The organism is Bacillus sp. A260, assembly GCF_009861435.1.
Lineage (GTDB): Bacteria > Bacillota > Bacilli > Bacillales > Bacillaceae_G > Bacillus_A > Bacillus_A cereus.
In genome coordinates, this window is the sequence record NZ_CP046398.1 from 3,035,638 (window position 1) to 3,266,323 (window position 230,686).

Below are 230,686 nucleotides of genomic sequence, written 5' to 3' on the forward strand. Positions count from 1 at the left end.
TAGATATCATATTTTGAAATACTAACACTTCTACCCAAGTAGTCTCTTTTTAATTCGTGAGCATCAATACCTTTTCTTTTAAGGAATTTATCATCAACCTTATTTATACTCTTGGGAACCTGTTTCATTGCTGAAGTTACTGCTTGTTTTCCATACTTTTTTATTGCATATTGTATACCATATCTAGCCACAGCCGCTACTACTACAGGCCAAATAGAAGCACTTGCTTTTAGGGTATTAACTTCATATTCTTTTCCTGTTTCTTGATCAACGAATGTAGCTATAAAGTCATTTCCTTCAACTTCTTGTACATAAACATCAAAGTTTTGTTGGGTTTCTTCACCATTTTCATCAACCGTCTTACCGAATACAGTAATTCCCCCTGTTTCAAGGTTCATGTCGATATCTGTTGAAACTGATAAATCTGTTGTGTCTAAAGTTGTATTAACTACGACCTTTTCGTCTGTTTCTTTTTCTATATTAATCTTTAATTCATTTGAAACTTCAATTCCTAATTCTTTATTTACTTCAGATTCCACTTTACTTACATCAACGGAAGTTACTTTATCTTGTATTCCTGTATCTGCTTTTACATATTGTATATTAGGAAGTAAAGTAAGTAACATAGAAAACACTAATATTTTAACAATTACGTTTTTCATTAATCGATCTCCTCTTTCAATCTATCATTATTAATCCAGAACCATATTCAGAATCATATCCTTTTTCACCTAGATCTTTAGTTTTATCATTTAAATAAGTTTTAATATTCTGACCATTGAAAATTATATCTTTTTGTGCTAATAGGACTGCTACAGTACCCGTAACATACGCAGTAGCAAAAGAGGTACCACTATAATATGAATAGTCACCTTTATTATCAGTAGTTAAGATATTTATTCCGGGAGCTGCATAATCTATTTTCCCTTTTGCAGATACACCAGATCGTTTTAAATTTTCTTTTATTGCTGAAACAGATATTACATTTTCATATTTAGCTGGATAATCAACTGATAATCCTAATGTATTTCCTGAAGCTGCAACAATTATGATTTCCTTGTCTAATGCTTCATCTATAGCTTCTTTTAATTTCGGATTATCTGATTGTACACCGAAACTAATATTCATTATTTTCACATTTTCTTGAATGCACCATTGTATACCTTTAATTAATGTATCAATATCTGCTAAACCTTTGTCATCGAGAACTTTAACGTCATAAATCTCTGCATTAGGGGATATTCCAGTGAGACCTAAATCATCATCATGGGCGGCTATGATTCCAGCAACTGCAGTCCCATGTCCATAATTATCAACATTTTCGTTTCCTGGATTAATAGCATTATAATCTTTTACAATTTTTCCTTTTAAATCTTGATGATTTTTATTAATCCCACTATCCAATATTGCTACTTTGACTTTAGGTAATGACTTATAGTCATTAATCTTAGTCTCATCAGAATATATTGCTTTAAATCCCCAATTCTTTTGTTTAGTAATCTTTGCTTCGTCGCTCTTCTCTTTTTTAGATGCGGGTTTGCTGTTTGAGCTAAAACAAGAACATAAAAAAAAGAGACAAATTATACTGATGGAACAAACTTTTTTTATAAACATCACTCCTTTATCTTGTATGTCCCAAAATATTTTTTCTCCTAAAATGAAAGGGCATACATTTTGTAGTAAAGTTAAAGTTCTTATGACCCTTTAAATACTAAGGTCAATAGAAATTAATAACAAGCCTATTATTCTCTTTCTTTTTTTTGTATAATCAATATGAATAATCGGAATATTACACCTCGTTTAATATTGTTTAATTTAAATATACAGTTTTTAATTATTTGTAAATGTACTATTTTCATATAGTCTTTAACATCAGAATTAATGAGAAATTTGCAACTATATATTATGCAACCTTTATTTTCCGACCATTTATGATGTGCTAAAAACCGAGTTTAATTTAACCTATTCCCCGAAAAAATTCTCCTTCCTCAAGGAACGCGAAATGAGTAAGTGGGAGATACAATGACTTCGGACATGTGATGAAATAAAGCCATTTTAGTTGTCCGCCATACATGGGGTACCGGCCCATTCCCATCAACCTAAGAAAACAAATGTGGGATACTTCAAAATATTAGCTTGATGCACATGGATCAGCACCCTAATAGGCTTGGATTAAAATCATAACAACCAGCTAAAAAAAGATTGCTGTAATAGAAGTTATGCATATAATCAAAAAAGGACAAACTATCCCAGATGAATAGTTTGTCCAAAACCAGAATCTCTTTGGTTTAACACTATATAATTTAGTTCCGCTAGGAATCTTTCATTCTCATTTCATATCCTATTATTTTTGCATCAGAACTAACTACAGTAAATTAGAATAATGACTTAATACTTGCTAGAACAGTAAGTATCCCTATAACAATTACAAATACATTACTCATTTTCCCTCTGTATTTTGCTAGTACTGGTACTTTACGAATCGCATACATCGGTAATAGACATAAGATAGCAGCGACTAACGGACCGCTAAGAGCATCAATGATTCCAAGAATACTTGGATTTGTATAAGCGACATACCAGCATGTTAGTACAACAAAAGTAAGAATCATTGTCTTAACTGTTTTTTCTCCTATATCTTTCCCACGTTTTTTACCAGACTTGATAATCATGTCACGCATTACCTCATACGCTCCTATATAATGGCCAAGGAAAGACTTTGTAATAGCCACAAACGCAATGATAGGAGCTGCAATCGTGATTACTGGCGAATTAAGCTCATTAGCAAGATATGATAGGATTGACAAGTTCTGTTCTTTTGCTACCTTAAGATCATCTGGAGTCAAACTTAAAGTACTGCTCCAAACAAAAAACATAACAACAGCGAATGTCATAATATAACAAACTTTTTGTATTTGAGCACACTTGGCATCAGTAGCGTCTATTCCATACGTAGCTCTCTGTTTCATAACAAATGACGAAATCATAGGAGAATGATTAAACGAGAATACGATAATTGGTAGTATCATCCAAATCGTTCCGAAATACCCTGTTCCAGTTGAAACAGTAGAAACACTTGAAAAACTTAGCATTGAAGTATTCCATTGTGGAATTAAAGATATTGCAATAAAAAGTAGAGAAGCAATGAAAGGATATACTAGCATGCTCATTATCTTTACAGTAATATCCTGACCAAAATTTAGTATAGTGATAAGACCGAGTACTAATACAAGTGATAAAATAGCCCTTGGAGGCTCCGGCATGTGCAATTGGTGTACAATAAAACTACTTGCAGTATTTGTAAGTGCGACCGAGTACATCAGCACGATCGTATAAATGGAGACGAAATATACGATGTTAAAAATGATACTTGCTTTATTTCCGAAATATTCTCTTATTGTACCTGTAATCCCCTCATCGGCAGAATTCGAAGCGTAAATCATTTTAGCAAGCGCCCTATGTGAGTAGTACATAACTGGATATGCAAGTATGGTAATTAACAGCAATGATAATAAACCACCTGAACCTGCATTAATCGGTAAAAAGAGTACCCCTGCTCCAATTGCTGTTCCAAAAAGGCTCAATGCCCAGGTAGTATCCTGTTTATGCCATTTTTTAGGGTCTAGGTATTTTTCATTTTTTACTGCCGTATTATCAGCTTGAAATTCTATGTTTTTTGCAGTATTCCCATTCATATATTAATTCCTCCTTGTTTCCTATTCTTACGTCTTTATTTAAGGTATAGGAATATAGACCGTTCTTTTTGTTTATAAAGTGCGCCACATCGTATATCCTTCTTCTAAGTTGATCAGACTCAAAAAATTAACGAAGCATCAACCTGACGAGTTTGTTACCACTTACAAAATATTTCAATTATATAGTAGGATATTTTATTGATAATTCCCCCAATATCCAGAAATCCTTAAGCGAACAATAGAGAATAGATTGTTAACTTTTTCACAATATAGACGTTAACTGTTCATTGATTTGATTGTTTCTCCCCAAATATTTTATTTTTAATGGCAATCCCTGTAGGTGTAGCCGCAATTCCACCTAAACCTGTCTCTCTTAATTCGCGAGGAATCTGTCTTCCAACTCTATACATCGCTTCAATAACTTCGTCAGCATTGATGATATTGTTTACGCCAGCTAATGCGATGTCCGCTGCTGCTAAAGCATTTGTCGCTCCAATGGCGTTTCTCTTTACACAAGGAATTTCTACCAAACCAGCGACCGGATCACAAACTAAACCGAGTAAATTTTGTAATGCAATCGAAAAAGCTTCAGAAGATTGCTGTGGCGTTCCACCTGCAGCTTCTACCGCAGCTGCAGCCGCCATTGCTGAGGCACTGCCTACTTCAGCTTGACATCCTCCATACGCTCCTGAAATACAAGCGTTGTTTGCTACTATCGTTCCAAATAACGCTGATGTGAATAGAAAATGTATCATATCTTCATGACTTAACTGCAACGTATCCTTAATACTAAATAGGACTCCCGGAATCGTCCCACTCGCACCCGCTGTTGGAGTTGCACAAATAGCTCCTAATGCAGCATTTACTTCATTAACGCCGATAGCACTTTGAATCCCTAACACCATCAAATCTCCAGAAAGAGTTTTCCTATTTTCTCGATAGTTTTTAATTTTAACTGCATCACCTCCGGTTAAACCGGTTGGAGAAAATACACCGTCGCCCTCGATACTTTTATTTATAGCATTTTGCATAGTCGCTAAATTTTGTTCCATTTTACTCCAAACTTCTTCATAAGAAGTTTTAGTTTGTTCGATTTCCTGTTCAATTGCTAATTCATAAATTGTCTTTTGACTTTTATTAGCTGCATCCACAATTTCTTTTATGGCCATATACATATTTTTTCTCTCCTTAATGTAACTAAAGAATAATAAGATTAGCTATATTGCTTAAATTCCCTAATTCCTTCTGAGCATTACCAGGCAATAGCGAATCCAAAGCGAATGCATATAAATATTTTGTTTTATCTTTCAAACTATGAAAGTTGTTAATTTCAACATCATATTGTTTAAAGATCCTGCGTAAGACAAATTCAAAGTCAGCTCTTTCTGAAATTGCAATAACAACTGGCAATGGTCCCTGCAGTTCTAAGCTAAATCCGTCAATTTCAACATGTTTGACTTCGATCAATCCACCACCGACTGAAATACCCATCGTTCTAATACTTCGACTGTCATCCTCTACATATACATCTGCCGTATTTGGATGACCCGCAGGACTATCACCTGATTTTTCAATAAAAGTAATGTCAATCCCTTTAGATTCTGCTATTTTAATAGCATCTGGCACTTTGCTGTCATCGGCAGCAAAGCCTAATATACCAGCAATTATTGCAAAATCAGTTCCGTGACCTTTATGGGTTTCAGCAAATGATTCATAATACGTTACCACAACTTTTTTTGGAAGACCTTGAAATAATTTATTAGCAACTGTTCCAATAGACAAAGCACCTGCAGTATGTGAACTTGAAGGACCTATCATTATGGGCCCAATCACATCAAAACAACTTTTGTATTTAACAACCTTTTTTTCTTTAATAGATGCTACATTTATGTTCATATAAGCACCCCCATGGTTTATTATTTTTAATTGCTGTTGAATCTAAGTTATTAGCATAATCAATTCAAAATAAGACCCCTTTTGATAGCGCTTTCTTTCTTGAGTTGAATAGACTTTCCTTTTGTTCCACAACCCTCCATATAGTAATCATATCAGTATGTCAAATTTTAGAAACTCACTGGCAAGTTCTTTAGAATTTTCGAACCAAAACGAGGTTTGATATTTTCGCTAGAGGTCATATATTATCTCTCGACGCCCTCATTATAACTTGTATATTTATGAGTTCAATCTTTTTTTATTTTTAGAAAGATTGAATAGGCAGAATTTTGAATGGGTAATAAATTTCACTTAGTATGTAGCAATTATGTCCTTTGTTTGAAGCTGTATTAGTTAATAGAAAAGTAAAAATAACACAGAATTACTTTCATTAACACATTGATTATATTGAAAAATCATTATAAAGATACTTATATTGTCCTATGTTGGAACATCTTATTTTGGACGTTAAAGCTGTTGTAATAAATGATTATTGAAGATGGAAAGTAATAAGTTAATAAAATATAAAAACATTTTGTTTAATAATAAAATATCACGAATTTATATACATTATTCAGAAAAAAAGAACTTTTCTTGATGAATCCTAAAGTACTAATTTATAACTATCTACTACTATAAAACAGGATGTTAACTCTTCTATATAGGTTATATATTATTTATCCCAAAACCCTAATGAAATTGGATATTTAGAAGTGTTATCTTCATAAATAGAAATTTCACTTGCTGTTTTAATAGTTGAATAGATCATTACAATTCAACTACCTTATATATTATTCCCTCATTTATTAATTCTCTCCCCACCTATCGATTTGAGGTAAAATAAGGGGATTATATATAAATAATATCATCATCAACGTGCAATTTATAAAAGCAATTAAAAAAACAAATTCAAAACACCTTTCTTTAATGGTGAATGAAAGGTGTTTTGAATTTTAAAATATCATATATTATTTAGAATGATATACTAGCGAAAGAGATGCACTTACTTCTTCTGTGCCGGCAGATATCTCTTCTGTTAATGCAGAAACTTCTTGAATTTGACTTATTATTTTATCTAAATCTCTCATAATAGATGAGAATGTTAGATCCACTTTGTGGGCCGCTTCTTTTCCTTCTTCTACCGCAACTACTGCAAACGGTTCGCAAGGTTATTAAGTGCGAGTCGTTCAAACTTAGTGAGTTACCTCTTTTAAAATAGTAGAAATACTATCCTCTAACATTTCCAATCCTTTACTTAATCCTTCTAAGTCTATTGTTAAAGAAGGTAACAACTTAATAACTTCATCATTAGGTCCAGATGTTTCAATAATTAGACCATTTTCAAATGCAACTGAGCAAATCTTTTTAGCTATTCCAAAAGTATTACACGCTATGCCCTGCATAAAGCCTCTCCCTCGTACTTCTCCTTGAAGTTGGGGGTATTTCAAACAAATCTCATTAAGAAAGCTAGTGATTTTTTCACTTTTCCATTTTAAAGCATTAATAAACTCTATATCTTTCCAATAACTCAATGCTTCTGTAGCTGCTAAAAATGCTAGATTATTCCCTCGAAACGTTCCATTATGTTCTCCTGGTTCCCACTTATCATATTCCGGTTTAATTAGTGTAATAGCCATCGGAAGGCCAATGCCACTTATAGATTTTGACAAACAAATTATGTCTGGTTTAATGCTCGCAGGTTCAAAGCTAAAAAATGTCCCCGTACGTCCGCACCCTGCTTGAATATCATCGACAATCAATAATATATTATATTTTTTACACAGTCTGTCAATTCCCTTTAACCATTGGGAACTAGCCGTATTTAAACCACCCTCACCTTGAACTGTTTCTAGAATAATTGCAGCAGGTAAATCCACTCCACTTCCACTATCGCCTAATACTTTTTCTAAATAGGATAAAGAATTAAGGGAATCTAAATAATTTTCATACGGCATGATAATACTATTATTTAGTGGTACTCCAGCACCCTTTCTCTTAAAATGATTACTCGTTATCGAAAGTGATCCTAAACTCATTCCATGAAAAGCATTTGAAAAACTTATGATATTTGTTCGTCCAGTCACTTTTCGAGCAATTTTCAGTGCACTTTCAACAGAATTTGTACCTGTTGGACCAGGAAACATAATTTTATAGTTTAAATCACGTGGTTCCAAAATAATTTTGTTAAAGTGCTTTAAAAAATTCACTTTAGCACTTGTTCCCATATCAAGACTATGAATAATACCATCTTCTAAAAGATAATCTATTAATACCTGTTTCATTTTATCATCATTATGTCCATAATTAAGAGCACCAGCACCTGAGAAAAAGTCAATATACTCTTTTCCATCTACATCCCATAATTTATATCCTTTAGACTTAGTGAAGATCGTTGGAAAGCTTCTGCTATAACTTCGAACTTGGGATTCTAGTTCATTAAATATATCCATTTTTGAACTAACTACCATAAAAGAGCACCTCCTAATTTTTCGTTTTTACTATACTCACAAAGAATAATGAAAAGTTATATAATTGCTATTGTAAATTTATACCGAATGCATATCTTTATAGCGATGAGCTGCTATTGCTGCTTGACCAAGAGAGATTCCCCCATCATTGGTAGGTACTTGTTTGTGCATGTAAACCTCGAATTTACAAGCCTTAAGTGACTTATAGGTTTCTACAAGTAAAAACTTATTTAAAAATACTCCCCCACTAAGAACTAGTTTATTAATCCCTGTTTCTTGACGAATTTGTTTACAGGTTTCTGTAATCATTTGAACCATTGTATAATGAAAACGATAGCTCAATTCACCCTTGGTATACTTATCTTTAAGTATCAAAGATACCAACTCTTTAAACATAGGTTTTATATCGATTTTTCTAATTCCATTCGAAGCAACTATTTCATATGATAATAAAGGATTGGAAGAATTATTGATATCAATCGCTTGCTCCAACTCAATAGCAGCCTGTCCTTCATATTGGACTGTTTCACGGACACCCAATAGTGCTGAAACAGCATCAAAAAGCCTTCCCATACTTGAAGTAAGAGGAGAATTAATTCCTTTTTGAATCATTTTTATAAGTACATCTAGTTCAAAACTATTTCGCTCTGAAATTATCTTTATTGGTAATTCTTTGACTTGTTCACCATATATTTGCGTCAATATTCCTAAAGCAATTCTATACGGTTCTTTAACAGCTTTATCACCGCCTGGCAGCTGAAAGTAATCGATATATGCCGCTCTTTGATAATTAAGAAAATCACCGATTAAAAACTCTCCACCCCAAATATTCCCATCATCACCATAACCCGTACCATCTAAAATAACTCCTAAAACAGGACCATCTAATTGATTATCAACCATACAAGAAGCCATGTGGGCATGATGATGCTGAACCTGTACAACTGGTAAAACTTTTTGATCAAATGCATATTTTGTACTATAAAAATCAGGATGAAGATCACTTGCAATTACAGAAGGACTAATTTCAAAGATTTTTTGTAAGTGAGCTATAGTATTTTTAAACGATTCATAAATTTTATAGTTTTTTAAATCACCAATATGATGACTAATAAAAGCTTTTTCGTCTTTAGTTAGGCAAATCGTATTCTTTAATTCTGCTCCTAAAGCAAGTACATTAGTTGATCCTTCTTTAAAATCAATTGGGTTTGGTACATAACCTCTAGCGCGACGAATTATTTGTAGTTTTATTACTTCATCATCTAAATCAATACCCCTAACAATAGAGTCATCTACTCTAGTGAATATCTCCCTATTGTGTACTAAATAATAATCTGCAATTCCCTTTAGCTGCTCAATTGCATCTCCATCTTTATATACAATAGGTTCATCAGAAACATTGGCGCTCGTAGCTATTAATGCAATAAAATTCCCTCTTAAAATAAGATGATGAAGTGGTGTATAGGCTAACATTACCCCATAATTATTATTATTTGGTGCAACATCTAAAGAAATAAACTCATTATCCTTTTTGTTCAATAACACAATTGGTCGTTCTTTAGAAACTAATAAAGTTTCTTCATTTTTTGTTATTTCAGCAAAATTTTTCACATCATCTAATTGAGATGACATTAAAGCAAAAGGTTTTTCATCCCGTTTTTTTCTTTTTCTTAATTCTTTTACAGCTTCATGATTCATTGGATCTACAACTAAGTGATATCCACCTAACCCTTTAATAGCTAGGATTTTCCCCTTTTTCAACAAATCAATTGTTTTTTCTATTGGATTATCAGTGGAGACATTTGTACCATCTGTTGTTTTCAATTGAACTTGTGGTCCACATTTCCAGCAAGCATTTGGTTGGGCATGGAATCTCCGATCCAATATGTCTTTGTATTCTTTATCACACTCTTTGCACATAGGAAATTTGGCCATTGTAGTATATGGTCTATCATAAGGAATATCTTTTATTATTGAATATCTAGGTCCACAATTTGTACAATTAATAAATGGATAACGAAACCTTCTATTCGTTGGATCAAATAATTCGTCTAAACATTCATTACATACATAAGTATCAGGAGATATTAAAGTTTGCCTACTACTATGTTTTTGGCTACTCAAAATATCAAAAGAGCTATAACGATTGTTGGATTCTTGTTCCTCTATTAATTTAACCTCTTGCACATAAGCCAATTCTGGGGAATTAAATTCAATATCATGAATAAAATGCGTAATATTATTTTGTTCCCCTTCTACTTCTATAAGCACTCCATTTGAATCATTTAACACCCATCCGTTTAGATGATACTTTTTTGCTATCCTATATACGAAAGGTCTAAAACCAACACCTTGCACAATGCCTTTAACTTGATACTTTTTTATAAACATATTTATTACTTTTTTCATAAATTGTCTCCTAACATAATCGAGGTAATTCTGCCCCATATAATAACTCAATGAGTTTCAATTCACCTGATTTTGCTTCCATGAGCACTTGTCTTTCTTTTGTTTGATTAACTTTACCAATTACCGCAGCTTCTTTACCATATTTAGTATTTTTTAATACCCTCACGACTTCCTCACTTACCTCTGGAGAGACAAACATACAAACATTGCCCTCATTAGCTAGATACATTGGATTAACACCTAACATTTCGGCAGCCATAATAGTTTCTGCTAACATAGGAATATCTCTTTCTTGTATTTTTATTCCAGTATTAATTGTTTCTGAGACTTCATTTAAAACTGTACCTAGCCCGCCTCTTGTAATATCTCGCATACAATGTATAGAATCACCAAAAAGATTTTTCAACTCTGATATCATATGATTTAATGGTGCACAATCACTATTTATTCTCTGTTCAAACCCTAATCCTTCTCTGATAGAAAGGATATGTATACTATGGTTTCCTAGTTGTCCTGTTATAATGATATCGTCACCTTCTTGAATAGAGTTTACCGAAAACGGTGATACATCTCCTTCAAAAACTCCTATTCCAGTTGTATTAATAAAGATTTTGTCTACTTCACCTTTTTTAACAACTTTTGTATCACCAGCAACAATATACACTCCAGCTTCTTTCGCGGTCTCTCTTATAGAATCTAATATTTCTTCCAAATCTTTAATTGGAAAACCCTCTTCTAGTACTAATGCCAATGATAGATAAAGTGGTTTTGCACCACTAACCGCTAAATCATTAACCGTTCCACAAACTGCTACTTTACCTATATTCCCTTCACCAAAAAAGATAGGATCAATAACAAAAGAGTCTGTTGTCATCGCCAATCTTCTACTACTTACCTCAAGAATGGCACTATCCTCCATTTTTCCAAGGTGAACATCTTCTAGTTTTGCAGTAATAATTGAACTAATTAAATCCTGACTCAATAGTCCTCCTGTTCCATGGTCTAAAATTATATTTTCTAAATCTTTAGTTAATTTCATTTATTAAAACTCCTTTTCATTTTTATTTTTGAAAAATAATATCACTTGCTACATAGAACAAGTGATATTACAACGTATTTACTTACGGAATTGCAACTCCATCAAAAGAAATATCTTCATTTTTAGAAATTGAATTGCAGATTTCCTCGATACTCATAATCTTTGCACAATATGAACCTAACCATTTTAAAGCTCGTTCCTTATCTTCAGCCTTCGCTGAAACAACTGCATCTTCTGGTACGATTACATTATAACCACGGAAAAATCCATCCGCTGCAGTTGTTTGGACACAAATTTGAGTTTGCATACCCGTAATAATAATTGTATCTACTCCTAATTTTTTTAAGGTTTCATCAAGATTTGTCTCAAAAAAGCCACTATCCTTATTTTTCTCCATAATAATATCTTTTTCATGAAGAAACTCAGGTAAGATTTCTGCACCTTTAGATCCCTTTGTGACTGGTAAAAAATCACCATATCGTTCAGCTTTCGGATCATCTTCTAAGTTAATTAACTGCAGGTGAATAATAGAAACATCATTTTCTCTCATAGTATCTAAGAAAGACACCATTTTAGGCGTAAACGCCTCCACAGCTGCAATTCTATCCTCATTTTTATTAACCAAATCGTACTGTAAATCATTTGTGAGCACTGCATATTTCATAATAATCCTACCTCCAATTAACTAAGAATTTAATTTTTCTAAAATACAATGTTCATTATTCCACCAGTAGTAAGAATATGTCAAATATTATTTTTTATCTAAATTTTCTAAATAATTTTCTGAAAATTAATACCTAATAGGACTCTATTTCCTATTAGGTATTAATTTAACGCTTTTTATTTTGAATAATCACTCATATGTAATTAAAGTTTTTCACTCTCTGTAAAAAATGATTTATGTTCTACTGGAGAAGAAAGCACTATTAAGGTTGTAGGCTTTCCATACTCTAAGCACAAATTAATATAGTCTTCGAGTGTATGTACAGATTCCGTGACTACCTTTGTTAGATAACTATACATACCGGCAATCCGGTGACATTCAACCACATCTGAATGTTCCATTGCAAACTTTTTATATTTATTGCAATCCCTTGGTTCCATCAAAACAAACGCAGTAATATGTTTTTTTAATTCTTTCGGATTAACAATCGTGCGATAACTTATAATTACCTCTTGTTCTTCTAGTCTTCTAACTCGCTCTGTAACAGAAGGAGAACTCAAACCTACCAGTTTTCCTATTTCAACCATACTTAAACGTGCATTTTCCTGAAGATGAGAAAGAATCTTTAAATCTGTATCATCCATTGCTTGGCCTCCCCTTGATTAATTAAGAAAACATTTAATAATTCTTAAATTCTTTAAGAAAATTATAATTAATACATAAATTATAGCATGTTATCTTTTTTTTAAACTTTATATAATTAATATCAATTAACGAAAGAGAGGCTGAGAATCTTGACACAACAATCATTGAAACGTTCAATTACTTGGGTACAGGGGACCGCATTAACCATCGGAGCTGTGTTAGGTTGTGGAATCCTTATTTTACCTTCAATTACTGCAAATAGCGCTGGACCAGCTTCAATTTTATCTTGGGTTATCATGTCTATATTAGCTTTTCCTATTGTAGCGACTCTAGCGCGTCTTGCTAAAATGATTCCCAGTGCTGGAGGAATTACAGCTTATGTTCAAATGGCATTTAATGCAAATACAAGTGCCATCCTAGGCTGGATTATGTTAGGTTCTATTCCTATTGGAGTACCTATTATTGCTTTAACAGGTGCCCATTATATTGGATATGTTTTTCCAATAAGCAATCTTAGTGTTATAGGAATTGCAGCATTAATTTTAATTACCTCTTTACTCTTACATATAAAAGGGATCGAGCTATCATCAAAAGTTAGTGTGTTTGTAATTTGTATTATTTCACTTTTAATAGTTGTCGCTGTTATCGTTTCTATACCATATGTAAAATTAAGTTCTTTTACACCATTTGTACCAAACGGGTGGTCTTCTGTTGGCGCTTCTTCTGTAATTATCTTTTTCTCATTTGTAGGGTGGGAAATGATAACCCCATTAGCTGAAGAATTTAAAAGGCCCGCTAAGGATATTTCGATTAGTTTATTTTTAGGAGCAATTTGTATCTCCATTATGTACATTGCAATATCTTTTGTAACAATAGGGACCCACTCATATGGTGATAAGGATCAGATAGCTTCCCTTAGTATTCTAATATCAAAAGGATTAGGACCGATAGGTACATATATAACAACTATTTTAGCAATTTTCATTTCGTTTAGTGCTGTACATGCTAACATTGCAGGTTTTTCAAGAATGATTTACGCTCAAGCTAGAGAAGGACATTTCCCTTCCTTCTTTGCTAAGTTACACTCTCAATTTCAAACTCCAACTAGGGTATTACTAGTTCTAGGAGGCATTTTTAGTTGTATTTTAATTTTTTACGGTATGACACGACCAAATTTAGAAATGCTTCTTAAAGGTCCTAGTGTAATATTTATTACTTCATATATTTTTACAATGCTAGCTGCTCTTAAATTATTAAAAGTGCGTGATATAGGTTGGTGGATGGCCTTCCTATCTCTAATTATATGTATTATTGTATACTCATTTAGTGGTTGGGCTATTTTCTATCCAGTTATCTTATCAGTTATTGGTTGGATTTATATAGTTATGAATAAGAAGTATAGTACTATAACCAATCATTCAATAAATACATCAAATGAAAATTAGGTTCTACTCCTATAAACTAATACCACAACTTATATACTGTTATTAACACTATCCAAGTTGGAAGAAGTACAGTTTCAGCTGACTTATAACTAGGTCAAAGTAATTTAATAAAATATGAATGATTAATAGAATTTATTTTTCAACTTTCAAATAACAACCCTTTTTTATAACGTATCTCTGCAAAGAAATGTTATAAAAAAGGGTGATTGATTATGTGCAGACCCTCTTTCACCTTACTTCACATATACATAAGCTTCATTTGCAATTACAAAGTAGGTTTTATCCTTATTGTTGTGTATTTTAACAGTATAAATATAGGTTCTCGTGCAGCTTTTTTAAACTATAATAAACTCCGAAAAACCAACTAAGGAGCATAATAGATAAGATATGTTAAAGAAAAGTAGTTTGAAAAAGATAATATGTCTGAAATTCTAAAGGAACGTGGTATTCCAATTTATCCAACAATCATTATGCACTAAGTTCGTAAATATGAAAATTTTATCCGTTACTTTTGAAAAACAACAAAGCAAAAATACCTTTTTATCTTTATACTCAACATATTCTTTCCCCTCCACTACCGCTACCACTGCAAATTCATCATTTAAAACCAATGAACCCACATGTTTGCATTAACCACTCCACCTATAGTGATATATTTTATGCTACCTAGCCTTATCTCCCCTTCATAACTTCTTTTTCAAGTTGATTCCTACATGTAAACATCGCAATAATCTTTGTGCGATTTTTTTCATCAGGCTCAAATTGTTCGATGGTCACGTCACAACGAATGGTTACTATTAATTGGTGACTTTCTATTAAATGAAAATCGCCTCTTATAGAGCGCAGTTTTACTTATGTTCATTCTTATGCAAATTCTGAAGCATATTCTTCGTATGTCTTTAATGTATTAAGCAATCGAGCTGATTCAATCATGATTTCGTTCGATGAATCAGTTACACAAATGACAATAAATCGATTATCATCTCTATCTCCAAACAACCCTTCTGATTCAAGTTCCATTAACACATTTAACGTTTCTTTCAACAGTGTATGTACTCGTATGTTAAAGTCATCTTCGACGATATTATGATATTTCTTAATAATTTTGTTCACTTCATCAAACGTTCCAAAATCGTTCCATTCGCTCCACTCAACAGCTCCGTATCTATAATAATTGTATAAAGGGTCCGATTTATTAACTTTGATTAGTCTTTCTTTATTTGCCACTGGTCCAATGCTATTGACACAATCGTCTGTTAATATGGAGTACCCGTATATTGTGTCAACACCGCATCTTGTTAAAAGTTCGTTATAATGACAACGAATTGCATTTTTCAATTCAACATAAAAACTTTTTTGCAGCTGCATTTTCATCGTATTTCCTCCATTTTTTTTGTAGCGACCTGTTGTTACATATTTCAATCTTAACATTAAAATCAACATTAAACGTTTACTGAGCCAAAATAAGAAAAACCGAAACTAAAAATCATTTCGGTTTTTCTAACTAAAGAAGTCTATTTATTTTAAAGAATGAACAAACAACCCACTACGCAGTTTCGGTTCAAACCACGTTGATTTCGGCGGCATGACTTCTCCGGCATCTGCGATTGCTAATAAATCTTCCATAGATGTCGGATATAATGCGAATGCTGCTTTGTATTCGCCGCTGTTCACAAGGCGTTCTAGTTCTTCTAATCCGCGGATTCCTCCGACAAAATCGATACGTGAATCAGAACGCGGATCATGTATTTCAAGTACTTGGCTTAATAAATGGTCTTGCAGGATAGATACATCTAAACCTCTAACAAGATCATTCGCATCAAACGTTTCTTCTTTCACAGTAAGCTTATACCACTTCTTATTTACATACATACCAAATGATTTGGGCTCATTTGGTTTATACGGAGAAACAGTTGCTTCTTCTACATAAAAGTACTGCGTAATTTGATTTAAAAACTGTTCCTCTGATAAGCCATTTAAATCTTTCACAACTCGGTTATAGTCCCAAATCGATAATTCATCATGAGGGAATAGAACCGATAAGAAGAAATTAAATTCCTCTTCTCCTGTGTAATTTGGATATTGTTCTCTTCGCATAAGTCCTACTTTTGCAGCTGATGCAGAACGGTGATGCCCATCTGCAATATAAAGATTAGGAATATCTTCAAATGCGTTTACTAAAGTCGTAATTACATCTTCATCTGCAATCTTCCACGCAACATGCTTAACACCGTCTTCTGCTGTAAATGTATAAATTGGCGCATGCTCTTCTTTCCAGCTTCTAATTAAATGCTTTACTTCATCTTTTGTACGGTACGTTAAAAAGATTGGGCCTGTATTGGCGTCACACACATCTACGTGGCGAATACGATCTAGCTCTTTTTCATGACGTGTTCTTTCATGTTTTTTAATTGTATCATCTTCATACTCATCAATAGATGTACAAACGACAAGGCCTGACTGCGTTCTTCCTTGCATCGTCAGTTCATAAATATATAGCGCTGGCTCTTCATCTTGTATGAACACTTCTTCTCGTATAAATTGCTTTAAATTGTCTCCCGCTTTTTCATACACGCGATCATCGTACGGTGACAGTTCAGGATCTAAATCAATTTCTGCTTTATCAACATGCAAGAAAGAATATGGATTCCCTTTTACAACTTCCCTTGCCTCTTCACTATTTAATACGTCATACGGTAAAGCTGCCACTTGTGCCGCTTTTTCCTCTACTGGACGAATGGCCCGAAACGGTCGTATTTTTGCCACATTCCTCTCTCCTTTACACAATCATTCGAACGGCTACAACACCTGTAATTTTGCTTATATTTTCTACAATATTCTCTTTTATTATATCATCAATTCCGTTATCGATATCAATCATTGTGTATGCCCAAGAATGTTTACTACGATTAATCATATCGGCAATATTAATATGATGTTCCGCTAAGCATCCTGTAATTTGCCCTACCATATTCGGGACGTTTTGATGCATAATTGTAATTCGTTTCTTTCCGATATACGGCAATTCTACGTTTGGATAATTTACTGAATTACGAATATTTCCTGTCTCTAAATATTCACGTAATTGACGTGCTGCCATTACTGCACAATTTTCTTCTGATTCAGACGTAGATGCACCAAGGTGAGGCGTCGCTGTTACATTTTTCATCTTTATTACATTTTCATTCGGGAAGTCCGTTACGTAATGTGTAATAATATCTTCTTCTAATGCTTTTTGAAGAACCTTTTCATCTACAAGTTCTCCTCTAGAGAAATTAAATAGACGCATCCCTCTTTTCATCTTCTCTACAGCGTGTTCCCCAATAATCCCCTTCGTTTGATTCGTAAGAGGAATATGCAGTGTAATATAATCACACGTTGCAAAAATTTCATCAAGGCTAAATGCTCTTTGCACATGTGTAGAAAGACGCCAAGCTGTTTCAACTGAAATGTAAGGGTCATATCCGATAACATCCATCCCTAACGCTAACGCATCGTTCGCAACTAAAGCACCGATTGCGCCAAGTCCGATAACACCTAGACGTTTCCCTGCAATTTCTGATCCAACAAATTGTTTTTTTCCTGATTCAACAAGCTGTGGTACTTCTTCACCCTCTAAGTTTTTCGTCCAACTTACACCATTAATAATGTTACGTGAAGACATAATAAGACTGGCAATAATGAGTTCCTTTACAGCGTTTGCATTTGCCCCCGGCGTGTTAAATACTACAATTCCTTTTTCTGTACATCGCTCGACAGGAATATTATTTACACCAGCGCCAGCTCTTGCAATCGCCTTTAAGTCTTTTGAAAACTCTTCTTGATGTAAAGAGTAGCTACGAAGCAAAATTCCATCTGGATGATTGATTCTATCTCCTACTTCATAACGTTCTTCAGTAAAAACTTGCAAACCTTTTTCTGCAATTTGATTTAACGTTTGAACACGAAACATATCCCCATCTCCCTATCTATTCTCAAGCTCAAATTCCTTCATATAATTTACTAATTGCTGTACGCCTTGTACTGGCATCGCATTGTAAATACTAGCGCGCATACCACCGACTGATCGATGCCCTTTTAACGTAACAAGTCCTCGTTCTTTCGCTTTTTGTAAAAACTCACTGTTCAGCTCTTCTGACGGTGTTGTAAACGGAATGTTCATAAGTGATCGATACGTAGGATCAACTGGTGAAGTAAACAATTTTGATTCATCTAAGAAATTATAAAGAAGTGAAGATTTCATTCTATTTTGTTCTTCAATCGCAGATACTCCGCCTTGCTCTTTCAACCACTCTAGTACAAGTTTCGTTACGTAAATACTAAAGGACGGCGGTGTATTATATAAGGAGTTATTTTTACTGTAAGTTTCATAATTTAACATTGTCGGACAAGAGCGATCTGCTCCCCCAATTAAATCTCTTTTTATAATAGCAATCGTTAAGCCCGCAGGTCCTAAATTCTTTTGCGCCCCCGCATATATAAGACCAAACTTCGAAACATCATATCGCTCTGATAAAATATTTGAGGACATATCCGCAACGAGCGGCACTTTTTCTACATGTGGAATGTCCACATATTTTGTCCCCTCAATTGTATTATTCGTTGTAATATGTACATAATCTAGTTTTTCATCACTTAATAAACCGTCCAGTTTAGGAATCGTAGTAAACTTCTCTTGCTCGGAAGAAGCAATCACTTGTACTTCCCCAACTTTTTCGGCTTCTTGCAATGCCTTTTTAGACCATGAGCCAGTTAGTACGTATCCAGCTTTTTTATACGTATTCATTAAGTTCAACGGTATCATAGAGAATTGTAATGACGCACCGCCTTGTAAAAATAAAACTTCATACTCATCAGGGATGCTCATTAATTCACGAAGTAAGTTACTCGCTTCCTCTATAATACTTTGAAAATAAGAAGATCGATGACTCATTTCCATAATAGACATGCCTGTCCCGTTATAATTTAATAGCTCCTTTTGCACTTTCTCTAAAACTGGCAAAGGGAGTATTGATGGTCCTGCTGAAAAATTATAGACTCTCTCCATTACCCTCATAACCTCCCTATTTCTCATCGGATTATTTTTTAAACTTTCTGAATTATAACCTAAAATATAATATGTGGTCAATTTGTTTTCTATTATTAGGGCGCAAGACGCGATGGAATCGCTTGCAAGTGCAGACTTTTTTATGGACATATAAAAAAGTGTTAAGTACATAATCGTACTTAACACTCTAATAATGAAAGAATAATAGCTAATCGTTCGTAAAGAACCGATCAAAAATTTGATAAATAGCAGAGAGACCAATGAGCCAATAAATAGTGTCCACAAGCGCCGGCATAGAACCAAACCATTTCTCAACTACATTGTAATCTAACGCTACAAATAACCAATTCAAACCGCCAAGAATCACCAAAATTACTGTAAGGTAAGACAAAAATTTCATTATGATTGCCCCCTAGGTGATAAGATGGTGAAAGGCCTTTCACTAGAAATATATGTAGTAAACTTTAAAACTTACCTATTTTATAAAATTTATTTTCTGTACCACCCGTTAATAACTGCCTCTGCTTCTTTACTATGTATTTGATACGCATGTGTACTATCATTAGAGCCAATAAACCAAATTGAAAAACCTTTAAAATATGGTTTCGGTTCTAATACATCGCGGTAAGCACGCCATCCATTTAATTGCACATCCTTCGAAAACACATTTGAAACATCTGGATTCCATGGATTTTGTAATCCAAGTTCACGTGCTGGAACGTTAAATCCACCGAAGTAAACTGGCTTTCCTGTTGCATTATGTAATTGTTCCAATTGCTGAACAACATTTTGCCCACGATTATATACTGTTGTCGCAAATAAACTTTGCTTCACTTCTTCATATGTTGGATTTCTTTTTCCTGAAACTTCAAACCAACTGTCTATGCTAACAATATCCACCTTTTTTAAATACGGGCGATTGATTTTCTCTTTAAACTTCGCTTCATAAGAAGGGTCCCAGCTTGCTGTTAACCACCAGTTCATTTGATACAAAACATTTCCTTTATACTGATTACGAACAAAATCAATTGTATCGCTCCAGTATCCTTCTGCATACTCCATATTCACGAAATTAGAAGCAATCTTTAGTCCATACACATTGTATTTACTTGTAATGGAATTAAAAATATCTTGCAGAATAACCGTCTTCCAATTCCAGAAGAAATCATTAATGTTACTTGGGTTCCATTCTGTCTCTCCAACATTCCCCTGCTGAATATACGGGAACGGTTCCACTATAACTTGAATATTACGCTTTAATAATTCTTGAATTAAAATAATAGCTTGTTGCTTTTGCGCTTGATTAATTACCATGTTCGTAGAAGTCACATTTGGGATATCTACTTGAATCGGTACATTTACTGTATTTAAATTTAAACGCTCTACATCAGCTAACACTTTCGCTACATTTCCAACTTCCCATACTGTTACGTTTCCTGATTTGATTTTTCCAGATTGAACAGTATTTACATCTGCCTGTACATTTCCTTGAAAACAAAAAGAAAACAACATAAGAAACACTCCTAAAAAACTTATTAAACTCTTATTTTTCTTCACAACTTTCCCCCTATAATTTTTGGCTTTCTTGATTATTTTATACAACGTTTCATATATATTCCACAAAAAATCCAATAAATTTTTATTGATAAAAATGCTATTCATCCTTTATTCACATCTTACTCATACTAAGCTCCTAAAAATAGTAAGATAAATAAAAAAGGAACGGATTTCCGCTCCTTTTTTATCTTTTTACAATTATCAATCCATTTCCCTTTTAGGCTCTACCAACATGATATGGGATTCCTTTTCAGTGAAAGGTTTATGCTCAACGCCTCTCGGGACAATAAACATCTCGCCTTTAGAAATTTTCACCTGTCCATCACGAAAATCGATGAACATCTCCCCTTCAAGCACAATAAATAGCTTATCTGTATTAGGATGCTCATGCCATATAAAATCTCCATTAGCTTTAAAAAGCTGAATTTGATCGTCATTCATTTCACCAATCACTTGTGGATACCAATAATCGTTAATTTTAGATAACTCGTCATTTAGTTTAATAGGTTGGTAATGGATAATAATCCCTCCTCACTTTCAAATTCCACTATATTACAGTAATATAAGTAAAAAAGTCGTTATTACGCTTAAAAAGAAAATGCTCCGGCCAGAACTTTTCATTCAGATAGTACAAAGGAGTGATTTCAATGAAAGTACTTTCAATCCAATGTTTCCTTTAACTCTCCATAAGTATAGAACAGTGATTTTCAAATAAGAATGGACCCCTGTTGACATTAGTATGGATTATTGATGAACTTCTCGCGATATTTAGTAGGCGAAATGCCAACTCGCTTCTTGAAAACTCTACTAAAATAAAAAGGGTCTGCGATTCCAACAGCCTGCGCAATTTGTTGTACAGGCACATCACTTGTACATAACATTTTTTGAGCCATCTTTATACGATAGTTCAATAAATATTCTGCTGCCCCCATACCTGCATGCTTTCTAAACACGTAAGAAAGACGATTTCGATTAACATTATTTTGTTCTGTAAGTGTATGAATTGTAATATCTTTATAATAGTATTTTCGAACGTAACTAGATATTCGTTCGAATAAAGTATGCGACTCATAATTGCTTTCTCTATTGAAAACACTTAATAAAGCTTCATTCAACGCTTCGCGAAACAGCATTTCGGTCTGAAACATCGAAATGCCTCCACGCTGATTATATACATCCCAAAGACGCATAAGTAATTCGACAAGACGAGGAGATTGTCCTGTTAATAATTCAAAATGCTGATGAGTAAATCCAGGGTCTTCTCGTTCTGAATTGCTTATCCGATATAAAACAAGAATATATTCCCAGTTTATTTCACCAAGCATTTTATGGGCTAATGTCATTTTTGCACCCCCATGTATAACTTTTCCTGGGGAAAGAGTATACGGCGTACCATTAAATTGAAATTGCGTCTTCCCTGTAATTGGAAATACAAATCCTGGGAAAGAATCTGTAGACTCAGCAAAAGGCACACCTGGATTTTTAGCATAACGATATACTCCTTCTACTCGGAAAGGAGTATTGGCAAGATACTCTGCTAACTCATTCACGTCTAACTTCACAATACACGCCTCATTTCAATAATAGTTTTCTTGTAATTCGCGAGATTAATTGGTGTACATTCTGGGAAACGCTAAACTAAAAATAGTACATACAACTTAACAAAATCTGATTATTAACCTATAAATATATTGTTTTTCATTTATTGACCAAAGTATCCTCCCTATATTATTGATAATGATTTTCATTGTAGTTTGATAAAAAAACATTTGTCAAGTTGGCTGGCCTAGAAAAATGATGAAACAAGGGGGATAGAGGAACAGTTCTGTTGCAAATAATACCTAGTCTTTGTTAACTAATTCCCCTCAAAACTGGAATGATCATGTTAATAGTTGTAATGACTTTATTAGTTACAGCACTTACAGCATGTGGAAATAATCGTAATCCTGAAGAAGTTGCTACAGCGTATTTCGAAGATGGAAACAGCCTACTATCAAATTAAATGATAGTAGGCTGGCTGTTAAAATGATTTAAGAACTGGGTTATGTTCTAAATGATAAGCTTTCATTATCAAAAAGAGTATTACTAGTTCCCTCCACAAACAAAAACACCCTATCACTTCGGTTCTAAATTTAGCACCTTCCCCTCTATCCCCTCCGTATTCAATGTAGTCGTATGATACGTGCCATTTACCCAATCATCTATTTGATCATGATACCAATCGCTTCTAAAATGGCCCGACTGTCCTGGCCCTACGATATGATAACCGTTTGACATATCTTTCGTATCAATAATGAATCTCCAAGACGCCCCGTGATTTACAATGCCGTTTTCGCCGTAACTCGCTGCTTGCACGGTAACTTGGCTCCCACCAATCGGAACTGGTTTCTCACGATTAAAAGCGAGTAATGCTAACATACTCGATGATTTCGAAATTGGATGTGTAAAAGCGAGTTGATGGTAATCGCCCCACTTCCACTCTCCAATATCGGGTCCATATTCCTTCTGCAATTTCTTCATTACATTCTCGTATGATGTATGCACAACTTTTGTGAAACCTCCGTACTTCGTAAACCAAACGCTATTTTCTCCCGCTACTTCTTTTCGAATCAATTCATCAACAACTTGTGACTTCCCTTCAAATAACTCCATTACATCTTTCGGTATTTCTTTTGAAAATAACGTATTTGAAATCTCTTTCATTAACAAATGGAATATTAATGGTGCCGCTTCATCTTTACTATCGTAAAAATTCCACTTTGTTAATTGGTCTACGCCTTCTTTCTCTACCTCATTTAAAGATGCTTTATTTAACTCTTTTAAAAATATAGGAGTAAACTCTTTCCCATATAAATTCTTTTGATCCATCTGTAACTCTTCTAAATCTTTCACCGTATACTTTTCCTTCTCTTGCAAAAATTCTTGAATACGCATTTGCCTATATGGCTGCGCCCACGTATTGCTAATATGATACGGATAATCATCATCAACAATTTTATTATTCGCAGTTGAAATAAACCCTTGTTTTGGATTAATTACTTTTGGAAGTTGATCAAACGGGATATACCCTTCCCATTCATATTCATCTGTCCATCCTGGAACAGGTAAGCTACCATCACCTTTTTTACGCACTGGTATATTTCCATTCGCTTTATAAGCAATTGTGCCATCGTTTGATGCAAACACAAAGTTTTGGGTTGGTGTATGAAAATCTTGAAGAGCGGTTTCAAACTCATTCCAGTCTTTTGCTTTGTTCATATTTAATACAGCTTTTAACTCAGCTGACGGTTCTAAAGCTGTCCACTTTAAAGAGAATACTGTTTTCGTTTTCTCCTTCCCCTTATCCGCAAACTCTGAAATTACTGGTCCATGCCTCGTAATCGTAACGTTATAAGGAATTGTCTTCCCGCCTTTTACTTTAATAGACTCGTCTACAACGGTAGCTTTCTCCCATTTATCGTTATACAGAAATTCATTTTCATTATTAGGATTTCTCTTCTCAATATATAAATCTTGCACATCAGGCCCTGTATTCGTAACACCCCACGCTATTTTGTCATTGTGTCCTAATATAACACCTGGTACTCCAGCGAAAATAACGCCACTCACATTTAAACCTTTCATTTCAAGTCTCGTTTGATACCAAATAGAAGGCGTCGCAAGAGATAAATGAGGATCATCTGCTAAAATTGGCTTACCTGACGCACTCTTCTCACCGCTCACAACCCAGTTATTACTACCGTTAAACTCCGGCGGAATTATCGTTTTTGAAAAACTTTGTGCTACGTCCACATTTGTATTTTTCAGTTCAGCTAGCAATCTAGGAGCATCTTTCGGATATGCAGGAAATAGCTCATTCGCTTGCTCTTTCGGAAGATTTTTCAGCACCCAATATCGAAATGCCTGTCCGTGCCAATGTCCTCCTAAGTCAAACGCCATATACTTCCCAATCGTTAAAGTATCAACAATTGACCACTCAGCAGGTTCATAACCTAATATAGTAAACTCAACTGGTAATTTCTTTTCCTTTTTCGCCTCACGTATAAAAGCGTTCACCCCATCAGCAAATGACTGCAGGGCATCTTTCGCTTCTCCATTATATTGACTAACTGAAGCTTCGGCCGCTCGCCGTAAACCGAGTGTTCGAAACAATTTATCTCGGTCAACAGCTGCTTCCCCAACAACTTCACTTAACATACCAGACGCTTGTCTTCTACTTAAGTCCATTTGAAACAAACGATCTTGCGCTTGCACATATCCTTGTGAAAAATATAAATCATGTGCAGTTTCCGATCTAATATGCGGTACACCTTTACTATCACGCTTCACCGTAACAGCCTGTTGTAAATCCTCTAGCTTTATCGTTCCATCTATCTTTGGCATAGATTTCAGCGTATATATGTTCAAAAAAATCGCAGCGGAAATAACTAACAAAAGAACGATACTACTAGCCCAAATAAAAATTCTTTTTCCCCTTTTTCGTTTCTTCTTTATAACGACTTCCATATAACCACCCCTTTCTCACACTATTCGCTTCTTTTTGAGAAAGAACCTTTTAAAGACATTGAAAAACCCCCTTCATTTTCCTACCAATGAAGGGGGTTTTTCTTATCGTTCGCTACGCCAACTTTCATTATGCCCAAGATTTGAATCTGTCGCTACTTGGACATCATATAACATTTCACTAAAGAAGCGTTTATCTACTTCTTTTGGTACAATGCGTCTTTCATCATCAATCTCATCGTATTCATATGAACCACGCTTCACTGTACCTGCTTTATAAAATTGAATGTCAAATACACATACATCTTCTTCATCTTCATAACCAATCGGAGCTCCGCTAAATGACAATTGCACGCCTAATCCGGTACGAGTATCTTCTTTGTAAAATGTATAATATACACCGCCATCTTGAACAGACCCACGGATCCATCCAAGCTTCGTCATCTTACCGTATAACGAACGACCATTTAGTAAAATACCGCCAAATCTCTCAATAGCACTCTCATCATTCTTTTCTACTACAAACACTGGACGCTCAATTTGTAGGAACGGCTGAACAATTCCCGCACTTTCTAATTGCTCTTTCCATAATTCCTTCTCCGCCCCAGACAATTCTAACGGATGAACGAAACCAATAACAGTGCCAGATGAAAGTTCATAACTCTTCCCGTCAATTGTACAGAACACGCCACCTTCTGCATAACGGAATGCGTTCAGCAACTTCCCTTCCTTATACTCACCCCAAATGAGTGAAATAGAAAATTGCTTCATAATTGGATTATCCATAAATACAGATTTCCATGCATTATGTGACCAATAACGCTTTAACGAAAGTGCCGCTTCTAATCGTTGTTTTTGCATTGAAAGAGTAGTTCGGAGTTCCTTCTTTAAAGAGGCTAATTCTTTTTTAGCCTCTTCAGCCTTTTCTACATCATCTTTTGCATTCGGCTTTGGAAGTGACTTCATACGTTTTCCTTCTTCTGTCTCTAATTCAATTTTTGACTCTGTAGTTAAAATGGCAGTAAAACTTCGATTCCCGAAATCAATTATCTTTTCACCCTGTATAGTAAAGCCGAGGTCCGGCACCAATTGATCTTCCAACTCTTCCTCTGTTATACCACGTGTTTTCGCAGCAAGACTTAGCGCTTCTTTTGCTGCATTACGTACTTGCTTATGTTTATATTTAAATGCTATTGCATGAATAGACATAAGTGCAAGCTTAGATGAAGACCAACCTAAAGCACGAACGGCATCCGCTGCTATCTTTCCTCTCATTTGAAGCACCCATTCATCAATTTGCTTTATAAGTATGTCGACCATTTTGTCGTCACTATACATTCCGTATAACGAAAGAATTCCACGCTTCTTCACATCTGCGTCTTGAGAAATCCATATTTGATATATTGTTTGCACACATTCTTTTAAGTCCTCTTCATTTAAAGCTCTACCAATTACTTCTGCCGTTTCTTTCTTCTCAATAACAGCATCTGAAATATACTGTTGTAAATAGGCTAACGGAATTGCAGCATCAGCAATTTCATCAGAGTCACGTAAACGGATTTGTGGCTCATCCCCAATCAATTGCAGAAGTGAATTTCTTGTTTGTTCAGTTAAAATACGTGCACATAGTTCTTCTATTTTTTCTTCCTCCGTTTGGAATAAAAATGAGAATTTTCCTGCGAAAGATTCATTTTTACTTTCTTGCAAAGCTTCCTGTACAAGTTTCGTATATTTTTCAATCTTATACTCTATTAGTATTTTCATCACATTTTCACGAACAATCTTCTTTTTATTATGAAGTTCAACTGCTACATCTGCTGCAGCTTCCACATCTTTTGAAAGCAGTTTAACTACAGACTCACGCATTTTTTTAGATGAATCTCCTAAGCTTTTAATTAAAATTGGACGCATTTTAATCATGTTATCCTTTGCTAACTCTTCTAAAATATATGCTTTGGCCACAGCAGAATACTCATCAAATCTTTCAATGATGTACGCTTGTTCTTTTACAATTACACAAACAAGCGCTTCCTTCGCCTTATTTCTCTCTTCACTGTAGCATGCAGCTTCTTCAACTGCATAAGCGATAAGCTTTTCCTTACTTAACCCATACGAAAGCAGATCTTCTAATACTTGTTTCGGTTCTACTCCTCTGACAGAACATTCGTAAAGAAGTTCGTATAAATTAACACTATCATCATCTCCAAACTGTAGTGTAAGTACAGCTTCCCTCTTCGCTACATCATCTATATCCCAAAGAAGCGCAACCTCTAACACCGGCATACCCCAATACATACTCCTATATTTCGGATTTTTAAGTATTTGCTTCATATCCTCAAGTGACAATTTCCCTTGTAAATAATCACGATATGTATCCCGCACTGTAGACAATTTTATTTGCAAAGCAGCAACAAAAAATTCTTCTCGCATTTTCCCTATATTTAGCTCATATCCTTTTTCAGCTAACGTTCGTGCGATGATGAGATAATTCATTTTACTTACATATTGCAAAGTATGTTGAATACATTCAGGATCTTCCTCCAACATAAAGCATAGCAATTCATATTCATACGTCTTACAAAAATCCTCACTGTTCAAATCATGTTGCCTTAGACGATGCGCAAAAAATCTTTCCTTAGAAATCCAAAACTGTGTACAAAAACTTTGAATTTCTTCATATGTTTCTCTATTTACACTACCAGTTTTTTTGTAGTTTTGAGACTGACCGAGAGTGTGACACATATAACGTGTTGCATAGTTTATAAAACCCCAAACATTTTTCTTCGCCAATATTTCAATATATCGCCTCGCAACATCCGAATATTTATGAACACAAAATAATAGCCGCCAAATATGTTCCGGTAAATTCCCACCTATAAATACTTCACTATCATCTTCACCTTTTAAATACCGTTTAACTGCTTCAACCTTTTCCTTTTCCCCTAGCAGTTTTAATATAAATTCTGTATGTTCTTCTAACCTTTCATTCAATAAAGAACTATATGTACGAAACTTTTCATAATCTACATCAAACATTATGAGAAGTAATGTTAATTGTTGATTAGTTGGTAAAGTATGTAATTGTCCCTCTATATAGTTCGGACTCTCTTTTGTTAACTCTCTAAGAAAAACATCTGCTTCATTTACATAACTTGAAATACTGGATAAATATTTACATGCGATTGCTACAAGTTTGTCCAAAGGAAGTGCACTTTTTTCTAAATAAATCTTCATTTTAGAAAAACTGACATGCGCAAAACGGACTACAAGAACATTTAATAATTGCTCCTCGAGTATATGGTAAAATAATCGAAAAAAATCCGGATCTTGTTTATGCACTTTCCTAAAATCGTTTATAAATCTCTCCGCAAAATCACTTCTTTTTTGATCACGAATTGTCGTTAGTTGAATATTTTTTAAAATCTCTTCTTCTTTTGTCTGTAAATATCGTTGTGATAATTGTTTCTGTTCTTCTGTCATATTAATATATTGAAACAACTCAGATGTACTAGTAGTCAAACTTTGTACCCCCCGCATCTTTTTATCTATTATAAAAATACCCTTATTTAATGGTAGTATAGCATAAAACCAACAAAAACGAACGTACATTCTATATTAAATTAATGTAAATTAAAATACACTACTCAACATACATTTCCTTCTCTCTAAACTTCCCATTACAGACTTCTCCCCACTAAAATCCTTTAACTTTTTGCTACACCAATTCCTCAAAATCCCCTTCACATAAGCTAACGTTTTCTTATTATTTTCAAACGCAATTTTAAGTGCCTCTAACACTTTCTCTCCAGAAAGTCTTTGTATCCAATTCTTCAATTCCTTCACAATATATGGGGATAAATTACTAATATTTTGTTCATAAAACTTATAAACTTCACTATTTGGAACGTCCTCTTCTATGGTTTCCACCTCTTCCGCTTCTTCTTTCTCTTCAATAACTACTTGTGAACTACTATTATCCTCTTCTTTTGGCATACCAAAATGCTGCAGTACTAATGGAATCTTGTATTCTTTTTCAAGGCATTTACGTAAAAATATATGTATGAACTCATTACTTTTTACAGTCTTTAACTCACGTAATACGCACTTCTCCACATTCGTATTTGAAATAGGGTTATAGTGTAACCAATTTATTATGAATACCTCTTTCGTTTCCGTATCATATAGAATCTTTCCATACTCAACAAACCTGTTTAGCAACTTCTCAACAATCTCCATACTATAACCTGTTTCAAGCTCTGCCACACGCTTCGGTAATATATAAATACCACATTGCTTCGTTTTCGTACCAGTTAACAAATATATGTAAAAATAACGCTCCTCTGGCGTTAAATCTAATATGAATTCATCTTGCCAAAAGTTCACCTGCACATTACGGTATACCGCCATATGTTTCCCTCCACTCTTTGCTAGTAAATAGGAAAATTTTAATCCTTCATTATAAAGATAGGCATGCGGGAATGGTTTTGGCATTCGAATTACAATTTTTTTTACTACTACAACGCCGGTTTCATTTTTTCGTGCTTGTTTTGTTCTTGTAGTTGTTTTTGTTTTTGTTTTTTCTTAGTGATTTATTACTTGGTAGGGGCTTATGAGGGGCTTGGAAGGGCATTCTACATTACAATCTATCAAATACAATTGTTCTTCCTACTAAATAGGAGCTATTCCAAATTATTATTTTGGATAGCTCCTTTCAAATTCTTCTTATTTTTTACTTCTACCAATGTCAGCTTCTACATACAATTTCTTCTGCTATTTGCGGGCAGTAAAACTCTCATTTCAAAATTTAGTGAATAAACTGCTTGATGTAAGTGCGAGTGGCCCTCACTGATTAAAGTTTCCTTTTATTTTTGCATTGAATCTAACATCTTCACAATAAAGGCAGCCGCCTGACCACGAGTTGCTGTGCCTCGAGGATCAAACTCATTATTTCCAATACCATTAACTACCTTTAAGCTGTATAATCGTTGAACCGATTCTTTGTATGTTATTAAATGCTTATCTGTAAATGGTAATGCTACTAACTCACCTGTAATTCCTTTATATCGTAATGCTTTGTCAATCATAATAGATACTTCTTCACGAGTAATTGGTGAGTTAGGATCAAAAATCCCTTCACCACGACCATTAATAATTCCTGCACTTGCACAACGTTTAATACCGTCATGAAGTGATGGATGTGCCTCATTGATATCTACAAATGACTTATTTCCCTCTGGTAGTTTAAGAGCATTCGAGATTAATTTCGCAAACTCCGCTCTCGTTACATTTCGATATGGAGCAAATACACCATTGCCTTCGCCTTGCATAATACCTAGACTGTTTAATTTACGAATATGCCCTTCAAACCAGCCACCTGTAATATCATCTTTTGGTTTTTGTACTTCTTCCTTAGGCTTTTGTACTTCTTCCTTAGGCTTTTGTACTTCTTCCTTTGGTACATTGTAGTTAATTTTAATCCAACTTGGGTCATAGAAAATCCATTCTCCATTACCTACTTTATACCAACCATTTTTAACCGCTAATACTTTGTAACGATCTCCGTTTGAAGCTTTACGTACAACACGATGTTCAATGCCCGCATCACTACGTACATTGATGCCACTACCATTTACCACTAGTTCCATGCTAGGTTCAGCTGGATTATTTTCATTTGGATTAAATGAGTCATTTTTATCTTGTAAAGGCGTATCAATCTGCGCATTTATATTTGCATACCACTGAATTCCTTGTACGAAACCAGCCCAATTACCTCGTGAAATTAAAATGTCAGGACATTTTTTCCCACTCCATTGTTGATGCTTGTATATATGATCTGCACCAATTCCTTCTTTGTTCATTAAATAACCTGCAAGTCGTTTTGCATTTTCTAACGCTTTATTGTAATCACCGTCTTGGTTAACCGCAATCTCGATACCGATAGACTCCCTGTTTCCTGAACCATCTCCATCTCCTGCATGCCAACCATTTTCGTTTGTTGGTAAGTGTTGATAAATTTGTTTATCATCTACAGTAAAATGCCATGAAGCTGTTCGGAAAGTGCCTTCAGTTGCTTGCTTGTATAAATATTTCGCATGATTTTCAGCATTAGCACCAGCGGCTGTATTTGCGGTCTCATGGATTGTAATGTAACGTGCTTTCATCGGATTCGCAGGACGAATATCAGGATTTCCTGCTGGAACAATCCACTCCACAAATGGAACTCCTGCAAGTGTTCCATATTTCTTCGTACTCTGTGCACTATATTGAATACCTCTTGGCTTTGCAACAGGTTTCATTTGACGATCAGATCCATCATTTCGACCATCTACAGATTCAAATGCCTTTTCAATGTTTGAAATAGCTTCCTTTTCTGCTACTTGTCCCTTCTTAGCATCTTGCATTTTGTTTAATTCTTCTGTTTCATCATGTTTATGCTTATATTCTTCTAAAAGCATTTTTTCATTTTCAGATACTTCTGCTTCGTTAATTTGTACATGATCAGGAACTTCCAACTTGAAATTAGAATAATTTAATCCGCTCGTTCCGTGTTCTCCTTGGGCAATATTAAGTTGATCAGTTTGAGATTTGTTGATCTCTTCTGCTGATGCTGATAAAGGTACGCTCCCTAAAATCACTAGACTTGTTGATAGTGCGATTACTTGTTGTTTGATTGTCTTATTCATTATTATAATAGATACATACACATTCCCGCCGTGTATGTATCTCAACCTCCCTTTATTGTCACATTAATTTTTTAAAATATGAATCTACTATGTACTTTTAATTTATTTTCTTTTTATTCATATATTTAAATTACCATATTTTATACCCACTAAGAAAATATTTATATGTCATCCCTACAGATGAATTTCATCTAACATACTTTTTATAAAATTCATCAACAAACATTATTTTACAACTAATTACAAATACCGTCAAAATAATCAATTTAGACTTAGACAAATAACTGGCATACAATTTCATAATAAGAGATCCTATACTATCGAAATACATCTATTACAAATTCCCTTTAACGTTTTCAACAATCTCATTTATCGTATTCCGATCAAACTTATCACTAATTTCATATGACTCACGATCTCCTACGAATTGCACGCCTACGATATCATTGCGATCCTTACCGTATTGCACTTCAATAATAGATCCTCGCTCTATTTGTTTCCAAATGAGACCTGCTTCATCTTTATTATCTAAAATAATGCAGTCTTCAATATTTTCATCAATCCCAATTAATTTATTATCATCCATATATCCAATCTCGTATTGTTGCCGTTCTTTCGCTTTGCCACTTACTAATATACCTTTGCTACCATATGAGTAATCCATATAGTCCTTTTTCTCCGTTTGTACCGCTTTCGGCTTTTGTGCTTCAGTTTTTTCAGCAGCCCCACAACCTGTAATAAGACTGATTGGGATAACCACTATTAATACTAATCTAGTAAATTTCTTTATCATTTGTAACCAACCTCATATATTTAATGTAAAACTCCATTTATTACTTCTATTAAAGAATAACATGATACTAAGTAAACAGAACGAAAGATAACATATTATTTACATACCCACTCTTTAATGAAGGACCAGGCCATTTAAACCTAGTCCTCCATAACTTTAACTTTGCTTCACATACTTAATTGTATGAAATGACGTCTCATTAAATAATTGCAAGTTTTCCCCATCATAATCTTGAACTTTATATGCTATTTTCTTTTTTTGAATTGTATCTTCTACACCGTCTACTAAACGTTTATTGAGATGTAAATAGATTGTAAAAGCTTCCTTATCATATTCCCAAGTTCCTTCAATATAATTCTTTTTATTTGGATACTCACCTTTACCATACGTTTCAAATGTCTTATCACCTTTTAAAATGAGTGACATATTGAAACCGTCTGTTCCTTGGAATCCCCAATTACCGATTAATTCCGTACCATCTTTCACATTCTTCATAACGTTATCTGTATTAATTCCAGCTTTCTTATCTAACTCTTTCAAATCTTTCATAGATACTGTACCGTCACCGATTTTAATATCCCCTTCAAGATCTTTGAATGCCTTAAGCCAGTAAATATCTCCTTCTTTCACTAGCTTTTCAGATTTCTCTATTAACTCTTTATCAGTCTTATCACCTTTTTCTCTTTTTTCTTTTCTGGTAAATACTTCATTTATTAAAGAAAAAGACTCTCTAAAATAACTAATTGCTTTTTCAAAATCTTTTTGTTGGTTTACATACTCTGTAGGGGGATCTATCGACTCAAATTTATCTAACACTTTATTTAATTCTTTCACACTATCTACTATATCTGATTTCTTTTTCTTACCGTCAAAAACATCTCTTGTAATATTGTTATGCTCCGCAAACAACTTATCAAACTCTACCCCTAATTTATACACTTTATTAGGATAGTCTTCCTTTGAAACTTTTTCTTTCTTACTATTAGACTTCGATTCTTTTACTTTAGACTCTTCCGTTTTCTCCTGTTTAGAAGTGTTCGTTTTCTCAGAAACTCCACAACCAAATAACAACATGACCGGAACTGCTACCCCTAGTAGTTTCTTTGCATTCATGACTGATTTCTCCTTCTACTTGAATAGATTACTCTTACTATACCCATCCTCTTTTTTTATCTTGTAATTAAAGTTACAACTGCAATAACTCCTAAAATTGGTCCCCAATATTCCATTTTTATAAAAAATAGCGAGTGTTTTTTGTTAAACATAACTTTTTCACCAGTTTCGGCATCTATATAAACTTTACCATCTGGCTTATTAATATATTTACCTAAATACCAAGACATAACCCCTGATATAATAAACATTACCGCCATTGGCCAACTATGGTCTTGAAAATATGTAGCGTCCCCCGTTATAGATCCAAAGATAGCCTTACCCAAAAGAGTATTAATAATTACAATAATTGCGACTAAAAAACCCCAACCAGACCAAATAATCATTTATTTCTCCTCCTAAAGCATACAACTTTGTGCTTTATGTTAATTTGAACTGCAAACGAAAATGTTTAAAAAACCGAATATTCAGACGTTGATAATTATATTTAGCTTACATTCGATTCTAACTTTAATGTCCTAAATGCAAATGAACCAGATATAATTTGTAAAATTGTCGGAATAAGTAAAAAGAATAATGACATAAATAACATAACTATAGGAATCACAATCATACAAACTCCATAAACTTTATTATTAACCTTGTTTACTAAACACGCTAAAATGAACAACCCTATTTGAACCGTTAAAATAATAGAGTAATAAGCTAAAAGTTCGTAATCAACACCTTCCATAATATTAAACGCTACAACTATTAATATTATAGAAATAATAATTCCCAAAATGCCACCAATTAAACCTAATACAAATTCAGGTGTTCTTTTCAATTCAATCCCCCTTTTTTGAAAAACTAACAACTTGTATATTTTTCCCATTCACCATCATACCAAATATTTATTGGAAAAACTATACAAATGTATTTTTTATTCTACTGCAATTTTCTTGTATCTATAGATAACTTGTAGCAGTTACAAAATTAAAACCTTCACAATTACTTACTGAATTGTCATATTGAAAATTATAAATTAAAACGATAGAATTATAGGATTTCTTTAATTTAACTTCTTCCTTAATTCGAGAGAGTATTTTATCATCATATGAACATCCCGTTAATAACATAGAAATGTCATCACTTGCTTCTTCTAACACTTCCTTTTCAATAAAATCCTCATCTACATCAATCATATCAATATTAAAATCAACAAAAAAACTCGCTGGTATAGCGTCTCCTTCTTCATCATACGTAACATCTATATATGTATCCAACTGATCTTGCGTTTGCATATTACCGAACCATATTGAAACCATTCCTTGTACTTCCATTAATAGCGTCCTCCATTATGAATATATATTCTCATTCAACTTACGCTTTAAAATTCATGATTTTTATAAAAACCATTTCTTCTTTCCTTTCAGTCAAATAGGATTATTCGGAAATTCATTGTCATACTTATGAATTAGCGCTTTATCATTTTCATTAATTGGTACTTCACCTAAGTATTTATGTTTCCAAATAATCATTTGATCACTAAAACTATATTCTGTTTCGAGCCAATTGGTATAATCGAAATGCATGTTAAATTCCCCACTATGTTCCAGAGACATTGTAAAAGAGTACCAAAGCTCTTGCTGATTATCTTTGAAAACATTTCTTAATTCCTTACTCAATTTATATAAAAAATCTTCTTTCCTTTCAAACTCCTCTTCATCAACTTCGTATTTAAAAGGAATTTCTACACTATACTTATAATTTTCTTTATTTCTGAAGTTGTTATAGAAAAAGTAAGTTCCCCCTCCAGCTTCTGATATTTGTGCATAAAAATAAAATTTCTCCCATTCTTCTGGAATCATGGCATAAACCGTTTCCGCTATCTCTCTATATAATCGATTCAATTTTATTTCCAATTGAATACCCCCTATTTGATTTTCATCATTCACTTTTTCTATATTATACCACCCTTTTAAATAGCTCTTTATTTCATCTAAAATTCAAACCAAGTTTCGATACTTTTAGAAAGTAGACATACCTCTTGAATACAATTAGTATTAAAATAAGAAATATGAAAGACTTAAAAAGGCTCTTACATGAAGGAAGGAAGTGCACAGCTATGGATTTTAAAACAGTTATGCAAGAACTTGAGGCTCTAGGTAAGGAACGAACGAAAAAAATATACATATCTAACGGTGCGCATGAGCCAGTATTCGGAGTAGCTACAGGTGCTATGAAACCAATCGCTAAAAAAATAAAATTAAATCAAGAGTTAGCTGAAGAGCTTTATGCCACAGGTAACTACGATGCTATGTACTTTGCAGGTATTATTGCCGATCCAAAAGCTATGAGTGAGTCTGATTTTGATCGCTGGATAGACGGGGCATATTTTTATATGCTATCTGATTATGTAGTGGCAGTAACTTTATCAGAGTCAAATATCGCACAAGATGTTGCTGATAAATGGATTGCAAGTGGGGACGAGCTTAAAATGTCTGCCGGCTGGAGTTGCTACTGTTGGCTATTAGGAAATCGCAAAGACAATGAGTTTTCCGAAAGTAAAATTTCCGATATGCTTGAAATGGTGAAAGATACAATTCATCATTCTCCAGAACGAACAAAATCCGCTATGAATAATTTCCTAAACACTGTGGCAATCTCATATGTACCACTACATGAAAAAGCAGTCGAGATTGCAAAAGAAGTTGGTATAGTTGAAGTCAAACGTGATAATAAAAAAAGCAGTTTGTTAAATGCTTCTGAAAGTATTCAGAAAGAACTTGATAGAGGAAGACTTGGTTTCAAGCGTAAGTATGTAAGATGTTAAAAGTATGAAGGTGTCAATCTAGGAGAGATTGACACCTTTTTAGTGGACATTACTAGACTAACGGAGCTGCAAGTTAAAGGGAACCAATCATTCATCTCCCACTATACATCTCAAACTTCTTCTTTCAATTTATATACCCTATCTCTTTTCTCATCATCTTTGATAAAAATAAGTTTTCCTTCTGTAACAAAACCTTCTAATAGTAAGCATACTTGCCCATATGCTTTAGGCTTATTCGTTGTGAATCTTTCATCGGGTATTTTACCAGATCGTATTAATCGTTCACATAGCTCAAGCGCACTTATTTCTTCAGAATCAATTAATTCTAAAATATCTTTTTGTAATGGTGATAAAGGGGCTGGTACCTTACATACCTCAGCTACCTCCACCTTTTCTTTTTCTTCTTCAAATAAATCTTCAAATGAAATTTGATTCATTACATCTTTTCCTTTCTAACAATTGATTTATATAACATGAATTGAATTCTATAGGTACAAGAACTTTAAATATTAGCTATTGTTATGTATTGCTTGCTTACCTTATTACATGAATTTCAAACTCATATACATCATTTCATATAGTATATTTTGATTATACCAAATATATGTTCTGTTTTCTATTGTAGAATTTTCATAACAGAAATGAAAGTAATAGTGAACATTTTTCTTCTCTTTAGTTGTATAAAAAATCACGTAAAAAGTTTACATAATAAAATTATAGTGCTCTGTTAAATTTCTACGCTAAAACGCAAAAAAACACTCGTTGCCTTTAATCGACAATCGAGTACTTTAAGTTCATCTATTTTTAAGTAGCATAAATTTATAAATTTTGTAGTAACAGTATGACACCATTTATATGTCGTGACAACGACTATGTTAACACTTACGAGTTTGTATGAGTTCGTTAGTTTAATATGCATTCCATGTGTTTTGAAGTATGCACTTTTTAATAGCCTACTCTTTTTTTCCACTGCAAATACACTTTATTTTCTATTCATCTACATATATGATTGTTATCTTTAGCCAAGCACCACATTTTTTAGCATTCTCATGTATAAAGTATAGTTTTAGCATTTATAAATTTACTGTAACCCATTTCATATATTTGCTTAATATCTTAAATTATTAATTACAACATACAAAAGCTGGTAATTAAGGATTCTTCAATCCATTAATAAAATCCTTAAAGCTATCAGCTATTTTATACGTATTTTCTTCTTCACTAGACTGTGGAAAATAAAAAGAGTGATCCCAATAATATACACCATGGTTTTCAGTATCTGTAATAAGTACAATTAACCCTGAACTCGGATCATCTCCTATGATTAAACTGGTCGGTAACATATCTTCTTCAAACTCTTCATAGCATTCACTTAAATCAAAAGTTTTTTTTACACCTATACCATACAAAACATCTAAAGGGATTTCCTGATTTAATTCTTTAACAAAAAATTTACTATACCTAACTTTCGAAGTCCCTCCGTTATATTCACTTAAAAATTTTTTATAATCTTTCGGAAGTAAAAACCCTAAAAACTCTTCTAATTCTTCAATTGATTCTTCAGTTGCTTTACCAAAAGCATTTAAATTCATTTATTTCACTCCTATTTAATCTTTTAACTTCTTAGCTAATGACATTCCACCCATATGTCGAAATCTTCTGTGCATCTCTTTACTAACTTCTTGCATTGTTGTTAAATCTTGATGATGGTGCCATGTGTTTTCATCTAATTTTGGTCCATTTGGAGCTAATTCATCAGCTTTAGCAAAATCAATGTCATATCTATTAAATTCACCTATCGGAACTTCTTGTCTTACCAACCCAGCAGATTTAAAGTTGGGAAAACCTCCAAGATAAGAAACTCAATTTGGAGGAATCTCCCAATCAATATAAGTCCATATTCCTTCCTCACTAATTTCGATTTCCCCACCTTTTTCTGCCATTTTTCAGGATCTCTAGAATATAAGGGTTTAGTAGATAATTGTTCCTCTGTAAATTTCACTATTTCTGGATTTTTACCCGTACCCTTACTAGCAAGAGAAGCCTCTACACCCTTAATCTTATCATCTATAATCTTATTACTTTCTGTATGATGCTTATTCACCCAGCTTCGTTTAGACGTTATTAAACCTTAATCGTCAATTTCAAAACTTTTCGATTTGACTTTCATATCATCTATGCTTTTCGCTATTTTTTTCAATCTTATCCCCTTATGAATTCTGGATTTCTCTATACTTAGCAAATTTGCAATAGCATAGGTAGTAGTTTGTTGAACCTCTCTGTTAAATAACCGTTCTATTCTAAAATAAAAAGGGGTAGCTCATAAGCAAGTGAAACCCACCGCTTATAAGATAGCCCTTTAATTTTAACGCTCTATTAATCATGTAATTTACTTAAGAACTCTGTGAACGTATTAGCAACATAAAATACATTTTCTCTTGCGATTTTCTCTGCTTCTTCTGCCGTAATCCCTTCACTTTCCATCAGCGCTTCCTTTTCCCATGCATCTTCATGTTCCCAAAAAACAACAATTGGATTTTCTTCATGATTTTTATAATCAAAGCAAATTAAATTTCCTGCTGGGTCAAATGCAAATGGAATTAATTCTTTAGGTAATGTATCACTAAAGTCATTATATACTTCAACTATATATTCGTCACTATTTTCATCAAAAGATAATAAAGTCCCAAAAACTCTTTCATGATTATTCACATTAAATATTTCTGGTTCCACATTAGCACCATTATTCACAGCTACACATTTTATATAATCGTTTGGAAATTTAACACCTATTTCATTACCAATTTCCCCTACAAAATCTTCACTTACAGTTGCATCAGCAAATTGCCACTCTACTTTTCTCATCTAATTCCATCTCCCCATAATTTATTTCCGCCTAAGTGATTTACTTTATGTACTTTTGAAATAACTAATTGCATCTTGCCAGGGACTTGATGGTGATGCCAAGTTAATCCTTTTATTCTTGCCTTACCAGCATTTATTTGAGCTAATTGATCTGGAGAAAACAATTCTTTTGAAATCTTGCCTGAATCAATCGCTTCTTTTAATTTCCTTGTACATTCCTTAAATTGTGCCTCATCTGGACTAATATGTAAATTCTTATCTAGTCTCATTGTAAATTTAACATCGTCCCCTTTAAATATTGGGAATCCTAAAATATCAAAATCTACTCCTTTTTTCACATGTGTTCCTTCTGCTAAAGGCTTATTTAATATATTATTTTTCGTTTTAGTATTCAAATATGTTTCTGTTAGTTCTACAACTTCTTTAAACTCTTCAACACTATCATACCCAAATTCTTTGATAGTAGTATCATCTACTTGTTTTAAGAAATCTTCAACACTATCATATCCCTTAGGCACAATTGATCTATTAATCAAATTTCCATCTTTATCGTCATTATTTTTAATTACTTCGTCAATTTCAGATCTATGAACAGCGTTACCCGTACCCTTAACCCCTCCACTCTCCAAATTCGAGATCCTACTCTGAATACTCGCCTTTGAGGCGTCATGGGCTTCTTGGAATTTCCCGCTATAGTTTGTTCCAGTTCTAGCGACACTTCCATCTGGCAGTATTTCTACACCTTTAGCGAATGGGGTTACGGAGTCCGCACCTTTTGCTAGTTTAATTTCAATTATATAATACTAGGAATTTATGTTAGCCTTAATTCATAAAAAATTACTTTTTATAAATTTAACCCAAGTTTCTCGTTACCACATTTCTATATTATAACATTAACTCAATCGTATCTTTTAAAGCTTCATTTACATTAATAGCCTTTTAAATAAAAAAACTGAAAGAGGATTAATCCACCTTCCAGTTTCTTCTTTCATTATTCTATCGGCCCCATAAATTGAGTAATTAAATAAACATGCTCGATAAGTTTGACTTTTTGTAAGTTTTCTACTTTTTCTGGTCCACCTAGTGCAAGTAAAGGTGTGTAACCAAAACATTCATCTATTTCAAGCTTTCCGTATTTATTTAATGCCTGCTGATAATGCTTCCAATCCAATACTTTCTCTAAAAAATAATCATCTTTCGTATTTTTAAAGAAAAACTTGAATTTTCCAGCTACTACATCTACCGTACCTTTTCGATACTTAAGTAATAATAAATAGTTATTTTCCCACACAAGAATATCTCCCATACCTGTTGTAAAAATTGGGATAGCTTCTTCATAACGGATATAACTTTCCTTTAATATATCTAAATATTTTTCTGGGTTTATTGCTCTTAAGTATCCATTTAACATACTCCCAAACCCATAGCATTTCCATAAATCTATTATTTGATCTGGAACTTTCCCTGTATACTTTTCAATAACCTCTGTTGATGGTTTTTCGAAAGATATAAAATCATTTATATTTTCCATAGTATCCCCTACTCCGATTTCAATCTAACATTAAGATATGTCAAATTTTTTTCTTCCTCTGATAAGGTGTCAGCAACTCGTCTAATTTCCTTATCCACATTACCAATCCTGCTTTTCCACTGCGAACCTATTGATGAATTAATTCTAGAATCACCCATGCCAGTTATTTTTAATGGATTTCCACCCGCAATTTGATCTGGGTCATGTAATGTAGCTTTATCCTTTATCCACTTTAAAGCTTGCTCTTCTGCTTCCCTAAATGAAAAACCTTCTTCCATAAATTCATCAATTTTATCTTGCACAGCTTGTTTTCGTGTTAATCTTTGAGCTGAATTTGCTTGTTTTGATCTCCCATATTTTAAAAATTAGTTCCGATTCTAAATAAACTCATAAACTGTCAATTTTCCCAGTCCATCTTCTTGGTTTTTTAATTGTCATATAAACTCATCTTCATTATGTTTCCGATTACGTTTAAATTTGATTCCAATTTCGTCAGTACGCGAGCTATTATTACCCACTCCGCTAGTTTTATTACTTCCTTCTAATTTACTATGCCCATGAGCAAGTTGATAAACGTCATCCCTAGTTACCGTACTTGCCTTTGAAAACTTTCCAGTTACTTCTCCAACAGTTGAAGGAAGCTTCACTCCTATTCCAGTATCCACCATCCTAACCGCTACTGGAATAGGAGTATTTTTCATAGCATCTAGTGCATTCTTTAAAGTCTTATTTTCCCTAGGCGATTGTACCACATTATTTCTACGCTAAAACACAAAAAAGCACTTGTTGCCTCAAATAGACAATCAAGTGCTTTAAGTTTCATCTGTTTTTAAGCAGCATAAATTTGTAAGTTTTGTAGTAACAGTATGACACCTTTTATATGTGGTAACAACTACTACGTTAAAACTTACGAGTTTGTACGAGTTCGTTAGTTTAATATATATTCCATGTGTTTATATTCAGCACCCAGTAAAATGTCATCTCGCCAAAGCACGTACTTCTTTTTCTTTTCTATCATTGTACATAGTACTCCATGATGGTACAACCATCATGGAGTTTACTCTTCAAAATAGCCATTTCTTTTTCTACCCACTTCTCATATATGCTTATGCATGTTTACGTTAAACCACTATAAACTTTTATCATATATGGTATTGCACTCAATTTTTTGTATCTTCAAGATTTTTAAGATGCTTTTCTAAGTATTTTTTCCCTGAATTACTTTTAGGCATAAGACCAAGATGTTCATATTCCCAAATAATCATTCTCTCGTGGGAATTTTCATCTGAAAGGTCATCATAATTAAAGTCAATATTAAACTTTCCTGTATTATCAAAAATCATAGTGAAATTTGTCCAAGCTTCTTGATCATTATCAATAAACTCTTTCTTCATTCTCTTAATACAATCTAACAAACGATGCCACTTCTTAAAATATTCTTCTTCTGGGACATTAAAGAGTTCAAAAATACTATGACTGTAAATAGGAGTACTATTCTCTTCAGGGTAGTAATAAAAATATGATTCTTGAGCACCTTCCCCAACCTCACCATACAGGTAAACCTTAAACCACTTCTCTGGAATTGTATCAATTACAACGTCTGCTATTTCATTGTATAACTTGCTTAATTTTTCATCATTCATCTAATTTTCCTCCTGGTACATTATCAAAATTCTTTAATCTCCATCTATCTTCATCACCAATTTTATATCTAATAACAAAACTGTCTGGACGTTTTGAATTCCCGCTATAATTCGGCGTTATTTTCACCCTAACTTTATCACCATCATTAAGAGCATTAGCCCATTCATTCTCTAGTTTTTTCCATTCTCCTCTGTTTAAGTTACTATTCATTGGAACTAAATTATCCATATTACCAGAGCCTTTAAATATAGTTGCAATTAAATGTCCGCCGTCATCATCATCCAAACGGTCATTCCCACCTACCACTCTCTGAGCGTAGTTATTCCGCTTACCATCACCTAATTGAAGGCTACCCTCGCAACTTGCAACACGCCCTTGACTATCTGTTGTATATGTATATCCTTCTTTACTTGTATACTCAACATTTGGCTTTAATATCTTTTTACGTTTTTCCCTAGCATATTGTTCTCCATAGTTTACTTTTACAGGTCCTTCACCCGTACCCTTACTAGCAAGAGAAGCCTCTACACCCTTAATCTTATCATCTATAATCTTATTACTTTCTGCACTATGCTTATTCACCCAGCTTTGGAAATCTGTACCACCTTGTTTAGATATTAGTAAGCCATTTCCGTCAACTTCAAAACTTGCTGATTTGGCTGTCCTATCATCTATGCTTTTGGCTATTTTTTCGCCAAGTTGATACATCTTTTCATTTCCGGATTTCTCCATTTTAAGGCTTGCTAGTTTCAAACGGTCAAGCATAATAGCTTTATTATCACGCAATGATTGTACCACATTTTTACCCAAATTTGGATTAAAACCAGGCATTCCTTCTTTGAATTTTAATAATTTCGCTAAATCAGCTAATTCACTCGTGCCTTTGAATGCTTTTACTCCTTTTCCTACTGCTCCAACAACTGGGATTGCATCTAATCCGCCAAAAATGATGTTTCCTACCCGCTCTTCTTGGCTCAATTTTCGGTGTGTTCCCCAGTCTTCTCCGTCGATACCGCTTTTTATTTGTACACCTCCGTATACTACTGCGGCAGCGGCCCCGAGTGGTGGACAAAGGATTGTTGTGATGATGATTCCTACGCCTATTCCTATGTCTCGCACCATTTCTAGTTTTTTCTGTTCATCTTCTATCGATTTGTATTCAAATCCTCGTGTGGATGGGACTACTTTCTTGTATTCTTCATAATTTAATTTTGCATCTGGATTTTGTTTTTTTAGTTCTTTGTATTCCCCTCTCAGTACGTTATCAAATGCAGGTGAATCTCTAAAAATATCTTCTACTGTTATTTTATCTTTCTTCTTCTGTATTGTTTGTGGTACACTTCCGTAGCCTGCATGCGCACCTGGTAATACTGTCGTTGTTGTAGAGCCAATTCGGTTATTTGTTTCAAAACTGAGAATAGATGTATCTCTCATTTTTTGAGCGAATTTATCCATTTCTACTAAAAAAGGTTTATCTATATGTTCAGAGACTAATCGCCCTGCTTCTCCGCAATATTTTTGTAATGTCGAATAGCTATCAAGTAATTCCCCGATTTTTTGCGATTGATTTTTAGGATTAAAATGTATACTACCATCCGAGTCTAAATCTCGTATTCTTCCATCAATTCTTTTTAATGATTCATTTGCTTCCCGTAATTTCATGAGTGCATCTTTTGTAATTCGATTCATACCATCCCCCATGTTTTGCCATGGTTCAGGTCTATATTTCACATCCATCTCGTTTTCATCCCCCCAGCCGTATGGTGATTTCTACAACTTACTTAATATTTCACGTAATTGTTCATCCTTTTCAAACATTTCTACACATGCGTCCCTTACAACTGTCGCCGACCTATAATAGTGTTCAGCCAATTCAAGTGTTTTGTGTAATATATCAGGATATTTTTCAATTACTCTCATCGCTTCACCTTTTTGATAAAAATCACAGCTTAATAAACTCTCAATATTCGTTCCAATGACGTCTACATGGATTTTATATATATTTTCTAACTTCATTACTATATCTAGTAGTTCTTGAAAATTAACTAATACTTCTTCTCCACCACCAGAACCACTATCTCCCATTGATACTTGCATTATTGAATACCTCCTAACGAGAATTGTCTCGGGTCAATTAACTTTTTATATGGCATTTTTAACACGTCATACAATTTCTTATTAACCGCATAGAGGCTCACCCAGTCATATCGATTACGATCTACATCTATTTGAACGAAATCTTCTCCTTCAGTGAAATATAAGAAACATTCCCATTTTCCTCCTCTATTACTTCGAGGCCTCGTATACGTTTCTATCGCTATAACGTTTTTATTTGATAAATCTTTTTCCTCAAATGTTTGTTGTTCTTCTTCTGTCATTCTCTTTGAGAAAAATGTATCTTCTATTTCCCTCGGTTCTCTCAATAAGAAAGGGATGCGTGTTAATAAGGAAAAATATACGTCTGGCTTTGGTATGTAGTCGATCTCGTATTTTTTATTTGGTTCTATTTCCGTTAATACAGCCACTCGGTCTTTATCCTCTTTCAAAAAGCCAATTAATACATTATTCATTCTCGTGTATTCATGACAACTTTCATATTCCTTTAATAGTTCAATTATTTGAAAAGCTGCAGGGGTAATTCCATTTTCACTTGTAAGTAGGCCTTTTTCTTTTAAACTCGTAGTTGCTTTCGTGACACATTCTGCATCAAGTAAAATAATTGCGTCACGGTTTGGCAATCCAAATATATCGGTAACCCCAGCTGCACCTGCGAGAACATATAATTCAGCAGGTGCAAAACTCATTTCTTTCCCCATTCTTTTATCCCTCGTTTCTCCATCACAGTTGTTTTATCGCCCTTACTTCCGATTTATCTCCGTACGTTTGAATGCTTTTATCTAACTCTTTCAAAGCTTTCGTATGTCCTTCAAATGCCTCTACCATTTCTGAATTATATTGAATGATCAAATCAAGATAACTTAAAAATGCATCTCTCGTTTTTCCATTCCATTTCGCACCTGTGACATATGCTTTTAAGTCTTTCGCTTGGTTTAAAGAATCCTTCATACCATTTTCAATGTTTTGTGCGTAAGAAATGGCACTTGCAGTGTTACTTCCTATAATTTCAACCTCTTTACCACTCATGTTGGTTCCCTCCATTCTTTGTATGCTTAATGGATAAAGTTTTCAAATTCCTTTTTCTTTTCTTCAAAAGCCTTGGTCGCTGCGGCGTATGCTGACGCTTTCTCTGATTCTGCTTTCGCTTTATATTCCAAATACTTTGCATAAGCTGTACTTTTTGCAGATCCAACATCGCTTAATGCACTTTTAAAATAGGATAATACTGTATTTAAGTCTTCATCCTTTTCATGACGTTTTTGTTCAAATTCAACTGCCGGAATTTTATTAGCTTCTAAGCCATTACTTTTACTCTCATACTCTCTCTTCGCTGATTCAGCCTCTTGAATGAATTGCTTTAACTCTCTTTCTTTATCTTTTAAATAATCATGTAAATCATCATACCGATCTCGTTTCCTCGCACTTTCTGTAAAACCAGACGCATTTAAAAAAGCATTGTATAATTCATCTAACATCTTTCTCCCCCTTTAGCGCAATAACTATGTAGTTAAATCCGTATATTTAAACATGAATATTCATTACATTAAGAATTAACAAATAATTATTTTTACATATTGCTATTTTATCAAAGGGATTTTAACATTTCCATATTTTATGAATGGCTTTCGCATTTTTCTTCAATAAAGTGAAACTTTAATCAATATGACTATGTATTTATGTGCAGAAATAATAAAAAACACTGCCAGGCACAGTGTTTTTTATTACTACCTTTTATCCAATTCATTCGTATTAAATCCTTGCTTGAGAGTAAGACCAGTTCTTTCTTATTTCATCAACAACTATTTCTGGATAATCCCAATGAAGCGTACGAGTAGGCTCCCTGATTCGTTATACTATTTCTTGGGCTGTTTTGTTTTCTATATTCATTCCAATATTTTGGCTCAGTCGCTCTTAAAAGAACGATAGAAAAAGGATCTGATATGAATATCAGATCCTTAACTTTAATTTCTTAATACATACATCTTTTTACACGATAACTGGTTCGTACGTGCTCAAATTATCATACTCAGTTTTTACAATACTAGGTGAAAGGTTAACACATCCTCAGATTCACCTTTTCTTGTAGCAGTGCATAATATTTAATAAAATTAAAGCATATTTTTACTTACCAGACTTAATTTTTTCGTTATATTCTTCTAAAGTTAACCCTTTTTCTTTTAGATAAACGGCAACTTCTTTTCCTACATAACGATAGTGCCATGGCTCATACTTAATGCCAGTAATATTCTCTTTATCTTTTGGATAGCGGAGAGTAAACCCATATTCTGCAGCATTCTTATCTAACCATTTGAATGCATCGGTAGTTTCAAATTTTGCATTTAAATCTTCTACAGTATTTTGCCATTCAACTGAAATAATGTCTAACGCTAATCCAGTATGATGTTCACTTGCACCAGGATACTGAAGATATTCCAATGCCTTAGCACTAGCCTCTTTATCCGACAAACCTTGAGATTTATAGCTTTTAACTGAAGCATCATAATACGTTTGTTGTAATTTTATAGCTCGATAACCTGATCTTAAATAAAGATTGATTCCCTCTTTTTTTGCAGCTGCTACCATATCCTGATAGGAAGTTGCAATTCTACTATCTATTTTCATATTTGGCTTCGCATTTTGAGTGATACTTGTTAATTCAATTCCTAGTTCCTTTGATAACATATGCTCTCTATTTACAAGGATAATTCTCCAATCATTAACATCAGAGATAGGTAAAACATCTTTTTTCTTCGCATGTATTTCATTTTTATTTTTATCGTTATTAGTAGTTTCCTGAGATGTTTGCTTTCCACTACAAGCAGCCAGACTCCATCCCATTGCCAATACCAATGCTAAAATTATAAATTTTTTAATTGTATCTCATTCCCTTTTTGTTTATTAGTCTTTATACCAATTTCCCAACACGTCTCTAGGAATCTCCTTGAAATCCTTCAAAGAAACGGGGCCGACAAATTTTTTAATTCCATGTTTTTTAGAATTTTCATCCGAATAATCTTTTAAAAATTGAATTTTAAATTGTTTCTTACCATCGGCATAGTCGGTTACTGTCGGTACGATTGCCGCTTGTCGTATACCAAAAGTTTTATCTTCATACTTAACAAATTGTACATAAGATAATCCTCCAACTAATGTTTCTAATTTTTCTTGCGCAGAAATAAGATTTCCAAGAGAATAATAGATTAGCGTTTCATGTCCATCTTTATTTTGTTTCCACTCAATTGGTTGAATTACATGTGGATGATTTCCAATTACTACATCTACACCTAAATCTGTTAAATATTGAGCAACTTCTTTTTGTTGCTTTGAAGGTGTTGAGGTATATTCTAATCCCCAATGCACCATAACAATCACCATATCAGAGCTACTCTTCGCCTTTTCCACATCATTTTGTATCGCTTTTTTATCAATTAAATTTAAAGCCCAAGACTTATCAGCTGGAATTTTAATTCCATTCGTACCATATGTATAATTGAGTAACGCAAAACGAATACCATTTTTTGTAATCGTTTTTATTTCATTACGCTCGTTTTGACTCTCATTAATACCTACCGGGATAACATCCGGATATTTCTTCCAGTATTCTCTTGTATTCGCAACACCTTTAATACCCATATCCATAGCGTGATTTGTCGCTTGCGTCACTATATTGAATCCAGTGTCCACTAAAGATTGGCCTACTTCTTCAGGTGTATTGAAAGTCGGATATCCTTGTACTTTTAAATTATTTCCGGCAATCGGAGTCTCCTGGTTCACTATAGCAAGATCGCTTGATTTAACAGCTTTTTTGATATTTTCATAAATATAATTATAATCATATGAACCATCTTTTTGTTTGCCATCTTTAATTACTGCGTCATGATATAAATTATCACCCGTTGCTATTAAATTCACAACCGATTGTACTTTTTTATCTTCCGTAAAATTAGGAGACTGTTGGATAGGACTTTTCTCTACCCAATTCGGTGCTTCTAATGATGTATCTATATTGGATTCAGCCGGTGGTAATGAAGCTTTAGATGTCTTAACATCTGTATTACCACAAGCGGTTAAAAGCACTAAAAAAATAAGACATACTAAAAAAAACTTTTTACTTTTCTGTAAAGTATCTAACATGTGATCCTCTTTTCTGTTTTATTCCTTATAACCTGTTCTAACAAATCATTCTTTAAAAAAACGTATTTTGGTTTTACCCTTAATTATGGAAGGACACTCTGTTACACCTGCTTCGGAATATATTAATAATTGTTTTCCGCTTTCTAGCAATCTATCGATTCCATCAGAAGTAATAGATTACTAGAAAAACATAATCCATCAGGATGTCGACTAGTTTGATATACCTGTTCCAATTGCAGTAACTCGTTTAATATTTAAACAAGATAGGAGAATCGTTCATATAGCCTCTTCTCTCGCTTTATGTTTAAGGTGCCTCCAAAAAAAGGGATCGTTGCTGTACCCCTTTACATAGTGCGAAATTTTTGCAACTAATTTCTTTCATTCAAGCGACAAACATTATACCGATAACAATAAGTAAGACCCAAGAACTTATTTTACCAATATACGAAAAAAGTAGCAATCTTTTGCCCCATATAAAGAAGCCAATTAGGAGAAATGAACGAGAGATTCATTCTATTCAATTCCTTCATTGATTAATAAAAAAACAAGCCACCCAACTATTGGATGGCTCTATACTATAAAGAGAATTTGTTATTGGATTACTTCAATTTCCCTTCAAAAACAATCTTCCTACCGCACGGCTCAACTACTGTTTTGCCGTCTTTCTTTACTTCATGAAAGATTGGCTCTTCCATACGACGAGACGGAGCGTAGCCTTCTTGTTCCATACGTGCTAAGCAGTCTGTAATTGTTTCATTTTCAAGTACTTCAAATTTCTTTTTATTAGGTTGTTTTGTCATGCCCTAACCTACTTTCTATTTTTCTTGATGCGAATTGATTTTTCATGTAGACCATATATAACATTGCGAGAATTCCCATTATAATCATAACCGCAATAAAAAAGCTTGTATACTGTATTTTTTCTATAAATACGCCGCCTAATACAGGTCCCATAATACTTCCTAAACTAAAAGCGATTCCGGATAATATATTACCTGCCGGTAGTAAGTGTCTCGGTAATAAGTCAGTCATAAATCCAAGCCCTAAAGAGAAGCACGATCCAATAACCATACCCGCTAAAAGCATGCAGGCAAAGACGATCCAGTAATATTGATCAAATACGGCGGCAAGTAGAAAAATGCCCGTACTTATGCTAAACGTCCACGTTAATATACGGTCCCTTCCGTATTTGTCACTTAATATACCGAGCGGAATTTGTGTAATAATACCCCCAACTGCAAATGCTGGTAATAAGAAGGATACATCTGAAACAGACCACCCTTTACGAAGTGCGTATACTGGTAAGTTACTGTTTAACATTGCTTCAAGTACGCCATATGCAAGTGGACCCAGCAGTGCAATCCATCCTAATCCAACAACTTGTTTATAACGAGAAAATGATGATTCACTCTTCACTTCTCTTTCATCTTGCGCTGGGAATGCATTTTTTGTTGGAAGTAGTAAAAGCCAACCTATTAAACAAAGTATAGTAGATATAATAAATGGTGTTGCAAGACCGTACTGCACAGTGCTTGCTAAATACGGACCAACGGCAAAACCAATTCCGAAGAATACACCGTATATCGATACTTGTCTCCCTATTTTACTTGGGTCTGATGTCGTCGTAATCCATGTTTGTGTTCCGACATGAAGCATATGATCTCCAACTCCAACTAGAAATCTAAGGATAAACCATACCCAAAATGAAAATGTTTGTGTAAAAAAGAATAATGAAATAATAACGAGAAACCCACCTATAACAATAATCGGCTTCATTCCAAACCTTTGCATCGGTTTTTCAAGAAACGGCGAAATAACTAATATCCCAATGTACAATGCCGTCGCATGAATACCATTAATACTTGAACTAACCCCTTCTTGTTCAAAAATCATTGCAATGGCCGGTAAGAGCATTCCTTGTGACAAACCCGAGATTGCTACAATCCCAACCATAATCCAAAAAGTAAAACGCATTGACATCCTCTGTCCCTCTCCTTCTCATGCTTCCACTTTTCATTATAAACTGTTTCTTCAAATGCGTGTACGAATATTCGCAATAAAAAACAAGCTAAAAGAATGAACCTTTTAGCTTGTTATCTTATCCTTCCCAAACTTGCGCTTTCACATTGTAATGAAAGTGTTTAAAATATGGATTTTCATAAAATGAAGGTCCATATAAGTAATGTTGCATATGAGCTGTTAGTGGCTGCTGCATTTGTAAAGGAACTACAGCTGGTGAAACTTGCATATACATCGGATCTATCATTATTTTTGTATAGATATGATGATTATATGGCGAATAAGCGATTAAGGATGGTTTATGCATTGATAATCTCCCCTTATACATACAAATGTTATAGTATATGCAACACTTCTCATTTCGGGGATTATTTCTGTTCTAACCAATCCTCTACATGTTTTATAAATACATCTAAACAATCAATAAACGGCGAGTGTCCGCAATCTTCTAATACCTTCAACTCTGCATTTGGCAAATGTTTCGCTAATTCCTCACCGACTACTTGCGGTACGACATAATCTCTATCACCTTGTATGACGAGTGTTGGCGCTTTAATACGATGAATTTGTTTACTTCCCTCTACAACCCCATTATGTTCATCTGAAATATTAAATGTAATGAGCGCATAATTCACATCTACGAAATTACGTTGCGTTAACATATCATCTAAATACTTTTCATAACGATCCGGTTCAGGTTGATTATGTGTATATATTAATAGATTCCATACTGTACGGTAATATAGTTTGTTCATATTTTTTATCGCATCTAATACTGGAGCGATTTGTACTGGATCTTGCGCAATTTCTTCTTTCGTCTTTACTAAACTTGATACAATCGGCTGCCCATTCGTATCTTTTTTAAAGATTGGGTATCCTTTCATTCCTACTGATTCTACTAAAATTAACTTTTCTACAAAAGTTGGGTGATTCGCTGTAAATTGCATCGCAACGCCACCACCCATTGACCAGCCCATTAATGAAAATTTCTCTAGCTTTAACTCGTCAATAAATAATTTTACATCGTCTGCAAAGTCTTGTAATGAATCTATCGACTGATTATACGTTGATTGTCCAAACCCTCTTAAATCAAGAGCGTAAATATGGTATTGATCTTGCAACTTTTCAATAACTAAATCCCAATGTTGTGACGATGTCATGTTCCCGTGAATGAGTACAAGAATATCTGTATTTCGCCTTCCAACTTCCTGATATGCAATCGTTTCTCCGTTCGATAGTGAAACAAACTCCATTGTTGCAGGCTTAATCATCACAAGTTCCCCCATTCTATTTAATAGAAAGAAAATTCTTTACTTAATTAAAGAATAGCACGTAGAATATACGTTCGCAACATAAAACCTATAAGAATTTTTTACATAAATCAACATGTCTATTACTAGACAATTATTATAAAAAAGTATATAGTTAGCTAGGTAACTAATTTGAAAGGATTAAAATACATGGACGAAAAACAACATTTTTTTCACATCGTCAGCCAGACTTCTCGAAAGTTTACGAAGAAATTTAATGAACGTGTATCTCCAACAGGGTTATTTAGTGCGCAATGGGCTGTTATTTTCCGCATTAATCAAACTGGTTCTTGTACGCAAACAGAATTGTGCCAGTATTTAAATGTTGAATCACCAACGATGACTCGTACGTTAACACGTATGGAAACGATGGGATGGATTATTCGTACAGAAGGTAAAGATCGCCGCGAGAAGCTCATTTCTTTATCCGAAACAGCGATAAAGATGATTCCAGTATGGCAAGAAGAAGTTGATACTTTCGAAGAAAAAACGCTAGAAGGTATTAATGAAGATGATTTACATCAAGCATTTCAAGTGTTACAACAAATTATTAAAAATTTAGATTAAATTGGAGGGATGACGATGCAAAGTGAGAAACTTTGGACGAAGGATTTCCTCGGAACTTGTTTTAGTAGTCTATTTCTTTTCTTAACATTTTACATGCTTATGACTACTCTGCCTGTCTATGTCATAGACGGCCTAAAAGGAAAACCTGAGGAAATTGGTTTAGTTGCAACTGTGTTTCTTATTTCTTCTGTTTTATGTAGACCATTCACAGGAAAATGGCTCGATGATTTAGGAAGAAAGAAAATATTATTTATTTCACTTTCATTATTTTTAGCCGCTACTGTTATGTATTTCGGTGCGCAAAGTTTATTCTTATTACTTGCCCTTCGCTTCTTGCACGGTATTGGGTTCGGGATGGCAACGACAGCTACTGGTACGATTGTAACTGATGTTGCGCCAGCTCATCGACGAGGCGAAGCGCTTGCATATTTCGGCGTATTTATGAGTCTGCCGATGGTAATTGGTCCTTTTTTAGGTTTAACAATTATTTCTCATTTTTCGTTTACTGTATTATTTATCGTTTGTTCCGTATTTTCATTACTTGCATTTTTATTAGGACTACTTGTAGATATTCCGCACGAAGCACCTGTTAGCAAACAAAAACGTGAAAAAATGAAATGGAAAGACTTAATCGAACCATCTTCTATTCCGATTGCACTTACAGGATTTGTTTTAGCCTTTTCTTATAGTGGTATTTTATCCTTTATTCCTATTTATGCGAAAGAACTCGGTTTAAGTGAAATTGCAAGTTACTTCTTTATTTTATACGCACTTGTTGTTGTCATTTCTCGTCCATTTACAGGAAAGATTTTTGATCGCTTCGGTGAAAATGTACTCGTTTACCCTGCTATCATTATTTTCACAATCGGAATGTTCATATTAAGCCAAGCACAAACTTCATTTTGGTTCCTTGGCGCAGGTATGCTAATCGGTTTAGGTTACGGGACATTAATTCCGAGTTTCCAAACGATTGCGATTTCTGCCGCTCCAAACCATAGACGTGGTTCTGCGACAGCTACGTATTTCTCATTCTTTGATAGTGGTATTGGTTTTGGTTCTTTCATTTTAGGTATTGTCGCAGCGAAATCCAGTTATCATAATATGTATTTTATCGCAGCTATTATCGTTGCGTTCACTTTACTTTTATATTATGGATTACACGGACGAAAACAAAAATTCAAGAAACAACCTACAGACGGAAAAATTTCCGCTTAGCGTTAATAAGGAAAGTAAACTTCCCCGTTTACTTTCCTTATTTTGTATTTCTTTCAAGACGAGCGTATACTTATAGTAGAAATAAAAAGGAGGGCCATATATGAAACTAAAAAAATCTCCCCTACTCTTACTTATACTAACATTCATATTTGTAATTACAGGGCTTGGGTTTACTTACTTCAAACAAAATAAAACGACCCCATCAAAACATAATGTGACAAAAGAAAACTGGTTAAATGACCCTTACTTGCGTTGGTCGTACACACACATGAAAGAATTCACTTTAGTTAATGACGTAAAAAACAATCCTGACCAAATTGCTCACTTCCCTTCCGCATTGCAAAACTTAGACGATTTTGCTGTGGAGCGTAGATTCGGAAATACAACTCCTCTAAAAAAACTTTTAGATGATAACAAAACAGATGCTTTTGTCGTTGTACATAATGGACAACTTGTTTACGAACGATATTTCAATGGGTATAAACAGAATGAACCTCATGGTATGGCATCATTAGCAAAAGTCTTTACCGGGGCAATTATACAATCTCTCGCTGAAGAGAATCGTATCGATTTAGAGAAAACAGCTGACACTTACATAAAAGAATTAAAAAACACACCGTTCGGTAATGCCACACTTCAGCAATTAATGGACATGCAAGTTTCAGCTGAATATCCTACTCATGGATATGAGCAACCTGGGCTAGAAAATCAAGATGCACAATTATATTTAGCTAGCAATATTTTACCCCGCGGCAAAAATTACGACGGTCCGATGAAAATTTATGATATGTTACGGGAAGCCGAAGAAACTGCACCGCCTGGTTCTTCCTTTTCTTACAATAACGGATCAACAGAAACGCTCGCTTGGATTATTAGAACTATTACTGGTAAATCACTAGCTGAAAATGTAAGCGAACGAATTTGGTCTCAAATTGGTATGGAAGAAAACGCGTATTACGTTACAGATGAAATGAAAATAGAACAAGCAAGCGCTGGCTTAAATGCAACTGCTAGAGATATGGCGAGATTCGGGCAATTACTATTAAACAATGGGGAATATAACGGAAAACACATTCTCCCTTCTTCTATTACAGAAAGTGTAAAAAATGTCCAAGAAGGTGAACTTGCAATTGGCCCTGGAGCTTCCATTTCTTATCATAATCAATGGTGGATTCCGCACAATGAACAAGGTGCTTTCGAAGTGTTAGGTAGTTACGGACAAACACTTTACATCGATCCGAAAACAAATATGGTAATCGTTCATTTCTCTTCTAACGCAACGCCAAGTAATGAAATACATTCAGTTTACTCAAATATGTATATTGATATTGCACATCATTTAGAAAAGCTTCCACAGTAGTGGAAGCTTTTTCATTACAGTACATTATTTACACTACTATACCAATTATCTTTTTGTTATTAGAAGATATTGAAAAAACAATTACCTAAAATACACCTATCGAAAATTTTATAAGCAGTTTACAATTTTAATTGAGCGTTTAACTTATACATCCACATCTTTTGGAGAATGTATTAAAACACTTCCCTTACAAAGATTGTCTGTTCATATTGGTCGAAAATTTCTTCTATAGATGAAAATAAAGTTTCTTCCGGGATGATGAACTTTATTTTTTGACCAGTTTGCAACAGTTGCTTTGAAGCCAGCTAGTAACCTTTCTCTATACTATCCCTATAAGTGCTACCCCATTTCCAACCGTTTTTCTTCTAGTATATTAAAAGCAGAATTTGATACGAGGCTCTATATCAATCTATCAATAAATTACCACTCTGTAAATATCTGAATTTTATTTATATTGAAGGTTATCTCCTAAACAACCTCGAATAATTGTAATACATATACATAAGGAGGTTGATCTATTTTGTTTCGTTCCTTTACAAATGGTTGCGTCGCCTTAGTGCAACGCTTCTTACCAGAACCGTTTATTTTATCATGTTTACTAACTGTTTTCGTTATCTTCTTTGGTATGTTTGCGACTCACCAAACACCTGTAGAAATGATTAATCACTGGGGTAATGGAATTTGGGGACTCCTCGCCTTTTCTATGCAAATGGCACTTGTACTCGTGACTGGATCTGCTTTAGCAAATGCTCCTCTTATTAAAAAAGGATTAACGAAAGCTGCCAGACTACCAAAAACAACTGGACAAGGCATTATTGCCATTTCAATTGTAAGTTTACTCGGTGCATACATAAACTGGGGCTTCGGAATTGTTGTATCTGTTTTATACGCAAAAGAAGTGGCAAGGCAGCTGGACGGATTAGATTATAGACTAGCAATCGCCTCTTCTTACTCTGGATTTCTCATTTGGCATGCCGGTCTTTCTGCCTCTATTCCTCTTACGTTAGCAACAGGCGGTGAAACGTTAATTAAAACGACTGCTGGAAGTATTAAAGAGGCAATTCCAATAACAGAAACGTTATTCTCACCATACGCTCTCGTTCCAGTTATTATTTTTCTCATTACGATGCCTCTCATTAATAAAGCGATGCATCCAGATGAAAAACATACGATTACAGTAGATCCTAGCGTGTTCCATGAAGAAGCTGCTGCTCAAGAAGTAGAAAAAAATACGTTCGCTGAAAAGATGGAAAATAGCATTATTATTACACTTTGCGTTGGATTGTTAGGTCTCATTTATATTTTCAATTACTTTTATACGAAAGGTTTTAACCTTACTCTCGATATCGTGATTTTTATGTTATTAATTGCAGGTCTTATTTTCCACCGTACTCCGATTCAGTATATTCGTGCTTTTTCAGACTCTACGAAAAGTGCTTCTGGCATTTTACTTCAATTTCCGTTTTACGCAGGAATTATGGGCATGATGATTGGAGCAAATAGTGAAGGACTTTCACTTGGAGGAGCTATTTCTAATTTCTTTATTAGCATTTCAAATGAAACGACTTTTCCGCTCTTTACATTTTTAAGTGCTGGCATTGTTAACATTTTCGTTCCATCTGGCGGCGGTCAATGGGCTGTGCAAGCACCAATTATGATTCCAGCTGGCGCTGAACTTGGTGTACCTGCTGCAAAAACAGCAATGGCAATTGCATGGGGCGATGCTTGGACGAATTTAATTCAACCTTTCTGGGCATTACCAGCATTAGCGATAGCTGGTTTAGGAGCTCGTGACATTATGGGATTTTGTGTTGTGAACTTACTATATGCGGGTTTTATCATTAGTCTATGCTTCTTATTTATTTAAACGAAAAGCTAGTTTTATACTAGCTTTTTTACATAATAAATCACTTATTTCCCATGAAATTTATAATCTTCTCCCACTCTAACTCCGTAAGATGTAATGACTCAAATGCAAAAAAATCTTCGCAAATTTTTCCGATCAGGTGTGGATGTTCCCTCAAAAAATTCCACTGTAACGCTTTAGGAAGAAAATATGTTTCATATTCTTTACTTCCCCTTACTACCTGATCAACTTCTCTTTCACAAATTCCTCTTATTAAATAATCATTTCTTAACTCTATTTGAATTTGCTGAAATGTTTCGCTGCATTTTTTCAATTGAAGTAAACACGTAACATACTTCCGAAAAAGTTCGCCATCATACTGAACACAGTTTATAATACGATCGACTTCATTCATAATGCACGAGCCTTTTCTTCTATTTGTAATAACCATTTCTCACGCTTTGATACTTTACTCGTTTTCACAGATTGAAACACTGACCGTTTTATATCGCGAATGCCACAAAAACGTAAAATACCTCTCTTCATCATAATCCAATCTGCTGATCGATATAACAATGCGACGTACCATAGAGGCGAGTCTAACGTATTAATAACCCATGCTTTTTTCCCTTGCAATAATCCTTTCGGCAGAGCCCCTTCATATTTATAAGCAAATCCAGCTACGAAAATACGATCGATAAATCCTTTTAAAATTGCTGGCATCCCCCACCACCATATTGGATAGATGAATAGAAGTGTATCTGCTTCTTCTACTAACGTTCTATACCGAGCTGTTTCCTCTTCATTTACTAAATCGCGTCTTTTCTTCTCTTCATTAAATACGAGGACTGGATCAAATTGTTCTTTGTATAAATCAAGTACGGTAACTGAATGATTTGTTTCCTGTAGTCCTTTTTGCACATGATTGAAAATCGCCGCGTTAAAACTTGAAGGGTTAGGATGAGCATATATAATTAGTACGTTCACTACAAAACAACTCCCTCTATACGTTAAAGTTTCTCCTTCTTTAATAACTTCTCTACAATTTGTACGTTTTTCGAACTTTGCAACAATCGATTTAATAATATAAGTAACTCTTCTTTTTCTAAATCTTTCAGTTTCTCTTTAACTGCACTCTCACCAGCACCTTGCATATCATAAACAACTGCCGCCATATGTTTACAATAATTTTCATAGGGACACTCACAGTTACTTTCTGAAAAATCTTCGAGATCGATAACTACTTCATAATTCCCTGCATTTCCAGTAACGAAAGCAAACACTTTTTTATCTTGTATTTCAACATCTTCTACATGCCCATCTTCATAATATTCATATCCCTTATCTACAATGTACTTTGGGATCCATTTCGTTATATCTTTTAATAAGTAAGCGTACATAATTGTACCCCTTCCTTTAATTCCCTTTTGACTTCAAAAATCCTGCATGTTATTCTAATTACTGTTAAGTAGCAAGTCTACGTGACAAAACGACTGACACCTATTCGGCGAAGGTGTCTCTTTTCATTTGCAGCCGATATGAATTGCCTCTTTCAGGCACATTCAATTTTTGACACTACACACTCAACACCATTCCCTGTATCAGGCTGCTTTAGCAGTCTTTTACTCTACATACTCCGTTATTTTAAGAAAAAAGAGAGCTTAGCTCCCTTTTCTCGCCTTATACAATACCCCTTTTTCAGCATAGAGATATTCATCAGCTAATGTAATTTTCCCATCCAGTTTTAGTTCGTCTAATAATCTTGATAAATAAAATTGATGCAACATCTTTTTCGTGAATTTTCCTTCATGATGCGAAACGATATGTTCTTGAATATCTAACAATGATATCGGCTTATCTTGCTCTATCATATATTCATAAACTGTACTACGCAGTTTTACGTATTTTTCGAGTGTCACAGTAATGCGCAACCCCTTTCTTCTTAATATAAATTTTCGTAATCGGTTTTTTTGCAATAAAAAAACCTCTCCGATAAGAAGAAGTTACGTATATATCTTCGTCTTATCTCCCAGAACAAATATGTTCTGCTGGAATTAGCACCTGCATCGCGGTTGCTGGGTTTCATCGGGCCAGTCCCTCCACCTCTCTGGATAAGAAAATATTCACTTAATTCTTACTATACGTAATTCCACTTCAATTGTCAAACAAATATAATAAATATAACAAATTATATTTTCTTCCTTACTGTTCATACTACCCATATACGAACATGCAAGGAGGATTATGAAATGCATCAAAATGCTCGCGGATATGTACAAGATTCTTTTCAATCATTACAAGAAGCTAAAAATTGTTTAGAAGAAGCGCTCGAAACAGTTGAAAAAGATTTTAATCGCGCTCGTATTGAACAATCACTTTATGCTGTTGAACAAGCTATTCAACGTTGTGAGTACACCGTTCACATTTTAGAAAAAGATTAAAAACTTCCCATCAATTGATGGGAAGTTTTTTCAAATGGCATACTTCATAATTATTGCCGTTATGATTAAAAAATATACAGAATTAGCAATTTCTAAAATTCCTACTTTTATAATAGAAATTTTTTTGCCATACAACACAATTGCTCGAAAGACACTTGGTATAAAAATAAGAGAACACCACGGATTAATCACAAATATGATTATCGTTAATACAATATGATATCCCCAAGATATAAGACGATACTTCGGATTATTTTTTTCACGAATCATCGTTTTCACATAGAACGTACTACCTAAAAAGTATAAAAATGAAATAAGCGCAATGAATAATGCTGTATGATCGATTTGCTTCATTGAAAAGGAATAACTAATTAACCCACCGATACAAAACACAATAATCGCACAAATATCATTTAATAGTGCTCTTTCATTTTTTTGACGAGCGTAATACATATTCACTATAAATAATGGAATCATTACTATTACGAATAAAAGAATTCGCCACTCATATAATAAAGAAATCATCCCAAATAGGAACGCAATAAGAAAATAAATAATGGCAACTTGTAAAAACTCTTTTTTTCGTCTTTGCTTTATGTACGTAAGAAATGGGTACGTAGCTAAATAGATAAAGAACCACGCTAAAAACAATGGAATATGATAAATAGTAGGTTTCCCAAGTATGACACTTAATAAAAAAGGAATAACAAGCATGGCCCATGCACCATGTTGCTTCGGAATAACTAACTTCATTAACTATACACCTCCCTTTTGAAAAAAGTTCTCACCTACAATTATACAAATAATTTTATATAATAGCGGATGCATATTGAATCGATTTTTTGACAAAAAAATGCTCCTTACATTATGTAAGAAGCATGAAAGAGGCAAACGAATATGTAAGTCGCGACCCTACCTTATATGAGTATGCTTTTCTATGTCACGTTATGCTCATCTAATATACCGTATTTCTTTTTAAATCTTGTAAGAATCGTAATCCATGAAGTACTAAATAGTAATAAGAAAATAACATTCGAAATCGCATGGCTCAAATCAAAGTAAAAACTTGCGATATAATACGAAATGACAGTTTCCCATGTTGCTTCTCGTATAAAACCGAGAAGGCCCCAGAAATTCATAATCCAGCCAAATAAAAAGCCAACAATTACTCCGTAAAGAAGTCTTCCCCATAGCTTTTTCATAAAAACTGTATTACGAAGTAAACCTGCTATAAAACCAATCATGCCCCACGAAAACATTTGCCACGGTGTCCATGGACCTTGTCCTAAAAAAATATTAGATACGATTGCTGCTGTAGCACCAATCATAAAACCAGTTTCACTTCCAAATACAATTGCAGAAACGATAATGACAAAAGAAGTTGGTTGTACACTTGGTAAAATAGAAAATGGCACCCGGCTTACTGCTGCAATTGCCGCTAATACAGCAACGAGAACAATTTCACGTGAAACAAACGCCTTTCTTTCAAAACGGATATAGAAAGGTAACATAATAACCGCTAATAGAAACAAACTACTTAACATGTAATAACCGTCCATGACAAGTGTCGTAAAGAGTAATGTGCCGATTATTACTGCAAAGATACATATTATGAATGCAACATATCGTTTGGACAAGCTTCGTACACATCCTCCCACGTTAATGCATATGGCAATTCTTTTCGAATGAATCGATTAATAGATGTTGTATAAAAGAAGTTGCCGCTAAAAAATTCTTTCGGTGCATCATTCATAATGACTGTTCCATCAAATAACATCATACATTGATCCACGTATTTCGCTGCAAACTCAATATCATGCGTTGCCATTACAATTGTTGTACCTTCTTTTTGCAGCTTCCTAAATAGTTCTCCTACTCTTTCTTTCTTCCATGGATCCAATCCCTTTGTCGGTTCATCAAGTAATAATATCGTTGGCTTTGATAATAACGTCGTACATAACGCAAGTAATTGTTGCTCTCCTCCGCTACAATCATGCGGATGGCGTTCTTTAAGCGAGTACAACCAAAACTGTTTTAGCGTATCTTCTGCTATTTCTTTTCCTTGTTCTCCATATAATTCACGCGCACGTTCATAAACCTCGTCCCATACTGTATCAAATGTAAAATGGTAATACGGATGCTGCGATACATACCCAATACTTTTAAACCGTTCTTTCGAATCAATTTTATGTATCACTTTTCCGTTCCACTTTACTTTTCCTCTTCTCGCTTTTTGTAATCCTGCTAAAATCGTTAACAGTGTAGACTTACCTGTACCGTTCTTCCCAACGAGCGCTACCCATTTTCCTTTTTCAATCGAAACTGATAAATCACGTAAAATAAGCGGACTATTTTTTTCATATTGGAACGAAATATGCTCTGCGCTTAAAATTACCTCTTGCTTTTCACTTTGTGCTATTGGGTCATTTACATATGATATCGCTGCAAAATCATTCATTTTCATTTGCGCCTCTCGCACTGTAAACGGAATATCTCTCACATTCCACTCTAAAAATAGCCTTGGAATTTGCGGAATAAATGGACGGAATGTTTCTACTCCCCACATATCCGTAATAACAATTTTAGGACTACCATCATACATAATACGGCCATTATCCATACAAACAACGCGTGTTGCAAGCGGGATAACTTCATCTAAACGATGTTCACTTAAAATAATCGTAATTCCAAGTTCTTCATTAATCCGTTTTAATAATCCTAAAAACTCTTTTGCAGCGATTGGATCTAACTGCGCTGTCGGTTCATCTAATAATAGCAATTTCGGCTGCATAACTAATACCGCAGCTAAATTAACAAGTTGCTTTTGCCCACCAGATAACGTGTGAACAGATTGATGCAATAAATCTTGAAATCCTAAAAAGCTAATAAGCTCTGCTATTCTTTTTTGAATAATATGTGATGATAATCCGATATTTTCTAAAGAAAATGCTAATTCTTGAATCACTGTATCCATAACAATCTGGTTTTCTGGGTTTTGAAATACCATCCCAATTTCTTGGGCAGATAACAAATCAGCTACTTCCTCTATTAAAACACCCTCATAAAATACCTCTCCAGAACGCGTACCAATTGGAAGTAACTCCTTTTTAAAATGTTTTAATAACGTCGTCTTCCCAGATCCCGATCCTCCAGCAAGTGCAATAAACTCACCTTTTTGAACAGAAAGAGAAATATGCTGTAACGCTTTTTTATTTTCATCAGCATATACAAATGATAAATTGTTTATTTCTGCATGCGCCACCATATCCATTCCCTTCCTTCCATCATAATTGGTAAACTAATAAACAGTGTAAATAATACAAACATCATTCCATCGTATTGCTGGAATAAAATAGATTCGACTTTCGGATAAATAATCAATTTCCCTCCGCCATAATTACTACATACAATAGCAGCTATAAATAAAATGATTAAATAACTGAGCGTATACCAATCACGCCTTTCCATTCTATAGCGAATATACGTCGTACGCTTCGTTACACCAAATCCACGAGCTTGCATAGAATCTGCCGTTTGCAGTGCATCTTCTAATGAACAAATTAATAATACTTGCAGCAATTGCATACCATTTTTGACGCGTTCTATTATCGAACCTGAATCTACCTGCACACCTTTCGTTTTTTGGACGAGTGTGATTTTCTTTAATCGCCTTATAAACAAAGGAACAAATCTCACTGTAATCATCGTTAACAATGCAACTTTCGGTGAAATTCTTGAAAACAAATATAAAAATTTATGACTGGAAATAATATCATTGTATGACGCAAACGTAAACATAACTGCAACTAGTAATAACCCCATTACTATTCCAAACATAATCGCCTCAAGCTTAACACGGCTATCACCTAACCAAAATAACGTAGTTCGACCTCTATGCGTTAATAACGAATTAAATAAAATTACCATAAAAAAGAAAACAATTGTGCTCGGTAGCATCTTTCTTATCTTTTCGCTATTTCCTTGCACCACATTTAACATAATAATTAATACTATTGCTCCAATTAAAAAAAGAGGATGAAGACACATCGTACATAGTATCATCACCCCGATATAATAGAAAAAATTCACAAAAGGATGTAAAGAAGAAAAACTTATTTTCATAGCCCTTTACCGAATGCCTTTCTTATTGTAATACGTATACCCACTCAATTGTATCTCCTGGTTTTACCGTAACTACACCAGCACTATGGTTTGGAAAAGCACCGTTCACACGATATTTCCATCCACTAGTATCCGCAATATCTTTTTCATATAAATCATTAATACCTTTTACATAAATACTATCTCTAGATCCGCTTGCATCAACATCTAATCCTGTACGTTGTAATACTTTATACACAGTATCGCCATCTTGTACATCCATCTTTTTCGCACCCATTATATATCCGTTATTTCCTTTTACCGAGATTGTTACTTGTTTTGCTTGCGGTTTAGGCGGTGGAACCGGATCTGATTTTCGTTGTTCAGAATTTGGAACGGTCGGAGTCGGTATCGTTTTCTCCGCTTTATTCGGATCAACTTTTTGCTCCTGCTTCGGTGTTTCTTTCGGCTGATTCACAACCTTTGCTTCTTCTTTTACTTCTGGTGCTTTCGGTTGTTGTTTCTCTTCTTGTACTTGTTGCTGCTCTGGTTGCTTATTTACAGCAGGTTGCTCTTTCGGTTGTTCCTGTTGTTTCTCTTCTTTCTTTACCTCTGGTTGTGCCTGCGGCTTTTCCTCTTTCGGCTTCTCTTCTACTTTTTGTTCTTGTTTCTCTTTCTGTTCTTCTTGCTGCTTTTGCTCTGATTCAGCTTGCTTTTCTTCTGCTTTTTCTTCTGGCTTCGCTTCATCTTTTTGTTCTTCTTGTTTCGCTACCTCTTCTTGCTTCGGTTCTACCTTCTTTTCAGGCTTTACAGCTGCCTCTTCACATCCGGCAAGTAGCCCGAGCGAAAGCAGTAAAGAAATGAACCATTTCACCTTACTCATCCTATCTCTCACCTTTCATACGAAAATTAGGAGCAAATAATTGCTCCTAATTTTTTGTTAAGCTGCTTTACGTCTCCATAATACATATGCAGAAGCAATACATAATACACCCATACCTACTTCTGTTGCTGCGCTATGAGAAGATGCTCCTGTTTTTGGTAGACTGTTATCGTTTCCGATTTTTTTATTCTTAACTGGTTCGTTATCTACAACTACTTTTAGATTTTCATCTTTTGTTTCTTGTTGTACTTGTTTTTGTTCTTTCGGTTCTTCAATAACTTCTTTTTCTACTACATTATTTTCTGGTTCAACGACCTTTTCTGGCTCTTCAATCGGTTTTGGCTTAATTACATCACCAGCGTCTACATTAGACCAATCATAAATAGATTTTCCCATTTCCTTAAATTGAAGTAATGCTAAAAGAGCCTGTTCTGTAGCCATTCCGTTACCATTTTGATCACTTGGTAACCATTTAAATTCACCATTTGAAAGTTGATATGATAATAGGTTTTGCATTGCCTTATGAAGACGATTTTGATCTACATCTTTAACAAGCGATAATCCAATAATTGCTTGCGCAGTACTATTTGAATTTTCTTGTCCATCAGCTGAAAAACCACCATTTTGCAGCTGTTCGTTATATAAATATGCAACAGCTTTTTGTATAGCTGGTTTCACATCTGATCGCTCTTGATAAGGAGCTAATGCTGATAAAACCATACCTGTTACATCAACACTACTAGCACTATCTTTACTACCTGAACTATTATAAGTCCATCCACCGTCTGTATGCTGATTATTTAACAGTGCTTCCACTAGAGCAACTCTGTTCCATTTTGATTCAACTGGAATCTCATACTTCTTCGTATCAAATGCAAGTAAAGCAAATGCATAACCTGTAACAGAATTCACTTTATCTGACTCATACAATTTTTGAACTAAATTATGTCCACCTACATTTTTAGGGTCTGCACTCATTGCATTCATCATAATAATTGTTCTAGCTAAATCTGTCGCTGAAAAACGATTAATGCGCTTTTCTACTTTTTCAGTTACTGACTTAACATAATTTAATTTTGCCTCAATTGGCACATTCTTTCCAGAACGAGAAAGCGCTACAGCTACCCAGTCACTTTCAATTCCATCTTGTAACATCTTATCTGATGTTTTAGAAATGGCTTCGTTTAATTGTGCACTTGGATCTTGAATGTTCTCTTGCTTTGGTTGTTCTGGTTTTTCATCATTTGTTTTTGTACCATCTGGTTTTTCTTGTTTTGAACCATCCGTCTTTGGTTCTTCTGGTTTTTCTTGTTTTGGATCATTCGTCTTTGGTTCTTCTGGTTTTTCTTGTTTTGGATCATCCGTCTTCGGTTCTTCTGGTTTTTCTTGTTTTGGATCATCCGTCTTTGGTTCTTCTGGTTTGCCACCGTTAGGTTCTTCTGGTTTACACGTCCCGAACTTATCTAACGTTTCTTTCAATGTTTCCTGGCTTATATTGCTCCAGTCTGAAACAAAGCGAAAGACAACAACATCTCCAGATTTTAATTTATAACTATCTGCTCCGACTTCTGCAGACTTATCATTTACATCATACAGCCAAGCACTTGTAGCCCCGGCCATTAAACCATCGATTCCTTTTACATATGTTCCAAACGACATCGTTTCAGATTCTACTTTGTCCCCCATGACCTTTTGCAGCAAACTTAAAGCTGTTTCCCCATCTTTAATTTGCTCTTCTTTCGGACATAACATAATGCCCTTTTGTGATTCCCCAATAATTGCAAGTTTTGCTGTATTTCCTTCAGCAAACGTAATATGTACTGTATTCGCAAAAGAAACAAATACAAGTGTCACTGCCATTAACGACGTAAGCAGCCACTTTTTCAACATTGCCATCCCAAAATTTCCTCCCTTACTACCATTTACACAAAAAAAGGCCCTTCAAGGGCGTGCGATTGACACTCTCTTTTTGTAAGTGTCGAACAAAAATGTACAACACCTCCTACCCGCATTATTCGCGGCTATATTTGTATAGGAAAAATAATTTTGTTTATGAACGTATCATTGTGATAACATTCACTTTTCTTGGCACAACTTACTTCCATTTAAGTTATCGTAAAACGATAAACCTATACATTCTGTAAATTTTAAATTTCTGTATTATTTTACTATTGACAAAGAATTTTGTCCATGCTTTATCGGATTTATTTTCTAAGAATAATAACTTATTAACTCTTAACGATGTAAACTCTTTTCACTAATAATGACGCCATCTTCATCCGCATAGACATATTCATTTGGATTCCAATCCACTTGTCCAAAGTGCAATGAAATATTTCGTTCTCCTTTTCCTTCTTTCACACTTCTATTTGGCATCGTTCCTAACGCTAAAATACCAATATTAATATTCTTTAGTTCACTAGAATCACGAACATACCCATTCACAATAATTCCTGCTAGCTTTCTTTCTTCCGCAATAGCTGCCAAATTATCACCAAGTAACGCACAATTCGTAGACGCTCCGCCATCAACAACTAATACTGTTCCTTCTGGTAATGTTTGCAATCCTTCCTTCACTAGTACATTATCATCTTTCACTTTTACAGTTGCAATTTTCCCGTGGAATTGTTCTTTCTTCCCAAAAGACCGAAAAGACTGGCGACATATTTGTAATTCCTTTTCAAATTCATCACATAGATCAGTAGTTTTCCACATCTTGTTCCCTCTTTTCCTTTTTCTTTCTACATAACATATTCTTGGCTTATTATCGTTTCCCTGTCTAATATTGCAATAATTTGTACGTGCGGGAAAAGGATACAAAAACTATTGCCTTAAGAAGCTACCTTTATTATAATCTATTTCACAGATTAAATTCAGAATATTAAAAATTAACCAAGTGAAGAAGGAGGGATTTTATGCAAATACAAACTGAGGCAAAAAAACAACCTAGTAAACAAAAGTTTAAAATGCCTGATGCGTACGTACTACTATTTTTTATTGCCTTACTTTGCGCCATTGCTACGTACTTCGTTCCTGCTGGAGAATTTAAAAGGGTTACAAACGGGACCGTTACAACGACAATACCAGGTAGCTACCATTCTGTTCCGCAATCACCTGTAGGATTTGTTTCTTTTTTTACCGCTATTGAAAAAGGAATGACACTTGCTGCTCCTATTATCTTTCTAATTTTATTTACAGGTGGAGCCATTGCAATTCTTGAAAAGACAGGTGCCCTTGACGGTTTAATCTATCATGTTATTAACAAATTTCGTAATCAGCAATTACTTTTCATATGTATTGTCGCCGCACTCTTTTCCATTCTCGGAACGACTGGCATTATCGTTAACTCAGTTATCGGCTTTATCCCTATCGGCATCATCGTTGCCCGCACATTAAAATGGGACGCTATCGTTGGCGTAGCAATTATTTATTTAGGCACTTATGCTGGTTTTAATGCTACTATTTTATCCCCCTCACCTTTAGGCATTTCACAAAAGATCGCAGAACTTCCGATGTTTTCGGGAATTGGTTTACGCACAGCAATTTATATATCTTTTTTACTTGCCACTATCCTTTATATAAATTGGTATGTAAAACGCTTGAAAAAATCAAATAAAGGAAGCATCCTTGGCGACAACTGGTTTCCCAGTAACGCTCTTTCAAGCGAAAAAGAAACAGAGAAAAAAGAAGTCCCTTGGACGATACGTCATAAATTAATTTTACTCGTTTCAGCTTTATCATTAATTGCATTTTTAATAGGCGCTTTTCGTCTACATTGGACGGACGCAGAAATGACCGCTACTTTTATTTTCATAGCAATTACAGCAGGAATAATAGGTGGCATGAAAGCAAACGATATCGCATCCACTTTTCTAACTGGCTGCCAAAATCTTATCTACGGTGCTTTAATCGTCGGAATGGCTCGCTGTATTTCAGTCATTTTAGAACAAGGCAAATTACTTGATACTATCGTTAACCAGCTCGCACAGTCTCTTGAAGGACAAAGCCCTGTATTTGGCGTTATCGGTATGTACGTAAGTAGTGCTGCATTACATTTCCTTATTTCATCCGGGACAGGAGAATCGGTTATTTTTATTCCGATATTAGCTCCATTAGCTGATTTCATGCACATTACACGCCAAGTTACAGTACAGGCTGTTATGCTCGGAGAAGGTGTAGTAAACTGCTTAAATCCAACTTCCGGTGTTTTAATGGGCGTTCTCGCAGCAAGCGGGATTTCTTATGGAAAATGGATTCGTTTCATGGCTCCACTTGCACTCATTTGGTTTATCATTGGACTTGTTTTTCTTATTGTTGGGGTGAATATTGAGTGGGGACCTTACTAAATACTTAACTAGATAAATAAGTACTATCGTTCCATATAAATATCTATTCTATTTCCCTCACTAGTCCTATAAAAATCATTTATTCTAGTAAAAATATAAGAAGGGATTGATCATAATGATCAATCCCTTTTATCAAAATATAATACCTTTAAAAATCTTAGTTCCAGATTTTATTTACCCATTCTGGATGATCAATAAAAGGATTGCGGTTATGTTGATATTTTGTAAAAATCACTTCATTACGCTTTCGCTCTAAATCATCGACCGGGTCTTGTTCATTCCATTTTAATAAGACAGATAGTTTCCCCATGTATGGATCTTTATTGTTATTCACTTTTTCATTTAGTTCTAAATCTATTTCGCCGTTGTCTCCCTCGTAACGAACAGCCATATAAAACAGCATTCTAGCAATATCTCCTTTTACACTATCACGAGGTTCCCAAGAATCACTATCATATTTACATTCTGTCGCTTCAGAATGATTTACACCACCGTTATCAAAATCTAGATTTCCACGTGAACTATTTACAGATACATCCGTCGCTCTTAAATGATGTAGATCTGTTCCAGGTCCTGCAGTCGTTCCAAAGTCACCGTGAGATTTTGCCCAAACATGCTCTCGGTTCCAGTTATTTACTCCTGATCCATTCGTAAGTTTCCCTTGCGAACGACCAGTATATAAGAGTATCACATTATTTTTATTATTCGGATCTTCATCAGTATCTCTTAACGCGTCCCAAACCGCACTGTATGATAACTTTGTATGATTATCAATAATATTATGCAATTCCTTCTTTAATTCTAACCCCGTTTTTCCTATTGCGTTATTATAATATGTATCGTCATAATTTTTTACAATAATCTCCTGTGCTGATGCAGGAACCACTTCACCATGTATAGTATCTGTGAATGATAGAGATGCAGAACCTAAAATAAAAAATGAAGATAGTGTAACCATAGCAATCTTTGTATTTCGAAACTTCATATACCCATTCCCCTTTAAAATATAATTTAAAGCTATTAACTAAAAAGTGCTTTCTAACCCCCGAAACCTTTTAGAAACCCATACCCCTTTTCTGTTTATTTAATACAAGACTCTATCCAGTCTGTATCACTTCTAAACTTTTTGTTTATTCACATTCCAAACAATTTCACTTTTTACAAGGAATATCCTTTTCTTATAAAGATTATTAACATATTCTTTACAACTAAAAAGTAGTTTAATATTAACTTATAAATTTAAATTTATTTATGCAATAATGCATATTTGATAAATACTTTAAAAAACAGTTTGAATAAAATGCATTCAAAGAAAACCGTGCCACAAAACAGATACGGTCTAAGACAGAAATAATAAAAATTAAGATGATAGCTCGACTTTTCCCTTTTCCATAACTATCTTTATTTTTGTGTAAAACCTTTCTTTCTCTGAATAATACGTACAAAAATAGATTGGTTACCATGTAGGCACCAATCTATTTTAATTAAAGAAACTGTGTCAATTCTGAGTTCACAACACGTTGTGCAGTAATAATAACATTTTCAGCTGTTAGTCCATAAACACTATATAGTCCACCAGGTTGATTAGGAACAATTTGAACTTCATATTCAAATGCTTGTCCAAGAGCAGGATGAACTAAACTTAGAGTTGCAAAAGTAGAAGCATTAGAATTCACATTGAAGTTTACCTGTTCAATTAATACTAATGAACCGTCAAGTCTAAAAACTCTAGCTACTCCAGTAAGTGGGCCCGCAGTACGGTTAAGGATCTTCACCCTAACTTTATTTGCATTAGCAGGTTGATTTCCTACGTTTTCAATTGGTCCTGTAGTAAGAGCCATATAACACCACCTCCATTATATTATTATTATATTCAATGATGAACATTAATGTTATAGTCTAATTACCCAATTTATTTAAAATAAAAAGAAGCTCCAAATTCTATTATATTTAGGTCATAGATATTAAACTTAATAAAATCAAAGGCAGGAACATATTTGATATGTTCCTGCCTTTTTATTGTGGGATACCGATAAATAGCCCTCTAGCTAAGATTTTAAAGTGCTACAAAATCAAAAATTTTATCTCACCAAAGTTTTCTACGAGAATCCAGTGAACAGCTTATTTACATAATTTTTGTTCTCAGAAGTTGATCTTGTAGCGCTCTTTCTCGTAATTCACTATGTTTTCCAAAGAAAATAGTGAAAAACAGGGCGGTGAATACATTTACAAAATGACAAAACTGTAAGAATACACGAATGTTTGTAAGAAAGTTCGATGTTTTCTTTTTCCTTTTTTTATTATAGTGAAAAAGAAGAACAAAATATTCTCTTATGTAGGAAAGGAAGATAATAATGATCGATCTATTAAATAAATGGATGTTAGAAAGTACAGCCAATTTTAATATCGTTGTAGGACTTACAGCACTTCTATTTTTGGGTTCAGTAATTGCACTTATTATTATTTACAAAAAAATTGGTAAACCGGTTGAAAGAACAAATGCTATTTATTTAAAAATTACTTCTCGTATGTTTACTACTCAAATTCTAATGAATGCTATATTTATTTCTTTAGTTGGTAAAGATATTGAGAATTTCCGTCAAATCTTTATATTATTTGAAGCTTTTGTATTCTTTATTGGAGCTATTTATTCGTTTAAATTATATAGACAGGAGTACAAATGATTCACTTATAAGAAACAATAAAAAACAGTAGTGATTTTACATTACTGTTTTTTATTGTTCATTTTTAATTGTAAACTTTTCATTTTTAGTTAACTGTATATTCTATACATATGAGGTTAACATAACCCATCATTAGCGTTAGCGAGGAAAAAGGACAACCCTGCTCTCACAAGTGAACCCTTTTTTAGTTCTATGAATCTATACATATTATATACATTCCTATCCTAACGTGGTTTTAGTGCTCTTGTTTGTTACTGGATTAGCCAAAAAACTGTATAAAATCTTGCATACTATTAGCGTGTTTTTTCAAAAATACTGGCATCCCCCAATTTGTGCTTTCTTATGGATATTTCTTGACTCCTCATTAAAACACTCTCCTGTTCTTTGTCTATCTTTAAGAATAAACCCTGCTTGTTTATTTCAAGTTCTTGCATCGAGTTTTTACCTTCTCCCAAAGCCAAACAAACAATTCAGATTACATGCCTATATCAAACTAAACATTCAATCTTTATCCAGTTTGTAAATAAAATAGGATAATCAGCCCTCACCAATCGGGCTTTTACGGGCAGTTGATCCCCACCTAATTTCTTTGCTTCCGCTGAAATTTGAGATGAGGGTCTTACTGCCCGGCAAATAGCGGGATAAAACTAGAACTTCTTTTCCTATGTATATTTACTTCGTTACCTCTCCAAACTGCGCTCTCGTCACTTTCGCCAAGTCATCTACTTTAAGCTCAATTTGTATACCAATTTTCCCGCCACTTACAATCATCGTTTCAAGTGATTGAGCACTCGCATCAATACATGTAGAAAATAACTTCTTCATTCCGACTGGCGAACAACCGCCGCGAATATATCCTGAAACTTTCGTAATATCTTTTACAGGAATCATTTCAATTTTCTTTTCACTTACTGCTTTTGCGGCAGCTTTTAAATTTAGTTCCTCATCTACCGGAATAATAAACACATGATAATTTTTACTATTCCCTTGAGCGATTAACGTTTTATATACTTCTCTCACTTCTCGTCCAATTTTCTCGGCTACTGATACGCCATCAATTTTCCCATCGTCTGGATCATATGACATCATCGAATATTCAATTTTTTCTTTATCTAATATTCGCATCGCATTTGTTTTATCTTTTTTCATAGTGATCTCCTTAAAAGGTTATTTCATATTATTAAGTTTTATTATACACCCTTTTCCATTTCTCCTACATAACTTCACGTATATTTCAAAACTAAAAATATTGATAATTCAAAAATCATCTGATATAATTTGGAAAAACTTACGTTAAGGAGAGATTTGCAATGCTAAATTTTAATACTTCTTTCCAACTTCATCATCAAACGTAACGCCGTGTATCCGAAGAAAAATTTTTCTTCGTGGGTACAGGGCTTTTCCTGTTGACCCACGAAGCGTTCATAAAGCTATGTGGGTATTTTTATACCTGCATAGCTTTTTTTAATTTGAAAAAGGAGTGATTATGATGGAAATGAGAAATGTAAAAGGAACGAAAGACTATTTACCAGAGGAGCAAGTGCTGCGAAATAAAATTAAAAGAGCTTGTGAAGATACGTTTGAACGATACGGATGCAAACCTTTAGAAACGCCGACGTTAAATATGTATGAGCTTATGTCTTACAAGTACGGCGGTGGCGATGAAATATTAAAAGAAATATATACACTTCAGGATCAAGGAAAACGTGAGCTCGCCTTACGATACGATTTAACTATTCCATTCGCAAAGGTTGTGGCAATGAATCCGAACCTCCGCCTCCCTTTTAAACGTTATGAGATTGGGAAAGTATTTCGAGATGGGCCAATTAAACAAGGAAGATTTCGTGAATTTATACAATGCGACGTTGATATCGTCGGTGTTGAGTCTGTCATGGCAGAAGCTGAACTTATGGCTATGGCGTTTGAGCTGTTCCGAACGTTAAACTTAGAGATAACGATTCAATATAATAACCGAAAATTGTTAAATGGTATTCTTCAGGCCATTAACATCCCTACTGAGTTAACAAGTGACGTCATTTTATCATTAGATAAAATCGAAAAGATTGGGATTGATGGTGTACGAAAAGATGTATTAGAGCGCGGAATTTCTGAAGAAATGGCTGATACGATATGTAATACCGTATTATCTTGTCTAAAACTTACTATCGCTGACTTTAAAGAAGCTTTCAATAATCCACTCGTTGCCGATGGAGTAAACGAACTACAACAATTACAGCAATATTTAATCGCCCTTGGAATAAATGAAAATACGATATTCAACCCGTTTTTAGCGCGAGGACTCACAATGTATACAGGTACTGTATATGAAATCTTTTTAAAAGATAGATCGATTACATCTAGCATCGGTAGCGGCGGCCGTTACGATAACATTATCAGAGCATTCCGTGGTGATAATATGAACTATCCAACAGTCGGTATTTCATTCGGTTTAGACGTTATTTATACAGCACTATCGCAGAAAGAAACAATCTCATCTACAGCGGATCTATTTATCATCCCACTCGGGACAGAGTTACAATGCTTACAAATTGCCCAGCAATTACGTTCTACCACTTCCTTAAAAGTCGAACTAGAACTAGCAGGACGCAAATTAAAACGTGCCCTTAATTATGCCAATAAAGAGAATATCCCTTATGTGCTTATTATTGGGGAAGACGAACTTAGTACAAACACTGTTGTGTTGCGGAATATGAAGGAAGGTAGTGAGGTGAAGGTTCCGATTTCTTCTTTAAGTAATTATTTATAATACGAACCACCCTCGTTTGGGTGGTTTTTCTATTTTATAGATACCTAACAATTAGTTTACATAAAATTATTATAATCTATTAAAAATACAAATAAACAATATCCAATTACCTATTATTTTTGGTAATATATAGATACGAATTGTTTTAGGAGGATTAACTTTGAAAACCTACATTCAAGCACTAAAGTGGACTACAGGGATCTATCATCTTTTATTACTTCCTTGTTATTATGTATTTCCAAGTCTTGTTAACCTATATGGGATACCTTTACTACTATTGATTGTTTTACATATCAATACTATTTTATTAGCTAAAAAAGAAGGCATGAATACGTCCCCTCATTATATCGGTATTATCGTTACTCTAGTTGCCTTTTTCCCTTATATAGACATCGTTCTACATATGATAGCAGCCATTTTCCTTTTATTAGATGCTGCTTCTACGAATGCAAAAGAAGTGTATGATTCATAACAGGATGAAATGAAACTTTAATCAGTAGAGTTTTGAAGTCGGTTAGCAAATTGCAAAACTTACACAATAACTTCATTGCTAACACCCAAAAAGGATTTACTTTTTAAGTAAATCCTTTTTTAAATTCCCCTCCTTACTCCAGAATAATAAAAGAATATTCTGTTTAATTTTTATAAATTTCTAAATATTTATAATACATTCGAATTAACATACATTTTAGTTATGTAAAAAATCTAAGTTTTAAGGAGATGAATCCATGCTTAAAAAGTTGGTAGCAGGTGCATTATTAACTGTTTCGTCGTTAACTGGAGGAATGGGATTAGTATCAGCTAGTACCGAAAAAGATTATACGATTTCCTCTTTCGAATATGTAACTGTAGATGAAAAGACTGTTGATTCGTTTAACAAATTGAGTGCTCCATCAAAGGAAGACGTAAAAATAACGTTAGTTCTACCGAAACAAAATCAAAATGGAGACTGGTTATCTTATGGATTTTCGAGCAAAGAAAGTTTAGAGTCTTTTATTGAAAAGGATAAACAAAGGTTGAATCATTCAATCACTCTCCTTGGTGTTGGAGGAAGCGGACCTGGTAGTACAGACTTCTATAAACTCACAAATCAAGGTAGCGAGTATTTTTCTCTAAGTAGCGGTTATAAAAACTTGTCTGCTAGTTGGCAAAATCAAATTGTTTCTGTACGTACAGCAGCTCCTACTGCTAGCTATTCAACAACACTATGGGAACATACTTCAACTGACGGATATGGAAAAGGTGTTGTTTTTAAACATGCTGATTGGTATGGTCAAACTGCAAACTTAAATAACTTTCCAACTTCAGCAGTTGAAGTTAAAAAGTAAAAAATATAGAAATAAAAGGTGTTTTCACGTATGAAAGCACCTTTTATTTCTACAATTATTTCTTCTATAACAATTTCAACTCTTAATTATTATTTTTCGTATTCCTACTCTCCAAAACTTTCTCCATATTATGAGTTGCCCATTCCATCATTAATAGAATCACTGGACGTAGTGATTCACCAAGCTCAGTTAACGAATATTCAACTTTAGGTGGCACTTCACGGTATACTTCACGATGTATAATGCCATCAGCTTCAAGTTCTCTCAGCTGCAGCGTTAACATTCTTTGTGTGATATTTGGTTTTAATCTTTTTAATTCATTAAACCGCTTTGTACCATCTAATAAATGATACAAAATTACCCCTTTCCATTTCCCTCCAATCACCTCAACCATAGCTTCAACTGGACAAGAATATTTATTTAAAAATGGGTAATTTATATTATTTTCGTTTGGACAATCCATAATAAATCCCTTCCCTTAACATTAGTATCTTTTTTGATACTATACCACATAAATGTGCGTACTTGTATCTATGTTACTTTAAAAATATAATTTACTTACAAAAATAAATTCATGAAAAGAGGAACTTTTATGACAAATACAAACGAAATTACAAAAGAAAAGATTATGGAGGCTTTTCATTTCAGACATGCATGTAAAGAATTCGATCCTATGCACAAAATTTCAGAAGAGGATTTCAAATTCATTTTAGAAACAGGCAGACTATCTCCTTCTTCTTTTGGATATGAGCCTTGGAAATTTATTGTCGTACAAAATAAAGAATTAAGAGAAAAACTACAACCGTATTCATGGGGCGCTGGTGGGCAACTTGCAACAGCTAGTCATTTTGTTATTGTTCTTTCAAGAAACATTAAAGATATGCATTATGATGCAGAGTATATTAAATATATGATGAACGATATTATTGGATTGCCTGAAGACACTCAAAAAATTAGATATGAATTCTTCAAAAAGTTCCAGGAAACAGATTTTAACTTATTACAATCCGATCGTGCTGTATTTGATTGGGCATCTAAACAAACTTATATTGCTTTAGGTAATATGATGACGAGCGCAGCTCAAATCGGTATTGATTCTTGTCCAATAGAAGGATTTGATAAAGAGGAAGTAGATTCTTTACTTCGTCAAGAAGGCATTATACAAGGTGATAACTTTGAAGTATCAGTTATGGTTGCCTTTGGTTACCGTAAAGAAGAGCCAAAGCGTGATAAAACAAGACAGACTATGGATACAATTGTTGAATGGATTAAGTAATATAGCACAGACAAATAATGCTCCTAATAGCTGTATACTCATACTAAAGAAGAATCAATTGTTTTCTTACGTATGAATTTGGTTTTTCATGGAAAGATATGTTAGTATGTATACAGTTTGAGTGCTCTATTTTTAGAGTCGAACAGGAGGAGAATGAATATGTCTGATATTGAAGTTGGCGAAGTGTTTACTCTTAGTGATGAGAATAATGAAGAGCAAGAAGTAGAAGTACTTGGAGCGATGGATGTCGAAGGTGCAGAATATATTGCAGTTGCCTTTGTTGAAGATATCCAAACAGAAACTGAGGAAGACATCGATATTTTCTTTTTAAAAGTAGAAGAAGATAATGAGTTTTCATACATTGAAAATGATGAAGAGTTTGATAAAGTATCTACTGCGTTTGAAAAGATTTTGGATGAGCAAGAATAGTATGAATGAAAAACACGCGGGCGGATGTATATCCGCCCTCTTTTTATTTATTACTCATCCAGAGACTCACGCAGTAATTGCAGTACATCTTTCATCGCAAAAGGTCCATCTTTTTTAACATGTTCCGCAAATTCTGAAACGAGACGTAATGTTCTCACACTTTCGATTGGATGCTCTCCTGATGCACTTTCAGCTGAAAGCATAACTGCATTCGTCCCGTCCAGTACAGCTTGAAACACATCAGTCACCTCTGCTCTTGTTGGAATAGAATGATCTACCATAGATTGAAGCATTTGTGTTGCTGTAATGACATATGTATTCGTTCGATTACATTCCTGAATCATCATTTTCTGTAAAAGCGGAATGCATTGATACGGTAACTCTACTCCTAAATCGCCCCTTGCAATCATAATTCCATCTGCTTCTTTACATATATCTTGAAAATTCTCGATTGCTTCCATCGTTTCTATTTTTGCAATTACATTAGGTGACGTTTCTTTATACTGTTGTATAAAATCTCGTATTTCTTTTATATGACTAGGTTTTCTTACGAAAGAACACGCGATAAAATCAACATTCTCTTCTAAAAGAAACTGAATATCTTTTTTATCTTTCTCTGTAATAGCTGGTAAACGAACAGCCGCATCTGGTAAATTAACTCCTTTATGAGATGAGATATTGCCACCTGTTTTTACCTTCGTTTCTATTTTATCCGTACTTATCTTTTCAACAATTAATTCAACTTCTCCATCATTAATTAAAATTCTACTGCCTACTTTCACATCATTCGCAATTCCTTCATAATCAACGCTTGCTTCTGTATTACTCCCTGTAACTGGTTGTGTATGTAAAATAAAAGAATCTCCTGCCTGAAGTGTAATTTGCTCTCCCTTCACTTCACCTAATCTTATTTTAGGACCTTGTACATCACCCAAAAATTTAATAGAGTCATCTAATGATTTCACTAAACGAATGATGTCTTTATGACTTTCATGCGTGCCATGCGATAAATTCAGTCGAACAATTTTCATACCATTCTTTATTAACTGTGCTAACGTTTCTTTATTATTACTTGCGGGTCCAATTGTACAAATTCGATCGATTGTCATTTTTGTCACCATCCTTTTTTTAATAAGTTTCCCATATGAACTTAAAAATAACAGAGATTCTGACATGAATAGATTTAAATTTACATGAATTTCATAAAATTAAACCTGTATCCCTTGCTGGCTAAGCATTAGAAGATATATTCGCTTTTTTGCAAATGAAGACATGTTGAATCGAAAGTAAAAGAAAAGTTAAGTATGGGATAAACCATTGAGTGTTTCGAAATTTTCATATATTGTATGAATTGAGTTCGAACTCAAAAATTTAAAAAGGTGGGAAAATTAGTGAATATGAAAAAATCTTTATCGGTGACAACTTTAGGGTTAGCGGTTTTAGGTTTTGGTTTTACTAATAACGCAAGTGCTTCAGAGGTCGATACTGTAGACAAGCAGCCCGTTTTAGTTGACTTTGATACAATTCAATCAACAAAAACATCTAGTGTTCCTAGTTTGACTGTTGCAGTTGCACCTAAGAATGACTCTAACATTAGCGTATATACTCCCTTTTTTGGTAACCCATATGCAGTTGCTAAATCGAAATCAACTACGACCGAAGACTATGTTTATGCAAAAGCAAGAACTTTCAATGGCGATGGGTCATTAGTGAATACGAAAAGTAATAGTGCAAAAAAATCATCCTTTGTAAGTGCTACAGCGACCAACACAAGCATTTATTATGGAGATGATTACGCTATCGGTAATCATACCTATAAATTAAGTGGTTATAATGATGTGAATCACGAAACAAAAGCTTTCTGGTAAGAAAGAGAAAAAAGATATGCATCTTGCATATCTTTTTTCTCTAATATTTTACATATATTGAGGTGCTATTTATGAAACAAATATATATTATTAGCGGTGTTTTACTTATTTCATTACTTACAATTTATATTTTGTTCAATACTTCATTCATACAACCTCATCCACCTTCCATAGAAAATAAACGAGAGCAACAAACCAATACTATTTCTTACGGATTGAAGGATAATCAAGGCCAACATATTAACAATGGTAGTACAATTACTAGTGAGGATAATAAAATTAATGTAACATTATCATTCGTACATACTATTAATGAAAACCGAAAATATGGATTAATTGTTCTAGAAGATTACGAACAAAAACCTTTTAAAATAGAAGATACTACTACTGAAATATCACACTATTTTTTTGATATGAAACCAAACAGTTCAATTACTACGAAAATCTCTTTACACACTTCTCCTAATGCAAGTGAATTAACCTTTTTAATAATTAAAAAACCTGAATACAAATTAAAAGATAATAACTTAAATAAAGCAGCTATTTTAGAAGATATTCTAAGTATGCGATATTCAATGCATCCTCTTCAGAAAGAAAACGAAAAAATAAAACTCTCCCTTATAGATCCAGATGCTATTTTAAAAGATGGTCTTTACGAACCATTATTTGTTACGAACCGTGAAGAGAACTTACAAACTGTCTTCTTTGAAAAGGAAGGCAAGCAATTAATTTTATCAAACGGTAATGAAACAAATGATGAAATGACTTACGCAATCGTGGCTTTTAAAGATTGGAAACAAGTTGAAATATTTAACAATAGAAAAGTCGTTTATACTAAGGTTGCACCTGAAACGAGGCAAATCTTTAATTTCACATTGCCTTCAGTGGATCAGGAAAGTAATTTGCAACTCGTCGCTTTTCCATTTCCTTATAAAGTTAACGAAGAAGATTATATCAGTCAACAAGCATTCAGTTCCTTTCGCATCGTAATTGAAAATAGAAATAAATAAGTTATACTATGCACATTACAACAACCTAAAAAAGGCCTACTCACACGAGTAGGCTTTTGAAACTATGAAAGTTTCGTCAATAACTGATTTAAATCTTTTTTCGTTTTCGTCGTTAATGATTTCATTTTATTAATATCGATTTTTTCTTTCTCCGCTCCTACAATTAACGGATACATACTTTGACCGATTGTTTTAGAATCCGTCGGATGTGATGCTTCTAGCTCTTTTTCAATCACATCCCACTTTTCATTAATTTGTTTGCCAAGCTTATTCACTGTTTCCAATTTTGGATTAGCAGCTAACTGCTTGTCCAAGCTATCAATTAATGCTACAACTTCTTTAACATTCGTTTTCACAGCAACACTTTTCTTCGGATCTTTCGTTGTCTTTCCGTTATTGTTTGTGCTTGTACTTGTGCTTTGATCTGTTGTTTTCCCGCTAGTCGTTTGATCATTCGTTTTTCCTGTCGTCTCTTTTTCTTTTGTTTTTACATTTTCGTTTTGAGTTGACGTTTTGCCGTTACTTTCTGTCCCTGATGATTCTTTCGTATTTTTTGCATCCTTATCTGTTTTTTCATTTGAAGAAGTATTTGTTTCTTTTTCAGTATCTTTCGTTGTTTTTGACGCTTCATCTGCACTTGTCGTTTTTGCTTCTCCATCATTTTGCGCAGTTACTTGCTCTTTCTTTTCCGTTTCTTTATCTGATGAAGGACTACAAGCTGCCATAGTAAGCATTGTACCAATTGTTATCGATGCGATAGCGACCTTTTTCATTTTCATATAAATCCCCCTATGTTTTACATAATTTATCCTCCCCTTTACGATTCGATTCCCCCTTAAAAAATCCCTTTTCATAGGAATTATCATCTTTCCGACAGTAATCTTCATAATAATACGTACAAAAACTGATAAACTCATTTTAATATTCGAGTTTCTTCTACTTCATTTTTCTACTCGCAAGTAAAAGAAAAAGAGTATATTGTCACATTAAGAATTACTATCTTCATATGACGATATACTCTTCTATCAAATTTTTACCTTTCTTGACATTTTATTTATACAAAAAAATAAAATTTTCTTTCGTTTTTTGTTTCTCAACATTTGTTAACATAATATTTTTATGAGTAACCACCATTCGAGTGAATGACTTGCCCAGTAACCCATTTCGCTTCTTCACTTACTAAAAAAGAAATTAAGCGCGCAGCATCCACCGGTTCTCCTACTTTACCTTGTGGGAACTTCCATACTAAATGATGCTTCAGCTCCTCTGTAATCCATCCTGTATTCGTCGGTCCTGGATCTACAGCATTCACTGTAATCCCCTTCTCCATCGCAACTGGTGCTACTGACTTTGTAAATGCTTCAATTGCCCCTTTCGTTGCTGCATATGCAAGTTCATCTGGCATTGGACCTACTGACTGTCCCGAAGTAAGATTAATAATACTCCCGCCCGTTTTAAGTGAATAATGTTTTATAAACAATGAACTTAATAGCATAGTAGCCCGAACATTAACTGTATAATGTTTATCCAACTGCTCTACATCTAATTCCTCAATCCTCGTATGAGTAGAATATACTGCATTATTAACTAGAATAGATGGATCACCTAACCGTTCTGATACCATATAAAACAAACGATTTGGCGAATAAGACTGCGATAAATTGATTTCTGCCATTTCACATCGAACATCGTAACTTTCAATTTCCTTTTTCAGCAAAAAGGGTTCTTGATCACTCATTCCCCATGGCATCGCTTTATCATACTTTGGCCAGTACGTGAAAAAAATGTCTATCCCTTTTTGAGCAAGCACCTTGCATACAGCTGCACCAATTCCATTCAGACGAGTTGCCCCTGTTACAATTGCTATTTTCTTCACCTTTTTCTCCTCCATCTATACACAGATCCCCTGCATGAATACAGAGGATCTATCTTCTTATTGAATATTTGACAGTATACGTTCAGCACCTAATTTTAACATTTTAATAAAGATATAATTTACAATCGTAAACATTACAAATAAAACGATAAACATAACCCACAGTCCGACATGAAGGAAGAAGTATAATACACTTACTCCCCCCACAATAATTAAAGCTATTAAAATATTAGCTAAAAAATTCCACAAAGTTGTATATCGACTTTTAAATAATTTCTGCTCTGTATCCCAATGAATATCTGCAGTTTGCGCGTCCCAGCGTGTTCCGATTAAATTAATTAATAACAACCCGTTCGCACTTAGTAAAAACCACAGTATCATAAAGACTGGAGAAATCCCAGCTACAACTGCCATCGTAATACCGAATACTGCTAAAATGATCACATTAATTAACCAAGCAGTGATTGCTTTCGCAAAAAAGATATCCGAAGCCTTTACTGGTAAATAACGATTCACAAACCAAGAGCTTCCATCTCGCGAAAATGACGTTGTTGCAATGACGTTACTACCCATTAAAAATAACGATGCACAAAGGCCAACACCAATTGCAAATCCCGTTGTCTCTGGATTGTTAATATACTCTGTAATAAACTTTAAATTTCCATCTTGCACAAATAAAATAAAGAACAACATAATTGGCATAACGAAAGTTTGTACAATGCAATTTAAGAAAAATTGTGGTGTACGGAATAACGTTTTAAATTCTTTTTTCACATACGCTTTTAAATGCGAACTTTGTACTGTTGATTTCTGTAAACCTTCCGCCGAAATAACTTGTTTCTTTGCTGTACTCGTTGAAAGTCCAATAACCCCTTTTAAATATGTACGCTCTGCTATGTAATAAAACAACACAAAGAAGACAAATGAAATAACTGCAAAGATTATTACATATAAAGGTCCCTTCCAATTTGCATTTTCTACTAATGCTACTGCTCCAAAATATGTAGTTGGAAAATAGTTTGTCATTTGTACTAAAAGAGAAGACTGGTTGTTTGCAAGGTAATCCGCAATTGCATCTTCAGAAAACGAACTTTTATTTTTCCACTGCAAAAATACGTTAATTCCTACAATAAATAGTATACTTACGATTCCAATAAATATATTTCCTCGGTCTTTATTTTTCGCTATATTTGTATACCTCATAATAACTGTCATCAGTAACGAAGCTAGTACTAACGGCACAATTGGGAAGAGTAAGTAAATGAAAATCATATATATGTAATATGTAATAAATGCGCCACTTTTTAAACCGTACGTAATAAAGATCGGTAATAAAATAAATGAACTCATTACGTATTGTGTAATTAATACTGTTAAAAATTTGGCTGAAATAATTTGCGCTGGTTTTAATGGTAATGGTAATAACATTTCAATGTCATTGCTGTAGTAAAATACAGTTAAAATGTTCGTAATACTCATTAAAAATACCCATATACTCGCAATCGCAAGTCCCATTGCGATAATCATTCCTGGATCTTGCCCTAAATGTATCATTCCCTCATACATTGCATGCGTGATAGAACCAAACAGTAAAAAGCCGACAAATAAAATAGCTGCAAATGAAAATACATACGCCCATCGCTTCTTCTTATCTGTTATAAAATCTGCGTAATTTAACTTTAATAGTACCTTCGTTAACGTCCAAATTTTACTCATTGCCCGTCATCTCCAAGAACATTTTTTCAAGTGATTCATTGGATTTAAAATGATCTCTCATTTCATCTAAATTTCCTTTAAACTGCAAATTCCCCTTATTAATAATAGCAACCCGGTCACATATTTTTTCCGCTACTTCTAATACGTGTGTAGAGAAAAATACAATCTTTCCTTTATCCGCATGCTCTCTCATCATTTCTTTTAAAATATATGCAGATTTCGGATCAAGCCCAGTTAATGGTTCATCTAAAATCCATACATCTGGCTCATGTACGAGCACACCAATAATAACGATTTTTTGTCTCATACCGTGCGAATAACTTTGAATTTGATCAGATAAAGCATTATAAAGATCAAACTTCTTCGCTAAAGACTCTATTCGTTCTTGTCGTACTTCTTTCGACACTTCATACATATCGGCCATAAAGTTTAAATATTCAATTCCTTTTAATCGTAAAAACATATCTGGACTATCTGGTACATAACCAAACGTCTTCTTCGCTTCCATCGGCTCTTCCATAATATTTTTTCCGTTAATCGTAATAGTCCCTTTGTCCACCCCGTGAATACCAGTAATCATCTTAATTGTCGTTGATTTACCCGCACCATTCGGTCCTAAAAATCCAAAGATTTCGCCGCTAGGTACAGATAAACTTAAGTCTTTTACTGCATAGGTAGACCCATTATAACTTTTTGACACATTCGTAATTTCAATCATTCCATCCAATCCTTTCCTTAATTACCAAATAACTATATTGATATTATAGCATAGTTCTATTTTAAGATTTTTACATTTTTCAGTATATTTAACCTTTAAAATAAATATACACCCCTAATCCAACAACTAAAACGACAGCTAGTATAATATAAATCATTGTTAAGCGTTTAATATTCCCCTTTGTCGCTTTGCTATAATTTGCATCACCATTCCGCCCAATTAACACCGTCGCAATGACAGTAATCACTACAAGTAATACAACGATCATGATCCAAGTTAGCATTTCTTCCTCCCCCTCCTTACAACCATTTTACAATATTATCCTCTTTATTTCGCAGCATATTTCCTCTTTTTACTATTATTATGAAGCAAACTGGAAAACTATTATTACCATTCCTATCCAATTGTGATATATTTGTAACATAACGTGACTTATTTCTAACAACGTAAGGAGGACCTATCATGAAAACAACTTGGATAAAATATTTAGGATTTCTCGGTTTCTTCGGTTTCCTCGGATTTTTTTATGAAAAAGGATTGTTTACTATGTTCTGTTTCTTCTCCTTTTTCACATCGTATAGAACAGTTCAACACGATGAACTGTTTGAACAAATTGTCAATAAATCGTGTCGCAATGCATTTATCGTTACATTACTAACTACTGCTATCATTATATTTATTGAAATGTTATTTCCAAACTCTACGCTACAAGAGATTGATATCGCTCTTATTTTCGGCACACTCATTCTTACATTCGGTTTTTCTATGTTCTTTTATGATAAACCTGTTGATGAAATGGAAGATGCACCATGGCGTTCGTAACGAAGATAAAAGAATACCGCGCCAAATTGAACATGACACAAGAAGATTTAGCAAAGAGCGTTGGTGTGCGACGTGAAACAATTAGTCATCTCGAAAAAGGTAAATACAATCCTTCCTTACAACTTGCTCACGATATAGCGAAGGCACTACATAGTACGATTGATGAGATTTTTATTTTTGAGGATAAATAAAAAATACCGTCATTCTTTCCAAGAAGAATGACGGTATTTCTTATTGATTATCCATATAAAACCGCATGAAATACGCCTAATAGTAAGTATCGATCCTGCATGTAATCTTCATCATATACATTCATCTCAATGTAATACATATCTTCCTCAAGACGAATATTCCAATCTGCAATTACATAGCCCTTTCGTAATAACTTTCCCATTCCAAATGAAGTTTTATGAACAACATATTCTTCTGCCTTATATGTAAAGGTAAATAAGAAATTTGCATCCAATAACTTTCCGTCACATACAAGTATTTCATGCTCTGCATCATGATTATCTTTGTACATTACTAAAATCTTTCTTTGGCGCTGCCTACTTACATCCTTTGCAATGACGCGAATATTGTCCTTACTATCCTTTATTTCATAAATAATATTACTACCAATTTTCGGAATAAAATCAAGCACTCTCATCAGCGTATTTTTATAATAGCCCCTTACTACACCTACTTGCTCACTTCCATTATAAACCTCTATCGGTGTCGTATCTGCTTTGCTATCACACGGTCGTTTGTAAGAGAGCTGCATCATTCGCTCTCCTCTTAAGTACTGATCAAACGTCACAGGATATTCTATCATGCGCAGTTCTTTATTTAACTCATACAAATAGCGTTGAACACTCTCTATTAATGTTATAGTAGCTATACGCTCTTGAAGTTCAAATTCTTGCCAGCTGGAAAAAACATTCCATTGATTATGATCCTCTTCGTAGAAGAAACTAAGAATTACCTCTTCACGGTCAGCCGTTTCATATTTCATAGGCACGTTCTGCCCATGTTGAACTTGTTCCATCCACTGACCTAAATAAATCCCCAGCTCTGCAACCTTCATACATGATTTTTGAAAAAATACGCTGTCACTCGCGCAAATCGTTACATCTCCTTCGATAAAGCCCTTTGAATAAGCATCATACCGTGGCTCATCCTTCTGCGGGAGATTCTTGTCTAACTCAAATAAAAACGTTAACATCCTTTATTCACCTCTAGTTGTTACACTAATCATACATGACATCGCATCACGCTAGGAAACTATTTATATACGCATATTTAATTCACGCATTATAACACGTGAATGACCTTGTATAGTAGCTCTATTTTTTGTTCTATATCTTAGTATATGAATTTATATGAGCGATTTTTCAAATATATCTATCGCAACTTACAATATATCAACGATTTTTTCAATATATCTATCACAACTTACAATATATCAACGATTTTTTCAATATATCGATTTTTCGACAAATATCAGCACAATTAAAATGAAGCTACCTTTTCTTCAGCCACTTCTACAATTTCTAAAATTTGTAGAAGACTCTCCATTTCATAAGTCGGATTAACACTCGTCTTATTCTCTTTCAAACTCGGATTATACCAACACGTATCAATGCCGTAATCTTCTCCGCCTTTCATATCAGAAGTTAACGAATCTCCAACCATGAGTACGCTTGATTTATCTGTAATCCCAAACTTTTCAAACGCATAATCAAAAATCTCACGTGCTGGTTTTTGATGACCAACTTCTTCAGAAATAATAATGTGATCAAAGAAATTACATAAAGGCGAATTTCCGATTCTTGATTGTTGCACCTTCGTATATCCATTCGTAATAATACCTAACTTGCAATCTTGTAGATTTTCACATAATTGTACTGCGCCTTCTATAAGATGTACTTCTTTCCCTAAGTTTTCAAGATATACATCACTAAATTGCTGTGCATCTACGTCTATATTATGAAGTGCAAATAATTGTCTAAATCGCTCTACGGCTAATTCACTTAGCGTAATCATTTTATTTTCTAAATCTCTCCATAATCCATTACTAATCTCTTTATAGCTTGCAAGATAATCATTATACCCTGTAGGCATATCAAACTGTACAAACGCATTATGTAATGCGTGTCTTTCCGTTTCAGGGAAATCTAATAATGTATCATCTACGTCGAATAATATAACTTTGTATTTCATGATGTTTTTCTCAACTCCTATATTCTCATAGCATAATTATAACAACAATAAGAAAGGGAGGCTAATTAAAACCAGCCTCCCTTCTTTTTACTTTTCTTCCAGCAGTAACACTTTCATTTCCTCTAACGACTCTTTCGTAAAGCCAAGAGCCCTTTCAGCGTATGCTTCAACTGATCCGTATTGCTTTTGAATTTCACCAATCGCAGCTTGCAAGTATTCAGCACGTGCTTCAAACATTGCACCTAATATCGCTCTGCTCTCATCGTTTTGTAATTTCGCACCTAAAAAGGCCATCATTTTTTCATTTAGCTTTTCACGGAATTCGTTACTTAGTAAGTAGTCTTCCATTACTGTTTTTTCTGGTACACCTAGTAAAAGTAGTAATAATGCTGAACCAAATCCAGTACGATCTTTTCCAGCTGTACAGTGGTTTACTAACGGTAAGTTTTCCGGGTTTTGCGCTAAGTTTAAGAAGCTCACGAATGCCTCGTTGCCACTTACGAAATCTTGATTCATTTTCACAAGATACTCACCTGGTTTTCCTAACATAGAAAGGTCACCAACTTGGAAAAACTCATTTATATTTAAGTCTTTCGCTAAGTCTTGCATAACTGGTAAGCACACTTGACGAGCACCTGTAATCTCAGGATTTGGCTTATGCTTTACCTCAAAGTCTGTACGATAGTCACAAATTAACTTTAAACCACACTTTTGTAAATAGTCGATATCCCACTCTGTTAGTCCTGCTAATTCTTCAGAACGGTATAATTTGCCCCATTTCACTTTACGTCCATCTGTCGTTTCATATCCACCCATATCACGGAAGTTAAACGCACCTTGTAATGGCAATCTACGCTCAGCTACTGTTACTGCTTGTCCATTACTTCCTACTAATCTAAAATATGGACGTTCATTTTCACTCGGGTTTTCAATTGTATATGATAATTCTCCATTTACAGTTGCAAGTAATTCTCCAGTTTCTTCAATATGTTCTGGTGAAGTACTCCAATAAATACGAACTTCTTCTATATTATTTTCCCATTTTATTTGTAACGTATTATCTTCATTTCTCTCTACAGTTGCTTGTAGCCAATTTCTTTGCTGCTCCATTCTTTCACCAACGCTTTCTCTTATAGTCAAATCTTACTCTATTTTATTATAGGAATAACTACTTTGTCGTTCTCATTTTTCTTTTTATCTTACAAACAGGCGAAAAGTTCTTTTACTTGTTCAAAATTTGTACATGGATTACCGCGAAATACGTATGCGATTTGTTCATTACCTAAATCTTCGTATACAACTGTTCCGCGATTAGGGTGCGAATAAAACTCTAACCCGTTTATAATTTGTTTTGGGCCATAGTTCATTGTCCATGAAGAAATAGGATAATACGCTTTGTTTTTATGTCTACAAACCCAAAGTGCATATAGTTTATTAACTTCGTCCCAGTATACATACTGCGTTTCGTCATTTCCGAAACCGACCGATTCAAGTTTCCAATTTAGTTTTTCATGAATTAACAAATTTACATAGGATACGTCATCTGGAGCATTCCACTCTCTACATCTTCCTATCTCACCCATTTCACTTCTCTTCGCTTGAAAGCTTAATAAGTGAAATGATGTATGTAATATCGTTTTCCCAAGCTCCATATTTACTGGTTGTAATTCAAATAGAAATCGTTCCATTTCGTCTTGGTTTACATATCCATGATCAACAGAAATTTCAACTTGTGTTTTCCATATAGATGTAACGTAACTTTCTTTTCCTTTATAATTTACACCTTTCCAATACACAAGCCCTTTATATTGAAAACAATCTCCTTTTGCTTGAGAAATACAGCTATCCGGAAATACTGGTTCCATTATATCGAGAAAAAATTCCTTTACTCGAAACATCCCAGTTGGAGTAACAACCTGAAACCAAAAAGTTCCCCACTTTTCACCTTCATAACGTTCTGAAACTTTTTTCAACATTCCAGCCTTCTAACAATACATTTGGATACAATAACACGAATGAATGCATGGATTGCTTTAACATATATAGTCCCCTCCCGCTATACGAGTTCGAGAGTATACATCATTCATCCTCCTAAAACTTTCTCACATATCTCTCAGTTGAACTAAGCAGCTGACATCCGTTCTTTTCAAAAACATCCTTCATCCACTCATTTTGCATATTTGTCTCACCAATATAATAAGATGCACCTATTTCCTTTAAGACAAACATCGCACCTGCAAATAACGCAGCTTCATATCCCTTATTACGCATATTTGGAGTAACTGCGAAGTACATAAGTTTCCCTTCTTCTAACGCACCTCTTTCAATATGTGGAATTACAATTCCTATCGGCTCTTCACCTACACTCGCTATTAAACAATGTTCTTTCCACTGCTCACCAATTTCTTCTAGCATCATATGCACAAATTGATCATGAGCGACTGGTTCTCCCGTTGCTTCATTCCACAGTGAATAAAAAGCCTCTTCTCCAACTTCTTCAATAAGCTTAAAATCAATTTCACTTTCTACATCTTCTACTTCGTATATATCTTTAAATACAATCATGTTTTCCGTAACATATTCAAATGAATACGTTTCAAAACATTTTTTATACACATCATAATTTGGACTTTTTGAAGAGATTTCAAAATGTAGTTTTTCTAATCCATCTTTTTCAGCTTCAGCAACGTAATATTGCACCATCTCTTCTAATTGCTCTTCTGTAAAAACCTCTGCATTATTTTCTTTTATCATAATAGAAGAAGCACTTCTTCTTATTTTAAAATGTTTTTCTAACTGTTCTATCGTCGTCATATTCTTCCCTCATCTATATCATACTCGAATTTCTAATCGTTCTCCTTGCATGAGCAGGATTGTCCTTGAATATATAGAATACTAGAAAAGATCGCATCTTTAAAGTGCGGAGGAGGTTCTCCAGTGGATATTACAGCATTGCAACAACAGTTAGAGCTTATACAACAAAATGACTATACGCAACTGCAACATATAGACGTAAATGAGTTAACTTTGAACATGCTTCAGTATATCGGAACGACTGATAGCTACGTTCGTTACCAACTTATATATAAATGTTTTGCGCATTTCATTCATCATGAATTCCTTATGGACGATCAGCTGAAATTACTTCTGCAAACTTGTTTAAGTGATGAGTATTTATATTGTGACATTTACTCCCCACATACAGATGGGGTTTTCACACGTTCTTACACTGTTTCGTTAATTGCGTTAATACTCCAATTCGCTAATTCGCACTACTTTTGTACAGAGGAGGATATCGAAGAAATAAAAAATAAACTCATTACATACACAAACTTAGAAACGGATTTTCGGGGCTATATTGAAAATAAAGGATGGGCTCATTGTCTTGCTCATGTATCTGATGCCTTTACTGAAATTGTTCATAATACGTATACAACTTTTGAATGGTACGAAGAATTAATTCATTGTTTATTAAATAAAATCTTTATTCCATCTGACCTTTTTCATAATAACGAAGATGAACGCATCGTTACTCCATTACTAGCAATGCTGTATCATGATTTTCCTCAGAACGATTTAATTTCTATTATTCATAAAAAAATAAAAAGGCTTCCTCAAATTAGAAAACGCCTTTCGCTTAATGAGTATTGTATTTTATGTGCCAATATTAAAACCTTTTTACGCACATTATTTTTCAGAACGAAAGATGACCATAACTTAGCCTTTACAGCACGTAAAACAGAAAGAATGTTAAAAGAACTTCCTAACTATTATTAAATACAAGGAGCAATGACATGGGTTATATTGAAGATATGAGAAATCTAGTAGGAAATCATCCACTTATTCTAATAGGATCACACGCCATTATATTAAATGAAAAAGATGAAGCATTGCTGCAGCTCCGTACAGATTTTAACCGCTGGGGCATTATTGGCGGTGCCTTAGAATATAACGAAACGTTAGAAGATGCTTTAAAACGAGAAGTGTTTGAAGAAACTGGACTTATTATTAAAAATCCAGAACTATTCCGTACATACTCAGGACCAGATTTCTTTCAAATCTATCCAAATGGCGATCAAGTACACGGTGTACTCGTTGTTTATATTTGCCGCGAATTCCACGGTGAGCTTGTATGCGACCATACGGAATCGAAAGAACTACGCTTCTTTTCACTTGATGAATTACCTAATAATCTTCCTCCTGTTATCGAGAAGATTATTACAGATTATCTAAAAAAATAAGGGAACGCTTAACGTTCCCTCTCAAATCCAATCCGTTTTTTAATTTCCGCTAAATTTACCTTCGTAATAGCGCGTGCCTTCTCAGCACCGTTTTCTAATGCTTCATATAATAAATCCGGCTCATTCATATACATTGCGTACTTTTCACGAGGCCCAGCTAACTCACGATCTACAACACGGAATAGCTCTTTTTTTACATCGCCCCATCTGATTCCAGTCTCATACTTTTCACGCATCGACTGTATTTCATCTTCGGTCGCAAACTCTTTATATATCATAAATAATGTTTCTAATTCTTTCGGTTCATTTGGAAGTGAAGAGTCTGTTTTGATTTTAAATATTAACTTTCGAAGTTTTTCTTGCTCTGAAAATAATGGGATTACATTTCCGTAACTTTTACTCATTTTCCTTCCATCAAGACCAGGTAAAATAGCTCCTTCTTCTTGTATGACATACTCCGGTAGTGTAAATGTCGTGCAAAATGTATGATTAAAATACGTCGCAATATCACGCGCGATTTCAATATGCTGAATTTGGTCTTTTCCAACTGGTACATGGGTAGCTTGAAATAATAATATGTCAGCTGCCATTAAAATCGGATACGTATATAACCCCATATTCACTCCTACATCGACCTCTAACCCCGCTTCTTTATTTTGCTCCACCTTCGCTTTATACGCATGAGCACGGTTCATAAGACCTTTCGGAGTTAGGCAAGCTAATTCTAGAATTTCCGGTACTTCTGTTTGCCGATAAAAAACAACATCTTCACCAAGTCCAAGTGATAACCAAGTAGCTGCTACCTCTTTCGTATAACTGCTGAACTTTTCTGAATCATGCACAGCATTTAATGCATGATAATCAGCTATAAAGTACAATGCTTTTCCTTCATTATTCTTTGACATTTGTAATGCAGGTTTAATCGCACCAATATAATTCCCTAAATGCGGATAACCTGTCGGCTTAATTCCTGTTAACATTATTTTTTCACTCACACTAACTCCTCCTTTCTCAAAATAAAAAGAGCCCCTCATCCTTAAAAAAGGACGAGAGACTCCCGCGGTACCACCTTAATTAGCTATCATTAGCTCACTTCATACTTCAATAACGTGAAGTAACCGTCTTTACCTACTCATTTCAGTTAGAAGCTCCAGAGCCCATTCCATATTCATCCCTTACTGATTTCCACCACACATCAGCTCTCTAAAAAGTTTCGAATATGTACTCTTCTCTTTCATTGCTTTTTCGTTATTTTTTACAGTTTATCACATTTCACTTCCAAACAAACCCTAATTTTCTATTTTATATAGCAGGAATTTCCACTTCAATTGTCTAATGTTATATAGGTTTGTTGAAATATTCGAAACAACTTTGGAGGTTTTTTCATGGTAAAATATATATCAATTTTAGGTTCAACAGGATCCATCGGCACATCTGCATTAGATGTCGTTTCAGCTCATCCTGAACATTTTAAAATCGTCGGTTTAACCGCAAATTATAATATCAATCTTCTTGAGCAACAAATCAAAACGTTTCAACCTCGTATTGTAAGCGTTGCGACAAAAGACTTAGCAGACAAACTTCGTACGCGTATTTCAGCAAATACAAAAATCACACACGGGACTGATGGCTTAATTGCAGTAGCTACTCACCCTGATTCAAATCTTGTATTAAGCTCTGTTGTAGGTGTTTCAGGATTACTTCCAACAATTGAAGCATTAAAAGCGAAGAAAGATATCGCTATTGCTAATAAAGAAACTTTGGTTGCAGCTGGACATATCGTAACTGAACTAGCGAAACAAAACGGATGTCGCTTAATTCCAGTAGATAGTGAGCATTCAGCTATTTTCCAATGTTTAAACGGAGAAAATAATAAAGAGATTGAGAAGTTAATTGTAACAGCTTCCGGTGGTGCTTTCCGTGATAAAACACGTGATGAAATGCAAACATTACAAGCAAAAGATGCTTTAAAGCACCCAAACTGGTTAATGGGCGCAAAACTAACGATTGATTCTGCCACATTAATGAATAAAGGGTTCGAAGTAATGGAAGCGAGATGGCTATTTGATATTCCATATGAAAAAATTAATGTAATGATTCATAAAGAAAGTATCATTCATTCTTTAGTAGAATTTATTGATGGATCAGTTATGGCACAGCTCGGTGCTCCTGATATGAGAATGCCGATTCAATATGCGTTTCACTATCCTACTCGGCTACCTTCTTCCTATGAAAAATTAAATTTATTAGAAATCGGTAGTTTACATTTTGAAAAACCAGATTTAGAGAAGTTCCCTTGTCTACAATACGCATATGAATGTGGCAAAATCGGTGGTACTACTCCCGCTGTATTAAATGCAGCAAATGAAATTGCGAATGCGCTATTCTTAAAAAATGAAATTGCCTTTTTCGATATTGAAAAAACAATTTACAAAACAGTTGAAGCTCATCATAACGTAAAAGATCCTTCACTAGATGCTATATTAGAAGCGGATCAATGGGCGCGCCAATATGCAAATGAATTGTTAATAAAAAAGCGCTAAAACAGTTCCCACTGTTTTAGCGCTTTTTTTTACGTATTCAACTTAACAAATCTATAACCGTGTGTAACTAACACTTTTAATATCGCATATCCTGGAATGGCTAAAATAATGCCCATAATCCCGAATAAGTTTCCGGCAGTTAAAATGATAAAAATGATAGTAATCGGATGAATATCTAACTTTTTACCCATAACTTGCGGAGAAATAAATTTACCTTCTGCTAATTGTACAACCATCATAACGATAATTACTTTTAACACCATTGCTGGCGAGTCGATAAATGCGATAATTAACGCTGGTGTAATCGCGATAATTGGTCCTACGTACGGAACGATATTTACAATCATCGCTAAAATCGCAAGTAATACCGCATATTTAATACCAATAATAAGATAACCAATTAATAGCATAATACCGATAAATAAGCTGACGATAATTTGACCTCTAATATACGAGCTAATCGCATAATGCATATCATCTAGTATTCTCATTGCTGCTGGTTGTCTTTGCTCTGAAATAAACTTTAAAAAGTGATTCGGCAATTGCTCACCATCTTTTAAAAGATAGAACAATATAAATGGAACCATTACAAATGTCAAAACAACCTCTGTAACAGTACTCAAAAATCCAGTTACATTCCCAGTTACTGATGATAATGACTTTGTAAAATCAACTGTGTATTCTTTTACCATATTCGCAACATTAATATTTAAATTCTCCTGAATTTTACCGAGTAAATTACTTTCCCCGAATCTACGTGCTGCTTGTTCAATCTCATGGCCAAAATACGGTAAGTTATCAATTAATGCATCAATTTGATCTTTAATAATAGGGATAACCGTTACAACTAAAAATACAAATAATCCTAGTACGATTAAATATATGGAAGCTATCGATACGATTCTTGAAACACCTTTCTTTTCTAAAAGCGAAACGAATGGATGCAAAATATAAAATAGCACGCCTGCTAATAGTACTGGGAAGAAAATTGTTTTTAAAAATACGATAAACGGTGTAAAAACAAATGATATTTTTGTTAGCAATAAAATATTAATGAACAATAACGCAAATCCAAGTAATACCGCCAAATAATTTTGTTCTCTAAAAAACTTTCTTAACTTATCTCTTTTTCTTATATTTATTTTCTCCAATGAAACCACCTCTTCGAATGATGAAAAGCCCTTATTCAGGGCTCTTCATCATAATCTATATCTCTATTTCCTTGCAGCTTTCACTACAAATGATACAATAAGAATTAACACGATTGCACCTAATAATGCCGGCACGACATGAATCCCACCAAATGATGGCCCAAAGGATCCAAATAATCTACCACCTAACGAAGCACCTAATAAACCTGCGATAATATTTCCGAACATACCACCTGGGAAATTTTTACCTGTTATAGAACTAGCAATTGCACCTATAATAGCACCAACTATTAATGTGATAATCCATCCCATTTTTAGTCCTCCATTTCTATTATAGTTTGTATGATTCAATACAAACATATGTATTTATCATTGCTAATCATATTTCACTATAGAAATATATTTACTACTATTTTACATATGGAGATACATATATTATATGCAAAAAAGAAAAATATTGTCAAACTCACCCATAAAGCAATTATATTCATATACCATATTTAAAGGAGGCTTCATTGTCTATGATTCTTAAGTTAAATTCCACTTCTTTTGAAGTAGCAACATCCATTTTACAGGTTCAAATTCCAGCTTATAAAGTTGAAGCAGACTACTTAAATAGTACTGCCATACCTCGTTTATATGATACTGTAAACGATATTCAAAATTGCGTTGAAACATTCTATGGATATTTTTCTGAAAATAAACTTGTCGGTTTTATTTCTTTTGTACAAGAAGAAAAACTAATCGATATCCACAGGTTAGTTGTATCGCCCAATTTTTTTCAAAAAGGAATCGCAACGAAACTCCTAATTTATATATTTAACATGTTTCCCTCTTCAATGGCATACATTGTACAAACAGGTAAAGCGAATACCCCTGCTATTACTTTATATAAAAAACACGGATTCATTACAGTATCAGATACAATACTTCCTGACGGTATGATTCTTACGCAATTAAAAAAGACAGAATACACAAAATAATTTGACTTGTTCGCTCCTTTATGTTATTTTTTACTTTATAAAACCTTTTGCTGAGTCCAAATTTTGGAGCGGGGGAACCATTTTTGTAGCTATGCTACTTGGGGCGAATCTTTTTTAAGTAGGGAAACTCTCACTTCCCGAGTCCGACAGCTAACCTCGTAAGCGTAATGGGAGAGGAAGGTGCTTTTTGCCTATGTTACACATTTTGCCTCCTTAATTATAAATATGGGATCGATATCAAATAGTCACCTATATTTATAGAAAAGGAGAATGTATTATGTTACGTTTATCTGATCACGCAATAAAAATGATGGAGCAAAGACTTCGAATTGAAAAACAACGCACATATCAAGCAAATAAGGTTGTAGATAACTTACATCACAAATACTTCTTTCAGCATATTTTTCAACCGAAAAGATAAAGAAAATGTTTATTTAATATTAAAAAACACAAGGTGTGTCTTACAAAGACATTCCTTGTGTTTTTTATATTCTTTATAAAATTCTCACTACATTTAAGCTTGCTGTAATCGCACCTGCTATAGTAGTCACATGCCCTACACCTAACGGGCCATTTTGTAATATTAATGTTGAATTGGCACTCGTCACATTCACAAGAAGTGTATTTGAAATGGCTGGTTCGATTACTACAGTTGATGTCGTTACGTTTTGTATAAAACTCCCTGTTAGTTGCGTTCCATTTAATAGCAATCTAACAGATACTGTCTCATTCCCACCATTTGCATCCCCTTGAAAATAGTAGCTTACTAAATATATTCCTGGCGTCGTTACTGTGACTGTCGTAGCACTAGTTAAAGATACACCAGTTCCATATACAGTGGATCCAGAATTAATTGGGATGTTGGCATTTGCTGCAATTGTGCTTGTTGATGTAGAAAAGAAATATCCGCCACCTGTCGATATAGCAGATGATCCTGTTGCTCCAGTTAAGCCTGTTGGACCCGTTGCTCCTGTTGGGCCTGTTACTCCTGTTCCCCCTGTCGCTCCTGTTATTCCTTGTATGCCTTGTATTCCGGTCGGTCCAGTTGCACCAGTCAATCCCGTCTGGCCTGTTGCTCCCGCCTGACCCGTTACACCTTGTGGACCTTGGATTCCTTGTGGACCTTGAGGACCCGTTGCTCCCGTCTGGCCGGTTGCTCCAGCCTGCCCCGTTGCTCCTTGTGGTCCTTGGATTCCTTGTGGACCTTGAGGACCCGTTGCTCCCGCCTCGCCGGTTGCTCCAGTTGGACCGGTTGCTCCTTGTGGTCCTTGAATTCCTTGTGGACCTTGAGGACCCGTTGCTCCCGCCTCGCCGGTTGGACCGGTTGGACCGGTTGGACCCGCCTGACCAGTTATTCCTTGTAGACCTTGAGGGCCTGCCTGACCAGTTGGGCCTTGTGGACCTTGCACGCCTTGTATCCCCTGAATTCCTTGGGGGCCGGTTGGACCAATTGGACCTTGTATTCCCTGAATTCCTTGAGGACCCGTTGCACCCGCCTGGCCGGTTGGGCCTTGTGGACCTTGCACACCTTGTATTCCTTGAGGACCAGTTGGGCCTATACTTCCTTGTGGTCCCTGAATACCTTGTATTCCTTGAGGACCAGTTGGACCTGTTATGCCACTCAGACCTTGTATGCCTTGCACTCCTTGAGGACCGGTTGAACCACTCGGACCTTGGATTCCTTGTAGCCCCTGTAAACCAGTTGGACCGGTCGCTCCCCTTACTCCTTGCTCACCTTGTATGCCTTGTATCCCTTGAGGGCCGGTTGGACCGATTGGCCCCTGTGCCCCTTGCACTCCTTGTGGACCAGTCGGACCGGTTGCTCCTACCGGTCCCTGGATTCCTTGTAGACCTTGCGGACCAGTCGGACCGGTTACTCCTTGTATCCCTTGTGGACCTTGAATGCCTTGATCACCCGTTGGACCCGTTGCCCCCATCGGTCCCTGTACTCCTTGCAAACCTGTTACACCAGTTGCTCCGGTCGGTCCCTGGATTCCTTGTACCCCTTGAATTCCAGTCGCTCCTGTTGCTCCGGTCGCTCCTGTTGCCCCTGTTGCTCCAGTCGGACCAGTTGGACCCCCTGGTGATCCTGCTGGACCGGTTGGACCAGTTGGACCTCCTGGTGGACCAGTTGGACCGGTTGCTCCAGTCGGGCCAGTTGCAGAACCTGTCGGACCAGTTATCCCAGTGGCTCCTGTTGGGCCGGTTGGACCTGGATCACCTTGTAAACCGGTTGGACCAGTCGGACCGATTACACCTTGCACTCCTTGTATTCCTTGTATTCCTGTTGGACCTACCTGCCCCATTTCTCCCTGGGGACCTTGTAAACCTTGAACACCAGTTTCCCCTTGTGGACCCATTGGTCCTTGCTCCCCTTGAATTCCTTGAGAACCAGTTGGCCCGGTTGGACCAATCGGACCCTGTATTCCTTGTATTCCGGTTACACCTTGTAAACCACTACCTCCTAAATTACCTTGCACACCTTGTATACCAGTATTTCCAGTTGGTCCAGTCGGACCAATTTCCCCTTGCACTCCTTGTATTCCTTGTATTCCTGTTGGGCCGGTTGGACCGATTTCTCCTTGCATTCCTTGTATGCCTTGTATTCCTGTTGGACCGGTCGGACCGATTGGGCCAGGAATTCCTTGTATCCCTTGAATACCAGTTGGACCAGTCGGACCTCTTTCTCCTTGTATTCCTTGAACACCTTGTATTCCCTGTGGGCCTCGTTCTCCCATAGGTCCTTGATTACCTTGAGAACCTTGTGGTCCAGTTAAACCAGTTGGGCCGGTTGGACCATTTTCTCCTTGCACCCCTTGCACTCCTTGTATTCCTTGTGGGCCGGTTGGACCGATTGGACCTTGTACGCCTTGTATTCCTTGCGGTCCAGTTGGTCCACCTAAAGCACCAGTTGGACCGGTTGGACCAGTGGGCCCCGTAATACCTGGCGGTGGAAAAGGAATAGGTGCTTGAAACTTACTACACTTATCTTGATTCTTCACAAGCATCTCCCCCGTTATAACTAACGTATCAAACTATTTTTAATACATTTAAACTAGCTGTTATCACACCAGATAATGTCGTTACATGCCCGATAGCTAACGGACCATTTTGTAAAGACAAAGTTGCATTTGAAGAAGTAACTTCAATGACCATCGTATTCGAAACTGCTGGTTCTAATATAAAAGTACCTCCTGTAACATAAAAAATAAAACTCCCTGCGACTTGTGTTCCATTTAAAGTAAGCCTCACTGAAATTGTTTCATTTCCGGCAGTTGGATCACCTTGAAAATAATAGCTTACTAAATAAATTCCCGGCGTACTTAACGTTACAGTTGTTGCATTTGTTAAACTGACATCAGAACCAAAAACTGTAGATCCAGAATTAATTGGTATTAACGCATTCGCTGCAATTGTACTCGTTGAAGTAGAAAAGAAATAACCGCCCCCACTAGGTAAACCAGTCGCTCCTGTCGCTCCCGCTATTCCAAAGAAACCTATTGAACCTGCACTACCAGTTGCTCCTGTCGGTCCCACCACGCCACTTGGGCCCTGACTACCTTGTGCTCCAACTGGGCCTATACTACCACTAGCACCTGTCACCCCACTTGCTCCAATTGGGCCTTGCAACCCTTGAATACCTTGTATCCCTTGTATTCCTTGCGGACCCGTTGCACCTGTATTGCCTGTCGTTCCCGTTATTCCTTGTATTCCCGTAATCCCTTGAACACCTTGCACTCCTTGTAGTCCAGTTGCCCCAGTTGCTCCTGTGGCTCCAGTTTCACCCGTTGCACCTGTAATTCCAACATTTCCTTGTGGGCCTTGTGGGCCTTGACTACCTTGCGCCCCTTGGACTCCTTGTGGGCCTGTTATACCGACTTCCCCTGTATTTCCTTGGGGACCTCTAATTCCTTGTGCACCTGTTGGACCGATAATTCCTTGCACACCTTGTATTCCTTGCACTCCTTGCGCTCCTGTTGGACCCGTTATTCCTTGTAATCCTTGAGGACCTTGCAAACCGATAGCTCCAGTCGGTCCTATTATTCCTTGCACTCCTTGAGGACCTTGGGCACCTTGTGTACCTGTCAATCCGGTAGTCCCTTGTATCCCTTGAACACCTTGAGGACCTTGTGTTCCAGCTGCTCCTGTTTCCCCTTGAATTCCTTGTACGCCTTGGATTCCTTGTGCTCCAGCTGGGCCGGTTGCTCCTCGGATTCCTTGTGCTCCTTGAGCTCCTTCCGCTCCTGTAACACCAACTGGACCAGCTATCCCTTGTATTCCCACCATTCCTTGTGCACCTGTTGGACCTATCACACCTTGAATACCTTGAATACCTTTAGGACCTTCTGCACCAGTTGGACCAGTTACTCCCAGCGGACCTTGTATTCCTTGAGAACCTTCTGCACCAGTTGGACCTGTTATACCTTGGTTACCTTGAGGACCTTGTGCTCCTTGTACTCCAACTGCTCCAACTACACCTTGGGCACCTTGCGCTCCCCTTACACCTTGATGACCTGTTGGACCTGTTATACCTTGCACACCTTGCCCTCCAATTGGACCTATCCCTCCGCTTACACCTGTTGAACCGGTCGCACCCGTTGGACCTGTTGGACCTCCTGGTGGACCGGGTGGGCCAGCTGGTCCAGTCACTCCACTAGAAGGGCCAATTGGACCGGTCACTCCCGTCGGACCGCCCGGTGGTCCTTCTGAGCCTTGAGTACCAATACTACCCGTCGCTCCTGTTATACCTCTTATTCCCTTTATCCCTTGAAAACCTGTTGCTCCCGTTATACCTTGTATTCCTTGCACACCTTGTGGTCCTTGTAAACCTATTACACCTGTTATCCCCTTTATTCCACTTATACCTTGGGCACCTTGCATTCCAGTAGAACCAGTTGGACCCACTTCACCTTGTATTCCTTGAGCTCCTTGTGGGCCTTCCTCTCCAGTAATTCCTTGTATACCTTGGAAGCCGTCTTCTCCTTGTATACCAATAGCCCCTTGCTCTCCTTGTATTCCTTGAACACCTTGAGGGCCTTGTGGACCAGTTACACCCGAGACTCCAGTTACGCCTCTTTCTCCCTGCATTCCTTGTGCCCCTGTTTGTCCTCGCTCACCTATTTCCCCTTGTATTCCTTGTATACCTTGTATTCCTTGACTACCAGCAGGACCCGTAGCTCCTTGTATTCCTTCTAATCCTTGTACTCCAATATCACCAATTAGACCTTGGTTTCCGATTAATCCTTGAGCACCTTGGAGACCAGTTGGGCCAGTTATACCTTGCTCTCCTGTATCACCAATAACTCCTTGTATTCCTTGTGCTCCTGTTGTCCCTCGGGGACCTTGTATCCCCCTGATACCTTGAGGACCTTGGGGCCCAGTTGCTCCCGTCGGTCCAGTCACCCCTGTAGGACCAACAGGACCTTCATGCCCTCCAGTTGGACCGATTGGACCACTATTACCTGTCGGACCCGTTGCTCCTATAAGCGGAAGAGGCAGTGCCACTCCAAATTTTTTGCACTTTCTATGATGACGCACAACAATCCCCCTTCCCCCAAATAATTACACCTTTTATATGAAATGCATTTTTATAAGAAAAGTACACCTTTGACCTCATTTTTTTAAAATAAAGAAGCCTATCATTTCATCTATTTGAAATCATAGGCTTCTTTTATAAAAACACTTTACTTTCTAGCTTTAATAATAAAAGTAGTCGGCACCATTCTAGCTTTATATAAAGAATAATACTTCGTAGACGGCTCAGCTAGTTCTCCATCAAACGAGCTTGATGGTTCAGGCTCTTCTATTCTCTCAATTTTAAATCCCGCTCTATTTAACTCATTTATGTATGTACTTATTTTTCTCTTATATAATGTCGCTTGTACATTTTCTCCTTTAAATGTTTCAAACGTAATGGGCGTTTCCTCATGATAAGAAGACTTTATAGCAACTTCTTCCGTACCATACTGTAAGTTTGAATATACCGGGTGCTCCCAACTAAAAATAAAACTTCCCCCTGGCTTTACATATGAATAAATCAGTTCCAACGTTTTTCTTAAATCCGAAGTCCAACCTAATGCATAAATGGAATATACAATATCAAAATATCCTTTCGGAATATCGCCTTCTTCTTCCATTGCTCCGCATACTAACTTTGGATTCCAATCCTTTAACGTCTTATTCGCTATTTCAATTTGTGTACTCGAAAGATCAAGCCCCCATAATTCCTCTGCCCCTTGTTCCGCCATATATTGCAACGAATGCCCACTTCCACAGCCAATATCAAGAACCTTTTTCTTTCTGATTGAATCGAACAAACGAATCTCATCTTCAGACGCCGTATACGGACCATATTTAGGTAAACAATCCACTTGAAAGAAATAAGGTGCAACTGTATCCCAACACTTTTTATTTAAAGCTAACATGTGCGTACCTTTCATATTCTACATTCCCCCATCCATTTTTCTTTCTCTAATATTAATTACATATCATAACCAGATCGCCCTTTTCTCTTCGCCCGGTAGTTTTTCACTTTCGCAATCGTACCGCATGCTCTTCCTCCTTCTTCTCCAGCATACATACCGCACCATCTTTTACTTCCATTTCGCGAATGATCATAAAATACCCAGCGACAATCTGGACATGCTTTTAACCTTCCCCATACATTTTCTTGAATTGACATTAACACAATGCTTAACACTTTTGTATACACATTCTCTTCATATACCGGTTCATATGTAATACCTTTCATATCATCCTTTATATGTACATGAAATGGGTATTTCTCTAACCATTTTTGCAATGATCCTTCGCCTTCAATTGTCATCCGAATATCTTCTCGAAAACCTCTTAATTCCTCTATCGTATGAAATGGAAAATCTTCATCAAAATATTCTTTCATAAAAAGCTTTATGTCTTCTTCTGTTTGCAGCAAATCAATTGGCTCTCTCGTATCGTTTGGTATTCTCCATGTATTTAAAAATTCCCGAATATATTCTAGTTCATTTGGAGCGTTTTGATTCAATTCGATCCACCTTCTTCTTAAAATTTACTTTTTTCTGACTTTATGTATAATTATAGTATAAAATAGTTAACCATCAAATGATTTTACTGGTTACATAATTAGGAGGATTTCTATGAAAAGTTTCTCAACACCGATACGTTTCATGCTTATTTCTTCATTTTTTATGTCTTTTGGGTATTTTGCAGTATACGCATTTTTAGCTATTTATCTATTAACCTTTCTTCATTTTTCTGCTGTCCAAGTAGGAACAGTGTTGACGGTTATGACAATTACATCACGAGTTATCCCATTATTCTCAGGGTTAATTGCTGACAAAATAGGCTATATCATTATGATGATAGCCGGTTTATTTTTGAGAGGAATCGGATTTATCGCTTTAGGAATATGCTCTGATTTCTATACAATTTCTATTTCTTCTGCACTTATTGGCTTCGGAACTGCATTTTACGAACCTGCTGCGCGCGCCATATTCGGTTCACAACCAGCTCATTTGAGAAAAAATTTATTTACATATTTAAACCTTAGCTTTAATTGTGGTGCAATAATCGGACCAATTGCAGGAGGGTTCTTACTCTTACTTGATCCAATCTATGCCTTCTCTCTAACAGGATCACTTATGCTGTTATTCGCTTTTATCTTTTACTTACTTAAAAATCACTTCCAAGTCACTACTGAAAACACGTCTATTACATTAGGAATACAGGCCATCTTACAAAACAAGTCTTTCCTTCTGTTTTCCTTTATCATGATTTTCTTCTATATTATGTTTACTCAACTTACTGTCGCACTTCCACTTCATATGAAAAACATTAGTAGTAGCAATCAACTTGCTACACTCGTTATTACGATAAATGCGATAACAGGCGTCATATTTATGGTATTATTCCGAAAATTATTCCACAAATACAACACACTTTCAATTATTAAATACGGTGTTTTATTAATGAGTATTTCCTTTTTACTCATTCCTTTATTTCAACACCCATATTGGCTCTTTATTTGTGTAATTTTATTTACAATCGGTGAAACACTCGTATTACCTAACGCTGATATCACTATTGCAAATTACAGTAATGAATCATATACAGCCACTTTCTTCGGATTTTATCAACTATCACTCGCATTTGGTTTTATCATTGGTAATTATACCGGTACATCTTTTACATCCAACTTAAGCGGAATGTATACACCATGGCTTATTTTTGGCGGAATAGGACTTATTGGTTTTATTTCACTACATATTTTGAATATAAAAAAAGTGGCCTCTAAAGAGGATATACACCTATGTAATACAAGCGACCTATAACGAAAAAGATTCGACCATCATCTTTGACAGTCGAATCTTTTTATTTTTCATATTCAAGGTGATTATGTCTTTTACAACCAAATAAATAGCAAGCCCCTATATAATCAGTTTCAAACTCTAATCCTGGAACGTATCCAGATTTGATACGTTCTACCATTGTTTTATAACAATTATTCTCTTCTGTATATTCCTCAATTAACTCTTTCTTATCATTTTCTGTCCAGTTTTCTTCTACTTCTTCATTCTGAACATCTTCTATTTCTGCTGTTTTCGCTTCGATACATTCCCGTATAACTTCATTTATACGGGAGAAATTATTCGTTTTATATAGAGCATACACAAATCTACCAATCCAATTAGGACTTTTCCAGCATTCTTTATATCCCTTTTCGAACCATTCAATTGCTTCTTTATAGCAATTCAACTCAACATATAAATCTGCTACATTAATTTCCCCTAAAAAATTATCAGATTCCCTGTTAAAAGTATCTAACTTCTCTTTTGCTTCTGTCGTTCGTTCTAAATCAATTAAACATTTTACATAGCTATACATGATATAGTCCGAATCCCCTGCAACTCGCAAGAAAAAGTATGAAGCTTTTTCCAGCTCTCCAAGGTTATAATGCGCTACAGCTACATTATGATATGCTTCATCTGATGGTTGAATCGAAATAGACTTTTGTAATGCTTCTTTCGCTTCTGTCCATTTTTCTTGTTTCATGTAAATGTCCCCTAAGATGTTATAAGGAAAGTATGAAGAAGGATTAAACTTAACAACTTCTCTTATTAATTCAAGAGCTTTATCATCATTCTCTTCCTCATAAAAGTACATCCAAGCCAGATTATTGAGAGATTGTACGTCTCTAGATTCATGTACTGCTTGTTGAAACAGTTCCATTGCTTCCTCATATTTATTTTGTTCAAACATTTCAATTGCCTTCTCATTAATGTTCAAATAACTACCTCCGAAGTAAATGAATTCATCTATTCCCTATCATTATTGTAAAATGTAAAAATTATAATTTCTATAAAAAAATTTCTTTCTCTCGCCTACATTTCGATTGAAATAGAAGCTAAAACATACGAATTTACAAAAATCAGTAAATTTTTCATTCTCCCTTAAATTGGATATACCTCCTGTTTCATTTTACATATTATGGTACAATTAAGAGGGTACTAACTAAACATTTACGCTCCGCACTAGTAATCTAGCAATACAAAAATCAAAAATCACATGGAATTGAGGGATGTTATGAAACAGAAATTAGCTGTTCTTCTATTCACTGGAATCATATTATCAGGATGTTCAACTATAGCAGAGAATTCTTTAGAAAGCGGGAAAGGCAGTATGGAATTATTAACACCAACGATTACAGCAAAAGACAATGAATTAGAAATTAAAACTAAAGGCATTGATGAAAATAAAGTAACTTTTATTTATGTTGCTAATAAAAAAGTGTTGGAACAAAAACTAAAAAATGGTGAATCCTACAAACTTAACATTAAAGATATCGAACACGCTCATAGGACGGACTACAAACCAAAAGTTCAACTTTTACAAACGAAAGACGATGATGATGATGGAGAAATAGTAACCTTCAAACAAGTTAGATATACAGTTAAAAACTGATTTTAAAGTTGTTTCATTATAAATGTAACAAAAGAAAATATACTTTTAACAGTAGATAAATGTAGGGGGTGCTAACATGAAAAAACGATGGATTTCTTGGTGGATTGGTAACATATTTTGGATTATCGTTTTTGGAATATGGGCCGCTATTATTTGGCTACGAGATGTTGATGGTGCTGGTGTTATTCAAACACCTGAAATTAAATCAATATCACTTATCGTTTTATTAATCACGTTTATCATACCGGTATTTTTTCAAATTATATGGCTAATCATTAATTTGAGAATGAGTAAAAAACATAATTATACGATTTAGTTTTTTTGAATTAACAGATGAATATTTTTCATAAAAAAAGAGAGGAATCTACATCAAAATAGATTCCTCCCTTTTACATTTAGACTTATACTGCGCTTTTAATGCATCACTATTCCTCTTTTTTACGATGCATGTTCATCTTTCTTCTTCATTAACGCTCTTTTCTTCATCGCCTTCGTTAAATATCCACCCTTAAACGAGCGAATTTCATACGAAGACATAAACGCTTTCGGTGCAATTTCATTAATGATTTCTAAAAGCTCTTTCTCTCTAGAACGCTTTGCGACGATATCTAAGCGATAACGTATAGAATTAATACCTTCGCCTTCAAATACTGTAACGCCAAATCCAGAGTGACGTAACTCATCTACTAATTCATTACAACGGTCTAGTAAACTAACTTGATACGTAATATAACCAATTGCTAATTTATTCTCTATATAACCGCCTAATAACAGTCCCGCACTAAAGCCAATGACATAGGCAACGATGTTCATCCAATTTGATAAATCTTGAAACACAATACCTAAACTGACAATGTAAATAGCTCCTTCTAACAATCCAACACCAGCAGCGGATCTTGTTTGATTCTTTACAAGCAAAATCGTACGGATTGTTAATATTGGAACGTAAATAATTTGAAGCACAAAAATAAGTAGCGCTTGTAACATTGGTATCCACCTCTTTCAAAAAGTCTTTTGTCATAATAACATACATAACCTTTAGAAATCGATGGGTTTTTTAAAATTTTTTTATTATTTTTCATACTATTGAAAAACACAAAAAAGAAGCGTATTATATTTGTCATTAATTTGATTACTTGTATCATATCGCTAAACTAAAAAAGGAACCTGATTAGGTCCTTTTCATCATAGCTCTATATTTTTCGAAGCATGTTCTCTTTGCTTCTCTTCTTCTTTCACTAACTGCATATTTGCGTACGCTAAATTTGCAATCATTAAAAAGTGACCACCTAAAATACCTGTACCGAATGCCCACATTTCCATTTCATGCTCAATTTCATACATGATGATAGCTCCTAAAATAGCAGCTGCAAATCGGTTTAAAACTCCTAATCCAGGAGCCTTTTCCTTCATTACGATACTTTTCCCGAGTTTCTCCACTCTGCGAGCTAATAACCAAAGACAATAAGCACTTACTGCTAATCCAATACCGAACCCTGTCACTTGTTTTCCAAACGGAGTAATCGTCCACATAAGTAGTAAACCACTAAAGATCACATACAATTGTAATCGATATACACGTAAGGCTTCTTGAATCAAAATATCCGCTCCTAAGTTCTCATTTTTTGTACTTTAGAAGAAAAGCAGCAACTTACACAGTTGCTGCTTTCTCTTCTTCTTGTTCTTGTTCCATCTTACGAATTTCAACACGTTTAATTTGGTAAGCGTCTTTTTCTAACACTTTAAATTCATAACCTTCCGCCTCAACGTGTTGTCCTTCTTCGATTTCATGATTTTGCATCATAATCCATCCACCGATTGTATCCACATCATCTTCTTCGATGTGTAATCCAAATAAATCTTTCACTTCTGAGATAAGCACTTTTCCATCAACAATAATATGTTGCTCGTTCACATGTTGAATTGGTGGTGCTTCATCTTCATCATATTCGTCACGAATTTCGCCGACGATTTCCTCCAAGATATCTTCAAGCGTTACAATTCCAGCTGTTCCTCCGTACTCATCATATAAAACAGCCATCGGAATTCGCTTCTTCTGCATTTGAAGTAATAAATCGTGAATTGGAGTCGTTTCCATCACTTCAATAATCGGACGCATATACGAGCGAATAGATGATAAATCTTTTTGATCCTCGGTCATATATCGAATAAAGAAATCTTTTACGTTGACCATACCGATAATATCATCTTTATCTTCTCCAAAAATCGGATAACGTGTGTATCGCTCATTTTGGATTACTTTCATGTGTTCTTCTACTGAATCTTCCAGGTAGAAACCAACGATTTCTGTTCGCGGTACCATAATCTCTTTTGCAATACGATTATCAAATTCAAAAATGTTATTTACATACTTGTATTCAGCTTGATTAATTTCGCCACTTTCATAGCTATCTGAAAGGATAAGACGTAATTCTTCTTCTGTATGAGCTACTTCATGTTCTGAAGCTGGCTTTAAACCAAATAAACCAGTTATCACACGAGCTGAACCGTTCAATACCCAAATAAATGGATACATTACTTTATAGAACATCATTAATGGACCTGCCAATAATAACGTTACCCTTTCAGCCTTTTGAATTGCCATCGTTTTTGGAGCTAATTCTCCTACTACAACGTGTAAATACGTCATAATCATAAAAGCAAGACCAAATGTTAATACTGATGAAATAGAAGGATTTAAGTTCCATTTCTCAAATAACGGGTGTAATAACTTTTCAATTGTCGGTTCACCTAACCAACCTAATCCCATAGCTGTAACTGTAATACCTAATTGACAAGCAGATAAATATTCATCTAAATTTGTTGTTACCTTTTTCGCTGCTAAAGCACCGCGTTTTCCTTCCGCAACAAGCTGATCGATACGGCTTGAACGTATCTTTACAATCGCAAACTCTGCTGCTACGAAAAATCCAGTAAATGCGATTAAAATCGCAACCATGACTAAATTAAATATTTCCAATGAATCCCCTTAGTTAAAAAACTAAGGTGTCCACCTCCTGTATACTATAATGTTTTCTTATTTGTTTGTTAGAAAACATAGCCCGATACAAAAATTAAAGAGGTCGGATTTCACTTATTCTATAATAATAGAGCAAGTGTCTGTATTAAAGCTGTCGTTTGACCTGATAAAGATTTCGATATTTTTTCACGTTGTGAATCAGTCAATTCATCTAAAAGCGGTTTTAACTCAGTAAGCTCCACTTCTAATCGATGAATATGGTCTGTCACTTCATTCACTTGTTTCGAAACGTGTTCATTGATACCGAGCAGCTTCTTCTTCTCCTCGATTTTCTCTTTAATCTCACAAAGCGGCATATGCATTTCTTTGCACTTCTCAATAAATTGTAATGTCTCAAATGCTGTTTCGTCGTAATAGCGATAATTAGATTGAGATCGCTCCGCTTTTAAGATACCTAGATTCGTATAATAATCAATCGTTCGTTTCGACACGTGAGCCATGAGAGCCAACTGTCCGATTCGATACACCTTCCCAACGATCTTCCCCCCTTGTTTATATTACTTACATCATACAATACATAAACTGTACAGTCAAACGTGACGGTTTATTATTCACAATTTATACAAAATTCCAATCTCCTCCTATGATGATTCAATACGAGTAATCTACACTTATACAATAAAATTACTAAACTACTACCTAATCACTACATTATCTGCCACTTTTAACCTTTCTTATTTAAAAGCATATCCTACTAATAATGATTGCTTGTATAGGAGGGAATTAATATGAAAAAGACAATCATTTCTCATTTTTATAATGAAGAATACCTACTTCCATGGTGGCTTATGCATCACACGAAAATATTCGATCACGGCATTTTAATTAATAGAGGGTCTACAGATCGTTCCGTAGAGATTTGTAAACTATTAGCACCCCACTGGGAAGTACGAAATTCAAGATTTCTTGAGTTTGATCCAACTAATACTGATATTGAAGTGATGGAAATTGAAAGAGAAGTTTCAGGTTGGAAAATCGTTTTAAATACTACTGAATTCTTTTGTTGTAATAATACTGAAGAATTTTTTTCATCTCTTCATACACTAGGCCAAAACATGTATGCGATTAGAATGATTTTAATGATAGATAATCATAATTATAATTATTCAAAGCCTAGATATTCTATCCCCTTAGTAGAACAGCGATACCACGGTGTCTTCCCTTATAACCCAAATCTCGGATGTGCTTGGAGATTTATTCACAATCATCTAGACGGTGCATATTTACCTGGTAGACATCATTCGCGGCACGGATATATAATTTATGACTATCCTTCATTTATTTTAAAATTTTATTTTAGCCCTTGGAATGAACAATCAAAGGCAAGAAAATTACAAATTACACCTACCCTTTCAAAAAGGGGTGTTCAAATGGGACTTCAAACACATTACGGTCAATCTCCTGAAGTACTGGACATACGTTTTTTAGAGCTTAGTAACCTAACACAAGACCTCCGTCATAACCCTGAATATCAAGAATTATTCCCAAAATTCAAACCGTAATACTTTCTGCATCGTCATCACCTCAAACATTTTCATTCACTTAATCAAAAACAATCTCATTTGCATAAAACATGAATACTGTATAAATAATAAATTTTTATTTTAGGAGGAAAAAATGAAAGCTGTTATTCTTGCTGGTGGGTACGGTACAAGAATTGGGGAAGAAACACATTTAAAACCGAAACCTATGATTGAAATTGGAACAAAACCCATTCTATGGCACATTATGAGTTTGTATAGTCATTACGGAATTACTGAGTTTATTATTTGCTTAGGCTATAAAGGATATGCAATTAAAGAGTTCTTTCTAAATTACAACTTACACATGTCTGATTTCACAATACAGTTAAACGATAATACAATTACTAGCCATTCTCATCGTGTAGAACCATGGAAAGTTACACTAATCGATACTGGTGTAAATACCGAAACGGGTGGCCGAGTGAAAAAGATTCAAAATTATGTCGGAGACGAACCTTTCTGCCTCACTTATGGTGATGGATTAAGTAATGTAAATATAAAAGAACTTATTACATTCCATAAAAAACATGGAAAAATGGCTACTGTTACTGCCGTACAACCTCCTGGTAGATTTGGTTCTCTCATATTAGATAAACAGTCTGTAACATCTTTTCAAGAAAAACCATTAGGTGATGGCGGATGGGTTAACGGTGGATTTTTCGTTTTAAATCCTGAAGTTTTCAATTACATTAGTGGAGATAAGTCTGTTTTTGAAACAGACACTTTAGTTCAGTTAGTAAACAAAAATGAATTGACCGCATATCAACATTCTGGTTTTTGGCATCCGATGGATACATTGCGCGATAAAAATAAATTAGTCGAGCTATGGGAAAGTAATAGCGCTCCGTGGAAGGTTTGGTAATATGGCTTCATCATCTTTTTGGAATAAGAAAAAAGTATTTATTACAGGACATACTGGATTTAAAGGCTCCTGGCTCACCCTTTTCTTAAGTTCTTTAGGTGCAGAAGTAGTAGGCTTTTCTTCTCATCCCCCATCCATTCCTAACATTTTTGAACAAGGTAACGTAGCAAAAGAGTGCACGACAATGAAAGGCGATATTACAGATTACCATTCTTTATTTCATGCCATGAAGCAGCATAAACCTGACATAATATTTCATTTAGCAGCTCAGCCAATCGTAACCGCTTCATACAAAAATCCTATCGATACATTCAAAACGAATGTTTTAGGTACTGTCCACGTGCTAGAAGCAGCAAAGTCCGTCGAAAGCGTACGTGCCATTATTAATGTGACAAGCGATAAATGTTATGAGAATGACAGTAGTGGCGACCGAGCGTTCGTGGAAAATGACCGACTAGGAGGTTTCGACCCTTATAGCGCTAGTAAAGCTTGCGCTGAAATAGTGGCAACATCCTATCAAAAATCATTCTTCCGCACTAATACCCAGAAACTCGCCTCAGTCAGAGCTGGTAACGTCATCGGCGGTGGTGATTGGGCAGAAGATCGATTATTCCCTGATATCATTCGGGCATATTTGCACAATCATACTTTGTATATTCGAAACAAATATGCCGTCCGTCCGTGGCAACATGTTTTAGATCCTCTACATGGCTATATCCTTTTAGCTGAGAAACTTTGGAATGATGATAAATATGCAGAAGCGTGGAATTTCGGCCCAATGAATGAACCTAACAGAACCGTTCATGATGTCATTGAATCTGTAATAAAATTATGGAATAACCCACTAACAATCATTTCCTCCTCTACAAATACTCCTTATGAATCACCTGTTTTAACACTCGACAGTACAAAAGCAGTAAATAAACTCGGCTGGACTCCTAAGTTATCAACAGATGATGCTATCGCTTGGACTGTTGATTGGTACAAAAAATATGCATCTGGTGAAAATATAGAATCTTTCACACGACAACAAATCGATGCATTCAAAAATTTATAAGGGGGCTATAAAATGGAACAGAAAAAATGCCGTTTTTGCCACTCATTACTAACCAACACTTTTTTAGATTTGGGCGTTTCCCCTCTTGCTAATTCATTTGTAGCTCCTGAAAGCTCATATAAAATGGAACCTTTTTATCCGCTGCACACATTTGTTTGTAACTCTTGTTTACTCGTACAGCTAGATGAATTTGAATCCCCACAAAATATTTTTCATAACTATTTATACTTCAGCTCTTACTCCTCAAGTTGGCTACTACACGCTAAACAATACGTAGAAATGGCGATTAAGCGTTTCAACTTAACGAAACATTCAAAAGTGATTGAAATCGCAAGTAACGATGGGTACTTATTACAATACTTTAAAAAAGAAAATATCGAGACATTGGGAATTGAACCCGCGAAAAACGTAGCAGAAATTGCTATCAAAAAAGGAATTCCTACTCATGTAAATTTTTTCAGTAATGACTTAGCAAAAAAATTGCCACAAGCTGATTTAATCGTCGCAAATAACGTATTAGCACACGTTCCGAACTTGCATGATTTTGTCGCTGGTTTAAAAACACTATTAAAACGTGATGGCACGATAACAATTGAATTCCCGCACTTATTAAACCTTATATCCTTTAACCAATTTGATACCATCTACCATGAACACTTCTCCTACTTCTCACTTATAAGCCTTCAAAAAGTTTTAAGTTATCATCATTTACAAATTGTTGATGTAGAAGAACTTTCAACGCATGGTGGTTCCTTACGGATTTTTGTAAACCATCTAAATGCCCAATCAACTATCCATTCCAATGTTACAAAATTAATTCAAAAAGAAGTCGACCACGGGTTAGATACTTTAGATTACTATCTCCTTTTTTCTAAACGCATCGAACAATTGAAAATAAATATTTTAAAGTTTTTTATTGAAGCGAAAGTTTTAAACAAACAAATTATCGGTTACGGTGCTCCAGCTAAAGGAAACACCCTTTTGAATTATTGCGGGATAGGTAAAGAATTTCTAGCTTATACAGTAGATAAAAATCCTCACAAACAAAATCTCCTTTTACCAGGAACTCGTATTCCAGTAAAATCTCCAGCAGAAATTAAACGTACAAAACCGGATTACATTTTCATACTTCCTTGGAATTTGAAAGACGAAATTATGAAAGAATGCTCTTTCATTCGTGAATGGGGCGGTAAATTTTTAGTGACGGTTCCAGAAGTTGAGGTGATCGAGCCATGAAGAAAGTTGTTGTAACAGGTGGTAGTGGCTGGATAGGTAAATATGTTGTACATTCACTTATACAAAAGGGATATGAAGTGCACGCCACGTATAATAAAAATAACCCCTCTCACCTCCCTTGCCATTGGCATAAAGTAAACTTGCTTCGCGATGACGAAGTAAAACAATTCATTTCGGATGTTCAGCCTAGCCATCTCATTCACCTTGCTTGGGAAGCAGTGCCACCAGCATGCTATGTATCTATTAATAATTACTATTGGCTAAAGTCTAGTATTTCATTGATTCAACACTTCACAACATGCGGCGGAAAGCGTGTTGTCGTTGCAGGTACTGGCGCAGAGTACGAATGGTTTAACGGCGTATTATTTGAAGATTCACCGCTCCTTTCCTATAAAACCCCGTATTCTTTATGTAAAAATGCACTGCACTCCTGGCTAGAAACGTATGCACAACAAACAGGCCTCAGCATGTGTTGGGGCCGCATTTTTCATATGTATGGACCTCACGAACAAGGTAATCGGCTCGTTTCTAACATTATCACTTCCTTATTAAAAAATGAGGAAGCACTATGTACACATGGAAAACAATCGAGAGATTTCCTCCATGTGAGTGACGTCGCTGACGCTCTCGTAACAGTATTAGAACATGGCGTTACAGGCACCATCAATATCGCTTCAGGTCAATCTGTACAAATTAAAGAACTAGCTTCTATCATCGCTAAAAAGATAGGAAAAGAACATTTAATTAAACTAGACGCGATTCCTTTCTCTAAAGATGAACCTTTATTCGTCGGCGTTAGTGTAGAACGTTTAAAAACTGAAGTAAACTGGAAACCAACATACGATTTAAATACAGGAATAGAAGAAACAATTTTATGGTGGGAATCATTTATACAAAAACATAACGATATACGTCACTAAAACGTAAATCCTTCGTTCCTCTCGCTAATTCCTTATACCATTCTTCTAATCTTTCCGGCGTAATAATATGGTGCGTCCCCATTCCCCCATGCTTACTAGCTTCAGAAAGAGTCGGACCAATTTGTAACTTTCTCTTTCTCATCACATCGTTCCACGGACTAAACCCAAACCATAATATACAAGCAAGAGGTGGATAAATCATCGATTCATGCGCAGATAAATGTCTTCCAACCGTATAACTTCCATGCTCATGATTATGAATAAATCTACCTCTTCTCCATAACGGCCAATCTTCTGGTAAATAACCATGAAATCGCTGTTTCATTAAAGGTATTCCAAAGTTAAGGTCAGGATAGTTGCAGTTAGGATCATCAACCATAATAAGCCCGTCCAGCCAATACATCCTCCCCCCCAATTCATGTAGCGATTTCCAAAACTGATTTTTATCTTGCACGCAAAGAAACTCAGTCGTATTTAAAATCATTTTCCATCCTTGTACTTCTTGTTCTATCCTCATCACTTCATGATCTGTCGCATATGCATCAAACTCTGGATTTACAGAATCTCGCACCTCCCAATGCGGTGCGAATTTTTTACAAATCTCAACGGAACGATCTGTTGAACCTTTATTAATTAAAATACCATGATCAAAAAGTTTCGTATGATGCATAAGCCACCATGGCAATAAATACTCTTCATTGTAAAAATGTGAAATAACGGTTGTAGTTATAATAATCTCCTCCTCTTTCTCTATTAATCTACTTTTTATCCTACAACCAATATACTCATAAGCAAAAATATGTTTCCTAATTATCGGTCAAATATTATTATTAATATTTTTGTAAGTTTTCCTTCGGTACCCAGCCCTTCTCACCATCTCTTCCTTCGCACCAAACCCATCCATTCAATTCTTCTAATCCGATCAATCTTTCTCCAATACTCACATTTAATTCTTTCGCAGTATATTGTTTTATAATAATTCCCGTTCCATTCATATCTTTTCTTATAATTTGCTCCGGAACCCATCCTTTCCGGTCATATTTCTCTTCGTGACAAAACATCCAGTTTTCCCAATTTTCAGGACCAGCGTAACTCTCTATCATTTTCACTACATCCCCCTCTTCTAAGCGAATTGGATTAGGATAATTGCTAACATGTGATTTTATAACGATATATTTCATAACACTCTCCAATAATCAGAAAATTAAGTTATAATATCATTATAAAATTATGAAGGAGGAATGCACTCATGTACTACAACACTTCATTCGAAAACGATCAACCTGTAGGCCGTCTATAAACTAAGACGGGCTTATAACACATACACTATGCCTCGTCTTAGGGAACTCATATTACCCTAAAAATAGACGGAGGTACTTCAAATGAAACAAACCATTTTAGGAGCTATATGCTTATCACTAGCAGCAAGTATATGGGGCGGTATGTATGTTGTTAGCAAATACGTACTCGATTTCATTCCACCACTAACACTCGTTTGGCTACGCTTTATTATCGCTTTTGTTGTTTTATATGGCATTTTGAAACTAGCTGAGAAAAAGCAAAAGAAAAAAGTAACCATTCGCAAAAAAGATTGGCTCCTATTCGCTTGGATTGGATTTATCGGCTATTTCATTTCGATCACATGCCAATTTATCGGAACAAAATTATCCGACGCTCATACAGGCTCGTTAGTTACATCAGCTACACCTGCATTTATGGTTATATTTGCAGCGCTCATTTTGAAAGAAAAACTAACTGCTCGTAGACTTTTATCTACTATAATAGCGACAATCGGTGTCATTATCGTAATCGGATGGGATATTGAAATTGGCTCCTATTTTATTGGAACAATCATTTTAGTTGGAGCCGCTATTACGTGGGCTTTACTATCTATTTATGTAAAAATCGCTTCAATCCAATTTTCATCCTTAGTTATTACAACGTACGCAATTTTCTTTTCACTCTTTTTTATTACACCTTTTATGATATGGGAGCTACAAGCGGCCTCTATCGGAACAGTAAATACGTACGTAATATTAGGCGTATTATACTTAGGAATCGTCTCAACAGCAGGTGCCTTTTTCCTTTGGAATAAAGGATTAGAATTACTGGATGCAAGCATAGGTTCCTTATTTTTCTTCTTCCAACCTATCGTTGGATCGTTACTTGGTTGGCTCTTATTAAATGAAACATTAAATAGTAACTTTTTTATTGGTGGTATTCTTATTATATGTAGCGTTTTCATTACTACTTTTGAAAAGAAATAAAAAGCAGGCAGAGATTCTTAGTCTCTGCCTGTTCGCATTATTGGATCTTGGTCGTGAAAACCAATACAAATCGGTATATTATTTTGCACTTCACTACGTACACTTATAAAACTACACAGCGTTTTAGCAATTAAATATAAAGTGATACCAATTGCTTTTTCACTTGTGTCAAAGCCATTTTCATTATACATATCCGCTAATTCTACAGACTCCGGTCCCTCAACATCATATGTCCATTCAGAAGCCCAATCATCATCCTCTTCTTCAAGTGGAGCATACTCCTCACAAATATAAAACTGACTAGTCCACTCGTTATCAAGGTCATACTCAAAATAAATCGCTTTTGCTTCTTCATTAGTAGCCATTTCTACAGCTGCATCCAAACCTACTCGAATACTTACCTTATATGACTCTACATCAATTACTTTAATTCGTTCTGCATATTCTGTAGACGCCAACATGCAACAAATATCATAATACTTCGCTTCTATTTGCTCTACTGCTAACGAAAAGACATCCTCTTGCATCTCTTCTAAATACTGAAATATATCCACACTAAATACTCCTCACTCTTTACGCACTCCAATGCGATGGACGAGACAATAATTTCGGTAATTTCGTATGTTTGTCCCCTCTAGCAGCATTAACTTGAACTTGCGTCAGAAAAATACTATTAGTAAAATCAGCCCCGCGAATATCTGCATCTCGCAAATCTGCTCCGATGAGATCTGCTCCTCTTAAATCTGCACCATTTAAGTTAGCCGCAATTAAGTAAGCTCCTCTTAAATTTGCACCTTGTAAATTTTTCTTTTTCAGATTCGCTCCCATAAGGTCTGCTCCGCGGTGAATGATTCGTTTCTTACGCGCAGTATTCATTTCCTTCCATACTAATTCGCTCGTTTCTAAAAGAAGAATGTTCACCTCTGCCCTATGCATTGGAACATTTATTTTCATTAACTCATCTGGATTTAAATTCGAAAGTCGCTCTGTCTCCTCAATTGCGGTCTCCAGCTCTTTATGAATTGGCTGTGTTGCCTTTAAAAGAATCGCTTCATTCAAATACCAAAGCATTTCATGAAGTTGATGCATAACCGGAAAAGCATCGTACATTTTTCTTGCATGCTTTGCATCTTCCCTCCAATCAATCCCTTTAAACGTACCCTGAGAAATCTTCTGCCCAGCACCGAAACATTCAAATACTGTACAACCTTTATAACCTTTTCCTCTAAGATTTTTATGTATACTACATTTAAAATCTGATTGTAAGTTGGAACATGGTTTACCACCATCTTTATTCACTGCAAAATCTACCGATGCTGCAAACGGTAATGCAACGCAACATAGACCGAAGCATTTTTCGCAGTTTGCTTTTAAATGATCGTTATGATTAGTCAAAATCTATACCCCCTGTTGTCTTTTGACTATTTCATAATATTCCAACTGTAATAAATAATCAATTTTAAAATAAACCAGCATCTTTCGTTTCAATTCATAACTTTATCATTCGATTTCCTTTCAATTGAAAAGGACTATTTCTATTTAATGAATTATAATTAAATTATAAATTTTCTAACTAAAAAGGAGACTTATTATGGCACTAGAAATGAAAACAAACTGTCAAATTTGCGATCAATCGCTCGAACAAAATTCTGAAGCATACATTTGTGTATATGAATGTACATTTTGCGCACCATGTACAGAAGAAAGACATAACGTTTGTCCAAACTGCGGCGGCGAATTAGTACGTAGGCCGAAAAAGAAACAATAAAAAGCAAAGCGATATCGCTTTGCTTTTGTTTAGGCATCTGAAATTATATATTTAAAAACTTCACACAAACAGGCTCTGGCACAGCAACATCAGATTGTAAAAGTGTTAACTTACCTGTAGATTCATCTCTTGAAAATAACACAAGATTATGTGACTTTTCATTTGTAGCAACAAGGAACTTTTCAGTAGGATCTAATACAAAGTCTCTTGGCCAATTTCCTTCTGTAGATGTGTGTTCAACAAATGTAAGCTGACCTGAATTTTGATCTACTCTATAAACAGCGATACTATTATGACCACGATTACCTGCATATACAAAACGGCCGTCAGAAGAAATATGAATCGCACTTCCTTGATTATTTTCATCAAACTCTTCTGGAACAGTAGAAATATACTGTAATTCTGTAAAGGATCCTTCTGCAGGATTATAGGTTAACACAATAACCTCTGAACTAAGCTCCGTCATCACATATGCATACTTTCCATTCGGATGAAAAGTAATATGTCTTGGACCACTTCCTGGATTTACAGATAAACGATTCACTTCTGTTAATGTACTATCTTTTACTTCATACGTAATTATTTTATCTATCCCTAAATCAACGCCCACTACATATTTTTCATCAGGAGTGTACCCCGCGTAATGTGCATGTGGTTTTTCTTGTCTTTCTTTATTCGGACCTGAACCTTCATGTGCCATAATAGATGAAGCAGGATTTACAGTTCCATTTTCTTCATTTATTTCAAAAGACTCAATCGTTCCTTTATGGTAATTCGCTGTAACTACTGTATGATTTCCACTATCAACACTAATATGACAAGGAGAAGCACCTTCTACTACTTGTCTATTTTTCGCTTTTAGTTCTCCAGTATGACTATCAATGGAATACGCAGCTACACCGCCAGATTCGCCTTCCTTAACAACGGAATAGAGATATTCATTATTTCGATTAATCGTTACATATGTAGGGTTATCCAACTTAGCGGCAAGTGTTACATTACTAATTTTTTTTGCTTCCGTGTCTAAAGTAAACTTATATATTCCTTCACTATTTTCTTTCGTGTATGTTCCAACATATCCGATAAACTCTTTGTTATCCTTCATTTTCATAACCCTCTCTCCCTATATTTTTCGTTCATCATGCTTCTTAAAATATTTTATGTTGAAAGAATATCCTAAAAAATAGGAGTACCTCTTTATACGTTACCATATTTTCTTGGTAAATAGCTTTTAAACCCACTTTTTTTGATACGCTGCTATACTTTCATATTCTTCTTCCAATTGACGGGACAGACGGATATAGATTGGCGTTAAATCTTTATATTTTTCCACACTTTCCATGTTTGGCTCATGATGGAAATCTGCACCTACCATTTCAGAAACTACAGATAATGTATCTATTTCACCTAAACTATATAAACCGAGGATTGCAGCTCCTAAGCAAGAGCTTTCGAAACTTTCCGGAACATATACGTCTTGATGGAAGATGTCCGCCATCATCTGTCTCCAAAGTTCCGACCTTGCAAAGCCGCCTGTCGCTTGAATTTTTTTCGGTTCGCCAATTAACTCTTTTAAAGCGAGAAGAACCGTATATAAATTATAAATTACTCCTTCTAAAACAGCACGGATAAGATGTTCTTTCTTATGATGCAATCCGAGTCCAAAGAAAGATCCTCGTGCATTTGCATTCCATAAAGGAGCTCTTTCCCCTGCTAAATACGGGTGAAACAATAAACCGTCAGATCCAGGATTCACTTTTGCTGCTATTTCAGTAAGTACTTCATATGGATCTTTCCCTAAACGCTTTGCAAGCTCAATCTCTGAAGTACCCAATTGGTCACGAGCCCATCTGAAAATCATACCGCCATTATTAACTGGTCCACCGATTACCCAATGGTCTTCAGTTAACGCATAACAAAAAATTCTACCTTTTGGATCTGTTACAGGACGATTTGTTACAGCACGTATCGCACCGCTTGTACCAATTGTAACAGCCACAACGCCAGGATCTATTGCATTTACACCTAAATTAGATAGTACTCCATCACTCGCTCCTACTACAAAAGGCGTAGAAACAAGTACATTCATCTCTTTGGCAAGCTCTTCATCTAATCCTGTTAAACTGTGCGTTGTTGGAACAAGTTTAGAAAGCTTTTCATCTGTAATTCCCGCAACATGTAAAGCCTCTTCATCCCATTTTAAAGATTTCAAATTAAACATCCCTGTTGCTGACGCTATAGAATAATCAATTACATACTCTTTATATAACTTGTAAAAAACATATTCTTTAATAGAAATGAATTTATAACTTTTTGCGAATAACTCTGTCTGCTCATTCTGTAACCAAACTAATTTCGAAAGTGGTGACATCGGATGAATTGGTGTCCCAGTACGAAGGTAAATTTCATGACCATTCATATCATTCTTTATTTTCTCCGCCCAGCTTGCACTTCTATTATCTGCCCAAGTGATACATCTCGTTAACGGCTCTCCCTTTTCATCTACGGCAATGATACTATGCATTGCCGAACTAAAAGAGACACAAAGAATATCACTTGGCTGTACACTACTTAATCGTACAGTTTCTTTAATCGTATTTATTACTGCACGAAAAATTTCTTCTGGGTCTTGTTCCGCTGTTTCAGGCGTAGGAGAATATAAAGGATATTCAATTCCATGACTAGCAATAACAGATCCATCAGTAGAAAATAGAACTGATTTTGTACTAGTTGTCCCAATGTCTACACCAATCATATATTTTGAGCTCACCATTTCTTCCTCCTAACAAAAAATTGTTACAGTATCCCACCATAAAAATACATTCCTTTTATCTATTGATAACGTTGTATGCCACAATTATCTAAATAGAAACATCTTTATCTTAAACAAACATATCGAGTAGTAAAACTCCTCCAAAAGCGATAAATGAAAGTAACGTTTCTAATACTGTCCATGTTTTAAATGTTTCTTTCACTGTTAAACCTAGGTATTCTTTTACCATCCAAAAACCAGCATCGTTTACGTGTGAAAACATTAATGCTCCTGCACCTGTTGCAATAACGAGTAACTCTAAGTTCACACCTGTTGTATTTTCAACGATTGGCGAAACGATACCCGCTGCTGTTGTTAAAGCGACTGTCGCTGACCCTGTTGCAATTCGAATTAATCCTGCTACTATAAATGCTAATACAATTGGGGATAGAGCTAAATGCTCAGACATTTGAGCAATAGCATTGCCTACACCACTATCGATAAGAATTTGCTTAAATCCCCCGCCGGCACCAATAATCGCAACAATTGAACCGATTGGTAATAAGCTATCTTCTGTTACCTTCTTAATAGCCTTTTTATCGATACCTTGGCGAAATCCAAGAAAATAAAACGCTGCAAAACATGCAATCAATAGTGCAATGATAGGACTACCGATTAATGTGACAGTCTTCATCAAAGTAGTAGAAAGAGGCACATAAGGAGCTGCTGCAGCTAAAACCATTAACATAACAGGTAACAATATAACTAAAAATGAAACTCCTATTCCTGGTAATTTCGTTGATTTTGTATTTACACGAATCAATTCTGGCTCATTTTCAGGAATTACACGTTTGTGAATCCATTTCGCAAATATAGGACCTGCAATAATCGCTGCAAAAAATGTAATAATGAGTGAATACATTAGTACCTTCCCAAGATTCGCTTTATAAATACCAATTGCTACAATTGCCCCTGGATGCGGAGGAACAAGGCCGTGTACGACAGATAGCCCAGCAATTGCTGGTAATGCTATCAATAAAATATTTTGTTTCGTTGTTTTATGAATTGAAATTACTAACGGTAGTAATATTAAAATACCTACTTCAAAAAACACCGGGATTCCAATAATAAAACCTGCAATTAACATAGCCCATGGTAAGTTTTTTATCCCAAAGGATTTTATAAAGAACTCTGCCACCTGCATTCCAGCACCTGACTCTGCCATCATTTTCCCTAAAATTGTACCTAATACTAAAATACCTACTAAATGCCCGAGAACACTTCCAACTCCCGTTTCATAAGCACTCACTATTTTATCCATTGGCATTCCAGACATAATTGCTAAAAACAAACTTGCAACCGTTAAACTAATAAACGCATGCCATCTCCACCACGATACCCCTAAAATAACAATTACAATTGATAATAATGTAATAATTAAAAGGTACATATTCATACTCAATCCCCCTTTATGTAAACCCTTTCATAATTACTATATAATGAAAAGAACCTATATAGTTCTTACTTGAGTAAAAGATACCTTTACATATTGCTATACGTTTAAAAGCATCTTCACATTATAATGATTTATATAAAAAGAATCTCCCTTATTAGAGATACACTATAACTCATCTCTCTAATAAGGGGATTTCTCTTTCATAATTATAATGTTATTGTGATAAACGCTTCGCGCGATCAATTTTTCCTTTTTTAAAAGTGAATGACACTTTCATCTCTGCTTTTTTCACGTAGTAAGACTACAAAATCAGGATCCAGTTTAAACGATGAAGTTACTTAGGATTTGTCCTCTCATGAAAAGCAATTTTCGGAAAGCACCTTCACTTTCATGCATTATAATTTAGGAGCTTTCGCCCAATCCGCAGCAAATTTCTCAATACCTTGGTCTGTTAATGGGTGTATAGCAAGTTGCTCGATTACTTTATAAGGGATTGTTGCAATGTGAGCACCTGCCATCGCTACACGAGTTACATGATCTGGATGTCTGACAGAAGCCGCAATAATTTGTGTATCTAATTGATGAACATCGAATAATTCAGCAATTTTAGCAACTAATAGTACACCATCTTCAGAAATATCATCTAAACGTCCTAAAAATGGAGAAACGTACGTTGCACCTGCTCGAGCAGCTAAAAGTGCTTGGTTCACAGTGAAAATAAGTGTAACGTTCGTTTTCACACCTTTTTCAGTAAGATAGCGACAAGCTTCTAATCCTGCTAGCGTCATTGGAAGTTTTATCGTGACGTTTTTATCGCCACCGTTAATTTTAATTAATTCTTCTGCTTGAGCAATCATTTCTTCAGCTGTAACAGCATCTGGCGTTACTTCTGCCGAAACAGACTCAACTTTAGGTACTGCCTGACAAATTTCTGCGATACGGTCTTCAAACTTAACGCCCTCTTTTGCTACTAAAGAAGGATTCGTTGTAACACCAGCTAAAACTCCAAGTTTATATGCTTTTTTTATGTCCTCAAGATTTGCAGTATCAATAAAAAATTTCATGATCAATTCCCTCCAGTTTTTAAACGTTGATGAGTTACATGTTTAAAATGCTTATCCCGTAAAAGCCCGATTGATGTGGAATAAAGCCCCTACTTATTAAAGTTTCACTTTATTTCTTTTCTACTGCATGTCCGCCAAATTCATTACGCAGAGCTGCTACAACTTTTCCTGTAAATGTATCATTGTCTAATGAGCGGTAGCGCATTAATAGAGACATTGCGATAACAGGAGTTGCTGTTTGAAGGTCTAATGCTGTTTCTACTGTCCATTTTCCTTCACCAGAAGAATGCATAACACCCTTAATTTCATCCAGTTTTGCATCTTTAGAAAATGCATTTTCTGTTAATTCCATTAACCAAGAACGAATGACTGAACCGTTGTTCCATACTCTTGATACTTTTTCATAATCGTAGTCAAATTCACTTTTCTCTAGAATCTCAAATCCTTCACCAATAGCAGCCATCATACCGTATTCAATTCCGTTATGAACCATTTTTAAGAAGTGACCACTACCAGCTTTTCCAGCATATAAGAATCCATTTTCTACAGCAGTATCGCGGAAGATAGGTTCAACGATGTCCCAAGCTTCTTGATCTCCTCCGATCATGTAACAAGCACCATTACGAGCGCCTTCCATTCCGCCAGAAGTTCCTGCATCCATAAAGTGAATGCCATCTTTCTTTAATTGCTCATATCGGCGGATAGACTCTTTATAATGTGAATTACCAGCTTCAATTAGAATATCTCCTTTTGATAAAAGTGGTGTAACCTCATCAATAACAGAATCAACAACAGCGTGTGGTACCATTACCCAAAGAATTCTTGGTGATTGTAATGACTGAACAAGTTCACTTAAACTAGATGTACCCGTTGCCCCGTACTCTTTCATTTCTTCTACTGCGCTCGTATTTAAATCAAATGCTACTACTTCATGTTTATGATCCATTAAATTTTTCCCTAAATTTAATCCCATTTTACCTAACCCAATTAATCCTACTTGCATAATATAATTCCTCCTCAAATCATCTTTTATTAAAAATTCATATCACTACAATCTGGAATACCTTTCAGCACTGAAATGTTAGTATGTACAGAAAGGTATTCACAGTCATAGCTTAAGAATTCAACACATTTTTTGTAATTTGAACAACATTTTCTGTCGTAAATCCAAATAGATTCATGACTTCAGTTCCAGTTCCTGAAGCTCCAAATGTTTCAATTGATAGTACTTTTCCTTCTTGTCCTACATAACGTTCCCACCCGAGAGATACACCCATCTCAAGAGATACTCGTTTCGTTATAGAAGACGGAAGAACGGATTCTTTATATTCGTTCGATTGGCGATCGAATAACTCCCAGCTCGGCATTGCAACGATGCGAACAGAAACTTGTTCTTCTTCTAATTTTGCTTTCGCACTAGCAGCTAAGGATACTTCAGAACCTGTCGCAATTAAAATTACATCCGGATTTTCATTTGTTTGTGTTAATACGTAAGCTCCTTTAGAGAGATTCTCTATGTTCGCTTTCGTTTCATTAAACACCGGTAAATTTTGACGGCTCAGTACTAAAACGACTGGACCATCCGTTTGCTGTAAAGCATACGCCCAAGCACTTGCTGTTTCATTTGCATCTGACGGACGGATAACTGTTAAACCAGGAATTGCTCGAAGCGCTGCCAATTGTTCAATTGGTTCATGCGTTGGACCATCTTCTCCTACAGCAATCGAATCATGTGTAAATACGTAAGTAACAGGTAAATTTTGCAGTGCAGCCAGTCGAATCGATGGACGAAGGTAATCATTAAATACAAAGAATGTACTTACGAAAGGTTTTACTCCTCCGTGGAGAGCCAGTCCATTCGCTGCCGCGCCCATTGCATGTTCACGTACACCGAAGTATATATTTCGTCCAGCATATGATTCTACTGCATATACTGCTTCACCTTTTATATCTGTCATCGTAGAATGAGAAAGATCCGCACTTCCACCGAAAATAGAAGGAATCGATTTCACATAATGATTAATAGCTTCCCCACTTGCAACACGAGTGGAAATCGTTTTTTCAGTATCAAAAGATAGAATGTCTTTCGCTTCAATTAAAACATCACCTGTAATCGCTTTTTCTAATTCATCTGCTAGTGCAGGATTCGACTCTCTGTATGAGTTGAACTGCTCATTCCAGTCATTTTCTTTTTCAATACCTTTTTGTTTCAGTTCATTAAAATGAGCTGTTACTTCTTCAGGCACAAAGAAGTCTTCCTCATAATGCCAACCATACACTTGTTTTGTCGCTGTCGCTTCTTCTACTCCAAGCGGATTACCATGTGCTTTGTTCGTTCCAGCAACTTTTGGACTTCCATAACCTATAATGGTTCTAATTTCTATAAGAGTAGGTTGATCCGTATTTTCTTTCGCTGATTGAATAGCTTTTGTAATAGCATCGACATCGTTTCCATCTTCAACTCTTACATATTGCCAATGTACAGATTCTGCCCTTTTCTGAATATCTTCAGAGAAAGCAATGCCTAATTCACCATCAAGTGAAATTTCATTTGAATCATACAGTACAATTAACTTGCCAAGTTTCATATGTCCTGCCATTGACATCGCTTCATAAGCGACACCCTCCATTAAGTCACCATCTCCGACTAAAGCGTACGTATTGTGATCTATAATAGAGTGACCATCCTTATTGAACTTCGCTGCTAAATGCGCTTCTGCCATTGCCATTCCGACAGCATTCGCAATCCCTTGTCCTAACGGGCCTGTCGTCGCTTCAACTCCAGGAGTATGACCAAACTCAGGATGTCCTGGTGTTTTACTATTTAACTTTCTGAAGTTTTTCAAGTCATCAATTGAAACGTCATATCCAGCTAAATGAAGTAAGCTATACAGTAGGCTCGATCCGTGTCCCGCTGATAAAACGAATCGATCACGGTTAAACCATTTCGGATGATTAGGATTGTGATTTAAATGATTCGCCCATAATGCATAAGCCATCGGTGCTGCTCCCATCGGAAGACCTGGATGACCTGAATTTGCCGCATTAATAGCATCAATTGATAATGTACGAATTGTATTCACTGCTAATTGATTTATGTTTTGTGTCATAGTAATCGTCCCCCTACATGCTTTCATGAAAGAAAGTACTTATTTTTCCGTCTCTTGATCTAACCACCATTTAAATCCACTTTCTTGCAATAATTCATTAGACGCATCTGGACCATATGAACCAGACTCATATTCATGAAGTGGTAATAAGTTCTCCTCGAATGCTTCAAGAATTGGTTGTACCCATTCCCATGACAATTCAACTTCTCTCCAATGTGCAAAGAATGTAGCGTCTCCACTCACCGCATCATGAATGAGTCTTTCATACGCTTCAGGTACTCCCACATCCGCTTGCTCACAAGTAAAGTTAATACGCATCGGTTCAATTTCTCCATTTTTCAATGGATTTTTACTATTTAACTGTAATGAAACGTTCTCACCTGGACTAATTTCAATTATTAATAAGTTAGGTGCTGCATTTGGATTACTATCTTGATATTGCTGTTTTAACGTATTTTTAAATTCGATTACAATACGAGTAGACTTTTCTTTCATTCGTTTACCTGTTCGTATATAAAATGGAACGCCAGTCCAAAATGGATTATCGATCCACAGGCGAGCAGCAACAAATGTGTCTATGTTAGAAGAAGGATTTACTCCTGGCTCCTCTTTATACGCTACAACTTGTCCGCCTTTTATTTCTCCTGAAACGTATTGACCGCGAACGATATGGTTTTGAACGTCTTCTTTTTTCACTTTACGAAGCGTCTCCATTACCTTTCGCTTTTCCTCTCGAATTTCACATGCATTAACCTTTTCCGGCAGATTCATAGCAGTCATCATTAATATTTGTAACATATGATTTTGAACCATATCTCGAATGGCTCCTGCCTGATCATAATATCCTGCTCTTTCTTCAACCCCAACTGTTTCACTAGCTGTGATTTGTACGTTCGCTATATGTTCTTTATTCCAAATAGACTGGAGAACAGGATTTGCAAATTCTAGTGCTTCAAGATTTTGAATCATCGGTTTACCTAAATAATGATCAATACGGTATATCTCGTCTTCTTCAAACGTGCGACTAAGTTTATCATTCAGCTCACGAGCAGATGCAAGGTCGTGCCCAAACGGTTTCTCAATCATTAGGCGTTTCCATCCATCCGTTTTATCAAGTCCGCTTTCCTTAATATTTAAAGCAATCGTCTCGAAAAATTCAGGAGCAACGGAAAGATAGAACATTCTATTACCTTTTATATGTAGCTCTTCTTCCCTTTCACGAACGACTTGTAATAATCTCTCATAGTCTTCCGGCTTACTCACATCTAATGGACAATAGCGAAAGTTATCTAAAAAAACTTCGAGTTCTGGAGTACCTTCTTCTCTATGACGGGAAAACGTCTCTATTGATTCTTTTATTCTTTCTTGAAAATCCACATGAGATACTTGACGTCTCCCAAGCCCGATAACGGATATTTGCTTTGGAAGCTTTTGATCTCTATATAAGTTATATAGTGCGGGGTAAATTTTGCGTTTCGCTAAGTCCCCTGTCGCTCCAAATAAAACAAAGGTCATTGATTCCAATTTCAGTCCCCCTCTTGTTGTATAATCCTTGTCAATATTTTAAAAATGAATTGTACAGAAGCCCCTGTTTTTATAAAAAAAACAAAGAGTTATCAAATTCCAATTCCTTTTATACCTTTCGCTTTCTAATTGTCCCCAATATTAATAGTGGCAATTCAAAGCACTTCTACCACAGATTACTTATTTATCGAACTCAACAAACAAATGTATATCCAATTACTTTTAGTAATTAAATAATCTTATGTCTAGTATATTAACCATATAAATTATTATCGTCAATAAAAATGTCTTGCATTACATACTATTTATTTCGTAATGCTTTTCTAAGTGTATTCCTAATTACCATTCATTTTCAAAGATAATGATTGATATAACAAATGTCAGTTTCATCAAAATCTTCAATCATTTTTCCATTAAACTCACGAGCAGACGTTACATGATAACCAAAAGGCTTCTCTATAATAAGACGGTTCAATCCTTTTGTAGCCCACAATCCACTTTCCTTAATATTTAAAGCAATGACATCAAATACTTCTGGTATAACAGATAGGTAAAACATGCGGTTTTCAGGAATGTTTAATTCTGTTTCACGCCTCTTTACAAGACGCAACAAATCTTGATAGTCCTCTATATTCGCTGTATTTAATTGACAATAACGAAATGTGCTAATAAATTCTTCTACTCCTAATTCATCATCAGTAGATCTTCTAGAAAATGTAGCAAGGGATTGTTCTACCTTTGTTTGAAATTCCACATCTGACATTACCCTTCTGCCGATACCGATAATCGAAATAGATTGTGGTATATTTTGATTACTAAATAGCTTATATAAAGCAGGATAAATTTTGCGTTTCGCTAAATCCCCTGTCGCTCCGGATAAAGTGAAACTTTAATCAGTGGGGGTTTTGTTCATCCCCACTGATTATTAGTTGAACCAATCGGGCTTTTACAGGCAGTTGCCCCCACCTAACTTCTATGATATCGCTGAATTTTGAGGTGGGGGTCTTACTGCCTGTTAATGCGGGGTAAAAGAAATGTCATTGAATCCATTTGTTCTCTCCCTTTTAAAACAATTGCTAGAATAGAATATATAAGTTCATTCGCTACTTAGCACAATACTGTCTCTAAAACCTCATACTTTACCAATGTTTCTTCAATACAATTTTCCCAAGAGCACGTTCTGACTCACTTATGTGGTGTGCTTTTTTTACACCTTCTACATGTAAAGGCAACACATGCGTGACAACAGGTTTAATCTTCCCGCTCTCAATTAATTCTGTAATAAGAGAAAGTTCATATCCGTTAGGTTCAGTAAATATATGGTCACTCTCAATATTTTTCTCTCTTGATATCTCGGTTTGCGGAATTTTCATACCTTTCGGACCATAAATAGACGCTAACTTTCCATTTGGTGCAAGTACTTTATAACTATTCTTTAGTACATCCCCACCTAACACATCAAATACAATATTGTAATTATGCAAAAGCAAAGAAAAGTCTTTCGTTTTGTAATCGACGACAGTATCAGCGCCTAGATCCTTTACAAATTGCATGTTTTTCGTACTAGTCGTAGTTGCAACATATGCACCGAAGCTTTTTGCTAGTTGAATAGCAAACGTACCAATCCCGCCAGATCCAGCATGAATTAAAACCTTATTACCCTTTTGAACATTAGCGAATTTTACTAAACTTTGCCAACTTGTCAAACCTACTAGAGGGATTGATGCTGCTTCCTCAAAAGATAGATTTCTCGGTTTTTTCGCTACATACTTCTCATCTACAGCCACGTACTCTGCATAAGTACCATTTCGTTCAATATCTGGACGACTATATACTTCATCCCCCACTTTAAATGCGGTAACGTTTTTTCCTATAGCAGCAACTACACCTGCAACATCCCATCCTAAAACGAGCGGGAAGTCATAAGAAATTACGTCTTGAAGTAAACCCTCACGTATTTTCCAATCCACAGGATTTACACCAGCTGCATATACTTCAATCAGTACATCGTTGTCTCCCAATAGCGGTGTCTGCATTTCAATCTCTTGTAGTACACTTTTATCTCCATATTGCATAAGTCCTATTGCTTTCATTCTTTTCACTCCTTTACAAGGCTGGGAAATGCGGTAGCACTTCTTCTCCTAGCTCATCCAATACTTCGTCAGCTGGACGTTGACCATCAAATAGAGCAAGGAATAAATGATTCACACCAATACTTTTATATATATCAAGTAATTCAATTAGTGCCTTACGCCCTGTACGGTAACCTAAACGTATCGGTGTAGGACGTTCATTTGGATCTTCAGATAAATCTAAATGCATCGGTTGGATAAATGGTTTGAATACAGCTGGATGATAATCCTCTACTAGTTCTCTCCATTGTCCAATTGCTCCCGCCTGATGCACCGGACTACGTGGATAATACATCCATCCATCTCCATGTTCAGCAAACCATTCCATATTTTGCTGACTAAAACCTGTAATAAAGGTTGGAACACGTTTAGACGGTTTTGGAACTAAATTCGCACCATGAACTTCTCCTAGTGTCGACTGGATAGACGGGAAGTTTTTATACAAAATTTCTTCCAAGTAAGCAAACGCTTCTCTAAACTTTTCACCTCTTGTTTCATGACTAACACCTAACGCCTTGAAATCAGCACGTCTGTCACCGGATGAAACGCCAAGCATAATTCTTTCTGGAAATAGTTGATCCAATGTAGCAATTTCTTTTGCTACACGCAATGGATGACGAAGTGACAATACAGTTGCCGACGTTCCAAATGCGATTTTCTCTGTTTTGCTTGCTAAATACGTTAAATAAATCATCATATCGTAAATTTGACCTGTTGCAGGATCACCAAAATCAGGGTCTTGCAGCAATACATCGCGAAGCCATACACCTGTAAAACCGTATTGTTCCGCTTTTTGTACTAACTCTACTTGTTTTTCCATCGTTGGAGCATGAAACTGATAATTTTCAATCGGAATGTGAACTCCTAACGTAAGTTGATCTTTCGCAAACATACGATTATATCCAAAATGGTTCGCAAACTTTTCCATGTGTTTCACTCACTTTCCCTCATTCATATCAATCTATACTTTTCATATTTCTTCTCAAAATTCATAAGCAACACTGCAACACCACATTGTTGCCGATTGTAATCGTTATAACTTTCTTTGTGCTACGAGTGTTATTATAAATCGGCCATAACATGAATAACAGTACGTACTTTAAAGTGATGTAGGCACTTTAAAGTACCTATACTAAGTGAGTAGTAATAAACATAATGAATAAATCGTGCTGCAAAAATAACATCTATCCTTTCTTCAAAAAGCTGTACTGTTGCTTTTGCAAATACATTTCATTATTTCACGTACTTTCCCTTTCTTTATATAAAATTGTTACTAACCAAATTCAAAATATTATACTTATTTTTCGTACTTTGCTATGCTATAACCACAAACAGGAGGTATAAACTATGAAAGCACAAATTATCCATTCTTTTGGGGGTTCATCTGTATTTCAATTAGAAGAAGTTTCAAAACCAAAACTTTTACCAGGTCATGTTCTAATCGATGTAAAAGCAACAAGTGTAAATCCAATCGATACAAAAATGCGTAGTGGTGCCGTTTCAGCAGTCGCTCCTGAGTTTCCAGCTATATTACACGGCGATGTAGCTGGTATTGTTATTGAAGTAGGAGAAGGTGTTTCGAAATTTAAATGTGGGGATGAAGTATACGGATGTGCCGGAGGTTTTAAAGAAACTGGAGGTGCACTTGCAGAATTTATGCTTGCTGATGCACGATTAATTGCTCACAAACCTAAAAATTTAACAATGGAAGCAGCAGCTGCTCTACCATTAGTTGCAATTACAGCTTGGGAATCTTTATTTGATCGTGCAAATATTAAACCTGGTCAAAATATTCTCATTCATGGAGCTACTGGTGGCGTAGGACACGTAGCCATTCAACTAGCTAAATGGGCAGGCGCTAAAGTTTTTACAACCGCTTCTCAGCAAAGCAAAATAGACATCGCCCATCGTCTAGGAGCCGACATAGCTATTAATTATAAAGAAGAATCTGTTCAAGAATATGTACAAAAACATACGAACGGAAACGGATTTGAAGTTATATTTGATACAGTAGGCGGCAAGAATCTTGATCATTCTTTTGAAGCTGCTGCGGTCAACGGAACTGTCGTAACAATTGCAGCTCGTTCAACCCATGACCTCTCTCCTTTACACGCAAAAGGACTCTCTCTGCACGTTACTTTTATGGCGTTAAAAATATTACATACAGATAAACGTGACGCTTGCGGGGAAATTTTAACTAAACTAACGCAAATAGTAGAAGAAGGACACCTTCGACCATTGCTAGATTCTAAACTTTTTACGTTTGATGAAGTTGCACAAGCACATGAATATTTGGAGTCAAATAAAGCAATTGGGAAAATAGTGTTGAAAAACGTTTGGTAACTTTCACTAAATAATACAAATAACAGCGGGATTGCTTCGCCTTATCTTTGTCTTAAGAGGCGTGCCACAATCTTAAAAGCTTTCCATCCTTTACAACAAGTAAAAAAAGAACAGCCGAATTTTTCTTATAGTAGAAAATTCGGCTGTTTGCATGTCGCAATTTGCTTTTTATATATTTCCATTAATAGATAAAATACAACTCATTTGCCTTACCATCTTTACCTTCAACAGAATATTATGTTGTTTTTAATTTTTTAAAACACACTACGTACTAATCCCCCGTCTATTCGCAACGCGGAACCATTAATTGCTGAAGAAAGTGGGCTGCTTAAGAACGTGACAAGATTGGCAATTTCTTCTGGTCGAATAAGTCTTTGAATAATAGAGGTTGGTCGATTCTCTTTCATAAATCGCTTCTCAGCTTCTTCTATTGTCAATTGCTCATTAGGATAAAGACTATTTAACATAGTCTCCACTCCTTCCGTTAAAGTCGAACCAGGCATTATAGTATTAACAGTCACATTCGTTCCTGTCGTCAGCTCAGCTAAACTGCGAGAAAGTGAGAGTTGCATCGTTTTAGTCGCACTATAGTGAGCCATTTCTTGAGATGGCATAATAGCTGCTTCGCTAGCAATAAAGATGACTCTTCCTTCTTTTCTTTCAATCATTTTTTTCAAGTACGAGCGAGTAAGTCGAACACCACTCATAATATTGACTTCAAACAATTTAAACCAATCTTCATCAGGGATATCAAAATATTCTACAGGTTCAAAAATTCCTAAGTTGTTAATAAGAATGTCTACTTCAGGGTACTTTTCAATCACATTTTGGCACCCTTGTTCTGTTCCTAAATCAGCTACTACAGGTTGAAGAATAGCATCCGGATACTGCGCTCGAATTTCGTTTATCGTTTGATTAACATTTTCTTCACGGCGTCCATTAATAAGTACAGTAGCTCCTTCCGCTACTAATGAAGTGGCAATTGCTTTTCCAATGCCTGCCGTAGATCCAGTAACCAGTGCTGTTTTCCCTTTTAATTGCATATGCATATAGATCCCTCCAAATTCATGTGCTACATGATTGACTTACGTTGGAATAAATAATTACGTTTATATTGTGGTTCACTTCTCTTATCTTTAACAGAAAATAAGCAGATCCACCCTTTTTTCGAAAGAGTATAAACGAAAATTATGTAGCTATTGCACTCTGTACTGAATTAAAAATCGAAATTATCATCATTTAGATCTACTCAATAATTCTGATTCTAATCATTGTCATGTTAAAAAATCACATCAACAGCAGAGTAAAGCTAAAACCAACCAGTAAATACCATTATGATCTATATTAACTAGAAAGAAAATTACGCACTTTAAAGTTCCATAGGAACAAAAAAGTGCCCTATATACTATAATTTCTAACTTTTTATATTTACTAACGTAGTATCCTTTTCTATCATAAAAAAGAGTGTAAAATTACACATTCTTACATACAGTTATAGGATTATTTTTTATCCTAATTAACTAAAAACCATATAACATAAAGTGAAACTTTAATCAGCCCGACCCCCACCTAACTTCTTTTCTTCCGCTGAATTTTAGGGCGGGGTCTTACTGCCCGGCAAATAGCGGGATAACATTCAAAAAAACCTTGCAGAAAAATTCTACAAGGTTTTTGCCTATACACACAAATTAATCACTATATTAAAATAAAAGGGTTTATAATTCATCGCAATATTATTAAATATAAGCTGCTTTAAAGGCTTGTTGGACAGCTTGTACTTCTAATGAGTCTTTACCATATAAGTTCGTTGCTACACGAATACAAGCTTCTTTTAATTCTTTAAAGTTAGAAGTCATATTTAATTCATCCGTATTTGCATAATAGAAAATATCAAACATTTTATCTTCTCCAATGCCATGTACGTTTACTCCATTATGGTTTCCACCACTAGCAATCAAGTAAGCTACTTTATTAATAATGCTAGAGTTCGTGTGTACACCACCATGATCGTGGTCAGCATCAATAGGTAAGTTATTATAATGTCTATAGTCCTCCGGATATCTAGAAGAGATAGATGATGGGTTTTTCATATCTCTAAAAATACGACCAGATTGTTCTCCCATTGTCCAATTGAACTTTCCGTTATTTGCATACTTTTCAACTGCTACTCCTAAAATATCAGATAACGCTTCATTAATTGCACCAGCTTCTCCTGCGTACTCAAGTCCAGACTCATTTCTTGTAACCGCGTGTGTAAATTCATGTCCTGCCACATCAAATGCTCTAACAATTGGATCTCCATATACCAGCATAGCCCCATTACTAAATGCATTAAACCACTGCTTAGGATTCCCTTTATTCGTACCATTTGTGTTCCAACCATGAACGACAGAAATTACTTTTTGTCCGTTATTATCAAAGCTGTTACGGCCATATTTTTCTTGATAAAAATCATATACTTTCGTTGCTAAATAATGGGCACTAACTGCTTTAGGATCTGTAAAATTTGTAGAATTACTTGTTACTAAATCATCGAGATAACCCCATACATTTCTTCTATAATTATTATAATCTTTATAATTAGCAGTATATGTTTCAATTCCCTTACCACGAGAATAATCTGCAAGCATGTACGTTCCATCACTTCGCTGCGTAATTCCAAACGTACGATTAATACCTAAGTCATCTTTTCCTGTACCTGTTAATTTTGAAGGATCTTGTGATTTATTTACTGTCGCAGATTGGACAATACTACTATCTACTTGTATACCTAATTTTTGAACGAGTTCTTTTAATAGATTACCACCAAAAGCATCAATTAATACTGTACCAGATACATATTCAGGTGTAGATGCACTAAAAGTAATTTGATATGCGTTTGTAGCTTTATTTGTATTTTCATCTACATATACTACTTGTTTAATTTCTGGTTCTTCAATAAATGTAAGATCATTTCCATAGATGTTGAAAAGCTGTTTCTTTGCATCCTCTTCTGATAAAGTAATAGGTTGTTTCAAATCTTCCTGTTGTTGTAGATCTTGGGCACTATCCCCCGAAACGCTCGTAAGTACACCATCATCATTAATATGTGCTGTTAGTTGATATCCGTATACATCACGTCCTTCATACGTTTGTTGAAGACGTACCAATGTAGTACCATCATAAGATTTACGACTTTGCGTAACATTATAATTAACTTTGGATTCCGTATTAACTTGCTTTGATGATAATGCTTGTTCTGTTTTTCCTTTTAGTGCATCCTTTGCTACATTTTCTGCCGAATTTTGAGAAGGTGCTGTTAAATTACCTGTTCGGAACGTATCCTCCTTTGTGTCCACTTTTAAATCTTCTGTTGCCGCATGTACTCCTCCATAAGGCATAATCGCCGATAACACCACTCCTGTAGTTAAACCTACCTTTACGAAATTCTTCATATTTTTACTCCTTTTTAATCTTATTATTAAGTTAAATAAATGTTTTTCAGAATTGGAAACATAGATATTTCAAACTATCTATGTTTATCTACTGTTTATGAATTGTGATTCCTCATAATATAGATAGATTGCGTCGTTACTTTTAGATTCATTTCATTTCTCAAAAATTACTCATTATATAAGCTATCTTTATATTTATTCATATACGTTATTTTTTGTGGTTCTGATAACATATTTATTGCCATCCACACATTCTTTTTCATTTCTAATTTTTGCATTGGTATCTCTTTTAAAACCGGATTACTTATAATTTCTTCCATTTCTTCATCAATTCTTTTCATAAGATTTTCTTCTGGATTATTTTTTAAATAAGTATTTTTCAGTCCCCATTTTGTCATTATAAATTCATTTGTTTTATTCATAGGATTAATAATAGTAGCTTTACTAGTTAATCGTTTTTTTATTTCATCATGATAGATTTTAATTTTATATCCTTCTTTTAGTGGAATAGTATCTTTTACAATCGTTACATTTGTCCCTTCCATTTCCTTCGTATAAATTTTTTCACCTTTCTCATTAAACACCTCTATTGATGCGTATTTTTCATCTGCATAATAGCTATGAGGCGTTTTAGTAGTAACCGTAAAAACAGCCCGCTTTTGCTCTAAGTCTGTATTTAATTCGGCAAACTGATCATCTCCTAATCCTAGGAATTGAATCGTTTCATTTACCAAATTGCTCACTTTCATTTCGTTAACATCAATCGTTAGACTATTATCCTTTTCCTTTACATAGGCATAATACGAACGGAAATGATACATTCTATCCATTTTCTCACCTGAAATTTCAACCGTATAAACCCCATTTGGTACGTCTTGTAAATTGATATCTGCTGTTTCAATTGTTTTTTCTTGAACAACTGTATTCCCTTCTTTTAATTTAATCTTTCTTCCTTTCAATGTATCTATTTCATTTGTATTTAAATGGATATGCAAATTCCCTTTTAACCCAAGTGAAGCAATTTGCTGATTCGTAACTATTTCAAAGTTAGAGTTTATCGGAATATCAGGATCAACTAGAGCTCTCGCCTTAGCTAATTGTGATTCAGGCACTATATACGCTAAAGAAGTAACTGCCGGATAACCTTTCGCCCTATTCATCTCTATTTGTTTATGATTAAGCTTAAAGCCCCATCTTTCAAAAACGGGTGTAAAATCAACTTGTACATTCTCGCTATAATACTGATTCATTAAATCTGGTAAAGAATGGTCACCTTTTTTAAAAGCAGCATTACTAGCTAGTTTTCGATAACCTTGATACATTTTTGCAAAAGCTTCATCGCCAGCTTTTTGTTTCGCCATCGTTAAAAGAATAAGTTTTTGTCGCAAATCTAAATCATCATAATTTTTATTTTCTTTCATTAAAGCATTGTATAAATTCCGTTCTACCTGTTCCTTCTTCCCAAAATTAAATAACCAACCAACTTGATCTGCTTTTTTGCCGTATTTACTATATTGATATTGAACACCAAATAGATTATTAGAAACTTCTCCTGTAAATATTCCTTGATTATCAAAACCAGCTTGGTATCCATGAGCGATTTCATGTAAAGTTCCCCAACTTAGTTTATCTAACCACATCTTTGTACTATCTGTACTATTGGCTGTCCAATTTGCGCCATAATAGGCACCGCCAGCACCAGATATATCTGCTTTTAAGAAATAACGATTTTGACTTTTTTTATTTTCAACCGTTGAGCCATCTAAACCAATAATTGAATCATACATCGCAAAAATATCTTCATAATATGCAATTAACTCATCCAACGATTGAAAATCTTTTAAAGATCTTACTAACTCTTTATCTTTTTTAGGTACAAATAATTGAAAACTCTCCCCTTGAATTAACGCATACTCTCCATCAAATTGATCCCATGTACTAAAAAATTGAGATACACTTCCTTGTTGTTTATAAATCGGAAGAGGTTTAGTAGCACTTTCATTCCCTAGTTGGTACTCAAGTACAGCGTGCTCTTCACCATACGGAGTATCTATGAAAGGAACTAAAGGCGTATCACCTTGAATGGTAATCCATTCATTTCCTACTTGTATGGATTTTTCATTTTTAGAGTCATTAGACAATAAACGTAATGTTAATTTGTCTTTAAAATTAGGATTCGTTTGTCTTACCTTTAATGGTGTATTTCTCTGCAAAATAAATCCTAAATCTTGTCGATCGTGATATTTACCCTTACTTATGCCCGCCTGAAATATCCAAGTAGGCTCTTCTAAACTAGTAATTTCTTTTACATTTGTTCGTTCATCAGCATGTAAGTGTATATTTCCTATGAGGAAAAACATTGTATACATGATGCCTATAACAAGTAGCCTTTTCATTTACATATCTCCTTTTCTATTTTTTATATACAAAATACAATAAAACCCTCCTTCTTTACTTATAACTGTCGTCAGTAAGTTACTTATTAGTGTAATTATTATAGTTACATTAGCTCATGATTATCAATCATTAAATATATGTAATTTTGCATATATGGATATAAAACCGAAATTTTTGAAATACCGTGAAATGATCCAATATTATTTCATACATTATTCAATAAAAAAACACACGAAGCCCCTTAAGTCTTCATGTGTTTTCATACATGTTATTACATTTGTAATTGAATAAATTATCTTATTCTGTAATATTAAATTTTGAAACCAGTTCCGTTAATTCTTCCACCTTTTCTTTCATTTTGTTAGATTGAATTGATATTTGTTCAATTGATACAGCTTGTGATTGAATTGATTTTACTGTTTGAAGAGTCTCTTTTTTTACATCCGTTGCAGTTTCAGAAACTAGCGAAAGAGAAGCATTTACTTCTTCTGTACCAGCAGACATCTCTTCTGTCGCTGCGGATACTTCTTGAATTTGACTTGTAATCTTATCAATATCTCTCATAATAGACAAGAAGGTTTGATTCGCTTTGTGGGCAGCTTCTTTTCCTTCTACTGCCTTCTGTTGGCCTTTTCGCATGACATTAACTGTATCTTGAGTATCTTGTTGAATGGATTTTATTAAATGATTCACTTCCTTTGCAGATTCTTTAGATTGCTCAGCCAAGTCTCGAACTTCTGCGGCAACCACTGCAAATCCTTTCCCATTCTCTCCAGCACGTGCCGCTTCAATAGCGGCATTTAAGGCAAGAAGATTCGTTTGTTCGGCAATATTAGTAATTGCAGCGAGAGCTGTATCAATCTGTTGTGTACGTGTAACAAGTTTATTTATTACTTTTGATGTTTCCTCGACAACATCATGCACACTATTCATTTGAAGAATAGAGTGATTTATCACTTCACTACCGATATTTATTCGTTCTGTAGTCGTTACTGCTACCTCAGCGACTACTGCTGAAGATTCAGCTACAGTTTGCACCCCTGTTGTAATTTCTTCCATTGAGGATGAGCTCTCCTGAATACTAGTTACCTGTCCTTCTATTTTTGTTTTTACTTCTAAAACAGTCTGTACAACCTCATTTGAAATACTAGACGCTCGATTTGTATCTTGTAATACGCCCTCCGTAGTAGAAATAACCTCTTGTGTTGTCATCTTAACATTCGCAATTAATTGTTGAAGGTTATCTAACATACTATTAAAAGACTGAACAATATGCCCTAATTCATTATTTGCTTTATAAGGAGTACGTGTTGTTAAATCTCCAGCTGCTACTTTTTCCATATCATTTTGTAGTAACACAAGTGGTTTTCGGATAGTTAATTTAATAATATATCCAATTAATATAATTATCAAAATTGCTAAAAGCGAAATACTAACAAACATTATCATTGTATTTTGAGCACTATTATTATTTTCCTTCTGTAAAAGCTCTGCATTATTACTATTATATAAAATTAATTCACGAATTGATTTTATTGATTTTTGCATATTAGGTTCAATCTCTTTTAGGTAATATGCATATGCTTCCTCATTATTAGATTTCCCTAATTCTTGCGCTTTCTTCATTTGAGTTCTTAATTTATTAAATGTTTCATAAAACGTGTTATATAATTCTTTTTCTTTAGTAGAAATAACTTTAGCCTCAAACTGCTTTAAAAGATAATCATTTTCCTGACGAATTCCGTCCATTTCTCTTATTAATTCATTCATTCTTTTTTCATCTTTTGATACCATATTTTCCATAAAGTTCATATTAACATGATAAAAATTAGATTCTACAATACCAATCCACTCAATTGGTAGTAAATTATCCTCATACATATTAGAGGAAGTACTTTTCCCTCTTTCTAATCCCCAAAACCCTATTAGGGATAATACTATACATGCAATACTTGATATAGTTATTAATATGTTTAGTTTTGTACCAACCTTACTGTTTCTTAATAATTCCAATTCACTTTCTCCATTCTAATATATAGTTTAAGTAATGTATTTTATACCAAGAATCCAAAAATTACGATGTTTATTTTGTAATATGCAATTTTGCATATCATCCACTACTGATTCAAAATAACCTAACATTGTAATTTTGGTTTTCCAAAAATTCATGATTATGAACACACCCTATTAATTCTTGAACTTCTCATCCAAAATATCCAAAAATATTGTGGCACCAGGGGAACCCATCATTGATGTATAAATTACACTACCATACAAGACTAGCTTAAAAATATTTTTCTTATTGCTCATTTTTCTATTTCCTCTCTATTAGAAGTACTCCTAGCACATCACACTAATAAAAACGATAGTATTAAAAAATAAGGAAAGACATAACACCTATGTCTTTCCTCTAAAATTGTAACACTCAATATACTCTTAGCTCTATTTGATTTGCCAGTTAAATCCTCACATTTCTTTCTTTATAATATCTCCTAACTCCGTCCAACTTGTAATCCGCGGGATATTGAGATGTTGATTGTAAGAAGTAGTTTTTGCATACACATTTATCGGTTTTCCTATTAACGTTTCTAAGACTGCCGGCTTATCATCAAAGAAATAGTTTAATTTTATTTCTTGTATGAAGTGTATTTTTTCTTCATCCTTCATTCCATAGAAAAAGCGATCTTCATGTACCGGAAAACCTTTTTCTATTAACCATTTTTTTGTTTGCTCTCCATGTTCTTTAGGCCGTGCTGTTATATAGTATATTTCATGTCCCTGTTTTTCTAATTCTTGTAATGTCTCTACTGCATATGGAAACGGTGAACAAGAAGTATAATAAATCTCATCCAGCAAACTATTCCACATATGACTGCCTTCCTCCGAAGTCATGCCAAATGCTTCATGAATTTCAATTGTTTTTAAAGAATGAAATACATCCAATCCTACTTTTTTGTTTAATTTCTTATTATATAAATGAAAAGCATGCTGCCTTAAATCAATTAATGTATCATCGATATCAAATCCAAACTTCACTCTTCATCGCTCCTTTCTGCAATCCATTTATCGGAACATATAAGTAGCTTTTATTCTCCTTATATTTTCCGATATTCTGGATAGCCAATAAATCTATAATCTTTTCCAACCTGGGTAAATGATACATCCTTAAATTCAATTGCATCTTGCATTTTAGTAATACCAGTCCCCTCTACAAAGCTAGGCGCCAATCTGCCCCCAATAATTTTTGGTGCGACATATAATATAAGTTTATCCATCAATTTATTTTCAATAAACGAAGCATTTACCTCTCCACCACCTTCAATAAGCAGGGAGGAAACTCCTTTTTGCCCTAAAACATCAAGCATTTCATGTAAGTTTATATGCTTTTCTCCGCTAGTAACAAATACTTTAACTCCTGCATTTTCTAATGCTATCTTTTTTTTCGCTGCATGATTACTTGTTGTAAATATCCAGGTAGGAGCTTCTCCATCTGTAACAACATTAGCTTCCATCGGTATGCGTAATGTCGAGTCCAATATTATTCGAATTGGATTTCGTCCATTTGGAATACGCGTTGTCAATGATGGATTATCCTTTTGAACAGTATTCGCTCCTACTAAAATAGCCGCATTTTCGTTTCGTATTTGGTGTACTTCTTGTCTTGCTTCTGTAGATGTAATCCACTTACTATCCGATGAAGACGTAGCGATTTTACCGTCTAATGTAACTCCTGATTTAATCGTTACAAATGGACGCTTTGTCAAAATATATTTATTAAATACTTCATTCACTTTTTTAGATTCTTCTTCACACACTCCTACAAGTACTTCAATACCTGCATCTTGTAGAATTTTAATTCCACGTCCAGAAACAAGCGGGTTTGGATCAAGTGTAGCAACTACTACCTTCTTAATTCCTGCTTGTACAATTGCTTCAGCACAAGGCCCTGTTCTACCATGATGAGAACAAGGTTCAAGAGTTACATAGATTGTAGCACCACGTACCTGTTCTCCAGCCATACGTATCGCATGTATTTCGGCATGTGGTTCTCCGGCCTTCATATGTGCTCCGACCCCTACAATTCGATTATCATTTACAATTACAGATCCAACCAATGGATTTGGAGTCGTTTGTCCCTTCATAGCCTTGGCATTTTCTAGTGCTAGCTTCATATACAATTCATGCTCAAGCATGTAAGTGTCCCCCTTCAAAATGTCCAGAACGCTGAATCTTCGTTTGCAAATATTTCTCATTAAACTCTGAGATATCACCCCATAACGGTTCACGACTCGTAACATTTAATCCAGCTTTTTGTAACGCTTCTAATTTTTTTGGATTATTTGTAATAAGTTTTACAGGTTTTGAGCGTAGCGCTTTTAATACTTCAATTGTATCATCATAGTTTCGAACATCATCTTCAAAGCCTAGGTTCAGATTAGCTTCTACTGTATCTAACCCATTTTCTTGCAAGAGGTACGTCATTGCTTTACTAAACAAACCAATTCCTCTTCCTTCATGATTCGCTAAGTAAAATAAAGCACCTGAACCATGTTCTGTAATCATTTGTAAAGACTGCTTTAATTGGAATCCACAGTCACAACGTTTACTACCAAAGATATCACCGGTGTGACAAATACTATGCATACGAATTAGGGCATCTTCAGAATTCTCAAAATCACCATATACAAGCACACTAGATTGCTGCATATCAGCTAAATTAATAGAGGAGAGTTTTTTGATAATTCCTTCTACACTATTTGTAACCTCACTACATTGTAACCAAGAATACCATTGGAAAATTTTAGTCTCCCCATATAAATTAATTGGCAATTTGATAGGTCCTACTAAATAAATATCCTTTCCATCTTGATGTATAAATTGAATTTTATCTTCTAACATATGAATTGTATCTGTTGTAACCATTAGGTACCTCCTAGTATTGAGAATCTCTAAAAATTCTCTTCCATTGTTATATTTTTTATTGTTTAACTTACACAACGTAAGTGTTTTTACAGATGCTATTCTTTTTTCTCTCAGCTTATATGCAATATGTATCATTACAACTTTGGCCATTTAAAGAAAAGAGTTTTAGTTACATAAAACAACTTAGTTACTTTATGTAAGTGAGTATACATTCGTAATCAATTTACGTCAAGTAATTAATTATAAAAACATTTGTTACTAATAGTAAGATGTTATATAATTTGTTTTAGGAGGTGAAGGAAAATGAATGATTCTACATTATGCCCTCGCTTTGAAAAAGGAATGAAATTTTTTAGCCAACGATGGACAGCACTAATTATTTACCAACTTTTTTCTGGATCTCAGCGCTTTTGTACGCTTGAATCTTCTCTTCCTGTTAGCGGAAGATTACTTTCAGAAAGATTGAAAGAATTAGAACTAGAAGGAATTGTCGAACGTAAAGTCTTTCCTGAGACACCAGTTCGTATAGAATATTCTTTAACTCAAAAAGGATTTGCTTTAGAAGCTATTATTCGCGGAATAGAAGAATGGTCACAGGAATGGATAGAACTTGAGGAATAACATAAAAGCTTTTTCGTATATAGTTTTAAGTAATCAAATTACAGATACCTATTATTAAAACGCTAGTTTTTCAAGCATTTATGAAAAGCTAGCGTTTTTTAATGAATAAAATAAAATTTAAGAAATGAAACAAGATGATCAAACCGATCACCTTGTTCCTTTAAAGATTAAAATAGTGATTTTAACAACTTTTATTAATACATACTCGATTAACAGAAATAATAAATAGAATTTTTGTAACTAAACAGTTTTATTTTCGCAATACAGTTAGCTTATCCCGCTATTTGCGGACAGTAAGACCACCACTAATTAAATTTCCATTTTATTGCATTTGAATATTACTTATGAAATTTCACACGCTCTTCAAGTGGTTGGAATTCTTTTTCACCTGGTGCAGCTGTTGGATTACCAAATGGCATTTGTGCAATTAGTTTCCAATTAGCAGGAACATTCCATTCTTGTTTTACCTCATCGTCAATTAATGGATTATAATGTTGTAAAGATGCCCCTAATCCCTCTGCTTCTAAACCTGTCCACACGACTAATTGGTGCATACCTGATGCTTGGTGTGACCAAATTGGGAAGTTTTCAGCATATGCAGCAAATTTTTCTTGAAGCGATTTAACGATAGCCTCATCTTCAAAGAATAGTACTGTTCCATAACCAGCTTTAAAAGAATCCATTTTTTGTTGCGTTCCTGAGAAATCTCCATCTCCAACTACTTTTCTTAATGTTTCAGTTGTAATATCCCATAATTTATCATGAGCTTCACCAAATAATACAACTAATCGCGCAGTTTGAGAATTGAAAGCTGATGGAGTATATTTCACAGCAAACTCCACAATTTCTTTAATTTTTTCATCCGATACTTGTACCTCTTTGTTAATTCCATAATAAGTACGTCTTTCTTTCAGTGCAGTATAGAAATCTTTTGTCATAATTCATTTCCTCCTAAGTTTTAATATTCTTCAAAATGATACATTGCGAAGATAATATGAGTTGAAATGAGTTCATTTTTGAACCATTGAACACCATAACACCAATTGCTAGTCATTCTGAATCTAAACCACTGCTTCTTGCTTCAGTTTCCCTAAAAAAACACTTATAGCATCATTGATACAATCTAGTGATCATTCGGTATTATTTTACCCATTCTCTATTCATGTATCCTGCTTGTTTCATATTTACACAAATATGAAAATAACCTTAAATTGCTGGTCAAAAAAGCCAGGTAGCATGAATAACACATTACCTGGCTTTTTACATTTTTAATTTAAATTCAACTAAACATTACCAATGAATAGTAGTAAAAACTATACCTGTCACTTATTTAATAATTAACATCTCATAAGGATGTTGTTCCATAAATCTATTCTCCCAAGGAATCTCTAATGATGTCCAATTTGAACCACCGTCTACTGACTGATACACTCCTTTATTGCTAAACAGATAAAACGTTCCATCACTTGTTGCCTTTAATACTGGTATGATTGTGCCTTTAGGAGTTGGTAAACCTACATTCATTTCTGCCCAAGACTGATTTTTTTCTTTCTTATAAATAAATGATTCACAATTTCCATTATTGTAATCATGCGCTACGTGTGGATTTGAAGATGTCGCGATAATAATATTTTCTGGATCATTTGGGTTAACTGCCATTTGATATGCGTAATGATGCTTTAGCCCGCTACACATATAGTTCCAAGTCTTACCTCCATCATTACTCTCCGCATACTCTTGACCTGGTTCTTTCAAGAATGAATCACCTAACACCCCGTATAAACGATTTGGCGCATCGCCATGTGATGTAAGAATGTGAATATCTTGAGGATAGTTCCCCTCTTTTTCCTCAGTCCATGTCTTACCTCCATCTACACTTTTAATTAATCCGCCTACCTCAATAGTCGTATAAATAGTTTCTGGATTATTAGCATCAATTTCAATATGTTTTACATGGTGTGTATATGTTCTTTGAGGAAAGAACCATGATGAATATGATGGCATTTGTCGATAATCAGTTAGCAGCTCAAAACTGTCTCCTCCATTTTTGGATACGAACATTGCGCTCGGTTCAGTTCCTACATATACAATCCCGTTACCGTCATCCCCCTTCGCTGGAGATACAGAAACTGCTGTAATAGCTCTCATATGAATAGCATTTGCTGGGAACACTTCACCAAAGGAAGGTAACGCACCAATCGCTTCCCATGAACTTCCTCCATCTTTACTTCTCCATAATCCCCTGTCAAAGGTACCACAATACATTCTTTCTGGATCGTATGGATCTGAAGCTAATGCAACCGGATTCGCACCTACAAACTGCGATTGGACGCTCCATGTTGAGTCTTTTTTTTCTGCAATTACAAGTTCTCTATCAAACGCTAATATGAATTTTTCCATTACTAAAATCTCCTCGCTTCATGAATTTTCTACTATGTTATTTAAATTTTGAACATTACAAGTTAAGAGGTGTATTTTGTATGCTATAGCATACAAAGGATAAATTTTATAAGCAATATGTGATTAAAAACTTACATTATATAATTTGTTAACTTCACATCCGTATGATGAACAAGATGTCCTGTTAACTCATATAAGTCCATATGCCACCTCTAAATAAATCGTAATTTACATGCTATAGCATATATAATATAGAATCCATTATTTTATGTCAAACTTTAATACTGTTAATCAGTTCTTTAGCTCGTCTAAAGTAATTTAAAAGTCATAATATAAACAGAAACATTTTATAGTCTATTCAATAAAAAAAGAGTGCAATTTTTGCACTCTTTTTACTCATTTCTATTAGAAATCAAAGTTATCAGGATCTGGACCAACGCGGTGATTTTGATTTAATGCATCGATTTTTTCCATATCTTCTTTCGTTAATTCAAAGTTAAATACATCTGCATTTGCAATAATGCGGTGCTCTTTCGTTGATTTTGGAATTGTGATCACTTCATTTTGAAGGTCCCAACGTAAAATCACTTGTGCTGTTGTTTTACCATGTTTCTCAGCAATAGCCTGTAATGTTTCATTATCTAATAATTGACCTTGCATAAGTGGTGACCATGCTTCCATTTGAATACCTTGTTCTTTACAGAAAGCTTGTAATTCTTTTTGTGTTAAACGAGGATGGTATTCTACTTGATTGATCATCGGCTTAATTTCTGCATCTTTTATTACATCTTGCAGATGGTGAATTTGGAAATTACTTACGCCAATTGCACGTACACGCTTTTCTTTATAAAGTGTTTCTAACGCTCTCCATGTATCTTTATATTTCCCTTCTACAGGCCAGTGAACAAGATATAAATCTAAATAATCTAGCTTTAATTTTTTTAAGCTCTCTTCGTATGCAGCAATCGTTTCTTCATATCCTTGATCTGCGTTCCATACTTTTGAAGTAATAAATAATTCTTCTCTTGAAATACCAGTTGTTTCAATACCGGCACGAATCCCCTCACCTACAGCTGCTTCATTTCCGTAAATTGCAGCTGTATCAATGCTGCGGTATCCTGCTTTAATTGCTGATTTAATCGCTTCTACAAGTTCTGGTCCTTCTTCTACTTTAAATACACCTAAACCAAACCAAGGCATTTCCACACCATTACTTAATACTGTTTTACTTTGTAAGTTTTTCATTTTATTTTCTCTCCTTTTATTTTACTTGATCTCTTTTTTCTAATGTCATGCTCCATGCTGTTAAAATAACAGCACCTACTACCATAATGCCGCCTACCCAAGCTGTATGAATTAACCCTAACGAGTTCGTTACAATACCGCCTAAATAAGCACCAAGAGCAATCCCAGCATTAAACGCCGCAATATTAATTGCCGATGCAACATCGACAGCACTCGGTACAAATCGTTCAGCTAACATTACGACATATACTTGTAACCCTGGAACATTCATAAATGCGAATAGCCCCATTAAAATAATTGTGATTAACCCAGCTACCTTAAATGGTGCCGTAAATGTTAAAACAAATAGTATAATCGCTTGAATAAAGAACATGTAGAATAGCGCTCGAATTGGATTATGATTCGATAATTTTCCGCCAATCACATTCCCTATCGCAATGGCGATTCCATACACTAATAAAATGATAGTAACCGTATTTGCTTTAAATCCTGTTACCTCTTGTAATAACGGAGATAAATACGTAAAAGTTACGAATGTTCCCCCATATCCTAATGCAGTAATAATGAAAACTAGTAACAGTCTTCCGTTCGTAATCAGTTTAAATTGATCGCGGAATGATACAGACGCACCTTTTTTCATATTAGATGGAATGAGAATACTATTTGCAATTAAGGCGATAATTCCAATTACTACAATTGCTAAAAATGATGTTCTCCAGCCAAATTGTTGACCAATAAATGTTCCAATTGGTGCACCTGTAATAGTTGCAACTGTTACACCAGTAAACATAATCGCAATCGCGCTAGCCCGTTTATTTTCTGGGACAAGTGCCGCAGCAATTGTTGAACCAATTGACATAAACACACCATGCGAAAGTGCAGAAATAATTCGCGCAATAAGTAATACAGTGAAGCTTGTTGCTACCGCTGCGATTCCGTTACCAATAATGAAAATAATCATAATCCACATTAATAACGTTTTTCGTGACATATTAGCTGTTAATGACGTTAATACTGGAGCCCCAAACGCTACGCCTAACGCATATAAAGAAACTGTTAAACCAGCCGTTGTAACCGACACATGTAAATCTTCCGAAATAGATGGTAATAAACCGACACTAACAAATTCAGTTGTCCCAATCCCGAACGCACTAATTGCTAACGCTAACAACGCAAATATACTTCTTCGATTCGTCTGAACTTCTGAAGACGATGCTGTATATGAATTCAATTGAGTTTCCCCTCTTCCCTATAATTCCTATCATAATAGTGCGATAAAAAGGCCCTTTTATCTTCTAAAAAACATATTTAATCTCTACAAACGCTATTATGAATGGTTTCATTCTTTTTTTAAAGAACGCACTTTAAAGTACTATAGGTACTTTTTAGTACCGTAAAGCTTGTCTCTCTCTTACATGTACTATTATGAAATATATTCAATACAATGAATAGTACGTACTTTAAAGTGCTGTAGGTACTAAAAAGTAACATAGTTAGTTACCAGTACCGTAAAGCTTGTTTCTCTCTTACATGTGCTATTATGAATGATAATCACCCTAATAAAAAGTACGTACTTTAAAGTACTATAGGTACTAAAAAGTAACATTTATATAACCTAGCTTATTTTGCTCAAAAATTGAAATCTACATTCCATGAAAAAGACTTTCAAATGAAGAAATACACTTTCCCGTAGAGGCAACTTTAGAGAATATTACTTAAACATATAAAGGATCATGTTCATTACCACAGACAAATAATAAAAAGGCAAAAACGAACAGAAATGTGTTCATTTTTGCCTTTTTTATTTAATGATTAAAATGTACGACTTTTGGAAAGGAAATCTGCATTAGCTCCTGTTACACCACTTTGTCCCCAGTTCCCTGGAATCATTTCACGAATAAGAATTAGCACTTTATCCAAAGGTGCATGAGTATATTTAGATGTTACTTGTGTAAGTTCGTTTACCCACTTATCCTTTGTCTCTTGATCAAATGTATTCCATATATCAACCTTAATAATAGCCATTCCATTAACGTTACGACCTAGTGTATCGTAAGACTCTTTTGTCTCCCAATCGGACACCCTACTTTTCACAGCAAAGGTAGCATCACTTGCTACAGCCCCAGCTTTCCCCCAGTTTTCTTTCTCAAGTTCTGTTATCAACACTTGAATTTTGTCAGGGACAATTTTTAATAGTTTTATTGTAAGTTCCGTTACACTATAAATAAATTCCTTCTTTTCTTCTGTTGACATGGTTGGCCAAGTATTTAGCTCGATTAATGGCATAGTATTGCCCCCTAAATTTAATTATCTATTGACTAGTTACAACTATTGGTTCAAATGATTTTTAACTGCTCTTACTACCAATTCGTGATCTTCTTCTGGTGGTAATCCTGAAACTGTTATCATTCCAATAACCCCTACGTTTTTTATCCTGATAGGAAAGCATCCACCAAACGCAGCATATTCCGAAGTATCTAAAAGATATTTTTCATTATATGAAATTCCAGTTATTTCACTTTGTATCTGCATATAATACGAGCTACGATCATGCAGGGAAACGACTCGTTTTTTACGCTCAATCCATTTCGTATTTTCCGCATTTGTCCCTGTCATCTTGAAATGAAATAATTGCACACCATTTTTCGTTATATCAACAGCAATCAATTTCCCCTCTCGCTTTGCTGTTTCAACGATAAATAAACCTAGTTGCAAGGCATCTTCATTTGTAAAAGAGGAAAATTGAAGCGTTTCCTCCTCTTTTAAAATTTGTTTACTTATTTCATTCAAATTTGAAGTGCTCATATTTTTAACCTCCATAATTGTTTTATGCCACACCGACATTTTTTCGAAATTATTAGGCCATATAGTACAACCCTTCAATCAATCTGATTCCAAATAAACTGCTGTAACATCGTTGGTAACTAGTAGTACCGTAAAGCTTGTTTTCTTCTTACTGGTGCTATTATGAATGATATTCAAAGTTATAAAAAGTACGCACTTTAAAGTGCTATAGGTACTTTAAAGTACTATTCTACTTATCCCTATCTTACAGAGACTATTATGAAATATATTTAACATCTTAAAAATGTATGTACTAAAGAATAATATTTTTAATCACTAACTTTTTTGATCAATCGTTATAATCCAATTTCATCAAAATTTTTATCAATTATTACACTATCCAACAATAGGAGGAAACAAAGATGGATGAAAATATATCCAAAAGCTGAAAAGCAGTTGAGTCCCTTGAGGGAATAGTTATAATTCACTACTTATAGAAATAGACATACAAAAACGCCATCCTTTCCTATAATTCTACAGAAAGAATAGCGTATTTTTCAAAAATGAGTTCTTTTATTGAGAAACTTTGATTCTATATCATACATAAAAGGGCAACCAGTGCTAAAACAGCTGGAAGTCCTTGTTTCACAATAATTGATTTATTAGATGTGAAACCTCCGAAAATAGCTGCTACCACCACACAAATCACGAAAAATAATTGGACCATATAACCAATTGGATTGAGTCCAAGTACAAGTCCCCAAATGAGACCAGCCGCTAAAAATCCATTATATAAACCTTGGTTTGCAAACATAATGGCTACGTTTCGATCTCCTTCTAAATGCTTCGGTAATTTGAAAGCACGTTTCGCTACTTTTGAATCAATAAAAAACATTTCAAGGATCATGATAAACAAATGTTCTAATGCTACGATCCCGACTAAAATAGCTGCGATTATTTCCACACTATTCTGCCCCCTACACTCTCTATTCTTTAATATTCTCTACATTTTTTTGCACCTGTAATAGAACATGAATAAGTATTTTGCGTTCTTCTCCACTGATATTTACGAACATTTCCTTCATAAAATGTTCCTTTTCTTTCTTGTCAAAATATTAATTGATATATCAATTATTGATACATCAATTAATATACATCTCTCTTTTTATTTTTGCAAGTTTTTTTGCTCAATTGGTTTTATTTTGTTCTAGCAACTTTAAACCAATTCAAAACATCAGTTCGCATTTCTAGAAATCATAATTACTTTAAGTTCATTCTGACAATCATATTTAACTAAATATATAAAAGAATTGAGTTATATCTCCATCAATTTATAAAAATTAATTTTTTCTAAAAACAGATACTTTACGTTTTTTATAGTAATAAAAATCATTTTTTTGTTTCAGAGGCAATCCATTTTGTTAGCCTGATGGGCATAAGATAGCACCCATATGGAGAACCAATTATCTTTCAAGAAGATGGCTAGAAATCTGGAATTGGTACAGGAGTTGCCTACTTCCCCGATTCAGATGGTACTAATTTAGAGCTAATTGCTCCAAAAGGGCCATTTAGACGTGACTAATTAAAATATATTAATACTGAAAAACCACCTTTATGAGAGGTGGTTTTTTGTTGCTAATAGTGAAGGTTAATATTGAGGTCTGATTGATACCTATTCCTTTTCCACATCTTTCATCATACCATCGAAAGAATAGTCTTATAGCTATTTCAAATATTTCGGCAGTACTATATTGCTAGCAAGCTAAAATTTCATGGTACTCCCCAAAAACTCTGCTGAATCATAACCCAAAGTTCATTTTATCATTTCAAGGTAATTCGAAATTCTTAAGTTGTTGGGCACGGGGTACAGCTGAAAAACAGTGTATATTCATTAACTTCAAACTAATTTTGATGTAACAAAATTGTATTTATACCTTTTTAACAAATTCAGATTTTAATTTCATAGCTCCAAAACCATCAATTTTACAATCAATATTATGATCTCCATCAACTAATCGGATACTCTTTACTTTTGTACCAATTTTTACAACTGATGAAGTTCCTTTTACTTTAAGATCTTTAATTACTGTTACAGAATCACCATCGTTTAAAATATTTCCATTTGCATCTTTAATTACCTTTGTATCTTCACTATTTTCAGCTTCTAATTCTAAAGTCCACTCATGAGCACATTCTGGACAAACAAAAAGATTCCCATCTTCGTAAGTGTATTCTGAATTACATTTTGGACAATTTGGTAAATTAGACATATTTTTATTTCCTCCACTCGTTTTCGTGTATTCTATTAAATAAATATTATTTTTAATTTCCCTTTTCCGTTTAAATATACGGAAAATATTCTCTTCTTACTGTTTGATACTTATTTGTTGAATGTATAAAAAAACTACTTGTTCACACCTTGTAAAAAATCTTCTCTACATTCTCCAAAGCAAACTTTCTTCTTCTCTATTTTTTAATAAAATGATGAAAAAGTAGATGAAATCAAACAAACTTTGTATGTGAAGTGAAATTTTTAAAAATCTAATGCATTTACTTTATTCTTTATTGTATTGATTTCCTGAGATTGCTGAGAAAGCCCTGTACACTCATGAAAAGCAAAATGCTTACACCCTATACATTTTTTTGTATTCAGATGTCCTAAAGCACAATTAATTGCTTCCCCGGTATGATCAAAAAAGTTTTCTTTCCCAATCTCAGCGTACAATCCATTCTTATCTAGATTGGCTTTTAGCTCTGATTGAATTCCAGAAATAAGAAGTACGCCACCTTGTTTTTTGAAGTGCTGAACAATATTCCTAAAGTAAGACTCTCCTGTGGTATCAATAAAAGGAACTTTTCCCATACGTAAAATTAAAACTTTAGGTTTATAATGAATAGTCGCTAAAATATTTTGTTCAAATGTTTGAGCAGCCCCAAAGAATAATGGGCCTTCTATTGTATAAATACTAATTTGTGGACAATCATGAGCTTTATTTACCACATGCGATAACAATTTTTCATTCTTTTTTGTATGATCAGGAAGCACTTTAGATATAACAAGCATATTACTCATACGTTTTGTAAACAAAATAACAGCTAAAATAAGACCGATCTCCACAGCTGTTGTTAAACTAGTAAATACAGTAAGTAAAAATGTTACTAGTAATACAAGGGAATCTCCTGTCTTCATTTTGAGTATGTGATAAAAATGTTTTTGTTCGCTCATATTCCAAGCTACCACCATTAAAATGGGAGCCATACTAGCAAGAGGAATATGTGAAGCATATGGAGCTAACAGTAAAAGTGTCAATAACACAAATCCCCCATGAATAATACCCGACATCGGAGATACAGCCCCACTCTTAATATTAGTCGCTGTACGAGCAATTGCTCCAGTTGCTGGAATCCCGCCAAATAACGGGGTAACAATATTTGCAATCCCCTGACCGACAAGCTCTTTGTTACTGTTGTGTTTACTATTTGTCATACCATCTGCCACGACAGCGGATAAAAGCGACTCAATTCCACCGAGCATCGCAATAACAAATGCAGGACCAATTAACTGTTTTATACGTTCTAATGTGATTTCTGGTATATCAAACTGAGGAAGTGTATTTGGAATCGTGCCATATGCTGTACCAATAGTAGGTACATGACCTGAGAAAAATACAGTTGCAATTACAGTTGAAATAACAACACCTACTAATGAACCAGGCACTTTTGGTAAAATCTTTGGTGTTATGAGTATAACAAAAAAGCAAATCAAAGCAGTTATAACACTATAAAAATTGGTAGTACTGATATGAGTGAAGAGTTCCTTCAAATTCGCTAGAAATTCCTCATGCTTTTTTATACCTGTTAAACCTAAAAAACTAGCAATTTGTCCCGTAAAGATAATAACAGCAATACCTGAAGTAAAGCCAATTGTTACAGGACGTGGAATAAACTTAATTAAAGAGCCTAGTTTGAAGATTCCCATAAGACATAAAATAATTCCAGCTAACAAACCCGCGAGTAGTAAATTTTCGTATCCATAGGTAATTACAACTCCTAAAAGAATCGGAACAAAAGCACCTGTAGGTCCTCCAATTTGATACTTCGAACCACCAAACAGTGAAATGAGTATTCCAGCAATACAGGTTGTATAAATCCCATACTCTGGCTTAACACCAGAGGCTATAGCAAAAGACATAGCAAGTGGAATCGCAACAACTCCAACAATCATTCCTGAAAGAAGATCCTTTTGAAAATGTGCTAATGAATATCCTTCAAACCTTCCTGTAAATAACTTTCTCATTACAAACCCTTCTTTTCTATTTTTAATAGATCTGGATTACAAATGTATTTCTCGGTCCCTTATACAGAAAATTGTCCTTTTCACAAAAATAAAAAACATCCTAATATTTACTATATGTTTTACTTAAATGACACTCCAATTCACCTATATCTCCACCTTGTTGTACATAGAATTTCAATCTTTCTGCTAAACGTTCTCCGGCTCGACTATCTAGCTTCTTCGTATCAATAAACGATCTAATCCTTACCTTATCTGGAGTAATATCTCTACGAAACATTTGTCCTGGAATTTCACTCCAAAAACGATTCCATTCATCCAGTAATCCTATTTGATCAAATAAAAAACCTTGAATTCCACATAACCAAGCTGTACAAGCAGTATTTCTTTTTCGACATCCAACTCCATCTTGTAAATGTTGGCATGAAAAACAACAAGAATTTCCACTTTTTATACAAACTTCACAAACGTAATGAGCTCCTAATGAGCGAAATGTTTCAATCCCATGTTGGATGATATCTTCTTTCTTAACCTCAATACTCAACCTATCCCTCCTTGGCCATCATTTCACTTTCTGCTTCATCTAGCTCTTCTAACATTGAAATCGTATCGATTAAATGGTTGTTGAAAATCTTCCGTGCAACCACCAATAAATCCACAATAATAGGGTCTCGTAAAGAATATAAAACTCTTTTTCCATCTTTCCTACCAACAACAATATTTTTTGAACGTAGTACACTTAATTGCTGAGAAACAGCTGAGCCTTCCTTATTTAAAATATCTTGAATTTCGTTTACGCTTTTTTCACCTTCTGACAATAATTCTAAAATACCTATTCGCAAAGGGTGTGCTAAGGCTTTAAAGAAATCTGCTTTAAATTGTTGCATTTCGTTTCCCATTGAAATCCCTCCGTTACTTTTCCTCAATTTCAAAAAGTATCATATACATCTTCAAATGTTTGAATATGTATATGATACTTTTAAAACCTCGAATTTTCAATACACATTTTACAATATTAAATAAGCATCAAATAGAGAAATATACTATTCAAATTCAGGTTCAAAATTTATTATCCAAAATAAAAGCGCCTAACATATTAGGGATATATAATACGTTAGGCGCTTGATATTTAAAATTTTTCGATTTAGGTCTTGATAATATTGGATGAGTATATGACCAAAACGCTAGATGACTAATATGAATAAACTTATTTGTAAAATTAATTCCTTAGAATATTTTAAGAGCAAGTTTTGAAAAAAACTATTCAAAACTTGCTCCTTATTTTCTCAGATCCAACTATTTTGATACTAAAACCAACAGTAGTGAATTAGAATAATGACTTAATACTTGCTAAAACTGTAAGTACACCTACAATAATAACAAATACGTTGCTCATTTTCCCTTTGTATTTAGCTAGTACTGGCACTTTTTGAATCGCATACATCGGTAATAGACATAAGATAGCAGCAACTAAAGGACCGCTTAGAGAATCAATAAGTCCAAGAATACTTGGATTTGTATAAGCAACAAACCAGCATGATAATACAACAAAAGTAAGAATTATTGTCTTAATTGTTTTTTCTTCAATATCTTTTCCACGTGATTTACCAAACTTAATAATCATGTCACGCATTACTTCAAATGCTCCTATATAATGGCCTAGGAAAGACTTTGTAATAGCCACAAAAGCAATAATTGGAGCTGCAATAGTGATTACAGGCGAATTAAGCTCATTAGCAAGATATGAAAGAATTGATAAGTTTTGTTCTTTTGCCATTTTTATATCATCTGGAGTCAAGCTCAATGCGCTACTCCAAACGAAGAACATAACAACAGCGAATGTCATGATATAACAAACCTTTTGTATTTGCGCACATTTAGCATCAGTGGCTTCGATTCCATACGTAGCTCTCTGTTTCACAACAAATGATGAAATCATAGGTGAATGATTAAATGAGAATACGATGATTGGTAGAATCATCAATATCGTCCCAAAATAGCCTGTTCCTGTTGAAGCAGTTGAAACAGCTGAAAAACTAAGCATTGACGTATTCCACTGTGGAATTAAAGATATTGCGATAAACAGTAGAGAAACTATGAAAGGATACACTAACATACTCATTACCTTTACAGTAATATCTTGACCAAAATTCAGTATAGCGATAAGACCAAGAACTAATACAAGTGATAAAATAGCTCTTGGAGGTTCTGGCATGTGCAATTGATGCACGATAAAACTACTTGCAGTGTTTGTAAGCGCAACCGAATACATTAGTACGATTGTATAAATTGAACCGAAATATACGATGTTAAAAATGATACTCGCTTTATTTCCGAAATACTCTCTAATTGTACCTGTGATCCCCTCATCAGCAGAATTAGAAGCGTATATCATTTTAGCAAGTGCCCTATGTGAGTAGTACATAACTGGATATGCAAGCAATGTAATTAGTAGTAAAGATAATAAACCACCTGAACCTGCATTAATCGGTAAAAAGAGCACCCCTGCTCCAATTGCAGTTCCAAATAGACTGAGTGCCCATGTAGTATCCTGCTTATGCCACTTTTTCGGATCTGCATATTGCTCATTTTTTAGTGCGGTATTTTCAGCTTGAACTTCTATTTTCTTTGCAGTATTCCCGTTCATATAATAACTCCCCCTTGTATCTATTCCTGCATCTCTCTTTGCACCTAACAAATATTCCCTTTTTGGAAAATGAATTCCTTACAAGTTGCCCCACATTGTATGTCCTTCATCATAATGAATCCAAATTGAAACATTCGCTAATTAGCGTCCTAATATAATTGTTAGCGTTCACAAAAAAGTTTACTCGTAATATCCGCTCTTTATATAAAGAACCCTTAAGAGAACAATATAGAATAGACTTCATAAATACGTTGCAACATTTCTAATAACAGTGTATTACTTTAATGGTTTCTCTTTTTTACTTTTAACAGTAATTTTAGCTAAACCGGCCTCTCTTCATTTGCGAGGCATTTCTTTCTCAATTCTATACATTACTTTCATAACTTCGGTAGCACTGATGATATTGCTCACACAAGCCACTGAAGCACATTACATACATTTCGCCTCTAATCACACACCTTTCTTACTAATAATCGCATTTTTTATATTTTCTCCAGAGATAATAAAATTTCTCTCGACGCCCTCATTATAACGTGTATATTTATAAAATTAATATTTTTATATTTTCAGAAATATTAAAGCGGAATAATTTTATATGGATAATATTTTACAGTTAGCATGTAGCCATTGTTTTTATCGCTTAAAGCTGAATTAGTTAGTAAAAAAATACAATAATACATTGTTTTTCTAGGTGACTTATTATAAAAATACTTATATCCCCTTTTATCAAAAAATTTTATTTTAAACATAAAAGATATTCTAATAAATAATTAATGTAGGTAAAAAGAAAAAAATCCCAAAATACAAAAACCAAATTTTAGGATATATATTATTAATATTGAATTCATATACAATTTAAAAAGCTACACTGAGCAAAAAACAAAAAAGCTGCCCCATATGGACAGCTCATTTACATAATTCTCGTTATCAGGAATACACAAACAAATCACTTCAATATCATCTTAATTGTAGTTTGTTCGGCTCTTCTTCAGGGATATCTCTATGCTTGTAATGAATCGTTTTTACATCATTTCCTTTTATGCGAAAAGTAATTGTGTCCCATAAGGCGGATTGTGTGCACCCTCAAAAGTTTAAATTTTAAAATCCCTCATTAACTAGCTCTTTTATCGAGTTTAATTTTGAAGAAAGCTCGATAAACCATTCTTCATCCCCTGTTAATAATGCAAGATCTATAAGATAAAGGATTTGTTCCTTATTTATTACCTTTGATTCAGGGAGTTTGTTAACGTGTTTACTAAAGAGTAAAATCGCTTCGTTTATTGTGTACTGGCCGTCACGTTTCACAATACTAACTGTAACTATATCCTCTACATCATCAAGTGATACAATATAACCAACTATTAATTCACCTTCATTTGATATTCCACGAACCCAATCTCCTACTTTTAAAACATGATTATTATTTGACATCATACCGTTTCACCTTCCTATAAATATTTTTTGTGACGATAAAAAAGATATAAAAACAAATTATACTGTAATATTTTTCATTACATTTAAGTGTTAAGAACTCACGGCTATATAATAATTAAGCCGCTTAACGCTCTTGATTGATAAGGTCAACAACTTCTTTCATTGTATAATTCTTTAAGTATTCACCTAGATGCTCTTCAGCACCTAAGAAAATAGCGAAAAGAACTTTTCGCATATTCGAACCTACAACACACTGATTGTTTGATTCTGGACACTTCGGTTGCAAAGCACCTTCAGAGGTTATCTGATAAATATGCCAAAGATTAATTTCATCTAAATCGCGAGCGAAAATAAAACCGCCACCAGTCCCCTCTTTCGATTGTATAAACTTATGTTTTTTTAACAAACTTAGTACTTTGCGAATGCGTACTGGATGAACACCTGCACTTTCTGAAATAGCATTACTTGTTGACATCCGGTCTGGCTGTAAAGCTAAATAAGTTAAACTGTGTATGGCCAAGGTAAAGTCGCTGTTCATGATTTTCCTCCTACGATTAAAAATATTGTTTCTCATATATTAACATACTGTAGCCATAAATATTACAGATTGGTTAGAACGTTAAAACATGTGGATGCTTCTTGCCATAAAAAATTAATTCCCTTATATTCTATCCCGTCCCACCTATATCTGATAACTTCATTTAGCTTTTTAAGTTAAAAAGAAAATTAAACACTCCACTGTTTCTTCACTTGTTCTTCTGCCAACTGTTCAATTTTTGTCCAAATCGTATCTTTACTCACAATAACATTTGTTTGATAATTTCTATTATTATAATTAACTGTAACACATACTTCAATCATCTTCTGCTTCCTCCTTTCAAGAAAATTTCTTATTTATATTTAATACCTGAAAAATTTTGAATTTAGTTATAATCTCTAGCATATAACTTCATTTTTTTAAATAATTAAGTTTAAAAACCCCACTGTTTCTTCACTTGTTCTTCTGCCAACTGTTCAATTTTTGTCCAAATCGTATCTTTGTTCACAATGACATTTGTTTGATAGTTTCTATCTTTATAATTAACTGTAACGCATACTTCTATCACCTTCAGTTTCCTCCTTTCAAAAAATTTCTCTTTCATACTATTACTTATTAATTAGCCAACTTTTGCAGTTCAATGTTTAAAAATGTTCGGACACTACGTGGTAAAAATTTGCGAATTTCTTCTTCGTTAAAACCAATTTGCAATCTTTTTTCGTCCAGCATAATCGGGCGACGCAACATTAGTGGATGCTCAATTATTAATGTATAAAATTCATTTAGCGAGAGCTCATCAATATTTATATTTAAGTCCTGAAAAGTTTTGGATCTAGTTGAAATAATTTCAGTAGCCCCCTCTTCAGTTAAACGAAGAATCGATTTAAGCTCATCAACTGTCATAGAATTTGATACGATGTTTTTTTCAATATAATCAATTTGATGCTCTTCAAGCCATGCTTTCGCTTTTCGGCATGAAGCACAGCTTGCTGTTGTATATAGAATTACCATATTTAACTCACTCCTTTAATGTTATTAAACGTACATTTTAAATATCGCTTATTGAAATGTATTAAAAAAAATTACAGTTTAGAATCAAATTCACATAATGTTAATTATTCAGCAATGTTTCATTTATCTCTATTATTCATGCTACATTTTACAGACGTTAACAACTCACTTTTAAAAATCTTACTGTAATTTTAAACTTTACAGTTCAATTAATCAACTGTTAAGTCTTGGATTAATTTTAATAACACAACAAATTATTCTCATGTAAAATTCCCCATAGCATGATGGCTCCTTCAAAGCACATTTCACGCATTTCTTGCTTACAAGTGCTATTATGGATTATATTCATCCTAATAAAAAGTACGTACTTTAAAGTGTTATAGGTACTAAAAAGTAACATATGCATTTTTAAGTGCCGTTCTGCTTATTTCTCTCTTACATCGGTTATTATGACCGATATTTAGCACAATAAATAGTACGCACTTTAAAGTGTTATAGGTACTAAAAAGAAATAATTTTAGTATTGCAACGGATGTAGGCTCACAACTGTAATCTAAATTCATCAAAGGAGTTTTTTATGAAGACATACAATATTCCTGTAGAAGCGACTTTAGAAGTTATTGGCGGAAAGTGGAAAGTTGTTATCCTTTGTCATTTAAAAAAAGGAACAAAAAGAACGAGTGAATTAAAACGTTTAATGCCTGGTATTACGCAAAAAATGTTAACGCAACAATTACGGGAACTAGAAGAAGATGGTGTAATCCAAAGGAAAGTATATGACCAAGTACCACCAAAAGTAGAGTATTCTTTAACGGATTACGGTTCGTCTTTAGGAGCTATACTCGATTCCCTCTGTTCCTGGGGAGAAGTTCATCTTGAAAAAACCGGGAACACATCCATGCTGATTACAGCAGATGAATCATAACTGTAGAAGACATAAAATAGGTTGAGACAATGCTTGCCTCAACCTATTTTATGTCTCTTTATAATTTTTTTGCCGTAATGACTGTTTCAAACTCAAAGGTTTCCGGTAGATGATCTGCATAAGAATATTCAAAAGTTCGTCCATCCGTTAAGTAAGCTACTTGCTCAACTCGCATTAGGAAATCCTGATTTGTTAAGTTCATAAACTGCTTTTCCCTATCATCTGGGCGAATCCCTTTAACCCTGACAACAGATGTCCCTACTTCAAGACCAAGTTTATTTTGAATATGTGAGTATATCGACTCCTCTAAAACAGAAGCTTCAACACCTGGAATAATCGAAATTGGCATCCATGTATGCTCCATAATCGTCGGAATACTGTGAATGATGCGGAGGCGAATGATTTTATAGACGAAATCACCAATTGAAACTCCCAATTTCTCAGCAACTACTTCATCAGCACCTACAATCGCAAACTCGATAATTTTACTTTCTACCTCACTACCGTAAACAGCTTTCGTACCTGTTAAAGTTTGAATCATTCGTGCCTTTTCCTGCTGATGCCAATCTTGTACCACTGTTCCACTTCCGCGCCGACGGATAATGTAGCCGTCTCTTACTAATAGATCCAGCGCTTTTTTAATCGTAAGTGCTGAAACATCGAATTCTTCAGCAAGGACGGAGCTACTCGGAATTTTTTCGTTGATTTTATATTCACCGTCTAAAATTTGCTGTTTAATCTTTTGATAAATGCCGAGGTATTTTACTTGTGTTGATCCGCTTGCCATTTCCATACCTCCTTTATACTGCAAACTCTCTTCTATTCATTCAAATGTAAAGCCTCAAGTTTGTAAACTGAAGGTGATGGGGCAGCAAATCCGTTTTCCAAGATTTCAATATTCGTTACTGCTTCTTCATCTTTCACAAGTTTTGGTGCACCATTTACAATTGTGTCATACGCTGCATCATAGAAACGACCGTAATCACCAAGCGGCGTTTTAATTTGTTTTTCAATCCAGTCACCATTTGCATTACGATACTTAGCAATTCCATAATACATCGGCGAATCTTCACCAAATCCTGCACTCTCAGGCATAATACCCGCTTTCAAATCATTTTCCTGCTGATCTTCACCGTATTTAATAAATGAGCCATTTGTTCCATGAACGATAAAGCGTGGATAATCTTTCGCTACGATATGGTTCGTTTTCAGCTTAATCTTCAACTGATTTCCATAATGTAGACCAACATCGAAATAGTTATCAACCGCACCTTCCACTTCATTATTACGAATATCGTATGTCACTGTATTTGGACGGCCGAATAGTGAAATCATGCGGTCCATCGTATGAATACCTAAACTGTAAAATGAACCTTCTTCTTTTGGAGCTTCATGAGTGATTGAACCAGGACGGAAATAATCAATATGTGATTCAATCTCAATAATATCACCAAGGAATCCTTGTTCAACTACTTGCTTTACAGCTAAAAAATCACCATCAAAACGACGGTTTTGATAAGGCATAACGACTACACCTTTCTCTCGTCCTAAAGCTAATAATTCTTTCGCATGTTCTACTGTATCGCAAAATGGTTTTTCAACGATAACTGATTTTCCGGCTAGTATAACTTTTTTTGCTAATTCATAATGCGTATGTGCTGGCGTACAGATCGTCACGACTTGAATTTCTTTGTCATTCAACAATTCGTCCAAATCAGTAGTGAAGTAAACACCTCTTTCCTCATATGGAGCCGCTAATTCTTCATTTATTTGACGTACAAAAATCGTTTTTACTTTTATATTATTACGTGTCTTTAGATAAGGTAGGTGATAACGGTTAGCTGATTTTCCAAATCCAATAAAGCCCATTGTTAATGTCATGTTCTTCAACTTCCTTGCTCATAAATTTTCGTTTCTACATTTATTATATATTTTTATCTTTAAAAGTATATAGTTTTTGTTTTAAAATTATATATCAAAAAGTCGAGATAGAAATCATTTTCTGATCCCCATCTCGACTTTACGTTATAGACTTATGTCCTATCATCATTTTATTTACACTCGATGACTAGAGAGATACTTAGTTACACGCTCTTATTCATACATATAAGAACGTGTCATCGGAATTGTATCATTAATCCCTTTTGTAAATACAAATTGATGTAAATCAATATTACCTGTAAAGAACGAAGCTGCACATGCATTTAAATATAAACGCCACATGCGGATAAATCGCTCATCTTTCGTTTTGCGAACTTCCTCTAGTACGTTTTCAAAATTTCGAGCCCAATGTTGTAATGTATTCCCGTAATGTCTACGTAAGCTTTCCACATCAACAATGAAAAATTGTTCGTTTGTCATGTTCGTGATTAATTCGTTAACAGCAGGAACATACCCACCAGGGAATATATATTTTTCAATCCAACCATTCGTAGCACCACCATTAGCCGGAGAAGTAATGCAATGCAGCAGAGAAATCCCGCCATCATTTAGTAGTTTGTTAACTGTTTCAAAGTATTGCTTAATGTTGTCTTTTCCTACATGTTCGATCATACCTACACTAACAATTTTATCAAATTTACGATTCTTAATATCGCGGTAATCAAGTAAAGATACTTCAACTAAATCTGTAAGTCCCTCTTGTTTAATTCGCTCGGAAGTCTTTGCAAATTGTTCCTCACTTAACGTTACTCCCATCGCTTTCACACCGTACTGCTTAGCGGCAGCTGTAATGAGCTCACCCCACCCGCAACCGATGTCTAATAGCGTATCACCTTTTTGAAGGTTCAACTTTTTCAAAATATGATTTACTTTATTATGTTGAGCTGTCGTTAAAGAATCTTGCTCATTTTGGAAATATGCACAAGAATATGTCATTGTTTCATCAAGCCATAATTTATAGAAATCGTTCCCAATATCATAATGATGAGCAATATCATCTTTATTTTTTTGTTTTGAGAAATTCCATTTACTTTTGAAATATTGCAACTTACTATCACCTAAAAAGCTATCCTGCCTTTTATAAATAGATTGAATTGCTTTTTCAAGGTTACCCTCTATTTCAAGGTCTCCATTCATATATGCTTCACCGAATGCAATAGAAGGATCCTTAGCAATTTCTTTTTTTGAGAGCGGCTTATGGAATGTTATATGAAATTGAGGTTCCCCTTCGCCATATTGTATTGTTTCTCCATTCCAAAGTGTAATTTGAACTGGATCTGAAAACAGATTTTTAAGTATTTTTTTATAAAAAAGTTCTTCAACCATAAAAACATCTCCTACTAAAAAATTGAACAAAAAACTATACTAGTTAATAAGTCTTTTTGAACATAGCTTAAAATCTTTATGACTTCTTGCTACGAGTGTCATTATAAAACGGTTATATTATGAAGCATAGTACGTACTTTAAAGTGATGTAGGCACTTTTAAGTACCCATGGCTGAAACAGGTCCTCAAAAATTTTACTTTTCATCATAACAACTTTCTAAAGTTTTAAAACGAAAAACACCACCTCTTCATTAGGTGGTGTTTTCAATATTACATATAGAGATTTCACTTAACTTCTGTGTTTTTTCTATCTATGCATCGTTCTCCCCATGCGGTTAATTGATTTAATACATTTTGTAAAGACCACCCATAATCGGTTAGGGAGTATTCTACTCGAGGGGGAATTTCTTTGTAAATTTCACGTGTAATCACACCATCTTCTTCCAGCTCACGTAGTTGCTGCGTTAACATTCTCACAGAAATTTCAGGAATTAGACGTTGCAACTCACTCGTTCTCTTCGTCCCTTTCGTTAAGTGACATAAAATGACGACCTTCCACTTTCCACCGATAATTTCTAAAGTTGCTTCTATAGGTATATTATATTGTTTCACGCGATCTCCTCTCCTTTTTTATAAATTCCTTATCTATTGTTACGTAAAAATAAATAATTTTCTATACGGCACATTTTAGTTCCTACAGCACAAAAAAGTACCTATATTACAAAAAAGTAATTATGCTGCTTAAAAATCTCCCTCTATACAAAAAGAAAAAACGAACGTATTCTCGTTCGTTTTTTCTTTCTTTATTCAGCTGCGGTTATAAGCATAGACGTGTTACCATTCTTTTCAAGATGATTTTCTCCCCAGTTACAAAGAGTATCGAGTATAGAATCTAAAGAATGACCGTAATCAGTTAAAGAGTATTCTACTTTTGGTGGCACTTGGTTATACACTTTTCTCTCGATTACACCATCTTCTTCTAATTCACGTAATTGTTGCGTTAACATCTTTTGTGTAATACCAAACATTAATTGTTTTAATTCGCACGTTCTCTTTTTGTCTTTCTTTAAATGACAAAGGATAACTACTTTCCACTTTCCACCGATAACCTCTAAAGTTGCCTCTACAGGAATATTGTATGTTTTCATATAAAAATCTCCTTTAATAATTTTATAAGACAAATAAGCTAAAATATTTAAATATTACTTTTAAGTATCTATAGCACCTTAAAGTACGTACTTTTTATTGTGTTAAACATGTTTCATAATAGCATACGTAAACAGCAGATGAGTAGTACGGCACCAAAAAGTACCTGTATTACTTTTTAGTATCTATATCACTTTAAAGTACGTACTTTTCATTATGTAAAATACATTTCATAATAGCATTTGTAAGAGTTGAGTGAGTCATGCAGTGTTAGAAATTACCTGTTAGTACCTGTACTTTAAAGTGAGTATTTTTATCATACATTTTGTCAGACGATGAAATGACATGTTTTCATTTTCACATCCATTCACAATGAATAAATAATTTTCAAATACATTTTAGGAGGATATCTATAATGAGTAAATTACTAAAAGAAAAAATCGGGTTTGGTACAGCACCACTAGGAAATATGTACCGTAATATCCCAGAGGAAGAAGCAATCGCTACAGTGGATGCTGCTTGGGAGAATGGCGTTCGTTACTTTGATACAGCTCCACTTTATGGATCTGGATTAGCGGAAATCCGTCTTGGTGAAGCACTGTCAAAAAGAAATCGTGATGATTACTTTTTAAGCACCAAAGTAGGTCGAACGATTTCAGATGAACTAGAAGATCCATCTGCACGTGATTTAGGTGAAAAAGGCGGACTTTTCGAATTTGGTCGCAAAAATAAAATGATCAATGACTATAGCGCAGACGCAACACTTCGTTCTATCGAGCAAAGTTTGAAACGTTTAAAAACAGATCGTCTAGACTTTGTTTTCATTCATGATTTAGCACAAGACTTTTATGGTGATGAGTGGATTTCACAATTTGAAACAGCTCGAACAGGAGCATTCCGTGCGCTAACACGTTTACGTGAAGAAGGAGTTATTAAGGGCTGGGGGCTTGGAGTAAACAAAGTAGAATCAATTGAACTTATGCTTGATTTAGAAGAAGCGAAACCAAATATATCCTTACTAGCTGGTCGCTATTCATTATTAGACCACGAACGTGCATTGCAACGAGTAATGCCTGCAGCTGTAAAGCATAATATGGATATTGTTGTTGGTGGCCCATATAGCTCAGGTATTCTTGCTGGAGGCGCTCACTTCGAATATCAAAAAGCATCGCCAGAAATTATTGCAAAGGTTGAGAAAATCAAAGCTCTTGCAGATCGTCACGACATCAGCATCAAAGCTGCTGCATTACAATTTTCACTAGCAAATCCAGCAGTTGCTGCCGTTGTTCCTGGTGCAAGTAAACCGGAACGAATTGTAGAAGACCAAAACGCCTTAAATACAGTAATTCCAGCAGCATTCTGGGAAGAAATGCGCGAACAAAAACTAGTAGCACCTAATGCACCACTACCAATCAACGTAAAATAATAATATAACTTTAATCAGTGGGAGCATCCCCCACTGATTATTTACCCGTAAATACCGTGATGAAAAGGAGCGTAATGAATATGGCACATACTACTACATCTATGGAAATTTTTGCTTCACCTGAACAAGTATGGCAATTAATCGGAGGTTTCAACTCCCTTCCAGACTGGTTACCTTATATACCTAGCAGTAAATTAACGGAAGGCGGTCGTGTACGTCATCTAGCTAACCCAGATGGCGATACAATTATAGAACGATTAGAAGTATTCAATGATAAAGAGCGCTACTACACGTATTCAATCATGAATGCACCGTTCCCAGTCACTAATTATTTATCTACAATCCAGGTTAAAGAAGGTACTGAAAGTAACACATCGTTAGTAGAGTGGTCTGGTACATTCACTCCTGTTGAGGTTAGTGATGAAGAGGCAATTAATCTGTTTCAAGGTATTTACAGTGATGGATTGAAAGCATTGCAGCAAGCATTTCTAGATTAATTCATGTAATTGATTGAGACGAAAAAGTAAATTAACAGTCAAATATTCGATTTTGTGGTTAAGTTCATTATGAAAGATAAACAAATACAAATTTCATGCACTCTTGTTAATCACACGAAATAAAAAATACTACCTCCAAATGGAAGGTAGTATTTTTTATTAATCAGGAAAAACAATTAATCCCTCTTCTTTTTCCTCCTGTTTTAAATCTTCTTCTGGGAAGGTTACAGTTGAATTTTTATCCCCTGTTCTTTTTGTTTCTTCACCTGGAAATACGAAAGTTGAATTTTCTTTTCCTTCATTTTTTTCTACGTTATCTGGAAATACCATAGGATCATTGGTAGTCAAATCACTATTAAAACCAAGGTTAGACAAAATCGCTTTTAAATCTGGTAAAACCCCTATTTTATCAGATGATGGGTTATTAGTCTTTGTGCCTGTATTAGGATTACTTAAAATTGCTCTCAATTCTTTTGGTGTATATGCCTTACCTAAATGTTCTTTAGCAATCCCTTGAATCGATACAGCAGCCCCAGCAATTATAGGCGAAGCGCTAGAAGTACCACGGAAATTAGAAGTATAACGATTAATTATGTTCTGATCTGTAACTTTTTGTCCTTTACTATTTTGATTTTGATATGTATCTAATGTATCAACATACTCTCCCCAACCATATACATCAATTCTACTACCATAGTTAGAGAAAGCTAAACGTTTATGAGGAACTCTTGCAGTAGATGCTCCCACTATAATAGCTCCTGAATCTTTAAAGTCTTGACTATTTCGATTTAAAATTTGCTTACCATTACGGTCTTTAAATTCATCTAAATCAATCCCACCATTACCAGCTGCTTCTACAATAATAATGCCTTTATCTGTACCTTTGCGAATTGCATTAAATATACTCGGGTATACTTCTACTGGTAAAGGGTCATCTCCATATCCATCATATTTAAAGGATTCTTCTATTAATAAAACATCTCCAGCCTGTAAAGAATCTACGGCACTTAAAATAGCATCTCTTACATCAATTCTCCCATTATCTCGGATTACTGAAATTACTTTTACCTTTGCTTTTGGTGCAATCCCAATGTTCCCAATCCCATTGTCAGCTGCAGAAACAACACCTAGAACTGAAGTACCGTGAGAAAGATCATTACTCATTTTTCCAGACATAAATTCAATATTTTGACCGACTAAATCTTCATGATTTAATAACCAGCCTTCTTCTAAATCTACAAAAGTTGCTCCCTGACCATTTCCTCCTTTAATTCCCCAAGCATAAGGAGCATTAATTCCTAAAGGTGCCTCTTCAAGATATCCCTGTCTTGAAAATCTAGGTTCATCATAAGGATTGACTGATAATACAGGCAATCTCGAACCAGTTGTTGTGTTTATACTCTTATTAGAACGAACTTGTATTTTACTAGAATCGTCATTAGCAGCATATACTGTATTTGTTACAAATGTCGTACCTATCCCAGCAAAAGTTGTAATTGCAAGTGATGATATCAACATACCTTTAAAATTTTTCATTTTTCCACCTCTATTTTTCTATTAGAAATAACATATTTAATAATGTGTATGAACTAAAAAACATTTTATCTTATTATAAAAATAAATAGATTTTATAACTTTTTGATTTACATAAAAACTCCCTTCATTCTTGTAATTCAATATGTACATCTCAAAACAACAAACTTACTGTAACTATTATAGTTACACCTTTATTAATTTTCAACTACGAAATATAAATTTTTAAAAATAAATTTATATTACTTTAAAACAGCACTAACCTTTTACCCACATAAAGTGAAACTTTAATCAGTGGGGTTTTGTTCATCCCCCACTGATTATTAGCCCTCACCAATCGGGCATTTACGGGCAGTTAATGCGGGATAAAAATGCCAAATATCTATCCAAATTACAGCAATCAATAAGTTTATGGACTACGAAAGAAATACGAAAAAGCAAAGCACTAAGTGCTTTGCTCCTTATAAAATCCCTTTTAACTTTTCACCAATTAACTTCGCTACATACTCATAACCTTCTGGCCCAAAGTGTAATCCATCTTTTTCATCATTTTCTACAAATCTTTTATAATCCCGTTCTTGAATCATTTCAGCGAATACGTTTAGAAAATAACTTCCTGTTTCCCTCGCCACTTTCTCCACCACGTCTGCATACTGACTAAGCACTCTATTTGTTCTATTACGCTGTCTTTCTTCATCAACTGGTGCAGGACTAATCAGTAGTACTTTATCTGATGAAACTTGGTTCACAATCTTCTCTAAGTTTTCTTTATATGCTTGTAATGACACTTGAGAAAAAGAAACTGCATCATTCGTACCAAGAAAAACTGTTACGAAATCTGGTTTATATGATATTACATCTTCTTCAATCCTATTTAACGCATCGAATGTATTATCACCTGGAACACCTGCATTCACTACTTTCCAGTTCGGAAACATCTCTTGCAAACGTGGTGTTAATCTCGGCATTCCATCAAAAAATGTTTCATCAGCTGTAATACTATCTCCAAAACATACTAACGTTTTCATTAAGCTACTCTCCTTTTACGTATGAAACAACTTTCCTTCTATTGCTTTTATATATCTGTCAGCAGAACGTTCAACTGCCTCATTTGCATTTTCTTTTACTACTCGATGAAAGGCGTTGTATAAACGATTAAACTGTAACGGCTTCACTCGATTCACCATTTCTTCCACTTTTCTCGCTGGTAGTGGAATTAAGTTTGGATAGCTGTACATGAAGCTTACCCACCGCTCATCTGCTACAACTTGAATAATATCACCTGTTAACAAAATTCCTTTTCCGTCATTACCTTCTTCCCAATGTAAGACAGATCCACCACTAAAATGTCCTCCAAGACGATGCACAGTAATCCCATCCGCTAATTGTAAAGACTCACCAGACCAGTAAATAATACGACTACTCGGACGCATCATCCACTCTTTATCATCTTCGTGTATATAAATTGGTACATCAAATGTCTCTGCCCATTCTACTTGCGTTGAATAATAATGAGGATGAGACAATGCAATCGCATCTAATCCGCCAAGCTCTTTTATTTTCATAATTGTCGTTTCATCTAAATACGTAATACAGTCCCACAGTAAACGATATGACTCTGTTTTCACCACAAATGCCGTTTGACCGATCGCAAATCCTGGTTTTGTCGTAATACTATAAAGTCCATTTTCCTCTTTGATTATTTCATTTTTATATGTATCATCTGTTTGCAAATTTTCTAAAGTCGTCCAAGACTGCCCTTTCGGATTCACATACTGCCTTTCTTCATCACAAATATGACAACTCACCGGTTCTTCTACACTCGCTGCATACTGCACGCCACACGTTGTACAAACGAAATTTTTCATCATAATTTCCCCTATTCCTATATTTTTATTAAGCTGACTTTTGTTGATAATAATCTGCTTTTTTATTTTCAATTATTAAACTTATAAAAGTAAGTAAATAGACAACTGTAACCGATAATGGAATTACAGTAAATCCTTTTTCGCTTCTGCAACATTCATCTCACTATCTCCCCAAAAATATTTGTACTATAAAGTCACCTCAACCTCACCCATCCAATAACGCCAAGCTTCTAAATAATCTTCTAAATCTTTCGGGTGGTGCCGTAAACATGTATCTATACGCAAATATAATCCTATGACTATTTCTTCATATAAATCACGGTCATTTTTATGAAATACACATTGTTTCATCGCATAACCAATCGTTTCTTTTGTTAAATCTTCCGGAGTTGAACAGAACGCATAAATTAAATCATATATAGGATCTCCTAACACTGGTAAAGGATCAATTACACCGTGCAGCTCATTCTCTTTAAATATAAAGTTATGAAATCCAAGATCACCATGCAATAAAAACGGCTGATTTATTCCAGCGTCCCTATTCGCTAACTTAAGAACCGTTCTATACTCTTCTTCACTTATGTAACGCCTTACATTTTCATGAGCTTCTATCACATTTGTTGTTAAAAATTCACTCCAAGATTGAACCTTATTTTCTTTCCATCCCCAGCCATCAACCTCTGTAGCTACTTCATACTCATTGATAACTTCTTTTACAAGTTTACAAAGAACACTCCGTTTATAGCCTAGTTTGCAAGAAGTTGTGCCCTCAAGGAATGAATAAACAATATAGCATTTAAAGGTTCCTTATATAAAAGCTTTGGAAATAATTCGTCCTTTTTATAAAACTGAAGAAAATAAGCTTCTTCACGTATGACATCCGATTCATTCAACTTTACAACGTATTGTTCATCTAACAAATATATAGTACTTGTCGTACCCCCGTTTAATGCTTTTACGCTATTTGGATAATGTGAAATAACTTTTTCCTTAACTAGTTGTGCAGTGATTATTGAAATGTCCATTCTCTCACCCTTTAACTCCGAATATTCCCTCAATTCAAAAGGCAACTTTACTATTATTTGACAAACGCAAGGGAAATCCTCCCAACCATCCTAATATAACAAACAATAATTTTATTTTATTACAATGGCTTTCTTCAATATTCCATTTATGGTAATGTGATTTTATCACTCTAAATGCTCCTCATATACTCTAATAATTTCTATTGCAGGGTCTCTGTCTTGTAGTTTATGAGCCAAACTTTCTACACCAAACACTTCTGTAAACGTATGACTGCCTACAATTAAATTAATCCCTTTAAATTTCGCATGTTGCACTGTATATAATGTTTTTTCACCTGTTATGTACGTGTCACACCCTTTTTCTAATGCACGTTCAATCAAATTTGTATTGTTTCCTGCACCGGTTAAAATCGCAATTCGTTTTACTGGTTTATCGTGATTTCTCCAGCTCTTCACTTTCTCTTCCATTTTTTCTTCAAGTTTTCCAACTAAGTTTGAAAAAGGAATCGCTTCTTTATATTCTCCTATTCCCGGTAGTTCTTCTTCCTCATACGTGGAATATTCCAGTATTGTATCTATCCCAATTCCGTTAAATAACGATGTACACGTGCCAAACTTTACAAAATCTAACGGCAAATGAACCCAAAAATGATTCATTTCATATTGCTTCAATTTCTCAATACAAGCCTCTTCCATACCAAATAAAAAACTCCACGGCGCATGATGTGTAACTATCATATCGACTCCATTTCTATACGCTTCTTCAATAGTTTCTAACGTTAAATTTGTTGTGTAACCGATTTTGTGAAATTCATCTTTACTTATATGAGTAAAACCATATTCATCATCGCCGTATTTATGAAGATGCTCTCCAAATAGTGATGTTATATGTTCGTTAAACTGCTGTATATTCATTTTATTTCTCCTTTCATTTACTTTTATATTTCAAAAATAAGGAAATACTAAATAAAAACGTTACATACATATAGGAGGGACATTATGAAACCTGAATTTTTAAAAGCTGTACATGATGCCATTGGAAACGTCGAACATATTCATATAGAAGAAAGCGGTGCTGACAGCTTACTTATCCATCATGATGATGCACAGCAATTACAACAAGTCGCTAAAACGCTAGAAAATAACAATTTTCGCTCTGCTTTAAGAACAACTGGAGATGCTTCGTATATTGAAGTGTTGAACAGATAGTGAAAGTCCGGATGTATGCCGGGCTTTCTTTTTTTACATTGAAACTTCAAACTCTTTCACATACACCGCTGTTCCAGCGATATCTATTTGTAACTTTTCGTTTTCTATCCCTTTCGTTACATAAACGGTTACACGACCATCTTTATTTATTTCCTGTCCTTGCTCAACGATTAAATCCAATTCATGTTCAAAATCTTTCTCTAAATACTCCGCATAATACGCTCCCATTACACCTGAAGCTGTTCCTGTCACTGGATCTTCAATCGTCCCAGCGTAAGCTGATGAAAAATGACGGCCGTGCATTTGTGCTAATTCATCATAAGTTTCTAGACAAATTGGGTGAATAGAAGCATTAGGTATTTCTTTTAATACTGATGGAAATGCAGCATTATTAGGTTTCATTCTCTCACACGCATCTAGATTTTTAATCGGTACAATTACAGTCCAATTCCCCGTACTTCCATATACAATCGGTAAACTTTCATCTAAATCATTTACTTCTAAACCAATACTATGAGCTAATTCTTCTTTTGAACCTGTAAATTCTTTAAACTGAGGTGCTGCCTGTCTCATTTTAATAAAGGTTTCTCCATTTTCATTTACACCTATTTGTATCGGTAAAATCCCAGCCTTCGTTTCAATCGTAAGGTTACTTTTCTCTTCTAATAAACCTTTTTCGCGCAAGGCATATATCGTCCCTACTGTCCCATGACCACATAAATTCATTTCAAAACCAGGTGTAAAATAGCGCATTCTTATATCTCCTACTTTTGAGGAAAGAACAAAAGTTGTTTCGTTATATCCAACTTTTTCAGCAATAATTTGCATTTCCTCTTCCGTTAATCCATCTGCTTCTAATACAATACCTGCTGGATTTCCCTTATTTGGTTTATTCGTAAATGCGTCGTAATGAAATACGTTTATAGTCTTCATTTTCTTTTCTCCTCATCTACTTTAAAAATTTTATAATAAAGCTCTGTCTCCGTTTTCATCGAACAATAATTTCTCCAAAATATCCTCTGCATCTTTTCATTTGAAGTATGCGTGCTTCCGATGTAATAAGTAGCCCCCATTTCCTTTAACATATGTAAAGATTGAAGATGCATATGAGAAGCAACTCCTTTCCCGCGATAATAAGGCATTACTCCAAAGTAAAATAATCGTCCTTCACTTTCTGTTCCAGTTTCTATATGCGGTATGGACATACCAATTGGCTCAGTTTTATCATAAAAAACAATACATGACTTTTCCCACCCCTTACCTAACTCTGTTTGCACGGAATAAAAATGTTCATCGATAGTTAAAATTGAAGTTTGATTCCCTGAACCCGACATACATTGTTCCCAAATATATTTAAATTCTTTTTCCGATAACGTTCCTTCTGCTATTGATCGATATGTATATTGTCTTTCAAGCTCTTCTACATTGTTCAATTCTCTACATACTTCTATCTTTGCGGCATACAAAGAAAAACCGACATCAAGTAACACTTTCACACTTGAGTTATAACTACTAAACCTTTTGTTTAATACAATACTTGCTCTTTTTAACTCCCAATTAAAACAAACCTCTTCAAATCTACTTATCTTTTCTTTATATGTTTGTACGTTATACAAAACATCTTCTTCTATTTCTTCAATCGTTACTGCATTTGGTAAGCCATTTAATACTTTTTTAGAAGGGCCAAATAGATTCTGAATGATTGCAAGATCGTATATCACCACTTCAATTCCCCTACACCAGGCTCAATAAACTTCCCTGAAATATCCTCATTTGAATCTATTACCCAATCATATATATTTTTTGCTCCTTCAGCGGGAGTCATATTCGCATCAAAGGCACCAATATCAGTTTTTAATTTTCCTGGGTGAATGGCAGTTACACGAATTCTTTTATTCTCAAACTCTTGTTGTAAGCAGAGTGTTAACATATTTTGTGCTGCTTTAGCAATTCGATATGAATATGAGAACTGGCCTTGCGGAAACTCTTTGTTCGCCATTTTATGTAATGATCCTAATCGAGAGGACACATTTACTATTCTCGGATGATCCGATTTAGCTAACGCCATATATGTACCTTTTACAGCCCGAATTACACCTAAGCAATGAATATTAAATAAATCCGTTAACTCTTCTGAATTTGTATGTAAAATCTCAGTCTCCTTCCCAGTAATGCCAGCGTTATTTATAACTAGATCAACATGCTCTGTATATTCCTCAAGCTGCTTCTCAATTTGCTCCGTACTCTCATCAACCGATAAGTCTGCCAATATAGGAAAACATCTACAACTATACATTTGCTTCAATTGCGTTACCGCAACCTCAGTTCTAACTAACGGATAAACGATATGCCCCTTTTCATGAAATACTTTTACTAACTGTAACCCTAATCCCCGATTTCCACCTGTAATAACCACTCTCATATATTCATCTCCTTATTTTTATAATAAATAAGAAAATCCATCCACTTACCATTCTCTAATGAAAACGCTTCTCTCTTGCATTCAAATGAAAAGCCTGCTCTTTCCGCAAGACGTACTGATGGCTCATTATCAACACGTATATGTAATTCGATTCTATGAAAATCAAGGCTATTAAAAAATAACGGTAACGTAGCGTTTACACTTTCCACCCCATATCCATTTCTCCAATATTGATTATGAATAGAGTAGCCCATCATTGCCCATTGATAGTCCATACGTAAAATTTTTATTAGCTCTAGCTTTCCAATATTAGCCCCATCTTCTTTACGAAAAATACCTAATACATACATCTCATCTCGATGCGCTGCTTCATCAAAACCCCTTATCCATTCCGTGAACCATTCTTTTGTTGATGATGCCATAACTTGATAGCCATCATCATATTTATACCGCGATGGCAGTCTCTTATTAAATCCATCTAACCAACTTTCGTAATCATCTTTTTGAAATGGACGGATAATGAGTCTATCCGTCTCTACTTCTAATAACGGTAGCTTCATTTAATTTCATCCCTCGAATTATTAATTGAATATTCTTTATTATCTTACACAAAATACAAAATCTAGTAAATTATTATGTTTTTGATACATAAAAACCCAGTCATGCTTTATACATAACTGGGTTCTCCATCGTTTCATAATTTTCTATTTCACAAGAACTACATCTCGTAATTCCCTCTTCAACACTTTTCCTAAAGCGTTTTTCGGTAACTCATCTATGAATACCACTTCTGGTATTTTGTAACTGGCTAATTTCTGTTTACAATACTGAGTAATACTTTCTTCTGTTAATATTGTTTCGCTATCCTTCACAATGAAAGCTCTTGGAACCTCTCCCCAAAAGTCATCTAGAACTCCAACTACTGCAACTTCTAAAACACCATGTATTTCATGAATAACATCTTCTACTTGATCTGGATATACATTGTCACCACCGCGTATAATAACGTCTTTATATCTTCCCATAATATGCAGGAATCCATCGTCATCTATCATGCCAGCATCACCCATGTTAAACCAGTTATCTTTTACTACCTTCTTTGTCGCCTTTTCATTATTCCAATACCCTTTAAACATGTATGGACTTTTCACATGAATCTCTCCAACTTCATTTGTTGTTAGTTCATGTCCTGTTTCCGGATGAACAATTTTCACCTCTACATTTTTCAAGGTTTTTCCTACAGAAGACATCTTTTCTTTTCCCATCATTGGATGCCATGAGGTTATAACCCAACCTTCTGTACTACCATAACCTTGCACCATATATATTCCTTTTTCCATATATTTTTGAATGAGTGTTTCTGGCACTTTTGTACCACCGCTTTGTGCTACTTTAAAGGTTGAAATATTACGTTCTTTTTTATTTAATTCATCAAGCATGTAACTATAAACAGCTGGGAACGCAAGCATCGTAGTAATTTTCTCTTCTTCAATCTTATCCCAAATAAGAGCAGGATTCGAATCAGCTAAGAAAATCATCGTAACGCCATGATAAATACAATTTAAAATAGAAAGCACGCCACTCATATGGAACAATGGATGCACAGATAAAAAGCGTTCACCTGCTGGGATTTCTCTTTGTCCTGCAATTTCAGCAAAATAGTGATGTAAGTTTTTATGTCCAATTACACATGCTTTCGCCTGTCCAGTCGTTCCTGAAGTAAATAAGTAAATGGCATCGTCTTCTTCATGAACTTCTACGTTCGGTTCTGTCGTTGGCTGTTTTTGCAACTCTAATTCAAATGAACCAAAGTCTTCTTTTGTCGTTTGAATTATATAAGGAATTTCTTTAACAGCATCAACCTTTAATAACACTTCACTAAATTCTTCATCAATAACTAACACTTTTAATTTCGCTTCTTTTACAATCGTTTCTAATTCATATACAGTAAGCTGATGATTTAGCGGAATAAATACCGCTCCAATTTTTAAACTTGCCATCATAACGCTTGGAAATGGGTGATTATTTTTGCATAGTATTCCTATACGCTCTCCTCTTTGCACACCATTATGTAATAAATAATGTGCAAGCTGATTTACTCGTTCATTATATTGCTGAAACGAATATCTTTTCTTCCCCCCTACAAGCGCTTCCAAATTTGGTGATTGTATTGCTCTTTTTTGTAGTAATTTTTGCATCGTTCTCAAGTAAAACTCCCCTTTATATATGTTAGGTTTTTTATTTTACCAGATTAACTATTAATTTACTAAAGATTACACTTAGTGAATATAAGAAAAATATAAAATAGCCATTTACTTCACAAGTAAATGGCTATTTTTTATTATATATTAGAATACTTCTTGTTCATCACATATTGCACATACTCAGGTGCACTTTTATTAATCTCTTCATCACTTAGTTTATATTCTGCACCATATAAATAAAAGGAAGGTATAAATTCCATACCTGTATATAGGCATGTAGCTTGGAATGGTTTCGTCAACTCATCCATTGTAATCCCACTATTTTCATAGTCTTTTTCTAATCCACCTATAGAAATAGCTACACCAAATTCTTTCCCCTTCACTTTATCTCCTTGTGATCCGTACGCAAATCCATATGTTAATACATCATCGAACCATTTTTTTAATAATGGTGGTGTGCTGTACCAGTAAAGCGGAAATTGAAATATATATCTGTCATGTTCTACTAATAACTTTTGCTCTTCTTCAATATTAAACTCCCAATCGGGTGCCACCTTATATAATTCATGCACCGTAATTTCATCTGAATGTTTCTCAAGTTCTTCTATCCATCTTTTATTAATTTTTGATTTTTCAATATGAGGGTGTGCTACAATTACAAGTGTTCTCATCATTTTCCAGCCCCTTTATAAATTAATCAATCCTTTACGTATTAGTATGAATGAGTTACATATAATTGAAAAGTACGTACTTTCAGGTACTATAGGAACCTTGAAGTACCTTTGGAGGTGTTATATGAATCAAAATGATAATTGCCCAATTGCAACAACACTCGATGTAATCGGTGGAAAATGGAAAGTTCATATTTTATGTATTTTGTCGGATGGAAAAATGCGAACAAATGAAATTAAACGAGAAATCCCAAACATTACACAAAAGGTTCTTACACAACAACTTCGGCAACTTGAAGCTGATGGGATTATCTATCGTACCGTATATCAAGAAGTACCACCAAAGGTTGAGTACACACTAAGTGAATACGGAAAATCTTTAATGCAAATAATGAATAATCTGTTTGAATGGGGAAAAGATCATCAAATTAAAAGATTACATGACTAAAAAAGCACTATATACTTTGTTTAATCCTCTACGTTCATATTTTTTATTTCTATAAAGTTTATTTTCATCATTTTTTAGCTAACTTGTTTTCTTAGATTGATGGACGTGACCCCACATCCATCAATCTAAAAAGATACAATTAGAAAAATGAGATTTCTATAAAGTTTCGCATATAAACACTACTTCCGCCTCATTAAGCGCTCGCTCTACTTTTTCTAATCTCAATTGTACGTAAGCTATAAAGAGGCACCCCTAAACCGAGAATTTTTTCATTATTAGACGCATTAGAACCTAAGGTAATAGTAGGTACATTTAAACCCATAAACCTTTCACTCCATTCTATAGGCATATAAAAAGATACTCCTTAAAAATAAAAAACGCTATTCTCTCTGTAAAATCATAGAAAAGAATAGCGTTTTTTATTTTGAAATAGAAGTCATTATTTAAACTAAACATGCTAATATTGATTTTGTGCGATTGTCAGTTACCTCATAATAAATTTCTAATCCTTTCCGAGTACCTGTAACCATTTTAGCAGCTTTTAATTTAGATAAATGTTGACTAATTGTACTTTGAGGCATTTGTAAATCCCCATACATTGTTGTTACATTAGTAGGACCTTTTGCAAGCATTATTTTTACTAAAGATAGACGAACTGGATGCGCCAATACCTTTAACACCTCAGCGATTTCTTGAAACATTTCTTTTTTTTCTTTCATCTTATTTCTCCCCTTTTATATACATATTTATGTTATCCATATATATAATTCGAAGGTATATGCGTTTTTGTGTCCGTCATTTTAAAAAAATATAAAAAAACTTTAATCCGAAACTAAAGGATTAGCTTAACATACTGTCTCACTATTCATAATGAATAGGAATCTCGTTATAGAAGCAGCAGTTTTTATGCTACAACTCTACATTCAACTAACTAAAACTAATGAAAAAAAGAGCAGATAGTCCGCTCTTTTATGATGCCTCCTTATGTTCCGTGGAATGTTTAACACTCCCCAGTCTCTTTAGTTTATTCCACCCTACCGCTACTCCTCGAAGCGATGAGAATATAGATTTAATGACAACATAAGTCATAAATTGACGATAAATAAAACGTTGTAAAATTAACCATACTAATGGTTTCGGATTTTCTTCCTCTAATTTAAATGCGAACAGAGAAGCGAAAAGATCCATTAAAAAGAATACAAAATAAAATCCTAAAACTTTTACCGGATTACTACTAAATAGTCCTATAATCATTAATATATCTGCAAAAGGAGCAATGAATTGCAGAACATATTGGAATAACCACATGTTAGGCAGTGCAATAAACCCTAACGTTTTATGTTTTGAATTACACAACGCTTTTCGATGTTTCCAAAGACATTGAAGTGTACCGTATGACCAACGATATCGCTGTTTAATGAGACTTTTCACATCCTCAGGTGATTCCGTAAAAGCATGCGCTTTTTCTTCATATACAATTCTATGCCCTTGACGTAAAAATGTAATAGTAAGATCGGTATCTTCTGCTAATGTATCTTCGCTTAAATATCCAGATTCAACTACATTCTTCTTGCGCCACGCCCCAATAGCTCCTGGAACGACTGTAATACAATTTAACTCATCAAAAGCTCTACGTTCTAAATTAAACCCTGTAATATACTCAACATGTTGCCAAGTAGTTAACAAATTCCGTCTATTCCCCACTTTGACATTACCTGAAACTGCAGCTACATTCTGATCTTCAAAGTGTCTAACCATTAAAGAAATAGCGTCTTGCGCAATAATAGTATCCGCATCTAAAGTGACAATGATTTCTCCTCGCGATTGTTGAAACCCTAGGTTCATTGCCGATGATTTCCCGCCATTTTCTTTCTGAATGAAACGAACTTTAGGGTGTTTATAAAATGTTTCTTTCATTACTTTTGACGTACCATCTGTCGATCCGTCATCCACAACAATAACTTCAAATTCTCTATAATTACTATTCAAAATTGAGTGAATCGTCTTGGCTATCACCTTTTCTTCATTATATGCCGCTATGACAACACTAACAAAAGGTTGATAAGACGAATTAATATAGCGAGATAACGTTTTTCTTTTCTGCTTCCATGCAAAATAAATTAAGAATAAAAATCGAAAAATCCCTAATCCAATAGCAATATAAAAAATAGTAGTTAATATATGTTTAAAGTATCCCGCTCCTGAAAAGACAGCTTTATTGTAAAGTAAATATTGCTTCCCCTCAGAAGAAACAGGAGGCATAATTTCATCTCGTTCTTTATTCATTAAATCTGAAATTGTTACAAAACTATATCCATGCTTTTTTAGGTCTTTAATAATGATTGGGAGCGCCTCTACTGTATGTGTACGATTCCCTCCCGCATCATGGAGAAGAATAATATTTCCCTCTCCCTTATAAATGGGATTAAGAGCACGCTTTACTAATTCATTTGTTGATGGTGTTGCCCAGTCTTCGGGATCAACTTTTTCCGCTACCATTGTATAGTTCATATTTTGTGCACGTAAAATAGGCAATATTTCATTTGATGAATCCGGGTTAGCATCCGCTTCATATGGCGGTCTAAATAAAACCGTAGAATGTCCAGTTACTTCCTGAATTAAACGTTGCGTCGTATTAAGTTCTACTTTCGTTCGTAGTAAAGACGTATCAGCTATGTTAGGATGCTTGAAAGTATGATTGCCAATTTCATGCCCTTCATCGTATATTCTTTTTACAATACTAGTATTTAGTTGTGCGTTTTCACCAAGTACAAAAAAAGCAGCTTTTATTTGATTCTCTTTTAATATATCTAAAATTTCTGGCGTATATTTCGGGTCTGGTCCATCATCAAATGTTAATACTACTTGTTTCCCATTTGGTTTTCCATATCGTTGCACTTCATATGCAGATGGTAAGGATTGATATACTTCATCTGTAAGGTAACCATTTTTGCCTACTTTAAAATCTCTCAATCCATTTTTTCTTTCATTCTCAATCTGTAAAATTTCACCTTGTCCAGAATAATTTACTTCATCTAAACTATTGATTTTATGTAATACATTAGGATTTTTTTGTACCTCAATCGGATTTTTTAAAACTTTCCATATTGTAGGATCTTCTGCTCCTAATCTCCATAGCGCAAATCCATTTGCATTATTGTCCATTGCGATTTTCACTTGATTATAGAGAGTAACGCCATCTAAGAACCAAGCAGTATGTTCTTTCTCTCCTGTTTTATATCTAAAATAAGGGTTCCCACTACTCTTATCCCATTGAATTTTCATATTTGAACCTTGAGCCATTGCCATAACTTCTGAAAAAGTTAATGATTTCGCTGGTTCTTTACTATTCACTTCCCAATCATATCCATAGTTACCGAAAGCAACTATAAGTTTATTAGACGGAATATTCAGTTCTTTCAATGTATGTTGGAACCACTTATTTGAAGCAATTGGTCCTGGTTCCCCGGCTCCATAGTGCTCATCGTACATCATTACAATCATTCGATCTATTATTTTTGCTAACGCACTATACTCAAAAGCCTTATCATTAGCTGGAACATCTTGTGTAACGAGCAAATCATGTTCATGAAATTCCGTAGTAAGTTCTTTCATAAAATTTGTTAAGTTTTCTCTATCACTTTCAGGTACGGCCTCAAAGTCAATATTAATTCCTGAAAAATGATTCTTTTTAACTTGGCTTACTAAATCATTAATAAACTTTGTCTTTACATCATTTGAGGAATTCAGTAACTTATGAATTAGCCCACTATCAGGACCAGAAGCTTCCTCAGTATAGTTAGTAAGCAAAGGCATAATCTTCACTTGATTTTTTTCTGCCAACTTTACTATCTCAGGTTTGATCTCACTTCTAATCGTTAAATCTGCTTTTAAATGATACCACTCTGGTACTAACGTAGTTAAGGAATCGATATTTTCTTTTAAAGAAGCGGTACTATTTTCATCCCAGTTTACGTAAAAACCATACACTTCTTTAGGTTGTTTACTATCCTTCGGCGGATTCACCAAATTTTTATTATCCTTCGTTTCGGTATTTGGGTTAAATTCTTCCTTCTTTAACTGCTGATCACTAAGTTTTTGATTAATTGGTACAAGTTTAGTATCTTGTTGTACAGCGGTATTCATATTTGGAATTTCTGGTGTTGAAAAAATACTTTGAAAGAAAAAATAGAATACAACACCTACACTAACTATTGAAATACATAGAAACGAAATAAAGGCTATGTTTCTCCTTCCTTTCGGATCATAAAAAACAGGTTTTTCTTTATCTTTTTCTTGTTGAATGTTTTTCTCCATTATATTTTTCACATACTCCTTCTTAATAGAACTATAGAATAATAAAGTGCAACTTTAATCAGCCCTCACCAATCGGGCATTTACGGGCAGCCCGATCCCCACCTAACTTCTTTGCTTCCGCTGAATTTTGAGATGGAGGTCTTACTGCCCGGCAAATAGCGGGATAAATCCTTTTAGCTTTGAAATGAATCTCTCACTTCCATATTCTATTGATTCTTCTTTTCATTCCCTTGCTGGTGGCCTCTATTTTCTTGTTGAGACCCCCTACCGTTGTTCCCTTGCTCGTTTCCGTCATTTTCTTTCTGGGATCCTCTTCCATTGTTCCCTTGCTGATTCCCGTTATTTCCTTGTTGAGGATCTCTTCCATTGTTCCCTTGCCCATTTCCATTATTTCCTTGTTGTGATTCTCTTCCGTTGTTCCCTTGCTCGTTCCCATTATTTCCTTGTTGAGACCCTCTTCCGTTGTTCCCTTGTCCATTTCCATTATTCCCTTGTTGTGATCCTCTTCCGTTGTTCCCTTGCTGATTCCCATTATTTCCTTGTTGTGATTCTCTACTGTTATTCTCCTGTTGATTCCCATTATTTCCTTGTTGTGATTCTCTACTGTTATTCTCCTGTTGATTCCCTCTATTTTCTTGCTGAGATCCTCTTCCATTGTTTTCTTTTATTTGCTTCGATGGCTCTCCCTCTGTTTTCTTTTGTTCTTTCTGCTCTTGCTTTTCATATTTTTTTTCTTTTACAGGAGATAAATCCATTGATGCATCAGGAGATGACTCCGGCTGTGATTGCACCTCTTCTTCATTTTCCACCGGATTAGGCGGCGTGGCAGGAGGAGTAAGCGATTTGTTTTTCTCATTCTCTTGCTTTATATAGACACCTGTGCCAATTCCAGCTTTTCTAGCATTCTCTCGTACTTGCATCGTGCTACTTTGATATTCAACTGTAATATGTTTTAACTCATATTCTTTCTTTAATTCTTTCATTGCCTTTTCCAAAAGTGGTTCTAGTGCCTTGTCCTTTGCAACAGCTGTTAGCATAACTTGCTTATCATTCGTTAAATACTTATCCTCTTGACTTTGCTTTATAATAGTCCGTATTACTTCTTGTAATTGTTTATTTTCCCATTGCTTCAATTCTTTTAAAATACGCCTTCCATCATCATTACAAGCCTGTAAATCTATAACACGAAAATCCTTCGTTACGCTCACCTCTAAACTTGGATTTATATCAACTGAGACGTAAGCAAATACTTTTTCTTCTGGTTGGTTGTAGAAAAACAGCACTGCAAATAGAAAACAAGCAACAAGTATTGATGCAGGTTTTAAAAAGGAAGGGATCGAAAAATGCGATGCTTTTTGTTCTTGCTCATCAAATGAGATTTCCTCCCCGATCATGCAAGAATCCCCTTTTCTTTTACACGTAATAAACTCTCCATTTGGTGTTAAAACAACTACGCTATGCTTTTTTATATCCATCACAATTCCTTTATTCATCATGCTTTTCCCCTCTTATGTAATCCAGAATATATGTATAGTTGTTTGCAAAAATAATACACATTGCAATAATGTATTTTCTATGTCGTTCCAACGTTTTACGACTTACCCTAACACGCGGTTCAATATGTTTAAGCGGTAACTTTTTCTTTCGGAACAGCTCTTCCATCATTTCCTCTTCTTTTATAATAATTTTTACAATTTCTATTAAGTGCTCACGCGTATCACGATGCTTAGGAGATTCTTTAGCAAGCTCTGAGAATGTGATTTTAAACTCAGCTAGCACACTTTGAAAATGAAGAATTTCCTCCTTACGGTTACTATTTTCCATCTCTTTCATATACTCCGTAAGCGACACTTGCATTTCTAACATTTCCTCTTGCTCATCTTCTTTTAAAAAGACAAAGTTATGTTTAGACTCCTTACGTATATAGTCAATTACATCTCTTTTTATAAGAAGATCAGCAAACGCTAAAAAGGATTTTCCTTTTGTATAGGAATACTGTTCAATTGCTTCGTTAAATGCAAACAATCCAATGCTATATTCATCATCCTGTTCTGTAATATATCGGCGGCAGACAGATGAGATTGATTTTCTAATAAAAGGCTGATACTGTACGATAAACGCTTCTTTATCTTCTTCGTTGTTTTGTATGTTACATACGATATCTTCTATTTTCGGTTTTCTTAAGATCTTCATTACTAAACTCAACACTTGTAATCTCCCAGCCTCCTTCAAATAGCAAAATGGCCACTACACAAGTGACCATTTAACCAGATTTTCTTGGTACTTTTCTTCGGTCTTGTTTTCTTGCTGTTAGTTATATTTTTAGAGTCTAACGTTTTCTTAATGATTTTTCCTTTTCTCTCGGCACTACAGTTAGGTTTGTATTTTTATCTACTTTCTTATTTTCTACCGTTCGTTTTGCTTATTCTTTTTCTATTTTATCTGCAATCCTTGAATAACTCTCCTCTATACCATTGGTAATTTCATCCTTTTATTTTGGATGCCCACCTAATCTAGTAATTTTATTAATGCTTCTATATTCTTTCATAGTCATTTTTCTTCTATTTATTTTCTTCACTATACATATTCGGAGGAATACATAGTTTTATGGGGGTCAAAAAATATTTTTATAAAAAAATACATATTTATTTCAAAAATAAAAACCACCAATTTGAAAAAGGATAATCAAATTGGTGGTTTTCTTATAATATCTATTAAATGAAGTTGGATTCTCATTATATCTAAAAAAGTACTAGCTATCCTCTTCTGATTTTCTCCATTTTTATCTTTCTTGGTTATCATAATATGTCTTATCTGCGTATTTTCTATCATTTCCTTTTAGATAAGCTAAAATTACTTTTGGATTTTTAAGTAAAGTCCAGTCTCCATATGTATCAAATCTTCTGCATGAAGTTATCATTCCATTTTTAATAGTACCGAATTTCTTATTATTTTTCTTTCCCCACTCTTTTAAACGTTTAGCGAAATCTGCATCTTCTGCCATAAGCATGTTTTCATTAAATCCGTTGATTGCCATAAAGTCTTTTCTATAGCACCAAAAAATCCCTACAGATATAGCTCCGTACTTAAAAAGTAAGGGGATTATGATTAACATTGCGGAGAGAAATATTCCTAAAGATATTCTTTCAAACTTACCATTCACCCCACCACCAATGTATGTACCTGAAGCTAAATATTTATCTACATTAAACAACATAGACTCTGTCATTATGGTATCAGCGTCTATAGTAACGATTATTTCTCCACTAGCTATTTTAGCCCCTGCATTTCGAATTTCAGATAAGTTTTTATCGTTATTTTTCAATGTAACACAATTATAAGATTTTGCTATTTCCTCTGTTTTATCTGTACAACGATTTAAAACAACTATAACTTCCGTTTGCTCTTTATATGCCTCTGATGCCTTTGCAATTGAATCTAAACATTTTCTAATGTACTTTTCTTCATTATGCGCAGGAATTATAATAGAAAACTTCACATCTTTTTTCAAATTAACTCCTGAAGATTCGTTTGTCTCAGTCATAATATTCCCCCCTTATTTTATAAGGTAAATATCTACTATACATAAATTATATTAATATTTATTAGGTTATATTATAGAAACTGACGGTAAAGAGGCTCTTACTGTCGACGTTCAAAAGCAAGACGTACAGCAAGCCCCGTTAAAACACTTGCCATAAGCCAACGCTGTACTCGTAGCCACGTCGGGCGTGTGCCAAACCATTTTGCAATTTTACTTGCTGTACATACAATTACAAGGTTAACCATAAAGCTAACAGTGATTTGCGTAAGCCCCAAAACTGCACCTTGAAAAAGCAACGATCCCTTCTCTGGATCTTCAAATTGAGGTAGAAGTGATACATACAAAATAGCAATCTTTGGATTCAGAAGATTCGTCATGAGTCCCCTCAGAAATAATTTCCTTGGTGGCTCATTAGAAATCATACGAGGTTCCATAATAGATGTAGCACCCGGTTTAATCGAATTCCAGGCGAGCCAGAGCAAGTAAGCAGCACCTGCCCACTTTACTGCTTCATATACAGCGGGAACAGCAACGAATAGAACTGTAAGTCCAAACATAGTTGCGATTATATAGATTACAAATCCGAGCATGATGCCCAATAAAGAAATAAATCCCGCCATACGTCCTTGCGTAATGGAACGGGAAATGAGGTAAATCATATTAGGCCCAGGTGAACAAACCATGCTAAGCGAAACAATTGCAAAAGCTACCAATGTACTCAAGCTGACCATAAACCTTCCCCCTTTATTTTACATAAAATTTCCTATTGTACATTTTATCATGATTGAGGAGAGAAAAGATTAATATAAAACGATGCAGCTAAGTAATATTATCGGATCGAATGTATTGTAATCACATACTTCTCATTCTCTTAAGTAAGGATCTAAGAGTACCCTATCCATAGAGCTACTAAAACCACTACAAATAAAGCAAAACAACATGTGGTATTTCGAATCCATTTTTGTATATCACCAAAATACCTTTCTATAAATATAGCGTTGGTAGTAAGCATAAGAAATAAAACAAAGAAAGGCAGCGAGGTATAGGTCCATTTTTATCTTCATGGCTGGAATTATACCCCTTACCAAACTTCTAAATAAAATGTATAGCTAAGTAGTTACCTTTTTTTTCAAAAAAAATTCTGATTATTTCTTTTTCACTTCTTCTACAAATTCCCATGTCTCTCCGTTATCTTTTGATTGATAAAGTGCACTACTATCGCCATTGTAGTCTCCATCTGCCCCTTGTCCAACTAACATATTAAAAACCCCATCTTTCTCATATGGCATACTAGGTGAATCAAAAGGACTTATTGTGGACTGTGTATGATCTAATTTCACTTCATGCGACGGATATTCTACCTTTTTAAAAGATACTCCCCCATCATCTGTGCGATATAACTCTCCTTCATTACCAGAAGGCCTAATTGCTCCTAAAAACCCAAGTTTATCATTTATAAAAGTGATTCCTGATACACTACCAATCCCCCCATTAAATGGGTCTGGATTGATAACCTCCCATGTTTTCCCTTCATCACTAGTCTTGCTTAATGAATAAAAGGCGCTCCCTAATGCTTTATCTGTCATATTTAGTTTATAACCAACTTCTTTCGATAGGAAAAACTGTTCTTTTTCATTCTTTAAATCTTGTTGTTTCTTCTCTTTAAGCATATCTTCTTTTGGAGGCGTCTTTGATTTACTCCAACTTGCGTCACTTATTAAATTATATCTAGCAGGGACTAGCTCTTGCTCTTTTCCAGGGACAAATATAGATACAGTATATCCAATGATATCAGAAGCTGCTTTTTTAAGACTCTGTCCCTTACCATCCTCAGTAATATTAATAATTCCCTCTGTATTGGATCCCCAATTTCTTTTTCCATAATAAATCAACCCATACTTACTTTCATTCCATTTTCTAACCGTTTGCTTAACTGGAATCGCCTTAACCGTTTCAATTAAAGGTTCTACTAATTTATCATCATTATAATCAGGCTTTGCGTATCCGTCTCGTATTATAGTAATATCTTCTGACTTCTTCTTATTATAAGAGATTAAATAAGTTTCTTCTTTCCCATCATCATTTTTCCCATAAACAAATGTATCAAACGCTGTGATTGTTCCATCTGAATGAAATGTAAGATCAAAATCAGTTGCCATATACAATTTCTTTGGCAAAGGATATTTTTTATTTATATCTTCAAAAATACCTTCTACTCCAGACTTATATATATTATTATGTTTAAGTTTAACTGACCTTTCATGTTTTAACTTTTCTATAAACCATGCCAATTTACCATTGTAATTTATTGCACTTTTATAAATCTGCATCCCATAAAATGATGTAATTGCAACAATAATGATAATAGAAATGGATCTCCATGCTATTGAATTTGTTAATTTTTTAGATTCATATTCTCTATTTTTTATCACCCGCATTGTAGTAAATGTAGTTATGGATATAAAAAGTACTATACATAATAACAAAATGTAAATATTATAATTCATTCTTCCGTACTTACAGTATAAAGCCAACTCATAACAAAAAATTCCGTATACAATTATTAGTATTGGATTTGTTACTAATGACAGAAGTATCCTTTTTGTATTTTCTCTAAATATAGAAACCACCCCTAATTACATGAATTACTGATATTAAGTATACTTTATTGTAAAGTAACAAAAAAGCTATTTAATCTTGCCGCAAAAAATACAATAGACATCTTTCTATTAAAGCCGTTTACAAATCTAGTTGTTTCATAGACAATGGATTTTTGAGTGAATACTAAAGTTGCTTCATTTATATGAATTACAAATTCAAGCATGATGCTTAATAAAAAAATAAATCCTGTCATACGCCCCTGTGTAATGGAACGAGAAATAAGATAAATCAAAATAGGCCCAGGTGAACAAATCATACTAAGTAAAACAAGCGCAAAAGCTAGCAAAGTACTCAGGCTCACCATAAACCTTCCTTCTTTATCTTACATAAAATTTCCTATTGTACATTTTATCATGATTGAGGAGAGAAAAGATTAATATAAACCGATGCAGCTAAGTAATATTATCGGATCAAATGTAGTGTAATTACATATTTCTCATTCTCTTAAGTAAGTACTAAAAATAACCTATCCATAGAGCTACTAAAACCACTACGAATAAAGCAAAGCAACATGTAATATTTCGAATCCACTTTTGTATATCACCAAAATACCTTTCTATAAATATAGCGTTGATAGTAAGCATAAGAAATAAAACAATGTAAGTAAAAGATCCCAATTTATCGTTAAATTTTTCATTAGTAAATGTACTTACATGAAGGAATAGAAAAACAAACGTTACTATGAATAGCTCAAATAATCTTTTTTTATTCAATCTGCCACCACCTTACAGCAATTCCCTTTTATTCCATTTTATCAGAACATACTGTGTAGCAGTATATGAATATTATATTCATTTCAAAAAGGCCAACAATACAAGATCGTTAGCCTCTACTTTCTATATTCGCACCTTTTATCACTTTACTTCCTAACAACCGGAATCCACATTTCACCAAATACTAAGCCATTTCTCTGTCCCATCTCAACCGTTGTATTCGGTCCACCAACGTAGGCAAAATCCTTTGCTTCTGGTAAAGCTTGACCGAAGGCGATGCCAGTAAGCTTATTACTTAGCTCTTTAGCCGTTTTGTCTTCCCCTTTCACTACTAAGTATTCTCCCCTCGGAAACTGAATCACTCTAGATTCTTCTTCTATTTGTGCTTCTGTCATGACACCCGCATAATACATCATTTTGTTATTCACCGCTTCGCTCACGGAAAAAATGTATTCATTTGTAGCTAAAGCTTTTAAAGTGTCCAGCCTTCCATCTTCTTTAACAGCCGACCAAAAGTCTTCCTTTTCTTTATTTATTCCAGCAAAGTCTGTGTATTCACTCTTAATTTCAGTTCCAATACCTAACACAATAAAGCTATCTTTTTCTTCTATAGAATAATTTTTCATATTCAAAACCTGCCTCTTTTTTTATTAATCAAACGATTTATCTTTTCATCTGATACGTTTATAATACCTTTAAACCATGTCAAAAAATGATACTGTTTAGGAGACTAAAATGAAAAAAGTTGAACGGATTAATACAATTATGCGGTATATTAACAACCGCTCTCACTTTACAATTTCTGAAATTATACAAGAATTTAACATATCACGGTCGACAGCTATTAGAGACATTAGAGAAATTGAAGCTATGGGAATGCCACTTGTCGCTGAAGTTGGGAGGACCGGGGGATATTTTGTTATGCATAATTCTATCCTGCCCGTTGTTCGCTTTACTGATAATGAAGTGAAAGCTCTTTTTATTGCCTTTATGGCTACGAGGAATCAACAACTTCCCTACCTAAAGAGTCGTCAATCTTTAGCCGAAAAACTACTAGGACTCATCTCAGAAACCCAGCAGGATGACCTTGTTCTTTTAAATCAACTCTTGCTGTTCCAAGGAACTAATCCTCATAATCCCGATCTACTTGAGCTTTCTGATCTCCCCCATCCTATGTTAGAAAAACTCATTCAAATCCTTCTTTTGGATAACCATTTATTGATTACTATGAAAGAAGATGAAGAAATCAAGTCTTATCCAATTTATCTATTGCACCTTTATCAAGAAAAAAGCCATTGGATCATTGAAGGGTTTGACTTAAAAAAAGAAAAGAAGATGATGTTTCCTGTCGATGATCTCATCAATATCGAACCATACACGACGAATAAAAGGCTCAATAAGAAAAAGATTTTAGAAAAACTAAGTAAGAAGGCTGAAGCAATTAACCTTGTACTTGAACTTGGTCCGACAGCAATTGCCCAGTTCAAAAAATACCATCCTTTAAAAATTTCAATATCTTATACTAATCCTTACCAATCCACAGCCATTTTAAAAACTTTTATCAATGTTAACAATCCCGATGAAGTGACGGAAATAATAAATTGGCTGCTTTTTCTAGGGAAGGATATTACAATTAGGGAAATGCCTGAAGAAATATTAAAAGATTTACAAGAGCGATTATGTTTATATTCCCCATAAGAGTAATCAGTTAAACCTCAAAATATTGAGTTTAAGCGCTCACTACTGAACGAGGCTTCTATGAATAATACAACAAAAAAGGTATGAACTAACTTTTAGTTCATACCTTTTATATTAGAGTTTTCTATAAACACATTAAATTGCTTGTTTAAGATTTGAATGTGGATTTGGTCCATACTTATTCTCACCTTCATCACTTTCAATGATACAAAACACAAGTAGAACCGCTCCTCCAAATGGCACCAAATTTAATAGCTGCCACCATCCTGTTTTTCCACTATCATGTAATCGACGAGCTTCCACTGCCAGAGTAGGAACGATAAAAATTGTTATATATAGCACGGTAATATTGGCTCTTAAGTAAAAGGCAGACGAAGAATAAGAGGCCAAATATATTAATGACCAAAACGTAACCTTATTAAATAAAGTAAAAATCCAGTACTCTTTTCTCGTAGCTCTCCCACTAAATTTCGCATAGTTTTTGAGAGTATATAAATACCATTTCATTTGAACCTCTCCCTTTTTCATCCCCTAAACGATCAATTTATACATTATATACCTTATAAGTATAAATATAACACATCACTACGATAACCTCTATATTTACACGGAATATTCTGTTTATTAACAAGTCATTTTAGTTAAGTGTTAACATACCATACAGGCATGTGTATTCAATTTATTATTCTCCTATTTACTTTAAAACTACTACAATTAAGCGAAGTATGAATGAATTATTAAAGCACGGAAAATCTTCCCGTGCTTTTTCAAAAAAATATATTATTCCGGATGATTTCATTCACTTACCCTAGCTGACGTTTAAATGCTTTACTAGCAAAGAAGTAAGCAATAACCATAATTCCGACGCACCAAGCGAGCGCAATCCAAATATCGTTTCCAACAGTTCCTTCATATAAAAGAGCACGAATCGCATTCACGATTGAAGTTACAGGCTGATTCTCCGCAAACACACGAACAATTTTTGGCATCGTTTCGGTAGGTACGAAGGCTGAACTAATAAATGGAAGAAAAACTAGTGGGTACGAGTAGGCTGTCGCCCCTTCCATAGACTTTGCCGTCAGCCCTGGAATGATAGCCAACCATGTTAGCGCTAACGTAAACATTCCTAGTATCCCAGCTACTGCGAGCCAATCTAGAATATTAGCACTGGAACGAAAGCCCATTAAGAGTGCAACAAGAATAACCACCCCGATAGTAAGTACATTAGCAACTAGAGAGGTTAAAACGTGAGCCCACAATATGGATGAGCGCTTAATAGGCATCGTAATGAAACGTGCCATCAGCCCACTCTTTACATCCGTAAAGAGTCGCACGGAAGTGTAAGCTACACCGGATGCGATAGCCATTAGCAAAATTCCCGGCAATAAATAATTAACGTAGTTTTCCGTTCCAGTTTTTATTGCGCCGCCAAACACGTAGACAAATAATAGCATCATCATAATCGGTGTAATCGCTACTGTAATAATTGTATCCGGACTGCGCATAATGTTACGCATTAAACGACCTAGTAATACACCTGTTTTACTTTTCATTTACATCTCCTCCTTTTTGCCAATGATCGAAAGGAATATTTCTTCCAATGTCGGTTGCTTCTCGATATACTCCACTTTTGCTGGCGGGAACATCTCTTTTAGTTCAGCAAGAGTACCTGTCGTAATAATTTTTCCGCCATGCAAAATAGCGATACGGTCTGCCAGTTGTTCTGCTTCCTCCAAGTACTGAGTCGTAAGCAAAATAGTTGTACCGCTACCAGCAAGTTCCTTGACTGTATCCCACACTTCGATTCGCGCTTCAGGATCAAGTCCAGTCGTTGGTTCGTCAAGAAAAATAACTGCTGGCGCCCCAATCAAACTCATCGCGATATCAAGCCGGCGCTTCATCCCGCCTGAATACTGATCTGCCCTTTGGTTTGCCGCATCAGTCAGGCTAAATCTTGCAAGTAGATTGTCAGCAACTTGAGCGGGATTGGAAACACCACGTAATTTGGCGATCATTATCAAGTTTTCCCTCCCAGTCAGCATACCGTCTAAAGCTGCGAACTGCCCTGTCAAACTGATACTTTGACGAACATGATCTGGTTGACTCTGTACATCAAATCCACAAATACTTACTTCACCGCTATCTTGCTTCATTAGTGTCGAAAGGATGTTGACCGTTGTCGTCTTTCCCGCTCCATTTGAGCCTAGCAGCGCGAAAATTTCTCCACGCTGCACCTCAAAATCTACCCCTTTTAAAACTTCCTTGTCTTTAAAGGATTTTTTCAAGCCTTTTACAGAAATCACTGCATGACTCATACTTTTTTCCTCCCTATAAAAATGTTTTGCGAAGACTATTTATTTACCTCTATCTATTTAGTATCACTTATATTCTGTATTACTTAGTACCGAATTAAAAATATAACTGAATAGCTATGATGGCAATTCATATGTGTAACCAGCTAATCAGTCGGTACTACTTATTCCATTTATTTTTTTCTCAATTTCTTCATAATACTTTCATTCAAATCTTCACGATACTTGGAGACGTAAGTTTTAGCATTTGCCACTAGTTCGTCAGCAAAGGAAGCCACGTCATCCCCAGTAATGTCAAGCACTTGTCTTCCTTCCGCTGCACCCGCTTCGAACAAATCGATTAATTCATACTGTATGTGTAACATATCCATCCCGTTACCCGCTGAAAAATTCCACATGTAGTTTTGAATTTTCTTAAATACAAATTGGTAGTCCTCTGGCAGAGCCTCAACTCGTGCCATCATCATTTTGTACTCTTTTTTATCACCAATTAACTTTTTGAACATTTCTAACATCTTATTTTCCTCCTTTTTTATAAAACCGAACAAGAAATTCTCAAAATATCGGCCGGAACATTTTATCTTATGAACCTATTTTGACTTCAAGACGTTAATTTTTGACGATACAAAATCCCATTTTTTCCAAAATAATTCAAGCTCCTGGCGGCCTTCTTCATTTAATGAATAAAACTTACGAGGCGGTCCCATATCTGATGGTTTCTTTTCAATATTCACAAGCTTTTTCTTCTCTAATCGTACGAGGATGGTATACACCGTACCTTCCACAACTTCGGTAAACCCAAGATCATTCAGGTGGCGGGTAATCTCATAGCCATACGTTTCACGGCGACTAATGATTTCCAGTACACACCCTTCCAGTGAACCTTTCAGCATTTCAGTTAAATTTTCCATGTCCTGATCCTCCTTTACCCCCTATTCTGTCTGACTTATATTCAGTATCACAGAGTACTAAGGCGAATTTTTTACTGAACAGTTTTTGTGAATCTGAACTATTCAGTATCACTTATTACATCTACATTGTATGACTAAGTAGCGATGAATGTCAACTGATTTTCAAATTTTTTCTATAATCCGCTATTATCTATTGTCTACTGGAAATATTTTGAGAAACAACACTACTCAGTATTGCTTATTACAACTACATTGTATGACTAAGTAGCGATGAATGTCAACTCGATTTTATATTTTTTTCTAAAATCAACTATTACCTATTCGATACAGCCTGTTTTCTTTTTTTAAATTTCCCCATACCTATCCCACTAAGAAAAGAAACTACCCCAAAATAAAAATTCTACATTTTTGTTTTGGGGCACTATACTATACCAAAGTTAATAAATATGGCTAGCTCTTCTTATTTAATAAGACAGATTATTTTTTTGTTACGATAACATCATACCTATGTCTTCTGCTGCATTTGTAATTAGTTTTAAACCAAATGTTTCTTGTAATACATCAAGCACGCCAGGTGAAATAAATTCAGGAGCCTTTGGACCGATGCGAATATCTTGAATTCCAAGACTAAATAGCCCGAGTAAAATGGCAACCGCTTTTTGTTCAAACCATGATAGCACAATACTTACTGGCAATTCATTCACTTCACATTGGAAAGCATCAGCTAATGCAGCTGCTATTTTCACTGTAGAAATGGAATTATTACATTGTCCTAAGTCGATGTAGCGCGGAATCTCGGTACCAGGTACAACACCGTAATCCACATCATTAAAGCGGAATTTCCCGCAAGAAGTTGTTAAAATAACTGTTTCTGGCGGAAGTGACGTTGCTAATTCACGATAATATTCTCCGCCTTTTCCCGGTGCATCACAACCGGCGATAACAAAGAAACGCTTTATCTTTCCCTCTTTTACTGCATTAATAATTTCCGGAGCTAACGATAATACTGTATGATGATGAAACCCTGTTACTAACTGTTCATCCGACTCCATATGTACTTCTGAAAGTTCTAGTGCTTTTTGAATCAATGGTGTAAAATCATCATTTTCAATTTTTTGTACACCCTCTAAACCTGCAATGTCATATGAAAAGAATCGATCAGAGTATGATCCTTTAATTGGCATAACACAGTTCGTTGTAGCTAATATGGCACCAGTAAATTTTTCAAAAAGGCGTCTTTGATCATACCATGCCTTACCGATGTTTCCTTTTAAATGTTTATATTTTTTCAGTTGCGGGTATCCGTGTGCTGGTAGCATTTCAGAATGCGTATAAATATTAATGTCTTTTCCTTCTGTTTGCTTTAATAGTTCTTCTAATGCAAATAAATTATGGCCCGTAACTACAATTGCTTTACCTTCTACACGATTTTGTGTAATTTGTACAGGTTCTGGCACACCAAAATGATTCGTATGTGCCTCATCTAATAATTCCATCACCCGTAAAGCTGATTTCCCCACTTTCATAGCCATATCAATATGCTCTTGTTCGTTAAAATTAGAATTTGTTAATGTCATATATAAAGCTTCTTGTGTTGTAGCATCTACAAATCCATCCGTATACCCTAGCTGAGCAGCATGTGTGCGATAAGCTGCAATTCCTTTTAGCCCAAACACAATCGTATCTTGTAAACTCGCAATCGTTTCATTCTTGCCACAAACACCTATTACTTTACATCCGCCTGTTGGCGTTTGTTCACATTGATAACAAAACATATCATCCCACCCTCTCCCAATCATTCATTACACCTTAAGCATAATACCCATTGAAAAAAAGTGATGTGATATCAATCACAATAATATATAAAGATTTGTGACAGTTCATATTGTTGACATAATACTTTTATTGACATCCAAAAAATATACATTAGTGTGCACACATCTTTCGATACTTTTAAATAGCTAAATAATTAATTTGGAGAAATATATACAACGAAAAAAAATTTTTGAATCCCTTATACAAATAATTGCAATTCATCTCATATGAAAATAGCGTATTTTTTATTTTAAGGAACTATCATTTTTTTATTAAAGCCTTCATTGTAAACCTCTTTATTTACAATACATTTACACTATCTTAACATTACTTACATTATTTATATGATATATTTATATAGAAGCTACTTAAGAAATTTCATATACATTTTATCTTTATGATCTCTAATCTAATCAATAAAAAGATCATGTTATATTTTTATAACAGGGGTGAATTACGATGACTGAAACTTTAAAAACACTTATAATGCTTGATGCTACTTACGTTGTTATTGCAATTATGACAGTACTAGTATTTGTATACTTGGAATTAAAATCTCAGTAATATATGCTGACGTAATCGACAGATTCAGCATTTAAATATAGTTAGAAGAAAGAGAGGAGAAAATTATTTCTCCTTTCTTTTGTATTTCTACAATTTCTTATTTTAATAAATCCAATGTATGTAAAAGTAATCCCTTGTCTCCTACTTCTCCATGACCAGGTACTACCGAATTTATATTTCCATATCGCTTCAGCACATTCTCAATCGATGTAGACCATTCATTTACATACGCATCCGCAACATTTCCTAAATCTTTAGCTTCCGCAGATTTTACTAAACAGCCTCCAGCTAAAATTTGATATTGTGGCAACCAAACAACAATATTATCTTCTGTATGTCCTTTCCCTGGATAGAACGTTTCTACTTTTGTATTGCCAAACTTCAAACTCGTAATTGTTTGTAAATCTCCAAGCGGCTCTTCATATCCACTGTTCTTTGCTAGTTCTGCGGTTAATGCTGTACTATGCGCTTTAATGCCTCTTTCTTTCAACGCTGTTATTCCGCCAATTCGATCAGCGTGCGCATGTGTAATAATGACATCTGTTACGCGCTTCTGAAATTTCTTTTCTACCATTTCTATTAGTTCCTTCGTTAATTTGTTATCCCAAGAAGAATCAACAAGTACTAGCCCTTTAGAAGTATTAAGAACTAGACCGTTCGAAGGAACTGCTTCTCCATTAAAATAACCTAACTCCGTATGAACCCATACATTCTTGTTTAACTGAGATATTGAAATGGTTCCCGTCTCATTTTTGATTACTATTTGCTCTACCTTTTGTGATGCTTGTACAGAAGAAATCGTGCTAACAAATTGAGTTGTTCCTAGTAAACTTACACATAATCCTACTTTTAACAACGTATTCTTTTTCATGTTATCAACCCTTTCTTTCAAGCTAAATAGTTATTACCTATATTAGACAATTCATCTCAAATGTTTGTTCCATCTTCATTTGCATACTTTTATGTAATTAACAAAAAAGCGTACACAATTTTGTACGCTTTAAAACTTAATCTTCCATTCCATAATTCTCAAACTCTTCCTCATTCCCATAAAATACATTCAAATCAATATACTTTTCTTTTCCATTATAACCGCTTAATCTCCCGCGGTTCGTGTATTGCCAAAACGTCCATTTTCTCTCATCAGATAAACTCGGTTTTGTAAGCACACTACGAATCCATATATTACATTTTGGATACGCATCCTTTATATATAAATCATACGCCTCTTGCGTTGCATACAATATTACTTTCTTATCGTAATGTTTTTCTAGCATTTCAATCATGACCGCCAACTCTTTCGTAACATCTTCACGCTTAGGCGGATTATCTTTTTTGTTAGCGTAAAACTCAACATCAATCACGGGTGGCAGTGCTTGTTTATATTTTGGAACAGTTCGTATAAATTGCTCTGCTTGTGTTTCACCCTTACTATCGAAACTAAAAAAATGATACGCTCCGATGCGCATATCTGTCTTATTCGCATTCCTCCAATTTTTCGAAAAGTACTCATCCACAAACGAACTTCCTTCAGTCGCCTTTATAAACGCAAACTTCATATTTTGCTTTTCCAACTCTCTCCAATCTATATCCCCTTGATACGATGCGACATCTACACCTTTTATTTCATACTTATCAGCACTTATTTGATTCGGAATGAATATGCCTTGAAAAACTAAGTAAACGACAACACTTATTACACTAATTAAAGTAAAGATTCCTCCTATAAAAAGCTTCTTTTTCATTCATATCACCCATCTTTACAAATTAAAATTCTACTTACCATTCACGCTTTTTATTAATTTTCATTTTTTCTTTAAACGCCTTCTCTAAATCAATATTTAATTTATTTGCTAAATCACATACATTCCAAATTACATCAAACATTTCTAAACCGATTTCTCTTTTCGCATCTTGTATTGTATCACGCTTTAATATGACTTCCGCTAATTGACCTAATTCCGCCATCGTATATATCGTACGCTCTTCAATTGTTGTATCTTGAAATCCTTTTTCTTTACTGAAATTTGATACATACCTCTGAAACTCCACAATATTCATACTTAATCTCCCCTCATTACCAATACTCCATTTTTCTATTACACTTAAAACCAAAATTATATTTTGTTAAATTATAACATTCGGACTATAATTTATTTATAGCCCATTAACGGAGGTGTTTGCAATGACTCTCTTCGCTTCACCAACATTATTTATAGTAGCAATCATTTCATTTGCACTAGCTTATTTCATCGGAGTAAAGCAGTACACTTGGCTCTTATCAGGATTCAACGAACGCCGCGTGCCTGATAAAGTGAAACTATCAAAAATAGTAGGTCTTTATAATTTAATTGCTGGTGTCATTGCGACAATCGGTAGTGTCTTCACTACGCCTAATGTCACAATCGTTATTCCTATCACTCTAATTGGACACTTTATAATCGCGGCTTATGTAAATACACGCATGGTGCAGTGAAAAAGATCACCCAAATGGATGATCTTTTTTATAATTTATCAACATATTGCTTCGCTTCTAGTAAGGAAAAACCAAAAGCTTCTCTTACTCTCTTAACTGCTGTAATTTTTTTGCCTTCTTCTACAAGCTGGCGTAGTTCTTTATTAATTTCAGGTTCTCTTTCTATAATTTCCATTTCTTTCGTAATTAATTGTAATCTATCTTCAATTCTCTTTAAACGCGCATCATTTTTCTTTTCAATTGTAGTTAATTTTTCAGCGATATAAATGAAACCAACAGCTACTATCAGTATAACCATCCAGAATTCCATGAATGTTCCCCCTTACTAACTTTCATTTGCTTTATTCCACTAACTTATGTAAATTTTACCATAATACACATTTAATGTATAATATCACTATATCAAACTGTTAATAAAACCTATTATTTTAGGGGGACACTTTATAAAAAGATTTTTAAATACGTTACTTCAATTTGTAGTTCTTTCAATCGTACTACATTTGTTATTTGATATAGTTGGTTGGCTTGTTTTCAATGCACCAATTAAAAACAAACAAATCATCATTTCTTTAATAACAATCTCATGGGTTATGTACATGTACCGAGACAATTTTTTTCAAAAGTTCACTTCAAACTAACTAAAAAAGAAAAATACTATTCTGTCTTTAAAGAAAGGAGCCACCATGAACTTAAAAAGTAGCAATATATACGAGAAAATGAACCAATATTCCGTTGCAGGTTTAAGCCTCGCTGTTATATGTAATGGCAAACTAGATGAAGCGACTGCCTTTGGAACACTTGAAGCTGGAACAACTAGAGCTGTTACTACAAATTCTCTCTTTAATTCTTGTTCTATCAGCAAATTCATCACTACAATGCTCGTACTAATGTTATCAGATCAAGAAATCTTGCATTTAGACGAAGACGTAAATGATAAACTCACATCTTGGAACATTCCTACTAATCTATTTACTTCACAAAAAAGCATCACTTTGAGAAACTTATTAAGCCATCAATCTGGACTCATTGATCCACCTAATAGTTTTGAACATTATACACCTGCACAAGGGCAACCAAACATGTCTGAACTCCTTGCCGGTAAAACATCATATTGCTCCGTACCTATTGAAGTAACTTACAAACCAGAAAGTGAATTTCACTACTCAGACGCAAACTTTTGTATAATCGAACTACTACTGGAAGATATTACAGGAAGATCATTTAGTCAGTTATTAGAAGAACACATCTTCCAGCCATTACAAATGAAAAATAGTACACTTTTTTCTCCAAAAGACATAGATAAAACCGATGTTTTTGCTTGCGGACATAATAAAGATAGAACTGTAACAAATGAGAAGTATCCATTTTATCCATTCGCAGCTGCTTCAGGTATTTGGACAACACCAACTGACTTATCAGCTTTAGTTATTGAAATCATTCATTCCTTACAAGGAAAGGGCAAACTAAAACTTTCTCAAAAATTAGTAATAGACATGATTTCTCCTCAAGGTTGCTCAAAATGGACTGGATTAGGTGTTTTTCTAGATGATTCTAATGGGAAATTACAGGTTTATTCACTCGGATGGGGCGTTGGATTTCAATGTATGATGGTTTGTTATCCATACTGTGGGAATGGTGCTGTTATTATGACTAATTCCGATTTAGGTGTTCATCAAATGGAAGGGATCATTGGTGAGGTTGTAAAAACGTTATCCTTATAATGAAAATAAAGAAGCTGTCCCTTCCAGCTTCTTTATCTATATAACATTTTTCGCAACAATTTTTATATGTTCTGGTGCGATAATCTCCGTTATACTTTCTTGGAAATCTTCCCGCAACATTTCTTCCAAATGTTCTAACTGCACTTCAACATGAGTGCATTCTAAATTATGTATATTTAACAGTGCATAATGATCTTTTTTCTTAATTACTAAATATTGATTTTCCTCTGTCACAAGTACAGAACCTAATCGGACTCCTAGTAAGCGTTGATCATCAAACTTCATAATTACTTCTCCTTCCCTCATATAAACAAAATTACAATGAAAATAATTACATTTATGGAAAAACACACTTATTTAGACTATATCATAATTTACTAAAATAGAAATATCTTTTTCTGTTTTAATAAAAATCCCTATTTTTTCATATATTTCGATACAAAAAACTTTCTCAACATTAAATTTGAATTTTCAGTTTTTAATTCTATGAAAGTCTATTATAATAAAGTTAATAAATGTTTGACCTCTCCTAATTCATGTACATATGGATGATCAGTAGTTATTGCTACTGATCTATTTTTTTGATTTCAGAAAGTACATACTCTGCATCCTTTCCTACACCACAAATAAGTGCGGAACCCCTTTGAGATTGCCATGGTAAACCGATATAATACAATCCTTTTACTGGACTGATTCCCTTTATATGATTAGGAAATCCTTTCTCATTCACTGCCTGTTCAATTTCAATCCAATTATAATTTTGAACAAAACCAGTTGACCATATAATGCTTTCTGCACTATAAGTATCACCATTCTGAAACATAATGTTATTTCCTGATGCACTTACTACTTTTTCTTGCAGTTTGATTGCTCCATTACGAATAAGTTTCTTACCTTCAAAACCGAAAATAGGGTCCTTTCTCTTCTGAAACCATCTTCCCCTTTTTGTATTTATTTCAGCGTACAATAAACCCACTTTTTCTAGCAGATTAAAAATACTTTTTCCCAAAAGTTGTAACGGTAAAAACGTTAAAGGATGACTAATAGACACCGTAACTTCATGAGTCTTTGCCAGTTCTACTGCAATTTGCATTCCTGAATTCCCACCACCTACTACTAGTACTTTTCCCTTAGGAATTTGTGATGGTGATTTATATTGTGATGAATGTATTTGAAAAATATGTGATGATAGATTTGCTGAAACTGAGGGAATAAACGGTTGCTGAAAAGCACCTGATGCGATAATAACTTTTTTCGTTTGTAAAATTTCTGTAGGAGTATGTAATTCAAATATTTCTTTTTCTTTCTTTATTTTTAGAACTTCCGTTTGTAATTGTACCGGTAATTGAAAATGTCTTGCATATTCTTCTAAATAAGTTGCAATTTCATCTTTATATGGAAATTCATTTTTTTCACCTATTAACGCCATACCCGGCAAGCTACTGTAAGACCTTGGGGTAAAAAGCTGCAAAGAATCATATCGATTTCTCCATGAATCACCAACTCGTTTTCCTGCCTCAAGTAATAAAAAATTATGCCCTTCTTGCTTCAAGTAATATCCCATTGTTAATCCAGCTTGACCCGCCCCAATAATAATTAGATCTTTCATTCTAATCCCTCCTCTTCTTAAACGTATGAATACTTGTTCATATATTCATACGTTTCCATAATCATAACATTTTCTTTTTATATGATTCAATATCTACTCAAAATAAAAAAGAGCAGTTCACTGCTCTATGAACTACTCTTCATTCCATTTCTACAATTTTTCCTCGTATAGTGTAATTCTATTTGAAAACGGATCAATTACAGTTAATTCAATTGTACCCCAAGGTGTTTTTTCTATATTCGGCTTCGAATAAGCATATTCTTTACTTAATACTACAGAATGATAATCCTTTACATCATCTATTTTGATCCGAATCGCACCACCTGGTGAGGCATCACCATGATGTTCTGATAAATGTATCACAGCATCCTGTAACGAAATTTGCAAATATAATGGCATATTTTCCTCATACCGATGTTCCCAATCCAGTTTAAATCCTAAAAAACCTAAGTAAAATAGTTTTGCTTTTTCAATATCAAAAATTCTAAATATAGGTGTTATCATTTATACTCTCCTCCTATTTATAAACATCTGCTGCCAATTCTCTCAAAACTTCCACGTTTACTACTTCAAAACAACCATCATTCTTCTTTATTATCTCTTTATCACAAAAAACATTTAATGTGCGCAACAAATGCCGATAGCTCGTTCCTAACAATTCCGCTGTTTCCGTTAAATTCCCACTAAATACAATTCTATTTCCGTGCTGTACTGCCCGTTCTCCTGCTGCTAACATGTAACTCGCAAGTCTATTTTCAAGAGGATATAGTAAATTAATTGTACTATTTTTTGAAAGCCGATTTAACTTATGCGCTAACGATCCGCAAATACATCGTAAAAATTTCGCATCATGAAATAGTTGATTTCTCACTTTCCCTAAAGGCAAACCAACACAATATGAATCTGCCATCACTTGTACGTTTGAAGTTGTCTTTTGAGAATGAATTAACTCCACATCTCCTAACAGCTGCAAGCTATCATAAAAGCATAATAATACAGATTTCCCGTTACTTAATGTATTAAACGCTTTCGCTTTTCCTTCAACGAAGAAAAATAAATAATCTATCTCTTCATTTTCTCTACAAATAAACTCATTCTTTTTAAAAAATATAAGTTTCATATATGGCTTCATATCATGACTAAAAAATGAATCAATATTATTTTTCTTCATATACTCTGCTAATTTAATAGAATTACATACTTTCTTCATAGTTCCCCACCTTTACAACTCATCCCCATTGTAATCAAAATTTTCTTCTTCCACTATGACATATGTCATAACAATACACAATTTCAGCATGATACAGTCATTACAAATATGAAATACAAAGGGGATATTACATTGTATAACTTTCTTTCTGTCTTTATTGGTGTGCTCATCGCCGTTATGCTTCCATTGAATGGGATTTTATCTGAGTTAATTGGCAAGTATACAGCAAGCGTAGTCATTCACCTTGTCGGTTTAATTGCAGTTATTTTCGTTTTAATCTTAAACAAACATAAAATTCATTTCGATAAAGGTATTCCACTTTTTTTATATAGCGCTGGAGCGATTGGAGTATTCACTGTTCTTTTTAACAATATAAGTTTCTCCGTCCTTGGTGCCTCTATTACGATCGCATTAAGTTTACTCGGCCAATCCATTGCTTCCATCATTATCGATCATTTTGGCTTATTAGGAATGAAAGTTGCAAAGTTTGAAAAGAAAAAACTAGTTGGATTAGCATTCATCTCTTCTGGGATTATTATCATGACAATATATTAATGGGGGCAAAAATATGTTATATATTACGATCGCTATTTTAGCTGGTGTTTCTATCGTCGTTGCTAGAATTATTAACGCGAATTTAGCAAAGGAAATTGGAAACTGGGAAGGCACGTTTTTCAATTATATTACTGGATTATTTTTCTCTATGTTGTTTTTAATTTTCAGTTCAGATTCATTGTATATTCCTATTCATACGTTGCAATCTATTCCTATCGCCGTGTATTTAGGCGGATTAGTAGGCGTTATCGTTATTTCATTATCCAACTATATTACTCCTAAAATATCAGCCTTTTATTTAACATTACTCATCTTTATCGGACAATTATTTGCGGGGACTATTATTGATTTCTTCCTGACAAATGAACTCTCAATCGGGAAAGTTATCGGTGGCATTTTCGTATTAATTGGGCTCACTTACAATTTACTCATAGATCGCCCGATAAAAACTGTGAAGCATAACCAAGTTCAACTATAATACTTTACGCTTACCTATCATATATTAATAGAAAAGCTCTTCACACGAAGTAATAGAGAGGAGAAAATCCTATTAAAAAAATTATTTTATTGCTAGGTAGCGTATTAATTATTTCTGGAATTGCATGGTTTATAAACTCGGGAAAATCTATTCAAGATCTCTATACTGCAAATAAACCGAAAAAGAAAGCTACTATTATTTCAAGCTCGCGAGATCCAAATGAGCCCCCTGTTTTTTTAGGAAAACAGGAAATAAAAGATATACATGTCGAATCAATTAAAACAAAACAGGATATCTTTCTCACAAAAACAGATGAATTAAAAACGTTTATTAACAGTATGAATACCGCAAAAAAAGGTAAATTAACATTAGATGAAGAAGGATCAGACTTAATAGATTGTGATATGTGGATTACTTTCGAGGATGGAACTTATAAAAAATATTTCATATGGGTAGTTGATCATCACAGTAGCGAAGTGATGATTGCTCAGCAAGATACTCCTGATGATGTAAAACTTACGTACTATCAGTTAAACGAAGATAGTTCAAAAAAAGTTTATAATTTATTTAAAAAAATTATTTAAACGAAAAAGTCATGAGCACGCGAACTCATGACTTTTTGCACTATATATACTCAGGGAACACTCTACAACCCTTTTCCTGCTCTATATCATGACCAAAGAAAACAATTGGTTTCTCTTTCGCCACAACTCCTTTTAAACGTTTGATTGAAGATAAAGCTAATTCTGGATCAAATCCTGCGAACGGCACTTCATCTTCAAAATTCTCTTTCGTGTAAGATGCATCAATTGTTAATAAAACTGAACCGGATTGCTCCGTCTCAATGAATAACGACTGATGGCCTGGAGAATGACCTGGCGTATACAATAATTGAACACCTGGTACCACTTCATAATCCCCTTCAATAATTTTGTAGTTCAAATGCGGTAATATACATTCTTTCATATATTCTTCTCTATGAAGTGCTGCCTCATATTCCGCTCGCTGCACAATAATCGGTGTATTTGTAAAAGCACCGTTTCCTCCTGCATGATCAAAATGTAAGTGAGAACTAATAATATATAAAAGGTCGTCCGGCTCATACCCTACACGCTTTAATATATTCACGATTCTATCTTCTTCAGTCATTTTCGGTAAAATCTGTCCTTCAACAAATGTACCGTTAAAAAGCCCTTCATTATTAACTGCACTTTCTGGCATACCTGTATCTACTAAAATAGGCCCCTCTTCTGTCTCCAAAAGATAACACCATACAGGTAAGTTCAATAAATTCCCCGGCGCGAGTGTACTATTAACAGAAGAATGATCTAACATACAACGACCTGCTGGGATGAAATAAAGCTTCTTTACTGTCATTATGTATCCACCTTTACATTTAGTTTGGGATAAAGTAATACAATAAAAAATTCTTCTTTTTAGAAATAAACTCCTTCTAGACTATCAGTACAGCTTACATAACAATGAAACATTAACACCGATTAACGCTGAAAACTTAAAGAAAGCACATGCACTACTTGAAAGCGGGCACACCATTGGGAAAATCGTATTAGAGAGATTTTAATCATGATAGTGACAGATAGTATGTGAAACTATATTAACGATTTTTCGAATATATCTATCATAACGTACAATATATCAACGATTTTTCAAATATATCTATCATAAATCAAATTATATCAACGATTTTTCAAATATATCTATCATAAATCAAATTATATCAACGATTCGTCAAGCTATATCGATTTATCGACAAATAGCAACAATAAGAAAAGGCTGTTCCAGATGAACAGCCTTTTCTTTATTTACTTGAAATCTCTTTATTATTTTGAACGTCTAACGGAGCTCGCTTTCCTATTCCGAAAGCATAGAAACTAATTGTAACGATAGCTAAGAAAATAATACCTACAACTAATGAAATACGAGTATCATCGTTAAACCACATTCCGATTAATACCATAATTAAAAAGGCAATCGTTAAATAGTTTGTTACAGGAGCAAATGGCATTTTGAACGGATGATCTTTCATCTCTGCTCCCTTTTCTTTTCTAAAATTAATTTGACTAATTAAAATGACAAACCATGGTACCATACCAGGAAGTACACTCGCACTATATACATATACGAATAAGTTTTTCGGTGCGATGTAACTTAAAACAACACCAACCGCCAGACCGATAATTACGCCAACTGTACCAAATAAAGGTACACCATTTCCAGAAAGTTTCGTAAAATATTTCGGTGCTTGTCCATTTACACCTAACGTATAAAGCATACGACCAGCACTATAAATACCACTATTACAACCAGACATTGCTGCTGTAATAACAACAAAGTTAATAAGTCCAGCTGCTGCCGTAATACCAACCTTCGCAAAAGTTGCTACGAACGGACTACCAATTGTACTTAATTGATCCCACGGATACACAGTTACAATAACGAAAATAGCACCAATATAGAAAATTAAAATACGCCAAATTATACTTTGAATCGCTCTTGTAAGTGTCTTCTTCGGATCCTTCGCTTCACCAGCAGTAATACCGATTAATTCCACACCTTGATATGCTCCCACTACAAGTGATAAAGCAAAGAAGAATCCTGAAAAACCACCTGTAAAGAAACCGCCATTTGACCAAAGATTTGATATACCAATCGCTTCTCCGCCGTTACCAATTCCAAAGAAAATAAGTCCAAATCCCGCAATAATCATTAATAGAATCGTAACGATTTTTATCATCGCAAACCAAAATTCAAATTCACCAAATGACTTAACAGAAATTAAGTTAGCTGCGCCAAGAATAACCATTGCAATTACACCTGGTATCCAAGCTGGTAAGTCCGGGAACCAATATTGCATATATGCTCCAACCGCAATAATTTCTGACATCCCAACGATTACCCACTGGAACCAGTTACTCCACGCTGTCATATAACCAGCTAACGGGTGAATATACTTATGACCGAACGTCGCAAATGAGCCTGTACTTGGCTCCATATACAACATTTCTCCCATGGCACGCATGATGAAGAAGATGAAAATACCTGCAATTGCATAAGCAAGCATTACTGACGGACCTGTCCATTTAATTGTACTGGCTGACCCCATAAACAAACCAACACCAATCGTTCCGCCTAAAGCAATCATTTGAATATGACGTGCTTCTAAACCTCTTTTCAATTCTTTGTTTGCCACTTCACTTCCCCCTCTTAGATGATTCATAGCCGCATTTTAACACAAGATGCTTTCCCCTAATTCCTTTCGGCCCTGAAAATGATGAAGCAAACGTCATTTTACACTAGCTTTAAAGCTATCCTAAAATCGTTTTGTGCTCCTAATAAAATTCTCAAAACCTTTCATCTTCCAATATTCTATAAATCTTAAAATTACTTACCTTATATTAATTCATTAATCTGAAAAATTCAATTATTTTTTTAATAAATTATTATACATAAGTCTGATTAATTTTTAACTAAATTAACAATAAAATACATCTATTCAATATGATTCCGGCATGTATATTATTACAATATAAATAACAGAGGAGAGCATTTCTTTCTCGGTTTCATATGTCAAATACTTCAACCTTTATAGTTGATAACGTAATTTCCCACACATTCGATTTATATACCAATGAGAAATTTAATATATTAATAAACTACTAACTTCTTTACCCCAGCCAAAATATAAAAGAGTCTCATTAAAAAATGAGACTCTTTTACAATTTCATATTTAAATCGATTTCGAAGTTTGCTTACCAAAGATAAATATCCTAGTAAACACTGCCATTATAACTACAATAACTAGAAAATAAAGTGGCATCACCAGTAACGAGCCCGTATGCAATTGACTCATTCCCCAAATTGTCATCGTTACAATTACATAGTATCCTAAGCTAAACAACGCTCCAGCTGTACCAATGACATCTTGAAAATCTACTAACGCTAAACTTAAACAATTAGGCAATGCTACTCCAATTCCTAATAGCAATATAAACATCGCTATTAAAAATACAACCATATATATTACATTCGGATTTGATCCCACAAACGTAATAACAGATAAAAGGATAGCTCCTCCTGTCATTACGAGACAACCGATATATATAATTTTCTCTGGTTTATAAGTAGCAAGTAAACGTTTTGAAATTTTCGCTCCAACAATAGAAGCAGATGCAACAACAATTCCTAGAAATCCATACATACTAGGCGATAATTGAAAATATTCAATAAAGATAAACGGCGCTTCTGCATAATAGCTAAATAAAACACCATTTGCTCCTCCAATTAACAGCCCATATGTTACCACTTTCGGATTTGTAATTAACCTCTTCAAGACTGAAAATACATTTATTTTATTCGTTACTGAGCCCGTTTTTGTTTCAGGAAGAGAAACAAACGTATACAGAAAAATACCGATACTCATAACTACTAAACTTAAAAATACTATTTTAAATCCAAACATTTGATCAAGAAAGCCACCAATTAACGGTCCTATCGCTGGTGTAAAAGCAATGACTGCCGAGATTTGAGCAAACATAACATGCCTCTTATGCCCTTCTACACTTTCACGAAGAATCGTTTGCGTCACAACTGATCCTGCACTTGCTCCAAACGCTTGAATAAAACGACTTACCAATAAAACTTCAATGGAATTTGCAATATAGCATAAGAAACTCCCAGCGCCATATACGACAATTCCAAGTAACATCGCCCGGCGACGACCAATTATATCTGATAACCACCCAATAAAAAATACACCTAACGCAAAACCAGCAAAATACACACTAAGTGTTAACTGCACCTCATTATTACTTACATGTAACGCCTTTGAAATGTCTGGTAAAGACGGTGTGTAAATCGTTTCACTAATTTGCGGAAATGCGACAAGAACAATCATTAACAAAAGTGATGGTACTGAGACTTTTTTCATTTTTCATACCCTCCTATAACTTTGAAAATCTCAGAAATAAAAAGACTTTCCTTAGCTACGGAACAGGAGGGGCCATTATAGAAATCCGGTCATAAAACAACAAAGAAAACACCTCAATTACGTATGTTAATACTTATAGGAGGGTAATATTAACATCGATTTTTAAATATACTTTTTCAATTATATTACATTCTGCGTTTCTTTTACTAGTGCTCGGCCTTGGAGGATTGTTAAAAAGATAACTTGATGCATTCACCTTTTTATGGAATAATTAGAAATAGTTTGAATTCGTTTGAATTCGTAAGTTTAATTATTAAACGATAGACTAGCATATTTTAATGTCACAAGCTTACAAACTGGAGGCCTTTCGTAATGATTGAAATTTTAAGGACAGTAGTAAACTTTCTACTTTCTCTATTCTCAGGAGAATTACCATTTGTATATTATGTATGGATTATTACCCTATTCCTAATTCAAATAACCCAATCTACTCTAAACTATAAACTCTTTAACAAGAAAGGCAATTTCAGCACTTATATATCGGAAGGATTACTTGCTTTTATTATTTTATTGTTTGGAGGAATATTAGTATCTAAGTTACTTGCTTACATAATAGACGATCCTACTATTAGTATGACGAATTTAACACATTATTTTGTTTCTCTTATCATATTAACTATATTTGTCGTAATAACCTGTGTTAAAGACTTTATAGAGACATCTATAAAGAATAAAAATATATCTCTTTTGAGCTTTTTAGTAATTTCCTTAATAACAAGCATACTTTCATTCAAGTTTTTATCACCCTTAATTGAAGGTTCTTTTTCTCTTTCTAAATCTTTTATAACTACTTTAATCATTCTTGTAACTATATCAATCCCTCTATTAATTTCCTTAGAGGATAAGTATGCAGATGAAAAGGAAACGGAAAATTTATAGCTTCTCATTTACATAAAAGAAAGAGGGAGCTCCCCTCTTTCTTTTAAATCATTCCTTTTAATATTAATCCTAAAACTGACATTATTATCGCACTAATAATAATTCGCAAAATCCAAGTAGTGTTTGTACTTATTTTTTCTAATTGCTTATTGATTGTTGCTATATCTTTCTCATTAATAGTAGTACGCGTTTCTAAAGCACGAATGTCTCTCATAATTTCTTTTTGCTCCGCCTTGAGACTGTCAATTTTAGCGTAAACATCTTCCATATATTCACACCCTCTGTTCATCTTAATAGAAAAATCTATATATATTATGAGACAACCCTCTTACCTGTGAATACATTGCGTACATCCGCGTACCAAATTATTTGTACAATCTAATTAAATTATTCATATGTTTCCTATCTTCTATATAAATCAGCGTTAAGATAAATTAAAAAAGGAATCCCTTGTTTATTTAACAACAAACAAGGTGCAATCCAACATTCGGGAGCACCTACGATAATTTCTATTGTTTTCATATTTACAACTCCATATAATCAGTATGATTTTCTGAAGAAGCCACTTTTTGAACTGCTTAAAGTATACTAATATGAATACGAAATAGCTGTATTGATAAACTCTCTAGAACAATAAATATACTGGCTGAAACGGATCTATATCCAATATTTTTTCCAGTAACATGAATGGTTATTTCTGATAAATACGTTTGTATATCATTGTTTTCAAAAATTTCATCCTCAACCTTTACAATATCTGCTTCACAATCTACTTCTTTAAAAGTTTTCAATAATTTTGTTTCCAATAAACTACAATCAAAATTCTCATCTTTTATTACGGCAAATTTAACCTTCATATCGATTTCCCCATTTTTAACAAACTAAAATCATTAAATCAATATAAATATATATTATTCTATTAAATAATTCAAAATATACGCTTCTCATATACATTATTTCCTTTCACTCATACTTTTATCATTGAGTTTTTATTCACAAATTCGTAACACATATATATGAGTTATTATGCTAAAATTAGTTTATTCACAAGAAGAAGTTATTCTTAATAAATCAATCATTTTTAATACCCTGTTTAAAGCCTTGCCCCCCTGCAAGGCTTTTTCCTATTTAACTAGAGTAGTAGTTTTCGTTATGCATCTCTCCCCTTTGTTCCTTACCCTACAAATAATACTGAATGTTTATTTTACTTTTTCAACATCCTTACTCGCTCTGTTCGAGAGCTCTTTACCAAATATTCAATCTAATGATAAAATTGACCAAATTAATATTTTCGTCCATAACTGTATCAAAAAGTACACTAAAGAAAAAATAGCACTCTCACGATTAAGTTAACGCGAGCTTTTTTCTTCTATCTACTTACTATTTAAGGTTAATAGTTTAGTAACAAGATTTAAAAATTCGACTTAAATTCATTAATGAATGGAGAGGTTTATATGAAATTAAAAGACAAAGTAGCAATCATAACTGGTGGTGCAAGTGGAATTGGCGAATCTACTGTTCGTCTTTTTATCGAAGAAGGTGCAAAAGTAGTTATTGCTGACTTTTCTGAACGTGGAAAAGAACTATCAGATGAATTGAATGCACATGGATATAATACGTTATTTATTAAAACCGATGTAACAAAAGAGGCAGATATTAAACAGCTAATTCATGAGACAGTAAGTACATACGGTAAATTAGATATTATGTATGCCAATGCCGGCGTTGCTGATGATGCACCGGCAAACGAATTATCCTATGAAAAGTGGAAAAGAACTATTGATATTAATTTGTCTGGGGTATTCCTTTCTGATAAATATTCGATTGAACAATTTCTTAAACAAGGTACAGGTGGTGTCATCGTTAACGCTGGTTCGATTCATAGTTTTGTTTCATTACCTACACCAACAGCATACTCCTCTGCAAAAGGTGGTGTGAAACTATTAACTCAAAATTTATGTACTGCCTACGCTAAATATGGAATACGTATTAACGCGGTGTGCCCTGGTTATATTGACACCCCTTTACTAGGTAGTGTTAATCCTCAACAGAAAGAATATTTAGCTTCACTTCATCCACAAGGCAGACTTGGAACACCAGAAGAAGTCGCTAAAGCTGTCTTATTTTTAGCAAGTGATGATGCTAGTTTTGTTAACGGCACAACACTTCTTGTTGATGGAGGCTATACTGCACGTTAATTTAAAAATTTTGAAGCACCCTAAAAAATATATAGTCTTCAACAAGAAAAAGCGCCATCACAAGTGACGGCGCTTTTTCTATGTAAGAGCAACTAGAAGATATCCTTCTAGCCTACTCCCATTTATAAGTCCAAAACTGTTCAAGTTGCAGCCATTTTAATGTTGCTGCATCTTTGTTTTTTATTTTTGCATGCGTGTCTTCAAGCATTGCTTCTGTTTGTGAACGGTGCGCACCTAATGCAGTTAATTTATGATCAAATACTTCACTAATGTTATTTACAACATCCGGTTCTCCTAATACTGCTTCACGATTTTTCGTAATCGCAACAGCATGAATAACTGGGCGCTCTTCTTTTGGCATACGTGATACAGCGCGAACGACAGCGCGGCCAAATGCATTATGATCTGGATGTACACCGTGCTCTGGATAAAATGTAATAATTCGAGATGGATTTACTTCTTGAATGATTGCTTCAATTTTGTCAGCAACGAAATCAACATCTTCAAATTCTAACGTTTTATCATGGAAGCCAAGCATTCTTAAATCTTTAATACCCATCGCTTCACAAGCATCTTTCAATTCTTTCTTACGGATATGTGGAATCGTTTCACGGTTAGCGAATACGTTCTTACCCATGTTACGTCCCATTTGTCCTAGAGTACCACATGCATATGTTACAGGTACTCCTTGATCTGTTAATAAGCGAATTGTTCCTCCCGCAGCATATGCTTCATCATCTGGATGCGGAAATACAACAAGTACATGTCTCTCCATAAGTTTCCCTCCTTCTTACTTAAATGGTGTTAAGCTTAACTCAAGTGCAACTGCTAGACGACCTAAATTATCATGTCCAGCTAATAATAAACGCTCTTGATCGTCTACTTCCCAGTGCGTAATACCTTCAGCATATACCCAACCGTGATCCATTTTCAGACCAACTCGGTATGGATTTGTTCCAGTTATCTTCCCGCGTTCAAAACGGATAATCGCATTTCGAATGAAAGCACCAACTGTCATCATCTTTTCATTTATGTGTGATGCATACGCTCCGTTTGTCGTTTCTAAATGAATATATACATCTTTATTTACAAAACGTTCAATTTCATTTTGAATAAGAGAACTATCTTTTACTATTTCCATCGGAATTCACCTCTTTAAACCATTTTACGCAAAAATAATGTAAATTGCTATCTCTATATTAGAGGACAACGCTCACTTTTCCTAATAATTTGCACTGTGTTTTTTATATTTTTTATATGATATGTAAAAAATACATTTTTTCCTTCACTTTGTTAAATAGTTTTCTTTCTTTTTTGAATTTGCTACAATATATTTTATCCCGTATTATTGCAGCGAGATACATTTCGACAATTGAATACATAATTTAAAGAAGGTGACATGATTGGAACAGTCAGCACATGAAGTAGCAAATTGGCAATATTATTTTGCAATTGCCGTATTTTTAATCACGTACGGATTTATTATTTCTGAGAAATTGAATCGTGCTGTAATCGCACTATTCGGTGCTGCTATTATGATTATTTTTGGAGTTGTAGATTTACATACTGCTTTCACATCACATATTCAATGGGAAACGATTACCCTTTTAATTGGGATGATGATTCTCGTACATATTACGAGTCAATCAGGCGTCTTTGAATTTGTGGCCATTAAAGCGGCAAAAGGAGCTGGCGGAAAACCGATTCGCATTTTATTATTACTATCCCTATTAACTGCTGTCGGATCAGCATTTTTGGACAATGTAACGACTGTTTTATTAATCGTTCCTGTTACATTATCCATTACACGTATTTTAAAAGTAAATCCTGTGCCTTATTTGATTTCAGAAGTGCTGTTTTCAAATATAGGCGGAACAGCAACATTAATCGGTGATCCACCTAATATTATGATTGGATCAGCAAACAAGCATTTAGACTTTAACGCCTTTTTACTTAACTTAGCTCCAATCGTAATTATTATTTCTATTGTGACACTTGGCATTATTTACTTCATGTACCGTAACAAACTAAAAACAACACCTGAACAAATCGAAAAACTAATGGCATTAAATGAAAAAGATTATATTAAGGATCAAAGCCTCCTTTTAAAATCTATTTCGATTTTAGGACTAACTATTTTAGGCTTCGTACTTCATTCGATTATTCATGTAGACGCTGCCGTTATAGCGATGACAGGCGCTACACTTCTTATGTTAATCGGCGTGAAAGAACATGATATTGAAGATGTATTTGCCCACGTTGAATGGGTAACCATTTTCTTCTTCGCCGGACTATTCGTTCTCGTTGGCGGGTTAATTGATATCGGACTTATCTCTTCACTTGCAAAAGAAGTAATCGGCGTAACAAACGGTGACATCGGATTCGCAGCTATACTTATTTTATGGGTATCTGGCATCGCATCTGCGACAATCGACAACATCCCTTTTGTCGCTACGATGATTCCTCTTATTCAAGACTTAGCTACAGGACTCGGACTATCTGTCGATTCTCCGCAAATCGAAGTACTATGGTGGGCGTTATCTCTTGGAGCTTGCTTAGGAGGAAATGGAACGCTAATCGGAGCATCTGCAAACGTAGTCGTTGCTGGTATTGCAAAACGTGAAGGACATGCTTTCTCTTATATGGACTTCTTAAAAATTGGTTTACCATTAACTATTGTTGCACTCTTGTTATCACATGCTTATATATATTTACGTTATTTAATGTAAAAGTTGTATTGCATGAAATTATATCGTCAAATCCAAAAGGTTTGCAGCATCGTGCTGCAAACCTTTTTTCATCACCAAAATATACCGATAATTGCTAACCCACCTAAAATCATACCACCAATTTGTCCGACAATTGTTGGTGATAATTGAACACCTTTTCTCACTTCAACAACTGGTCTTTCGTGCCTTAGTTGCTGCACTTCGCTTTGCAGTTGATGTACACTTCCGTGTAACTCTTTAATTAGTTCCTTTAATTCAGCGACCTCTTCATTTACTGGTTTTGCTTTTTCTAAATTCATTTTACATAACTCCTTATAAATTCAATCAGTTCACTGTAAATTTTCGCCAATTATCATTATATCTCCTGCATACTACATATATAATATTGAATGTATTCGCTAATCTTGCAACCCTATCCATTCATCCCGCAATATCCCCATAATGATACGATCAAAACACTTCCCATCTCTTTGAACCGCTTCTCTCATACACCCTTCCATCTGAAAACCTATCTTTTTATACAACGCAATGGCTGCTTTATTATAAGAAATTACATCCAGACCGACGCGGTGTAAATTCAATTCATAGAAAGCATACTTTAAAATAAGATGTATTGCTTCTTTCCCATATCCTTTTCCTCTATCATTCGCATCTCCTATACCAATGGCTAATAAACCTGTTCTGTTATTCCACTCTATACCATGAATCGCCACAAAACCAATTAAGCGATCTTCTTGAACTGTCCTTACCATGAAAGAAACACTATTCGATCTTCGTCCTTTTAATAACCCATCACTTGCTATTTCATTTAAAGATTGCGGGAATGCTACATCTGTATCAACATTTCTTAAATACTCACTATCTTCTTGCCACATAGCCATTACTTCAGCATCTGTTTCTCTCATAGCTGATAATTTAATCGTTTTATTTCGAAAAAGATTCATTGTCATTTCAAACTCCCCCTTTATTAAATAACGGGGATAATTATTCCAGCCTATTTACCCCCTCGTTTCATAAACTGTTTCATAAACGGGATACTTACAATAAGCGCTGACATTGGCACATCTCCTCCATATCGAATTAACTTCATTGTATAATTTTTCATTTATTCTAACAATAATAGAAAGGCCCTCCAAATTTAGAGGGCCTTTCCTAATAACAAAACTATATTATTTCGTAAACATTTTCTCCGCTTCATCCATTGCCATTTTGTTTCCTAAAGCAGAATAGTCAAGCCATGGTTGATCATTGATAATGTATACCTGCTTGCCTTTAACTGCTTTTAAGTCTTTCCAAATTGGTGTTTCTTGAAGTTGTTTAAATGCTGCTTTTGCTTTGTCATCTCTATTTACAACAACGAAAATCGCATCTGCATCAAAGTCAGGTAATACTTCTTGTGAAATGACTTCGAAAGGACGGTTTCCATCAATTTTCTCTACACCATTTGCAGGTTGTAACCCTAGGTCTTGGAATAAAATTGGTCCCATCGGTCTTTTCGTACTAAATACACGCAATTCTTTTGCAGTAACGCGAATTGCCATTACTTTTTCGTTATTACCTAGCTCTTTATCTATTAAACCTTTTACTCGTTTTGATTGCTCTTCGTAATCTTGAATATATTTATCTGCTTCTTTCTCACGGTTTACAAGTTTACCAACTTGTTTTAAATGCTCTCTCCACGTACCTTCATCTAAATTGAAAGAATGTGTTTTTGCAATTTTTTCGTATTTCGCTACATCTTTACCAGCATATTTTTCATCAACATAAATGTCAGTTGGCTTTAATTGAAGTAACGCTTCCATATTCGGATCTGTTACAACACCAAGCTTCTTCGTATCTTTCAACTTCTCTTTAGCGTGCGGTAAGAAATCTTTTAAATCTCCACCAATAACAGAACCTACTGGTGTAATTCCTAATGCAAGTAAATCATTTGTTAAATGAATAGACATTGAAGCAATTTTTGGATCATTACTTTTTTCCGTTTTTTTCGTTGCTTCTTCATTAGCTTTCGTTTGACCACATGCTGCTAATACTAAAATACACATCATGCTAAATAAAATAGTAAGTTTCTTTTTCATATGTTCTCCTCTTTGAAGTATTTATTTTGTTTTTGTAAGTAAATAAAGAAAATACGGTGCTCCTAAAGCTGCCACTACTACACCAGCTGGAATAGAATTTGGCTCAAATATAGAACGACCTATCGTATCTGCTAGCACTAAAATAATCATTCCGATAATGCCAGCTAAAGGAAGAACGTGTTGATATGTAGTACCTACTAACTTCCTTGCGATATGCGGAGCAACTAAACCGATAAAACCAATTCCTCCTGCCATCGATACACTTGTGCAAGATAATCCAACCGCTGTAGCTAAAAGTAATAACCGTTCTTTTTGAACAGAAACACCAAGTCCTGCTGCTACACTATCACCTAGTGACAATGCATTTAACGTTTTAGATTTTAGCCACGCATAAGGGGTTAGTATGAAAATCCAAGGTAATAATGCAAGGACATGAATCCAATCCCTTCCCCACACGTTACCAACTAGCCATCTAGAAGCGAATGTATACGTCTCATCATTTAACTTGAGAGAGAAAAATAACGAAATTGCACTAAAGCCAGCTGAAACTGCAATACCAACGAGAATAAGTCTAATGGGAAGTAAACCTTTTGACCGATCACTCGCAAGTAAAATAATAAGAAATGCAGCTAATACTCCTCCACCAAATGTAAATAACGGTATTAAAATGGATGCACTCTCATTAATAGAATGAAAGAGAGTAACAAATACGATAAGACCGAAAGATGCACCTGAATGCAACCCTAAAATACCAGGATCTGCAAGTGCATTACGGGATAATCCTTGCAAAATCGCACCGGAAATACCAAGACCAATACCGGCTAACATCGTGATTATTATTCTTGGCATACGATAATCATATAGCACGGTTGCACTCTCAAAATTACCATAACCCAAAAGTGTTTCAATTACTCTAAGTGGCGCTATACTCAGTGTCCCTGTATTTAAACTAATTAAAATTACAGCGATACTTATACATCCGAAGATTGTAGTTACAGTAATAGCTCTCTTTTTATCCGTGTTAAAAAGATCTTTCACTTATAACTCCCTCCCAACTTTACGTGCTATATAGAGGAAGAACGGAACTCCAACAAGAGCTACCATAATCCCTATCGCAAGTTCCTTAGGAGGATTTACTGTTCTTGCCCCTAAATCAGCTACAACTAATAACATAGCTCCTAATAATGCTGACATAGGAATAATGAGTCTATAATTCACACCAACTAATTTTCTAGCAATGTGCGGGATAACTAGTCCTACAAATCCAATAGAACCAACAGCTGAAACAGAAACACCTGCCAGAATAACTACTATAATCATCCCTAGTATTCTCGTTCGGTTCGTTTTCACTCCTAAATTTGTAGCAACATCATCCCCCATTGATATGAGTGAAATAGATCTCCCTAGCATTGTCGCGAAAATAATCGTTATAAGAATAATAGGAACTAAAAATTTCAAGTGTTCCCACTTAACCCCTGCAACACCACCAGCATACCAAAACGCTAAATCTTGGCTTAAATCATAATAAATCGCAACACCTGAACTTAATGAATGTAAAAGCGCTGCCATAACAGCTCCAGAAATCGTTAACCTCATTGGTGTTAACCCACCTGATGTTGCTGATCCAATAACAAAAATAAGTACTGTACTTAAGACTGCTCCAATAAAGGAAACAATCATTAAATAGGAATACGGCATATGCGGAAAAAAAGCAAAACTAAGTGCCACTACAAACATCGCACCTGCATTTATTCCGAGTACACCTGCATCAGCCAAAGGATTTCGTGTTATACCTTGCATAACAGCACCAGCAACCGCAAAAGCTGCCCCTACAACTGCTGCACCAATTACTCTCGGGAGCCTTAATTCATAAATAATTTGGTGCTGCGTTAATTTCGGATTGTAATTCAAAATCGCTGCCCACACCGTTTGTAAATGAATATCTTTTGCACCAAATGAAATGGCTAAAAATATAGATCCAATTAAACATAAAATTGTTAAGCTCATGAAACATATGAACTTAATATGTATCCAGCGGTTATTACCAGCATGTACAGTAGACTTATGTAACATGTTTCATTTCATCCTTTATATTCAGTTGTTTTTTATAATTATTTTTTATTTATAATTATTATTGATAATAATTATCATTTTCATTTAGATATTATATCCCCACTTTTTTTAAATAGCAAACTATTTTTTCACTTCGCTAAATATTAAAATACTCATTACAATTCCCTTCTAAAACTTACAAATACATGCAACATAGACTACTGGATTATTTTTTAAATTGTAGTATACTTATTAATTATTTTGATTTTTCTAATAAAAATCCCGAAGGTGACACAATGTTCCATATAAAACAACTACTACACTTCACTTACGAGCAAACATTATCTTGCTTATTCCCAGTCGTTATTTTCTTAACACTAGCCCTTTCAAAAATCGTTTCTATTCCAGGGTTATATCGCTATGATTTCATACTCATCGCATGTCTTCTTATGCAGTGGATTATGTACAAGACTGGACTTGAGACGAAAGACGAATTAAAAGTAATTACTGTCTTTCACCTCATCGGCCTTTTACTAGAAATATATAAAGTTCATTTCGGTTCATGGAGTTATCCTGAAGAGGCGTATTCAAAGATTTTTGGAGTTCCGCTTTACAGCGGCTTTATGTACGCAAGTGTCGCAAGTTACATATGCCAAGCGTGGAGAAGGTTGCATTTACAAATGCATTATTGGCCGAAAGCTATTTTTACCGTGCCATTAGGAGCAATGATTTACTTCAATTTTTTCACGCATCATTTTCTATACGATTTTAGATGGTTCTTAACTTTACTTCTATTCATCGTTTTCTTTCGGACATTTGTGGAATTTTCATTACGAGGCGTTACATATAAAATACCACTCGTTCTCTCCTTTTTCCTTATCGGTTTCTTCATTTGGATTGCAGAGAACATCGCAACATTTTTCGGAGCATGGCAATATCCAAATCAACGGGAAGCATGGAATCTCGTTCACTTAAGCAAAATTAGTTCATGGTTTTTACTCGTTGTTATTAGCATTATGATTGTCACGCAGCTCAAACATTTGAAGGAATCAAAAAGATAATGCTGATTATGTAAAAACAGTTAGCCCATCACTCATTAGAGAGTGATGAGCTAACTGTTTTTAGTAATATTTTTTAAACCGTCCTTATCAAGGGAGTTATAATTTACAAGAGTATAAGCAATTACACATTATGAACTGCTACTAGCAGAAGATGTTGCTACAGATGAAGCGGCAATCGTTGCCATCATGGCTGCCTGTTGTGCTTGTATGAGGACTTCTATCATTGTTTGTAAACCTGTGTTAGTAGCTTTACTTTCCTCACCTTTCTGACTTACGAACAGTTGAATAGCAATAAGAATAGTTGTATCTGTATGCCAACGGAACAATTTATCCCCCTGCAATTTTTCAATAAATGCTCGAATAGAATGAATCTCTTTTTCTCCGTCCTCGAGTAACGCTAGTAGCCCGATAGCTGGGTAATGCATCTGTTTTACTTTTACCTTTTCTTGCTTTAACAAATTCCATATATTTGTACATTTTGCAACTAATAGTTCTTCCCTGACATCCTTCTTTAGTGAAAGAATATGACTCAAAAATTGAAGATCATTCCCTTTACGCAAACCAGCTGTCGCTAGTTTCTGATAAAGACGTTCCACTCGGTCCATAAGTGTTTCTACATGCTCTGATTGTCCTGCTAATAAAACTGCGAGCGGATAATCATTTGTACTTGTAAGAAAGAGGTGATCCTTTTTCATGCGTTTATATACTTGCATCGAACGCTGAATGTGCGCGCCATGCTGTTCATTTTCTTCTGTTAAAAGCACAGCTGCTGCGAGATAAGTAAATATACTCCGGCTAAAGCCACCAGTGACCAATTGTTCATATAAATCTAAAAACTTCCGAAAAGCTTCCTTGTAATCTGTAAAGTGAATATCTAATGTTGCGGCCACTACAAAACGATGATAAGACTTTAAGTATGAAAACATCCCTACCTGATTCTTAATATAACTACTAATTTCTAAAAAACGTCCGAGATCAAACAATTTATCACTACCTGCATACATAGCAGCAATCATCATTCCTGTTCGAGAATCACTCGTTTTCCATTTTAGTTCTCCCTTTAACTGTACATATGTATGTTTATATTGCTCCAACTTTTGCTCTAATGTAATCATAGTATTCACCCCTATTTCTAGTTCTTCTCTATTATTATACGTATATTCCATATTTAGGAATACTATAATTAATAATCACAACATAAAAAATTATAAAATTCTCTAATCCTTCAAGAAGTTATACAAAAAAGGTAGATAATAATTTATCTACCTTTTTTGTATATATTATTTAACATTACAACTGTATTGCTTGTTATATGCAATTAAGACTAAAGAGCTTTAATAATACGTTCCATCGCCTTCATTTGCCCAATATGATCAGCTTCATGATAAAGCATCATACCGTAAAGCTCCCCTACTGTTTCCAATCCTAGGAATGGCTCTGGCAGTTTATTTTCAAATGCTTCTGCTGGAATTTCGTTAATACGTTTTGCTTGTTCTTTTAATTGAGCCGTTAACACTTCTAACGATGGTCCTTCTGTCGTCCATTTAGATGGTCTTGATCCATATCCAAACATACCTGGATATTCAGTTGGCAATTGTTTAAATTCTCTTCCGAACATGAAAGTCTCTGCTGCTGTTAACACGTGACCGATATGCCAACGAATTGTATTGTTAAAACCCTCTGGCTGCGTATCCACAGTTTTATCATCTAACGTTTCCATAAATTTAAGTAACGCCCCGCGCGTTATTTCAAATTGTTTTAAACCCACTAGTCTATTCATTTTATCGTTCCCCTTCTTGATATACAATTTATTATGAACTAAGAATGTTCAATTTATTAAAGTTTCACCTTGTTTAATCTATCAGAAACAAATAAGAAATACATCTAATATGCTTATTAAAAATAATAAAAAGGTTCACTCCTCGTAAATATAGAATTACTTACTATGTTAATAAAAGAGGAGTGTACTTGCATGTTACATATTTTAAAACAACAATATAATCTTATTAGCTCTACAAGAGAAACTCTATTTTCGTTTTTGGAAGAAATCCCAGTAGAAAAATTACATAGCACAGTTTCTAATTTCGGAAGCGGTAGCATTATAAAGACTCATATTCATGTAGCCGATTGCTATCGATACTGGCTTGGATCATTCGCATTCAAGCAAAAAAGAGCAGATTTTTCATTTGCTAGCGATTACGAAATTGAGCATGCAAATGTGGAAAAAGTTCGCGCTAGATTTAAGTTAGTAGATGAGACTGTACAACGTTTTTTAGATGAATACAATGACCGTTGGCTCGAAAATATAGCAAATGAAGTGAAATGGCAAAAAGAACCTTGGAGCACAACTCCGCTATGGCTTTTAACTCATACGGAGACGCATGAATTTCACCATAAAGGACAAATTGTATCTATGGCTCGTCACCTTGGATATACTCCTCCTGATACAGACCTTAGTTAATACATTCGTGTTCATTTAAAAGCGGAATGAGCAGCAAGAATAATAGTATGATCAAAAAACTCGTTGATACATTTTGTTGTGTATAAAACATTTATTATTTGTTTTAGGTATACCGTGCCATTATAAAATTCATGTAACATCGAATTAAGATTCATATTTTTTATGTAACTCATTGAAGAAAGTTAAGTATTTATACATTCAATTACTAACTAAAGGAGAAAATTATAATGAGATTAGAGAGCGAGAGAATTTATTTAAGGCCTCTTTGTCAGCTAGATGCTCCTATTATATTAGAAAGTACAATGGATGATGAAATAAGATATATGACTGGAACTAAGTCCACTTTTTCATTGGAGCAAATTACGAAACATATAGATCATATAAATAATGATTCAAGTCGCTATGATTTCGCTATTTGTTTACAAAGTACTGACAAGATGATTGGAGAGTTGTCGATTTTAGATATCGATGAGGAGAACAAAAGAGCAGGATTCAGAATATCAATGCTTTCAATAGCATTAACAGGACAAGGCTATGGAACGGAAGCTATTAAAATAGTTTTAAGATTTGTTTTTGAACAACTATCATTAAATCGTTTACAGTTAGAAGTATTTAGCCATAATTTACGCGGAATTAAAGCTTATGAAAAAGTTGGTTTTGTAAAAGAAGGAACCTTACGTCAATCTTTATTTTATAACGATACATACTCAGATGAAATTAGTATGGCCATACTTAAAAGCGATTATATAGAGAGACCTTTGTAAATGGATGCACTTAATCTATTAAATAAATTTAAAGAACCTTACCACAATAAAATGCAGTAAGGCTCTTTCATTTTTATATCAAATAACAGCTCTTAAAACATGTATAATCGTATTAATACCAAATAGTCTCCGCATAATTATATGCATCACTATTCGGAATTGCATGTTTCCCCTGCGCTTGCGCCTTTCTTGGATCTAAATCATATACCATTGGCGTATAGCATGATGTTTGCCCTTTATTTACAACACCATTTCCTCCAGCACTTCCGCAAGTGTAGGCCTTTCCATCTGTTTTTCTAACAATCCTTGCATCAGCTTCGTTATTATAAACTGCCGAGCGGGTTACAGTAACTTTTGCCCACGCTGTTTTACACGTCGTGCTAAATTTTAATTCTACATAAGAATTTGAATCAATCCACTTCTTTTCTTTCGTTACTGCAGATTGATCACAGCTGTTATAGTAAGGACTTTTCCCATCATATGAATGATCTTCTGCGTATACTTTATCGCTATTAGTCGTGCTAAACATACTAGTTACAATGAGTAAAGATAGCAATAAACATGCACTCGTCTTTTTTAAAAGTTTCATATCATTTCACTCCTTTCTTAATAACGTGCTGTTTTTCCGTAACCGTTATTAAACGTAACTGCTTCAGCATCTGCTGTGTATCCGAAATCAGCAGTTAAATCAAATACCATTCCTGTATAAGTGCTCGTTTGACCTGTTTTTATTGTGCCGTTCCCCTGATTAGAAGTAACTGATTTTTGGAATACACCATTTTTGTATTTATTCACAACAGCGTACGCGTACACTCCTCCCGAAACAGCTGGTGCTGGTTGATCTAAAACAAACTTAGCCCATGCTGCATGACATTTATTACTGTAACGTAAATACACTGTCCCTACTTTTTTACTACCTTCATATACAGCTGTAGATTTTGCATTAAATCCATCTGCATCACACGTCGTACTTCCCCCGTATACTTTCGTTGTTGCTGGATTTTTCCCGTCATAATAACTGCTTAAATCAGTAGCTGCAAATGTACTTCCTTGGAAACTAAATAATACCCCTACACTCGCTGCACTTAACACACATACTTTCATTAGCTTTTTAAACATTGTAAATCTCCTCCCTCAAAATAAGTACGTTTATCTATCCCCTATGTACGCCCCTCCTTTCATGCTGCCTAGAGGCATCTTACAGAAACGAATAAAAGTTGTAAATTCCCTTACGATTATTGGAATATACAAAGAAATTTACTTATCCTTTTAAGAAAAAAAATTGAGAAATACAAATTTGAAGACATCCTTTATTTCAAACATAAAAGAACCGATACTTGTTACATGCAAGCATCAGTTCTTTATACAAAATTGCCATTTTTTCTTTTTATAAAATAAATATTTCTCCACTTAATCCGTTGTAAAGAACTCCCTCGTTACATCAATAAATTGCTGCAGTGGTGCTGTCATCCATTTATCTTTATGCCAAGCAATTTGTGTATAAATTGGAGATATTGTTTCGTTTAACATTAACTCCTTTAACGTCCCTTCCCGTATATCTTTTTCTACTACTATCGCTGGTAAAATGGCTATACCTAAATCTGCAATAACACATTGTTTAATTGCTTCAACACTCACAAATTCAATTTTATTTGCTGGATATACATCTTCCCCGCGAAATAGCTCTTCAAATAAAGTCCGATACGAGCAGCCTAATTCTGTTAGTAAAAGTGTTTCACTCTCTAAATCTTTTATAGAAACTGAAGGTTGTTCAAGTAAACGATGCGTAGGAGCAGCTACTACTTTTAATTCTTCTTTCATAAGTGGTTCCACATGTAAAACATCTTCTGTTTTACATTCGTCCAAAATAAATGCAAGATCTACTTTCCCCTCCATCAATTGTTCCTTCGCATCTTTATTTGAGTGTGCTGGTTTAAATATAAGTTTTATTTGAGGAAATTGTGCTTTAAACTTCTTTAATATAGAAGGCAGTCTGTATGTACATTGACTTTCTTGTGCACCAATTATTAACGTACCTGCTATTTCTTCATCATCTTTCACAGCCATTTTCGCTTCGTTACTGAGTGCAATCATCTTGTCGGCATATAGTTGAAACTTCCTACCTGCTTCAGTTAAGAAAAGACGTTTCCCTAATCTCTCAAATAGTGGTGTACCGAGCTCAGCCTCTAATGTTTTAATTTGTGCTGTAACGCTCGATTGGGCAAAGTTTAATTTCTTCGCAGTTTGTGTAAAGTTCAAAGTATGTGCCGCTACTTTAAATGTAATTAACTGTTTTATTTCCATTTATCATCCCTCTTTTCAATCGATATTTCCGATTGATTCCATCGAAATAATCCTCTTTGTCTATTGATATTTGTATTGTATGATAAAGAACATCTATAAACAATATAAATGGAGGTATTCCATATGAAAGCACTTTGTTTCGAAACATTCGGAGACGCTAATGTTCTACACTATAAAGAAATACACAATCCAATCATAAGTCCAAATGAAATTCTTGTCCGCACGAAAGCAATCGGATTAAACTTCGCTGATATTTATAGACGCCGCGGCGATTATCATCTTGCTGGCAATCCGCCTTATGTATTAGGTTATGAAGGAGCTGGAATTGTTGAAAAAGTAGGAGCTGACGTTACTACTATCAACCTAGGAGACCGTATTGCATTTGCGGACGTCCCATTTGCAAATGCAGAACTAGTTGCCGTTCCACCTGAAAAAGTAATCCCACTGCCAGATTCTATTTCTTTTGAAACAGCCGCTTCTGTCTTATTACAAGGATTAACTGCACATTATTTAACGCACGATAGCTATCAACTAAAACAAGGTGATATAGCTTTAGTACACGCTGCAGCTGGTGGCGTCGGTCAACTTCTTATTCAAATGATTAAACTACAGGGCGGAACAGTAATTGGTCTTACATCATCAAAAGAAAAAGCAAAGATAGCTACATTAGCTGGTGCCGATCACGTATTTTTATATACCGAAGCATGGCATATGAAAGTACTTGAAATGACTAATGGAACTGGAGTAAATGTTGTGTATGAATCAGTAGGTTCTACATTAGGGGAAAGTTTTAACGCTACTAAAATTGGCGGTACTGTCGTATTTTACGGAATGGCTGGTGGTAATCCTGCGCCAGTTGATCCGCGTATGCTTATGGATACTTCAAAAACTTTAACTGGTGGAGACCTTTGGAACGTGCTTACCACTTATGAAGAACGTAAAAAACGATCTACTCAATTATTCGATTGGATCGCAACTGGAAAATTAAACATTTCAAATCCTACTACATTCTCTTTACAAGACGGTGCTCTTGCTCATGAATTATTAGAGAGCCGTAAAAGCACAGGGAAGATTTTATTAATCCCATAATTCACAAAATGAAAAGGAAGCTAGATTTCTCTACCTTCCTTTTCTTATTTCTATTTGAGATTTAATTATATTTCCACACTTTCTTTCCCTTTTGCAACATAACTCATATCTCCAACCGACTCGACTGTATATGTTCCATCTTGGTATACAATCTTCGTCACACTAGCATTTTCCACCCCAAGTTTTGTTTTGCTACTGTCTAACATTTCTATTAAGGTAGTAATCAAAAGCCCATGAACGACAACTAAAACGTTACCGCCACCATTTCCAGCAGCTTCTTCACTAATTTTATCTATCTCAGCTTTTATGCGAGTAGAAAATAATTCCCAATCTTCCGCCTGTTTTGTAGGATCTGCTACTCTAATAAGATTAATCACTTCTTGAATAGAAAACTTCATAAGTTCTTCTGGTGATGCAACGCCTGCAGCTTTTCCAACCACATCCCACATATTCTCAAGTTTTTCACCTTCAAAAATACCGAAATTTAATTCTCGCAAATCTTTTCTTTGCTCAAGTTTTAATTTTGATTGCTCACTATATTTTAATACTAAATTAGCAGTTTCAATTGCGCGGCCGCTATCACTACTATATGCATTCATAAAATGAATATCTTTTAATCCTGTCCCTAAATTTGTGGCAACTTCAACACCTTTTTCTACTAATGGAGAATCAGCCCAACCTTGCGCGCGATGATTCGTATTTAATATTGTTTTACCGTGTCTTGTAACATATAACGTAACTGCATTCTCATTGCTATCTGTTTCTCGCTTATTCATTTCATTCTCTCCCTTTACGTTTCTATATCAATTTTACCACCTCAATTATTCATTGAGCAAAATATACGTCAGTAGATCCGCTTAATAAAAAAAGCTATCTTTCTGTATATCCATACAAAAAGATAGCATCTTTTATGATTACATTTCTTAACCGTTACTCCTACTCAGCAAAAGCACTCGAATATTGTACAATTCCTTTTACACCTCGAAGAGAATTTTCTGTTAATTCCATTATCATAAATACCTCTTCAGGCACTTCAAACGGTGCTTTTATATTCCACTCACTTGCTTTCTTAAAACCAAATTTCGGGTAGTACTCTGGATGTCCCAATACTACAACTGATCCGTATCCAAGTTCTTTCGCTTTTTCTAATGCAGCTACAATCAGTTTTCCACCAATTCCTTTTTTCTGATGACCCCTAGCAACTGAAACTGGTGCAAGCGCTAACGATTCTACAGAAGTTCCATCTTGTTCTATTGTAATTTTCGATAACATAATGTGACCAACTATATCTTCA

234 protein-coding genes, 12 pseudogenes, 2 riboswitches and 1 other annotated feature (2 of these 249 running past the window's edge) are annotated in these 230,686 nt (G+C 34.6%); of the genes and pseudogenes, 55 read left to right on the forward strand and 191 right to left on the reverse strand.

All coding sequences use genetic code 11. From position 1 onward, the window contains the following. The 11 genes from GD442_RS15270 to GD442_RS15320 form a co-directional block, all read right to left on the reverse strand. Positions 1-662 carry the 5' portion of an SAR2788 family putative toxin gene (locus tag GD442_RS15270; protein WP_000800054.1) on the reverse strand. It extends 85 nt beyond the left edge of the window, so 662 of the gene's 747 nt are visible here — the first part of the coding sequence; it begins with the start codon at positions 660-662; its stop codon lies off the left edge, out of view. Between the two features lie 16 nt (positions 663-678). Further along, on the reverse strand, positions 679-1,614 hold the full coding sequence (locus tag GD442_RS15275; protein ID WP_000470028.1) for a S8 family peptidase: 936 nt from the start codon (positions 1,612-1,614) through the stop codon (positions 679-681). Between the two features lie 761 nt (positions 1,615-2,375). After that, a complete protein-coding gene (locus GD442_RS15280; RefSeq protein ID WP_001014209.1) occupies positions 2,376-3,695 on the reverse strand; it encodes an aromatic amino acid transport family protein in 1,320 nt (439 codons plus the stop codon). A 284-nt stretch (positions 3,696-3,979) separates the two neighbouring features. Further along, positions 3,980-4,870, reverse strand: coding sequence for an L-serine ammonia-lyase, iron-sulfur-dependent, subunit alpha (gene sdaAA, locus GD442_RS15285; RefSeq protein ID WP_000281785.1), 891 nt, complete (start codon positions 4,868-4,870; stop codon positions 3,980-3,982). Positions 4,871-4,892: 22 nt separating this feature from the next. Further along, positions 4,893-5,591: an L-serine ammonia-lyase, iron-sulfur-dependent subunit beta gene (gene sdaAB, locus GD442_RS15290; RefSeq protein WP_001024894.1), complete on the reverse strand. Its 699-nt coding sequence runs from the start codon at positions 5,589-5,591 to the stop codon at positions 4,893-4,895. 1,004 nt (positions 5,592-6,595) lie between these two features. Then, positions 6,596-6,739 (reverse strand): hypothetical protein, encoded by a 144-nt coding sequence (locus GD442_RS15295; RefSeq protein ID WP_000366276.1) that lies wholly within the window; start codon positions 6,737-6,739, stop codon positions 6,596-6,598. A gap of 81 nt (positions 6,740-6,820) precedes the next feature. Further along, entirely contained in the window at positions 6,821-8,095 is a 1,275-nt protein-coding gene (ectB, locus tag GD442_RS15300) for a diaminobutyrate--2-oxoglutarate transaminase (protein WP_000261661.1), read from the reverse strand. 78 nt (positions 8,096-8,173) lie between these two features. Then, positions 8,174-10,504, reverse strand: coding sequence for a carbamoyltransferase HypF (gene hypF, locus GD442_RS15305; protein ID WP_000755927.1), 2,331 nt, complete (start codon positions 10,502-10,504; stop codon positions 8,174-8,176). Between the two features lie 10 nt (positions 10,505-10,514). Next, on the reverse strand, positions 10,515-11,543 hold the full coding sequence (hypE, locus tag GD442_RS15310) for a hydrogenase expression/formation protein HypE (RefSeq protein ID WP_159365119.1): 1,029 nt from the start codon (positions 11,541-11,543) through the stop codon (positions 10,515-10,517). A gap of 82 nt (positions 11,544-11,625) precedes the next feature. Beyond that, positions 11,626-12,207: a cysteine hydrolase family protein gene (locus tag GD442_RS15315; protein ID WP_000872526.1), complete on the reverse strand. Its 582-nt coding sequence runs from the start codon at positions 12,205-12,207 to the stop codon at positions 11,626-11,628. 203 nt (positions 12,208-12,410) lie between these two features. Next, complete coding sequence (locus tag GD442_RS15320) at positions 12,411-12,851, reverse strand: Lrp/AsnC family transcriptional regulator (RefSeq protein ID WP_000342842.1); 441 nt, start codon at positions 12,849-12,851, stop codon at positions 12,411-12,413. Between the two features lie 150 nt (positions 12,852-13,001). Between GD442_RS15320 and GD442_RS15325 the strand changes: the two genes are divergently transcribed. Then, positions 13,002-14,297: an APC family permease gene (locus tag GD442_RS15325; RefSeq protein WP_086400863.1), complete on the forward strand. Its 1,296-nt coding sequence runs from the start codon at positions 13,002-13,004 to the stop codon at positions 14,295-14,297. Positions 14,298-14,969: 672 nt separating this feature from the next. Here GD442_RS15325 and GD442_RS28120 read toward each other — a convergent pair. The 19 genes and pseudogenes from GD442_RS28120 to GD442_RS15415 form a co-directional block, all read right to left on the reverse strand. Beyond that, positions 14,970-15,089 (reverse strand): annotated as a pseudogene (locus tag GD442_RS28120) (enoyl-CoA hydratase); the annotation flags it as partial. Between the two features lie 72 nt (positions 15,090-15,161). Then, on the reverse strand, positions 15,162-15,671 hold the full coding sequence (locus GD442_RS15330; RefSeq protein WP_000783836.1) for a DUF4303 domain-containing protein: 510 nt from the start codon (positions 15,669-15,671) through the stop codon (positions 15,162-15,164). 144 nt (positions 15,672-15,815) lie between these two features. Further along, complete coding sequence (locus GD442_RS15335) at positions 15,816-17,063, reverse strand: DUF1015 domain-containing protein (RefSeq protein WP_001063073.1); 1,248 nt, start codon at positions 17,061-17,063, stop codon at positions 15,816-15,818. A gap of 13 nt (positions 17,064-17,076) precedes the next feature. Further along, complete coding sequence (locus tag GD442_RS15340) at positions 17,077-18,249, reverse strand: 3-phosphoglycerate dehydrogenase family protein (protein ID WP_000490228.1); 1,173 nt, start codon at positions 18,247-18,249, stop codon at positions 17,077-17,079. 12 nt (positions 18,250-18,261) lie between these two features. Further along, a complete protein-coding gene (serC, locus tag GD442_RS15345; RefSeq protein ID WP_069358122.1) occupies positions 18,262-19,344 on the reverse strand; it encodes a 3-phosphoserine/phosphohydroxythreonine transaminase in 1,083 nt (360 codons plus the stop codon). Positions 19,345-19,552: 208 nt separating this feature from the next. Next, entirely contained in the window at positions 19,553-19,744 is a 192-nt protein-coding gene (locus GD442_RS15350) for a DUF378 domain-containing protein (RefSeq protein WP_000670804.1), read from the reverse strand. Positions 19,745-19,833: 89 nt separating this feature from the next. Further along, the gene (locus GD442_RS15355; protein ID WP_000739788.1) at positions 19,834-20,901 is read right to left on the reverse strand and encodes a glycoside hydrolase family 113; all 1,068 of its coding nucleotides are present in this window, start codon (positions 20,899-20,901) and stop codon (positions 19,834-19,836) included. Positions 20,902-21,102: 201 nt separating this feature from the next. Then, the gene (locus GD442_RS15360) at positions 21,103-21,342 is read right to left on the reverse strand and encodes a cupin domain-containing protein (RefSeq protein ID WP_000997182.1); all 240 of its coding nucleotides are present in this window, start codon (positions 21,340-21,342) and stop codon (positions 21,103-21,105) included. Between the two features lie 293 nt (positions 21,343-21,635). Further along, a complete protein-coding gene (locus GD442_RS15365; protein ID WP_159365120.1) occupies positions 21,636-22,463 on the reverse strand; it encodes a helix-turn-helix transcriptional regulator in 828 nt (275 codons plus the stop codon). 553 nt (positions 22,464-23,016) lie between these two features. Further along, a complete protein-coding gene (locus GD442_RS15370; RefSeq protein ID WP_159365121.1) occupies positions 23,017-25,407 on the reverse strand; it encodes a penicillin acylase family protein in 2,391 nt (796 codons plus the stop codon). 102 nt (positions 25,408-25,509) lie between these two features. Then, entirely contained in the window at positions 25,510-28,923 is a 3,414-nt protein-coding gene (locus GD442_RS15375) for a DUF4132 domain-containing protein (protein ID WP_159365122.1), read from the reverse strand. Between the two features lie 111 nt (positions 28,924-29,034). Then, positions 29,035-29,895, reverse strand: coding sequence for a DnaD domain protein (locus GD442_RS15380; protein WP_201450777.1), 861 nt, complete (start codon positions 29,893-29,895; stop codon positions 29,035-29,037). Between the two features lie 371 nt (positions 29,896-30,266). After that, entirely contained in the window at positions 30,267-32,087 is a 1,821-nt protein-coding gene (locus GD442_RS15385; protein ID WP_159365244.1) for an S-layer homology domain-containing protein, read from the reverse strand. Between the two features lie 334 nt (positions 32,088-32,421). Further along, positions 32,422-32,880: a hypothetical protein gene (locus tag GD442_RS15390; RefSeq protein WP_000591634.1), complete on the reverse strand. Its 459-nt coding sequence runs from the start codon at positions 32,878-32,880 to the stop codon at positions 32,422-32,424. 156 nt (positions 32,881-33,036) lie between these two features. Next, on the reverse strand, positions 33,037-33,993 hold the full coding sequence (locus GD442_RS15395) for a DUF3994 domain-containing protein (protein WP_075678176.1): 957 nt from the start codon (positions 33,991-33,993) through the stop codon (positions 33,037-33,039). A gap of 56 nt (positions 33,994-34,049) precedes the next feature. Then, positions 34,050-34,379, reverse strand: a complete 330-nt coding sequence (locus GD442_RS15400; protein WP_000587854.1) for a hypothetical protein — start codon at positions 34,377-34,379, stop codon at positions 34,050-34,052. A 101-nt stretch (positions 34,380-34,480) separates the two neighbouring features. Continuing rightward, complete coding sequence (locus GD442_RS15405) at positions 34,481-34,819, reverse strand: DUF4064 domain-containing protein (RefSeq protein ID WP_144640298.1); 339 nt, start codon at positions 34,817-34,819, stop codon at positions 34,481-34,483. Positions 34,820-34,940: 121 nt separating this feature from the next. Then, positions 34,941-35,315 (reverse strand): immunity 22 family protein, encoded by a 375-nt coding sequence (locus tag GD442_RS15410; protein ID WP_059303624.1) that lies wholly within the window; start codon positions 35,313-35,315, stop codon positions 34,941-34,943. Between the two features lie 93 nt (positions 35,316-35,408). After that, on the reverse strand, positions 35,409-35,897 hold the full coding sequence (locus GD442_RS15415) for an antitoxin YezG family protein (RefSeq protein WP_086395817.1): 489 nt from the start codon (positions 35,895-35,897) through the stop codon (positions 35,409-35,411). A gap of 203 nt (positions 35,898-36,100) precedes the next feature. Between GD442_RS15415 and GD442_RS15420 the strand changes: the two genes are divergently transcribed. Further along, the gene (locus GD442_RS15420; protein ID WP_000346317.1) at positions 36,101-36,808 is read left to right on the forward strand and encodes a DNA alkylation repair protein; all 708 of its coding nucleotides are present in this window, start codon (positions 36,101-36,103) and stop codon (positions 36,806-36,808) included. Positions 36,809-36,918: 110 nt separating this feature from the next. Here GD442_RS15420 and GD442_RS15425 read toward each other — a convergent pair whose 3' ends face one another. From GD442_RS15425 to phaZ, 21 genes and pseudogenes are all read right to left on the reverse strand, one after another. Continuing rightward, positions 36,919-37,245 (reverse strand): DUF3895 domain-containing protein, encoded by a 327-nt coding sequence (locus tag GD442_RS15425; RefSeq protein WP_001071909.1) that lies wholly within the window; start codon positions 37,243-37,245, stop codon positions 36,919-36,921. A 714-nt stretch (positions 37,246-37,959) separates the two neighbouring features. Then, positions 37,960-38,400 carry an SMI1/KNR4 family protein gene (locus tag GD442_RS15430; RefSeq protein ID WP_001052209.1) on the reverse strand — a complete coding sequence of 147 codons (441 nt, stop codon included), beginning with the start codon at positions 38,398-38,400 and terminating at the stop codon, positions 37,960-37,962. A 15-nt stretch (positions 38,401-38,415) separates the two neighbouring features. Next, positions 38,416-38,628 (reverse strand): HNH endonuclease, encoded by a 213-nt coding sequence (locus GD442_RS28125; RefSeq protein WP_002041488.1) that lies wholly within the window; start codon positions 38,626-38,628, stop codon positions 38,416-38,418. A 185-nt stretch (positions 38,629-38,813) separates the two neighbouring features. Beyond that, a pseudogene (locus GD442_RS28130) lies at positions 38,814-39,047 on the reverse strand (hypothetical protein); the annotation flags it as partial. 137 nt (positions 39,048-39,184) lie between these two features. Then, positions 39,185-39,673 (reverse strand): SMI1/KNR4 family protein, encoded by a 489-nt coding sequence (locus tag GD442_RS15445; protein WP_001233227.1) that lies wholly within the window; start codon positions 39,671-39,673, stop codon positions 39,185-39,187. Next, positions 39,670-40,404: an HNH endonuclease gene (locus GD442_RS15450; protein ID WP_242260077.1), complete on the reverse strand. Its 735-nt coding sequence runs from the start codon at positions 40,402-40,404 to the stop codon at positions 39,670-39,672. Before GD442_RS15450 ends, GD442_RS15445 begins: the two co-directional genes overlap by 4 nt. Positions 40,405-40,664: 260 nt before the next feature. Then, a complete protein-coding gene (locus GD442_RS15455; protein ID WP_000427866.1) occupies positions 40,665-41,204 on the reverse strand; it encodes a T6SS immunity protein Tdi1 domain-containing protein in 540 nt (179 codons plus the stop codon). Positions 41,205-41,212: 8 nt separating this feature from the next. After that, positions 41,213-41,506 (reverse strand): polymorphic toxin type 15 domain-containing protein, encoded by a 294-nt coding sequence (locus tag GD442_RS28135; protein WP_001152727.1) that lies wholly within the window; start codon positions 41,504-41,506, stop codon positions 41,213-41,215. Between the two features lie 132 nt (positions 41,507-41,638). Continuing rightward, entirely contained in the window at positions 41,639-41,905 is a 267-nt protein-coding gene (locus tag GD442_RS28140; protein WP_002041492.1) for a hypothetical protein, read from the reverse strand. Between the two features lie 459 nt (positions 41,906-42,364). Beyond that, positions 42,365-42,847, reverse strand: coding sequence for an antitoxin YezG family protein (locus tag GD442_RS15465; RefSeq protein ID WP_000997348.1), 483 nt, complete (start codon positions 42,845-42,847; stop codon positions 42,365-42,367). After that, entirely contained in the window at positions 42,840-44,585 is a 1,746-nt protein-coding gene (locus GD442_RS15470; protein WP_000382752.1) for a DNA/RNA non-specific endonuclease, read from the reverse strand. The genes GD442_RS15465 and GD442_RS15470 overlap by 8 nt, the downstream gene beginning before the upstream one ends. A gap of 33 nt (positions 44,586-44,618) precedes the next feature. Further along, positions 44,619-44,945: a hypothetical protein gene (locus tag GD442_RS15475; protein WP_001198202.1), complete on the reverse strand. Its 327-nt coding sequence runs from the start codon at positions 44,943-44,945 to the stop codon at positions 44,619-44,621. Next, positions 44,945-45,664: a DUF5081 family protein gene (locus GD442_RS15480; protein ID WP_000514125.1), complete on the reverse strand. Its 720-nt coding sequence runs from the start codon at positions 45,662-45,664 to the stop codon at positions 44,945-44,947. Before GD442_RS15480 ends, GD442_RS15475 begins: the two co-directional genes overlap by 1 nt. Positions 45,665-45,686: 22 nt before the next feature. Further along, positions 45,687-45,992, reverse strand: coding sequence for a WXG100 family type VII secretion target (locus tag GD442_RS15485; protein WP_000014535.1), 306 nt, complete (start codon positions 45,990-45,992; stop codon positions 45,687-45,689). Between the two features lie 26 nt (positions 45,993-46,018). Next, positions 46,019-46,441: a hypothetical protein gene (locus GD442_RS15490; protein ID WP_000883466.1), complete on the reverse strand. Its 423-nt coding sequence runs from the start codon at positions 46,439-46,441 to the stop codon at positions 46,019-46,021. Between the two features lie 646 nt (positions 46,442-47,087). Next, positions 47,088-47,816: a M15 family metallopeptidase gene (locus GD442_RS15495; protein ID WP_000241992.1), complete on the reverse strand. Its 729-nt coding sequence runs from the start codon at positions 47,814-47,816 to the stop codon at positions 47,088-47,090. 48 nt (positions 47,817-47,864) lie between these two features. Then, positions 47,865-49,100, reverse strand: coding sequence for a CapA family protein (locus GD442_RS15500; RefSeq protein WP_159365124.1), 1,236 nt, complete (start codon positions 49,098-49,100; stop codon positions 47,865-47,867). Positions 49,101-49,699: 599 nt separating this feature from the next. Continuing rightward, positions 49,700-49,900, reverse strand: coding sequence for an NETI motif-containing protein (locus GD442_RS15505; protein WP_000166303.1), 201 nt, complete (start codon positions 49,898-49,900; stop codon positions 49,700-49,702). After that, positions 49,884-51,080 carry an MFS transporter gene (locus GD442_RS15510; protein ID WP_000062798.1) on the reverse strand — a complete coding sequence of 399 codons (1,197 nt, stop codon included), beginning with the start codon at positions 51,078-51,080 and terminating at the stop codon, positions 49,884-49,886. Before GD442_RS15510 ends, GD442_RS15505 begins: the two co-directional genes overlap by 17 nt. Positions 51,081-51,198: 118 nt before the next feature. Next, the gene (locus GD442_RS15515) at positions 51,199-51,426 is read right to left on the reverse strand and encodes a hypothetical protein (protein ID WP_000549500.1); all 228 of its coding nucleotides are present in this window, start codon (positions 51,424-51,426) and stop codon (positions 51,199-51,201) included. A gap of 61 nt (positions 51,427-51,487) precedes the next feature. Continuing rightward, positions 51,488-52,390, reverse strand: coding sequence for an intracellular short-chain-length polyhydroxyalkanoate depolymerase (gene phaZ, locus GD442_RS15520; protein ID WP_000594877.1), 903 nt, complete (start codon positions 52,388-52,390; stop codon positions 51,488-51,490). Positions 52,391-52,579: 189 nt separating this feature from the next. Between phaZ and GD442_RS15525 the strand changes: the two genes are divergently transcribed. The 4 genes from GD442_RS15525 to GD442_RS15540 all read left to right on the forward strand — a co-directional run bounded on the left by GD442_RS15525 (position 52,580) and on the right by GD442_RS15540 (position 57,438). After that, the gene (locus tag GD442_RS15525; protein WP_000343680.1) at positions 52,580-52,996 is read left to right on the forward strand and encodes a MarR family winged helix-turn-helix transcriptional regulator; all 417 of its coding nucleotides are present in this window, start codon (positions 52,580-52,582) and stop codon (positions 52,994-52,996) included. 15 nt (positions 52,997-53,011) lie between these two features. Further along, positions 53,012-54,211 carry an MFS transporter gene (locus GD442_RS15530; RefSeq protein WP_001190318.1) on the forward strand — a complete coding sequence of 400 codons (1,200 nt, stop codon included), beginning with the start codon at positions 53,012-53,014 and terminating at the stop codon, positions 54,209-54,211. 100 nt (positions 54,212-54,311) lie between these two features. Next, a complete protein-coding gene (locus GD442_RS15535) occupies positions 54,312-55,571 on the forward strand; it encodes a serine hydrolase domain-containing protein (protein WP_000768743.1) in 1,260 nt (419 codons plus the stop codon). Between the two features lie 520 nt (positions 55,572-56,091). Then, entirely contained in the window at positions 56,092-57,438 is a 1,347-nt protein-coding gene (locus GD442_RS15540; RefSeq protein ID WP_000490030.1) for a short-chain fatty acid transporter, read from the forward strand. A gap of 40 nt (positions 57,439-57,478) precedes the next feature. Here GD442_RS15540 and GD442_RS15545 read toward each other — a convergent pair whose 3' ends face one another. The 4 genes from GD442_RS15545 to GD442_RS15560 form a co-directional block, all read right to left on the reverse strand. Continuing rightward, on the reverse strand, positions 57,479-57,832 hold the full coding sequence (locus GD442_RS15545) for a hypothetical protein (RefSeq protein WP_001006478.1): 354 nt from the start codon (positions 57,830-57,832) through the stop codon (positions 57,479-57,481). After that, the gene (locus GD442_RS15550) at positions 57,829-58,404 is read right to left on the reverse strand and encodes an NAD(P)H-dependent oxidoreductase (protein ID WP_001101572.1); all 576 of its coding nucleotides are present in this window, start codon (positions 58,402-58,404) and stop codon (positions 57,829-57,831) included. Before GD442_RS15550 ends, GD442_RS15545 begins: the two co-directional genes overlap by 4 nt. A gap of 23 nt (positions 58,405-58,427) precedes the next feature. Further along, positions 58,428-58,817 (reverse strand): SWIM zinc finger family protein, encoded by a 390-nt coding sequence (locus GD442_RS15555; protein ID WP_000271526.1) that lies wholly within the window; start codon positions 58,815-58,817, stop codon positions 58,428-58,430. Positions 58,818-59,078: 261 nt separating this feature from the next. Then, positions 59,079-59,336 (reverse strand): hypothetical protein, encoded by a 258-nt coding sequence (locus tag GD442_RS15560; RefSeq protein WP_000171476.1) that lies wholly within the window; start codon positions 59,334-59,336, stop codon positions 59,079-59,081. A gap of 100 nt (positions 59,337-59,436) precedes the next feature. Further along, a riboswitch (SAM riboswitch) is annotated at positions 59,437-59,535 on the reverse strand. A 131-nt stretch (positions 59,536-59,666) separates the two neighbouring features. Between GD442_RS15560 and GD442_RS15565 the strand changes: the two genes are divergently transcribed. Continuing rightward, a complete protein-coding gene (locus tag GD442_RS15565; RefSeq protein ID WP_000554032.1) occupies positions 59,667-59,858 on the forward strand; it encodes a hypothetical protein in 192 nt (63 codons plus the stop codon). A gap of 30 nt (positions 59,859-59,888) precedes the next feature. Here the strand turns inward: GD442_RS15565 and GD442_RS15570 are convergent, their stop codons facing one another. From GD442_RS15570 to rraA, 7 genes are all read right to left on the reverse strand, one after another. Further along, positions 59,889-60,611: a YwiC-like family protein gene (locus GD442_RS15570; RefSeq protein ID WP_000779985.1), complete on the reverse strand. Its 723-nt coding sequence runs from the start codon at positions 60,609-60,611 to the stop codon at positions 59,889-59,891. Positions 60,612-60,793: 182 nt separating this feature from the next. Next, positions 60,794-61,495 (reverse strand): ECF transporter S component, encoded by a 702-nt coding sequence (locus GD442_RS15575; RefSeq protein WP_000044905.1) that lies wholly within the window; start codon positions 61,493-61,495, stop codon positions 60,794-60,796. Next, the gene (locus tag GD442_RS15580; protein WP_033666294.1) at positions 61,468-63,129 is read right to left on the reverse strand and encodes an ABC transporter ATP-binding protein; all 1,662 of its coding nucleotides are present in this window, start codon (positions 63,127-63,129) and stop codon (positions 61,468-61,470) included. The genes GD442_RS15575 and GD442_RS15580 overlap by 28 nt, the downstream gene beginning before the upstream one ends. Further along, a complete protein-coding gene (locus GD442_RS15585) occupies positions 63,102-63,980 on the reverse strand; it encodes an energy-coupling factor transporter transmembrane component T (RefSeq protein WP_033666295.1) in 879 nt (292 codons plus the stop codon). The genes GD442_RS15580 and GD442_RS15585 overlap by 28 nt, the downstream gene beginning before the upstream one ends. Positions 63,981-64,002: 22 nt before the next feature. Beyond that, positions 64,003-64,842 (reverse strand): DUF4430 domain-containing protein, encoded by an 840-nt coding sequence (locus tag GD442_RS15590; protein ID WP_000048881.1) that lies wholly within the window; start codon positions 64,840-64,842, stop codon positions 64,003-64,005. A 57-nt stretch (positions 64,843-64,899) separates the two neighbouring features. Next, a complete protein-coding gene (locus GD442_RS15595) occupies positions 64,900-66,738 on the reverse strand; it encodes a DUF4430 domain-containing protein (RefSeq protein WP_159365125.1) in 1,839 nt (612 codons plus the stop codon). 339 nt (positions 66,739-67,077) lie between these two features. Further along, on the reverse strand, positions 67,078-67,557 hold the full coding sequence (gene rraA / locus GD442_RS15600) for a ribonuclease E activity regulator RraA (protein WP_000266037.1): 480 nt from the start codon (positions 67,555-67,557) through the stop codon (positions 67,078-67,080). Between the two features lie 200 nt (positions 67,558-67,757). Between rraA and GD442_RS15605 the strand changes: the two genes are divergently transcribed. Continuing rightward, on the forward strand, positions 67,758-69,188 hold the full coding sequence (locus tag GD442_RS15605) for a YfcC family protein (RefSeq protein WP_025686826.1): 1,431 nt from the start codon (positions 67,758-67,760) through the stop codon (positions 69,186-69,188). Positions 69,189-69,345: 157 nt separating this feature from the next. On the opposite strand, the gene GD442_RS15610 is transcribed toward GD442_RS15605, so the two are convergent. The 3 genes and pseudogenes from GD442_RS15610 to GD442_RS28515 all read right to left on the reverse strand — a co-directional run. Beyond that, the gene (locus tag GD442_RS15610) at positions 69,346-70,173 is read right to left on the reverse strand and encodes an endonuclease I family protein (protein WP_000672192.1); all 828 of its coding nucleotides are present in this window, start codon (positions 70,171-70,173) and stop codon (positions 69,346-69,348) included. Between the two features lie 499 nt (positions 70,174-70,672). Beyond that, positions 70,673-71,029, reverse strand: a complete 357-nt coding sequence (locus GD442_RS15615) for a hypothetical protein (RefSeq protein WP_001229415.1) — start codon at positions 71,027-71,029, stop codon at positions 70,673-70,675. A gap of 287 nt (positions 71,030-71,316) precedes the next feature. Beyond that, a pseudogene (locus tag GD442_RS28515) lies at positions 71,317-71,403 on the reverse strand (transposase); the annotation flags it as partial. Positions 71,404-71,542: 139 nt separating this feature from the next. On the opposite strand from GD442_RS28515, the gene GD442_RS15620 reads away from it, so the two are divergent. Further along, positions 71,543-71,872 (forward strand): hypothetical protein, encoded by a 330-nt coding sequence (locus GD442_RS15620; protein WP_000566271.1) that lies wholly within the window; start codon positions 71,543-71,545, stop codon positions 71,870-71,872. Positions 71,873-72,544: 672 nt separating this feature from the next. Here the strand turns inward: GD442_RS15620 and ybaK are convergent. Further along, positions 72,545-73,021 carry a Cys-tRNA(Pro) deacylase gene (gene ybaK / locus GD442_RS15625; protein ID WP_075678144.1) on the reverse strand — a complete coding sequence of 159 codons (477 nt, stop codon included), beginning with the start codon at positions 73,019-73,021 and terminating at the stop codon, positions 72,545-72,547. Between the two features lie 337 nt (positions 73,022-73,358). Between ybaK and GD442_RS15630 the strand changes: the two genes are divergently transcribed. From GD442_RS15630 to GD442_RS15640, 3 genes are all read left to right on the forward strand, one after another. Then, the gene (locus GD442_RS15630) at positions 73,359-74,639 is read left to right on the forward strand and encodes a histidine--tRNA ligase (RefSeq protein ID WP_345892504.1); all 1,281 of its coding nucleotides are present in this window, start codon (positions 73,359-73,361) and stop codon (positions 74,637-74,639) included. Positions 74,640-74,799: 160 nt separating this feature from the next. Continuing rightward, positions 74,800-75,111, forward strand: coding sequence for a hypothetical protein (locus tag GD442_RS15635; protein ID WP_075678140.1), 312 nt, complete (start codon positions 74,800-74,802; stop codon positions 75,109-75,111). A 256-nt stretch (positions 75,112-75,367) separates the two neighbouring features. After that, positions 75,368-75,967, forward strand: coding sequence for a hypothetical protein (locus GD442_RS15640; protein ID WP_017657569.1), 600 nt, complete (start codon positions 75,368-75,370; stop codon positions 75,965-75,967). An 82-nt stretch (positions 75,968-76,049) separates the two neighbouring features. Here GD442_RS15640 and GD442_RS15645 read toward each other — a convergent pair whose 3' ends face one another. Then, entirely contained in the window at positions 76,050-76,430 is a 381-nt protein-coding gene (locus tag GD442_RS15645) for a winged helix-turn-helix transcriptional regulator (protein WP_000340580.1), read from the reverse strand. A 129-nt stretch (positions 76,431-76,559) separates the two neighbouring features. On the opposite strand from GD442_RS15645, the gene GD442_RS15650 reads away from it, so the two are divergent. Together GD442_RS15650 and GD442_RS15655 are read left to right on the forward strand one after the other, a co-directional pair. Further along, positions 76,560-77,243: an NAD(P)H-dependent oxidoreductase gene (locus GD442_RS15650; RefSeq protein WP_000185714.1), complete on the forward strand. Its 684-nt coding sequence runs from the start codon at positions 76,560-76,562 to the stop codon at positions 77,241-77,243. Between the two features lie 153 nt (positions 77,244-77,396). Further along, positions 77,397-77,672 (forward strand): DUF1292 domain-containing protein, encoded by a 276-nt coding sequence (locus tag GD442_RS15655; protein WP_137396897.1) that lies wholly within the window; start codon positions 77,397-77,399, stop codon positions 77,670-77,672. Between the two features lie 50 nt (positions 77,673-77,722). On the opposite strand, the gene GD442_RS15660 is transcribed toward GD442_RS15655, so the two are convergent. Continuing rightward, positions 77,723-78,781 carry a pyruvate kinase gene (locus GD442_RS15660; RefSeq protein ID WP_000151079.1) on the reverse strand — a complete coding sequence of 353 codons (1,059 nt, stop codon included), beginning with the start codon at positions 78,779-78,781 and terminating at the stop codon, positions 77,723-77,725. Between the two features lie 282 nt (positions 78,782-79,063). Between GD442_RS15660 and GD442_RS15665 the strand changes: the two genes are divergently transcribed. Together GD442_RS15665 and GD442_RS15670 are read left to right on the forward strand one after the other, a co-directional pair. Continuing rightward, positions 79,064-79,540, forward strand: a complete 477-nt coding sequence (locus GD442_RS15665) for a hypothetical protein (RefSeq protein ID WP_001056357.1) — start codon at positions 79,064-79,066, stop codon at positions 79,538-79,540. A 71-nt stretch (positions 79,541-79,611) separates the two neighbouring features. Further along, on the forward strand, positions 79,612-80,550 hold the full coding sequence (locus GD442_RS15670; RefSeq protein WP_086692882.1) for a hypothetical protein: 939 nt from the start codon (positions 79,612-79,614) through the stop codon (positions 80,548-80,550). A 62-nt stretch (positions 80,551-80,612) separates the two neighbouring features. Here GD442_RS15670 and GD442_RS15675 read toward each other — a convergent pair whose 3' ends face one another. From GD442_RS15675 to GD442_RS15695, 5 genes are all read right to left on the reverse strand, one after another. Further along, the gene (locus tag GD442_RS15675; RefSeq protein ID WP_079004640.1) at positions 80,613-81,329 is read right to left on the reverse strand and encodes a hypothetical protein; all 717 of its coding nucleotides are present in this window, start codon (positions 81,327-81,329) and stop codon (positions 80,613-80,615) included. A 338-nt stretch (positions 81,330-81,667) separates the two neighbouring features. Next, a complete protein-coding gene (locus GD442_RS15680) occupies positions 81,668-82,426 on the reverse strand; it encodes an SDR family oxidoreductase (protein ID WP_000716965.1) in 759 nt (252 codons plus the stop codon). A gap of 57 nt (positions 82,427-82,483) precedes the next feature. After that, positions 82,484-84,142 (reverse strand): putative ABC transporter permease subunit, encoded by a 1,659-nt coding sequence (locus GD442_RS15685; protein ID WP_000036884.1) that lies wholly within the window; start codon positions 84,140-84,142, stop codon positions 82,484-82,486. Continuing rightward, entirely contained in the window at positions 84,135-84,860 is a 726-nt protein-coding gene (locus tag GD442_RS15690; RefSeq protein WP_086692880.1) for an ABC transporter ATP-binding protein, read from the reverse strand. Before GD442_RS15690 ends, GD442_RS15685 begins: the two co-directional genes overlap by 8 nt. 88 nt (positions 84,861-84,948) lie before the next feature. Beyond that, entirely contained in the window at positions 84,949-85,143 is a 195-nt protein-coding gene (locus GD442_RS15695; RefSeq protein ID WP_000958863.1) for a hypothetical protein, read from the reverse strand. A 179-nt stretch (positions 85,144-85,322) separates the two neighbouring features. On the opposite strand from GD442_RS15695, the gene GD442_RS15700 reads away from it, so the two are divergent. Both GD442_RS15700 and GD442_RS15705 read left to right on the forward strand, forming a co-directional pair. Continuing rightward, positions 85,323-85,682: a DUF3796 domain-containing protein gene (locus GD442_RS15700; RefSeq protein ID WP_000859210.1), complete on the forward strand. Its 360-nt coding sequence runs from the start codon at positions 85,323-85,325 to the stop codon at positions 85,680-85,682. Beyond that, positions 85,670-85,873 (forward strand): helix-turn-helix transcriptional regulator, encoded by a 204-nt coding sequence (locus GD442_RS15705; protein ID WP_000896302.1) that lies wholly within the window; start codon positions 85,670-85,672, stop codon positions 85,871-85,873. The genes GD442_RS15700 and GD442_RS15705 overlap by 13 nt, the downstream gene beginning before the upstream one ends. Positions 85,874-85,920: 47 nt before the next feature. On the opposite strand, the gene GD442_RS15710 is transcribed toward GD442_RS15705, so the two are convergent. The 5 genes and pseudogenes from GD442_RS15710 to GD442_RS15730 all read right to left on the reverse strand — a co-directional run bounded on the left by GD442_RS15710 (position 85,921) and on the right by GD442_RS15730 (position 90,698). Further along, positions 85,921-86,886 carry a tubby C-terminal domain-like protein gene (locus tag GD442_RS15710; protein WP_159365126.1) on the reverse strand — a complete coding sequence of 322 codons (966 nt, stop codon included), beginning with the start codon at positions 86,884-86,886 and terminating at the stop codon, positions 85,921-85,923. A 287-nt stretch (positions 86,887-87,173) separates the two neighbouring features. Further along, the gene (locus GD442_RS15715) at positions 87,174-87,884 is read right to left on the reverse strand and encodes a YjjG family noncanonical pyrimidine nucleotidase (RefSeq protein ID WP_000875909.1); all 711 of its coding nucleotides are present in this window, start codon (positions 87,882-87,884) and stop codon (positions 87,174-87,176) included. Between the two features lie 87 nt (positions 87,885-87,971). Next, a complete protein-coding gene (locus GD442_RS15720) occupies positions 87,972-88,994 on the reverse strand; it encodes a tyrosine-protein phosphatase (protein WP_000437821.1) in 1,023 nt (340 codons plus the stop codon). Positions 88,995-89,083: 89 nt separating this feature from the next. Continuing rightward, positions 89,084-89,924 (reverse strand): annotated as a pseudogene (locus GD442_RS15725) (hypothetical protein). A gap of 51 nt (positions 89,925-89,975) precedes the next feature. Continuing rightward, the gene (locus GD442_RS15730; protein ID WP_000207416.1) at positions 89,976-90,698 is read right to left on the reverse strand and encodes a GNAT family N-acetyltransferase; all 723 of its coding nucleotides are present in this window, start codon (positions 90,696-90,698) and stop codon (positions 89,976-89,978) included. 123 nt (positions 90,699-90,821) lie between these two features. Here GD442_RS15730 and GD442_RS15735 point away from each other — a divergent pair, with 123 nt between their 5' ends. Together GD442_RS15735 and GD442_RS15740 are read left to right on the forward strand one after the other, a co-directional pair. Continuing rightward, complete coding sequence (locus GD442_RS15735) at positions 90,822-91,661, forward strand: DUF2785 domain-containing protein (protein ID WP_000355451.1); 840 nt, start codon at positions 90,822-90,824, stop codon at positions 91,659-91,661. Between the two features lie 17 nt (positions 91,662-91,678). After that, on the forward strand, positions 91,679-92,125 hold the full coding sequence (locus tag GD442_RS15740; RefSeq protein WP_000540450.1) for an NUDIX hydrolase: 447 nt from the start codon (positions 91,679-91,681) through the stop codon (positions 92,123-92,125). Between the two features lie 8 nt (positions 92,126-92,133). Here GD442_RS15740 and GD442_RS15745 read toward each other — a convergent pair whose 3' ends face one another. Further along, positions 92,134-93,120: a tryptophan--tRNA ligase gene (locus GD442_RS15745; RefSeq protein ID WP_001290891.1), complete on the reverse strand. Its 987-nt coding sequence runs from the start codon at positions 93,118-93,120 to the stop codon at positions 92,134-92,136. Positions 93,121-93,164: 44 nt separating this feature from the next. Next, positions 93,165-93,372: a binding site (T-box leader), on the reverse strand. 138 nt (positions 93,373-93,510) lie between these two features. Here GD442_RS15745 and GD442_RS15750 point away from each other — a divergent pair. Next, the gene (locus GD442_RS15750) at positions 93,511-94,668 is read left to right on the forward strand and encodes a 1-deoxy-D-xylulose-5-phosphate reductoisomerase (protein WP_086407712.1); all 1,158 of its coding nucleotides are present in this window, start codon (positions 93,511-93,513) and stop codon (positions 94,666-94,668) included. 29 nt (positions 94,669-94,697) lie between these two features. On the opposite strand, the gene GD442_RS15755 is transcribed toward GD442_RS15750, so the two are convergent. Both GD442_RS15755 and GD442_RS15760 read right to left on the reverse strand, forming a co-directional pair. Next, complete coding sequence (locus GD442_RS15755) at positions 94,698-95,819, reverse strand: AI-2E family transporter (RefSeq protein ID WP_000411484.1); 1,122 nt, start codon at positions 95,817-95,819, stop codon at positions 94,698-94,700. 63 nt (positions 95,820-95,882) lie between these two features. Further along, a complete protein-coding gene (locus GD442_RS15760) occupies positions 95,883-96,131 on the reverse strand; it encodes a GlsB/YeaQ/YmgE family stress response membrane protein (RefSeq protein WP_000539733.1) in 249 nt (82 codons plus the stop codon). A gap of 209 nt (positions 96,132-96,340) precedes the next feature. Between GD442_RS15760 and GD442_RS15765 the strand changes: the two genes are divergently transcribed. Both GD442_RS15765 and GD442_RS27795 read left to right on the forward strand, forming a co-directional pair. After that, a complete protein-coding gene (locus GD442_RS15765) occupies positions 96,341-96,802 on the forward strand; it encodes a GNAT family N-acetyltransferase (RefSeq protein WP_000601230.1) in 462 nt (153 codons plus the stop codon). Between the two features lie 38 nt (positions 96,803-96,840). Beyond that, positions 96,841-96,983, forward strand: a riboswitch (cyclic di-AMP (ydaO/yuaA leader). A gap of 96 nt (positions 96,984-97,079) precedes the next feature. After that, positions 97,080-97,223: a hypothetical protein gene (locus GD442_RS27795; RefSeq protein WP_000945243.1), complete on the forward strand. Its 144-nt coding sequence runs from the start codon at positions 97,080-97,082 to the stop codon at positions 97,221-97,223. 73 nt (positions 97,224-97,296) lie between these two features. Here the strand turns inward: GD442_RS27795 and GD442_RS15770 are convergent, their stop codons facing one another. The 4 genes from GD442_RS15770 to GD442_RS15785 form a co-directional block, all read right to left on the reverse strand. After that, entirely contained in the window at positions 97,297-99,810 is a 2,514-nt protein-coding gene (locus GD442_RS15770; protein ID WP_159365127.1) for a BC_3345 family exosporium-associated protein, read from the reverse strand. Between the two features lie 22 nt (positions 99,811-99,832). Further along, on the reverse strand, positions 99,833-102,340 hold the full coding sequence (locus GD442_RS15775; RefSeq protein ID WP_130055493.1) for a collagen-like protein: 2,508 nt from the start codon (positions 102,338-102,340) through the stop codon (positions 99,833-99,835). Between the two features lie 146 nt (positions 102,341-102,486). After that, entirely contained in the window at positions 102,487-103,242 is a 756-nt protein-coding gene (locus GD442_RS15780; protein WP_159365128.1) for a class I SAM-dependent methyltransferase, read from the reverse strand. Between the two features lie 41 nt (positions 103,243-103,283). Continuing rightward, positions 103,284-103,826, reverse strand: a complete 543-nt coding sequence (locus tag GD442_RS15785) for a CGNR zinc finger domain-containing protein (RefSeq protein ID WP_140348551.1) — start codon at positions 103,824-103,826, stop codon at positions 103,284-103,286. A 112-nt stretch (positions 103,827-103,938) separates the two neighbouring features. On the opposite strand from GD442_RS15785, the gene GD442_RS15790 reads away from it, so the two are divergent. Continuing rightward, the gene (locus GD442_RS15790; protein WP_000834867.1) at positions 103,939-105,132 is read left to right on the forward strand and encodes an MDR family MFS transporter; all 1,194 of its coding nucleotides are present in this window, start codon (positions 103,939-103,941) and stop codon (positions 105,130-105,132) included. 40 nt (positions 105,133-105,172) lie between these two features. Here GD442_RS15790 and GD442_RS15795 read toward each other — a convergent pair whose 3' ends face one another. Next, positions 105,173-106,087 (reverse strand): tetratricopeptide repeat protein, encoded by a 915-nt coding sequence (locus GD442_RS15795; protein ID WP_086407709.1) that lies wholly within the window; start codon positions 106,085-106,087, stop codon positions 105,173-105,175. A 279-nt stretch (positions 106,088-106,366) separates the two neighbouring features. Between GD442_RS15795 and GD442_RS15800 the strand changes: the two genes are divergently transcribed. After that, positions 106,367-106,762 carry a hypothetical protein gene (locus tag GD442_RS15800; protein WP_002041528.1) on the forward strand — a complete coding sequence of 132 codons (396 nt, stop codon included), beginning with the start codon at positions 106,367-106,369 and terminating at the stop codon, positions 106,760-106,762. Positions 106,763-106,838: 76 nt separating this feature from the next. Further along, on the forward strand, positions 106,839-107,078 hold the full coding sequence (locus GD442_RS15805) for a DUF3923 family protein (protein ID WP_000747681.1): 240 nt from the start codon (positions 106,839-106,841) through the stop codon (positions 107,076-107,078). 122 nt (positions 107,079-107,200) lie between these two features. Here the strand turns inward: GD442_RS15805 and GD442_RS15810 are convergent, their stop codons facing one another. The 4 genes from GD442_RS15810 to GD442_RS15825 all read right to left on the reverse strand — a co-directional run bounded on the left by GD442_RS15810 (position 107,201) and on the right by GD442_RS15825 (position 110,269). Continuing rightward, the gene (locus GD442_RS15810) at positions 107,201-107,749 is read right to left on the reverse strand and encodes a DUF2179 domain-containing protein (protein WP_000938438.1); all 549 of its coding nucleotides are present in this window, start codon (positions 107,747-107,749) and stop codon (positions 107,201-107,203) included. Between the two features lie 198 nt (positions 107,750-107,947). After that, positions 107,948-108,361 carry an ATP synthase subunit I gene (locus GD442_RS15815; RefSeq protein WP_000613876.1) on the reverse strand — a complete coding sequence of 138 codons (414 nt, stop codon included), beginning with the start codon at positions 108,359-108,361 and terminating at the stop codon, positions 107,948-107,950. Between the two features lie 52 nt (positions 108,362-108,413). Next, positions 108,414-109,742 carry a hemolysin family protein gene (locus tag GD442_RS15820; RefSeq protein WP_000402258.1) on the reverse strand — a complete coding sequence of 443 codons (1,329 nt, stop codon included), beginning with the start codon at positions 109,740-109,742 and terminating at the stop codon, positions 108,414-108,416. Positions 109,743-109,861: 119 nt separating this feature from the next. Next, on the reverse strand, positions 109,862-110,269 hold the full coding sequence (locus GD442_RS15825) for a MerR family transcriptional regulator (protein WP_000285639.1): 408 nt from the start codon (positions 110,267-110,269) through the stop codon (positions 109,862-109,864). A gap of 261 nt (positions 110,270-110,530) precedes the next feature. On the opposite strand from GD442_RS15825, the gene GD442_RS15830 reads away from it, so the two are divergent. From GD442_RS15830 to GD442_RS15850, 5 genes are all read left to right on the forward strand, one after another. Then, the gene (locus GD442_RS15830; protein WP_000750973.1) at positions 110,531-111,304 is read left to right on the forward strand and encodes a glycosyltransferase family 2 protein; all 774 of its coding nucleotides are present in this window, start codon (positions 110,531-110,533) and stop codon (positions 111,302-111,304) included. A 115-nt stretch (positions 111,305-111,419) separates the two neighbouring features. Next, the gene (rfbF, locus tag GD442_RS15835) at positions 111,420-112,187 is read left to right on the forward strand and encodes a glucose-1-phosphate cytidylyltransferase (RefSeq protein ID WP_000648808.1); all 768 of its coding nucleotides are present in this window, start codon (positions 111,420-111,422) and stop codon (positions 112,185-112,187) included. A 1-nt stretch (position 112,188) separates the two neighbouring features. Beyond that, positions 112,189-113,244: a CDP-glucose 4,6-dehydratase gene (gene rfbG, locus GD442_RS15840; protein WP_000168662.1), complete on the forward strand. Its 1,056-nt coding sequence runs from the start codon at positions 112,189-112,191 to the stop codon at positions 113,242-113,244. Between the two features lie 12 nt (positions 113,245-113,256). Next, complete coding sequence (locus GD442_RS15845; protein WP_000435779.1) at positions 113,257-114,480, forward strand: class I SAM-dependent methyltransferase; 1,224 nt, start codon at positions 113,257-113,259, stop codon at positions 114,478-114,480. Further along, entirely contained in the window at positions 114,477-115,400 is a 924-nt protein-coding gene (locus GD442_RS15850; RefSeq protein WP_000758376.1) for an NAD-dependent epimerase/dehydratase family protein, read from the forward strand. The genes GD442_RS15845 and GD442_RS15850 overlap by 4 nt, the downstream gene beginning before the upstream one ends. Here the strand turns inward: GD442_RS15850 and GD442_RS15855 are convergent. Then, positions 115,369-116,169: a glycosyltransferase family 2 protein gene (locus GD442_RS15855; protein ID WP_079998819.1), complete on the reverse strand. Its 801-nt coding sequence runs from the start codon at positions 116,167-116,169 to the stop codon at positions 115,369-115,371. The two genes, GD442_RS15850 and GD442_RS15855, sit on opposite strands and share 32 nt — an antisense overlap. 61 nt (positions 116,170-116,230) lie before the next feature. Beyond that, positions 116,231-116,581: an SH3 domain-containing protein gene (locus tag GD442_RS15860; RefSeq protein ID WP_000875284.1), complete on the reverse strand. Its 351-nt coding sequence runs from the start codon at positions 116,579-116,581 to the stop codon at positions 116,231-116,233. Between the two features lie 201 nt (positions 116,582-116,782). Between GD442_RS15860 and GD442_RS15865 the strand changes: the two genes are divergently transcribed. Next, positions 116,783-117,667 (forward strand): DMT family transporter, encoded by an 885-nt coding sequence (locus GD442_RS15865; RefSeq protein WP_000814732.1) that lies wholly within the window; start codon positions 116,783-116,785, stop codon positions 117,665-117,667. Positions 117,668-117,684: 17 nt separating this feature from the next. On the opposite strand, the gene GD442_RS15870 is transcribed toward GD442_RS15865, so the two are convergent. Together GD442_RS15870 and GD442_RS15875 are read right to left on the reverse strand one after the other, a co-directional pair. Continuing rightward, on the reverse strand, positions 117,685-118,221 hold the full coding sequence (locus GD442_RS15870; RefSeq protein ID WP_000350943.1) for a hypothetical protein: 537 nt from the start codon (positions 118,219-118,221) through the stop codon (positions 117,685-117,687). Between the two features lie 19 nt (positions 118,222-118,240). After that, a complete protein-coding gene (locus tag GD442_RS15875; protein ID WP_000181423.1) occupies positions 118,241-119,062 on the reverse strand; it encodes a pentapeptide repeat-containing protein in 822 nt (273 codons plus the stop codon). A gap of 196 nt (positions 119,063-119,258) precedes the next feature. Between GD442_RS15875 and GD442_RS15880 the strand changes: the two genes are divergently transcribed. Continuing rightward, a complete protein-coding gene (locus GD442_RS15880; RefSeq protein WP_001162793.1) occupies positions 119,259-119,435 on the forward strand; it encodes a DUF1272 domain-containing protein in 177 nt (58 codons plus the stop codon). Between the two features lie 43 nt (positions 119,436-119,478). On the opposite strand, the gene GD442_RS15885 is transcribed toward GD442_RS15880, so the two are convergent. The 10 genes and pseudogenes from GD442_RS15885 to GD442_RS15930 all read right to left on the reverse strand — a co-directional run bounded on the left by GD442_RS15885 (position 119,479) and on the right by GD442_RS15930 (position 132,401). Beyond that, the gene (locus tag GD442_RS15885) at positions 119,479-120,546 is read right to left on the reverse strand and encodes a lactonase family protein (RefSeq protein WP_000782231.1); all 1,068 of its coding nucleotides are present in this window, start codon (positions 120,544-120,546) and stop codon (positions 119,479-119,481) included. Positions 120,547-120,666: 120 nt separating this feature from the next. Next, positions 120,667-122,208, reverse strand: a complete 1,542-nt coding sequence (gene gntK / locus GD442_RS15890; protein WP_000254951.1) for a gluconokinase — start codon at positions 122,206-122,208, stop codon at positions 120,667-120,669. A gap of 109 nt (positions 122,209-122,317) precedes the next feature. Beyond that, on the reverse strand, positions 122,318-123,643 hold the full coding sequence (gntP, locus tag GD442_RS15895) for a gluconate permease GntP (protein WP_001057602.1): 1,326 nt from the start codon (positions 123,641-123,643) through the stop codon (positions 122,318-122,320). A 395-nt stretch (positions 123,644-124,038) separates the two neighbouring features. Beyond that, positions 124,039-124,707 carry a fructose-6-phosphate aldolase gene (fsa, locus tag GD442_RS15900; RefSeq protein ID WP_000667691.1) on the reverse strand — a complete coding sequence of 223 codons (669 nt, stop codon included), beginning with the start codon at positions 124,705-124,707 and terminating at the stop codon, positions 124,039-124,041. A 109-nt stretch (positions 124,708-124,816) separates the two neighbouring features. Further along, complete coding sequence (gene gnd, locus GD442_RS15905) at positions 124,817-125,710, reverse strand: phosphogluconate dehydrogenase (NAD(+)-dependent, decarboxylating) (RefSeq protein ID WP_001195925.1); 894 nt, start codon at positions 125,708-125,710, stop codon at positions 124,817-124,819. 112 nt (positions 125,711-125,822) lie between these two features. Then, the gene (gene tkt / locus GD442_RS15910; protein ID WP_000193012.1) at positions 125,823-127,817 is read right to left on the reverse strand and encodes a transketolase; all 1,995 of its coding nucleotides are present in this window, start codon (positions 127,815-127,817) and stop codon (positions 125,823-125,825) included. Between the two features lie 39 nt (positions 127,818-127,856). Next, the gene (gene zwf / locus GD442_RS15915; RefSeq protein WP_000445365.1) at positions 127,857-129,341 is read right to left on the reverse strand and encodes a glucose-6-phosphate dehydrogenase; all 1,485 of its coding nucleotides are present in this window, start codon (positions 129,339-129,341) and stop codon (positions 127,857-127,859) included. 352 nt (positions 129,342-129,693) lie between these two features. Further along, a pseudogene (locus GD442_RS15920) lies at positions 129,694-130,230 on the reverse strand (glucose-6-phosphate dehydrogenase); the annotation flags it as partial. Positions 130,231-130,480: 250 nt separating this feature from the next. Beyond that, positions 130,481-131,434, reverse strand: coding sequence for an NADP-dependent oxidoreductase (locus GD442_RS15925; RefSeq protein ID WP_000643799.1), 954 nt, complete (start codon positions 131,432-131,434; stop codon positions 130,481-130,483). 13 nt (positions 131,435-131,447) lie between these two features. Continuing rightward, on the reverse strand, positions 131,448-132,401 hold the full coding sequence (locus GD442_RS15930; protein ID WP_000410336.1) for an LLM class oxidoreductase: 954 nt from the start codon (positions 132,399-132,401) through the stop codon (positions 131,448-131,450). A gap of 419 nt (positions 132,402-132,820) precedes the next feature. Between GD442_RS15930 and GD442_RS15935 the strand changes: the two genes are divergently transcribed. Continuing rightward, positions 132,821-133,816: a zinc-dependent alcohol dehydrogenase family protein gene (locus GD442_RS15935; RefSeq protein WP_000647269.1), complete on the forward strand. Its 996-nt coding sequence runs from the start codon at positions 132,821-132,823 to the stop codon at positions 133,814-133,816. Positions 133,817-134,070: 254 nt separating this feature from the next. Here GD442_RS15935 and GD442_RS15940 read toward each other — a convergent pair whose 3' ends face one another. The 7 genes from GD442_RS15940 to GD442_RS15970 form a co-directional block, all read right to left on the reverse strand. Further along, positions 134,071-134,865, reverse strand: coding sequence for an SDR family NAD(P)-dependent oxidoreductase (locus GD442_RS15940; RefSeq protein ID WP_000551092.1), 795 nt, complete (start codon positions 134,863-134,865; stop codon positions 134,071-134,073). 687 nt (positions 134,866-135,552) lie between these two features. Then, positions 135,553-137,250, reverse strand: coding sequence for a M4 family metallopeptidase (locus GD442_RS15945; RefSeq protein ID WP_000788189.1), 1,698 nt, complete (start codon positions 137,248-137,250; stop codon positions 135,553-135,555). Between the two features lie 167 nt (positions 137,251-137,417). Continuing rightward, the gene (locus tag GD442_RS15950; protein WP_000826225.1) at positions 137,418-139,646 is read right to left on the reverse strand and encodes a putative mucin/carbohydrate-binding domain-containing protein; all 2,229 of its coding nucleotides are present in this window, start codon (positions 139,644-139,646) and stop codon (positions 137,418-137,420) included. Between the two features lie 298 nt (positions 139,647-139,944). Beyond that, positions 139,945-141,660 carry a methyl-accepting chemotaxis protein gene (locus tag GD442_RS15955; protein ID WP_000422017.1) on the reverse strand — a complete coding sequence of 572 codons (1,716 nt, stop codon included), beginning with the start codon at positions 141,658-141,660 and terminating at the stop codon, positions 139,945-139,947. A 453-nt stretch (positions 141,661-142,113) separates the two neighbouring features. Then, positions 142,114-142,683, reverse strand: a complete 570-nt coding sequence (locus tag GD442_RS15960) for a 5' nucleotidase, NT5C type (RefSeq protein WP_000668224.1) — start codon at positions 142,681-142,683, stop codon at positions 142,114-142,116. A 59-nt stretch (positions 142,684-142,742) separates the two neighbouring features. After that, on the reverse strand, positions 142,743-143,840 hold the full coding sequence (gene ribD / locus GD442_RS15965; protein ID WP_000889439.1) for a bifunctional diaminohydroxyphosphoribosylaminopyrimidine deaminase/5-amino-6-(5-phosphoribosylamino)uracil reductase RibD: 1,098 nt from the start codon (positions 143,838-143,840) through the stop codon (positions 142,743-142,745). Then, positions 143,833-144,570 (reverse strand): GTP cyclohydrolase II, encoded by a 738-nt coding sequence (locus tag GD442_RS15970; RefSeq protein ID WP_000258858.1) that lies wholly within the window; start codon positions 144,568-144,570, stop codon positions 143,833-143,835. The genes ribD and GD442_RS15970 overlap by 8 nt, the downstream gene beginning before the upstream one ends. Positions 144,571-144,873: 303 nt before the next feature. Here GD442_RS15970 and GD442_RS15975 point away from each other — a divergent pair, with 303 nt between their 5' ends. Continuing rightward, complete coding sequence (locus GD442_RS15975) at positions 144,874-145,191, forward strand: winged helix-turn-helix transcriptional regulator (protein ID WP_001000104.1); 318 nt, start codon at positions 144,874-144,876, stop codon at positions 145,189-145,191. A 338-nt stretch (positions 145,192-145,529) separates the two neighbouring features. Here the strand turns inward: GD442_RS15975 and GD442_RS15980 are convergent, their stop codons facing one another. The 7 genes from GD442_RS15980 to GD442_RS16010 all read right to left on the reverse strand — a co-directional run bounded on the left by GD442_RS15980 (position 145,530) and on the right by GD442_RS16010 (position 152,584). Further along, a complete protein-coding gene (locus GD442_RS15980; protein ID WP_000158938.1) occupies positions 145,530-146,129 on the reverse strand; it encodes a nitroreductase family protein in 600 nt (199 codons plus the stop codon). 388 nt (positions 146,130-146,517) lie between these two features. Next, positions 146,518-147,591: a WD40/YVTN/BNR-like repeat-containing protein gene (locus tag GD442_RS15985; RefSeq protein ID WP_159365129.1), complete on the reverse strand. Its 1,074-nt coding sequence runs from the start codon at positions 147,589-147,591 to the stop codon at positions 146,518-146,520. A gap of 405 nt (positions 147,592-147,996) precedes the next feature. Then, the gene (locus tag GD442_RS15990; RefSeq protein WP_000793565.1) at positions 147,997-148,836 is read right to left on the reverse strand and encodes an aldo/keto reductase; all 840 of its coding nucleotides are present in this window, start codon (positions 148,834-148,836) and stop codon (positions 147,997-147,999) included. A 16-nt stretch (positions 148,837-148,852) separates the two neighbouring features. Beyond that, positions 148,853-150,067 carry an MFS transporter gene (locus GD442_RS15995; protein ID WP_001089891.1) on the reverse strand — a complete coding sequence of 405 codons (1,215 nt, stop codon included), beginning with the start codon at positions 150,065-150,067 and terminating at the stop codon, positions 148,853-148,855. 581 nt (positions 150,068-150,648) lie between these two features. Continuing rightward, a complete protein-coding gene (locus GD442_RS16000) occupies positions 150,649-151,122 on the reverse strand; it encodes a tautomerase family protein (protein WP_001128308.1) in 474 nt (157 codons plus the stop codon). Positions 151,123-151,164: 42 nt separating this feature from the next. Further along, complete coding sequence (locus tag GD442_RS16005) at positions 151,165-151,680, reverse strand: heme-degrading domain-containing protein (protein WP_002195678.1); 516 nt, start codon at positions 151,678-151,680, stop codon at positions 151,165-151,167. Positions 151,681-152,212: 532 nt separating this feature from the next. Next, on the reverse strand, positions 152,213-152,584 hold the full coding sequence (locus GD442_RS16010; protein WP_000402473.1) for a DUF1304 domain-containing protein: 372 nt from the start codon (positions 152,582-152,584) through the stop codon (positions 152,213-152,215). A gap of 483 nt (positions 152,585-153,067) precedes the next feature. On the opposite strand from GD442_RS16010, the pseudogene GD442_RS28520 reads away from it, so the two are divergent. Further along, positions 153,068-153,202, forward strand: a pseudogene (locus tag GD442_RS28520) (VOC family protein); the annotation flags it as partial. A gap of 346 nt (positions 153,203-153,548) precedes the next feature. Here GD442_RS28520 and GD442_RS16020 read toward each other — a convergent pair. The 11 genes and pseudogenes from GD442_RS16020 to spxA all read right to left on the reverse strand — a co-directional run bounded on the left by GD442_RS16020 (position 153,549) and on the right by spxA (position 161,544). Continuing rightward, a complete protein-coding gene (locus GD442_RS16020; RefSeq protein WP_000067659.1) occupies positions 153,549-153,890 on the reverse strand; it encodes a zinc ribbon domain-containing protein YjdM in 342 nt (113 codons plus the stop codon). A gap of 263 nt (positions 153,891-154,153) precedes the next feature. Further along, a complete protein-coding gene (locus GD442_RS16025; protein WP_001228485.1) occupies positions 154,154-155,917 on the reverse strand; it encodes a SulP family inorganic anion transporter in 1,764 nt (587 codons plus the stop codon). Between the two features lie 100 nt (positions 155,918-156,017). Then, positions 156,018-156,458 carry a hypothetical protein gene (locus tag GD442_RS16030; RefSeq protein ID WP_000021460.1) on the reverse strand — a complete coding sequence of 147 codons (441 nt, stop codon included), beginning with the start codon at positions 156,456-156,458 and terminating at the stop codon, positions 156,018-156,020. Position 156,459: 1 nt separating this feature from the next. After that, positions 156,460-156,813 (reverse strand): ArsR/SmtB family transcription factor, encoded by a 354-nt coding sequence (locus GD442_RS16035; protein WP_000526187.1) that lies wholly within the window; start codon positions 156,811-156,813, stop codon positions 156,460-156,462. A 428-nt stretch (positions 156,814-157,241) separates the two neighbouring features. Continuing rightward, complete coding sequence (locus GD442_RS16040; protein WP_001014168.1) at positions 157,242-158,561, reverse strand: aromatic amino acid transport family protein; 1,320 nt, start codon at positions 158,559-158,561, stop codon at positions 157,242-157,244. 957 nt (positions 158,562-159,518) lie between these two features. Continuing rightward, a pseudogene (locus tag GD442_RS27805) lies at positions 159,519-159,652 on the reverse strand (DUF3888 domain-containing protein); the annotation flags it as partial. Between the two features lie 7 nt (positions 159,653-159,659). Next, a complete protein-coding gene (locus tag GD442_RS16045; RefSeq protein WP_000987462.1) occupies positions 159,660-159,995 on the reverse strand; it encodes an IDEAL domain-containing protein in 336 nt (111 codons plus the stop codon). A 124-nt stretch (positions 159,996-160,119) separates the two neighbouring features. Continuing rightward, positions 160,120-160,533: an Rrf2-family transcriptional regulator SaiR gene (gene saiR, locus GD442_RS16050; RefSeq protein WP_001083465.1), complete on the reverse strand. Its 414-nt coding sequence runs from the start codon at positions 160,531-160,533 to the stop codon at positions 160,120-160,122. A 188-nt stretch (positions 160,534-160,721) separates the two neighbouring features. Further along, complete coding sequence (locus GD442_RS16055) at positions 160,722-160,856, reverse strand: BA3454 family stress response protein (RefSeq protein WP_000573538.1); 135 nt, start codon at positions 160,854-160,856, stop codon at positions 160,722-160,724. 110 nt (positions 160,857-160,966) lie between these two features. After that, positions 160,967-161,101, reverse strand: a complete 135-nt coding sequence (locus GD442_RS16060; protein ID WP_000573515.1) for a BA3454 family stress response protein — start codon at positions 161,099-161,101, stop codon at positions 160,967-160,969. Between the two features lie 47 nt (positions 161,102-161,148). Continuing rightward, entirely contained in the window at positions 161,149-161,544 is a 396-nt protein-coding gene (gene spxA, locus GD442_RS16065) for a transcriptional regulator SpxA (RefSeq protein WP_000236189.1), read from the reverse strand. Positions 161,545-162,121: 577 nt separating this feature from the next. Here spxA and GD442_RS16070 point away from each other — a divergent pair. Then, on the forward strand, positions 162,122-162,469 hold the full coding sequence (locus GD442_RS16070) for a winged helix-turn-helix transcriptional regulator (RefSeq protein ID WP_000860832.1): 348 nt from the start codon (positions 162,122-162,124) through the stop codon (positions 162,467-162,469). A 48-nt stretch (positions 162,470-162,517) separates the two neighbouring features. Here the strand turns inward: GD442_RS16070 and GD442_RS16075 are convergent. The 5 genes and pseudogenes from GD442_RS16075 to GD442_RS16095 all read right to left on the reverse strand — a co-directional run bounded on the left by GD442_RS16075 (position 162,518) and on the right by GD442_RS16095 (position 166,884). Continuing rightward, positions 162,518-163,256: pseudogene (locus GD442_RS16075) on the reverse strand (GntR family transcriptional regulator). A 32-nt stretch (positions 163,257-163,288) separates the two neighbouring features. Further along, positions 163,289-164,350, reverse strand: coding sequence for an oxidoreductase (locus GD442_RS16080; RefSeq protein WP_000176601.1), 1,062 nt, complete (start codon positions 164,348-164,350; stop codon positions 163,289-163,291). A 213-nt stretch (positions 164,351-164,563) separates the two neighbouring features. Then, entirely contained in the window at positions 164,564-165,736 is a 1,173-nt protein-coding gene (locus GD442_RS16085) for a cyclopropane-fatty-acyl-phospholipid synthase (protein ID WP_000229034.1), read from the reverse strand. 285 nt (positions 165,737-166,021) lie between these two features. Continuing rightward, entirely contained in the window at positions 166,022-166,348 is a 327-nt protein-coding gene (locus GD442_RS16090) for a winged helix-turn-helix transcriptional regulator (protein ID WP_000816339.1), read from the reverse strand. Positions 166,349-166,539: 191 nt separating this feature from the next. After that, positions 166,540-166,884, reverse strand: coding sequence for a winged helix-turn-helix transcriptional regulator (locus tag GD442_RS16095; RefSeq protein ID WP_000860816.1), 345 nt, complete (start codon positions 166,882-166,884; stop codon positions 166,540-166,542). A gap of 413 nt (positions 166,885-167,297) precedes the next feature. On the opposite strand from GD442_RS16095, the gene GD442_RS16100 reads away from it, so the two are divergent. Together GD442_RS16100 and GD442_RS16105 are read left to right on the forward strand one after the other, a co-directional pair. Beyond that, positions 167,298-168,308 carry an aldo/keto reductase gene (locus GD442_RS16100; protein ID WP_000040529.1) on the forward strand — a complete coding sequence of 337 codons (1,011 nt, stop codon included), beginning with the start codon at positions 167,298-167,300 and terminating at the stop codon, positions 168,306-168,308. A gap of 80 nt (positions 168,309-168,388) precedes the next feature. Beyond that, positions 168,389-168,805: an SRPBCC family protein gene (locus GD442_RS16105; protein WP_000951512.1), complete on the forward strand. Its 417-nt coding sequence runs from the start codon at positions 168,389-168,391 to the stop codon at positions 168,803-168,805. A 159-nt stretch (positions 168,806-168,964) separates the two neighbouring features. Here GD442_RS16105 and GD442_RS16110 read toward each other — a convergent pair whose 3' ends face one another. From GD442_RS16110 to GD442_RS16130, 6 genes and pseudogenes are all read right to left on the reverse strand, one after another. Then, positions 168,965-170,341, reverse strand: coding sequence for a S8 family peptidase (locus GD442_RS16110; protein WP_000787684.1), 1,377 nt, complete (start codon positions 170,339-170,341; stop codon positions 168,965-168,967). Between the two features lie 458 nt (positions 170,342-170,799). Further along, positions 170,800-171,366 (reverse strand): SGNH/GDSL hydrolase family protein, encoded by a 567-nt coding sequence (locus tag GD442_RS16115; protein ID WP_000855207.1) that lies wholly within the window; start codon positions 171,364-171,366, stop codon positions 170,800-170,802. A 15-nt stretch (positions 171,367-171,381) separates the two neighbouring features. Next, positions 171,382-172,209, reverse strand: coding sequence for an MBL fold metallo-hydrolase (locus GD442_RS16120; protein WP_002041548.1), 828 nt, complete (start codon positions 172,207-172,209; stop codon positions 171,382-171,384). Positions 172,210-172,234: 25 nt separating this feature from the next. Next, a pseudogene (locus GD442_RS28525) lies at positions 172,235-172,351 on the reverse strand (DUF7010 family protein); the annotation flags it as partial. Between the two features lie 41 nt (positions 172,352-172,392). Continuing rightward, a pseudogene (locus GD442_RS16125) lies at positions 172,393-173,231 on the reverse strand (phosphotransferase). A gap of 165 nt (positions 173,232-173,396) precedes the next feature. Next, the gene (locus tag GD442_RS16130; protein WP_001025675.1) at positions 173,397-174,146 is read right to left on the reverse strand and encodes a Nif3-like dinuclear metal center hexameric protein; all 750 of its coding nucleotides are present in this window, start codon (positions 174,144-174,146) and stop codon (positions 173,397-173,399) included. 84 nt (positions 174,147-174,230) lie between these two features. Here GD442_RS16130 and GD442_RS16135 point away from each other — a divergent pair, with 84 nt between their 5' ends. Next, on the forward strand, positions 174,231-174,440 hold the full coding sequence (locus tag GD442_RS16135; protein WP_000801653.1) for a hypothetical protein: 210 nt from the start codon (positions 174,231-174,233) through the stop codon (positions 174,438-174,440). Between the two features lie 33 nt (positions 174,441-174,473). On the opposite strand, the gene GD442_RS16140 is transcribed toward GD442_RS16135, so the two are convergent. The 6 genes from GD442_RS16140 to GD442_RS16165 form a co-directional block, all read right to left on the reverse strand. Then, a complete protein-coding gene (locus GD442_RS16140; RefSeq protein WP_000849330.1) occupies positions 174,474-175,373 on the reverse strand; it encodes a PhzF family phenazine biosynthesis isomerase in 900 nt (299 codons plus the stop codon). Beyond that, positions 175,370-176,161: a GNAT family N-acetyltransferase gene (locus tag GD442_RS16145; RefSeq protein WP_000638687.1), complete on the reverse strand. Its 792-nt coding sequence runs from the start codon at positions 176,159-176,161 to the stop codon at positions 175,370-175,372. The genes GD442_RS16140 and GD442_RS16145 overlap by 4 nt, the downstream gene beginning before the upstream one ends. Continuing rightward, positions 176,158-176,862, reverse strand: a complete 705-nt coding sequence (locus GD442_RS16150; RefSeq protein ID WP_001266945.1) for an SDR family NAD(P)-dependent oxidoreductase — start codon at positions 176,860-176,862, stop codon at positions 176,158-176,160. Before GD442_RS16150 ends, GD442_RS16145 begins: the two co-directional genes overlap by 4 nt. Then, positions 176,859-177,422 (reverse strand): GNAT family N-acetyltransferase, encoded by a 564-nt coding sequence (locus GD442_RS16155; protein WP_000775344.1) that lies wholly within the window; start codon positions 177,420-177,422, stop codon positions 176,859-176,861. Before GD442_RS16155 ends, GD442_RS16150 begins: the two co-directional genes overlap by 4 nt. A 144-nt stretch (positions 177,423-177,566) precedes the next feature. Then, entirely contained in the window at positions 177,567-179,069 is a 1,503-nt protein-coding gene (locus tag GD442_RS16160) for a class I adenylate-forming enzyme family protein (protein WP_001259937.1), read from the reverse strand. A 134-nt stretch (positions 179,070-179,203) separates the two neighbouring features. Then, a complete protein-coding gene (locus tag GD442_RS16165; RefSeq protein ID WP_033666606.1) occupies positions 179,204-179,737 on the reverse strand; it encodes an NAD(P)H-dependent oxidoreductase in 534 nt (177 codons plus the stop codon). Positions 179,738-179,861: 124 nt separating this feature from the next. On the opposite strand from GD442_RS16165, the gene GD442_RS16170 reads away from it, so the two are divergent. Continuing rightward, positions 179,862-180,185 carry a winged helix-turn-helix transcriptional regulator gene (locus tag GD442_RS16170; RefSeq protein ID WP_001072982.1) on the forward strand — a complete coding sequence of 108 codons (324 nt, stop codon included), beginning with the start codon at positions 179,862-179,864 and terminating at the stop codon, positions 180,183-180,185. A 193-nt stretch (positions 180,186-180,378) separates the two neighbouring features. Here GD442_RS16170 and GD442_RS27810 read toward each other — a convergent pair whose 3' ends face one another. From GD442_RS27810 to GD442_RS16225, 12 genes and pseudogenes are all read right to left on the reverse strand, one after another. After that, positions 180,379-180,534 carry a hypothetical protein gene (locus tag GD442_RS27810; protein ID WP_033666297.1) on the reverse strand — a complete coding sequence of 52 codons (156 nt, stop codon included), beginning with the start codon at positions 180,532-180,534 and terminating at the stop codon, positions 180,379-180,381. 94 nt (positions 180,535-180,628) lie between these two features. Beyond that, positions 180,629-180,904 carry an ArsR/SmtB family transcription factor gene (locus GD442_RS16175; protein WP_000660066.1) on the reverse strand — a complete coding sequence of 92 codons (276 nt, stop codon included), beginning with the start codon at positions 180,902-180,904 and terminating at the stop codon, positions 180,629-180,631. Positions 180,905-181,154: 250 nt separating this feature from the next. Further along, positions 181,155-184,502, reverse strand: a complete 3,348-nt coding sequence (locus GD442_RS16180; RefSeq protein WP_086407705.1) for a trifunctional glycoside hydrolase family 18/polysaccharide deacetylase/glycosyltransferase family 2 protein — start codon at positions 184,500-184,502, stop codon at positions 181,155-181,157. A gap of 206 nt (positions 184,503-184,708) precedes the next feature. After that, positions 184,709-185,998: an anti-sigma factor domain-containing protein gene (locus GD442_RS16185; RefSeq protein WP_033666298.1), complete on the reverse strand. Its 1,290-nt coding sequence runs from the start codon at positions 185,996-185,998 to the stop codon at positions 184,709-184,711. Further along, on the reverse strand, positions 185,988-186,710 hold the full coding sequence (gene sigI / locus GD442_RS16190; RefSeq protein WP_002082432.1) for an RNA polymerase sigma factor SigI: 723 nt from the start codon (positions 186,708-186,710) through the stop codon (positions 185,988-185,990). The genes GD442_RS16185 and sigI overlap by 11 nt, the downstream gene beginning before the upstream one ends. Before the next feature lie 574 nt (positions 186,711-187,284). After that, entirely contained in the window at positions 187,285-188,046 is a 762-nt protein-coding gene (locus GD442_RS16195; RefSeq protein WP_000141003.1) for a glycosyltransferase, read from the reverse strand. A gap of 98 nt (positions 188,047-188,144) precedes the next feature. Then, entirely contained in the window at positions 188,145-188,777 is a 633-nt protein-coding gene (locus GD442_RS16200; protein WP_000254114.1) for a LysE family translocator, read from the reverse strand. 152 nt (positions 188,778-188,929) lie between these two features. After that, positions 188,930-189,085 (reverse strand): annotated as a pseudogene (locus tag GD442_RS16205) (DUF3963 domain-containing protein); the annotation flags it as partial. A gap of 106 nt (positions 189,086-189,191) precedes the next feature. Then, positions 189,192-190,676 carry a WD40/YVTN/BNR-like repeat-containing protein gene (locus GD442_RS16210; protein ID WP_079998824.1) on the reverse strand — a complete coding sequence of 495 codons (1,485 nt, stop codon included), beginning with the start codon at positions 190,674-190,676 and terminating at the stop codon, positions 189,192-189,194. A 169-nt stretch (positions 190,677-190,845) separates the two neighbouring features. After that, positions 190,846-191,011: pseudogene (locus GD442_RS28145) on the reverse strand (LysE family translocator); the annotation flags it as partial. A 151-nt stretch (positions 191,012-191,162) separates the two neighbouring features. Next, a complete protein-coding gene (locus GD442_RS16220) occupies positions 191,163-191,420 on the reverse strand; it encodes a DUF3963 domain-containing protein (protein ID WP_001036214.1) in 258 nt (85 codons plus the stop codon). Positions 191,421-191,566: 146 nt separating this feature from the next. Then, a complete protein-coding gene (locus tag GD442_RS16225) occupies positions 191,567-192,046 on the reverse strand; it encodes a GyrI-like domain-containing protein (protein WP_002041563.1) in 480 nt (159 codons plus the stop codon). A gap of 109 nt (positions 192,047-192,155) precedes the next feature. Between GD442_RS16225 and GD442_RS16230 the strand changes: the two genes are divergently transcribed. Then, positions 192,156-193,118, forward strand: a complete 963-nt coding sequence (locus tag GD442_RS16230; protein ID WP_000755020.1) for a helix-turn-helix transcriptional regulator — start codon at positions 192,156-192,158, stop codon at positions 193,116-193,118. A 135-nt stretch (positions 193,119-193,253) separates the two neighbouring features. Here the strand turns inward: GD442_RS16230 and GD442_RS16235 are convergent, their stop codons facing one another. The 9 genes from GD442_RS16235 to GD442_RS16275 all read right to left on the reverse strand — a co-directional run bounded on the left by GD442_RS16235 (position 193,254) and on the right by GD442_RS16275 (position 200,781). After that, on the reverse strand, positions 193,254-193,625 hold the full coding sequence (locus tag GD442_RS16235) for a DUF805 domain-containing protein (RefSeq protein ID WP_000872435.1): 372 nt from the start codon (positions 193,623-193,625) through the stop codon (positions 193,254-193,256). Positions 193,626-193,921: 296 nt separating this feature from the next. Next, entirely contained in the window at positions 193,922-194,671 is a 750-nt protein-coding gene (locus tag GD442_RS16240) for an ABC transporter permease (RefSeq protein WP_000837813.1), read from the reverse strand. Next, positions 194,672-195,433 (reverse strand): ABC transporter ATP-binding protein, encoded by a 762-nt coding sequence (locus GD442_RS16245; RefSeq protein ID WP_000017567.1) that lies wholly within the window; start codon positions 195,431-195,433, stop codon positions 194,672-194,674. Between the two features lie 170 nt (positions 195,434-195,603). Continuing rightward, positions 195,604-195,945: a DUF1048 domain-containing protein gene (locus GD442_RS16250; RefSeq protein ID WP_000891986.1), complete on the reverse strand. Its 342-nt coding sequence runs from the start codon at positions 195,943-195,945 to the stop codon at positions 195,604-195,606. Positions 195,946-196,020: 75 nt separating this feature from the next. Then, positions 196,021-196,341 carry a PadR family transcriptional regulator gene (locus GD442_RS16255; RefSeq protein ID WP_000429488.1) on the reverse strand — a complete coding sequence of 107 codons (321 nt, stop codon included), beginning with the start codon at positions 196,339-196,341 and terminating at the stop codon, positions 196,021-196,023. A 488-nt stretch (positions 196,342-196,829) separates the two neighbouring features. Beyond that, positions 196,830-198,116 (reverse strand): hydroxylamine reductase, encoded by a 1,287-nt coding sequence (hcp, locus tag GD442_RS16260; RefSeq protein ID WP_033666609.1) that lies wholly within the window; start codon positions 198,114-198,116, stop codon positions 196,830-196,832. 701 nt (positions 198,117-198,817) lie between these two features. Then, positions 198,818-199,591, reverse strand: a complete 774-nt coding sequence (gene bla2 / locus GD442_RS16265; RefSeq protein ID WP_000742483.1) for a BcII family subclass B1 metallo-beta-lactamase — start codon at positions 199,589-199,591, stop codon at positions 198,818-198,820. Positions 199,592-199,727: 136 nt separating this feature from the next. Continuing rightward, on the reverse strand, positions 199,728-200,465 hold the full coding sequence (locus tag GD442_RS16270; RefSeq protein WP_000727664.1) for a glycoside hydrolase family 25 protein: 738 nt from the start codon (positions 200,463-200,465) through the stop codon (positions 199,728-199,730). Between the two features lie 34 nt (positions 200,466-200,499). Continuing rightward, the gene (locus tag GD442_RS16275) at positions 200,500-200,781 is read right to left on the reverse strand and encodes a MazG nucleotide pyrophosphohydrolase domain-containing protein (RefSeq protein ID WP_001028135.1); all 282 of its coding nucleotides are present in this window, start codon (positions 200,779-200,781) and stop codon (positions 200,500-200,502) included. A 124-nt stretch (positions 200,782-200,905) separates the two neighbouring features. On the opposite strand from GD442_RS16275, the gene GD442_RS16280 reads away from it, so the two are divergent. After that, positions 200,906-201,196: a DUF3784 domain-containing protein gene (locus GD442_RS16280; protein ID WP_000171773.1), complete on the forward strand. Its 291-nt coding sequence runs from the start codon at positions 200,906-200,908 to the stop codon at positions 201,194-201,196. A 28-nt stretch (positions 201,197-201,224) separates the two neighbouring features. On the opposite strand, the gene GD442_RS16285 is transcribed toward GD442_RS16280, so the two are convergent. Continuing rightward, positions 201,225-201,506: a hypothetical protein gene (locus GD442_RS16285; protein WP_000397723.1), complete on the reverse strand. Its 282-nt coding sequence runs from the start codon at positions 201,504-201,506 to the stop codon at positions 201,225-201,227. A 133-nt stretch (positions 201,507-201,639) separates the two neighbouring features. Here GD442_RS16285 and GD442_RS16290 point away from each other — a divergent pair, with 133 nt between their 5' ends. Together GD442_RS16290 and GD442_RS16295 are read left to right on the forward strand one after the other, a co-directional pair. After that, entirely contained in the window at positions 201,640-201,834 is a 195-nt protein-coding gene (locus tag GD442_RS16290; RefSeq protein WP_000819661.1) for a hypothetical protein, read from the forward strand. Positions 201,835-201,879: 45 nt separating this feature from the next. Continuing rightward, positions 201,880-202,917: a serine hydrolase domain-containing protein gene (locus GD442_RS16295; protein ID WP_001050188.1), complete on the forward strand. Its 1,038-nt coding sequence runs from the start codon at positions 201,880-201,882 to the stop codon at positions 202,915-202,917. Positions 202,918-202,953: 36 nt separating this feature from the next. On the opposite strand, the gene GD442_RS16300 is transcribed toward GD442_RS16295, so the two are convergent. From GD442_RS16300 to yeiL, 4 genes are all read right to left on the reverse strand, one after another. Beyond that, positions 202,954-203,202, reverse strand: coding sequence for a hypothetical protein (locus GD442_RS16300; protein WP_000666948.1), 249 nt, complete (start codon positions 203,200-203,202; stop codon positions 202,954-202,956). Between the two features lie 280 nt (positions 203,203-203,482). Further along, positions 203,483-204,526: a flavin-containing monooxygenase gene (locus tag GD442_RS16305; RefSeq protein WP_000653863.1), complete on the reverse strand. Its 1,044-nt coding sequence runs from the start codon at positions 204,524-204,526 to the stop codon at positions 203,483-203,485. Positions 204,527-204,676: 150 nt separating this feature from the next. Beyond that, positions 204,677-205,030, reverse strand: a complete 354-nt coding sequence (locus GD442_RS16310) for a glyoxalase superfamily protein (RefSeq protein ID WP_000632406.1) — start codon at positions 205,028-205,030, stop codon at positions 204,677-204,679. A gap of 13 nt (positions 205,031-205,043) precedes the next feature. Further along, complete coding sequence (yeiL, locus tag GD442_RS16315; protein ID WP_000754834.1) at positions 205,044-205,736, reverse strand: transcriptional regulator YeiL; 693 nt, start codon at positions 205,734-205,736, stop codon at positions 205,044-205,046. A 108-nt stretch (positions 205,737-205,844) separates the two neighbouring features. On the opposite strand from yeiL, the gene GD442_RS16320 reads away from it, so the two are divergent. The 3 genes from GD442_RS16320 to GD442_RS16330 all read left to right on the forward strand — a co-directional run bounded on the left by GD442_RS16320 (position 205,845) and on the right by GD442_RS16330 (position 207,353). Beyond that, entirely contained in the window at positions 205,845-206,291 is a 447-nt protein-coding gene (locus tag GD442_RS16320; protein ID WP_002041571.1) for a DMT family transporter, read from the forward strand. Between the two features lie 13 nt (positions 206,292-206,304). Further along, the gene (locus GD442_RS16325) at positions 206,305-206,769 is read left to right on the forward strand and encodes a DMT family transporter (protein WP_000965812.1); all 465 of its coding nucleotides are present in this window, start codon (positions 206,305-206,307) and stop codon (positions 206,767-206,769) included. An 89-nt stretch (positions 206,770-206,858) separates the two neighbouring features. Further along, on the forward strand, positions 206,859-207,353 hold the full coding sequence (locus tag GD442_RS16330; RefSeq protein WP_000901700.1) for a hypothetical protein: 495 nt from the start codon (positions 206,859-206,861) through the stop codon (positions 207,351-207,353). 40 nt (positions 207,354-207,393) lie between these two features. Here the strand turns inward: GD442_RS16330 and aiiA are convergent, their stop codons facing one another. From aiiA to GD442_RS16345, 3 genes are all read right to left on the reverse strand, one after another. Then, positions 207,394-208,146, reverse strand: coding sequence for a quorum-quenching N-acyl homoserine lactonase AiiA (gene aiiA / locus GD442_RS16335; protein WP_000216590.1), 753 nt, complete (start codon positions 208,144-208,146; stop codon positions 207,394-207,396). A 442-nt stretch (positions 208,147-208,588) separates the two neighbouring features. Then, positions 208,589-209,980, reverse strand: coding sequence for an amino acid permease (locus tag GD442_RS16340; RefSeq protein ID WP_159365131.1), 1,392 nt, complete (start codon positions 209,978-209,980; stop codon positions 208,589-208,591). A gap of 537 nt (positions 209,981-210,517) precedes the next feature. Continuing rightward, entirely contained in the window at positions 210,518-211,717 is a 1,200-nt protein-coding gene (locus tag GD442_RS16345; protein WP_000758014.1) for a multidrug effflux MFS transporter, read from the reverse strand. Between the two features lie 372 nt (positions 211,718-212,089). On the opposite strand from GD442_RS16345, the gene GD442_RS16350 reads away from it, so the two are divergent. Next, positions 212,090-212,656, forward strand: a complete 567-nt coding sequence (locus GD442_RS16350) for a DUF5823 family protein (RefSeq protein ID WP_000570052.1) — start codon at positions 212,090-212,092, stop codon at positions 212,654-212,656. A gap of 43 nt (positions 212,657-212,699) precedes the next feature. On the opposite strand, the gene GD442_RS16355 is transcribed toward GD442_RS16350, so the two are convergent. Together GD442_RS16355 and GD442_RS16360 are read right to left on the reverse strand one after the other, a co-directional pair. After that, entirely contained in the window at positions 212,700-212,924 is a 225-nt protein-coding gene (locus GD442_RS16355) for a hemolysin XhlA family protein (RefSeq protein WP_000390461.1), read from the reverse strand. A gap of 310 nt (positions 212,925-213,234) precedes the next feature. Next, the gene (locus tag GD442_RS16360) at positions 213,235-213,513 is read right to left on the reverse strand and encodes a hypothetical protein (RefSeq protein WP_000865005.1); all 279 of its coding nucleotides are present in this window, start codon (positions 213,511-213,513) and stop codon (positions 213,235-213,237) included. Between the two features lie 597 nt (positions 213,514-214,110). On the opposite strand from GD442_RS16360, the gene GD442_RS16365 reads away from it, so the two are divergent. Next, positions 214,111-214,854 (forward strand): SDR family NAD(P)-dependent oxidoreductase, encoded by a 744-nt coding sequence (locus GD442_RS16365; protein WP_000768018.1) that lies wholly within the window; start codon positions 214,111-214,113, stop codon positions 214,852-214,854. Between the two features lie 112 nt (positions 214,855-214,966). On the opposite strand, the gene bshB2 is transcribed toward GD442_RS16365, so the two are convergent. Together bshB2 and GD442_RS16375 are read right to left on the reverse strand one after the other, a co-directional pair. Further along, on the reverse strand, positions 214,967-215,629 hold the full coding sequence (gene bshB2 / locus GD442_RS16370) for a bacillithiol biosynthesis deacetylase BshB2 (RefSeq protein WP_000439483.1): 663 nt from the start codon (positions 215,627-215,629) through the stop codon (positions 214,967-214,969). A 15-nt stretch (positions 215,630-215,644) separates the two neighbouring features. Beyond that, positions 215,645-215,995 carry a YojF family protein gene (locus GD442_RS16375; protein WP_000407045.1) on the reverse strand — a complete coding sequence of 117 codons (351 nt, stop codon included), beginning with the start codon at positions 215,993-215,995 and terminating at the stop codon, positions 215,645-215,647. Positions 215,996-216,257: 262 nt separating this feature from the next. Here GD442_RS16375 and GD442_RS16380 point away from each other — a divergent pair, with 262 nt between their 5' ends. After that, on the forward strand, positions 216,258-217,583 hold the full coding sequence (locus tag GD442_RS16380; protein ID WP_000437999.1) for an ArsB/NhaD family transporter: 1,326 nt from the start codon (positions 216,258-216,260) through the stop codon (positions 217,581-217,583). A gap of 71 nt (positions 217,584-217,654) precedes the next feature. On the opposite strand, the gene GD442_RS16385 is transcribed toward GD442_RS16380, so the two are convergent. The 5 genes from GD442_RS16385 to GD442_RS16405 form a co-directional block, all read right to left on the reverse strand. Then, positions 217,655-217,882 (reverse strand): coiled-coil domain-containing protein, encoded by a 228-nt coding sequence (locus GD442_RS16385; RefSeq protein WP_001047304.1) that lies wholly within the window; start codon positions 217,880-217,882, stop codon positions 217,655-217,657. Between the two features lie 99 nt (positions 217,883-217,981). Beyond that, complete coding sequence (locus GD442_RS16390; protein WP_000178509.1) at positions 217,982-218,533, reverse strand: GNAT family N-acetyltransferase; 552 nt, start codon at positions 218,531-218,533, stop codon at positions 217,982-217,984. Between the two features lie 219 nt (positions 218,534-218,752). After that, positions 218,753-219,661, reverse strand: coding sequence for an iron-hydroxamate ABC transporter substrate-binding protein (locus tag GD442_RS16395; protein WP_000728219.1), 909 nt, complete (start codon positions 219,659-219,661; stop codon positions 218,753-218,755). Positions 219,662-219,682: 21 nt separating this feature from the next. Continuing rightward, positions 219,683-220,699: a FecCD family ABC transporter permease gene (locus GD442_RS16400; RefSeq protein WP_000653820.1), complete on the reverse strand. Its 1,017-nt coding sequence runs from the start codon at positions 220,697-220,699 to the stop codon at positions 219,683-219,685. Beyond that, the gene (locus tag GD442_RS16405; RefSeq protein WP_000902717.1) at positions 220,700-221,734 is read right to left on the reverse strand and encodes a FecCD family ABC transporter permease; all 1,035 of its coding nucleotides are present in this window, start codon (positions 221,732-221,734) and stop codon (positions 220,700-220,702) included. 275 nt (positions 221,735-222,009) lie between these two features. Here GD442_RS16405 and GD442_RS16410 point away from each other — a divergent pair, with 275 nt between their 5' ends. Continuing rightward, complete coding sequence (locus tag GD442_RS16410) at positions 222,010-222,774, forward strand: DUF817 domain-containing protein (RefSeq protein WP_000468401.1); 765 nt, start codon at positions 222,010-222,012, stop codon at positions 222,772-222,774. A gap of 128 nt (positions 222,775-222,902) precedes the next feature. Here the strand turns inward: GD442_RS16410 and GD442_RS16415 are convergent, their stop codons facing one another. Together GD442_RS16415 and GD442_RS16420 are read right to left on the reverse strand one after the other, a co-directional pair. Beyond that, entirely contained in the window at positions 222,903-223,940 is a 1,038-nt protein-coding gene (locus GD442_RS16415; protein ID WP_002041575.1) for a DUF4003 domain-containing protein, read from the reverse strand. A gap of 158 nt (positions 223,941-224,098) precedes the next feature. Further along, on the reverse strand, positions 224,099-224,554 hold the full coding sequence (locus GD442_RS16420; protein WP_001081123.1) for a DinB family protein: 456 nt from the start codon (positions 224,552-224,554) through the stop codon (positions 224,099-224,101). A 192-nt stretch (positions 224,555-224,746) separates the two neighbouring features. Between GD442_RS16420 and GD442_RS16425 the strand changes: the two genes are divergently transcribed. Further along, the gene (locus GD442_RS16425; protein ID WP_000902410.1) at positions 224,747-225,235 is read left to right on the forward strand and encodes a DinB family protein; all 489 of its coding nucleotides are present in this window, start codon (positions 224,747-224,749) and stop codon (positions 225,233-225,235) included. A 227-nt stretch (positions 225,236-225,462) separates the two neighbouring features. Beyond that, positions 225,463-225,999 (forward strand): GNAT family N-acetyltransferase, encoded by a 537-nt coding sequence (locus GD442_RS16430; protein WP_001235429.1) that lies wholly within the window; start codon positions 225,463-225,465, stop codon positions 225,997-225,999. A 112-nt stretch (positions 226,000-226,111) separates the two neighbouring features. Here the strand turns inward: GD442_RS16430 and GD442_RS16435 are convergent, their stop codons facing one another. From GD442_RS16435 to GD442_RS16445, 3 genes are all read right to left on the reverse strand, one after another. After that, positions 226,112-226,588: a DUF2690 domain-containing protein gene (locus tag GD442_RS16435; RefSeq protein ID WP_000771158.1), complete on the reverse strand. Its 477-nt coding sequence runs from the start codon at positions 226,586-226,588 to the stop codon at positions 226,112-226,114. A gap of 17 nt (positions 226,589-226,605) precedes the next feature. Continuing rightward, the gene (locus GD442_RS16440) at positions 226,606-227,118 is read right to left on the reverse strand and encodes a YjfA family protein (RefSeq protein WP_000473741.1); all 513 of its coding nucleotides are present in this window, start codon (positions 227,116-227,118) and stop codon (positions 226,606-226,608) included. A gap of 291 nt (positions 227,119-227,409) precedes the next feature. Next, the gene (locus GD442_RS16445) at positions 227,410-228,303 is read right to left on the reverse strand and encodes a LysR family transcriptional regulator (protein ID WP_000403894.1); all 894 of its coding nucleotides are present in this window, start codon (positions 228,301-228,303) and stop codon (positions 227,410-227,412) included. A gap of 123 nt (positions 228,304-228,426) precedes the next feature. On the opposite strand from GD442_RS16445, the gene GD442_RS16450 reads away from it, so the two are divergent. After that, positions 228,427-229,392, forward strand: coding sequence for a quinone oxidoreductase family protein (locus GD442_RS16450; protein ID WP_000645272.1), 966 nt, complete (start codon positions 228,427-228,429; stop codon positions 229,390-229,392). A gap of 65 nt (positions 229,393-229,457) precedes the next feature. Here GD442_RS16450 and GD442_RS16455 read toward each other — a convergent pair whose 3' ends face one another. After that, positions 229,458-230,168 (reverse strand): histidine phosphatase family protein, encoded by a 711-nt coding sequence (locus GD442_RS16455; RefSeq protein ID WP_001042044.1) that lies wholly within the window; start codon positions 230,166-230,168, stop codon positions 229,458-229,460. 160 nt (positions 230,169-230,328) lie between these two features. Then, positions 230,329-230,686 carry the 3' portion of a GNAT family N-acetyltransferase gene (locus GD442_RS16460; RefSeq protein ID WP_000256470.1) on the reverse strand. 167 nt of this gene lie beyond the right edge of the window, so the window shows 358 of its 525 coding nt (coding positions 168-525); its start codon lies beyond the right edge, outside the window — the gene reads right to left on this strand; the stop codon is at positions 230,329-230,331.

What these genes read in the sequence shown, in the direction of transcription:
- GD442_RS28140 (WP_002041492.1), bottom strand. Translation starts at nt 41,905, where the DNA reads ATGAAAAATACTCCTATTCCAGTAGCGGTTAGGATGGTGGATACTGGA.
- GD442_RS16000 (WP_001128308.1), bottom strand. Translation starts at nt 151,122, where the DNA reads ATGCCATTAATCGAGCTAAATACTTGGCCAACCATGTCAACAGAAGAA.
- GD442_RS16360 (WP_000865005.1), bottom strand. Translation starts at nt 213,513, where the DNA reads ATGAAGGTTAAATTTGCCGTAATAAAAGATGAGAATTTTGATTGTAGT.
- GD442_RS15845 (WP_000435779.1), top strand. Translation starts at nt 113,257, where the DNA reads ATGGAACAGAAAAAATGCCGTTTTTGCCACTCATTACTAACCAACACT.
- GD442_RS15720 (WP_000437821.1), bottom strand. Translation starts at nt 88,994, where the DNA reads ATGGAGCAGCAAAGAAATTGGCTACAAGCAACTGTAGAGAGAAATGAA.
- GD442_RS15410 (WP_059303624.1), bottom strand. Translation starts at nt 35,315, where the DNA reads ATGGAAGTACAAGGAATGGTTTCAATATGGTTCGGTAATATGCAAACG.
- GD442_RS15660 (WP_000151079.1), bottom strand. Translation starts at nt 78,781, where the DNA reads ATGACAATCGATCGAATTTGTACAATTGGACCCGCAAGTAATAATAAA.
- GD442_RS16300 (WP_000666948.1), bottom strand. Translation starts at nt 203,202, where the DNA reads ATGAAGTTTGATGATCAACGCTTACTAGGAGTCCGATTAGGTTCTGTA.
- GD442_RS16045 (WP_000987462.1), bottom strand. Translation starts at nt 159,995, where the DNA reads ATGATGTCAAATAATAATCATGTTTTAAAAGTAGGAGATTGGGTTCGT.
- GD442_RS15715 (WP_000875909.1), bottom strand. Translation starts at nt 87,884, where the DNA reads ATGAAATACAAAGTTATATTATTCGACGTAGATGATACATTATTAGAT.
- GD442_RS15395 (WP_075678176.1), bottom strand. Translation starts at nt 33,993, where the DNA reads ATGAATGCAAAGAAACTACTAGGGGTAGCAGTTCCGGTCATGTTGTTA.
- GD442_RS16350 (WP_000570052.1), top strand. Translation starts at nt 212,090, where the DNA reads ATGATTGAAATTTTAAGGACAGTAGTAAACTTTCTACTTTCTCTATTC.
- GD442_RS15330 (WP_000783836.1), bottom strand. Translation starts at nt 15,671, where the DNA reads ATGAAAATGCAGCTGCAAAAAAGTTTTTATGTTGAATTGAAAAATGCA.
- GD442_RS15650 (WP_000185714.1), top strand. Translation starts at nt 76,560, where the DNA reads ATGACAAATACAAACGAAATTACAAAAGAAAAGATTATGGAGGCTTTT.
- GD442_RS16155 (WP_000775344.1), bottom strand. Translation starts at nt 177,422, where the DNA reads ATGAAGCTACCGTTATTAGAAGTAGAGACGGATAGACTCATTATCCGT.
- GD442_RS16390 (WP_000178509.1), bottom strand. Translation starts at nt 218,533, where the DNA reads ATGACAATGAATCTTTTTCGAAATAAAACGATTAAATTATCAGCTATG.
- hypE (WP_159365119.1), bottom strand. Translation starts at nt 11,543, where the DNA reads ATGAAATTAACTAAAGATTTAGAAAATATAATTTTAGACCATGGAACA.
- GD442_RS16395 (WP_000728219.1), bottom strand. Translation starts at nt 219,661, where the DNA reads ATGAAAAAGAAACTTACTATTTTATTTAGCATGATGTGTATTTTAGTA.
- GD442_RS16430 (WP_001235429.1), top strand. Translation starts at nt 225,463, where the DNA reads ATGAGATTAGAGAGCGAGAGAATTTATTTAAGGCCTCTTTGTCAGCTA.
- GD442_RS15530 (WP_001190318.1), top strand. Translation starts at nt 53,012, where the DNA reads ATGCAAAGTGAGAAACTTTGGACGAAGGATTTCCTCGGAACTTGTTTT.
- GD442_RS16355 (WP_000390461.1), bottom strand. Translation starts at nt 212,924, where the DNA reads ATGGAAGATGTTTACGCTAAAATTGACAGTCTCAAGGCGGAGCAAAAA.
- GD442_RS16405 (WP_000902717.1), bottom strand. Translation starts at nt 221,734, where the DNA reads ATGTTACATAAGTCTACTGTACATGCTGGTAATAACCGCTGGATACAT.
- GD442_RS15975 (WP_001000104.1), top strand. Translation starts at nt 144,874, where the DNA reads ATGAATGATTCTACATTATGCCCTCGCTTTGAAAAAGGAATGAAATTT.
- yeiL (WP_000754834.1), bottom strand. Translation starts at nt 205,736, where the DNA reads ATGAAGAAAGTATGTAATTCTATTAAATTAGCAGAGTATATGAAGAAA.
- GD442_RS16270 (WP_000727664.1), bottom strand. Translation starts at nt 200,465, where the DNA reads ATGAAAAAGAAGCTTTTTATAGGAGGAATCTTTACTTTAATTAGTGTA.
- saiR (WP_001083465.1), bottom strand. Translation starts at nt 160,533, where the DNA reads ATGAACAGCGACTTTACCTTGGCCATACACAGTTTAACTTATTTAGCT.
- ectB (WP_000261661.1), bottom strand. Translation starts at nt 8,095, where the DNA reads ATGGTAGTTAGTTCAAAAATGGATATATTTAATGAACTAGAATCCCAA.
- fsa (WP_000667691.1), bottom strand. Translation starts at nt 124,707, where the DNA reads ATGAAATTTTTTATTGATACTGCAAATCTTGAGGACATAAAAAAAGCA.
- serC (WP_069358122.1), bottom strand. Translation starts at nt 19,344, where the DNA reads ATGGAGAGAGTCTATAATTTTTCAGCAGGACCATCAATACTCCCTTTG.
- GD442_RS16020 (WP_000067659.1), bottom strand. Translation starts at nt 153,890, where the DNA reads ATGTCTAATTTACCAAATTGTCCAAAATGTAATTCAGAATACACTTAC.
- GD442_RS15390 (WP_000591634.1), bottom strand. Translation starts at nt 32,880, where the DNA reads ATGATAAAGAAATTTACTAGATTAGTATTAATAGTGGTTATCCCAATC.
- GD442_RS16410 (WP_000468401.1), top strand. Translation starts at nt 222,010, where the DNA reads ATGTTCCATATAAAACAACTACTACACTTCACTTACGAGCAAACATTA.
- GD442_RS15730 (WP_000207416.1), bottom strand. Translation starts at nt 90,698, where the DNA reads ATGACGACGATAGAACAGTTAGAAAAACATTTTAAAATAAGAAGAAGT.
- GD442_RS15950 (WP_000826225.1), bottom strand. Translation starts at nt 139,646, where the DNA reads ATGAAAAGGCTACTTGTTATAGGCATCATGTATACAATGTTTTTCCTC.
- GD442_RS16120 (WP_002041548.1), bottom strand. Translation starts at nt 172,209, where the DNA reads ATGATGAAAAATTTCGTTTGTACAACGTGTGGCGTGCAGTATGCAGCG.
- GD442_RS16455 (WP_001042044.1), bottom strand. Translation starts at nt 230,168, where the DNA reads ATGAATAAGCGAGAAACAGATAGCAATGAGAATGCAGTTACGTTATAT.
- GD442_RS16055 (WP_000573538.1), bottom strand. Translation starts at nt 160,856, where the DNA reads ATGATTGAAGTATGTGTTACAGTTAATTATAATAATAGAAATTATCAA.
- GD442_RS16245 (WP_000017567.1), bottom strand. Translation starts at nt 195,433, where the DNA reads ATGAGTCATGCAGTGATTTCTGTAAAAGGCTTGAAAAAATCCTTTAAA.
- GD442_RS15555 (WP_000271526.1), bottom strand. Translation starts at nt 58,817, where the DNA reads ATGTACGCTTACTTATTAAAAGATATAACGAAATGGATCCCAAAGTAC.
- GD442_RS15360 (WP_000997182.1), bottom strand. Translation starts at nt 21,342, where the DNA reads ATGAATGACGATCAAATTCAGCTTTTTAAAGCTAATGGAGATTTTATA.
- GD442_RS15585 (WP_033666295.1), bottom strand. Translation starts at nt 63,980, where the DNA reads ATGAAAATAAGTTTTTCTTCTTTACATCCTTTTGTGAATTTTTTCTAT.
- GD442_RS15630 (WP_345892504.1), top strand. Translation starts at nt 73,359, where the DNA reads ATGATGGAAATGAGAAATGTAAAAGGAACGAAAGACTATTTACCAGAG.
- GD442_RS27795 (WP_000945243.1), top strand. Translation starts at nt 97,080, where the DNA reads ATGTTACGTTTATCTGATCACGCAATAAAAATGATGGAGCAAAGACTT.
- GD442_RS16085 (WP_000229034.1), bottom strand. Translation starts at nt 165,736, where the DNA reads ATGGTTGAAGAACTTTTTTATAAAAAAATACTTAAAAATCTGTTTTCA.
- GD442_RS16135 (WP_000801653.1), top strand. Translation starts at nt 174,231, where the DNA reads ATGAAACCTGAATTTTTAAAAGCTGTACATGATGCCATTGGAAACGTC.
- GD442_RS16165 (WP_033666606.1), bottom strand. Translation starts at nt 179,737, where the DNA reads ATGAGAACACTTGTAATTGTAGCACACCCTCATATTGAAAAATCAAAA.
- GD442_RS16225 (WP_002041563.1), bottom strand. Translation starts at nt 192,046, where the DNA reads ATGAAAAATTATTCTATAGAAGAAAAAGATAGCTTTATTGTGTTAGGT.
- GD442_RS15620 (WP_000566271.1), top strand. Translation starts at nt 71,543, where the DNA reads ATGATCGATCTATTAAATAAATGGATGTTAGAAAGTACAGCCAATTTT.
- GD442_RS16375 (WP_000407045.1), bottom strand. Translation starts at nt 215,995, where the DNA reads ATGGAAATAGTAAAAGATAGTTCTCTTATTCAAAATGAAATTGAACGT.
- GD442_RS16140 (WP_000849330.1), bottom strand. Translation starts at nt 175,373, where the DNA reads ATGAAGACTATAAACGTATTTCATTACGACGCATTTACGAATAAACCA.
- GD442_RS16195 (WP_000141003.1), bottom strand. Translation starts at nt 188,046, where the DNA reads ATGACTGAGACAAACGAATCTTCAGGAGTTAATTTGAAAAAAGATGTG.
- GD442_RS15985 (WP_159365129.1), bottom strand. Translation starts at nt 147,591, where the DNA reads ATGGAAAAATTCATATTAGCGTTTGATAGAGAACTTGTAATTGCAGAA.
- GD442_RS15510 (WP_000062798.1), bottom strand. Translation starts at nt 51,080, where the DNA reads ATGTCAATGCGTTTTACTTTTTGGATTATGGTTGGGATTGTAGCAATC.
- GD442_RS15695 (WP_000958863.1), bottom strand. Translation starts at nt 85,143, where the DNA reads ATGCTAACTTGGATCATGATCGTTGTATTACTTGTAGTGATTACTGTC.
- ybaK (WP_075678144.1), bottom strand. Translation starts at nt 73,021, where the DNA reads ATGAAAAAAGATAAAACAAATGCGATGCGAATATTAGATAAAGAAAAA.
- GD442_RS16095 (WP_000860816.1), bottom strand. Translation starts at nt 166,884, where the DNA reads ATGAAAACATACAATATTCCTGTAGAGGCAACTTTAGAGGTTATCGGT.
- GD442_RS15480 (WP_000514125.1), bottom strand. Translation starts at nt 45,664, where the DNA reads ATGGGGAAAGAAATGAGTTTTGCACCTGCTGAATTATATGTTCTCGCA.
- tkt (WP_000193012.1), bottom strand. Translation starts at nt 127,817, where the DNA reads ATGACACAAAACATAAATCAATTAGCAGTGAATACAATTCGTACATTA.
- GD442_RS15980 (WP_000158938.1), bottom strand. Translation starts at nt 146,129, where the DNA reads ATGACAAAAGATTTCTATACTGCACTGAAAGAAAGACGTACTTATTAT.
- GD442_RS15580 (WP_033666294.1), bottom strand. Translation starts at nt 63,129, where the DNA reads ATGGATATGGTGGCGCATGCAGAAATAAACAATTTATCATTTGTATAT.
- GD442_RS15605 (WP_025686826.1), top strand. Translation starts at nt 67,758, where the DNA reads ATGCAAATACAAACTGAGGCAAAAAAACAACCTAGTAAACAAAAGTTT.
- GD442_RS16115 (WP_000855207.1), bottom strand. Translation starts at nt 171,366, where the DNA reads ATGAAAACGTTAGTATGTTTTGGAGATAGTATTACAGCTGATGAAACA.
- GD442_RS16070 (WP_000860832.1), top strand. Translation starts at nt 162,122, where the DNA reads ATGAAGACATACAATATTCCTGTAGAAGCGACTTTAGAAGTTATTGGC.
- GD442_RS15790 (WP_000834867.1), top strand. Translation starts at nt 103,939, where the DNA reads ATGAAAAGTTTCTCAACACCGATACGTTTCATGCTTATTTCTTCATTT.
- GD442_RS15640 (WP_017657569.1), top strand. Translation starts at nt 75,368, where the DNA reads ATGCTTAAAAAGTTGGTAGCAGGTGCATTATTAACTGTTTCGTCGTTA.
- GD442_RS15380 (WP_201450777.1), bottom strand. Translation starts at nt 29,895, where the DNA reads ATGCCAAAACCATTCCCGCATGCCTATCTTTATAATGAAGGATTAAAA.
- GD442_RS16295 (WP_001050188.1), top strand. Translation starts at nt 201,880, where the DNA reads ATGAACTTAAAAAGTAGCAATATATACGAGAAAATGAACCAATATTCC.
- GD442_RS16450 (WP_000645272.1), top strand. Translation starts at nt 228,427, where the DNA reads ATGAAAGCACTTTGTTTCGAAACATTCGGAGACGCTAATGTTCTACAC.
- GD442_RS15590 (WP_000048881.1), bottom strand. Translation starts at nt 64,842, where the DNA reads ATGAGTAAGGTGAAATGGTTCATTTCTTTACTGCTTTCGCTCGGGCTA.
- GD442_RS16170 (WP_001072982.1), top strand. Translation starts at nt 179,862, where the DNA reads ATGAATCAAAATGATAATTGCCCAATTGCAACAACACTCGATGTAATC.
- rfbF (WP_000648808.1), top strand. Translation starts at nt 111,420, where the DNA reads ATGAAAGCTGTTATTCTTGCTGGTGGGTACGGTACAAGAATTGGGGAA.
- GD442_RS15805 (WP_000747681.1), top strand. Translation starts at nt 106,839, where the DNA reads ATGAAAAAACGATGGATTTCTTGGTGGATTGGTAACATATTTTGGATT.
- GD442_RS16385 (WP_001047304.1), bottom strand. Translation starts at nt 217,882, where the DNA reads ATGAATTTAGAAAAAGCAAAACCAGTAAATGAAGAGGTCGCTGAATTA.
- GD442_RS16255 (WP_000429488.1), bottom strand. Translation starts at nt 196,341, where the DNA reads ATGGAAAATTTAACTGAAATGCTGAAAGGTTCACTGGAAGGGTGTGTA.
- GD442_RS15500 (WP_159365124.1), bottom strand. Translation starts at nt 49,100, where the DNA reads ATGTTAGATACTTTACAGAAAAGTAAAAAGTTTTTTTTAGTATGTCTT.
- hypF (WP_000755927.1), bottom strand. Translation starts at nt 10,504, where the DNA reads ATGAAAAAAGTAATAAATATGTTTATAAAAAAGTATCAAGTTAAAGGC.
- GD442_RS15860 (WP_000875284.1), bottom strand. Translation starts at nt 116,581, where the DNA reads ATGAAATATATCGTTATAAAATCACATGTTAGCAATTATCCTAATCCA.
- rfbG (WP_000168662.1), top strand. Translation starts at nt 112,189, where the DNA reads ATGGCTTCATCATCTTTTTGGAATAAGAAAAAAGTATTTATTACAGGA.
- GD442_RS15475 (WP_001198202.1), bottom strand. Translation starts at nt 44,945, where the DNA reads ATGCAAGTATCAATGGGAGATAGTGGTTCTGGTGGTGGAGAAGAAGTA.
- GD442_RS15485 (WP_000014535.1), bottom strand. Translation starts at nt 45,992, where the DNA reads ATGAGTGGTAAAGAGGTTGAAATTATAGGAAGTAACACTGCAAGTGCC.
- GD442_RS15880 (WP_001162793.1), top strand. Translation starts at nt 119,259, where the DNA reads ATGGCACTAGAAATGAAAACAAACTGTCAAATTTGCGATCAATCGCTC.
- GD442_RS15830 (WP_000750973.1), top strand. Translation starts at nt 110,531, where the DNA reads ATGAAAAAGACAATCATTTCTCATTTTTATAATGAAGAATACCTACTT.
- GD442_RS16180 (WP_086407705.1), bottom strand. Translation starts at nt 184,502, where the DNA reads ATGGAGAAAAACATTCAACAAGAAAAAGATAAAGAAAAACCTGTTTTT.
- GD442_RS16235 (WP_000872435.1), bottom strand. Translation starts at nt 193,625, where the DNA reads ATGAAATGGTATTTATATACTCTCAAAAACTATGCGAAATTTAGTGGG.
- GD442_RS15945 (WP_000788189.1), bottom strand. Translation starts at nt 137,250, where the DNA reads ATGAAGAATTTCGTAAAGGTAGGTTTAACTACAGGAGTGGTGTTATCG.
- GD442_RS15765 (WP_000601230.1), top strand. Translation starts at nt 96,341, where the DNA reads ATGATTCTTAAGTTAAATTCCACTTCTTTTGAAGTAGCAACATCCATT.
- GD442_RS15505 (WP_000166303.1), bottom strand. Translation starts at nt 49,900, where the DNA reads ATGACAAAACAACCTAATAAAAAGAAATTTGAAGTACTTGAAAATGAA.
- GD442_RS15690 (WP_086692880.1), bottom strand. Translation starts at nt 84,860, where the DNA reads ATGATTGAAATTACGAATGTGTCAAAAAGTTATAATGGGTCTACCTAT.
- GD442_RS15340 (WP_000490228.1), bottom strand. Translation starts at nt 18,249, where the DNA reads ATGTTTCGTGTTCAAACGTTAAATCAAATTGCAGAAAAAGGTTTGCAA.
- GD442_RS16445 (WP_000403894.1), bottom strand. Translation starts at nt 228,303, where the DNA reads ATGGAAATAAAACAGTTAATTACATTTAAAGTAGCGGCACATACTTTG.
- GD442_RS15420 (WP_000346317.1), top strand. Translation starts at nt 36,101, where the DNA reads ATGGATTTTAAAACAGTTATGCAAGAACTTGAGGCTCTAGGTAAGGAA.
- GD442_RS15445 (WP_001233227.1), bottom strand. Translation starts at nt 39,673, where the DNA reads ATGAGAAAAGTAGAGTGGCAATTTGCTGATGCAACTGTAAGTGAAGAT.
- GD442_RS16185 (WP_033666298.1), bottom strand. Translation starts at nt 185,998, where the DNA reads ATGATGAATAAAGGAATTGTGATGGATATAAAAAAGCATAGCGTAGTT.
- GD442_RS16200 (WP_000254114.1), bottom strand. Translation starts at nt 188,777, where the DNA reads ATGGTCAGCTTGAGTACATTGGTAGCTTTTGCAATTGTTTCGCTTAGC.
- GD442_RS16240 (WP_000837813.1), bottom strand. Translation starts at nt 194,671, where the DNA reads ATGAAAAGTAAAACAGGTGTATTACTAGGTCGTTTAATGCGTAACATT.
- GD442_RS15645 (WP_000340580.1), bottom strand. Translation starts at nt 76,430, where the DNA reads ATGGATTGTCCAAACGAAAATAATATAAATTACCCATTTTTAAATAAA.
- GD442_RS16110 (WP_000787684.1), bottom strand. Translation starts at nt 170,341, where the DNA reads ATGAAAAATTTTAAAGGTATGTTGATATCATCACTTGCAATTACAACT.
- GD442_RS15275 (WP_000470028.1), bottom strand. Translation starts at nt 1,614, where the DNA reads ATGTTTATAAAAAAAGTTTGTTCCATCAGTATAATTTGTCTCTTTTTT.
- gntK (WP_000254951.1), bottom strand. Translation starts at nt 122,208, where the DNA reads ATGGTGAGCTCAAAATATATGATTGGTGTAGACATTGGGACAACTAGT.
- GD442_RS16415 (WP_002041575.1), bottom strand. Translation starts at nt 223,940, where the DNA reads ATGGAATATACGTATAATAATAGAGAAGAACTAGAAATAGGGGTGAAT.
- GD442_RS15925 (WP_000643799.1), bottom strand. Translation starts at nt 131,434, where the DNA reads ATGAAAGCAATAGGACTTATGCAATATGGAGATAAAAGTGTACTACAA.
- GD442_RS16345 (WP_000758014.1), bottom strand. Translation starts at nt 211,717, where the DNA reads ATGAAAAAAGTCTCAGTACCATCACTTTTGTTAATGATTGTTCTTGTC.
- GD442_RS15535 (WP_000768743.1), top strand. Translation starts at nt 54,312, where the DNA reads ATGAAACTAAAAAAATCTCCCCTACTCTTACTTATACTAACATTCATA.
- GD442_RS15670 (WP_086692882.1), top strand. Translation starts at nt 79,612, where the DNA reads ATGAAACAAATATATATTATTAGCGGTGTTTTACTTATTTCATTACTT.
- GD442_RS15710 (WP_159365126.1), bottom strand. Translation starts at nt 86,886, where the DNA reads ATGTTAACGTTTTTATTTGAGTTAGACAAGAATCTCCCGCAGAAGGAT.
- GD442_RS15565 (WP_000554032.1), top strand. Translation starts at nt 59,667, where the DNA reads ATGCATCAAAATGCTCGCGGATATGTACAAGATTCTTTTCAATCATTA.
- GD442_RS16440 (WP_000473741.1), bottom strand. Translation starts at nt 227,118, where the DNA reads ATGTTTAAAAAGCTAATGAAAGTATGTGTGTTAAGTGCAGCGAGTGTA.
- rraA (WP_000266037.1), bottom strand. Translation starts at nt 67,557, where the DNA reads ATGTGGAAAACTACTGATCTATGTGATGAATTTGAAAAGGAATTACAA.
- GD442_RS16025 (WP_001228485.1), bottom strand. Translation starts at nt 155,917, where the DNA reads ATGAGAAAGTTATTTACAGGAAGGTTTGAAGGATATTCATTAGCACAT.
- GD442_RS16150 (WP_001266945.1), bottom strand. Translation starts at nt 176,862, where the DNA reads ATGAGAGTGGTTATTACAGGTGGAAATCGGGGATTAGGGTTACAGTTA.
- GD442_RS15935 (WP_000647269.1), top strand. Translation starts at nt 132,821, where the DNA reads ATGAAAGCACAAATTATCCATTCTTTTGGGGGTTCATCTGTATTTCAA.
- hcp (WP_033666609.1), bottom strand. Translation starts at nt 198,116, where the DNA reads ATGTTTTGTTATCAATGTGAACAAACGCCAACAGGCGGATGTAAAGTA.
- GD442_RS15770 (WP_159365127.1), bottom strand. Translation starts at nt 99,810, where the DNA reads ATGCTTGTGAAGAATCAAGATAAGTGTAGTAAGTTTCAAGCACCTATT.
- GD442_RS16435 (WP_000771158.1), bottom strand. Translation starts at nt 226,588, where the DNA reads ATGAAACTTTTAAAAAAGACGAGTGCATGTTTATTGCTATCTTTACTC.
- GD442_RS15525 (WP_000343680.1), top strand. Translation starts at nt 52,580, where the DNA reads ATGGACGAAAAACAACATTTTTTTCACATCGTCAGCCAGACTTCTCGA.
- GD442_RS15780 (WP_159365128.1), bottom strand. Translation starts at nt 103,242, where the DNA reads ATGAAAGGTACGCACATGTTAGCTTTAAATAAAAAGTGTTGGGATACA.
- sdaAB (WP_001024894.1), bottom strand. Translation starts at nt 5,591, where the DNA reads ATGAACATAAATGTAGCATCTATTAAAGAAAAAAAGGTTGTTAAATAC.
- GD442_RS15675 (WP_079004640.1), bottom strand. Translation starts at nt 81,329, where the DNA reads ATGAAAATGAAAAAGGTCGCTATCGCATCGATAACAATTGGTACAATG.
- GD442_RS16275 (WP_001028135.1), bottom strand. Translation starts at nt 200,781, where the DNA reads ATGAATATTGTGGAGTTTCAGAGGTATGTATCAAATTTCAGTAAAGAA.
- GD442_RS16230 (WP_000755020.1), top strand. Translation starts at nt 192,156, where the DNA reads ATGAAAAAAGTTGAACGGATTAATACAATTATGCGGTATATTAACAAC.
- GD442_RS15885 (WP_000782231.1), bottom strand. Translation starts at nt 120,546, where the DNA reads ATGAAAATGAAGGATAACAAAGAGTTTATCGGATATGTTGGAACATAC.
- GD442_RS15865 (WP_000814732.1), top strand. Translation starts at nt 116,783, where the DNA reads ATGAAACAAACCATTTTAGGAGCTATATGCTTATCACTAGCAGCAAGT.
- GD442_RS15705 (WP_000896302.1), top strand. Translation starts at nt 85,670, where the DNA reads ATGGCGTTCGTAACGAAGATAAAAGAATACCGCGCCAAATTGAACATG.
- GD442_RS16250 (WP_000891986.1), bottom strand. Translation starts at nt 195,945, where the DNA reads ATGTTAGAAATGTTCAAAAAGTTAATTGGTGATAAAAAAGAGTACAAA.
- GD442_RS15455 (WP_000427866.1), bottom strand. Translation starts at nt 41,204, where the DNA reads ATGGAAAATATAAATGATTTTATATCTTTCGAAAAACCATCAACAGAG.
- GD442_RS16310 (WP_000632406.1), bottom strand. Translation starts at nt 205,030, where the DNA reads ATGATAACACCTATATTTAGAATTTTTGATATTGAAAAAGCAAAACTA.
- GD442_RS15425 (WP_001071909.1), bottom strand. Translation starts at nt 37,245, where the DNA reads ATGAATCAAATTTCATTTGAAGATTTATTTGAAGAAGAAAAAGAAAAG.
- GD442_RS15655 (WP_137396897.1), top strand. Translation starts at nt 77,397, where the DNA reads ATGAATATGTCTGATATTGAAGTTGGCGAAGTGTTTACTCTTAGTGAT.
- GD442_RS15470 (WP_000382752.1), bottom strand. Translation starts at nt 44,585, where the DNA reads ATGGATGTGAAATATAGACCTGAACCATGGCAAAACATGGGGGATGGT.
- GD442_RS16035 (WP_000526187.1), bottom strand. Translation starts at nt 156,813, where the DNA reads ATGGGAAACGAAATGCAACAATTTAAAGCAGATTTCTTTAAAGCCTTA.
- GD442_RS15595 (WP_159365125.1), bottom strand. Translation starts at nt 66,738, where the DNA reads ATGGCAATGTTGAAAAAGTGGCTGCTTACGTCGTTAATGGCAGTGACA.
- GD442_RS15570 (WP_000779985.1), bottom strand. Translation starts at nt 60,611, where the DNA reads ATGAAGTTAGTTATTCCGAAGCAACATGGTGCATGGGCCATGCTTGTT.
- GD442_RS15740 (WP_000540450.1), top strand. Translation starts at nt 91,679, where the DNA reads ATGGGTTATATTGAAGATATGAGAAATCTAGTAGGAAATCATCCACTT.
- aiiA (WP_000216590.1), bottom strand. Translation starts at nt 208,146, where the DNA reads ATGACAGTAAAGAAGCTTTATTTCATCCCAGCAGGTCGTTGTATGTTA.
- sdaAA (WP_000281785.1), bottom strand. Translation starts at nt 4,870, where the DNA reads ATGTATATGGCCATAAAAGAAATTGTGGATGCAGCTAATAAAAGTCAA.
- GD442_RS16305 (WP_000653863.1), bottom strand. Translation starts at nt 204,526, where the DNA reads ATGAAAGATCTAATTATTATTGGGGCGGGTCAAGCTGGATTAACAATG.
- GD442_RS15700 (WP_000859210.1), top strand. Translation starts at nt 85,323, where the DNA reads ATGAAAACAACTTGGATAAAATATTTAGGATTTCTCGGTTTCTTCGGT.
- GD442_RS15610 (WP_000672192.1), bottom strand. Translation starts at nt 70,173, where the DNA reads ATGAAGTTTCGAAATACAAAGATTGCTATGGTTACACTATCTTCATTT.
- ribD (WP_000889439.1), bottom strand. Translation starts at nt 143,840, where the DNA reads ATGCTTGAGCATGAATTGTATATGAAGCTAGCACTAGAAAATGCCAAG.
- GD442_RS15545 (WP_001006478.1), bottom strand. Translation starts at nt 57,832, where the DNA reads ATGAATGAAGTCGATCGTATTATAAACTGTGTTCAGTATGATGGCGAA.
- GD442_RS15930 (WP_000410336.1), bottom strand. Translation starts at nt 132,401, where the DNA reads ATGGAAAAGTTTGCGAACCATTTTGGATATAATCGTATGTTTGCGAAA.
- GD442_RS16175 (WP_000660066.1), bottom strand. Translation starts at nt 180,904, where the DNA reads ATGAAAGAAAAAAAAGAAATGTTTCAAGAAATCGCTGAGGTGTTAAAG.
- GD442_RS15515 (WP_000549500.1), bottom strand. Translation starts at nt 51,426, where the DNA reads ATGCATAAACCATCCTTAATCGCTTATTCGCCATATAATCATCATATC.
- GD442_RS16325 (WP_000965812.1), top strand. Translation starts at nt 206,305, where the DNA reads ATGTTATATATTACGATCGCTATTTTAGCTGGTGTTTCTATCGTCGTT.
- gntP (WP_001057602.1), bottom strand. Translation starts at nt 123,643, where the DNA reads ATGAATATGTACCTTTTAATTATTACATTATTATCAATTGTAATTGTT.
- GD442_RS16285 (WP_000397723.1), bottom strand. Translation starts at nt 201,506, where the DNA reads ATGGAATTCTGGATGGTTATACTGATAGTAGCTGTTGGTTTCATTTAT.
- GD442_RS16320 (WP_002041571.1), top strand. Translation starts at nt 205,845, where the DNA reads ATGAAATACAAAGGGGATATTACATTGTATAACTTTCTTTCTGTCTTT.
- GD442_RS15385 (WP_159365244.1), bottom strand. Translation starts at nt 32,087, where the DNA reads ATGAATAAGACAATCAAACAACAAGTAATCGCACTATCAACAAGTCTA.
- GD442_RS15685 (WP_000036884.1), bottom strand. Translation starts at nt 84,142, where the DNA reads ATGAGTAAAATTTGGACGTTAACGAAGGTACTATTAAAGTTAAATTAC.
- GD442_RS15940 (WP_000551092.1), bottom strand. Translation starts at nt 134,865, where the DNA reads ATGCATATGCAATTAAAAGGGAAAACAGCACTGGTTACTGGATCTACG.
- GD442_RS15350 (WP_000670804.1), bottom strand. Translation starts at nt 19,744, where the DNA reads ATGAAATTTTTGTCTTACCTTACAGTAATTTTGGTGATTCTTGGCGGT.
- GD442_RS15750 (WP_086407712.1), top strand. Translation starts at nt 93,511, where the DNA reads ATGGTAAAATATATATCAATTTTAGGTTCAACAGGATCCATCGGCACA.
- GD442_RS15465 (WP_000997348.1), bottom strand. Translation starts at nt 42,847, where the DNA reads ATGAATGATGAAAAATTAAGCAAGTTATACAATGAAATAGCAGACGTT.
- GD442_RS16365 (WP_000768018.1), top strand. Translation starts at nt 214,111, where the DNA reads ATGAAATTAAAAGACAAAGTAGCAATCATAACTGGTGGTGCAAGTGGA.
- GD442_RS15430 (WP_001052209.1), bottom strand. Translation starts at nt 38,400, where the DNA reads ATGAATTTAAATGCTTTTGGTAAAGCAACTGAAGAATCAATTGAAGAA.
- GD442_RS15760 (WP_000539733.1), bottom strand. Translation starts at nt 96,131, where the DNA reads ATGGGATGGATTATCACATTAATAGTTGGTGCTATTATAGGTGCAATT.
- GD442_RS16080 (WP_000176601.1), bottom strand. Translation starts at nt 164,350, where the DNA reads ATGACATTAACAATGGGCTTTATTGGATTTGGAAAATCAGCTAACCGT.
- phaZ (WP_000594877.1), bottom strand. Translation starts at nt 52,390, where the DNA reads ATGATTAAGCCTGCAACAATGGAGTTTGTTTCACTATCGAACGGAGAA.
- GD442_RS15490 (WP_000883466.1), bottom strand. Translation starts at nt 46,441, where the DNA reads ATGTTAGATGAATTATACAATGCTTTTTTAAATGCGTCTGGTTTTACA.
- GD442_RS16420 (WP_001081123.1), bottom strand. Translation starts at nt 224,554, where the DNA reads ATGAATAGACTAGTGGGTTTAAAACAATTTGAAATAACGCGCGGGGCG.
- GD442_RS16280 (WP_000171773.1), top strand. Translation starts at nt 200,906, where the DNA reads ATGACTCTCTTCGCTTCACCAACATTATTTATAGTAGCAATCATTTCA.
- GD442_RS16100 (WP_000040529.1), top strand. Translation starts at nt 167,298, where the DNA reads ATGAGTAAATTACTAAAAGAAAAAATCGGGTTTGGTACAGCACCACTA.
- bshB2 (WP_000439483.1), bottom strand. Translation starts at nt 215,629, where the DNA reads ATGGAGAGACATGTACTTGTTGTATTTCCGCATCCAGATGATGAAGCA.
- GD442_RS16105 (WP_000951512.1), top strand. Translation starts at nt 168,389, where the DNA reads ATGGCACATACTACTACATCTATGGAAATTTTTGCTTCACCTGAACAA.
- GD442_RS15810 (WP_000938438.1), bottom strand. Translation starts at nt 107,749, where the DNA reads ATGTTACAAGCGCTACTTATTTTTGTGCTTCAAATTATTTACGTTCCA.
- spxA (WP_000236189.1), bottom strand. Translation starts at nt 161,544, where the DNA reads ATGGTAATTCTATATACAACAGCAAGCTGTGCTTCATGCCGAAAAGCG.
- GD442_RS15850 (WP_000758376.1), top strand. Translation starts at nt 114,477, where the DNA reads ATGAAGAAAGTTGTTGTAACAGGTGGTAGTGGCTGGATAGGTAAATAT.
- GD442_RS15400 (WP_000587854.1), bottom strand. Translation starts at nt 34,379, where the DNA reads ATGATTATTTGGTCTGGTTGGGGTTTTTTAGTCGCAATTATTGTAATT.
- gnd (WP_001195925.1), bottom strand. Translation starts at nt 125,710, where the DNA reads ATGCAAGTAGGATTAATTGGGTTAGGTAAAATGGGATTAAATTTAGGG.
- GD442_RS15970 (WP_000258858.1), bottom strand. Translation starts at nt 144,570, where the DNA reads ATGGTTACAACAGATACAATTCATATGTTAGAAGATAAAATTCAATTT.
- GD442_RS27810 (WP_033666297.1), bottom strand. Translation starts at nt 180,534, where the DNA reads ATGCCTATAGAATGGAGTGAAAGGTTTATGGGTTTAAATGTACCTACT.
- bla2 (WP_000742483.1), bottom strand. Translation starts at nt 199,591, where the DNA reads ATGAAAAAGAATACGTTGTTAAAAGTAGGATTATGTGTAAGTTTACTA.
- GD442_RS15370 (WP_159365121.1), bottom strand. Translation starts at nt 25,407, where the DNA reads ATGGAAGTCGTTATAAAGAAGAAACGAAAAAGGGGAAAAAGAATTTTT.
- GD442_RS15315 (WP_000872526.1), bottom strand. Translation starts at nt 12,207, where the DNA reads ATGAAATATGCAGTGCTCACAAATGATTTACAGTACGATTTGGTTAAT.
- GD442_RS16130 (WP_001025675.1), bottom strand. Translation starts at nt 174,146, where the DNA reads ATGAATATACAGCAGTTTAACGAACATATAACATCACTATTTGGAGAG.
- GD442_RS15990 (WP_000793565.1), bottom strand. Translation starts at nt 148,836, where the DNA reads ATGAAAAACTTACAAAGTAAAACAGTATTAAGTAATGGTGTGGAAATG.
- GD442_RS15615 (WP_001229415.1), bottom strand. Translation starts at nt 71,029, where the DNA reads ATGGCTCTTACTACAGGACCAATTGAAAACGTAGGAAATCAACCTGCT.
- GD442_RS16425 (WP_000902410.1), top strand. Translation starts at nt 224,747, where the DNA reads ATGTTACATATTTTAAAACAACAATATAATCTTATTAGCTCTACAAGA.
- GD442_RS16040 (WP_001014168.1), bottom strand. Translation starts at nt 158,561, where the DNA reads ATGAACGGGAATACTGCAAAGAAAATAGAAGTTCAAGCTGAAAATACC.
- GD442_RS15800 (WP_002041528.1), top strand. Translation starts at nt 106,367, where the DNA reads ATGGAATTGAGGGATGTTATGAAACAGAAATTAGCTGTTCTTCTATTC.
- GD442_RS15320 (WP_000342842.1), bottom strand. Translation starts at nt 12,851, where the DNA reads ATGGATGATACAGATTTAAAGATTCTTTCTCATCTTCAGGAAAATGCA.
- GD442_RS15280 (WP_001014209.1), bottom strand. Translation starts at nt 3,695, where the DNA reads ATGAATGGGAATACTGCAAAAAACATAGAATTTCAAGCTGATAATACG.
- GD442_RS16005 (WP_002195678.1), bottom strand. Translation starts at nt 151,680, where the DNA reads ATGTCGGTGTGGCATAAAACAATTATGGAGGTTAAAAATATGAGCACT.